The organism is Erysipelothrix sp. P66 (genome assembly GCF_038682365.1).
GTDB lineage: Bacteria > Bacillota_I > Bacilli_A > Erysipelotrichales > Erysipelotrichaceae > Erysipelothrix > Erysipelothrix piscisicarius.
This window is the reverse complement of sequence record NZ_CP152290.1, coordinates 1,211,102-1,441,787: the sequence shown is the minus strand read 5'-3', so window position 1 is coordinate 1,441,787 and position 230,686 is coordinate 1,211,102. Positions and strand designations below refer to the sequence as shown.

The window sequence follows — 230,686 nt, the reverse complement described above, 5'->3', positions numbered from 1 at the left end:
TCACTATCGATATTATAGTTTGAATACATTTTTTAAAACCATTTCAAGTCTAGGCTTTGATGCATGTGAGATATGGACCAGTCCACATCACTTCTTTGTGGATTACCAACAGTATGATGATCCTTTTGCACTTAAAACCCATGCAGAGCATTTTGGGTTAGAGATTATCGCAATCTGTCCAGAACAGACAAATCCAAAGCCCCATAACATGGCGACAGGATCTCTTGAACAACAAAATCGTGTGTATGCTTACTTCCGTAATATGATTGATATTGCGCATACAGTCGGTGCGAAACTGGTGGTAGTAACAAGTGGTTGGGCATTTTATGACGAACCCCTAGAAGCAGCCTATCAGCGCAGTGTCGCAATGATGCGAAGATTGTGTATATATGCGCAAGAGAAAGGAATTCTTCTTGCCATTGAGGCATTACAGCCTTATGAATCACGCTTGGTGAATACCGTTCAAGATTTGAAAGCATATCAAGATGCTGTGGCGTGTGAAAACTTAAAAATTTGTCTGGACCTTGGGGCAATGACCCAGGCTGAAGAAACAATTGATGATTACTTTAATGTTTTTAAAGAAGATATTGTTCATGTGCATTTTGTGGATTCAGGACATTGTGCATGGGGGGATGGACAACGAAACATGCAGGAAGATCTTACAAAATTTAATCAATATAAGTATCAAGGTTATTACTCGCTGGAAACAGCCAAACAATGTTATGAAACAAAACCAGGTGATGCGGATTTACAAAGTTTAACGAAATATAAAGAACAGGGAGGGATCTAAATGAAACACTATATTATCGCAAGTCATAAACACCTGGCCGAAGGATTCTACAGTGCCGTCAAAGCCATTGTCGGAGATGTGGATTCCGTTCATATTATTTCCGCCTACGTTGATCATCATGATCTCACACAAGAAATTATGATGTGCTTCGAGGGAATCCCTCTTGAAGATGATTTGGTGGTCATGACGGATATTTATGGCGGAAGTGTCAATACAGAGTTTATGAAGTTATTGGGCAGCCGTGATTTCCATCTCATTGCCGGCGTTAACCTAGCGCTTATTATTTCAATCATGGTTGAAATTCAAGGCCCCATAACGCGTGAAGAACTTATAGAAAAGATCGAAGCGTGTCGTATGTCATTACGATATTGTAATGACGATCTTGTTGGAATGGATGTCGAAGAAGAATTTTAGGAGGAACTTATGATTGTATTATGTCGTGTTGACCATCGTCTCTTACATGGACAAGTTGCATTCTCTTGGACCAATGCCCTTGGTGCAGACTGTATCTTGATTGCAGATGATGATGTCGTTTCCGATGATATTTGGAAGACCACATTGAAACTGGCAAAACCAGCCAATGTTAAGTTAGTCATAAAGAATGTTGAAGATGCAATAAACGCATTAAACAGTGGCGTTACAGATAAGTATCAGCTGTTAATTGTCGTACGGACCATTGACGTTGCGTATAAGCTGGCGCAAGCATGTCCACAGATTCAATCCATTAACCTTGGTGGAACGAAAAAAGAAGGTGATGATGAACAAATCAGTAAAGCCATCTTTGTTAGTGAAACCGATAAGAAATTGTTGAAGGAATTAATGGATGCTGGAAAAGAAGTAGAAATACGGATGTTATCCAGCGACTCAAAGCAGGTAGTAAAACTATAAAAGGAGGAAGAATTCATGTTACAAGCAATATTGATTGGTTTAGTAGCGGCATTGGGTGTCTTCGGGGATCAACTGGGATCACTGTATATTAATCGCCCAATTATTCTTGGACCCATTGTTGGACTTATCTTAGGAGATGTTCAACAAGGTGTTATTATTGGTGCTACTTTAGAATTATTCTTTATGGGGGCCGTGTCAATTGGTGCCTATATTCCACCGGATGTAATTGTTGGTGGGACATTGGCTACAGCGTTTGCAATCTCGATGGGATCTGGAACCGAAGCAGCGATTGCGCTTGCTATGCCACTTGCATTAATCTCACTTGCAATTGGAAATATCTTTAACGTTGTCAATTCCTTTATCCTACGCATTGCTGATAAATCGGCAGAGGCAGGTAGTGTTGGTGGTATTAAAACAGCACACTGGAGTATTGGGATGATTACAGTGGTCCGTCGTTTCTTGTTAGTATGCCTAGGATTTTACTTCGGTGCTGAAGCAATGTCTAATGTTATTGCAGCAATACCAGAACAAATTATTGCCGGTATGGATGCAGCTGCGGGACTTCTTCCTGCGCTTGGATTTGCGATGTTAATGCGTATGATTTTAAACAAGAAACTTGTACCATTTTATTTCTTAGGATTTGTTTTATCTGCTTATCTCAATGTACCGGTATTAGGGATTGCGATTATCGGTGTCATTATTGTAATTGAAAAATTTGACTTCTTAGGGGGCTTTAGACAAGCACCGGCAGGATTAAATGTGGAGGACGATGATGATGACTTCTAACAACAGTGTAATTACCAAACAAGACATTACCAAGATGGCCTTCAATGCTGGAAGTTTAGGCATGGAGTTTTCTTGGAACTATGAACGTCAGATGCATCTTGCATTTGGCATGATGATGGATCCAACCCTTAAAAAAATTTATAAGGATGATCAAGAAGGGTATGCGGAAGCGTTACAACGTCATATTGAATTCTTTAATATTACACCCCAATTAGCACCATTTGTTGGTGGTATTGTGTGCTCGATGGAAGAGAAACATAAAGATGGAGAGGTCGATGCAACGGCGATTAGTGCGATTAAAACGGCGTTAATGGGACCCTTATCTGGAATTGGAGACTCGATCTTTGTAGGGTGTATTCGAGTTATTGCATTAGGTGTTGGTTTATCACTTGCGATGAGTGGGAATATCCTTGGACCCATCGCTTACTTTTTAATCTATAACATTCCTGCTTTCTTAGCACGTTATTTTGGAGCTCATCTCGGTTACAATATTGGTTTTAATTATCTTGAGAAAATGCAACAAAGTGGTGTGATGGATAAAGTTCTTGCGGCAGCAGGTATCTTAGGGATCATGGTTATTGGTGGTATGTCGAAAGAAATGGTTTATACAGGATTGGCCTTACAAATTGGTACCGGAGAAACGGCACAACCCTTCCAAGAAATATTGGATGGTATTATGCCAGGACTTGTCGGTCTAGGAACAACATGGCTTTATTATTGGTTACTTAAGAAAAAAGTAAATCCCCTTATTCTTATTGTTGGGACGATGGTAGTAGGTATTGCTGGTGTTTATTTAGGAATCTTTGGATAGGAGAAACGTATGTTAAAATTTGATAAAGAAAAGCAATTAGCGAGTTTTAAAGGGGGATTAGCCCTTCGACCTGAAATTGAAAAGGTTGCCGATGCAATTCATGATAAAGGTTATAACGGTATTTATTTTGTAGGGATTGGAGGAACTTATGCTTCTGCACTCCAAGTTGCTCATCACGTAAAAGAGATGAGTACACTGCCAATTTATGTGGAACATGCAGCGGAATACTTAGTAACCGGGAATAAGAACATTACAAAAGATTCAATTATCGTTTATTCTTCTGTAACTGGGACAACACAAGAGGTTGTGGCCGCGGTTAAGGTTTTAAAAGAAGTTGGGTGTACGATTGTCGCATTCGTCGATGAACCCAATTCAATCCTTGCGGAATTGGGTGATTACACCATCTCTTACGGTCTGAATGAACAACTTAAGTTCTTTATGTTTATGGATCGTTTAATGCAACGTAAGGGTGATTTTGATGATTATGAAGAAATGTATCAAGAATTTGATCAATACTTACCTGAAGCACTTGTTGATGTGGAAATCAAAGCCGATGCATTTGGGGAAGCTTATGCGAAACGTCATCACGATGATGCCATGCATTACTTTGTGGGTGCAGGGAATCAATGGGGTGCAACGTATTCCTATGCAATGTGTTATTGGGAAGAACAACATTGGCTTCCTACAAAATCAATTACAGCACCTGAATTCTTCCATGGTATGTTTGAGATTGTAGAACGCGACACCCCTGTAACGATCTTCGTAGGAGAAGATACATCTCGTCCATTATCAACACGTGTTGTCGATTTTATTCCGCGTATATGCGCAAACTATGAAGTCATTGATAGTAAAGATTATGAACTGAAAGGGATCAGTGAAAAATATCGCGGTCACATTTGTCATCTTGTAATGATGGCGGTTAACCGTCGTATTGATGCTCATATTGAGAAAATAAACTGTCATCCTACAGAAATTCGTCGTTATTACCGACAATTGGATTATTAAGCGAAAACCCACTTTAAACAAGTGGGTTTTCTTTCTTAAATTTTCAGTTCAAACGCATTGTTATTCGCTTATACATATGTTAGACTTATCTTCCATGGAGGTTTAGCTCAGTTGGGAGAGCATCTGCCTTACAAGCAGAGGGTCAGCGGTTCGAGCCCGTTAACCTCCACCATTTTTATTCTGGATCACCCACGACGAGGGTGGTTTTTTTATGCATTTACAAACTTAATAATCTATGTTATTCTTTTATTGCTTTGAATATCAAAGTATATGAGGTGACAATGAAACATTTAAAAAAATTAATAATCGTTGCGGGTATATTGGTGGTGCTACTTGGTTTTGCGGGTGGGTACTTCTTTAAACTTGCATTGATTCCGGGGGAGAAAGATTTTATAGACGCGGATGTGAAAGCTATATGGAAGCCCGATCAAGAATGGTTAAAATCGGTGAATAAAACGTCTCAAGAACTTGTCAGTGATTCCGGTTTGAAACTTAAAGCGTGGTATGTTCCTGCGAAAACAGAAACGAAAGATACAATATTAGTTGCACACGGTTATGGCAATAACAAAGACCGTGTGGGTCATTATATCCGACTGTTCCATGAGATGGGATTTAATGTGCTCGCACCGGATGCACGATCACATGGTGAAAGCGAGGGAAACCTTATTGGATTTGGTTGGCCAGAGCGATTTGATATTGAAGCTTGGGTCCAAAAAATCATAAATCAAAATGGTGAAGATTCTCGAATCGCATTATTTGGTCTTAGTATGGGAGCATCCACGGTAATGATGGCAAGTGGTCTTGATCTCCCAGACAATGTCATGGCGGTTATTGAAGATTGCGGTTATACCAGTGTTGCAGATCAACTGTCTTATAAACTCAAAGATATGTATAATCTACCCGCCTTTCCAATGATTCCAATTACAAGTATGATTACGCAAGTCAAAGCAGGCTTTAATTTCTATGAAGCATCTGCAGTCGAGTCTTTAAAACGAAGCACGTTGCCTACGTTATTTATTCATGGGGATGCAGATGACTTTGTACCTTATGAGATGTTGGATACCTTATACCAAGCGCATCCTGGTCCCAAAGAAAAGATCGTAATAAAAGGTGCAAATCATGCAGAGAGTTATGAAAAAGATCCTGTATATTACAAAAAATCCATTGAGTCATTTCTGACTCGTTATTTAACTCAAACACCAAATAATTCTTAACCTTAAAGAATGAAATACGGTCTTTTTAAAATATCAATTCTATGGTATTATATCCATGCATTGATATGCGTCCGTGGCGCAAGGGATAGCGCGTTTGATTCCGGTTCAAAAGGTTGCAGGTTCGATTCCTGTCGGGCGTGCCAATTTATAATTAATTAAGAGTCTCAAGATATTATCCTGAGACTTTTTTCTTTCGTTGAAATCATTAGGTTCTTCAGCTTTAGAGGGATTAATCTACACATAACTATAATATGAATAGGTGTGCGTTTATGGTACATTTAAGGAAAGGGGGGCCTTCTTATCAAAAAAATAAATATGGTTTTTACGATATTGTTAGCAATCTTAATTACTACAAGCAGTTTTCAAGTATTCAATTATGAGTACCAGGTAGAACTTGGGGTTTTAGGTGCGGACCAAATTCATAAAGAGCATTTAAAACCTTACTATATTAATATTACTCCGAGTGAAGTGAATCGTTCGATTGATGATTTGATCGAAGACGTTAGAACTTTTAGTGAAAGATACAAATATAATGTTGCGATTACAACTTCAGAGGATGACTATTCCAATCAAGAAAATGGCTACTTTTATTTTATAAGTGGTAATGAATCGGAACTCTTAAGCCACATTACTGTGAAAGAGGGGAGATTAAAGGAAAGTTTTTTTATTAATGATGATTGGGTTATATCTAATAATCAACTCAAAAAGCCAAGTTATTTAATTGATTATCTTGATCATCGTTTCTATGATTTTGATTCAACTTATAAAGATTCCATTTCAATCTATCCCTTGTCCAAAATAGAAGAATACTATCCATCAAGTGGTATTCAAACTTTAGTTACAATTTTTGTTGACGAATATTCAACACAGATACAAGAGATAATTTTTGATTATTTTCAAGTTTATAATTATATGAATGGACCTTCCGGATTTTTTGTATCTGAGTTAGGACAAATGAATAATGTAAGTGTGGATAGAGAATTACAGCCGGCTACGGTTGTTGCTGTTATCGGTGTTCTTATGTTAATGGTACTTACAGTACTTAAAAATGGTAAGGAAATCGGGATACGTTATTTGCAAGGACAGTCAACAATACAAATTATAAAAAAAATATTTTTAAAAGACATTATAGGTCTATCAATTCTATTCGTTTTTACGATTTTTTGTACAGCTTTTGTCATCTCGGATTCTTATGGAACGTTACTATTTAAGTTTTTAGTAAATCTGATTCCATTTGTTCTTATTTATGTTTTTAGTATCTTAGGGTGTTTGTTCATTACATATTTTTTGGTTGTTAAACGAACGTCTAATGAAATTTTAAAATCGAGTATGTCAATTGTACCGATCTATGTACTAACACTTATTTTGAAAGGTCTCTCCATAGTTATTCTTCTTATTCCTATTTTTACTCGAATTCAAAGCATTGAATACAAACAGGGGCATATAAATTCATTGACAGAAAATCCAATGGTTTTAAATTCTAAGCGCATTGCTTATGCATCAAAATCTCCTGTGGATAAAGATTATAAGGACTATGAGAAAGCTTTGTTTGAGCTTGTAAGTCAAAATGATATTGCATACGCAAACCATGATGCATATGATTTCTACCTCACCGTGCTAAAACATGATCAATACAAGAATATTGAATTATCAATGGATGAATATGTACCACCATCCGTTCACATTAACAATGCGTATTTAGATTATGTCAGTATCACTGACGAAACAAATCGAATGTTAAATCCTAAAATGTTATCAAAAGATAAAAATTACATCTTGGTTTCTAAGGAACGAGTTAATACTTATTATGATTACTTAGAGCCATATATGAGTAACTATGAAATTCTTTATATTCAACCAAATTCAACTTATGTATCCGCCAATAGAACGATATCCATTCCATCAGGGACCATAAATGATCCTATTTACTTTGTAGACAATGTTTACTCAAGAGGGATTGATAACTTTACTGTGAGCTTGTTATACAACGGAGAAACCAATAGCCTTACAAAGATCTTGGAACGTATGGATCAAGAATATGATGCGAGCTATAAAGTTGTGAAATCGCGAGATGTCTATGAATTAAGTATTTTTGAAATAAAAAATGATTATTTAGTTTGTTTACAATCGATTGGATTATATTTTTTAATACTTCTAATAATAAACTATACTTCAATTAAAATCTATGTTGATGGCTATAGCAAAGAAATTGCCGTTAGATATCTCAATGGGACGAATTATTACAATCGCTATGCAGTGCTCATTAATGGATCAGTCTTTTCAACAATTGCTGCTTTTACATATCTTTTCTACCAGGCTTCAGGAGACAAAGCAATTGCTGCGGTGTTATTAGGAATCTTAATCGCGACATTAATGTTGGAATGGATCACCATTAAGGCGAGCATAAGAAAATATGAATCGACGGAAGTGTCTACAATTTTAAAAGGAGATGACTAAATGGAATCAATTATAAAGTTAGAAGGGATTTCTAAACAGTTTAACGATATACCAATCTTAACTGAAATTAATCTAGAAATGCCATCTCATGAAGTTATTGTAATCTCAGGCCCATCAGGAAGTGGTAAAAGTACACTATTAAATATTATTGGACTCCTGGATACGCCAGACGAAGGCACAGTGACCTTGTTTGGAAAAGCAAATCCTAAACCGTTTTCTAAAGAAGCAACGGCATTATTACGCACAAAAATCGGTTATCTTTTTCAAAATTTTGCGCTCGTCGAGAACAAATCCGTCGAGTATAATTTAATGTTAGCTTTAGAGAACGTTAAGCTAAAGAACAAAAAAGAAAAGGTGAGTGAGGTCCTAAAAAAAGTAGGTCTCGATGGATTTAAAGATAAAATTGTTTATCAATGTTCCGGGGGAGAACAACAGCGTATCGCACTTGCACGAATCCTTTTAAAACCTTGTGAACTTGTCTTGTGTGACGAGCCGACAGGGAGTTTAGATGAGCGAAACAGAGATAAAATCATAGAATTATTGATGATGTTGAAGGATGAAGGGAAGACAGTGGTGATTGTTACTCATGATTCCTATCTTATGACACTGGCAGATACACACTTAGTCTTAGAAAGTAATGATGGTGAACCAGGTTTTTCAATCAATAAAAAATCCGGGACGATATCATTTTGAAGTGGCATGGAATCTTATAAGACCTTCAATTTAAAGTGATTAATAATAGTGTTCGTGAAAAAATCTCGAGATTTGAACTTGAGATTTTTTTTGTGGATATAAATCAAGAGTGAATCGGGTGGATGAATACGCTGTTTTTGACTACGTGTTAAAAATATTTAGATAGCGTTTACATTTTATGTGTGAATGCTATTATAGAGTTAGAAAGAACGTACCAAGGGGGGAACTATGTTCAAAATAAAAAAGCTTTTATGCGTGGGATTATTGCTTCCGTTATCTGGTTGTGGGACAACATTAGGTTCAGATTCAATTCAGATTCAGCCATTTGATTTATCAACGCCTTTAATCGAATCATCCATTGCTAAAACGGATCACGATGTGTATTTTGTCGAGAATGCATCGCTTTATTACTATAATATCAACCGACAAAAAGTAGCACGATTAACCGGGATGTCCTTTGCGGATGACCAAGAAGTTGAAAATGATCGGATATCCTATACACGCTACTTTGAGAGTTTTGTGCAAGATAGCGACTTAATTTATTATGGGGATTATCTTTATGGACTTTTCGCGCGAATGAGTGCCGATGGTGGAAGTGCTTATTCGCTTGGACGCTTGAATCGCAAAGGGGAAGCTTATGAAGAAGTTCTCCGCTTTGAAACCTTACCGCTTCGTTTTCGAATTGATTCAGGCTTCATCTATGTTCTTTTTGAAGATGAAGTAACCGGGGAATCCATTATTGAAGTTTATGACCATCATTTTAAACTAATTGAACGTAATCTGTATCCTGAATCCATACAGACATATCAATTCTTCATTGATAAAGGGCAATTGAGAATTCCAGAAGAACCGTTGACCGTTTATGAAGATGAGACCATGCGACTTTATTATGAGATCCATCGGACAACAGATGATTCAAACACTTCTTTAGAAAATGCTCGCGTGACGGCAGTTTTTTCAAAGGGTGATTACGAGATTAGACTTGATAATAAAATTATTATGTATGCAAATAAAGATTATTTCTATACTTCAAGTCTTGATGGCATACAAGCATATGAACAGTATGATCATAATGGAACGTTGATCAGTAGCGTAGTACCCGCTGAGACAATCACATCTCGCGGACCGGAGAGCGCGATGTTTACGCGTAGTGATTTTTCACTGATGTTACGCGTCGTGGATGATCGTTATGTTTTCGGGAAATCACAGGAAGCTCACTTTATATGCGATTTGGCGATGAAGGAGTGTGATTATCTTGTTAAATAGGTTGGAAGTAAGGAATTTAAATAAGGTTTATGGCGCTACGAAAGCTGTGAATAATCTTAGCTTTGATATGGAGAACGGGATTTATGGGCTTGTTGGGCATAATGGTGCAGGGAAGAGTACTTTAATTAAAATACTTGCAACCTTGATGAAAGCAGATTCGGGAACAGTATCTTTTAATGGAGAATTGATAAAAGATTACACCGTATTTCGAAGTCTTTTGGGTTATATGCCTCAAAATCAATCGTTACCTGCACAGATGACTGTCGAGCATTTTCTCTTCTATATCGCATCCCTAAAGGCGATTCCAAATGATTTAGCGAGATTGCGGATTGAAGATCTTTTGACGCGTTTTAATTTGGAAACAAAGAAACATCATAAATTAAGTTCTCTTTCCGGTGGGATGAAACAACGGGTCTTGCTTGCGCAAGCGATGTTGAATGACTCCGCAGTTTTAATCTTGGATGAACCAACCGCAGGTCTTGATCCTGTTGAACGGAGCAATCTAAGAAATGTAATCATGGAACTTTCTGGTGATAAAATTGTTTTGATTGCAACGCATATTATATCCGATATCGAATATATAGCCGATAAAATAATGCTTCTTCAAAAAGGAAATATCATTGAATTTGATACACCGGATAAACTTATTTTAAAGATGCGTGTCTTTGAATCCACGCTATCTTTTGAGGCGTATAAACGTTTCGCTCAAGAACATAAAATTATCAACAGCATTCGCATTGGGGAACAGGTAAGAATTCGCCACTTTAGTGATGACATTGAAGGGGTAAAGGTTAATCCAACAATCGAGGATCTTTACCTGTACGCACTATCATGATCCATCTTGAACTCAAAAATCTAAAAATGCGCATGAATTTTCGAATGCTCGTGGTGATTGTTTTAGCCTTTGTCTCTTTAAATAGGGTTTATTTGAAATCTACAAGTGCGTATGATGCACTTTATAAACATACCGACTTGTTCACAAATGATTCAGTAGATGATGCCACAATGTATTTTGAAGAACAGATTAAATACATATCAGGTTATCATGAAAACATTGATCAAGAGCTTCAAGAAATCAATGACAAACGTGAGACGGGCCTTTTTGAAGATCCCAAAGATGTTCATAAATTGAATAAGGAACATGATTTCTATGAGAAGCTCAAACTTGAACCCGTTGAATTTATAAACATCCAACGCCATGAACTAATTTTACGCAGTCCAACGCCTAAGATTGTGATGCTGCTCTTTGGTTTTTATTTACTCTCCTTACTTTTTGGAGAAGATCTTTTAGAAGGGACACTTGAGATTTATCAGCCAACACAAAGAGGTCTTTCAAAATTATTTCGTTCAAAAATGGTGGTACTAACGGGGTTACTCTTCGTTGTGATGGTCCTTCTAATATTATTTGATGGATTTAGATTGGGGTTTTCAAAGGCATCCATTCACAGCATTCCCTATTTCAAACATGTTTGGCTTATGGGAAGTGTGTTTCACTATTCAATGTTTAGGTATATCTCAATTTTTGTAGTGACCCTAATGCTTTTACTGTTAACTTTAATTTTTATGACCCTTACGCGAAATACACTTCTTACAGTAATCGCAGGATTAAGTGTTTTCTTTGCGCAAGGCATGCAATATGCAATGATTCCGATTCATTCAAAATATGGCTTCCTTAAGTTTTATAATATTTACTATATGGTTGTCCAAGATAAAGGCGATTTCCCTTATAATTTACTTCTTTTTAGTGTAGTTCTGACTGGAATTTTGGGCATTGTTTCATATGGGTGCTACGTAAAGCGTGGACCAATTCGTAAGCATAAGGGGGCGGGGATTCCGATTCGAAGTACACATCGAATTGTACATAGCATGTATCAACTTTGGATAAGTTCTTATGGGTTAATAATTCTTGTTTTTGTACTAATTTTTGGTATCTATAATATTAAAACCTTTTCGATCAGTACGACGTCAAATGAACAGTCTTATCAACTTTATAAACAAAATTATCTTGGCCCCATTGATGATTCAAGTATCATAAGACATAACCAAGCACTTGCGATAATTCAAGAAGCTGTAAGAGAAAAAGAAAAGATTCAAATAATGATTGACCAGGAACCCGAGCGCGCTCATGATCTCTACGTAGAGCATGATGCGGTATTTAAACGTGCCCATGAAATTTCAAATGCACTCCGATTTGATGAAGAACTGAAGCAGGCACAGATGTTGGGTGTTGATACCATGATTGATAATCGTGGTGCCTCACTCATCGTTATGAAGAACCAAGTCTTCTATCGTCTTATCTTTATGGGTGTATTATTGGTCCCAATGTTTTTCTTAGGCTATCAGCAATACCACCTTATCTATGATCGCCGTAATGAAGGGTTTATTCATGTAAGTAAAACGGGAATGAAAAACTATCGAAAGACCCATAGATATTCACTCTTGATTTATTCAATGATGATGAGTTTCACAATGATTGCGATGCATATTCTAAAAATTACCAAGGTCTTAAATGTAGATTTTTCAAATACAATGAAAGACCTCCTCATTACATCGATTCCGGTCACGTTAAAAACAAGCGTTGTTTTAGTGTGGGTTATGTTGACGCTCATGAGTTACGGTATCGGACGCATTGGAAATCTGATGTATTTAATCCAAAGGAATGTATTTAATGATAGCCTTTAAGTGATTTATAATCTTTTTAAAATTCATCCGTAATTCTAGAGAATACGATATAATAGAAGATATTGAAATGAGGATGAGATATGCGATTGGATAAATTTTTAGCTCATAATGGATTTGGAACACGAAAAGATGTAAAGATTCTTGTGAAAAAGGGTATGGTTACGGTAAATCACGATGTGGTACGGGATGCAGGTATGGTTTTAAACCTTGAAAAGGATGAAGTCTTTGTTCAAGGGGAAAGCGTATCGTACCAGAAGGATATTTACTTTATGATGAACAAGCCGGCTGGATATATTTGTGAACATAATCCTGTAATGTATCCCTCTGTTTTAGAACTGATAGAATCGTATCATCGTGATTTGGTTTTTGTCGGTCGATTGGATGCGGATACGGAAGGGTTACTCTTAATTACAAACGACGGCCAGTTTTCACATCGTGTTGCGCACAGTAAAAATAATGTTCATAAACAATATTATGTTGAGTTGAATAAACCGTTTGACCTGCGCTTTTGTGAGGAATTAGAAAAAGGGATGATGTTAGGGGATGAACTCTTGAAACCTGCTCAAGTTGAGGTTGTGGGGGAACGCGCCATCCACTTAACAATCGGTGAAGGGAAATACCATCAAGTGAAACGCATGATGCATGCCTGCGATAATGAAGTTACGTATTTAAAACGCATTAAGATTGGTGCGTTGGAACTGGATTCATCCTTACAACCCGGTGAATATCGAGATTTATCGGAGGAAGAAATCAACTTATTCATCAAATAAGTGGTAATGCGATGAGTCTTTTGTGAGGTCCATATCTTTTTTGGCCGAAAGGTATTATTATGAAGATAGTTAGAGTTGGTTTACGCGAGAGGAGCATGAAGATGGAAACAACAAATCAATCAACCAAAGTTAAAAAGTTTAAATATGTTGGATCGGTTGCGATTATTTTAATTGTGATCATCATTTCCTTTGTTTATCATTTTACAAAAGGATCCAAACCAGTAATTGTATTTAAAGATAATGCGCAATTAGAACAATACACTTACTTAAGTAATGCCGCACTACAAGATGCGATTGATTTGGAGAAGAGTAATTTTGGAACGTATCACGTTGAGTTTTTGAAAGATGGTAAGATTGTGGATCCAGAGACCATCCGACAAGAACAAATCCAGTTGTATACAACGATGCATAACATTCCCTATCCATTTCCAGAAGGGTTTGATGATAAGGGAATTATGGACTTGCTAGATAACGGGGATGAAATTCCTGTTGTCGGTGATTTAGAAATGCGCTTTATCGCATCGTTTTCAAACGGTGAAGAAGCAACCTTTGAGAAAATCCTTAAAGCCGTTGATACAATTCCACCCAAAATAACGTATCGCGTGGATGATAAAGAAGTTGAAAGTGGTGCACGCATTGTGGTCCAAACAGGGGATGATGAAGGGGAATTGAGTGTTACGGATACGCGATTTGATCACGATATTGAGATTCAATTCAATGCTTCAAAATCACCGGTGAAAGAGGCGACACAGCTTAAAATTGAAGCTTCTGATGGAGTCAATGAAACGCAGTATCAAGTCTATCTCTATTATGTAGATCTGGAAAATGTTTCCGAAGAGATGTATCAAATCTTAAAAAATGCCGGAGTTATTAATTTAGATCGTATCCAAGTCAAAGAGTCGTAAGACTCTTTTTTATTGTTCTCATTAATGTCTAACACGATGTTAGATATTTGTTGACTGAAAAGACCGCTTGTGTTAATGTTTATCTAACATAACATTAGATGAAGATATAACTAAGTGTAGGAGGATGGTTTATGATCAAGAAATTAAAACGCGCATGGCGCGAAAGCAATCGTTTCAATCGATATGTGGTACTCCTTTGTAGTTTCGTATTAATTGGTGCCATGGAATTAATGGCATCGCAATATTTTGGAGCACTAACCCAATCGATATTACTGCGTGACTTTACCCAAACTCAAACCAGTTTAATAGGGTTTGGTTGTCTTACCCTCCTTGCGGTATTGATGACCTATCAGACCCAAAAATATCAAACTCAAGTGATTGAAACAATGCGCAGTCAATTTAAAACAAAAACAGTTGATTGCATTTTGGAAAGTGATTATCGTGTCAGTTCACAACTGGAACAAGGTGATCTCATTGGACGGCTTGAAAATGATGTTTCCAGCATTGTTTCCGCAACAAATTTAAGTGTCACCTTATCCAAAGCGGTTGTACTTTTAATAATCTTATCCTTTGGGATTCTTCATATTGATGTGCGTTTATTAATCTTGTATTTTATTCCCCTTCCATTGGCTTTTATCATTCAACGTTATGCTTCACAAAAATCCAGTGATTTCATCCTTCCATGGAAAACGGCTATGGGTAAAACCAATGCCCTCACGCAAGATGTGATGAATAACCGAACGACCATAAGAACCTTTGGTTTGTATGATACGGTTGCTTCATGGGTCGAAAAAGCACTGGTGGATTCACGGGATAAGGGAATCTACGGAATCCGTTCCCTCTACTTACTGCAATTTCCATTTTCAGTCTTTGCCATGCTTCCCAATTTCCTCATTGGTATTGGTGGAACCTATCTTATCGCACACGGTGAGCTAGAATTGGGTCAACTTGTCAGTGTCTTTCTTTTAGTTCAACTGATTTCAAATGAATTTAATGTTATTGCGAATATGGTTCAAAACATTCCGCAATTATTGGTTTCAACCGAACGAATTTATCCAATTTGGGATGCTGCGAAAGAAACATTCGGGAATGCGGTGGGATCAGAGGATAGCGATCCTGTTATTGCTTTTAAAGATGTATTTTTTGGATATCCAAATACGGATACTCTCGTATTAAAGGGCTTCAATCTTGAAATTTATGATAAGGAACACGTAGGTGTTGTGGGAACCAGTGGTTCAGGGAAATCAACGCTGATGAAGCTCCTGTTAGGACTGTATACGCCTCAATCCGGGGCGGTTTATTATAAAGGGATTTCGATCCAAGATTGGGATAAACAAGCCTTACGTAATGACTTGGCGGTTGTATTTCAAAATAGTGAATTGATGAATCAAAGCATTCGTCAAAATCTTCAGTATGGCAATCAGATGGTATCGGATAAGCAACTTCATGAGGTGTTGGATCACGTTCATCTCTCAGACTTTGTGGATCAAAACGGTTTGGACTTTATTGTTGGCGAAAAGGGAAACCGCTTGTCCGGGGGACAACGTCAACGCTTGTCGATTGCACGAGCGCTGCTTAAAGAGAGTGATGTCTTGTTGTTTGATGAAGCAACTTCAGCTTTAGATGTGGAAACAGAACAGCTCATCCAGCATGTTATGGATACGACAGAACGTACGCAACTGATTATTGCGCATCGTCTTGCAACCTTACGCAATTGTGATCGCATTATTGTGATGGATCAAGGGGCGGTTGTTGCGAGTGGAACGCATCAAGAACTAATAGATCAAGATGGGATCTATGCAAGTTTAATCGCAATTCAAAATGGAGGTGATTATCATGACAAACGTATTTAAAACCATGCGACGAATATCCAAAATTGGTTCGTGGGCTTTTGTTGGCGCAATTCTAGGCGGTTGTGTTGCCAGTCTCGCAAATTTTGGTCTTAACTTTACGTTTGGAAAGATGACGCAGATTTCCACCGAACAAGCTACAGCAGGAACTTTTGATTTACAAATCCTCCTCACAATAACCGGTCTATTTCTCCTTATGTTTCCACTTCTTGTAATGGGACAAACGGGAAATCTCATGGGGGGATTAAACGCAGAGAAACGTCTCAAAGAACACATGATTCATCATATCTTACGTCAAAAAGAAGCAACAATTCGTGCTTCACATACCGGAGATATGATGACCTTATTAACCAGTGATGCGGATGTCATTAATAATTATTATTTCCAAGGATTTAATTACATGTTTATTCATCCTACTGTGGGTGGTCTTGCAGCTTTAATCACAACATTCTTTGTGGATGTGCGATTTGGGGTGATTGCGGTTGTGTTGGGAATTGTAAGTGTATGGGTGGCAACACGGTATGCAGACTCAATTCAAACGGATTACGTATCAGCACGAAACTTCCAGAACAAAGCAACCAATCAAGTTTCTGATATTATTGCGAATGAAACAATGGTGCGTTTGTATAATGCACAGAATACGGTGGTGGATGATTATCGTGAATTAAACCAAGCGCATGCAAAGGCCCTCATAAATGCGGAAGTTAAAAAGCATCGAGTAACTATGTGGAATGATGGATTTGGGGCTTTGGGTAAAATATTGTTTGTGGGAATTGGCTTTTACTTAGCACGCACCACTGAATTTGAATTTGCGAAGGTAATGTTGTTGTTACCATTACAGGCATCTATTGGATATATGTTTGGAAACTTTGGTGTTGCTTGGAACTATATTTTGGAAGTTCAAACATCTGCGGATCGCATCTTAACGATGTTGGACATGGAATGTGAAGAGGGTCGTATTGATAGACCAGACCTAAGTCTTGGGAAGGGTCATGATTTAATTACCTTTGATCAGGTTCAATTTGGATATCAACCAGATCATACCATTTTAAAGTCTGTTGATTTTACGATCAGTCCACAATCTAAGGTGGCGTTTGTGGGAGAATCGGGAAGTGGGAAGTCAACCATTTTTCAATTACTTCTTGGCTTTTATAAACCCGATCAGGGGCGGATTTTGTTGGATGGAAAGGATGTGCAAGATTATTCGCTGCAAAGTGTCCGAAATCAAATTTGTTATGTCCAACAAGAATCCCCCTTGTTCAACACCACCATCCGAGAAAACATTCGTCTAGGCAGTAAAGGCATTGTCAGTGATGCGATGATTGAGGCAGCCGCACACAAGGCCGCAATCCATGATTTTATTGTATCGCTTCCCCAAGGGTATGATACACATGTGGGCGAACAAGGTGGAATGCTTTCAGGGGGACAACGTCAACGCATCGCGATTGCACGTGCACTAATAAGTGAAGCACCCATTCTCATTATGGATGAACCAACATCCGCATTGGACAGTGAGTCAGAACAACTGATTCAAAAAGCCATCGCAAACATCCAAAACGAAAAAACAATTCTTATTGCGGCACATCGATTGAGCACCATTCGAGATGCTGATAAAATTATTGTATTAAATCAGGGTGTGATTGTGGAAATGGGAACCCATGATTCGCTGTTAACAGAGCACGGTGTCTATGAACGCTTTGTGCAGTCCCAACATATTTAAAGGAGTTTACGATGGAATTTGAGAAAAAACTAAATTATGAATTTGAAGCTTATGTAATGTTTCGACGTTTTTTGACCCAAGAGGCCCCTTATGCAGAGGATGCTCATGCGATTCATGATCGCATTGATTCAATTTATAAAGGGTGTGAAGCATCGATGATTCAAGTTCAAAAAGATTACCCCCATGCAACTGAAATTCTTGAATTACTTGGCAATGAAAAAGCACAACTGTACTATATTCCCTTTAAATGTTTTCTTGAAATCCAAACACGTAATCAAAACGAGATTAAGGCATTATTGGTTGAAACCATTGAAGATATTTTAAAAGCATTTTTTAGTGAAGGATCCACGCGTCATGAAGGGATTTTCCAGGTAATCAATCATGCATCGTTAAGTTATTCTGAAAAGTGGGCATTAGTAAGTATGGTCGAGTCCGTTGATGTGCTGTATCACGAGTTTAAAGGTATTGTGACAGACCTTTCAAAACCGCTGAAACAAATGTTATCGGTGTTTGATCAAGAAATTGAGGTCTTAAACCAAGAGTGGACCGCGCGTCTTGAGTCAAATACTTATATTGAATATCTTCGTGATACGTTTGGAATTGTTTGGGATGATCATGAGGGGATTATTTATCCAAGTGTGATGGCTAATAATTCATTTGTGGATGTAACGTATTTGGGAATTACGATGACAGAAGCATTTTTAAATCGAAATCAACTCAGCGATAAAAATGCATGTAAGATGATGAAAAGTATGGGAGATTCAAGTAAATTTGCGATTTTAAAAGCCTTGAATCATGGACAAAAATACGGAAAGGAACTCGCGACCCTGCTTGATTTAACACCCGCAACCATTTCCTATCACATCCAAGAATTATTAAATGATGGGCTGATTCAATGTGAACCCAGCAGCAATAAACGGGTTTATTATAATATTGCGAAAGACAGGGTTCGAGAATTGTTGGTGTTTGTGGAACACGAACTGGAACTCTAAACAAAAACACACTTTAAGAGTGTGTTTTTTTACGGAAATAGAGGAATTAATGATTCAACCATGGATATAGTCCGGGTTAACATCTTGGATTTTTCAAAGGAAAGGGTAAGTCTCTGTGTGGAAACATCTAAGTGGAAACCTCTAAGTTTTTCACAACTGGCGTTATTCCACAATTACGATAGACATCGTATAGATACAATATGATTTGAGTTGATAATTCGATGAGAATACTCCAGTAATGTATCAAAAACACACACTAAATACTTACAAAAACATCAAGCAAATAGACAAATAATGCGTTGTACAGCATTGTCTATAATGATAAAGTTTTATTAATACGGGGGAAAAAATGTACAAATCAAGTAAAAAAAATTTACTATCAATTATGTTACCAATAATTGTAGTCCAAGTTATTTTTGTTTTAAAGCAAGAAATATTTAATTTCGATGCTTCTTTCTATTATTATACAATAACAAATCCAGGATTCTTTTTTGTTTATTATTTAATAATAATTAGTTTAGAGAGCATATATGCTCTAAATTTCGAATATCTCATCACACAAAATAAATTTGATGATTTAGTAATATTAAGAACTGGATATTTTAAGTATTATTCGAGCAAGATCAAAAACGTAATAAAGCGAACTCTTTTTATTTCGTTGTTACAACAAATTTCGTTACTATTAATCATTATATTTATCAAATCTCCACTGACCTTTGAAGTCAATGATCCGACATTAACGCAAATGTTACCGTTTAGCACACATAATACGATTAATTTCTTTGTTTATTTTTTACTTTCAATTATCGGAACCACAGTTTATTGTGTCTTTTTAAGCAGTTTAATTTATTATATAAAAAATAAATACTTATATACTGCACTAAGTCCATTAATTTCTATCACAACTATTTTTATAGTTGGAGTTTTTATCATTCCATTTACGAATAAATTAAGTGCATTGAAGAACTTATCAATGTATTTCTATGGCTTGGTTATAGGAAATCTTCCAACAGTTGGCAACTTCTCATCGGGAGCAAACAGACTTAACATATTCCTTGCTTCTATTGTTCTGTACCTTTTAATATCGATTCTTTTTTATGTTATAACTGTTAAAAAGAGAGAAACAGAAGGATGAACCCAAATAGAAAAATACTTTCGTGTGTTTCAAAGAAACAGTATATCTTGTTGTTTATATTTACAATTCTAAATATAATTGAATACGCTCTTATTTATAATTCAGGAGCGCGTGCTATCGCTGTTTTGTTGAATCATAATTTTTATTGGATGAGTTTAAATGTTGTATGTCTAATAATTGGTTTTACTATAGTTTATAAAATCTCAAAAACAAAAATTTTACTGTTGGCTCGTGTAAATGATCGCGAATTATCGATAAGGTTACAGAGGACTATTTTTTTAATTTTTTGCTATGGTACGCTAGCACATATAATACCCGTAATATTTTTTGTTAAATTTGAATTTCTCACAATTTTATTTATCTATATCTTGTCACTACTTTTACTGTACTACAGTATATCTTTACTCTTATCCTTTGTAATTTATTTTAATAACCGATATTTTTTATTTGTTTCGCTCTTAAGTTTTTTGTTAACTTTTGGATTTCACGTTGTGTTTATGTCAGTTTTATAAAAAGGAGTAACCTATGTTAATATTAGAAAATATAAAAAAAAGCTATAAGGATTTAACTGTTTTAGAAAATCTAAATCTAGAACTAAACGATCATTCAATCATTTATATAAAAGGTAAAAACGGATGCGGCAAATCAACTTTATTAAAAATTATGTCTGGAATACTAAAAGCGGATGATGGCAGCATAAAAACCAATTATAAAAATATAGGGGCTCTTATTGAAAATCCCTCTTTTATAGAAGACCAAACATTATTAAAAAACCTCAAATTTTTATTTAATATAAAATCAAATTTTAATTATGAATATGTAAAAGAATTAGCAGACGCTTTTGATTTAGAAATCGATAGTAAAATCAAAATGAAAAATAATAGTGTTGGGATGAGACAGAAAGCGGGTCTAATTCAGGCAATCATGGAAGATCAAGATCTTATTCTTCTTGACGAGCCAACACGTGGTCTCGATGATGAATCTATCTTAAGTTTCACAAATATAATCAGTAATATGAAGGCGAAAACAATCATAATTTGTTCACATGATGAAATAGAAGACATAAATTTTGATAAGAAATTCGAGCTCGTAAATGGTAAATTGGAAAAAATATAGATTTTTCTTACTTAACCTATTATTAATACTGTCTTGTATAACAAAAAATATCGTAGAGAGTAGTCAGATTGAACACCTTATTTTTAAAATCCCTTCGAGTAATTTCACATTAATGAAACTTTGTGCTTCTTTATTAGTTTCTATTTTTAATATTCTATATGTATTTGATTTCTTGACTCCATATTTGGATGTTGAGACAAATATTAAAATCAGAAAAAGAGAGAAGTATTATTATTTTATATTTGAAAAATTAATATTCTCAATCATAACAATTTTTACGACAAATTCGCTTTTTATTTATTTTGTTCAAGCAGATTCTTTAGGTGTTTTCAGACATTTAGAATACTACTTATTACTTTGTCTTTTTGGAATCATGTTTCTTTATAACAAGAAAAATTCACACATTACTTTTTTTGTGTCTTTAGTAGCGATGATTGCCTATAGGCTTATTTAAAGGGAATCAATTCATTTGTAATTACAAAATTAACCAAGGATTTAGTTCAGTGTTCACACATTGTTGTTGTTTGTGAAACATGAATTCTAAGCAAAAAACACACTTCTAGAGTGTGTTTTTTACGGTAATAGAGGTTTTAATGATTCAATCATGGATAAAACTGCGGTTGTTCCCCCTTCGGTTAGGTACCAAACTTCAGGATCCACATAGATGATATGGCCGTTTTGGTAAGCACGCGTTGCTTTCACAAAGGCATTGTCCATCAAGACTTCCGCATTTCCTTCACCACCGGTTACCCGGGAGCGATCCATTACAAGGATAAAGTCAGGGCTAAGGTCTTGGATTTGTTCGAAGGAGAGGGTAGAACCATGGGTTGATACATCAAATTGTTTGGATACGGGCGTAAATCCGAAATCACGGTACACATGATCATAGCGGCTTTCAGGTCCGAAGGCTTTAATCTCATTACCATTGGCCATTAAGAAAAGTAAGGTGCCCGTTTGTTTTTGTGCTTCATTTTTGAATGCATCTACCTGACTTTCTAAATCAGTCATCAAGCCTTTAAGATCACGTCCTGGGTAGAGCTGATGAAGTATCTCAGTATTTGCCTTCATCGATGCGATTAAGCCATCGGGATGGCTGTCTCTTCCCATATAGATGGTAGGGGCAATTTTTGAGAGGGCTTCGTAATGTTTTGCGCTGCGACCGGATATAATAATCAGATCTGGTTGGGCTTCGCTCATGCGTTCATAATTGGGCTCAAAAAGGGTGCCAATATCGGTGAGGTTTGAATCCAACTTCGACTTCAGTGTTGTCGTTAAGGAGGCAGTAGGGACCCCGGAAATTGGTAAATCATAGGATTCCATCATATCAATGATTCCCATATCAAAGACAAATACGTTCTGTGGGTTTTCGTTAACCTCGGTTGTTCCTAATTTATGTGTAATGGAAAGGGTGGTATCTTTTGTTTTTTGAGGTGTACATCCCGTCACGAAGATGAGGGCAAAGCACACGATTAATGTTTTAAAGTTCATAGTTCCTCGTTTCTACACAACATTGTTTGATTGTGTTATGGGTGAAAATTGTAAAGTCTAAATCATAAAGCTGTTTTAGGATGGGTTGTGTTAGCGTTGAATCGACGGCGCCATGCGCAATGCATTCCCCATCTTTTAAACAAACAACCGCATCACAATACCGATATACCATATTTACATCGTGCATAATCATGACGATGGTTTTATTGCGATGGGTTACGAAATGGTTCATGCATTGCATGAATTCATGGGCATGTTTTAAGTCCAAATTATTTAACGGTTCATCCAAAAGAATTACTTCGGTATCTTGAGCTAAGACCATCGCGATATATACACGCTGAAGCTGTCCTCCGGAAAGGGTTTGGATGGATTGGTCTTTAAAATCCCAGCATTCCATGTCTTGAAGGCATGTCCTCACAATTTGATGATCTTCCTCCGTTAGTTGACGTGGATTATGGGGGTAACGACCGTAGGATACAAGATCGTAGACACTTAAATTCAAGTTATGGTGATTGCGTTGTTTTAAAATCGAAACGTGTTTCGCAAAATCAATGGCTTTGAAGGTTTGGATATCGTTGTCGTGAAGATATGTTCTCCCTGATGAGGGATGGGATAAACGTCCAATCAGATTGAGTAAGGTTGATTTGCCCGATCCATTTTCGCCAAGAATGGCGGTCATAGTACCTTTTTGAATTGTGATTGCACAGTTCTCTAAGGCATCAAGGCTCCCATAGGTTTTAGTAAGGCTTTCTGTTTTAATCATGTTTACGCTCCTTAATCATAAAAATAATCAGTGCCAATGAGCCAATCAAATTAATAAAAACGGTGATGGTTCCGGTGAAATTAAAAAGACGTTCAAAGATAAGTTGGGACCCGAGAAGCAGTATAAAGGCTAGAAGCGTTCCGGTGATGATAATCGGTTTTGTTCTAGCATTTGGACACAGTTCTTGGGCTAAATTGCTGGTCAGTAGACCAAGAAACGTTAGTGGTCCGACAAGACTTGTGACAAGGGAACTTGCGAGAATGACAAGAAATAAGACTTCCTTGTGGACCAAAGGGACATCCACACCTAAACTTTGTGCAGTATCATCCCCAAGGACTAAAACATCAAACTGGTGGCGTTTGTGGTTGTAGATGCCGATGATGAGAAGCGTAAGCAACACGGAAATTCTTAAAAATTGTGGTTGGATGGCATTAAAGGATACAAAGTTTTGACTTTGAAGGATACTGAATTCCAGCGGATCCATCATCATTTGTAAGGTTGTGGAGAGTGCACCCATTAAGGTTGAAAAGACTGTCCCAATTAGAAGCATCAAATAGATGTCATTTCCACATCGATTTAAGATTTTTGGGTAGATCATGAGGCCGATGATTGACATGGTGAATAAGGCGATTAGTGGATTGAGCATCGGATTGTTTAGAATCATAAGAGACCCGATTTGAATCAAAAGGTACAGGCGTTCAAAGCCCAATAAAGCCGGAGAGACAATGCGGTTATGGGTTAGCCTTTGAAATAACGTTGTGCTCAGATTAACTAAATACGAAGTGATGCATAGGGTGAAGATTTGAACGCATCGTCGCTGAAAGATATACGCGCTGTTTAAGCCACTCCCCAAATAATAAACAGCACAGATAAAGGCAATCCATCCTAAGATTTTTTTATAATTCATGGCGAATCATTCCTAGAAATCCCAAAGACCCAACAATTCCCAATATAAATCCTACGGGAAGCTCGTAGGGGAAGATTACGATGCGTGCAATAAGATCACATCCTAAGACCAGGCATGACCCATAAAGCCCACACAGTAAAAATGAGTTGGATGATCCATAACGCATGGCAATCATATTGGGGACAATCAAGCCTATAAAAGGCAGTGTTCCCACCGTCACCACGACCGAAGCGGTAAGCAGTGATACGAGCACCAAAGCAAGGTTCATTACGGACTTAGGTTTTAAGCCAAGATTCCGCGCAAAATCATCGCCAAGGGATAGAATATCGAATGTACGGGCGGCAAATAATGCACACAATAACAGCGGAACGGACGTAAAAAGCAACTCATAACGCCCTGCAATCATTTGAGTAAACGATCCCGTCATCATCCCTCCTAAAGCTTGCATTAAATCAAACTTAAGGGCTAAAAAGGTGGTCATCGATTCAATCATGGTTCCGAACATAATCCCGAGAAGTGGAATAAAGACTACATTTTTTAAGGGAATTAGACGTAAGAGCCTCAAAAAAAGGGCGGTACCTAAAATCGCAAAGCCATAGGCAAGCAAAGTCTTATGCAGTAATGATGCCCCTGGAAAGACAATCAACGCGATGAGAATTCCCATCCGGGCTGCATCCATCGTTACAGCGGTTGAGGGAGATACAAATCGGTTACGCGTCACCTTTTGCATAATCATTCCCGAAATGGCTAATGAACTACCGGTAAGAATAATCGCACAAAGACGGGGAAGACGGCTTGTAAGCAGAATCGACCACGCATCACCACTCCCTGTAATCAAGGCGTTAAAAGACAAGGGCAAGACGCCTACAAATAATGATCCAAAACTTAAAACAAACAAGATCATTACAGCCCATGTGGTGTGTCGATCTTTAAGCGTAAAACGAACAAACATATTCTTGATTCCTTTCTGTTACTGCCCTTTTAGTGTATGGAAGTGCTTTACAACACACAAGCAAAACATTAATTAAGTTTGGCTCTTTTTTCACAAATTCTCGATATTTAGCGCTTGTTCTGATTTAAAATGACGTTTTTCAGGTCTAATTGATATTGGTTTTCGTTATCTTGTGAAAAACTACGCTTCATCTACAAAAATCACGGTGATTGGGATTCTAAAATGAACGTTTTGTGAAGTGCGTTCATTTTATGACAGAAATTGAATTTTTAAGAACATGAAAACAGTCTTTACGTGCGGAAGTGATACGATGTGGTTACAAGAGGAGGAATCTTATGAAAAAAATCTATAAAAGTTTACTCGTGTTAATGCTTACATTCACAACACTTGTAATCACAAATAGACCAACAACGATTGATGCCTTAGGGAGTTTCCAAAAGGCCGTGATTTCAGGTGTTGAGTCGCAGTCTGATTACGGTGGGGTATTGATCTATCCCAATGCGGAAAACCGTCGCATGTATCGTGAAAACTACGTTCAACTTCGAAACTTTTTAAGTTCTGATAATCATATGGTGTGGACTACAATTTCACCCGATGATGGCATACAAGACTTTGAAACAGGAAGTTTAGAATTCTATCTCAGTAATAATTATCATGATGACGATCATACCATTCAAGAAATGCATGATAATGGATTCGATTTCAAATTCTACGTTACTACAGACTACGTAAATTTTGTGGAAGCAACAGATGAACTTGATTTTAATACGGAAACCCATGCCTACTCATACGCAAAACCCCTTGTAGGGTATAAACTCAGCGTGGATAAACTAATTCCGGGTGCTGTAACGGATAAAACCGTAGCGATTGCGCTTAATCACAATATCGAACTTAATTATAATAATATGACAAAAGGTCAACTTGAGGGATATGAGCCCTTGGAGAGCTGGAATGACAGCCGAAGTGCAAATCAACCCGCAACACCAAACCATCAAAACATCTATGTAATCCAACCTGAAATCAGTGGTACGATCAAGCATCAAATCATTGATGATGGGGAGACACCAGTATGGAATGATGCAAACTTAAAAGAAGGTGTATCCATTACGCTTGTAGAAAAAACCCCAGCCGGGGATGTGGATGTTGCGACAACCACAACCGATGCGAATGGTAAGTTTATCTTCTCAAATACTAAAGGAACATCTTACTCATTTACGGACAGTCATAATACACTTACAGTTCGCATAAATCATGATGGTTATAAATTGTGGGATGTGAACGGAGCTGCCGTTACCGAAGCATCGTCCAATGAAGTCTTGATAGGACGAATCACAGATATCAGTCGCTACCAACCCGACTTTAATACCGCAATTTCAAAAACAAATTGGAAATCACCTTTTGATACGCAACAAGCCGAAGGCGAAAATGCCTTAGGTCGCGAAGCCATCTTAACGGAAAATCCAGTTATTGAAGGAACGCTTAATGTTTCTTATGTGGATACTGATGGTAATACATTAGAAGCAACGAAAACAACGAAAGAACCCGTTGGGACAGCTTATGATACTGAGAAACTTTCATTCCCAGGTTACACATTTAAGGTGAATCAAGGGGATTCAATTAAAGGAAACTACATTGATGGCGTTCTTAACGTTGTATATGTTTATGAAAAAGATGCGCCCATTGTGATTCCACAAAAGGGTACCGTTAACGTCCATTATGTGGATGAAAACGGTAACGTCATTGCGGATCTCGAAACCACTACGGGTGATGTCGGAACATCATATAAAACAATTCAAAAAATAGTGGATGGCTATACCTTTAAAGAAGTAAAAGGTGATAATGTGGACGGCTTGTATATTAATGGAACTTTAAATGTGACCTACATTTATTCCCCCAAAAATACGCCAACTCCTGAGAAACCAGTGCCAACCCCAACGCCAGAGACGCCAACTCCAGAAAATCCAACACCGGAAACACCGACGTTGCCTCAAACTGGAATCCAAGCGAATGATACAGGTGCAATGATCCTAATTGCAGGAGTACTTGTATGTGTAGGATCTTTATTGAATCAAAAAAATAGAAAAGGTCAGTCCTAGACTGAATAGGGAATCAAATATGAAAAAAATTATTACTGCTGCATTGATCGTTCTTGTTTTGGTATCGGGATGTTCCAAATCAAACAAACCAGATGATGAACAAAAAGCAAAACTCAATGAAGCTTCAGATCGTTTAATGAATGCAAATGCAATTGATATGGACTTAACACTTGAGATGAAACCAGAAAAGCGTGAACAGCTTAACGATGCGGTATCCGCAAATATGGAAATCCAATATGCGAAAGCAAAATTACCGCTTGATTTTGATTTGATTTTTAAAATTAACGTGCCTGATGAAGACGATACATCAATGAATTTCTATAAAAAAGGTACTGATGTTTATATGGACTTTATGGAACAAAAAATGAAGATTGATCTTAAACAAATTCCACAAGTGGGTATGTTCTTAGAATTACCATTTAATGATGTGCAATCCGAACCGGCAGATATTAACTTTGAAAAAGCAACCGTTGTATCGGAAAATAATCAACTTGTTTATACCTTCGACCTAAATGACTTCTTACAGTCTGATACATTTAAAAAAGCATTGGCTGAACAAGGGCAAGATGTGGACTTAGACTTCAAGCAAGGTCAAGCAATTGTGAAGGTAGGGGACGAAATTGAGACCATCGATTTAAGCTTCATGGTAACTGAAAAAAATTCGATGGAATCCTTGGAAATGTTGATTAATATTGAAGTTGTAGGATTAAACGATTCAGTAGAAATGTCGTTCCCAAACTTTGATACATTCATCGACATGACTCAGTTATACCAGTAAACATTAGTAAAATTTACGCAATAAAAAAAGCAAGAAAATAATATTTCTTGTTTTTTTATTACATTGCATTAATCTTGTAAACTGATAAAATAAACATAGAAGAAGCCAAGAATTGGCCTTGGGAGGTAGTATGAAAGTTTTAGTTACAGGTGGTGCTGGTTATATCGGGAGTCATACATGTGTTGAATTATTAAACCAAGGATTTGAAGTTGTTGTGGTTGATAATTTAAGTAACTCAAGTGTCGAAGCACTCAAACGTGTTGAAGCAATTACTGGAAAAACCGTTACGTTTTATGAAACCAATGTTTTGGATAAACCAAGCTTAAATGCAATCTTTGAAAAGGAATCCGTGGATGCCGTCATTCATTTCGCCGCCCTAAAAGCAGTTGGTGAAAGTGTATCCAAACCTTTAGAATATTATCAAAATAATATTACAGGAACACTTACACTTTGTGAGGTAATGCGTGATAATAATGTAAAGAATATTATCTTTAGTTCATCCGCAACGGTTTATGGAGCACCTAAAACGGTTCCAATTAATGAATCATTCCCACTTTCCACGACGAGTCCATATGGAAGTACAAAACTCATGGCAGAAGATATGTTGCGCGATTTAAATATTGCAGATCCTTCATGGAATGTTGTGATTTTACGTTACTTTAATCCAATTGGTGCCCATGAATCGGGAACGATTGGCGAAGATCCAAAAGGTATTCCAAATAACCTTGTACCTTACATTACTCAAGTAGCAGTTGGAAAATTAGATCATCTATCTGTATTTGGTGATGACTATGACACAGTTGATGGTAGTGGTGTTCGCGATTACATTCATGTGGTTGATATTGCTTTAGGCCATGTGGCAGCCCTTAAGAAAATGACCGAAACACCGGAATACCGCGTTTATAATCTTGGTACAGGTCAAGGATATTCGGTTCTTGAGATGGTTAAAGCATTTAGTGATGTTGTGGGACATGAAATTCCTTATGAAATTAAAGAACGTCGTCCGGGTGACATTGCGGAATGTTATGCTGATCCACAAAAGGCTCGTGAAGAGTTAGGTTGGGAAGCAAAACGTGATCTTCATAAAATGTGTGAAGATTCATGGAACTGGCAAAAATCAAATCCAAACGGATACGAACAATAATCTTAAAAAAGAGATCGCATGCGATCTCTTTTTTAACGTGCTGATTCAAGTTGAATGCGGGAGGTAATAATTTGTGGATAAATTTCATTCCCATCAACCATAAACTTAAATTGCTCCACTTGTTCATTCACATTCACAGCCATAAATCCATCAAGCTTTGGCTCATCATAATGATCGACAAGATTTTTGGTTGTGGCAGTAAAGATGACATGAGGTACTCTATCAATCAATTTATTGGAAACACTCATCTGTTCAAAGTTGCGTGCTTTCGAATAAATATAAAAATAAGCATTGTCCTGGGTGTCGCGTATGAAGTAAAACCCTTCGTTGACGGTAGTCAGTTCATTTTGAATGGTGGATAAACAAAGATCCGTATGACTTACCGTTCGGATTCCATCATGCATCGACTCAGCACTGTTTTTCGCATTACATCCAGTAAGTGCAGTAAATAAGATTAGAAAAACCATGAAACGCTTCATAAACACGCCCCCTTTTACAGTCATTGTATCACTAAGATATAACAGTTGCTTTAAGGATATTGCTATCCTTGTGTAATTATGGTGAGATTTATAATTTGTAGGTACTACCTTGTTGGCGTGCACCCAAAAAATAAAACGGACAATGTATAATGAAAAGTGTATAAGGAGGGCTTTTCGATATGCAATATGTTTACATGTTTTCTGAAGGAAGTGCAGCGATGCGTCCAACCCTCGGTGGTAAGGGCGCAAACCTCTGTGAAATGACGAATTTGGGGTTACCGGTACCCCAAGGATTTGTAATCAGTACGGATGCGTGTCTTCATTATTATGAAAAAGACCATGCAATCGCACAAAATATACTGGATGAAATTTTCGCAAACCTCAGTCAATTGGAAGCGTTGACGGGGAAAACGTTTGGGGGAACAGAGAAACCATTGCTTGTTTCCGTTCGAAGTGGTGCCCGTGTTTCCATGCCAGGGATGATGGATACTGTCTTAAACCTTGGATTAAACGATGAAGTGGTCGAAGCATTGGCGAAAGATAATGAAAAGATGGCTTATGACTCGTATCGACGTCTGATTCAGATGTATGCGGACGTGGTTATGGGGATTGAGAAAGTGAAGATGGACCGAGAAGTCGCATTGGTGGTCCATAAATATGGTGTAGACAGTGATCATGATTTAAGTGTTATTGCTTTGAAGGAATTGATTCAGCGTCTTAAAGAAACTTATCGAATTGAAGTGGGTGAACCCTTCCCGGATTCTCCTCAAGTTCAATTGGTTCATGCTGTAGAGGCAGTCTTTAGAAGTTGGAATAATCCAAGAGCGAAGTATTATCGCAGAATGCATGATGTTCCCGATAATTGGGGAACCGCTGTAAACATTCAAGAAATGGTTTTTGGAAATCGTGGTGACGGGTGCGCTACAGGGGTAGCCTTTTCACGAAATCCTGCAACGGGAGAGCATGAGCTTTATGGAGAGTTTTTATACAATGCTCAAGGTGAAGATGTTGTTGCGGGAACGCATACACCCTTACCCATTTCAACTTTAAAAGAAACAATGCCCGAGGCATATCATGAATTTGAACGCCTCGCAGAGAAACTTGAGAAACGTTATCATGATATGCAAGATATGGAGTTTACGATTGAGAAAGGAAAACTCTATATGTTGCAGACACGAAGTGGAAAGCGAACGGCTCAAGCAGCTGTGAAAATTGCTTATGATATGGTTCATGAAGGAACGATTACCAAACAAGAAGCCATCAACAATCTCGATGTATCCATTTTGGATGGATTACTCCATCCTCAATTTGATACCGAAAATCTTAAAACAATTGAACCGATTGCGAAAGGATTACCGGCTTCACCTGGAGCCTCAAGCGGGTTGATTGTCTTTGATACTCTTACGGCAGTCAAATACACTCAAAAAGGAAAACCTGTAATATTAGTTCGTTTAGAGACGTCTCCTGAGGATATTGAAGGGATGCATCTTGCTGAGGGTATCTTAACTAGTCGTGGTGGGATGACTTCACATGCCGCTGTTGTAGCGCGTGGTATGGGGAAATCCTGTATTGTAGGATGCAGTGATGTGATCGTGCATGATGATAATACGTGTGAGATTGATGGGAAGGTTTATAAACTTGGGGATGAAATTTCAATTGATGGAGGAACTGGTTGTGTTTACCATGGCCGACTTAAAACACAAGAAGCAACCATGTCACAGGAATTTGAAACCCTCCTTGAATGGGCTGATGAATTGAGTCCAATTGATGTATACACCAATGCGGATACGCCAAGTGATGCGCAAACCGCAATTGAGTTTGGTGCGAAAGGAATTGGCTTAATTCGTACTGAACATATGTTCTTTGAACGCGATCGTATTCGGGCGATGCGTGAGATGATCTTAAGTCGAACGCCTAAACAACGTGAGGCTGCATTAACGAAAATCTTACCCATTCAACGAAAGAATTTCGAAGCAATCTTTACGGTCATGGAAAATCGAAGTGTTACCGTGCGATACCTTGATCCACCCCTACATGAGTTCATGCCAACCACAACACAAGAAATTGAGGAATTAGCGGCATCGATGAACATGGGTGTTGCAGAGATTAAGACGGTTATGAGATCCTTGCATGAATATAATCCTATGATGGGACATCGTGGCTGCCGTCTTGCAATCACATATCCTGAAATTGCACTCATGCAAACACAAGCATTGATTGAAGCTGCAATCAATGTCAATCAAAAAGGTCACCATGTGAATCCAGAAATCATGATTCCTCTTGTCGGAGACGTTCAGGAATTCAACTATCTTGCAAGTCGTATTCGAAACCTTGCGGACGCCTTAATTGAGAAGGCGGGTGTAGAAGTTCATTATCGGATTGGTACGATGATTGAGCTTCCGCGTGCGTGTTTACTTGCGGATAAGATTGCGGAAGAAGCGGAATTCTTCTCATTTGGAACCAATGACTTAACCCAAATGACCTATGGTTTTTCCCGTGATGATGCAGGATCTTTCTTAAAAGATTATTATGAGCAAGGCATTTATCAACAGGATCCCTTCGCGTCATTAGATCAAGAGGGTGTTGGGCAATTAATTCAACTTGCGATAGCAAAAGCACGTGGCGTAAAGCCAAACTTAAAGATTGGAATCTGTGGCGAGCATGGTGGTGATCCACGTTCAGTTAAATTTTTCCGAGATGCAGGATTTAATTATGTATCCTGTTCACCGTATCGTGTTCCAATTGCACGCATTAGTGCAGCGCAAACTGTCTAATAGAAAACACCTCGTTTACACGAGGTGTTTTTTGTATTGTTTAGGCATCGGGTGTGGCACAAGCTTTGGTACCATCACTGATGTAAATATTAATGTGGTCGGTGGTGGATACAAATTGGTTATTCTTGGAAGCACGTACGACCGTTCCTTTTTCACCACATTCCGAAACGCGTGTCACATCATAGGTGATGTGTGCGCCTTTACCACTGAATTCATAGAAATATGCCGGTAAATCGCCTTCGGTAAGACCGACAAGCCCTTTAATATAAGGCTGACCCATGGAGTAGTAAACAATCACAATCGTGTCCGGATCATCGTTTAGGATGGTTCCGGGTTCTGTGTTTTGTTCAACAAAAGCGCCATACGGGTAATTCATTGTATAAATTTGTTTTTGAATCACTTGGGCTCCCATGGAATTAATCGTGTCGAAAGTATTGAGATCAGAAGAGGAATAATCCGGGACACGTACGGCTTTCCCTTTTGAAATTACGAAGGTAAGTTCGTCATTTTTCGCAACTTTCTCTGCTGCACTCACACTTTGTGAGATCACACCGCCCACTTCGATTTTGTCATCAAATTGTTCTTCATACGTAAAGGTACTTACAAATTCTTTTTCTTTTGCCCAAAGTTCAACATCCATCTTTGTACGATTTTTAAAGTCTGGAACGATGATGTTTTTTTCGTATTGTTCGGGGCCATTTGAAATTTTAATGAGTGCTTTGTTTTTACGTTGGAAATGATCTTTTGTGACGCTTTTATCTTTGATTTCAAACGAAATAAAATTATCCTTTGCGACATCTTTGGAGAATACATTTTCGACTTGGATGTAACGCATTTTTTGTTCTTCAATCCATGCATTGATTTCAGCTCCACTGAGTTTCTCGAAATCAGGGAGTGTCACGACTTCTTCGAGATCGGGTCCCTTGCTTATGACGACACTTACCATGCTGCCTTTTCGGATTTTAGTTTTAGGTTCAAATTCTTGTGAAATGACAACATTTTCATCGTACTCTAAACTGAATTCGTCTTTGAAGTCAACTTCTACTTTATGTTTTTTTGCCCAGATTTCGACCTCTTGACGTTGCTTGTCCGTAAAATCAGGCATGAGTGTATGTGATTGTTTATTCCATATTAAACCAATAAGAAGGAGTGATAGAACGGCAGCGATTCCGATAAGGACCATCCTTTTTTGTTTTTTTGCTTTATAAGAAGGATCAAGCTCCGTTTCTTCTTCACGAACATAGAAACGCTCTTCATCTTGATAGGTAGTTGTGGTTTCAAGGTCATCCATTTCCATTACGTTTTTCTCTGATTTTTCAGTTCCGATATGAACTTTATTACGGTCATAAACACCGGGTTTAAATTGATCAAGAAAATTACTCATGCAAGTCACCTCTACTAATTTCTTCCAACGATCCTTTTTTTAGATATAAAATTTTATCTGCTTGCTTTGCGATTTCTTGGGAGTGCGTCACAACAATAACGCATTTTTGATGATCATGGGCAAGGTGTTGGAAGATATTAATAATTTCGGCTTCCATTTCTTCGTCCAAGTTTCCAGTAGGCTCATCCGCTAGAATTACATCCACATTGGTTGATAAGGCACGCGCGATGGCAACCCGCTGTTGTTCTCCTCCAGAAAGCATGGTGACAAGACGATCGGCCTTACTTCGGGTAATGCCAATAAAATCAAGCAGATTGTATGCAACTTCTTTTGTCTCTTCGGGAATTTGATTGGTGGTGATGTTCATGGCTACAAGTACATTTTCAACAGCCGTTAAATGAGGAATTAGATTATAACTTTGAAAGATAATCCCAATTTGATTGCGCCGATATTCCGCAAGCCCAATCTCAGAGATGTTTTTATCTTTATAATAAACAGCACCTTCACGCGGTGTATCCAGTGCACTCAGTAGGGATAAAAAGGTCGTTTTTCCAGACCCGGATTGGCCTAAAATGGCATAAAAGGTACCGGCTTCAAAACTGGTATTCACATCCCGCAAAATGAAGCGACGTTGATCGCCATCTTGGTAAAAATAATTAATGTTTTTGGTTTCTAATAGTTTCATGATCGCGCTCCTACATTAAGATTTTCTTTGGTTTCATGCGTGTAACATAAAACATTGGAAGGATGCTTGAAGCAACCGCAACACCTGCACCCAAGAGATAGACAGACAAGACATAAGAAGGGGACAGCTCGATGCGATAATCTTCATTTACTTCAATCATATTAATTGAAGGGAGATACGAACTTTCCGTATCAATAAATACGTCATCCATATAAGAATCCGAAATAAGAACATCAGAAACCTTATTCGCAAGCATTAAACCCGTTCCAAACGACAAGGTTAAACCCATAAGTGTAATCATGAGAACTTCCAAGGTTACTTGCCCCAATACGCCCCATTGGCGATCTCCTAACGCAAGATAAATACCCATCTCATGCTTACGATCTCTTAAAAAGAGAATCACCACAAGAGATAGCACGATGGTTGTGGTAATGGCTGCACCCTTTAAGGTATAGTCTGCCATTACATTCAACATTGCCATGGGTGCTGCAATCATTTCAAACGATTGTTGGGAGGTTCGAACCATGAGGCCATCTTCCAAAAGATCTTTTGCTTGTTGTGTAAAAGCGTTTAAATCTGCTTCCGATTCCATTACAAATACGGAATCTCTATAGTTATATTTTTCTTCATTATAGATTGAGTCATTACCGAGGATATCGATCCCTTGTGCTTCCGCAATCTTCGCTTCTTCAGCGCGGAGCGTTCGTAAACGATGATTAGGAATGTAGATTCGGTTATACATCGAGGCTAGACCCCAGTTTTCATTATCAGATTTTTGACTAAACGAGACCGGTTTAAACGATCCAACCACTTTAATTTTAAAGCTTATGTTTTGCGCTGCTTCACTCTCATTAACACCATAATTAGGGAGCATCATTTTAAGTTCGATGACTTCATCAATACGAATGTTGTTTTCAGTCATCACAATATCCGAAAGAATGACTGGATAGACATCAGACTTTAAATCATCATCGTTAAAGGTACGACCTGACGTGAGTTCGATCCGTCCGGTTTTTGTATCAAGAAGGTCAAGATATTCGACACCCTGAAATGAGAAATAGTGAATCGGTTCTTCAGAATCGGCACGATCTCGCGCATGAGGCATTTGGTATGATTTTAGAGAACGCGATTGAATATCATGCTTTAGCGCATAATCAAAAAATGCGACCTCAGGTAGTTTTCCTAATTTTTGAATGGTTGATTCGCTAATCTTCAGCGTTTCGAAATCAATGCGATCAAACGCTTCGTAGTCAAGCGCTACGGTTGCATTATAACCAAGTTTCTCCTTAAGGTTAGTTTCAACACGGGATGTGCCTTGTTTAATGGCAAATGTTCCTGCAATTAAGTTACCGAGAATAAATACAACGGTTAAAAGAATGAAAGACTTCCCTTTGCGTCGTGAGACACTCAACCAGGCTCTTTTAAAATGATTCATGATACCTCCTACTGTACTACTTGCAATAGTACGCCTGAGATTATAATAGCGTTTACATTACCGTAAAGCAAGAAAAATATCATAAGTGGAAAAGATATTTATATTCCATAAGGGTTAATACAGCAATCCGTAAGGTGGTGTATGAAATTTTCAAAAATATGGTGATTTTTAATAAAATTTCATTCCGTAAAATTAAATCTATGATATGATTTATAAGGTTAAAAGGAGAAGGAAATGAAAAAAATAATTGTAGCAGTATTATTTTCACTTGTACTTGTTGGATGTTCCGCAAATAAGAACGTTTGTACAGTAGAAGCTGATGGCATTAAACGTACACTTAAGTTGGATGTGAAAAATTCTGAAGTTGTTGGTTTAGAAGAAGAAACTGTAATCCAAATGGATAAAGCAACTCAAATGAATACCTATGATGACTTGTATAAGCAATTTGCTGAATCAAAAGTAACAGATGGTGTTACCTTTGAATATGAGAAATCCGATACCGCAATCACAGTTAAAACAACTGTTGATCTTGCAGTTGCTAAAGGGACTCAATTAGAGAAATATTTCTCATATCTAAGCAAGTCCGGTCAAAAAATTATTCTTGATCAAGAAGACTTAAGCGTTGATGCTGTTAAAGCAGCTCTTGAATCAGAAGGTTCATTCAGCTGTTCAGGAAAATAATATAAAAAGCACCCGGATTCGGGTGCTTTTTATATCTAAAATAAACAGATTGATACCAAACACTACTTTGATAACCGAAAACCCTTATAATAAAATGTAAGGAGGGTTTAAAGATGCATCATAAAATACGTAATTTTAGAGATTTAGGGGGGATTTCAGTAAAAGAAGGTCACGTAAAACACCATAAACTTTTACGGGGTGGTCCGCTCTATGATTTGGATGATGAGACGGTGTCGAGTCTTCTTAACGAATACCACCTTAAAATGGTTATTGATTTAAGATCTGATCGCGAAATCGAAGAAAAACCAAATAAGGTGATTGAAGGTGTTGAAGCCATTCATCTTGACATTATGACTAAAGCACAACAGAATGCAGATCCAGAAAAAATGGCACTTAAATATCGACGTGAGATTTCTACAGAACACATGAAAGGTTTAAACCGATTGTTTGTGGAAAGTCACGATGCACGGGATGAGTATCGTACATTTTTTAAATATCTTCTTAAAAATAAAGAAGGAGCTCTTTATTTTCACTGTACTGCAGGTAAAGACCGAACGGGTTTTGCGGCTGCTCAAATTCTTAAAATATTGGGAGCGAGTGATGAAGCAATCTTAGCAGATTATCTTGAAACCAATACAATGACTCATGAACTCGTTGAAAAAGAATTGGCGGGATTTAAAGTTAAAGAAAATCTAACGGATGATCAGGTGAATAATATTCGTGGATACATGACGGTGGATACCAGTTACCTTAAAGAAGCGTGGGATGCTATTGAAGAAATTTACGGGGATTTTGAAACTTATGTTTCAGAAGGTTTATTACTATCGGAAGAAGATGTGGAGACACTAAAAAAGATCTATATCGAATACTAACGGTTGCCAATGGCAATCGTTTTATTTTAAATTATGGTATAATGTTCACGAAAGTTTCACAAAGTGATTTGAGGGGTTTAGATTCATGGCATCTCGTTTTAAAAAAGGCATTACTATCATCCTGGTGTTCGCATTGATTGGCATTCAACCCATCAATGCGTTTTCACGCACCGACTATGAACGGGATGAAGGTTATTATCATGAGTTGTGTTCTGGGGCGAGCGCACGTGATCATCAGGATGAGTGTTCTGGATTTACCGAATATATTAATGAAAAACTTGCGGATTCGGAAACATTATTAAGACGGATTCGTGAAGAAAAAGAGACGGTTTTAGAGGAAATTGAAGATAATAATGAATTGTTAGAAGTTTACCAAAAAGAAATTTTGGTTTTAAAAGAACGTGTTATGGAGATTCAAGAGAGTATTCGAATCATTGAAGAAGATGTTTTGGCGACCGAAGCCAAGATTAAAGTGTTTGAAGATAAAATTAAAGTTTTGGAAGAGAAAGTGAAACTCAATATTCGTGCTTCACAATCCTCTCTTTATGTAAATAATTATATAGAGTTTGTATTTGGAGCTGCAGATTTTGTGGATTTAATTCGTCGCATGGAAGGGTTGACACGAATTAAGCAGAGTAATGATGGTGTGGTAAATGAGTTGATTGCTGCACGAAAGGCATTTGATGAAGAAAAAGAGCACTTGTTATCTCAAAAAGAACAATTGGAAGCGAAAGAAGCGTCTGTAAAAAAAGAAGAGCATGATATCAAAGTCTATCAGATGGAAGTCCGAGATTTGATTCAATCGTTGATGGCCAAACATCAAGTGCTTGAGGATCAAAGTAAAGAGGTTCAAGAAAAGATAAGTTTTGAGAACAAACTGTTTTTAGACCTTCGAAATTTACCCAATGAAAATGGATTTGTACGACCGATAAAATCAAATTATTGGGTATCAACAGGCACGTGGCATTATGCAAAAGGCGGTCGTCATATGGGTGTTGATTTAGCGCATGTTGATGCGCGTGTGGGCTTGGAAATTCTTGCTCCGGGCTCGGGTATTATTACTGGGACACAAGGTGGATGTCCAACCTATGGTTCGTATCCTCGCGGGAATTGTAATGGAGGTTGGGGTAATTATCTGACAATGATGTTTAGTGTGAATGGAAAAATTTATGGTGCGTTGTTTGCACACCTTGAAGAAAATTCATTTAAGATGTCACCCGGATCTGTAGTTCGTGCAGGCGATGTGATTGCGAATATGGGCTCTTCAGGTTTATCCTCGGGTCCTCATCTTCATTTAGAAATTTATTATCTTGGTTCTGATAGCATTGAGGCTGCATATGATCGTTGGGATGGAAACATAACCTTTGGGACGGGAGGCGCAAATTGGGGCAACGGTTGGGAGAAACGTTGTGAGATGAACAATCATGATGCTCCATGTCGCGAAAACCCTATGAAAATATTTAATTATACTTATGAAGCAGAATATTAAAAGTCGAGTGAAAATCTCGCCTTTTTTATTTTTTTGAACATATCCATTGACAAAAAAGGAGAACAAAGTTATTCTTTTGTTGCAAACGTTTCGCATTTAAATAAATGGGTGTGAATTTAGGGTAACACTTAAAACATTCATATTTTGGAAATGCAAGGCCACGAAAGTGAGGATTTGAAATGAAAAAATTAGGTTTAGTATTGCTTGTCTTGATGATGCTAGTGGGTTGTCAAGCACAGAATAAAGATGAATCTGGAAAATTAAAAGTAATGACAAGTTTTTATCCACTCTATGATTTCGCGCAAAAAGTCGGAGGCGATAAAGTAGCAGTCGAAAACATTATTGAAGGTGGGGAAGCACATGGATATGAACCAAGTGCAAATGATATCATTCGTATTCAAGAATCCGATGTTTTTATTATGAATGGTGCTGGTTTTGAGGCATGGGCTCCTAAAACATTACAAAGTGTAAAAAATGAAAAATTAAAGATTGTTGATTCGAGCCAAGGGGTGACCCTCCATGAGGGTCATGACCATGACGATCACGATCACGATCACGATCATGATGATCATCATCACGGTGAATATGATCCACATATTTGGATGAATCCCATGAATGCCTATCAACAAATGAAAAACATTAAAGATGCTTTTGTGGAAGTAGATCCAGAAAACAAAGAATATTACGAAGAAAACTTTAAACGTTATGGTGCAGAGTTTGAGTCATTAAGCAATGATTTTGAAAATAAGTTACGCAATGTGAAAAACAAAGAAGTTGTCGTAGATCATACAGCATATGGATATATGCTTGGGCCCTATGGTATCGAACAAGTTGCCATTGCAGGCAGTCTTCTAAGTAGTGAACCAACTGCAAAGCAAGTGGATGAATCCATCCAATACATTAAGAATCAAAACATCAAAGCAATCTATATGGAATCACTCAGTAATGATAAATTACTCCAAACGATATCCAAAGAAACGGGTGTGAGAATTCTTAAATTAAACACGCTTGAGAGTTTATCAAAGCAAGATTTAGAAAAGGGCACCGATTATTTTAAAGTCATGCATGAAAACTTGGAAAGTCTTGTCGAGGGATTGTCACTCTAATGATTGAAAAACGAAAGGGTGTAAGTATACTCACAGTGCTTGCACTCTTTTTTTCCATTTCGCCCATTCACGCCCTATCTGAAAATGACTTTAAAAAAGATGAAGCATATTTCCATGACCTATGCTCTGGTCAAGCATCGCGGGAGCATGAAACCTTATGCAGTCAATTCACAGAGTATATTAATCAAAAAATAAGCGATTCCCAAACACGTCTTAAAGATATTGAAAAGCAAAAAGACGATATCAATACATCGATTGATACCCAACAGGAAACAATTCGAGTTTATCAAGAAGAGATTAATACCCTTTCCGCAACTGCTCGTGAATTAAAAAATTCCATTACCGCAATCAATGAAGACATCAAACAAACACAAATTAATATCGATGTCTATCAAAAAGAAATTGATGTGCTAAATGAAAAAGTAAAGAAAAACATTGCAACCTCTCAATCACAACTTTACGTCGATCCGCTAGTCGAGTTTGTCTTTGCGGCCGTCGATTTTGTCTCCCTCATTCGCCGTGTCGAAGGGATTGCGCGCATTAAGGAAAGCAATGATCTTACCGTAAATAAATTAATTGAAGCAAAGAAGGTTTTTGATTTAGAAAAAGAACATTTAAATCATCAACGCCAAGAATTAGAGAAAAAAAACAAGCTGATTGAAGAACAAGAAACGATTAAGAAAGCATACATGGAAAAAGTCAAAAAGACGATTGCCTCCTTGATGGAGAAAAACAAAGCACTCGAACTCCAATATGACGAACTCCAAGAAAAAATCAATCTTGACAGTCGCTTGTTAAGTCGAATCTCGAGTATTGAAGAAACCAATGGCTTTATTCGCCCCGTTGAAAGTGGATACTGGGTATCCGCAGGAACTTGGACTTATCCATGGGGTGGTCATCACATGGGGGTGGATTTAGCTTCCGTTACAGGATCGATTGGTCTCAATATATTGGCACCGGGGTCGGGACTTATAACGGCAGTTAATGGAGGGTGTCCCACATATGGATCGTATCCAAACGGCTCGTGTAATGGAGGATTTGGTAATTACATCACCATGATCTTTAAGACAAATGGTGTTGTTTATGGAGCGATGTTTGCTCATTTAAAAGAAGGAAGTATGACCGTTTCCCCAGGTGATATCGTTTCGGGCGGAACAGTGTTAGCGCAAATGGGTTCTTCAGGATTATCCATGGGACCCCATCTACATCATGAACTTTATTATCTTGGTGAAGATTCGATTGAAGCAGCATACGAGCGATGGGATCGGTCGGTAACCTTTGGTACAGGTGGTGCTTATTGGGGGAATGGGTGGAATATGCGCTGTGATACCAATGGTCGAAGTGTTCCATGTCGTGAAAACCCTATGACGATATACCAATACACACTTGGAGGTGAATATTGATGCGAAAATACCTACCTCACGGGGTCATCCTTCTAATCATCATTTTATGTTCGTTGTTATCGTATCACTTTCAAAATCATGCGGTTATGGCACAGTCCTTGGAAAGTAAACATGACGCTTTGTATCAAGGAACCGTAACAAAGGTCCGAACCGAAAAAGATGAAACAACGAAAATGACGAAGCTATTTTTAGAAGTATACTCTGAATCTTTTCCATATCTTAATAAAACAATTTCAATCGAACAATCCTTGAGTGAAAATACGGCTCAGGCCCTTCTTCCATTACAAAAAGGGGACTCTGTTCTATTGAATCAAACGACAAATGATGAGGGGGTCCAGTATACGCTCAATGGTCCAACCCGAAGCATGCGTGTATTTGTCGTGATTGGGATCTTTAGTATCCTCTTACTGGTTATTGCAAGAAAACAAGGTTTGAAAACGTTAATGTCGTTTGCGTCAACGGTTTTCGTGGTTGGAACCGTCTTTATACCTGGTATTTTAGCCCAACAAAATATGTATCTTTTGGTATTGGTTGTTGCGCTCTGCATTACCCTTCTATCATTTATCACATTGTCGGGATTCTCCAAGAAAACAATGGCTTCTATTATTGGGACACTGGGGGGTGTTTTGGTCGCAATCGTATCGGCAATGCTGATTGTCTTCTTTTTAAAGATTCGAGGTGCAGCGTCAGAAGAATACTCGTATATTGCGATGATGAATCGCGAACAGCCTTTCAATGTAAATCAAATTCTCTTCGGTGCTGTAATCATTGGGGGACTTGGGGCGATGATGGATATTTCAATGTCTATTGCTTCATCAATGTGCGAGATGATTGAAATCGAAGCGTCCATACCAAGACGCGATCTCGTGAAAGCAGGCATGAATGTGGGCATTGATGCAATCTCAACCATGGTCACAACGCTTGTCTTGGCATATACAGGAGGTGCTTTGCCATCAATCATCCTCTTAAATCTCTATCAGCGAAGTGGTACCTATATTCTCAATAGCTTATGGTTTTCCGTTGAAGTCCTCCAAGCACTTGTTGGTTCCATCGGCATGATGGCAGCCGTTCCATTAACCGTATATTTTATGAGTTGGATTCAAAAGCGTTTACAACGAAAAACGAATACATAAACGTGTAGTTAAATGGTTGTATATCATAGTTTTTCATATCTATGTATGGTAGAATTATCATCAGTACAAATAGATGATAAGGGGTGTTTATATGAAAAAAACTATTGTACCAGAAGGGTATCAGTCCAGACTTGGTGTTTATGACACACAAACTGCGATTGGATTTATTAAGCGTTGCTTCGAAGAGGCGCTCACAGGAAGTTTAAAATTAAAACGGGTTTCTGCGCCTTTGTTCGTGGCACGAAATTCGGGTTTAAATGATGACTTAAATGGTGTGGAGCGTCCGGTTCGTTTTGACGTTCCCTCACTGGATGCAGAGGGTGAAGTAGTACACTCCTTGGCAAAATGGAAACGCATGGCGTTACATCAATATGATTTTAGAGAAGGAAACGGTCTTTATACGGATATGAATGCAATTCGCCGTGATGAAGCGTTGGATAACATTCACTCAATTTATGTGGACCAGTGGGATTGGGAACGTGTGATTTCACGTGAACAACGTACGATAGATTATCTAAAAGAAACGGTTCAAAGCATTGTGAATGCGATCGTGGAAACTTCAAGTCGTTTACATACGAAGTATCAAGATGTGGATGTCATGATTGATTCAAATGTATCATTTATTACAAGTCAAGAATTGGAAGATTTGTATCCAAACTTGAGCTCAAAAGAACGAGAAAACGCATATGTTAAGGAACATCATACAACGTTTATCATTCAAATTGGTGATAAACTCAAGAGTGGAAAACCGCATGATAACCGCGCTCCGGACTATGATGATTGGTCTTTAAACGGAGATTTGTTGTTCTGGCATGAACCGCTTGGGATTGCACTTGAACTATCCAGCATGGGAATTCGTGTCGATCGCGAAGCGATGTTGTATCAACTTAAAGAGGCAAATCAAGAAGATCGCTTAAAATATGATTTCCATAAGATGATCGTAGACGATGAACTTCCACTAACAATTGGTGGTGGGATTGGTCAGAGCCGTATGTGTATGCTGTTATTGGGAAATGCACATATTGGTGAAGTTCAAGTAAGTCTTTGGGATGATGAGACTTTAGACACATGTAAAGGAAAAATAGAACTCTTATAAGTAAATAAAAAAACCTCTCAATGGATATCGAGAGGTTTTTTCGTGTTTAGAAAGCTGGTGAGAGTGTTGCGCTGTGTTCTTCTGTTAAGAATTTACGAACAGCATCACTTGTCATGGCTTTTTTTAGTGCTTGAATTTTCGCATCATCTTTATTATCTTCACGTGCTACTAATGAAATTGCATAATGTCCATCTGATTTTTCTAAAATTAGCGCATCACTTGGTGTGAGTCCAACTTGTTTAATATAAGTAGGATAGTTGAATACGAGATCGACTTCTTCATATGCTTGATTTAAAGTTAAGAGATCAACTTCAATAAACTGATAGTTTTTATGATCTGTTACGTCTTTAATCGTTGCATCATATTTAACACCATCTTTTAATGTGATGAGTCCAGCATCTTGCAAGATTAGAAGGGCACGAGCTTGGTTGACTGCATCATTTGGAATTGCGATTTTTGCGTCATCTTTAAGATCTTTAATGTCCTTAAGATCTTTTGAGTAGAAACCTACAATTGCATCATAGATTGGTTGAATGCCTACAAGGTTACCACTTTGACTCTTGTTGAACATTTCCATAAAGGGAACATGTTGGAAGAAGTTGGCATCGATTTCTTTATTATTAAGAGCAGTATTAGCTTGGGTATTGTCTGAAACGGATACAAGTTCAAGTTCATAACCGTCTTTTTTCAATTCCTCTTTAGCAATTTCGACAACATCGGTCATTGGCATCATATGTGATGCAACCTTTAACTTCATGTCATCTGGATTATTTTTGGCGCCACATGCGGTAAGCATGAGCATTGCTGTGAGTAATACAAGTCCTTTTTTAATCATCTTTTCTCCTTATCGCTTATCAATTCGTTTAGCGATTCTATTTCCTGTGAATTGAATCATCAGTACGAGAACAATCATAATGAGAATGGTTGCATACATGATTTGCCACTCAAATCGTTGATAACCATATCGCATTGCGAAGTCCCCGATTCCGCCGCCACCAACAACTCCCATTACCGTCGAGTAATTTACATAACTAATAATGGAAGATGTAAGTCCGAGGACAAGTCCTGATCGTGCTTCAACAAACAGAAATTTAAAAACAAGTTGAAACGGTGTTGCTCCAAGTGAGAGGGCACTATCAATAATTCCTTGAGGAACCTCGAGGAGTGCTTGTTCAACAAATCGAGCATACAATGCCGCTGCAACAAAACTCATGGGTACTGAGGCTGCATAAGTTCCAAGTGAAGTCCCAATTAAGAATCGAGTCACCGGAATCATAAACACAATAAATAATAAAAACGGAAACGAACGCACCACATCCACATATCCATTTAAGAAAAATGAAACAAATCGATTTTCGTAATACCCGTCTTTTCGGGTAAGGTAGATAAGTGTGCCCAGTGGTAATCCAATTAAAAGTGCAGATAGAATTGAAAATCCTAAAAGAATAAAGGTTTCGCTCAGTGCTTTAAGCAACTCAGCATGAAATTCAGCGTATATCGATATCATTGTAATAAATAGTCCTTTGCATGGATTGCGTAAGAGGGTGTTGGATTGTCTTCATCGTGACGATTTACTGAAATCACTTCATGAAGCGTTCCATTATCCAAAATCGCAACCCGATCACACAACATCTTCGCAACTTCTAATTCATGAGTAACAATCACAATCGTTGTGCCGAATTGTTGATTAATCTGTTTTAAAACCTCAAGAATTTCTTTGGTAGTATGAGGATCTAAAGCAGATGATGGTTCATCACAAATTAAAATCTTCGGTTTGGTAATCAATGCACGTGCAATGGCAACACGTTGACGCTCTCCACCACTAAGTTGTGCAGGATAGTGGTGGATCTTTGATTCGAGGTGTACAAAGCAAAGTGCTTCAGACACCACATTACAATCTTTATTCTTTGCAAGTCTTAGTGGCAAGGCAATGTTATCAAACACAGTACGATTCCCCAATAAATTGAAATTTTGGAAAACGACGCCAATCTCTTTACGAAGTGAACGCATTGCGTTACTTGAGAGTGATTTTAAATCGGTGCCATCAACGTAAACGACACCATCGTCGGGCTGTTCTAATCCATTGATTAAACGCAGCGCAGTTGACTTACCGGCTCCGCTTTCACCAATAATTCCGAAAATTTCAGATTGTTTGATTTCAAATGAAACGTTGTCGAGTGCCTTGAATGTTTTGTTTTTACCTTGATAATGTTTAGAAACATTTTTAAACTCAATAATAATAAAACCTCCCAGCTCATTAACCCACCGTTATTATAGTGGCTTTATACCTGATTTTCACCTGATATACTCATAAAAAAACAATAAAATAACGTGATTTTACTAACAAAATGAGCGTTCTGAAGGTTCATAAATACAGACTCATGTATAATAATAAAAAAAGGAGAATGATAAACATGACATCGATTTATAAAACAACCGCAATCAATGAAACAACTGTGCCAAATCAAACTCGAATTGAAGACGGTCTAGCACTTACAATGACACCGCCTTTAGATCCTCAAGAAGGTTCGAATCCAGAACAACTTCTTGCAATGTCGTGGGCAACATGCCTTAATGCCACAAGTCAAGCACTCTTAAAAGCACGAAAACTCGAACATAATTCAAGAGTGCGTGTTGAGGTAGACCTCCATAAAGAGGCAAATGGAGTAGGATATTACTTCAGTGCCTATGCATATTTGGCCGTAGAGGGAATTTCCTTAGAAGAAAGTGAACGTCTTGTACGTCAAGCCCATGAACGATGCCCTGTATCAAAACTGATTCATGGCAACGAACATGTTGATGTATTTGTGGAAGCATACTAAGCAGTCGAAAGGACTGCTTTTTTGTATTATGTTATTTAATGTAAATTTGGGGAATGAAGCATTGTTTGCATAAAGACATGATATAATCAAAACGTAAAATGAGGTGGCATAAGGATGAAATTAGAAAATGAATCGTTACTTTTAGAATTTGATTGTAAAGGTGCAGAGCTTCGTCGCGCATTAAATAAAGAGACGCAAAAAGAATTAATGTGGAACGGTGATGCTGCATTTTGGGGACGTGTTTCTCCAGTCCTTTTCCCCATTGTAGGAAAAGTATTTAATGGAAAATATACAATCGATGGTCAAGACTATCAATTATCGCAACATGGTTTTTTAAGAGACCAAGAATTTGAAGTTGTACGTCATACTGAAAATGAATTTGTATTTGAGTTTCACAGTAATGATGCACTGTTGGAAGTATATCCATATAAACACAAAGTACAAATTGCATATAAATTAGATGGAAAACGGATCACTGTAACGTGGCATATCTTTAATAAAGATGAGAACGAAATGTTTTATGCCATTGGAGCACATCCTGCTTTTCTACTTGATGATGAAGGTGATTATGAGTTTGTCTTTGAACAAACTGAAAACGTTCATCAATACGGACTCAAAGAAGGCTTTATTGATGGAAAGGCTCCCGTTCAATTAGATCGACTTGAGGTGAATGAAGCAAACTTCAAGGATACAACCTTAATCTATGATCATACTTCAGAAGTGACATTAATAAACAAGAACACCCAAGAATCCGTTACGGTAGCTTACGAAGGCTTTGACTATTTAGCGTTATGGCGTCCTTGTAAGGAGGGTGTGATGGCACCTTTTGTATGTATTGAACCTTGGGTTGGTATTGCGGATGAATACGGTGGATACCCTGATATTCGTGAAAAGCTTGGAATTAAGCGTCTTCAGAAAGGTGATGACATTGTCCATCAATATACGGTGACGTTTCAATGAAGCAAAAATTTATTCAAATGATGCAGGGCCGTTATGGAACGGATAAACTGAATCAACATCTTCTTTATTTAGGTGTGGTTGTGGCGATTGTTGGGATTTTTACCCGACAAGTTTGGTTGCAAGGGGTTTGGTTGTTACTTTTAGTTTATGTCTATTACCGTACCTTCTCGCGTAAGATTCAAAAACGATATCAAGAGAATCAAGCGTATCTTACATTTTTAAGTAAAGGAAACGCGAAATGGAATCGCATTAAGTCATGGCCGAAGTATAAATATTTCACATGCAAGACGTGCGAAACCCGACTTCGTGTTCCGCGACGAAAAGGAAAAATTGAGATTACGTGTCCAAACTGTAAAACAAAATTTGACGCAAAATCATAAAACTTACTAAATTCGTGATAGTTTTCACAATGAAAACGCTTAACTTGTTTCATCATCACGAATTTAGTTTTTATTTGCGCTTTTTTACGTTGATTTGTTTGAGTCAGCCTTTGATCCAACATACAATATGTATGTGAAAGAAATAACAAGGGAGGTCACATACCATGACAACTAAAAAAGTAGAATTGGACAACGAAGTCAACGAACTCGTTGCGAATGCTCAAAAAGCATTAAAAGGTTTTATGGATTTAAATCAAGAACAAGTCGATTATATCGTTGCGAAAGCAAGTGTTGCTGCACTCGATCAACACGGTGTTTTAGCGCAACTTGCTGTTGAAGAAACAGGACGAGGCTGTTTTGAAGACAAAGCAACGAAAAACTTATTTGCATGTGAACATGTTATTAACCATATGCGTCACCTTAAAACAGTTGGTGTTATCAGTGATGATGACATCACAGGGATTACCGAAATTGCTGATCCAGTAGGGGTTATTTGTGGAATTACACCCGTTACAAACCCAACATCAACTGCAATTTTCAAATCATTAATCTCACTTAAAACAAGAAATCCAATTATTTTCTCATTCCACCCATCTGCACAAAAATGTAGTATTGCGGCTGCGAAAGTTGTTTATGAAGCTGCAGTTGCTGCAGGGGCTCCTGAACACTGTGTTCAATGGATTGAACGTGGATCAAAAGAAAAAACAGATGAGCTGATGAACCACGACGGTGTTGCGACAATTCTTGCAACCGGTGGTAATGCAATGGTTCGTGCTGCTTACTCATGCGGTAAACCTGCACTTGGTGTTGGTGCCGGAAACGTTCCTGCATATATTGAAAAATCGGCAGATGTTGCCCAAGCTGTTAACGATATTGCCCTATCAAAATCATTTGATAACGGAATGATCTGTGCTTCAGAGCAAGCTGTGATTATTGACGTAGACGTTTATGATGAAGCCATTGAAAAATTCAAAAAATACGGTATGCACTTCCTCTCAGCTACAGATAAGAAAAAAGTTGAGAAATTTATGTTCGGAGTTTCAAGTGGCGATGCAAATGTTCTTGAAGCAAAATTAAATCCAAATGTTGTAGGGAAAGATGCAACATGGATTGCTGAACAAGCAGGGATTAAAGTGCCTTCAAATACAGTAATCTTAGCCGCAGAATGTAAAGAAGTAGGACCTAACGAAGTTCTAACACGTGAAAAATTATCACCAGTTCTTGCAGTCTTAAAATCAAAAGACAGCGATGAAGGAATCAGCTTAGCACGTCAAATGGTTGAATTTGATGGATTGGGTCACTCAGCAGCAATCCATACAAAATCAAAAGAACTTTCCGAAAAATTTGGAGAAACTGTTCCTGCAATTCGTATTATCTGGAACTCACCATCAACCTTTGGAGGAATTGGTAACATCTATAATGACTTTATTCCTTCATTAACACTTGGTTGTGGTTCATACGGACATAACTCAGTAGGCGATAACGTAAGTGCAGTTCACCTCTTGAATATTAAAAAGATTGGGAGACGTAATAACAATATGCAATGGTTCAAAGTACCATCAAAAATTTATTTCGAAAGAAACTCAATTCAATATTTAAAATCAATGCGTGATGTTGAACGTGTATTCGTTGTAACAGACCGTGCTATGGTTGATTTAGGTTACTACAACTTAATTGTTGAACAACTTAATAAACGTCGTAACAAAGTTCAAATTCAATTATTCTGCGATGTTGAGCCAGATCCATCATTAAACACTGTTAAACGTGGTTATGAAATGATGAAATCATTTCAACCGGATACAATTATTGCTTTAGGTGGTGGTTCACCAATGGATGCCGCTAAAGGTATGTGGATCTTCTATGAACATCCAGATGTAGACTTTAACGATCTTAAACAAAAATTTGTGGATATCCGTAAACGTGCATTCCGTTACCCAGACTTGGGTGAAAAAGCACAACTTGTATGTATCCCAACAACTTCCGGTACCGGTAGTGAAGTTACACCATTTGCAGTTATCACCGATACAGATGCAAATAAGAAATACCCACTTGCGGACTACTCACTTGTTCCAACTGTTGCGATTGTTGACCCAATCTTCACAACAAACCTTCCTGCATCCGTAACTGCAGATACAGGTCTTGATGTATTAACACATGCTACAGAAGCATATGTTTCAAACTTCGCAAATGACTATACAGATGGTCTTGCAATTCAAGCCATTAAAATGGTCTTTGAAAACCTTGAACGTGCAGTTCATAACGGAAAAAACGACTTGGATGCGCGTGAAAAAATGCATAATGCTTCAACCCTTGCAGGGATGGCATTTGCGAATGCATTCTTAGGTATGAGTCACTCATTAGCACATAAAATTGGTGGTAAATTCCACGAAATGCCTCACGGACGAATTAATGCAATTCTCTTACCTTATGTTGTACGTTATAATGGTACACATCCAGAAAAACCTTCATTATGGCCAAAATACAATGTATACCGTGCCCATGAACGTTATGCTGAATTAGCACGTATCCTTGGCTTACCTGCAAGCACAACCGAAGAAGGTGTTGAAAGTTATGCGCAAGCATGTCATGACTTAGCCGTTCGTTGTGGTATTAAGATGAGTTTCCAAGAACAAGGTGTTAATGAAAAAGCATTTATGGCTGAAACAGAAACCATTGCTTATCTTGCATACGAAGACCAATGTTCACCATGTAACCCACGTCTTCCACTTGTTAAGGATATGAAGGAAATTATTGAACATGCTTACTATCCTGCAGGAAAAATTCCTACAAAAACAAAAAAATAATTTAACGATTTAAAAAAGCATCGCTCTACCGGTGCAAAGAAAAAGCCTACATCAGCAGATGTGGGCTTTTCTATAATTATTTAAAATCTTTCTCGAATTCATCAAGGCTTTCTTTAAGGAGTGTTACCGTATAAGCCATGCTTGGACCACCACCAAATGCAACAGAAACAAGTGCAGCTTCTTCAATTTCTGGACGTGTTGCACCATGTTTTAATGCTTCATGTGTATGGTAAACAATGCAGTATTCGCAACGGTTATACACCGCAATCCCAACACTGATTAATTCTTTCGTTTTAGGATCTAATGCTCCAGGAGCATAACTTTTTCCTAAAAGATTCATAAACGCACCAACACCTTCGCGTTGTGTACGTGATAATTCAGTTAAACCACCTGTAAAAGCTTTATACATTTCTCTAACATCATATTGTGCCATGATCGTTCCTCCTGTATGTATATGTCCATGCTAACACAAAAAGAAATATCTTCAATTGTTTTATCCATACTTTTTTTGAATTGCAGATATTTGATATACTTATGAAAAATAAAACAATCTAAGACTGATTGTGTAAAAGGTTCTTCACATGAATAAAATATCAGTTACAATAGTAGTAAGAATGGAGGGGGAGTATGAAAAAAGTTAGACTTAAAGATATTGCGAAGTTAGCGCATGTCTCAGAAGCATCCGTTTCTTTAGTATTAAATGACGCGCCCTCACGAATTTCAGAAGCTAAGAAATCAGAGATTAAACGGATTGCGGAAGAGTTAAATTATCGACCAAATTATGTTGCTCGCAGTCTTTCTACGAATAAAACGCAAACAATCGGCTTAATTATTCCAGATATTGAAAACCCCTATTTTTCATCATTTTCTAAACATGTTGAAGATTTATTACGTAAAGAGGGATATCTCGTTTTTATGGTCAACAGTGATGATCATGTTGAAAATGATCGCACGCTTATTAAAGAACTTAAAGATCGGCAAGTTGATGGGTTAATTCTCTGTCCTGCTTTGGATGCATACCGTGTGAATGCGGATGTACAGCAGGAGTTGGATTCGATTGGGGTTCCTTTTGTGTTGGTAGACCGCATTTTTGAAAACATTCAAACGAATCAAGTTTCTTACGATAATGAATATGGTGGGTATCTGGCGACACAATACCTTATTGAACAGGGTTGTAAACACATTGCATGTTTTACCGGTTCTTTACTTACCTATGGTGGGCGTCAACGTTATGAGGGTCATCTTCGTGCCTTAAAAGAATCCGGATATTCGATTTCAAAGAAAAACCGTTATGAAGGGGATTACCGGTATGAGACAGGGTATGTTTTCGGAAAGGATGTCGTAGCACGTAAAGACATCGATGGGGTCTTTGCATGTAATGATCTCATGGCTTACGGATTGCTTAAGGCGATGGATGAAGCTGGACTGACTCAGAAAACCCTTAAAGTTGTGGGGTATGATAATTTAAAACAATCAGAAATGTTTGGGATTCCGTTAACTTCTGTCTCTCAAGATCTTTCCGTTTTAGCGATGCATGCATGCAAACAGCTGCTTAAACAAATAGAAGATCAAAGCTATCAAGTCGATACTGTGTTAAAACCGGAACTTGTTCAATAAGCATGAATCATCGGATTCATGTTTTTTTTGAGTTTTAGGTTAAACGCTTAATCTAAAACTATTGACAGCGGTTACAAAGCGGTGTAAACTAGAATCACAAGGAGGTTAAGCGCTTAATCATGAAGAAACAAGCATTTGAAATTAAAGAGAACGTGCTTACTCCGGAGCTTTATCAAGCGATGCATTCAGTCTGTAACTTTAAAGCATATGCCTTAGAGGATATTCAGATGGCGCTTGATCATGATTTATACGATGTTGTGGTGTTTGATGGTGACCAAGCGGTTGCCATTGCCCGACTGGTCGGTGATGGAAGGATTGTGTTCTTTCTCAAGGATGTCATCGTACATCCGCAATATCAACATCAAGGCTGTGGCGATTTACTGATGCAATCAATCTTTAAGTATCTTGCACGGGTTGCCTGTCAAGGTGCTTATGTAGGTCTCATGGCGACGCCAGGTGTTGAAGCGTTTTATGCTCAGTATGGTTTTATCACAAGACCGACTGAAGAACTAGGAAGTGGGATGGTGTTATTTTATGAGCAGTAAGATCTATGTACTTGGAAGTATTAATGCGGATTTGATGATTTCCGCGAATCGTGTCCCTCAACAGGGTGAAACGATTGCTGGCTATGATTATTTTGAAGCAATTGGGGGTAAGGGTGGTAATCAAGCAGCGGCATGTGCCAATCTGGGCGCCCCTACATTTCTAATTGGAAGTGTTGGACGGGATTATCATGGTCAACTTGCCTTAAATGCTTTAAATAATTTTGGGGTTAATACAAATCATGTTCTTCTTAGTGATGATGAACATACCGGGGTTGCGATGATTTTAAAAACAGATCACGATAATCGCATAATTATAAACCAAGGTGCGAATGCGAATATTAGTGTTCCACGCATTCATGAAGCCCTACAGGGATCAAACCAGGATTTCTTTTTAACTCAATTTGAAGTTCCACTCTATGCCGTATATGAAGGTCTCAAACAAGCAAAAACCTTGGGAATGACAACGGTGGTGAATCCAGCCCCTGCGGTAGTGATGAACGAAGATTTTTATCCATTAATAGATTACCTTGTGGTAAATCAATCAGAGAGTGAAATTTTGACAGAGATCTTCCCTCATGATCTTGAGGATTGTAAGCGTGCGGCTACAACCTTATGTGAACGAGGTGTTAAGACGGTTGTCTTTACCTTAGGTGGATCGGGAAGTATTTGTATTTCTAAAGATCACGTTGATATCATCCCATCTTATGCAGTAGATGTAGTAGATACAACGGGAGCAGGCGATGCTTATATTGGAACGTTCTTATACGGTCTTAGTAAGCAATGGAATCTTCAAAAAGCATTAACCTATGCAAGTGCTGCAGGTGCCCTTGCATGTACAAAACAAGGTGCTCAAGAAGCACTTCCCACACTTGAAGCATTAACAGATTTTATGAACCAAGGAGGAAATGATGAGTAAACGAAAAATTATCATTGATACAGATCCAGGCATTGATGATGCCGTTGCACTGGCAATCGCTTTATTTTCAGAAGAACTGGATGTTCAGTTGATTACAACGGTTGCAGGAAATGTAAGTATTGAGAAGGTTACGAAAAACACCTTAAAGCTGCTGCCCTTCTACGGTAAAAAAATTCCAGTGGCCATGGGTGCATCCCGTCCCTTACTAAGAGAACCGATTGATGCCAGTGGTGTACACGGTAAAACGGGGATGGATGGTTATGATTTCCCTGAGGAAGATCGAAGTTTGCTTCTCGATAAAAATGCGGTAGAGGCAATGTATGAGGTCATTATGAACAGTACGGAGAAAATTACACTTGTTCCAATTGGTCCACTAACCAATATTGCTTTATTAATTCGAGAATATCCGGAGGTCATTGAACGCATTGATGAAGTGGTATTAATGGGTGGTAGTGTCGGACGTGGTAATGCGGGTGTCTATTCTGAATTTAATATTAAAGTAGACCCAGAAGCTGCGAAGATTGTTTTTGAAAGTGGTCTAAATATTGTGATGGCAGGTCTTGATGTAGGTCTTAAAGCCCTTGTTTATCCGGAAGATTCTGCATTGATTAAGGACATGAATCCTGTTGGAAATATGTTTTATCACTTATTTAAAACCTATCGCGGTGGAAGCTTTAAGGTTGGTTTAAAGATGTATGACAGTTGTGCGATTGCATACTTACTTAAACCAGAAATGTTTGAAGTGGTGGAGACATTTGTAGGTATTGAGACCCAAGGGGAATATACATCAGGGGCTACCGTGGTAGACCTAAAAGGATATTGTGGTCAGCCCGCAAATGCGAAAGTTACGACTGATATCGATGCGGATCTATTTAAAACATGGTTCCTCGAATCAATTCAAAAGTGTCAAACGAAAAACTAATATAAAGGAGAATGAAGGTTATGAGTCCATTTGTTATGTATGGAGCAGGCTTGATTGCAGTCGCAATCGTAGTTGTCATGCTTCTTAAAAAACTCGATATTAAGATTACGTTGTTTGGTGTTGGTATTTTACTCATGATGGTAGCAATTATGATGGGGAATGCGGTTATTGAAGAACCGGTTCATATCTTAGTTGATCCACTTCTTGCGATTATCGATCAATTTAAGAAAACACTCCCAAGTTCTGGGTTTGTGATTCTTGTATTGGGTGGTTATACGGCTTATATGAATGCGATTGGTGCAAATGAGGTAACGGTTAATACCCTTACAAAACCCCTCAAAGGCATAAAATCAGCATACGTTTTGGTTCCAATTGTATTCTTACTCGGGAACTTGTTATCCCTTGTAATTCCAAGTGCATCCAATTTATCCATTATTTTGCTTGCAACCTTGTATCCAGTTTTAAAAGAATCAGGGATGTCAACATTAACTGCAGCCGCAATTATTGCGACAACGGCAACGGTTATGCCTACACCATTAGGTGCAGATAACGTTGCGATTGCTGCGGAACTTGGAATGCCTGTTGCAGACTATGTCTTCCAACATCATGCAATTGTTTCCGTACCAACACTTCTTGTGATGGCACTCGCACATACATTCTGGCAAAAATACTGTGATAAAAAACTTGTAGCAAGTGGTGAAGAGAAGGTTGTTCTGAATGTAGAAGCACCCAAGCAAATTGAAGGCAGTGGGCTTTATAAATTTGTCTACACATTGCTTCCCTTGTTACCAATCTTAATTTTACTTGTTGTCTTTGCAATTAATGCAATCACAGGATCAACCTTGAACTTATCTGTTGAAGTGGTATCGATGATGTCCTTTATCATTGCGATTGCGTGCGAACTGATACGTCATCGTGATGGAAATAAAGTCTTAACAGCTACAGAATCCTTCTTTAAAGGGATGGGAAATGCAATGGGGATTGTTGTCTTACTTGTTGCTGCTTCAACCTTTGTGAATGGTCTTAAAGCGATTGGTCTAATTACCCAACTTCAAACGGTAATGCAAACAACTCAAGCTTCAGGCTTTGTCTTACCACTGATTCTTGTACTCTTTACAGCACTGATTGTCCTCTTGAGTGGTAGTGGAATGGCACTCTTCTATGCAATGGTACCGCTTATGGTTCCTCTTGCTGCAGCAGCGGGCATTAGTCCATTTGCGGTGACTGTGCCAATGGGGCTTGCAGGAAACTTACTACGTGCTGTTTCACCGGTATCTGCCGTGGTAATGATTGTTGCAGGAACTACAAAAGAAGAACCGTTTGATATTGTGAAACGTACATCGGTTCCAATGATTGTTGGTACGGTCTTTATGTTTGTACTTTCAATGATTATATTCTAAAAGCAAAAAACACATCACCGATTAGGGTTGATGTGTTTTTTTATGGATATCAAAGGCTAAGATTTTGGTGACTGTATCAGCTGTTAGACTTTGTGTTTGATCGTACCCTCGAAGAAAGGATATAAAATAATTAAGAAATTCTTCAACATGATCTTTATCGTTTGTATAAGATCCTTTGAGAATACGACGGATAATCCCTTGATGCATAATATAGGCAAAATTCACGATCGTTGAAACATCATCGGCTTTAAAATATCCCGCCTCGACACAAGGGTCTATTGAAAGTTGGTTACGCCGTTTCATTCCTTGCCCTAAAACAAGATCACTGATGTGTTTTGCGGGTTTGGTTTTATGCATTGGAAACGTTGCGTTGTAAGCATCCATATGACTTAAAATTTCATCAGATTTCTCAGAATCAAATACGTAGGTATAGATTTCCGGATCTTTAAAAGACCAATCGGAATAACAACGCCACATTAATAAATACTTATCAAGTGCATTGTGGTCTAAGTTGATAATGGTTTCAAGATCACTGAGGTAATCGGTGATGGTATGGATCATGGCGAAAGCAATAAGTTGATCAAGATTTTCAAAATAATTATAGAGGGTAGCGCTGTTGTAACCGGCAATGTCTGCGACTTTTCGGATGGTGATTGCTTGCATGCCTTCCGTATTCACAATTTCTTTGGCTGCCTGCATAAAATAGAGCATGGTTCGTTGTTTTTTTAGTTTTTTATGGCTCATTGTCATGACAACCTCCTTACTATGTGAATTATATAACATATAGAAATAAATCACAGTGGGTTTACGGTTTTTTTGGTGCTTTTTCATAATGTTTATCGATATTCTAAGGATTTATTGCTAAGTTGGTGAATTATTGGCATTTTCGTTCTTTACACCAAAGGTAATGAATCTCTTGGAAGGCTATGTTATAATTGAATAAATTAATGGGAGGAATTTATATTTATGGCTACACCACATATTAATGCTGAAAAAGGGCAAATCGCTAAGGTTGTATTAATGCCTGGAGATCCACTTCGCGCAAAGTTTATTGCGGAAACATTTTTGAAAGATGTGAAACAATTTAACGATGTTCGTAATATGTTTGGATATACAGGAACCTATGAAGGCGTTGAAGTATCAGTAATGGGTTCAGGAATGGGACAACCAAGTATTGGAATTTATTCTTATGAACTATATTCACAATTTGATGTTGAAGCAATTATTCGTATTGGTTCAGCAGGATCGTATGTTGAAGGACTTGATGTTTATGATGTAATTCTTTCAGATAGTGCATATAGTGAATCTTCATTTGCGAAGGTTGGATTTGGATATGAAGAAGATGTTCTTGAACCAAGTAAGATGTTAAATGATCAATTACGTGCTTCTGCACAAAAATTAGAGATTCCTATGCAAGAGGGACGCATTCATTCAAGTGATGTCTTTTACCGCGACTCCGGTGTTACATGGCAAGAACTTGCGAAGAATCATGGTGTGACATGTGTTGAGATGGAATCATTTGCACTTTTCGCAAATGCTAAGAAATTAAACAAACATGCAGCATGTCTTCTAACAATTTCAGATTCATTTGTAACACAAGAAGTAACTTCAGCTGAGGAACGTCAACTCTCATTCACAAATATGATGAAGATTGCGTTGGATGCAGCAATTTCTTTAAAATTCTAAAAAAATGAAACTCATCGATAATCGGTGAGTTTTTTTATTTCTAATCAAACTACATTTGTAGTCATCCCACTTGATATCGCAGAAGTACCATGATAAACTACAAATGTAAACGATAAAGGAGGACGGAAATCATGAATAAAAAAACCTATAACGTAACAGGGATGATGTGTGCATCCTGTCAAAGCCAAGTTGAAAAAGCATTACAAGGTGTTGAGGGCGTTGAACATGTGGAGGTTAATCTCCTTACCAATCAAGCCGTTATTACGTCACAAAACACAATTCCTGAAGCTGATTTAATCCAAGCGGTTGAAGATCAAGGTTATGGCCTTGAAATCCCCAATCCAGTCCAAGAAAAAACAGTTGATCTCAAACTTACTGATATGACCTGTGCATCTTGTGTTGCGAATGTGGAAGGTGTACTCCAACACTTAGAAGGCGTTATGTCCGCTAGTGTTAATTTAATGACTGAACGTGCACGTGTGACTTATGACCCTCATAAACTAAAACTGGTGGATATGATACAAGCCATTGAAAATCAAGGCTATGGCGCAAGCCGTTTGGATGAAGTTGAAGCGATATCCACGGATTCTCAAAAACACCAAAATCAAAATGAGAATCGTGCGCTTTACTTTAGTTTAATCTTAGCGGCTGCCATGCTCCATATTACGATGGGTCAAATGTTTACCTATAAACTACCCTTACCATCCTTTATCGATCCTAATATTAATCCTTTGAACAATGCGCTCTTCCAAATTGTTATTACCATCCCTATTGTTTGGTTAAATCGTGATTACTTTAGAAGAGGCTTTAAAACATTATTTAAAGGGCATCCTAATATGGATTCTTTAGTAGCGATTGGAACCGGTAGTGCAATGCTTTACAGTTTCTACGGATTCTTCAAAATTTTAAATGGCGAAGCGCATTTCGTACATCATCTCTACTTTGAGTCTGCGGCGGTGATTTTAGCGTTGATTCGTCTTGGAAAAACCATGGAGTCACGCAGTAAAGCGAAAACAACCAGTGCCATTAAGGCTTTATTAAATCTTAAACCAGAAACGGCACTTTTGATTCGTGAGGATGGTGTTGTGGAGATTGATGCGGATGAAATCCGAATTGGGGATCGTCTGCTGGTAAAACCGGGTACATCCATTCCAATGGATGGTCGAATTTTAGAAGGTGAAAGTGCGGTCGATGAGTCGATGTTGACCGGAGAAAGTATTCCGGTTGATAAAACGCGAAATGATGATGTTGTGATGGGGACGATGAATCTTAACGGTCGCCTTGTCATCGAAGTGACCGTTGATGATCAAAATACAAAACTTGCCCAAATTATTCGTTTGGTTGAAGATGCACAAAACGAAAAGGCACCCATCTCTAAAGTAGCGGATAAAGTAGCGGGTGTGTTTGTTCCTGTGGTAATGGTCATTGCGCTTATTTCTGGAATTTTATGGTTTATCGCTACCAAAGATCTAGAACGTGCTCTCACCATTTTCGTAACGGTACTCGTTATTGCTTGTCCGTGTGCACTTGGACTTGCAACGCCAACGGCCATTATGGTCGGAACCGGAGTGGGTGCACAAAATGGAATTTTTATTAAGTCAGCGGAAGCATTAGAGGCTGCGGCTCATATTGATACCGTTGTTTTCGATAAAACAGGAACCTTAACACATGGGAAACCTGTCGTGACGGATATCATCACGAACTTGCCTGAAAATGAATTCTTAAGTATAGTTGGTTCACTTGAAAATGCTTCAGAACATCCCTTAGCACACGCGCTTGTTTCAGAGTTAGAAAAGCAAAATCTAGAATTCTTAGCCATTGATTCATTTAAATCAATCTCAGGAAAAGGTCTTCAAGGAAGTGTTGGTGGAAAATCCATTGCAATTGGAAATGAAGCGTTGATGGCTTCGTTAAATATCTCTACAGATCGTTATGAAGCAGATGTGAAACGTTTATCTCAAGAAGGTAAAACGGCGATGTATGTTTCAGATCAAACAGCATTAATGGGGATTGTTGGAGTTGCGGATACTGTTAAAACTGAATCAATTGAAACCGTAAAAGCATTACAAGATATGAACTATGATGTCATTATGCTTACCGGTGATCATCGTGATACAGCACACGCAATTGCCCATCAAATTGGCATTAACCATGTGTTAGCAGAAGTGATGCCTGAAGAAAAGGCAGCCAAAATAAAAGAACTTCAACGTAACGGTAAAAACGTCTTAATGGTAGGAGATGGGATTAATGATGCGGTCGCTTTGGTTCAAGCCGATGTTGGGATTGCAGTCGGTACTGGAACGGATGTAGCGATTGAATCCGCGAAAATTGTGCTGATGAAAGATAACTTGAAAGATGTTGTGAATGCATTAGCCCTCAGTAAAGCAACCATGCGTAATATAAAACAAAATTTATTCTGGGCATTTGCGTATAATGTCGTGGGGATCCCTTTTGCGGCGGGTGTTTTTAAAGTCTTATTCCAAGGTCCACTTCTTGATCCAATGATCGCCGGTGCCGCAATGGCTCTAAGTTCCGTAAGTGTTGTTTCAAATGCATTGCGTTTACGTCGCTTTAAGATTAAAATATAAGAGAAAGGCGGTAACTATGAAGCATATAATTTTTGTGGATAATATGAAGTGTGAGGGATGCGTTAAACGTATTTCAGAAGAATTGGATAACACACGTGTGGATTATACGATCAGTTTGGTCAATAAATCCGTAACGGTTGAAGGATCAAACGATACCGTCCATGCAGCAAAACAAGCAATTCAATCAGCAGGCTATTCTGTAAAATAGCCTGTTTTTCTTATTTTCACGTGGAAATAGAGCAATTTAGTAGGATTAAATTGGAATAACTATATGAAGCAAAGACAGATTTGCACAAGCAACAAACATATAAGTGTGAAAATATTGGTTCTAAACCGTTTTCATGTGTGAAAGCGTAAACTACTGCGCATGATTTCATTGAGAAACCCATTTGTATTTGTTATAATGGGAAAGGTAAATAAGGAGGCAATTATGACAAAAAGAACTGTCAGTGATTTGGATGTTGCTGGTAAGAAAGTCATTGTACGTGTTGACTTTAACGTTCCATTAAAAGATGGCGTTATTACAGACGATAACCGTATCAATGGTGCACTTCCAACAATCAAATATTTGGTAGAAAACAATGCAAAAGTTATTCTTATGTCACACTTGGGGAAAGTAAATCATAAGGATTCAGAAAAAACTGAAGCAGACAAAGCTAAAAATGATATGGCACCTGTTGCAGTAAGACTACAAGAATTAATGCCTGAAACAAATGTTAAGTTTGTTCCAGTTACACGTGGTAGTGCGTTAGAAGATGCTGTTGCAGCTATGGCTGATGGCGACATCGTGTTAATGCAAAACACACGTTATGAAGTTGGTGAAAGCAAATGCGACGACAACTTATCACAATACTGGGCAAGTTTGGGAGACTTATTCGTAACAGATGCATTTGGATCTGTTCACCGTGCACATGCTTCAACAGTAGGGATTGCACAACATCTTCCTTCAGCACTTGGATTCCTTGTTGAGAAAGAAGTTAAGTTCTTAACAGAAGCAATCTATTCACCAAAAAGACCATTCGTAGCGATTTTAGGTGGTGCTAAGGTAAGTGACAAAATTAATGTTATTGAAAACTTATTAGACGTAGCTGACAAAGTTATTGTTGGTGGTGGAATGGCTTATACATTCTACAAAGCAAAAGGTTACGAAATCGGAACTTCACTTGTTGAAATGGACCGTATTGATGTAGCGAAAGCAATTATGGAAAAAGCAGGCGATAAATTAGTATTGCCAGTTGATACTGTGGTTGCTAAGGAATTTGCACCAGATGCAACACCAGTTGTTGTGCCTTCAAATGAAATTCCTGCAGATATGATGGGACTTGACATTGGTCCTAAGACAATCGAATTATTCGAAAAAGAATTACAGGGTGCGAAAACTGTTGTTTGGAATGGTCCAATGGGTGTGTTTGAATTTGACGCATTTGCTCAAGGAACATTGTCAATCTGTAAAGCAATTACAGAACTTCCTGATGTATTGAGTGTTATCGGTGGTGGAGATTCCGCAGCGGCAGCAATTCAATTAGGATTCAAAGACAAAATTACTCACATCTCAACCGGTGGGGGAGCAAGTTTAGAATTTATGGAAGGAAAAGAATTGCCAGGTATTGCAGCAATTCAGGATAAATAAAACATGAGAAAACCGATTATCTTTGGTAACTGGAAAATGAATAAGACGATTGCAGAAGCAACTGAATTCGTTCAAGGTGTTGATGCATTTGTTACAGATAAAGCAGACTTTGGTGTGGCAGTGCCTTTCACAGCACTCCAAGCATCCATTGCAAATGCTAAAAACTTACATATTGCAGCTGAAAATGTTCACTGGGCAGCAAACGGTGCTTATACAGGTGAAATCTCAGTTGAAATGTTAAAAGAAATTGGCACAAAATGGGTTGTTATCGGACACTCAGAACGTCGTCAATACTTCAACGAAACAGATGAAGACATTAATAAAAAAGCAGCTGTATTAATCGAAAATGGTATGACTCCAATCGTTTGTGTTGGGGAAACATTATTTGAATTTGAAGCAGATAAAACAGAAAAAGTTGTTCGTAAACAAGTTGCGGGTTGCTTAAGTGGTTTAAATGCAGACGATGTTCAAAACATCGTGATCGCATACGAACCTGTTTGGGCAATTGGAACTGGTAAGAGCGCAACAGTTGAGATTGCTCAAAACACATGTGCTTTAGTTCGTGACGAAGTTAAAAACTTATTTGGAGCAGAAGTTGCAGATAAAGTTCGTATTCAATACGGTGGATCCGTTAAACCTGAAAACATTGAGGAATACATGTCACAAGAAGACATTGATGGTGCATTAATTGGTGGAGCTTCACTTCAAGTGGATTCATTCAAAGCAATCATCGATGCAATTAAATAATTTATTAACAAGTTAATAAAAGAATAAATAGAGGCTCAGGAGGATATAACATGCCAAGTATTATTGATATTTATGCACGCGAAGTCATGGACTCACGCGGTAACCCAACAATTGAAGTAGAAGTAACGACAGAATCAGGCGCATTCGGACGCGCAATGGTACCATCAGGTGCTTCAACTGGTGAACGCGAAGCGTTAGAACTTCGTGATGGTGATAAATCACGTTTCGGCGGTAAAGGTGTATTAAAAGCTGTTGCTAACGTTAACGATATTATTGCTGAAGAATTAATTGGCTTTGATGTAACACAACAAAACTTAATTGACCAAGCAATGATCGAATTAGACGGTACATCCGATAAATCAAAATTCGGTGCAAACGCAATCTTAGGTGTTTCAATGGCTTGTGCTATTGCTGCAGCTGATTTCTATGATATGCCACTTTACAAATACTTAGGTGGATTCAACGGAAAAGAATTACCTGTTCCAATGATGAACGTTATCAATGGTGGTTCACACGCTGACTCATCAGTTGATTTCCAAGAATTTATGATTATGCCAATCAGTGCAAAATCAGTTAAAGAAGCAATCCGTATGGGTGCTGAAACATTCCACGCATTGAAATCAGTATTAAAAGAAAAAGGTCATGTTACAGCTGTTGGGGACGAAGGTGGTTTCGCTCCAAACTTAGCATCAAACGAAGAACCTTTAGAAGTTATTGTTGAAGCAATCAAACGCGCTGGTTTCGTACCAGGTGAAGATATCGTTCTTGCAATGGACGTTGCTGCTTCAGAATTCTACGATGTAGAAAAAGGTGTTTATGTATTAAGTAAATCAGGTGGCGAAGAATTAACATCGGATCAAATGATCGATATGTACGAAGGCTTCTTAAACAAATACCCAATCGTATCAATCGAAGACGGTTTAGGAGAACGCGACTGGGATGGATGGAAACGTCTAACAGATCGTATTGGTGACCGTTGCCAAATCGTTGGTGATGACTTATTCGTTACAAACCCTGCAATTCTTGCAGAAGGTATCGAAAAAGGAATCGCAAACTCAATCCTTATTAAAGTTAACCAAATCGGTACTTTAACAGAAACATTTGACGCTATGGAAATGGCAAAACGTGCAGGATATACATCAGTAGTTTCACACCGTTCAGGAGAAACAGAAGATGCAACAATCGCTGACATTGCAGTAGCATTTAACGCAGGTCAAATCAAAACTGGATCAATGTCACGTACAGACCGTTTAGCTAAATATAACCAATTAATCCGTATCGAAGATGAATTAGGTTCAGCAGCTAAATATTCAGGTGCTAACACATTCTTCAACATCAAAAAATAATTAAACGTTGATCAAACTCACTCGAAAGAGTGAGTTTTTTTATGCGACAGAATCATCCCAAACGATAAGATGCTACACAATAATCTCATAATGAATATTTGATATCGTTTTCAATAACTTTTAGACAATCAATAGCAGTTATCAAGGCTTGCATGTTGCACCGGACCATGGTAGTCTTAAGGTATGAAAAAACTCCATATATTTCTGGTAATAGGGTCCGGAAGTTTCTACTTACATCCCGTAAAGATGTAAACTATGGCAAAAGAGCCTTATCTTCATGATAGGATATTTTCACGTCTCTTTCTGCCACATATAATGGCAGTTTTTTTATATATTGAGGAAGAGGAGGACATTACGTGAAAAATATTCTCAATAAGTATTTTGGGATTGAAGAAGCAGGTTCGACAATCAAACGTGAATTTGCGGGAGGGTTAACGGCATTTCTTTCAATGTCATACGTTATTTTCGTTAATCCAATTATTTTAGGGCAAGCAGGAATGCCGAAGGATGCGGTCTTTATTGCAACCATTATTTCCTCGGCAATTGCAATGTTAATTATGGGGCTTTATGCGAAGTTTCCACTAGGCCTTGCACCGTGTATGTCGATGAATGCGTTCTTTGCTTTTAGTGTTGTCATGCAAATGGGGATTTCATGGCAAACAGCTTTGGCTTCGGTGCTTGCATCATCAATTTTATTCATTATTCTTGCTGCTTCAGGCGTTCGATCGAAGATTATTAAATCGATTCCACTAACCATTAAGCAAGCAGGAACGGTGGGCCTCGGTATTTTTATTGCTTTTGTAAGTTTTAAAAACTCAGGGATTATTGTACCCGATCCAGGTATGTTTATTACTTTTGGTGGTTTTGATAATCCAAATGTTATTATTGCATTTGTAGGGATTATTACGGCTGCGTTTTTCTTGGTTCGTGGCAATCAATATGCTGTATTTCTCGGTATGGTTGGTGCAGCGGTTTGTGGCTTGTTGATGCGTTTAGGGGTAAATATGGGCGTATTATCAATGGCACCAGATGTAGTTGCGACGTTACCGCAATTGCCAGCAGGAAGCCCTATAGTGTTCCCTATAGAACCAATTCAAACAATGGTTCATGAAACCATGTTTGTAGCGGTGAAAGAATTACCGAACTTATTGAATCCACAAGCGATTATTGTAGTTTTAACGTTCTTATTCTTAGACTTCTTTGGAACTGCAACAACATTATCCGCTGCGGCATCACAAATTCCACATATTCCACAAGAAGAATTTGAAAACAACAATCGTATTTATATGGCCGATGCCCTTGGAACATTTGTAGGTTCACTTTTTGGAACATCAAATCTTTCAACGTATATTGAATCAGTATCGGGAATTATTAATGGTGGACGAACAGGACTTATGGCAGTTGTTACGGCAGTGCTCTTCTTGTTATCTATGTTCTTCTATCCTTTATTATCGCTTGTAACGCCAGCTGTCACAACACCAGCTATGGTTGTGATTGGGATCTTTATGATGCAAAACATTACAAATATCGAATGGCACTCAGGATTTGAAAACATTATACCTGCCTTCTTAACAATCGTGATGATGCCTCTAACGGGATCAATTGCTTTAGGGTTAACTTTAGGATTTATTTCCTATGAAATGTGTATGATTTTTGCGGGACGTGGTAAAGAGCTTCCTAAGATTATGCACTTTATTACCCTGATTTCAATAGCATATATTTGTACGTTGTAGTATAATACTAAGTAAAATTGAAAGAAGGTTCCCATGAAATTACTCGAAGAAATAATACAAGAAAAAGGTAAAGTTAAATCTGAAGAAATTGTGGATGTGAGCTCATTTTTGAATGCTCAAGTAGATCCTAAAGTTATGGAAGCTTTAGGAAAAGACTTCGCAGATTTCTATGCAGATTATGACTTTGATTTGTTTGTAACAGTTGAGACATCAGGAATTGCTCCCAGTGTTTTCGCAGCGTTGTATGCAAACAAACCGCTAATCATTATCAAAAAAAGTTTAACTGAAAAAGATGACCCTAAGTTTATTCAACAATCATGTTTTTCATTCACAAAGAAAAACGGTTATCACTTAACCGTACCGAAACATCTTATTGAAGGAAAACGTGTTATTCTTCTCGATGATTTCCTTGCGAAAGGAAGTGTTGTTCATAATGTAGATAAACTTCTAAGCCAAGCGGATGCATCGCTTGTCGCAACCGGTATTTGTATTTCAAAGAATTTTCAACCGGGTTATCAAATGCTCGTAGATGAAGGACACGACCTATATTGTCAGGCACAAATCGAATCCATCGATGTGGATTCAGGAAAGATTACCTTTAAATCATAAAAAAACAACGTTAATCAACGTTGTTTTCTTTTTCATCAAGCGGTTCATCCACTGTAATATCATTGAGATGAATGGTGGGATGCTCTTCCGTTTGTGGTTTATTAGCAATTGCTTCGTCTTGTTTTGCCTCAAACTGTTCTTGTTTGAGTGCATCATTTTTAGCTTTTTCTGCGCGTTTTGCTTTTCGTTTTGATTTCCAGACTAAATCTAAGATTAATCCAATAAGATTCGAGCTAAACATCACAATAATCCATATAAACAGACCATTGAATGCAATTGCATTGCCACCAGAACGAGCTACCGAGAACGCAAGGGCCCAAAATGATGCAAGCATTCCAAGGATAAAAAATACAATGCTTACCCAAGATCCAATATTTATAATAAAAAATGCATAGACGGATACGACAAGTGCGAGAACGACTTCATTTAATAAGAGATCCATTTGGAATGGAACTTTAAAAACGAAAAAGGTCATCACAACAAAGGTAATTAGGGTAATCGCAAGCATTACCAGACTCACAATGAGTTTTTGTTTCAGATTAAATTTTTTCATGGTTGACTCCTTTATTAAAATATAGCACATTTTACTTTTATTTCACCTATTATACTGTATCATTAGAGAGAGAGGTGATTGATATGAGTAGTAAATTAACGATTGAAGGATCGGGCAGTATCTATGTAACACCAGATATGATGCGTTTTAGCTATGAATTAGTACAAGATGATTCGTCGTATGCAAGTTCGTTTGATGCATTAAAAAAACAATATGAAAATATTGTGAAAGCCTTTAAGCGCGTAGAGTTTAATACCAGTTTGATTAAAACGTCAGGGATCGAGGTTTCCATCCTCCAACCCACCGAAAATCAACCCAAATTATTCCGATGTGTGCAACGCCTTGTTTTTGAAGATAGTATTAATCTTACGAAGATGTCGGAGTTGTTAGATCATTTAAGAACCAGTGATGACTTTAATTTCAGTCTTTCGTATTTCTTAAAAGATTCAACCAAAGCAGATAATGATGCCTTGATTCTCGCGATTAATCAAGCTACCGATAAAGCGAAATTGATTGCGGATACTTCAGGGATCCGATTGGGTCATATTTGTAATATGGAGTACGTGAATCATGCTACTGCAAGACCAATGCATCGTATGGCCAGTGCGGATATGATGGGTTCCACGATGACTGCAAATGACTTAGCGGTGACACAATCCATTGTCATGAGTTGGGAAATTAAGTAATATTTAACGTACTTAATATCGAAGAACTGGTTTAATGAAACCACAACGTTTCATCACAATCCAAAATTTCCGTTTATCACTTAATAATGAAAACGGAAATTTTTTTTATGAATTTGAAAAAACATAAACCGTTCGAGCGTAACGATAGGGGATCAAAGTACCCATACATTTTTAGATATCAAGTAATATAGGGACTTGAAGTCGAATAAACATATCACGACGACCGGAATTGGTATTGGGCATTTCGTAGAGTACTTCACAAATATAATCTCCATTAATGACAAGGTTTTGCGCATTGATGAGTTGATGAAAGGTATGCATTGCTTCTATTTCATCCTCAAAAGATTGACAGAAAAAGACGGCATAATCCCCCTGTGGGAGGCTGTCGTTAGCTTGAGCTGGATCATCGACAAAGACAAAAAGTTCTTTCGAGTCAAAGTGTTGCCGGATAAAGTTTTCCTTGGACATAATGGAACCGACTCGATTAAAAAGGGTTTTCGATTTTAGGTGATGTTTAAAGTCGCGCAACGCATATTCATAGGCATCAATCGACATTTCGTAAATATTTTGTGTAATGGGATAACGGTAGATATGGCGTGCATGAAACGAGCTGATTTCCATCCAGTGCTTATCCATATTTTGTGTATACAAGTTGGTGGTTTCCATAAAACGATGGATTGACTGAATTTGATGGATAATCGATCGATGTTCATCGAGAAGTTGTTCTTCTTTTAATTTAAGGGAAGCCTTCAAAGACTCAAGGCTGATTTTTTGTTTTAGAATGTCATGAATCTCCATGAGATTAAAGTCTAATCGTTTAAGAAACTGAATCATATCCAACGTTGCAGACTGTTCAATCGTATAGTAGCGATAATGCGTTTCTGGATCAATCGAAGCCGGTTTGAGAAGACCGATTTCATCATAATACCGTAATGTTTGAATGGAAACATCATTCAAACGGGCAATTTCCCCGATTCTTAATTTTTGCATAAACCCTCCTTGACTCTCACCTTACTATAGAGATTATACTATAGTTGTGAAATATATATCAAGAAATAGGAGGCTTGGATATGAAACACGAAAAGGTACGCGTTATACAATATGGCTGTGGTAAAATGGCCGAAGTGATTGTTCGTAATTTAGTTGATCACGGTGCAGAAATCGTGGGAGCGATTGATGCGAATCCGAAATTAGTAGGGGTGGATGTCGGTGACTTTGCGAATTTGGGACGTAAAACCGGTGTACTGATTTCCGATGATGCTGATAAGGTATTATCAGAATGTGATGCAGATGTTGCGATCGTGACAGTATTTAGTTATATGAACGATATGTACTCAATTTTTGAAACATGCGCAATTCATGGTGTAAACGTCATTACGACTTGTGAAGAAGCAATTTATCCATGGACCACCGCACCATCAGAAACTAATCGCCTTGATCGTCTTGCGAAAGATTACAATGTTACCATTACGGGAAGTGGTATGCAAGATATCTATTGGATTAACATGCCGTGTCTTGTTGCAGGCGGTGTGAATCGTATTGAGAAGATGTATGGAACGGCTAGCTATAATGTAGAAGATTATGGACTTGCACTGGCGGAAGCACACGGTGCTGGTTATGATCTTGAGACGTTTGAAAAAGAAATTGCGCAAGCAGAAAGTTTGCCAAGCTATATGTGGAATGCAGGCGAGGGCATCTGCGCAAAAATGGGATGGACCATTAAGGCCATTTCACAAAAAAGTGTTCCGTATGTTTTAGATCATGCAATTTATTCAGAAACATTAGGACGTGAAATTCCAGCGGGGGATGCGATTGGTATGTCTGCGGTCACCACAATCCTTACACATCAAGGCCCAGAACTGGAAGTTCAATGTATTGGGAAGGTTTACGGTGAGAATGATGGGGATCTCTGTGAATGGAAGATTGTCGGAGACCCAGATGTAGTATTCTCAGTCGAAAAACCGGATACGGTAGCACATACGTGTGCAACGGTTGTAAACCGTATACCACAAGTGCTCGATGCACCGGCAGGATTTATCACGGCCGAAAAACTTGAGGAAATTCATTACCTCACGTATCCAATCGATCACTACGATTTCTAAGAACAACAAACAAAGAAACACTTTGGTTTGCCCTTTTGAACTAAAGTGTTTTTCTTATGTTTTAAGATGTTGTGATACGTAGTGAAAATCGTTATAATGTGCGTAAGGAGGGTCCATTATGAGTAGTCAAGATTTTAAGTCTGTTTTTGATATTATTGGACCAGTTATGGCCGGACCCAGCAGTTCTCATACTGCTGGAGCAGCGCGGATTGGAAAGATAGCACGCAGTATTTTTGGAGAATGTCCAGAGCGAGCCAATATTTATTTATATGAATCGTTTGCGAAAACGTATAAGGGACATGGGACCAATGTTGCGTTAGCGGGCGGTCTTTTGGGGATGGATCCCGATGATACGCGCTTGCATGAATCCCTTCTCATTGCACAAGAAGAAGGGATGAAGGTGACCTTTATTCCTTTAGTGGATAAGGTGGATCATCCCAATACTACAAAAATTGTAATGCATAAAGCGGGGCGTAAATGTACAGTCGTAGGAATATCGATTGGTGGCGGAAATGTAAAGATTACCGAGATCAATGGTACGAAAGTGGAAATCGATGGGGGTGTCCCAACAATTCTTATTTTTCATGAGGATTGTCCTGGGATGATTGCGAAGGTCGCAACCATTCTCAGTGAGATGCACATTAATATTGGTTCCATGAAAGTGGATCGTGAGGAAAAAGGAAAAAAAGCGTATATGGTGATTGAACTGGATCAAGATGATTTGGAAACATCACTGGATCGCTTACGATGTGTGGAGAATATTTATGAAGTTCTCTACATTGCGAAATAGGAGATATTATGTTTAAATCTATCCAAGAATTAGTTGATACTGCTACAGAGCGTGGAAGTTTATCTGAAACAATTATTGAATTTGAAATGAAGCGTTCCGAAGAATCCCGCGATGTCATCGTTCAACGTATGGGTTCACAACTGGATGTTATGAAACGAACCATTGAGCAGGGGAAACGCGGTGTAAAATCGACCACGGGTCTAACGGGTGGTGATGCAACCAAGATTTCAAAATATTTAAGTCATGGTGAAACGATTTGTGGACCGACGGTGATGACTGCGGTTCAAAATGCAGTTGGAACGAACGAAGTGAATGCTGCGATGGGTATCATTTGCGCAACGCCAACGGCGGGGAGTGCCGGTGTTGTGCCGGGAGTATTATCGGCAATTTCAGAACGTTATCATCTTACACGCGAACAAGAAATTAATTTCTTGTTTGTAGCGGGAGGTTTTGGTTTGGTGGTCGCGAATAATGCGTCCATTGCAGGTGCTACAGGGGGTTGTCAAGCTGAAATTGGCAGCGCCAGTGCGATGGCAAGTGCTGCGGTTGTGGATGTATTAGGGGGAACACCAAAGATGTGCGCCCATGCTTTTGCGATGACAATCAAAAATATGTTGGGTCTAATTTGTGATCCTGTCGCAGGCCTTGTGGAAGTGCCGTGTGTTAAACGAAATGCTTTGGGTGCGTCACAAGCTTTAGTATCCGCCGACATGGCGCTTGCCGGTGTAGAGAGTGCCTTGACACCGGATACGGTGGTAGAAGCAATGTATAAAGTAGGAAAAGAACTTCCGCGTAAATTCCGAGAAACCGGTGAAGGGGGTCTTGCGGATACAATTGAAGGAAGAGCCCTTGCGGAAGCAATATTTGGAAACGAAAAGACTGAATAATCAGTCTTTTTTTTCATTGAGCACAAAAATTGAGCGGTTTAGGTCGTTTAAACACTTTCTCGCTATAAAATTTGGTAGGATAGCCTTATATTCTAAGGAGAAGATAATGATTCAAATTAAAAATTTACAGGATAACAGTAATATTGTGGAAGTTGCTTCCATGGGTTGTTTTAAAGTATTGGAATACCAAAAGGATTTAAGTGTGAGTGCCGAAAATGCGATTGCTGCATATTATGCATCCGAGATGAATATTCGTAAGCGTCAAGTCTATGTTCAACTGGAAAATCAAGCCGTAACGGTTAGTGCTGGTGCGATGCAATGGTCTGCCGGTGATGTGAAGATGGGTGCAGATGTGAAAGGTGTTGGGGATTTTATTGGAAAAGCAATCAAAGGTTCTGTAACGAAAGAATCTGCTGCGAAACCGCGATACTCCGGAACGGGATATTTGATGTTAGAACCGACATATAAACACATTCTGCTTGAACGTGTTGAAGATTGGGGAAAAATTGTGCTTGAAGATGGTTTATTCCTTGCCTGTGATTCAGATATCAAACAAAAAGTTGTTTCTCGTGGGAATTTATCATCCGCAATGATGGGTGGAGAAGGTCTTTTTAACCTTGCACTCGAAGGTCATGGTGTTGCGGTTTTGGAAAGCCCAGTCCCTCGTGAAGAACTGATTGTAGTGGAACTTCAAGACGATGAAATTCGAATTGATGGAAACTTTGCGATTGCATGGTCTGGATCCTTGGATTTCCGTGTCGAAAAATCTACCAAAAGTTTAATGGGTTCTGCCGTTTCAGGCGAAGGATTTGTGAATGTGTATCGTGGTACAGGTAAAGTATTGCTTGCGCCGATTGCCTAAAAGAGTCACTGACTCTTTTTTTTGTATCCTTTGAGTCCCTTTTAATAACAGATGCTACCTAAAAACCTATCATTATGGTATATTTTCTTTAGAAAAGAGGTGAAGTGATGAATTGGCATAAACAAAGTCTAAATATAGCGATTGAACCTACACAGGAAAAGGATTTAAAGAACCTCCAGCAGTTATGGGCTGACCCTGAAATAATGCATCATGTTGGCTTTGAGTCGGGATTGTTGCTGGATGATGAAGCCATGCAACGATGGTACAAACAGATTCATTTAAATCACAATTCAGTTCATTTTAGTGTATATCAAAACCATGACTATGTCGGGGAACTCTTCTATCGGGTCGTTGATACTTATGCGCAACTTGATATTAAACTGTACAATCGTTTTCATGTGGGTGGTTACGCATTAAGTTGGCTCATTCATGAAGTGTTTAAAAAGACATCATGTACCCATGTATATGTTGATCCAAGTCCACAAAATCATCGTGCCATTCACCTCTATCAGTCTTTGGGGTTTATTGCGGTGGATCCACCCGAAGGGTATCGTCCAAGTCAATGGGTGCTTGCCCTTACTCGAAAACAGTTTAAACCGAAACAAAGTTTTATTGAATCGAAACTTCAGCTAAGACCGTTTCGCCATACAGATTTACCGCGTATTTGGGAGTTGTCAGCGAAAGAGCCGCATTATGCGTGGTGTGATTTGGATGCACCTTATTTTGAGGAATACCAACAAAAGTCTTTACGTGAATTTCTTGAGAACGAAGCACCTTTCTACCTCAACAATCCCCGCACCCGGGTAATCTTATATGATGATGTGATTATAGGTCGGACTTCCTTGTACTGGCAAGATCAACGTACGCGTTGGATGAATAGTGGTTTTGATCTTTTTGATGAATCTTTTTGGTCTAAAGGAATTGGGACCGTAGTAATGAAACTATTAATTCATGAAGCGTTTTTATTTTATGAAATCGAACGCATTGGATTTGTGACATGGTCTGGAAATATCGGGATGCAGCGTATTGGTGACAAATTGGGTATGAACCGCGAAGCAGTGATAAAAAAAGCCCGCTATTATCAAGGTGTTTACTATGATTCGGTATCCTATGGAATAACTCGATCACAATGGAAGTTAAGGCATCATGAACGGTATCAGACATGTGTGTGGCCCGCACATCAAAGCCTTGAATGCATAACAAAAATTCAAGCGTGCTTTCCAACGCATACATTGAGTGAAACACAGCGTTTCATTACAATCGCATCGTCCCAATCAATCCTAGGTTATTTAGCTTACAATTTTGAGTGTGAGACCCAAATGATGATACAGTGCTTCGAAAGCCTTGAAAGTGTGCGTGACGATTTATTGATAGAAATAATGATTGATTGCGCAGAACAGATTGCAATATACCATCAAATTCCTTATATTATTATTGAATCCACGATCGATAGGGCCCTTGATGGGTTTAAAACGATCAACATTAATGATAAACGCTTTCAAATTAAAACGACGCATCACAATGAATCAAGGAGTTAATGAAATGTATACAATCACAATCATAAGTCATCATGATATTCCCAACCTACTCGATTGTTTTGATCCGACATGGTGTGTGAAGACTATCCATACGTTTCCACTTCAATCAGAGGATACGGATTGCTTCCTCGTGGATATAGATTATTGTGATCACGATGGTGCAGCCCTCATCCCATGGCTTAAGGAAAATTATCACAAACCTATTGTCATCGTAACAACACGGTACCGTCCGAAGCGAACGCTCGAACTTTTAGTCCAAGGGGCGCAAGACTATATTGTTGAGCCCTACAATTGTGAGGTGATCCTTGAGCGTATCACCACGTTAATTAATGAGTATAAAAAAAGAAAACACATCTAATGATGTGTTTTCTTTTTTTGGTCGCTTTTGTGTTAACTTACGATTATGGTGTGTATAATTAGGTAAATGAGGGGGAGGATATATATATTAACAAAAAGTAGATTTACTTTTTTTAGTAATGGGTATTATTTTATTTATAATATAATAAGGGGATAGAGATGAAAAAAATTGTGGTTTTATTAACAATGATTTTAGTGTTAACAGGATGTGGATCAAAGGCAATTGATATCACGTTTAAAAGCAACGAACCAAAAATGATTGGAGATTTAACTGGAAAAGTTCTTAACACATCAGAAGAGACTTGGAAAGATGATATTCCAACATTCGACGAAGAATATTTACCATTTTTCTTAGGTTGGATGTACAGTGGTGAAGTTATTAATATTGAAGCGTATAATTTTGATGAGTTAAAGAAAGATGTAGTCTTAGTAGCTAAATGGGATGAAGAAGCACTTCAAAAATATGTAAAAGATAAAGAAGAAAAAGCGAAAATTGAAAAAGAAAAACGTTTAGCTAAAGAACGAGAAGAAGCAGCAATTAAAGCCAAAGAAAAAGAGCAAGAGAATGAGGAAAAGGCTGATGAATTCATTAGTATGGCAAGTGCTATGTTGGAAAAAAACTTCGAAGGAAGAGCAACACATGATGTTTATAAAGAAACTCTTGAAGGGAAAAAAATAATCAAAATTAGAATGAATGTTACAGATTCTGATACAATTGATGCCTTCGCATATAATATTACTAAAGGAATGTTTAAGGATGAGATGAAATATTTCATGAAAAACCTAAAAAGTATGGAACGAGAAATGGTTTCTGCGAATAAATCGGACCGTAAAATCGTTTACATAATTAACAATCCTGCAAATGAAGATAGCATGTTGTATTTTAGTGTAGATGGCATTACAAGCGAGAGTTTATTTCAAGAATAACAAAAGAAAACACATCTAACGATGTGTTTTCTTTACGCCTTCTTTAGCATGAATCATATGTGTAATCGCCAAACATACCGGTGTCGCAATTCCGTGTTTTGCACCTAAACGGGCAATTGCTCCATTCAGATAATCAATCTCTGTTTTACGCCCTGCGGCCATATCTTGGTAGAGGGAAGGATAATGATTGCCGGCTTTTTCTGGATCGTAGACGGCTTCAATTTTAGCGACTAAAGCATCCTTATCCAAAAGAATCCCTTCAGCATTGGCAACCGCAATGACTTCATCCACAACTAAGTCAGTAAGAATACGATTGTTTTCATAATGACCGTATTCCGCTACGTTGCAATCGATTAAGGTACAATATGTATTGAGTACGGAGTTTAATGCAACTTTATTCCAGATTGATTGTTTCACATCATCGCTGTAAACAACATTAAGTCCAGCTTGGTTTAAGGTCTCAAGGAGTGTTTTATTAAAGGGTGATTGGGTTTGATGAACTTGTTGGAGTTCAATAGCACCGGACCCAACTGCATCAACAATTCCAGGGCCACCAAGACCTGAAGTCCATACGGTTACTCCTAAAAAGATATTTTCTTGAGGAACATATCGTTCAATAACCTCAACATTTCCCAATCCATTCAATAAACAGATTACGCGTGTGTTGTCGGTAATAACGTGTTTGATGTCTTGCATCATAGCATCAAGATGCATCGCTTTGGTAAAGACAAAGACAAGATCAAAGGTTCCTTCGACTTGACTTGGTGAAACCGCTGGAATCTGAACAAAGCCTTCATCGACGCCATCAATAATCATCTTGAGTCCGTGTTCATTGATTGCATCACGATGTGCTTGCCATCCATCCGCAAAAACAATTTCATTACCACTACGGTGCAATAGGGCACCAAAGCGCGCACCCATGGCACCCGCACCTGCAAATAATATTTTCATTACAATTTCCTCTTACTTTCACAAGTATTGTAACATCATCTTAGAAAATATGAGAAAGACGTGCACATAAAAAGCAGCCGACGGACTCAACTGCTTTTTAAATAAGGACTAGACGACAGTTTTCTCCACATGTGAAGGAGGATAGCCAAATAAATGCTTAAATATTTTGGTAAAATAAGAAGTTGAATTATAGCCACAGGCTTTAGCAACCTCGCCCACACGTAGGTTTGACTCGCTTAAGAGTTCATAAGCATAATGACACCGTACCTCATTGAGGTAGTTGTTGATTGTCGTATCGGTCTCTTCTTTAAAAAGACGACAGTAATAAAACTTACTGATTCCAATATCACGACAAATTTGATCAAGTGTAAGTTCCTCTTTATAATTTTTATGCATATACTGAATGCCTTGTTTTACGATATCAATTTTTGAATGTTTGCGATCAGTATGAACGGGAACGCGTGGTTGATATTTAACCAGCATGTCAAAGAGGGAATAGGTTAAAGGATTTAGAGATGATGTTGCATCATTAAGACTCGCATCGTACTCAAGCGAAATTACATGTAAAATGGCTACAAGTTCTTGCCTAAGTGAGAGTGTTTCAAACTGTTTATGTTCCAAATCCAGATTAAAATTTTCCGGATAACGATGATCAATGATATAACGATCAAGTGTTATGCCTTCTGTTTTTGGTACAATTCGTCGTGTTTGCCCAGGATTTATAAAGACGACCGTGTCTTTCATTGCGGTAAAGACCTCATCTTCAATATCAATCTCACACAGACCAGTTTTGACTAAAATAATTTCAAAGTCATTATGCCAATAAAAGGCATTGGTTGCAGTTGAAAGATCAAATTCGCAATGTTCCACAATTAATGGCGAATCTGCACGACTAAAACTATAATGTTCGAAATAAAGATTATTCATACCCTAGCACCCCTAAACAATTCTTTATATATCATTATCTTATATTTTCAGTATAGACTTGCTTTTATTAAGTGTCAAGTAAACGCTTACAAATTTCAGAGTGTTCACAATAAATGCGTAGTATATTATCTATATTAGCGGTAAATTGACTTATTTTGTCCTTTATTGGTTTCATTTCACAAATTAAACATCTCTTTAAAAGATAGAAATCTTGCTTAAAAAAAACCAAATCAAAGGATTTGGTTAAAATGTTGAGGTGAGGTAGGCAATTCCAAGGTCGATGGTCGCTTGAATGGCTTCTTCATGTGTCCGTTCAAAGCTGTGTGATGCATCAACGCCGGGACCAATCAGTCCTGCTTTAAAATCATATCCTGCACGTAATGCAGCCGAAGCATCGGAGCCATAGTAAGGATAGATATCAATCTTATAAGGAATTTTGTTTTGTGAAGCAAGGGCAACAAGACGTTTGCGAAGGTCATAATCATAAGGACCACTACTATCTTTCGCACAGATTGTCACTGAAAATTCGTCTGATGTTTGACCTTGTCCAGGTGCAGCCATATCGACTGCGATGAATTCAAATGTTTTTTCGGGAATTGCGGCACTTGATCCATGTCCAACCTCTTCAAATGTAGAGATAAAGAAATTGGTTGTGTAGGTTGGTTTTGTTTTTGTGGATACAAAATGTTCAGCCATACCAAATAAAGCAATGACACACGCCTTATCATCCAGGTGACGGGATTTGATAAAGCCGCTCTCAGTTACTTGACAACGTGGATCTAAATGAACATAGTCTCCAACATTAATGCCTAAAGCAATAACATCATCATATGTTTTAACTTTTTCATCGATACGAACTTCTAAGTTCTTTTGAGTCCGCTCTGTTGTGGATGTCAGTGATCCGTGTACATGAGAGGATGCGACATTTGTAAGAATTGTTCCAGAATAAAAACGGCCCGATAGCGTTTCAATTGCGACATGTTCGCCTTCAATCGTTGCCCATGCATAACCACCTAATTGGGTAAGACGAAGTTTACCATCGGATGTAATCTCTTTAACAAGACATCCCAAGGTATCTACATGTGCGGATAACGTAACTTCTTTATCGGTACAGTCACCCTCTAATGTGGCAATCAGTGCACCTTTAACGGTTCGATAAGTTTTAAGGCCTAATGATTGGAAGCGTTTCTCACAGAATAATACAGCTTCTTCAGTATTTCCAGTAGGACTTTTAATGTTTAAAAGTGTTTCTAAATCTTGGATTAGATGTTTCATAAGTGTCTCCTTTATATTACAAGTATTATGCCATAGATGATGTTTTAAGCATAGGTTATCCATAAAAAAAGAGCATAAACTACGCTCTAAATTACAAATCCAATAATCATGACTGTTGTTTCTTGACTGGGATCAAAATATTCATACCGTTCCAAAACAACTTTAGGTTGACGTTCTGCTTCAATGACATTTGCTTGTTTTAAATGATTCCAAGCGAAATCAACAAGTGGTGTTTCAAAGAGTTCACCATTGCGTGTTGACCCCTCAATAAAGACGTTCACAAGGACGCCATTCGGTAAATCATAACACTCATAAGATTTTGGTACCGGTGCATCACGTTTAAAAATTTGTCCAATCCAATATGCATCATCTTCCGCAATAAGACCAATGGGTGAGGCATAATGTGGTGCACACTCTTTCATAACATCCTCAAATAAATCAGCTTCAAACCATGTCTTCCATTGATTTTGATACATACCATTTTCCTGATCTGCTTCTGTATAGCGTTTGCCAATTAATTTTAAGGAATGATGTACAATTTCATTTTCCAACTCAACAACCTTCAACATACGTTCCATCTCCAATCTCTTGAGATTATCATACGCTACATAAAGCAGACCTTCAATTATTATTTTTGGTTTTGAGATGAGAGTGTTATAATGTATGGAGGAGTGTGATCGCTATGAAAGATTCAAAAAAAATCATGATTTGGTCGGTAGAAATTATCGTATGTGCAATCTTTTTTATGATTTTCGACTTGGAAGTAAAGATTACGGGAATCGTTGTAATTTTATTTGTATTTATAATGTTGAATGAACACTTTCTTTATGGGTTATTGGGTCTAAAAGATAAAGATCACAAATAGCGTTGTGGGTTGAGTGGCATTTTAAATTTCTTGTGTTTTAAGCAATCTTGTGTTAATCTCATATATCAAAGAGGTGATTTTATGGGAACAATCGTAACAATCGGTGGGGGCACCGATGTATTTGGAAGTGCACCCGCGATCGAAAAGGAATTAATCGCAATGACCGGAAAGAAGGAGCCACGCGTGCTTGTGTTACCGACTGCGAGCTCAGATCGTGTTGAATATATCGAGGCGCTCACGAAACGATTTGAAGCGCTTGGGTGTGTTGTAGACGTTTTAAAACTTGTGTCGGAGTCTCCATCTCAAGCTGTCATTCAGTATAAATTATTAAATACCGATTTAATTTATGTTGGTGGTGGGGATACTCGTATGATGATTAAAGTATGGCGTCAACGGGGTGTTGATCATGTGTTAAAAGATGCGTATCACCGTGGAATTATCCTCGCAGGTCTTAGTGCAGGGTCCAATTGCTGGTACCAATACAGTCATAGTGATTCAGAGTCCTTTGATAATAAGGAAGATTGGAAATTCATCATGACATCAGGTCTTGGTTTTATTCAAGCAGTTCATGTACCACACTATAATGAACCAGGTCGTGAGACATTTGATGCATTTTATAAAGCGTATCCATCTGTACCAGGGATTGCGTTGGAGAATGGGGTTGCGATGATTTACGAAGGATCGAAAGCACATATTCTTAAAGAACATAATCACTGTAAAGCGTATGTTTTGACGCATGTTGATGGTACGATTCAAAAGCATGAAATTCATGAAGATGACGTCTTGGAAATTGAATTGAATCTTTAAAAAATAAACAGTTGGTGTTTCGTTTGGAACCGCCAACTGTTTTTGCTTGAACATAAAAAAACCACTCGAAAGTGGTGTAATAAACTCAATGGTGCTCCGTCACGGGCTCGAACCGTGGACCCACTGATTAAGAGTCAGTTGCTCTACCGACTGAGCTAACGGAGCGTTTGCCTTTATATTATAACGCTATGATTTTTAAATTCAATAAAAACTTTAATTTTTTTCAAAAACATCAAACTTGAATGCGAAAATCATATATCATATAATTGAAAGAGTTTGAAGGAGATATCTATGAAAGAAACGGATGCATTAATAATTGGCAAGGGACCTGCGGGGATTCAAGCTGCCGTATATCTTAAACGCGGGAATGTAAACACAACGGTTATTGGTAAAGATTTAGGCGCAAGTGAAACGGCACGGGATGTGGATAATTTCTACGGATTCACCTCAATTGGTGGTGTTGAATTGGTTCAACGTGGGATTGATCAAGCCATTGAGTTGGGCATTGAAGTTGTGACGGATGAAGTGTTGTCCATTGGTTTTGATGGAGCAACTTATGTTGTTGAAACGATTCATGAGACGTATAAAGCCATCAGTGTGTTGTTAGCAACGGGGTCTCATCGAAACATTCCAAGAATTCGTAAGATCCGTAATTATAATGGACGTGGTGTTTCATATTGTGCAGTATGCGATGCATTTTTCTATCGCGGTAAAACGGTTGCCGTGGTTGGAAGTGCTGAGTATGCGGCTCATGAAGCAGCGGAACTTGTAGAGGTAGCATCGAAAGTCTATGTATTGACCAATGGTGAGCCAATCACAGGAACTTTTGATGACCGTTGTATTATCCTCGAAGAAAAAGTAAAGACCGTGGTTGGTGAGGAAAAGGTTTCGGGCGTGGAAATGGAATCAGGTATCTTAGAATTGGATGGTATCTTTGTTGCCATTGGTTCTGCTACCAGCACCGATCTCGCAAATAAATTAGGTCTAGGTGTTGAAAATGGTCGGATTCTTGTTAATGAGAATATGGAAACGAATATGCCAGGGTTGTATGCCGCAGGAGATTGTACGTTTGGGGTCCAACAAATTGCGAAAGCTGTAGGGGATGGTTGTATTGCCGGGATGAACATGATCAGTTATATCCGTGGGATTAAACGGGGTTTGACGGCGTGATTCAGATTTTCGCATCGGATTATGACGGCACCCTCTTTCGAAATTCAACGGTAAGTCACGACGATCTTGAGGCCATTAGGACATTTCGAGCATTGGGAAATAAGTTTGGAATTGTCACAGGCCGTACGATTCATTCCATTCAGACTGAGATTGAAGCCTATAATATTCCGGTTGATTTTATTGTCGGGATTAATGGGGGTGTCGTGTTAACCCATGATCACCAAGAAATTTTTATCAGTGATTTAGATCAATCTGTGGTGGATGCCATGATTGAGGATTTTAAAGCCTTTGAGGTTTCTTTCTATGGTGTCAATGATGGGTACCGGTTAAGTCGCGTTGTGTTGGATGCATCCGCCCATTCTATGGTCCCCAATATCCCGCTTACCGATTTAGATGTTTTAAAACAAGAACGTGGTGTTCAGGCATTGTATGTTGTGACATCATCACCAAGGCAAGCCTTAGCACTTACCAATCATATTAATCAACATTATGGTGCGTTGCATGTTGAGGCGAGTCAGAATGTTTGTGCTGTGGATATTGGAGCTCACGGGATTTCAAAAGCAACCGGACTTCAAAAGATAATCGATTACTATGACTACAAAGGGCCCATCTACACGATGGGGGATAGTTATAATGATGTTCCAATGCTTAAAGCATTTCAGGGGTTTGTAATTTCTACGGGAGAAGCCTTGGTAAAAGAAATGGGTGTAGCACATTATTCTAGCGTTGGTGACGCACTCTCCACACTTTTTAATAAAAAATAGCGAAACAAGCATGATTGCTTGTTTTTTCTATGTTTAAAGCGATAAAAACTGTTATTATAAAGGACGAAGAGGGGAATTCTATGAAGATTTATAAGAGGTTTCAGATGCTTCTTGGCTTTATTGTGTTTTTGGCCGGAGCAATTCTAGCTTTAGGTGCATGTTTTTATTTCCTCGCACCAGGAAAACTTGAAATATCAATTCAAATGCATGGATTGGGACTGATGCTGATGATCTTAGGATTTATGATCAGCGGTGAATTAACCAAACTTGGTCAAAAATATGAAATTTGTATGTGCATTCCAGGACAAATTTTACTTGCGTTAGCGTCTTTATCCGTAATTATGTGGATTTTATCCTATCCTGTTTTGCGTGTTTTTGATCTCTATTACATCTATATGGGACTGCTTATTGTCTGGAGTATTGGACTGGGGATTTTAAGTTGGTGGCGTTGGCCAGGAAAGTGTGTTCGTCCTAAACGACCTGTTAAACAACAAACACATTTTACTGAAGAACAAGCATTTCGTAATGCCCTTGAAACCCAGTCATATCAAACGATGTGTCAGATTTCAAAAATTCTTGATGTGCAACGGGGGGTTGAGGACCAAGCAAAGCTTGTGAAGCCCTTGCGTATGGATACATGCATTCAACATGTTTTTGGTCACAGTTTAAACTTTGATTCGTATGAACATTTTTTAAAAGGGTTGGATGTTCGCTATTTAATTACCTTGACCCAATGGATGTTAGATCCTTCAGATTGGAATCGATTAAACAAGGAAATCGAAAATGATCGTTATAACTTTAACGGTCCAAAGAGTATGTTTGATAACCGTTTCTTAGAAATTCATCGTTTAAGTGATTATTTACTCAATGAAACGATTGAATTGCCAGAAGGAGCACCGAATTTTTTCCGTACAACACGGGTTAATACTGTCTTTGTGACAATTGCAAGTGCCGTTGCGATTTCAAAACTTTTATTCTTTGAGCGCATCGCAGTAAACTTAGACACACGTCATCCATTGTATAAAATGCTTTCAGAAGCATGTTTTAAAACGGATTCCGTTGTCGGGGTGTATCAGGAGACGGTTGAAACGTATGCACTGGATCCCTTGCCTGGGATTCGTGATCGATTTGAATACCGGTATCTCGTGAATGATTTTTACCATAGTAAATATGATCAAGACGGCCGTTCAATTTTTAATGATGTGGTTGTAGATCCAGATAAGAGCCTTCACGACACCATTTGTTATTGGTTGGAACACTATGCAAAACATCCTGAGCAGGCACACCAAAGCATTACGCGTCCGATTATGCATGCATGCATTCGAAGAGGGGTAGGAATCGAAAGCACTAAATCAAGAGATATTATTTGGATTTTAAGACAACTGGGAAACTATGAAGCGTACTTTAACGATTATCAATTAAAATATGCAGATACGTTTCAAGCCTTCGAAGAAGAAAAGGAACGCGATCAATCTTTAAATCTTGCATGTGCTCATATTAAAACGGATTTACAGTTTTATCAGTATACCAAAGATTTGTTAAGTAAGTTTTGTTATACCGTATTGGGACGTGACCAGGAAGTGAATCCATCCGAGATGGTTCTTTACCGAGCGGATGGGTTTACCTACTATGTTCGCATTTTATACATGACCTCTCGAGTGGACCAACAATCCATTATGGATGGCTTGTCATCACCCTACTGGGATCGCGTTGATGCCCGGGTAATTCTTTCCAATGCGGACTATACTCCAGAAGCACGAGATCTTGCGGAAACGCATCACGTTCAATTATTAAATGGGAAAGATTTAGGCGTAATCAAACATTATGCGACACGTAAGAAACGCATTCATGATTTGGATATTATTAAGCGCTTAGGTGACTTAGAAACAGTTTAATCAAAAAGTGGCGATGCAAAAGAATGGCATCGCCACTTTTTGACGTTTTGGGGTTGTGGTTTGATCAATCGTAACGTATAATATGAATACATGAACAACTGCTCATATGAAAGGATAACACTTATGGATCAAAAAGAATTGGAACACCACGAAATTAAAGCACTTCAAGAAACACTCTTAGCGGAAGAAGAATATACAGATTTATCGATGTTGTTTAAAATGTTTGCAGACCCGACACGTTTGCGTATCTTTACCATCTTGTCTCAAGAAACGGTTTGTGTTGATGACTTAGCGGCAATCTTGGGGATGACCCAATCTGCAGTATCACATCAGTTGGCTTCACTTCGAAAGATGAATCTTGTAAGAAGTTCAAAAGTTGGGAAAAATGCATACTATCACTTGGCGGATAGTCACGTAATGCAAATCTTCAGTCAAGCACTGGATCACGTAAAGGAGTAAATCATGAAAACAATTAAAGAAGTTAAATTTGAATTGGAAGGGTTACATTGTGCGGATTGTGCCGGTAAAATTGAACGCGAACTTCAAAAGCAAGACTATATCGAAGATGCTCGTGTTGATGTAGTTTTGGGAAAAGCAAAGCTCAAAATTAAAGAAGGTATTGACGTGGATGATGCGTTTGTAAAGAATGTAACCAATTCCATCCAGAGTATTGAGAACATCGGTGTCACCTTAGAAGGGGGCCTTCAAGAACATCCCCACGATGACCATAAAGGCCATGATCACGATCATGAGGATGCGGGCATGTCACCATTTATTTGGCTGGGAGGACTCATAATTCTTTTACGTCTCTTTATCGATGCAAGTTGGTTAAACGTTTTAACCATTGCGGTGTATTTTGTCGTTGGATGGCCAGTACTCAAAGCATTTGTAAGTGGTTTATCACGAAAACAATTTTTTGATGAAAATGTCTTAATGTCGGTAGCGACACTTGGTGCATTGGCCATTGGGGAATACGGAGAAGCCTTGGGTGTTATGGTTTTCTATAGTGTTGGGGAATATTTCCAACATAAAGCCGTTGATGATTCCCGTGCTTCCATTAAAGCATTATTGAATAAACGTCCTCAGTTTGCACGTAAACTTGTAGATGGTGTTGAGGAAATCGTCGCGTGTGAAACGGTTCAGATTGGGGATCGCATTCGCATTAATCCTTCAGATCAGGTTCCTCTAGACGGTCGTGTCGTTGCAGGAAATACAACATTTGATATGTCATCACTCACGGGTGAATCGATGCCCGAAAATATTTTTGAAGGGGATACGATTCTCTCGGGGTCCATTAACCTTTCATCTCCAATTGAAGTGGAAGTAACGAAAGAATATTCTAATTCCACAATTTCGAAGATGTTGACACTGATTGAAGCATCTTCCGATAATAAAGCGAAAACAGAAATCTTTATGACGAAATTCTCGCGTATTTATACTCCAATTGTATTTGTACTTGCCCTTGTGATTATGCTTTATGTGGGGATTACAACTGGCGTTGCATATGACGGGATTTATCGGGGTCTTGTATTCTTAGTCATCAGTTGTCCTTGTGCCTTAGTCTTGTCGATTCCACTTGGTTATTTTGCGGGTATCGGACGAGCAAGTAAATCAGGTATCTTAATTAAAGGTGGCGAATCGATTGAAGCTCTTGCAGCCGTCGATGGTGTGGTCTTTGATAAGACCGGAACTCTTACAAAAGGGGAACTTGTAGTTACAGACGTTCAAGGTCGTGATGATGTTTTAGAAATTGCAGCACATTTAGAATCGTATTCAAACCACCCGATTGGGAAAGCGATTGTGGGTGCATACGACAAACCGGTGAATTTAGACCGTGTTTCGGATGTTAAGGAAGTTTTTGGTAAGGGGATTCGAGGCCTTTGGGATGGTGATCCGGTCTTTGTAGGATCACTTAAAAATGTCAAAGAAGAAGGGTATGATGTCAGTCTTTATGAAACTGATATGACATCCGTTCTGGTTGTTTTAAATGATGTATTAATTGGTGGCATAGAATTGGATGATACACTTCGTGATGACAGTAAGCAGTTAATTGAAGATTTACACAAACGTCATATTTTCAGCGTCATGTTAAGTGGAGACCGTCAAAGCGTTGTGGATCGCGTTGCGAAAGAGATGGGGATTGATGTTGCATATGGAGAATTACTTCCAGAAGATAAAGTTTCTCAATTTTCAAAAATAAAAGCACAACGCAATGCAACTTTAGCGTATGCAGGTGATGGTATGAATGATGCTGCGGTGTTGGGATTGAGTGATGTCGGATTTTCAATGGGTGCGGTTGGAAATGATCTTGCGATTGAATATTCTGATGTTGTGTTGGTCAATGACAACCCGCATCAAATTCTAGAAACGATTGATATTGCAAAGAAAACGCAACGCATTACGTATATGAATATTATTCTCATTATGGTTATCAAAATATTAGTATTAGTTCTTGGAAGTTTAGGGCTTGCGAAAATGTGGATGGCAGTTATTGCGGATGTGGGTGTAAGCATTCTTGCAGTTCTGAATGCAATGCGCATTATGCACGTTAAACGTTAGTCAAATCCAAAAAACATGAATCAAAGCATTCATGTTTTTTTTACGAAAAATATAAAGATAAAGTTTGGATTTTAAATCACCGTTTGCGTAGCGGTGTGATTAATTGTAAGCATTTTTCATGAAAAATATCATATATTTACATTTTATGAAACAAAGGTTATAATATCACCAGTAGAGAGATAAGGATGATGTACATGCAGGAATTATTAAACAATGGTTATTTTTGGCAGAAAATCGATTCACTCGTTTTATCAACAAATGTAGTAATTTCTCAAGTCAAAGGGTCTCACCATCCTAAGTATATGAATATGGTGTATCCTGTTGATTATGGGTATCTTGAAGACACAGATCAAATCAAGGTATTCAAAGGAAGTTTAAAACGTTCAAGTGCAGACGCTGTGATGATTGTCGCGGATATTTTAAAGAGAGATTTAGAAGTGAAACTTTTATGGGGTTGTACTGAAGCGGAAGAACTTGAAACCATTCGTTTTATTAACCAAACGGATTATCAAAAAGGGATTTTAGTTCGACGTGGCAATGTGTTACCGGAATGGGCAATGACTGACTAAACTACACCCTGTGTAGTTTTTCTTATGTCATCATGAATTGAAATGAAACGATTTAACGTATAATATGTATCGTGTACATCACCAATGCAAACGATGGTGCAGATTATGGAAAATAAGGAGGACTGATCATGGGTCGTAAATCACGTGAGAAGAAAAACCGTGTTCCGGGGGAACATGTGAGTAAGAAACAGTTAAAACAGGCAAGTGTTAAAGAAGCTCAAGCAAATGAAAAGTCAGAAATTGCTTCGCTTACATTAAGCATTGCTTCATTAATTTTTGTGTTTATTGGAGTATTCACGAAGCAACAATGGTATTTATACATTGCGATGGCTTGTGTCTTGGTATCGCTTGTTCTTAAATATCTTGGAAAACGTCGCAAATCATAATTTAGGACGATTGGAAAACTGGGAGACCAGTTTTTTTTGCTTTTTGTGTGAATGGATTATGAAGGTTATTGTTGAACTTTGCTATGATTTTCACAAAGTGAGGTTCTTTTTGGTTGTTTTATGCTTTAATTTGTATTATTCTGCGGTTTTGTACTTTGAAACACTCGTCAAGAAAATAGGATGATGATTATAATAGTACCTGTAAGTAGCTACTACAATAAATGAGGTGATTCAATGGAAAAAGCTGTTTCATTGTTGAAGAGTTTAAACTTTTCAGAATCAGAGTCAAAAGTCTATTTGACGCTTTTACAAAACAATCCAATGACAGGATATGAAGCCAGTAAATTATCAGGGGTAGCCCGTTCTAAGGTGTATAACATACTCGAGAGCCTTAGAGATAAGGGTGCTGTATTGGTTTCTAAACAAACAGATCCGGTGCATTACAGTGCTGTGGATATTCAAGAGGTCATTGATAATTTTAAATATCAAATGAATGATCGTCTTGGTGATGTTTCGGATGAATTACAACGTTTTAGTCATAAAATTGAATCAACGGAGTTATGGAGTTTAAAAGGTTATGAAAATGTCTTTAATCGCTGTCGTCGTTTGATTCATGAAGCAAAATCAACCGTTTTGTTACAAGTTTGGAAAGAGGATTTACCGCTAATCTATGATGAACTTAAACAATTCGAGGCACGATCTGGAAATCTTGTTGTGATTCTTTACAGCAAGGATAAGAACTATGAGGTCGATTTAAAACACGTTTACGCTCATGGTTTTGAGGAAGCGATGTTAGCGGAAAACCGTGGTTGTCGATGGATTAATCTTGTTGTGGATGATGAAGCACTCATCTTTGGTCATATAGAGCCACAAAATGTAGAGGTCTTGTGGACAAAAGCACCTAGCATGGTGTTTTTAGCCAAAGAGAATGTACGTCATGATGCGTATTGCTTAAGATTGATTGATGCGTTAGATGAAGAAGCGAAGAAAGAATTTGGACCCGACTTACTCAAAATAAAAACACTATTCTAAGGGAGAAAACATTATGTTAGGAATAATTTTAGGAGCCATCGTTTTAATTAACGGGACCTTCTTAGTGAAATTTGTTATGGACTTATTAGCACACCGTGAAGAAACAAAAGCAGAACCCGCACCAACTGTTGGTCTCGCTATTTCATCATTTATTATGTTCTTTTTATCAACATTTGGAATTTCAGACTTTGCGATTTCAACGGTCTTGTATCGTAAATTAAAGTGGGTGGATGATAAACGCTTACCTGGTACATTAAATACACAATGTGTGTTACCCGTAGCAGTTATGGCATTATCATACATCTCTGGAATTCAAGTCGATCTTACTACATTACTTGTATGTATTGGAGCACAAATTTTAGGTGCTTATGTCGGACCACGCTTTGTTGTGAAACTACCCGTTGAATTGATTCGTAAATTTATCGGTATTGGTCTTGTGATTGCATCAACATTAATTGTTGCAGGTAAAATGAACATTATTCCATCAGGTGGAACGGCTACGGGACTTTATGGCGTGAAACTTGTTGTGACTGCAATTTTAATCTTTATCTTTGGCGCTTTAAATAATATTGGTATTGGTTCTTATGCACTAACAATGGTTACGGTTTATGGAATGGGTCTGAACCCAGGGGTTGCATTCCCAATTATGATGGGTGCTGCGACATTCTCAGTTCCTGTTGGAAGCATGCAATTTATTAAATTTGGTGAATACAGCCGTAAGATTACATTATTCACGTCAACACTTGGTGTTTTAGGGGTTCTTATTGCAGTTTTCCTTGTGAAGTCGTTAGATGTAAGTATGTTACAATGGCTTGTAGCGGGAATTCTTCTCTATAGTGGAGCAAGCATGATTTATGAAGAGTTCTTTAAATCAAAAAAAATGGTAGAAGCAAACTAGGAGGCTATGATGTTAGTTATTAGTAAGAGTGATATCGAAAATGTATTTTCAATGAAAGAAGCCATTGAAGCGGATAAAGAAGCGTTACGCATGTATACAGAAGGTGGTACCACAGTACCCCTTCGTACAAATATTGATGCGAAAAATGGGCAAAACTTATTTATGCCTGCTTATGTTTCAGAGTTGAATACTACAGGAATTAAAATTGTTTCTGTATTCCCAAATAATCCAAGTCTTGGAAAACCAGCAGTACCTGCACAAATGGTGCTACTTGATGGGGAAACGGGAGAAGTTTGTGCCATGTTGGATGGTACTTATTTAACACAATTAAGAACGGGTGCTGTTCAAGGTGCTGCAACGGATTACCTTGCATGTGCTGATGCGAAAGAAGCGGTTTTAATTGGAGCAGGTGGACAAGCGGAATCTCAACTTGAAGCAATGCTTGTTGTTCGTGATTTAGACCGTGTGGGTGTTGTGGATCTTAACCGTGAATTTGCGGAAAAATTTGTAGCACGCATGAATGAAAAATTTGCGTCATACAATACTGAAATTTATTTAGTTGAAGATGTTGATGCAGCCATTTCAAATGCGGATATTATTACTGCAGTTACAACATCAAAACGTCCTGTATTTGATGGTTCCCTTGTGAAACCAGGCGCTCACGTTAATGGTGTGGGTGCGTATACTTCAGAAATGAAAGAAGTTCCTGTTGAAGCGATTGCGAAAGCAGATGTTGTTGTGGTTGATACCTTTGATGGTGTCTTTGCAGAAGCTGGGGATGTTTTGAGTGCCTTGGAACAAAATCTTAAAACAAAAGAAGATTTTGTGGAGATGGGGACTTTAGCACTTGACGGTTCAAAAGGACGTCAACGTGATGATCAAATTACATTCTTTAAATCTGTAGGGACTGCAGTTCTTGATGTTGTTGTGGCACATAAGATTTATGAAAAAGCACGCGAATTGGGAATTGGTACTGAAATTTAATTACGGTACGTTTCGATGTATACAAATGAAAAACCCTTATCCATGTTTTTTGGATAAGGGTTTTTATTTCTGATAGGCCTCTGATTTATTTCAACTTAAAGTTAAGGTATGATTTAAAAGTATTTTTAGGGTGAATCTTGGTTAGCGTTCATTTATGAATGGACACAGTTGTTTTACCCAAACCATCATTTCACTTTCCTTTTCGTGTCCATAAAGGACTGCCATGCATTCAAAGATACGAAGGCATGTTCGCGCCTTCAATGTTCGTTATCACTTAACAATGAGGCTATTATGCGTCCTCGCGTTGATTTAAAAACAACTGTGTCTTTCAAAATGTATTAATGAGCCCCTTGAGGGATGATTGGTTTTTCAGAATCTTTAAAGATTTGATGCACGTACGCTCTTGACTGTGGTTTTCCCTCCAAAAGATCAGGGGTGATAAAATAACCGGCAACCGATTCCGCAAAGGCTTCGTAAGTATTTGTGGAGCCATAGGTGCCATCTTGCCATTCATTCAAATAAATCTGTTCCCATTCTGTTGTGTCATGCGCCCCGGTGGCAAATCCGTATAAATGAGCCATCTCATGATACATGCTTTCTGTATCCATAATCATCCAATCTTGAAGCAAATATATATAAGGTTCATGTGGCATTACATAAGCATAGGACCCTTCTGGAACTTCATGATAACCACGACGAAACGCATAGAAATATTGGCGTAGTTTGGTTGGCATGCCCGCAATCATAGGATGAGATAAATCGGGCTTGTCGCCATGGTAATTATAATTGATGCCATAGGATGAAATATCTTCGTACTCTAAATTTGGATTGGAATTTGAATCAGAATCTTCGCCCGAATCCGTTTCCTCAAGGACGTCTTCTTCAACAGAGCGAGTGTCAACGACACTGATGTTTTGGTAGCGCCGTAAAAGTTCGGGTACGACCACGTTTTCAAGGTGCTCAACTTCTAAGACATCCGATCCAATCGATGCTTCGGTTTTTGAATACTGTTTTGTTTCTTTGTGGCAACCACTTAATAAAAGGAGTAGGCAAAGTGTAAAAAGTGTTGGTTTCATAGATCCCCCTTGAAAGCAATAAAACGCCTGGTACGGCGTTTTAAAATAATGTATGAATTGCGTTATAGATACCGTTATCCAAAATATCGGTTGTGACATAGTCCGCTGCTTCTTTAACATGTTCAGGGGCATTACCCATGGCAACCCCAATTGCAGCCATTTCAAGCATGGTTAGATCATTGGCGGCATCGCCAAATGCGATCACCTCATCCCATGTTAAACCGAGACGATCTAAAACAATTCCAATTCCCGCGATTTTACCCGCACGGATTGAATAAATATCATAGGCATCAGCATACGCTTTCGCATAATGTCCATCCGGACATAATGCTTTTGAAGCTTCAATAAGGGATTCATCACCCATTAAAAAGAGACCCATAGGGACTTCATCACCTTCTTCAATTGACTGAGCGTGTGTGTAGTCCACAAGAATGTCTTGTTTTTCACTGCCTTGCATATATACCGTTTGAAATATTTCAAGATTACGGTAGACACGCATATCATGTTGCATTTTCATAGCAAGGCCAATATCGTGGTGATTGCAGTAGTCAATGATTGCATTGACTTCACTGCGCACCATTGGCACATTAAAAATTACATCCTTATTATGATCATAAACACATGCACCATTAATGGTGACATAGTAATCCGGATTAATAGTTTCGTGGATATCATCATGAATGAAGTAAAAAGCACGTCCGGTTGCAATCATTACTTCGATTCCTTTCGATTTAAGATCGTTAATTGCTTGAACTGCTGTTGATTCTATTTTGACTTTTCCGCGTTTGATGAGGGTATCATCAATGTCAAAAATCGCGAGTTTTATTTTTTTAGTTTCCATATTCATTATTTTAACACATTTCTCTTTCATATTAGCGTTCTTTTATGTATAATATACCATAAGTTTATGGAGGTAGATGAATATGATGAATGGTAAAGTAATTAAAGAAGCTTACACATTCGATGACTTGCTTTTAGTTCCTGCAAAGTCAGAAGTTGTGCCAGCTCAAGTTAAATTACAAACGCGTCTAACGGATAAAATTACACTGAACATCCCTATTGTTTCAGCTGCAATGGACACTGTTACTGAAGATGCCATGGCAATCATGCTTGCGAAATTGGGCGGTATGGGATTTGTGCATAAAAACATGCCAATTGAAGCGCAAGCGGCAATGATTAAAGCCGTTAAAGAAACTGAAGTTGAATCATCATTCGAGGATGCAAACATCGACCCACAAGGACGCCTACGTGTAGGTGCTGCAGTTGGCGTTGGCGAATCATCATTAGAACGTGTACGTGCACTTGTTGAAGCAGGTGTGGATATCGTTGCGGTTGATAGTGCTCATGGACACTCACAAGGTGTTATTGACACTGTGCGTATGATTCGTGCCGAATTCCCAGAATTAGATATTGTTGGTGGTAATATAGTTACTGCACAGGGAGCAACAGATCTAATCTATGCGGGTGCTAACGTTATTAAAGTTGGTGTTGGTCCTGGATCAATCTGTACAACACGTGTTGTAGCAGGTGTTGGGGTTCCCCAATTAACTGCTGTAAACGATGTTTACTCTGTAGCACGCCAATATGGTGTGGGTGTTATTGCCGACGGTGGTATTAAACTATCCGGAGATATTGCAAAGGCACTTGCAGCCGGTGGAAGTTGTGTTATGCTAGGTGGGTTACTTGCTGGTACTGAAGAAACACCTGGAGAAGTAATGGAAGTATTTGGTAAAAAGGTTAAAGGTTATGTTGGAATGGGATCATTAAGTGCGATGCAACGTGGTTCAAGTGATCGTTATTTCCAAGGTGGCGTTTCTGAATTGAAGAAGCTTGTACCAGAAGGTATTGAAGCGACGGTTCCTTTTAAAGGATCAATTCGTGATGTTATTTATCAAATGCTTGGTGGATTACGTTCTGGAATGGGTTACTGTGGTTGCGGAACGATTGAAGAAATGCACCAAAAAGCGCAGTTTGTGAAAATCACAGGCGCAGGACTTCGTGAAAGTCACCCTCACGATGTTGACAACGTGAAGGAGGCACCAAATTATCATGGCAAATAAGATTATTGTTTTAGACTTTGGGTCACAGTATAATCAGTTAATTGTTCGTCGTATTCGTGATTTAGGCGTATACAGTGAATTATTAGATAATGAGATTACAGCTGAAGAAATCCGCGCAGATAAAGATATCGCAGGTATCGTTTTATCCGGTGGACCCAACTCTGTGTATGCAGATAATGCATATCACATTGATCAAGAAATTTTTGAACTTGGATTACCAATTTTAGGTGTATGCTATGGTATGCAACTTATGGCACATCAAAATGGTGGTAAAGTTGAATCACATTCAAAACGTGAATACGGCTTAGCACCGATTGAAGTAAAACAAGACAACCCAATTACTCAAGGATTACCAGCATCATATAATGTTTGGATGAGCCATGGCGATCAAGTTAAAGCAGTTCCTGCTGGATTTGACGTATATGCTTCATCAGAAAATACAGACATCGTTATGATGGGGAATGATGAAAAGAAACAATATGGAATCCAATTCCATACTGAAGTACGCAATACTGAAAACGGTATTGAAATGTTAGAAAACTTTGTATTCAACGTATGTAAAGCTGAAGCAGGATGGGATATGGAGCATTTTGTTGAAGAACAAACTGCAATCATCCGTGAAAAAGTAGGTAACGAACATGTTATCTGTGCGCTATCAGGTGGTGTTGACTCTGCTGTTGTTGCAGCACTTTTACACCATGCAATCGGCGATCAACTCACATGTATCTTTGTAGACCATGGTCTACTCCGTAAAGGGGAAGCTGACAGTGTAGTTGAAGTATTCCAAGATCACTTTAAGATGAATTTAATCAAAGTTGATGCACAACGTCGTTTCTTAGACAAACTTGCAGGCGTTGATGATCCTGAGAAAAAACGTAAAATTATCGGTAACGAATTTATTTACGTATTCGAAGATGAAACTAAAAAGCTTCGCGATGCGAAATGGTTAGCACAAGGGACTTTATATACTGATGTTATTGAATCAGGAACAAAGACCGCTCAAACAATCAAATCACACCATAACGTTGGTGGATTACCTGAAGATATGGACTTCAAATTGATTGAGCCACTTGATACACTTTTCAAAGATGAAGTGCGTAAATTAGGACTTGTTCTTGGTTTACCAGAACATATCGTTCACCGTCAACCATTCCCAGGACCTGGAATCGCAATCCGTATTCTTGGTGCTGTCGATGAAGAAAAAATTAAAATTGTACAAGAGAGTGATTACATTCTCCGTGAAGAAATTGCGAAAGCCGGTCTTGACCGTGAAATCTGGCAATACTTTACAGTACTAACAAACTTAAGAAGTGTAGGTGTCATGGGTGATCAACGTACTTATGATTACACACTTGCAATCCGTGCCGTAACATCAATTGATGGAATGAGTGCAGACTTTGCACGTATCCCATGGGATATTCTCCAAAAAATCTCAGTTCGTATCGTAAATGAGGTTCAAGGAATTAACCGCATCGTCTATGATTGTACTTCAAAACCACCAGCAACAATTGAGTGGGAGTAGTACTTTAGATATTTGTAAATTAAAAAGTCCACAATTTAGTGGACTTTTTAATTTTTTTAAAAGAATGAAAGCCAACCATTTTGTGGGGCTTTAGTGAACGATTATCAATGAAATATACTTCATAAATTAGCTTGTTTTCTTATTTAATAGGTAAACAATAATTTCAGCAATTATATGTTAACACTTTCGGAATCTTTTACAAACATTTGTAATGCTATAATAATAGAAATAAGTAATAATTATAAAGATATAAAACTTAAGTGAATGTAGTTCGTATTCTGAGTATTAATTGATTTGTAAAAAAGAAAAGAGGGTATAGATGATTGAATATATAGAAGAATCGTCTTTAAAACGAGAAATTACAGAAAAAATGTTGAATGAGTTATCTCTTTGGTTTGGCCTAGAAGATTCAATAAATGAATATGTTGCAAACGTATCTGATTGTACTTTTTTTGTCTATAAAAATAAGAATGGCGAAGTTATTGTTTTTATGCATTAAAACCAACAAGTGATGTAGTACTAGAAATATATGTTTGTGGTGTATTAGAAAGTTATCATAGACATGGTATTGGTAGATTGATGTTTGAAAAGGCGATTGATGTGGCTAAAAAGAATAACTATAAGTATATTCAAGTTAAAACTGTACAAAGTGGATATTATGATTCATATGATAAAACAAATTCATATTATCAATCTTTAGGCTTTGATCAATTTGAGGTTATACCTGATTTATGGGATGAACATAACCCTTGTCAAATTTATGTTTATTCAGTTTAATATGAAGACCACTTATGGAGAGTGTGGTTAATTCTTAAGAATATTTTTAATAGATTTTAGTTTTATTTAAACTTCCATCATGGAAGTTTTTTTGATGTGTGACAAAATTACAAACTCAACTTTCTATTTACTGATGGTGAAGAAATAAAAGCCAATTATCCGTTACAGACAAAAATGATCAAGTCTACGAGTTAGCAAAACTTTATAAATTAGTAGCCATTGAAGTAGTGGTTAAAAATAATGTTGAAAAACATTTTAAATCGAATTACGCTTAAAGAAGAAAGCGTAGGTTATGTCTATGAAAAAAGAAGCGTTGAATACTTTTATAAGCACGAATCATCCTAATATTTGTCAAATTGTTGCATATAAAGATGGCAAAGAGGTCTATTCTAACGAATGGAATGATTATAAAAAGAATGACACCTGCCATATTGCCTCAGCAACAAAAAGCATTGTATCTTTACTCGTTGGAATAGCCGTAGACCAGGGACTCATTAAAAGTATTGACGATAAAGTATTGGATTACTTTACTGAATACACAGTAAAACGAAATGAGAAAACAATATATGATGTAACAATCAAACACCTGCTCACAATGAAAGCTCCATACAAATGTAAAGGCAATCCTTGGACGAAAGTCTGCTCAAGCGAAGACTGGACTAAAGCCTCTTTAGACTTTCTGGGTGGAAGAGAAGGCTTTACAGAGGTGTTTAATTATCAAACAGTTTGTTTACATATATTAACAGGACTGTTATATCAAGTTAGCAAGATTTCTACTGTTGAGTTTGCAAATAAATATTTATTTAATCCTATCGGAATAACAAGTCATAATAATTATTATGTAAAAACAGCAGTGGAACATAAAGAATTTATTATGGGAAAAGAGCCTAAACAAAACATTTGGCTGTGTGATCCCGTCAATGTTGCTACAGCAGGATACGGATTATGCTTATCTGCAAATGACCTAGTAAAAATTGGTAATTTATGCCTAAATAAAGGAATATATCAAGAGAAACAAATTATTTCAACGAAATGGATAGAGGAAATTGTTAAACCTACAAGTTGTCTTTTAGAACGCTTCCAAAATAGCCAATATGGTTATTTATGGTGGATTCTTGATTCTCAAAAAAATATTTATGCAGCCATTGGTGATAGCGGGAATATTCTCTATCTTGATTCAGAAAGCAAGGTTGTGATTGCGATTACGTCTTATTTTAAACCTTCAGTACTTGATAGAGTAAATCTAATCGAGGAATATATTAAACCGTTTATTCTAGAATAATACAAAAAAGAATTAAGTCTGATTGATGAACCCTATACAATCTTGAGAGTCATAAATCACAGCCTAATTCTTTTTTTTACTTAGATAACGAAATGAATCATCTGGATATATAAATAATCATTCTATTAAATATCAAGACTCAATTATTTCTATTGTTCATTATTATGTTTATACATTCGAATCATATTACCATCATTCTCTTCTATCATGTCGTAAAATTCCCAGCCACATCGCTCATAAAAATTAGTATGAGATGTAATCAAATACACGTCATCAATGCTTGATAAGGATAAATTCTTACAGACATTATCAAGAAGCTTTTTTGCAATTCCTTTATTTCTATATTCATCTTCGACATAAAGTGCACAAACATTTGGGGTCAAGTCTACTTGCGTATGGAAATCATTTTCTATAACACCAACTCCGGCGATAATTTTTTCATTCTGATCCGTGACAACAAACCAGCTTGGGACACTATGCTTTGCCTTAAGACCCTCGTTCATACTTTCAAGGTAAGCTTCTTGTGGCACACCCCATTTCAAATGAAACCAAAGTGCTGCATCATCAATAAGATTCGGTTTGATTTTTAAGTCAGTAATTAAATAATCGTTCTTCATATAATATGCTCCTCTATAATGGTAAATGTGCATTCGGTTGTCTGTTATTAAACTTTGTAGGTTATAAATATCATATGTTTTGTAATGTTTACCAGGCTGTACTTAAATTTCCAAAGTTTTCTTCATGTATAATTTAAACTCTTCGTTCTTCCAAAATCCTAAACGAATACCATCGATTCCACGTGTCATTAGGACATAGTAGATATTCAATACAAATAGAGTAAATTCTCTCTCATTTTCTGGGTTAAAATCATTTTTAGAAAATTTACCATTAGCATTATGAAAATTATCGGGATTTCCGAATAGATGTCCATTTGCATCAATTTGAAGATCATTACCAATTAAAACACCACATTTATTCAAGTCAATTCCTTGAACGGCGAAAACCGATCCGATTTGATCCTCTGCATCATCGTCCTTGGAATTGATCCAGTTTTCTTGGGTTGAATTCCACCTTCTGTGAATTTCATTCTCATGCCAGTGTTTGAATGAAGAATCTTTTCCATGAGACTGTTTCCAAGGCTCAACCAAACCGGCTACAATTCTATTAATATGATTACTATTGAAATTTCGGTCCTCTTCAATCCAATTGATTAAGTTTTCTAGGGGGTTATTTTCAAAATAACCAAAATATGAATCGATATCTTTATCCATAAAAACACCCTTATCGAAATGTGGATTGAAATTTGTTTGATTTAATAAACCTGTATCCTTATATAAAAGATATTTAATGCCATTAATATAATCATCAGATGTATATGATTTTCCTTTAGGAGTTTGTATACGAAATTGGGTTTTGAGGTATCTTTTTTCAAAATCAACGGTTGCATCCTCAAATTGATTCCGAGTCATATTAGCGGGACGAATTGCCTGAAGCGCATCATACATTAAGATTAACTGATTTCCTTTTTTTTTGAAGGCACTGCAGATGGTTTTCATCGTTTTGAAATCTTCCTTTATAGACGCTATTAAAAGATGCCATCTGCTTTGAAAATTTTCTCGATAACTTATGGGATTCATCAATTATGATTGTGTCATATGTATCGCTCTTATTAATGAGCTGTGTCGATGTCGCGATTGTCAGATTGCGTTTATTGAAACCATAAACACTAAAGATTTCTCGGGCTGTCTTAATCCAATTTGGTTGAAGTACAACTGCTATTTTTTTATCACTGTTTTCTGTTAATAGTTTTGCAACAAGATGGGTAAGAAGAACTGTTTTACCTGTACCTGCATCACCATTAATTACATAACTTGTGGTTTCATTCAATTCTATTTCATTGATTAAATTCATCTGTTGCTCAGTTAATTCTTTGATGGGGCTATACTTAACTAAAACCTCACTTTTTAAAGTTTCTAGTGTCGGTGTTTTAACCCAGCCTTTTCGGAATAAGTCTTCCCAGAATGGGATAATAACCTCCGATGCAACTTTCTCACGTGTGTTATATTCGTTTATACTATTTCCGCTTGTTTTGTTGATAATCTCATGATCATCAAAGTATATTTTTTGATTCTTAACGTTTTGGGAATCTGCCATGAAGTAGGTAATAAGTTGATTCTCAACATCATCTAAAGCTGAACCATGAAAATAAGAAGAGAACACTACAATTGCTTGATTGAATTTAGCGTTATCAAATTTTTCTTCACTCCCGGAATAATGTTGGTTATTTCGTGTTAAAAAGTGTTTCGTTTGTCCAATATAGATTTGCTTAGTCTGTTTACTTTTATAGATATATACAACGTAACCATTTTCTAAAATATTTTTTTCTGGATTTCTTAGTGACTCAAAATTGAGAATGTCACCATTTTTGAGATCTAATTCTATATAGTTATATTTTGCCATTTTATTTTTCGTTGTCCAATTCATCGTACTTCTTTTTGTTACCAAAACTCTTTGATATTGGATACTTCTTAGCGTTTTTAGTAAGTTTTTCTGAAATAATCTCATCGATATCGAGATTCATATTGTCTACCATCATATATGCATAAATTAACACGTCCGCGAGTTCTTCCTTAATTTCATTGACGAATTCTTTACCTTCGTCTGCTGTTTTCCATTGAAACAGTTCCAAAAGTTCACTTGCCTCTAACGAGATAGAAATAGCCAGGTCTTTTTCATTATGAAACTGTCGCCAATTTCGTTCATCTCTAAATTTATTAATTGCTACCATAGACTTGTTCATAATACCCTCCCATAATTTGTTAAGTATACTAGATAAATTATAACAAATAATTCTGATTTAAACGCATTATTTGTAAATCATAAAGTACATTATTAAATGGGATTCGTGCGGTGCAGCTTTGAAACGAATCAAGACCTTGAATAATAAGTCTATTCACTACGTTGAAACTACCCGATTAAGAACTTCGATTTCTTACTATTTGTTGCGTTGATTAATTAAAGGCCATTAATACGAGCATAAAATAGAGAAATATGATAGTGTAGATTGTAGAAGTTTATAACTATGAGGGGAGAGTACATGACTAAATATTATTATAGACAAACAGTAACGCATGAGGGGCTTAATAAACACAGAATCATTAAGGCACCAAACAGACGTGAGTTAAAAAATAGAGTTGCACTCTTAGAGAACCAATGGGACGAAGAGTGGAGACGAAAACAAGAGGTTGCCTCTCGGAGATTAATGAATGAACAAGTTCGAGAGGAACATGCAGATAATCAAGAAGAAGCCATTGCACTAACGTATGAGGCAGAAGAAAAACAAAAAATGCTGGAATCAATACTGGAAAATGATTTTCTTTTTGGAGGATTTGATTGGGATACATTAAAAAATTTTGAGAATTTTGATGTTCAGAAACCTGTGAAACCACAAAAGCCAGAACCACAACCAAAACCAAAACGAAGTGATTTTAAATATAATAAAAAACTCGGTTTCATAAAATTATTAAGTAAAGATAATCGTGAGCGAAATCAAAACGAAAATTTAGAACTCTTCAATGCTGATGTTGAAAAATGGTCGCAATTCGTAGAAAATGAGGAGCAACGATACCAGTCGAAAGTTGCTTTATATGAGGGCCTTGTTGAAAAATGGAAGCATGATAAGCTCAACTATGATAACGAAAGAGAATTAGAAAACAAAAACATAGACTTATTAAGAGAAAAATTTTCTGAGGGAAACCAGGAAAGTATTGAGGTATACTTCCAATCAATTATTGATGAGCTAATTTTCCCAGTCGAATATTCTCGTGATAGTTTCGTAGAATATAATGTGGGAGGAAATTATTTAATTGTAGATTTAAAACTCCCGACTATCGAAGATCTACCAACCATTAAAGAAGTTAAATATATTAAATCGCGTAAAGAATTTAAAGAAGTAGCTTTTTCAAAGACGTATATTGATAAACTATACGAAAAAGTGATTTATAGTTTAGTTCTTGTTGTTTTAAAAAATATATTTATTTCCGATAACAGATATAATTATGTAGAGAGTGTCATTATTAATGGATTTATAGAGACGGTTGATCTATCAACTGGATTAAATCATTCGCCTTTCATCTTGTCTACAGAGGTAAAAAAATCTGATTTTGAAATCATTAATCTAGCAAACATTGATCCTAAGGAATGGTTCAGAAAAAACAAAGGGATATCTGCTACAAAATTAACTACGTTGACTCCAGTAGCTCCAATAGCGCGAATCAATAGAGAGGACGATCGATTTGTTGATGGCTATGAAATCATTAATACTATGGATGATGATACAAATTTAGCGAGTTTAGACTGGATGGATTTCGAAAATCTAATTCGTGAATTATTTGAGAAAGAGTTTAACAGTAATGGTGGCGAAGTCAAAATTACACAAGCAAGCAGGGATGGTGGCGTTGATGCTGTCGCTTTTGATCCAGATCCTCTAAAAGGTGGAAAAATAATTATTCAAGCGAAGCGATATACTAATGTAGTGGGGGTTTCAGCCGTTCGAGATTTATATGGGACGCTCTTAAATGAGGGGGCCAATAAAGGCATCTTAGTTACGACTTCGAATTATGGTGCAGATTCATATGGATTTGCCAAAGATAAACCGATCACTTTAATTAATGGCTCAGAGTTATTATATATGTTGCAAAAGCACGGTCATAAAGTAAAAATTGATCTAGAAGAAGCAAGAAAACTGATGAAGTAATATAAAAAAGTTGAAATCTTGATGTAGCCGTAAATCTAGCAATCACCTAAAAAATCAAAGTGGATATCTACGGTTAAGATTGAATTATTCGGTGATAGTGTTTATTGAAACTCTCTATATTGATGCTTATAATTAAGATACAAAAGCAGGGGGAAAATTCATGACTGAAAAAAAATCAATTTCATTTCTTTTAATATTTCTAGGTTTTGCTCTTGCTGGTTTCGGAGGAAGTACCTTAGGTAGCTTTATTATTACAGATGTTATTTTTTACAGAGTCTTAAATATACAAGGTAATTTAGAGATGGTAGATCTAATCGCGAGAATTAGTTTGATAGCTGTTGGCTTCTTAATTTCAGGAATTGGCGTTTTATTATTCAGAAAATCAAACAAGCATTAGTGCCAATCTAACACATTTTAACAATTAGAACCTCTTCAGATGTAATTTATAGTAGGTCAATTTAGATTAGACCAAAAAGAACTATCCCAATTTAGGAGATAGTTCTTTTTAGTCGTTAGACCTTCAAATTCTCAATAAAGCAATCAACCGTCTCACTCAGTAAATCATCAAAGATATAATACTTGTATTCAAAGTCCTCATCTAGATCATAAATCAGCAATTCTATTTTACCAATGTAATCAGGATCGACAACTCTCTGTTCATAGTCTGTGAGGAGTATAACTCTATTAACATCGCCAAATTTCATAATTTTGTTCTTTTACCGTTCTCCGTGGAAAGAAGACATTTAAATCTTCGTTAGTTATTTCTTTTTTATTCTCAAACTTCATAGCATTTACCTCTTTTTAAAAACTCTAAAATAAGATATCCTCTAGTACTGACCACTTATGATAGATACTATTTCAAATTATTGATTTTATAGGAAGTCTATAAATGAAGAAAGGAAGCCCTTTATGGGCTTCCATTTTTTATTTGTTAATACATTGGTGGCATTTCAGGAGTGATTTGTTTCTCTTCAACTGACGATGCAACTGCAGCTTCTGTTGTAAGGAATAGGGATGCGATCGATGCAGCGTTGAGCAGTGCATTGCGTGTTACGCGTGTAGGATCAAGAATTCCTGATTCTTGAAGGTTTTCCCATTGTCCTGATTTTGCGTTAAATCCAATATTCAACTCTGATTCAAGTTGTTTTGTAACGATTTCATCTCCATCAAATCCAGCATTTTCAGCTATTTGCCATAATGGTTTTAGGATTGATTCAAAGACGGTTTTAATACCTCTATTTTCGTCTTGATTTTCTGAACTGAGGTTATCTTTTAAATCCATGTAGGCGCGAGTAAGGGCATATCCACCACCAAGCACGACACCTTCTGCAACCGCAGCTTTGGTTGCGTTGAGTGCATCTTCAATGCGTAGCTTTTTCTCTTTCATTTCGGATTCAGTTGCTGCTCCAACTTTTATGACAGCAACACCATTTGTAAGTTTCGCAAGACGTTCCTCAAATTTTTTCTTATCAAAGTCGCTGCTTACATTGTTTATTTGAGAACGAATTTCGCTTGCACGTTCTTCAATGGCCTCTTTGGTTCCTGCTCCACCAATTAAGGTTGTTTCGTCCTTGCGGATGACTACTTTTGAAGCCGTTCCAAGTTGTTCGATTTCAGTTTCTTTGATGTTCATTCCAAGTTCTTTACTGATGAATGTAGCGCCTGTCGCAATCGCAATGTCTTCAAGCATCATTTTTTGATTGTCTCCAAATCCTGGTGCTTTTGTTGCGGCTACATTGAAGGTTCCACGGAGTTTATTGACTACAAGTGTTGAGACAACATCATTGTCAATATCCTCAGCAATAATAAAGAATGGTTTATTTTGTTGAACAATTTGTTCTAAGAGGGGAAGGATTTCTTGGATTGTTGAGATTTTATGATCTGTAACCAAGATATAAGGGTTTTCCATCTCAATTTCCATGGTCTCACGATCTGAAACCATATAAGGTGAAATATAACCTTTGTCATATTGAAGTCCTTCCACAACTTCTAATTCAGTCTCAAATGTATTGGATTCATCTACTGTAATGACACCATCATTTCCAACTTTCTTCATTGCTTCCGCAATGATTGCTCCGATTTCTTCGCTACCAGCACTGATTGAGGCAACGTTTGCGATATCGCTGCTTGTCTCAATTTTACTGCTGTTTTCAAGCAGGTAGTCAGCAATTGCCCGCGATGCTTTTTCAATACCAAGACGCATTAATACGGGATTTGCGCCACGATCAACATGCACTAATCCTTTATGAATCATTTCCTGTGCAAGTAATGTAGCGGTTGTTGTTCCATCTCCAGACACATCATTAGTCTTATTGGACACTTCATAAAGCAACTTTGCTCCCATGTTTTCAAATGGGTTTTTAAGTTCAATTTCTTTAGCGATGGTAACACCGTCATTAGTGATGAGCGGTGAACCAAAACTACGCTCTAAAACAACATTACGTCCCTTAGGACCGAGCGTTACACTTACCGCATTAGCAAGTGTGTCCATTCCTTTTAAGAGTAAATCTCTTGAATTTTGTCCATAACGTACATCTTTAGCCATTATTTATCATCCTCCACAATTGCAAGTACATCTTTCATGTCGATAATTAAATAATCTTTGTTTTGATAAGTTACATCTGTTGTTGCATATTTTTTATAGATGACACAATCCCCAACCTTTACATCCATGGGAAGTGTATTACCTTCTTTATCTTTCGTTCCGTTTCCTACAGCAACAACGCGTGCCATAGAAGGTTTCTCTTTGGATTCCGGCAATAAGATTCCGCTTGCAGTAGCGGACTCTGCAAGAATCTCTTCTAACAAAATGCGGTCATACAATGGTTTAATCATGATGCGTTTCCTCCTTTATTTCGACCTCTGGCACTCTATTGTTGCGAGTGCCAACACCTATATTCTAGGATTGACTTCAAATTTTGTCAATCCCCATTTGTTAAATTATCAGGTCTCTTTACAAAGTAATCGTGAAAGATTGCAATGTAATCATATCGACTTGAAAATTATTAAACAAAGAATAAAATCAAAGTGAAAGGGGGGATATTTTGCGACGAAGTGTTAAGAACACAGTATCGACAATGCTGTTATTTGGACTGATGATTCTCGGCGCACAGGCAACCGCACTCGCCAAAGTAGGTTGGGAAAATGTCGGTTGGTCAGGCGCAAATTTTTTGTCGAAGGCATGTAACTCAAAAACTACCGTTTTTGATAAACCAAAATATTCATATATGTCGGCGACAGCGGAAATAGGATCTAAGCGAAGTAAAAAACAAGCTTACAGTCCAAGTCCATATACATCGGTTCATGCAGTTGCCTTTTCAGGATATAACGAAACGTGCTATACCTGGGGTAACGCATACTAATCGATGGAACTCCCTAATACACTAGGGAGTTATTATAAGGGGTGTTAAATATGAATAAAAAAAAATTATTGACAATTTATCATGTGCTTTTATCACTGTATATGATTGTATGTACTTCGTTCTTTTTCAATCAATATTCTGATATAGCGAAAAATAATGTTTCCAACTTATCGAATCTCATTTATTTCATCAAAGACAATTTGTTCTTATTGGTTTTATTTTCGATTGTACTCATTTCAATTGTTTTGAATCTCTTTTATGTCTCAGAATATTGGATTTTTGTATCTAGAGAAATACTTAAAATTAAGCGTATTGTAGGTTTTACTTATTCAGAAATACTACGCTCTTTCACCTTAGATTATATGGTGCAACTCGTCGCAACGTTTATCTTCTCATCACTTCTGTCAGTCCCTTTTTTGAACTATTTTAAATTGCCGATTGGAATGCCGATTATCATAGCGGGAATAATCATGATTCTTGTGATGGGGTTGATCATCAATATTTTATTTTGGCGATGTTTAAGGGCATATAGGAAAAATAAAAGTGTTGGTCTTAATATCACCAAGAAAGTGGGTTTAGTATTTCAATTCTCGACCTCTTTGATGTTGTTGTTTGTATCGCTCATTCTTTTTGAGGATTTAAACCGGCAAGTATCACCTTATAAAAACTATGCTCAATTAGATTCAGCTTGGTCCGTGTCTGCTAAGTATCCGGAATCGCTTCAAGAGACCATGAAAATTGAAGAAAATCCTGAGCTCTATCGTGGTGATATCCTCAATAAACTCGCTACCACCTACGAAAAATACCACGTTCATCTGATTGTGTTCTATCTTGATTCCCACTCATCAAATACACTTGGAAATCTTATATTCCTAAACGAAACGGCCTTAAAACTTAATAACATAAATACAGAATCCGTGAAACGGTATCAGAATACCGATACGATACCAATCATTACAAGTAACTCCCGATACACTGTAGGGGATCAAATTCAATCAGAAGGGTTAAACTATGTAATTGCGGAAGTTGTTGAAAAGCCATTTACATTCCTTGGTCCCAGCGACTATACTGAACTCTCGTCTAAGGACTACCAAATTGCCTATTTTGATATCACAAACATTAATCAACATCTCCAATTAACCAACAGTAATTTTATCGATGAACTCTTTTTTATGAATCTTTCAGAAGATGAGGTGGAACGCATCAGGAATGATTTAAATGAACCGACATTTAAGTACCAAGTATCATCGATTAAAAGCATTCAAGAAGGATTCTATCATCAGAAAATGTTGATGTTGGCGAGTTATTTCGGCGTGGGAATGATTAATATGATTTTTAGCTTATTTGGCTTGATTTGCGCGGTGTTTGTAGATATTCATTATCGCTCTCTAGATTTTGCTTTATATCAAGTTGTGGGATACTCTAAACAATATCTTATCCGTTCATATCTCAAATCGATATTTTGGCTTATCTTTATATCGACGTTGATTGGAATTGCTACGATGCACATTACCCTCGATTTAACGTGGACTGTGCTTGGCATTGGTATTTCAATCTTAATCGTACTCGTTACGCTATTAAGTCAATTTATCACCAAACGCATTACCGCAATTCAAATTTTAAATATTATTGGAGGAGAAAATGTCTGATACAATTTATACCATTAAATCACTTTCAAAAACGTATGGCGATCATGACGCGAAGGTACATGCTCTAAATAATGTAAATATTGAGATTAAACGCGGTGATTTTGTTGCCGTAACGGGATTATCCGGTTCTGGAAAAACGACATTTCTCAATACCCTTGCTGGTTTAATTGAAGATGCACAGGGAAGTGTCTTGTTTGAAGGGAAAAACATCCTTGATTGGAATGATGCTTTACGTGCTAACTATCGCAATCAATCCATTGGATACATTATGCAAAACTTTGGTTTAATTCCAACGATGACGGTGATTCAAAATGTATTACTGCCCGTAAAACGAATTCGAAAAGAACATCAAGAAAAAGCACGACAATTACTTGAAATGTTAAATATTAAAGATAAAAAGAATGCATATCCACATCAACTATCAGGGGGGCAAAAACAACGCGTCGCTATCGCAAGAGCACTGATTCAAAATCCTACGGTTATCCTTGCAGATGAACCTACAGGGGCATTGGATGTTGAGAATGCGCAGATGATTATGCGTATTCTTAAAGCGATTCATGAACAAGGTGTCACCATCATTCTTGTTACCCATGCACAATCACTAGCAGTTACATGTCCAACCCAACTTATATTTCAAGATGGTTATCTCAAAGAAGTCCTTAAAACGTAAAAAGCCAAGTTTCCTTGGCTTTTTTCATTTAAAACATACTTTTAATGGTTCCTTCGGCTGCCGCTTTCACTGCGACACCTAAGAGTGTTTCAAGGTAACGCAACGGATTCTTGGATGCAATAAAAGCTTCGCTCTCGGGTGTCGCGTAATAGTAAGCAATCTGATCATGATAGACAACCGAAATTAAATTGGCTTTAAGAAGTTGTTGGATGTAAACATCGAACTCTTGTTGACTAAGATGATAAAGCTGAGGTAGGACATGATATCGATCAATACAACCTCTTACAATACTTATGTAAATGGCAGAAGTGTTTTTAGCACGTGCTTTTGTATAGGGTGGTCGAGCTTCATCCGGAAGTACCCATGTTTGTTTCGGCTTATCAAAATAGGCACCTGGAATAAGACCATCGTGAATCCAAGCCAGAATGGTTTCTTCGTGTTTAATCTTAAAATTCTTTTGAAATGTACGGATATTCATAACATCCCCCTTAGTCGCTTTTCTTAAGCATACCATATCGTTAAACAAGACAAATAAAATTTTATTGAAATCGTCCTGGATTGTAGGGTCAAATGTTTACGCGTATAATCAAAGATGAAACGAGGATGCTTATGAAAACATACATTGCATTATTACGAGGTATTAATGTTGGCGGGAAGCATAAAGTTCCGATGGCTGACTTAAAACAGATTTTTGAATCACTGGGTTATACTTCCGTTAAAACGTACATAAACAGTGGAAATGTTATTTTTAAGAGTGAAAACGAAGCATTAAGATCAATGCAAGAAGCATTAGAAGGAACCCTCAAAGATTTTTTTCATTTCGAAATCCCGCTTGTGATTATAACGCTTGACCAGCTAGAACAAGTTTTAAAGGAAGCCCCTGCTTGGTGGGATAAGGCCAACAAAGCCTATTATCACACTGCAATTTTTATAATTCCACCAGCACAACAAGATGATATTATTGAAGTTATGGGTGAAGCCAATGCGGAATTTGAATCGGTTCAATCGGGATCGGATGTTATTTATTGGTCCGCAGACCTTCAATACTATTCGAAATCCCGTTGGTCCAAAACTGCGAGTACATCAATTAATAATTGTGTAACACTCCGAACCGCCAATACCGTCTACAAGCTTTTAGAACTCTCTCAAAAACTGAAGGATTAGAAAGTTGTTGCAAATCATTCGCAATTAGAATAAAATAAGTGCGAAGGGAGTGTGCTATGAATCAATACGAAATCTTAAAAAAACAGCTAGATTTAAATCCTGATTTTAATGACCGGTATCAAGCTCTTTCATTTGAACTGCAGAAAGAATATCAAGCATTTGTGTCGCGACTTTTAGAAGGGGAACTTGATGACGAAGCATGGTTATCATGTTCACCAGCACTTTACCATTGTGACCTAATTAATGCATCTTGTAAGGCATGTTACCCAATATCAGGTCAGAAAACCGCTTTTGAAGTTTCAATCCCCGGTGTTGAGAAAGTCTACGCAATGTGTGCATTTGATGCCATGTGCTTCTTATCACTGAACAATTCGGAAATAATTTGCCTTGATGGCACTAGAATCACACGTGATAACCTCCAAGACATCCCACTGAAGGTATGGGTTCCCAATGCGAAATCAGGTTGTTGTGTTGCCTCTAAATCGTGCAGCTCAATCAAATTCATTGCTAAAGATGAGGTTCCATGTAATGGTGGCGTGAGTTATACATTACCGGAGGCGTTTGCGTTATCTGTGCAACTTTTTGATTATGCACTTGATGTTATTAAAGCGAAGATCTCAGTTTCATGAGATCTTTTTTTTACCACTCGTACAAATAAACTACTCAATTGATTTGTTTCTCCGTATTATTTAAAAAGTAGTGTATAAAATTCTTAAGGGTTTTACTTGTTTATAGCGTATTAAGTAATATTCTAAGGGGGGAAACAGATGTATCATATTGCAATTGTTCATGAGTGTGAAGATGTTAGGCACCAGCTTTTCCAAAGTCTTTTACGGATAAAAAAACGCCATAGCATTAACGAGTGTTTCTTATATAAAAAATTTGTAGATCTTCAAACAGACCCATTATGTTTAAAGATTGATATTCTAATCATCAGTGTAGCCATACCCGATCAATTAGGAATCGAATGTATCCATACGCTTGAACGTTTGAATCCAAATCTTATCGTAATTTTTATATCGTCACTTGATGATGTAATGCATACGGTCTATGGAACTAATATTTATGGATTAATGTTTCAAGAAAATATAGAATCAACTTTTGAGGAAACATTACGGGCTGCGATTTTAAAAATTGAGAACTGTGATCAAAGCATCATCTTTAAAACACGAGAGGGTATGGTAAGATTGGTACAAAATCAAATTAAAGCAATCATCTATGAGAAGCGTCATCCCGTTATTTATACCGAGACAGGAACATTTACGGTCATGAACCAATCTTTAAAATCAATAGAAGAAGTGTTAGATGCCGCACGTTTTGTACGGGCAAATCACGGGACGATTGTAAATGTAAATTATATTTCTCAACTGAATCCGAAAACATTATTTCTAAAGAACGATCCTGAGGCGATTGTTATTTCGCGGGGACGTTATCCAAAGATACTTAAGGTAATGTTGAAGCGATGAAAATAGAAAAGACATGCATGGTGCATGTCTTTTAAACGAATGTGAGGGATAAAATCAGTCCGAAAATAAGTGTAAGTAAAAATGTTGGTAAGACACAAAGTTTAGATGTTTTAAATTATAAAATAATCAGACAACTCGAAACAAACGTGAAGCAAGCCAGGATGATATGAGATCGAGATTCAATAAAGAATTAGAAGTTAAAATTTGTAGATGGGACTTGCTCGATGGGAGCATTCATTGGAGAAAGGATTGTTTGAAAACATGTTGAAGCAGCATCTTAGAAAGTATCATTTTTAAAGCTAAAATAAGGGGTTTTGAAGTAACCTAAGTATTTGATTCCATAAGATTGTGTACTGAAAAAAAGTGACATGTCACCCTAATTAAATCGTTTTGAACACGTAATTTCAACGCTCTTAATATTATTTAAGAAAACAATATTTAAGGCTTCAAAACACAAAAAAAGCACACGCTTTCGCATGTGCTATATGATAATTATTCTTTATCCAATAATGGAATGTAACGAGGTGTATAGCCAAGATGATCAAGGTAACGTTCAAGATCTTTAAAGGCAATGGTATACGTAATCGAATTATCATTTGGGTGAATTCCAATTGTATCATCACGATCAATGGCTTCATCCACGATTACGGTAATTTCATGATTTTTATCCGCAATTACAGAAGCTGCAGTAAGGCTTCCAAATTCAACGCCAATTAATTCGCGCATCTCTTCACTGGTCGGGAAGGTTAAGCGTTTGGTTCCAAGTTGAGCTTGTAAGTCTTTTAGATCGGGATGTTTTTCATCATGCGCAAGAATTAAATAGAACTCATGTTCCGTTTTTTTCGGTTTCACAAGAAGATATTTAATTTGTGGGCCAGGAAGTTCGGGGATTTCAACTTCTACTGAAAATATGGGTTCATGATGATCTTCACGATATTCAATATTCAGTTCGTGCAATAAGTCTGTAATCTGTTGTCCGTATTGATTTTTCATTCTATTGCTCCTTTTTCTATTTGTACTTCAATCGTAACGCAAATATAACGTGATTACAAGGAACATTCTTGCTAAGTGGTGTGTCTTGCGATGTAAATAAAATCTGCTATACTTATCATTATGTTTAGAAAATAATAGAGGTTTATGATATGCGTAAAGATTTTTATCGCAATGTGTTACCCGCGATGTTTGCATTCGCATTTTCGGGTTTATATGCCATTGTCGATGGATGGTTTATTGGTCAAAATGTAGGCGATTTAGGCATCGCTGGAATTAATTTAGCTTATCCGATTACGTCCTTTATACAGGCTTTAGGAACGGGAATTGGCCTTGCGGGTGCGATTCAAATAGGGATTGCTCTTGGCTCTCATGATCGACAAGAACAAGAACGGTTTCTCAAAACAACGGTGACCATGCTTTTGGGTGCTTCGATTGCAGCTTTTGTCTTGCTCTTTAAAACCTATCCTCAAATTTTAACGTTTTTTGGTGCGCAAGGACGTCTTCTTGATTATGCTGCAGACTACATTCGCATTATTATTCTGTTTTCGATATTTCAAATTCTTGCGACCGGTTTGGTTCCCATTATCCGAAATTATGGTGGAACAATGTTTGCGATGGTTGCGATGATTACCGGATTTATCACGAATGTCATCTTGGATGGTTATTTTGTTTCGGTCCTTAAATTAGGAACTGCTGGAGCGGGTTATGCGACGATTATTGGCCAAGCGTTAACGATGCTATTATGTATCGGTTATATGTTTAAACATGTTCCATTTGGTGGTACACAAAAAATAAACATTACACGCGATTCAATCATTCAAGTCCTTAAGGTTTCACTTTCACCTTTTGGGCTCATCTTAGCACCGAATTTAATGATTATAGTATTAAACCAATCCGCTATTCAATATGGAGGGGATGTCGCTGCTGCAAGTTATGGTGTTATTTGTTATGTCGTCTTTAGTGTTCAACTCTTACTTCAAGGCATTGGTGATGGATGCCAACCTTTAATCAGTCGTTATTATGGTAATGACAGTATGGACAAAGTTCATGAGATTGTTTCCATTGCGATTCGATTTGCGTTAGGGGTTGCACTGACCTGTATGGGAATTCTATACAGTTTAAGATTTATGATTCCTGGATTTTTTGGTGCATCAGATGAAGTTGCCTTGATGATTGCGGAAGTCATGCCTTTATTCTTACTTGGATTAATCCCGATTGCATTCTTGCGTGTTTCCACATCCTACGCCTATGCGACGCGGGATAATCATACTGCTTATCGCCTGATATACAGTGAACCGATTCTTACCACAATACTCTTGTTAGGGGTGCTTCCTCATGCCTTAGGTTTACAGGGGGTTTGGCTCTCGGTTCCCCTTGCACAATACTCTGTTTTACTTTACTCCATGGTGGTATATTGGAAACAACTAAATCAATACAAACGAGATTTTCACGCATAGTCCAAATGAACTTGATATGATATTAGTAAGGTGAATGATGAAACTCAAAACACACAAATGTATTATTAGGCCCTTTTGTAGGGAAGATTTTAATTATGCTAAGACATGGCTGAATGATTCCACGGTGATGCAGTTTATTGAACCGGTTATGGATGATGAAACAATAAAAGCGTTTTTAAAGACGTACTGTCTCATTGAAAATCCCCCTTTGTTTGCGATCGAAGATCGGGAAACTCAAGAAGCGATTGGGCATGTTATTTTTCATCAATTGGAGTCTGAGGATGTTGGGGATCATTTAAAGACGTATGAAATGGGCTGTATTTTACGACAGAGTGCTCAAAAGCAAGGGATTGGTCGTGAAGTGAGCGAAGCCCTCATTGAGTATGGTTTTAGAACGTTGGCGTTAAAGCGGATTGTTGCCTATGCCATTCCTCACAATACGGCAGCCATTCATCTTTTAACAGATCTTGGTTTTACCGTAAAGATGCAAGATCAAGATCTCATTGAGTTTGAACTTGTATATCATTAAAAAGACCTCCTAGGAGGTCTTTATTTTTGTTTCAATTCAAGATATCGGGGTGTATACCCAAGATGATTGAGGTATTTTTCCACATCACGAACCTGTAAGGTTAAGGTGATGGTGTTGTTGTTGGCGAGAAGACCAATGGTATCATCGCGGTCAATAGCGGTATCAAAGATTGGGGTGACTTTATGATCGGTGTCTGCAATAAGTGAAAGCAATGTAAGTGAACCGAATTCAATGCCTAATAAATCTTTCATCGCTTCATTCGAAGGAAATGAGAGCCGTTTGGTTCCCAAGTCCTGAGCAAGCTGTTTTAAATCAGGATGTGTTTCATCGTGTGCGACGACTAAGTAATATTCATCCGTCTTCTTAGGTTGTAACAATAAATATTTAACTTGTGGACCTGGAATATCGAGATCATCGGATTCAACGGAAAAGATTGGTTTATGATGGTCTTCGCGATAGGGAATGTCAAGTTCATGGAGTAAATGATAGATTTCTTCCTGATATGGTTGTGGATTCATAGAAAACCCTCCTGTTTCTTTACAATCATCATAAGTGATTTTGAAACAGGTTTCAAGGATAAGTCATGTTCGTATGATAAATACGTGAAGTCATTGCTTTTCATAAGTGCCTAAGCTATTATTTCCATACATATTGGAGGAGCGTTATGAAAAAAATATATGGAATCATCTTGGTGATGTTAAGTCTTGTGCTGGTGGGGTGTGGCACAAAATCACAAGGGACAGGACAAAAAGAAATTGATGCATTTTTTGCGGGTAAAACTTATACAGCTTATATTTCAAGCTTGGATTCAACAAGTGAATTGGATTCTTATTTAAATCCATTGGATTATTCCTATGCGAATATGGATGATCTTAGTGGTCGAGTTTACTATAAAGAAAATACAAAGGGTGATTTGGTAGTTGGTACGGTGACGATTTTAAATGGTCAAAACTTAAGAATTCAAAAGGTTCATATGTTGAATCATCGAAATAATACCGGGGGGCTTTTTGTTACTGAAAACATCAAAAAGTCTAATGACATTGCCTTGAAGAAATTGACAGAGCTGCCACCATTTTCAACAGGTTATGAGTTTCTTGAGTTAAAGAATGGTAAGCGTGTCTTACTTCAATACGATGAAGACACGAATTATGTAGACTCAATCTATATGTTTGACGAACTGATGGATCACCTATTAAACATCTCACTTTCAAAGAGTGATTTCGAAGACATTATTGATTTATCCAAAACACGAGGGGGTAGTATTCGATATTTAGATCGTGACGCCCTTAAGGAACTTCTTCAAGATGAGACCAATCCATTCTGGGATGTTTTAAACAACAATATTAAAGCAAGTCGTGATGCATTTACGAATTCGGACCAAAGTGAAACGAATTCAAATGGTATCCGTCGTTATTTCGTAGCAGATAACGGTAAAACCGCTGAAGGTTGGAAAGAATTTTTAGGTGGTTTTGAAGTTAAAAATATCGACTAGTATTCAAAATAGAAAAGAGGGGTTCTATGGAAAAAAAAGGTGAGATGGTCGATGGCACAATCTATTCACCATCATTAGGATTTGATTGGAATTACAGTGCTTACTGTCCATATTTAGATGGTGAGGAATCAATCAGTACGCTTCCTGTTGTTTATTTATTACACGGGGCAACCGGAAACCATCGTAATATGACGGAGCGGTTTTTGTTGCCGGAATTTCTGGATGAGTGTATGGAACTGGGTGAATGTCGTAAATGTGTTGTGATTTTTATAGATGGCTTTAACTCATTTTATCTAAACAGTCGTTGTTTTCAAATGGAAACGGCCGTGATTGAAGATCTCATTCCGACGCTTGAAGCACGTTTAGAGCTTAAGCCTACCCGAGACAAGCGCTTTATTGGTGGTTTATCTATGGGAGGTTATGGGGCAAGTAATTTAGCTTTACGCTATCCTGAGTATTTTTCAAAGGTAATGGCTTTATCACCGGCAGTTTGGTATACCATGACACCCACTACCGTAACTTATGAGTGGCATGTATTCCGAGATCAAAATGATGTATTTGATCATGAACTTTGGAATCGCCAACATCCAAGTGCAAGTCTAGCGTCATACCAATCAAAAAACCTACCTGTGTCTTTTTTGGTTATGACAGGTGGAATGGATGAAGCCGTTTCGATTTCAGAAGTAAAACGCTTTGTCGCCGATTTAGAGGCCTATACAGAGGTCGATGTTCATTATCTTGATGATGGGGATCATTCCTGGCCTTTTTGGGAGTATGGAACCTATTATGCGTTTAAACATTTTTTCTAAAACAGCCTAGGCTGTTTTTTTATAGTGTTTAAATAGGATTAATGAAACGACTAGGGTAAGCAATTCGTACGTTAGGGGAGCCAACCAAATCGCGCTTGCACCGAATAAGTAAGGAAGACTGATTACACACAGCGCTACAAGAAGATAGCCACGCATCATTGAAATAAGCATTGCCGGACGAATACGTTCCAGTGCAGTAAAATAGCCGGCTAAGACAATATTAATTCCAGATAAAAGGAAACCATAGCTAAAGATGGGTAATGCTTTAACCGCAAGGTTAAAAGGTTCAATGTTTTCCACATTAATAAACCCACTTACAAGAACTTCGGGTAAAGTCTGACAAAGGATAAAGAATCCTAGACCACATAGCACACTGATAAAGAGTGCATCGTTTAAAATCCAATCCATAAGCTTTGTTTGTTTTTGACCGTGATAAAAACTAATTAAGGGTTGAATTCCTTGATTAATCCCAATCATGGTAACCGTAACAAGATTGGTTAGATACATTAAGACGCCAAAGGCAGCAAGACCATTGGAACCAAAATAGAAGGCAATTGCGAGGTTAAAGACAAAGGTAATAAATCCAGAAGAAAGCTCTGTTAAGGCATCTGGAATGCCGATTTGAATCATGGTTTTGATCGTCTTAATATTCCATGTAGGCTTGATGAATTTGAGTGTGGACTTCGAAGATTGGAAATACGATAAGAAGAAGATAAAGCCAAAGACTTGCGCAATACCGGTCGCAATCGCTGCACCTTGAATGCCCCATTGAAATTGAATTACGAAAAGATAATCAAAGATAATGTTCACAAAGGCACTTAAGATGATACCCAGTAAAGATAAACCGGGAGCACCATCGGCTTTAACCAATACTTCAAGATAATAGGTCAACATAAAGAATGGACTAAAGAAAATCATGATCCTAAGATATTGAGAAACATAGTTCAGGGTATCGGGTGTGGCCCCTAGCACACGAATGAATGGATTGTGCATAAACCCCATGAATAGGGCTAAGATCAGTGCGAAAATCCCTAAAAACCAAAAACCAAGGGAAAAGATGACATTACTTTCATGAAAGTTTTTTTGACCGAAGTGGTAGGTGATGCGGGTTGATGCCCCAACCGCAATCATTAATGCAAACGCAAAGATCATATTAATGTAGGGCATTGAGAGGTTTACGGAAGCTAAAGCTTGAGGACCGACCCCTTTACCGACAAACATTCCATCAACCATGGTATATAAAGAAAAAAAGATCATCGCTCCAATTGAAGGAAGGATGTAACGGGATAGATTCTGACGCAATTGCTTGCGTGTGGGTATTGTATTCATAAAAGACCTCCAAAAGAAAATGTACCAAGAATGGCTCAATTTATGGTCATCATATCACGTTTGGTAGTAATTTATGATAGAATAAATAGGATTTGGAGGACATTATGACATATACTACATTACTCTTTGATATTGATAATACCCTGTTAAATTTTAAAGAATCTGAGACTATCGCACTTAAGCAGTTATTTGAAACGCTTAAGGTACCGTATACAGAAGAAGTCTTAGATTACTACTACGACGTGAACCATCAGTTATGGGAAGCCCATGAACGTGGCGAGATTGATCAACAAACCATTCTTGACAAGCGCTTTGGTGTATCCCTTGCATCCTTTGATTTACCGTATACAGGTCGTGAGATGGATCAAATGTTTCGAACATTGATTGAAGAAAATAATATCTTTATGCCGGGTGCAATGGAATTGCTTGCGGCAGTGAAGGATGACTATCGTTTAGGCATTGTGACCAATGGGATTACCGATACACAGTATAAACGATTGGATCACGCAAACATTCGTGATTGGTTTGGTCATATCTTTATTTCTCAAGAACTTGGGTATGCGAAACCGATGATTGAGTTTTTTGAAATCGTCGCCAAAGAAATGCAACCGTTTAATCCTGCCGAAACAATTGTATTGGGTGATAATATTAAAGCAGATGTTTATGGTGCCATGAATGCCGGACTTACAGGATGTTGGTATAACCCTGAAGGGAAAGCAAACCCCACGGATATTAAACCGGATTTTGAAATTAAGAACCTGCTTGATTTCCTCGATATTATTAAATAAGCGGTAACCGATAAAAAATATATTTACGAAAATAATTTTAATGAAAACCGTTTTCGATGGGATTTAAAATTAGAAAAATAAACCGAAGAACCACTTTATAGTGGTTCTTTTTGTATATGGTAATCATTTACAAAGTTAAAGATAGTATACACAAGTATGAAAGGGCTTACTCCATTGGTATTTGTTTTCAATAAATCATCTTGATTAAAACAATTTTCGATGCTATACTCCAAATGTAAGCGATACCAATAAAGTCGCAGAGGTGGAAAATGAAAAAACTATATTCAGCATTACTGGTTGCCTTTGATGAAAACGGAAATCTTTCCGAACAAGGATTACGTGAAATTGTCCGATACAATATTGATCATAATAACGTCGATGGTCTTTATGTCGGAGGAAGTACGGGGGAAAACTTCTTAATCTCTACTGAAGAGAAAAAACGTATCTTTGAGATTGCTTTTGATGAAACACAAGGGGCATGTGATTTGATTGCGCAAGTAGGTTCCACAAACCTTAAAGAAGCCAAAGAACTTGCACGTTTTGTAACGGATCTCGGATATAAAACAATTTCAGCGGTTACGCCTTTCTATTACAAATTTGATTTTGAGGAAGTTAAAAATTACTACAACCGCATCTTAGAAGATATTGATACAGAGATGATTATTTATTCAATTCCTTATCTAACCGGTGTATCCCTTTCATTGGATCAATTTGCAGAGCTCTTTGAAAACGAGAAAATTAAGGGCGTTAAGTTTACGGCTGCGGATTTCTATCTTCTTGAGCGTATGCGATCAACATTCCCTGAGAAATTAATTTATGCAGGCTTTGATGAGATGCTGTTGCCAGCGTGTGCATTGGGTGTTGATGGTGCGATTGGTTCAACCTTTAATGTGAATGCATTAAAAGCACGTCAAACGATGGATGCTGTGGACGCAGGGGATTTAAAAACCGCATTACAACTTCAAAAAGAGACAAATGACTTAATCAGTGCGGTCTTAGATAATGGCCTCTACAACACATTAAAATTAATCTTAGCGGAGGAAGGGGTTCATGCAGGTATTTGTCGCGAACCCATGAAAGCACCTCAAGATGCACAACGTAAACGTGCTATTGAGATTCACCAAATGTATGTAAAAGCATAAAGGAGGTTTGTCATGAAGCGTTACCGTTGCATTGATATCGGAGGCACTTCGATAAAACATGCATGTTATAACGAGTTGGGTGATGCATTAACTGAAACAGAAACCCTTTCTGTAAAGCAAACACCTGGTAATCATGAAATTGTTGATACCTTGCACCAAATTTTAAAACAGGATTTAGATGTCGATGGTGTTGCGATTTCTACGGCTGGTGTTGTGGATTTAGAAACCGGATCGATTCAATATGCGGGGTATACGATTCCCGATTACACGGGAACCCCGCTTAAAGAAATAATCGAATCAACTTATCACATTCCATGTTTTGTAGAGAATGATGTGAATTGTGCCTGTATGGGTGAATATTGGAAGGGTGCTGCACGCGGTGCATCATCTGTGGTATGCCTCACTATCGGTACAGGGGTTGGTGGTGCATTAATGTTTGAAGGAAATCTTTGGCATGGTGCAAGCGGTACGGCTGGGGAAGTTGGTTACATTCCAATAAAGAACGCATATTTTCAAGATTTAGCGTCCACAACTGCATTGGTTGAAGATGTGATGAGACATCATCCCAGTGATCAAGTTTTTGATGGACGATTGGTAATTGCCAATGCAAAAAGAGGGGATCTTATTTGTCAACAAGCACTTACACGATTTGTAGATCATTTAGTTCAAGGTCTTGCTACGATTCAATACTTAATCAACCCTGAGGTGATCGTCCTTGGTGGGGGAATTATGGCGCAGCAGGATTATCTTGAACCAATGATTCAAGCTGCACTTGAAAACGCCATGATCCCATCCTTTAATACCGCAAACATCCAATTTGCGAAACTTAAAAATGATGCCGGAATGGTTGGTGCACTCTATCATTTTTTAAGAAGAAAGGAAGGATAACATGGATATCCTCGATGAAATACAAAAACAATATGTCAATTTCTCTCAGAAAGAGAAACAAATTGCCATGTACATTCTGCAAAAAAATAATGAAATAAGAAATATTAATATTGGCAAATTGGCGGAACAAACGGGAACTTCCAGTGCAACGATTACACGCTTTTGTCGCAAGATTGGGTGTGAGAGTTTTGTTGATATGAAAATTCAAATTTCTGCTGCAGAACAAGATGGGATACCGCTTGAGTCTTCGGATATCTTTGATAGTGTTTATTCCTACTACAATCGCGTGATTGATCGTACCAAGAAAAACATCAACAAAGAAGAGTTGGAACGTGTGATTACAGCTTTAAAAGATGCTCAGAGAATCTTTATCTATGGCGTTGGGAGTTCAGGGCTCACAGCGATGGAAATGACGCAACGATTATTACGTATGGGGTTCAATGTCTCCGGTATTACCGATTCCCATATGATGTTGATTAATTCAACCATTACCAAAGAAAAAGATCTTGTGATTGGTATCTCCACATCGGGGAAAACCATTGAAGTCCTTAATGCTGTGAAAACAGCGAAGAATAATGGATCTAAAATACTGTCCATGACCAGTTTCTCAGAAAGTGAATTGGCCCATATTAGTGACTATCAAATGTTTGTATACAACAGTTTATTTATCGACAACAAACGTTTTGTGAATTCACAGTTTGCGATTATGTATCTTGTTGATATTATCTCCATGAAATTATTGGAAGATGATCAATACAGTTATGTAATGAGCCAGACGGTTGATGCGATTATTAAGAAAGCCAATGAGAAAACGGAAGAATAGGTTTATTTAAAGCCGTATTTTACGAAAATTTTTTTAATAAAAGTAAAATCCAAAGCGTGAATACGAAAATGAATTTCATAAATTATGAAATTGTAAATAATTTTATGAAAACGCTTGCAAAGATATAAATAGATGCTATTATGAAATTACGCACAGCATATCCAAATGCTTGATATGCATGTTAGAGGAGGAAAAGCATGAAACGATTTACGAAAGGTGTTATTACAACAGCAGCGTTAGCGTTATTGTTAACAGGATGTGGTAAAAAGAATGATTCTGAAGAAGTAACCATTAAATATTGGAACTTCCCAAACTTTACCAATGATCAAGAATTTCCAGATTCAGCAGATTACGATGCAGCACTTATTAAAGCATTTGAGGAAAAGAACCCAACAATTAAAGTTGAGTACCAAAAAATTGACTTTACAGATGGTCCAGCTAAAGTTGAAACCGCAATTCAATCCAAAACAAATCCTGATGTAATCTATGATGCTCCAGGACGTGTCATTGACTGGGCTTCAAAGGGTTACCTCAAAGAATTTGCAGATGTGGATACAAAACAACTGGATGCATCTGCAGTAAAAGCAAGTAGTCTTGATAACAAACTCTATCTTTACCCACAAGGGATTGCACCATTCTTAATGGCTGTAAATACCAATGTAACAGATAAGTTAGGGATTACAGATCTTCTTCCATTAGATAAAGAAGACAATCCAGGACGTAATTGGACTGTTGATGAATTTGAGACATTCCTAAAAGCAGTTAAAGAAAAAGATCCAGAAATGATTCCGACATTGCTTTATGCAAAATCAGCAGCAGGGGATCAAGGTCCTCGTGCCTTTGTTTCAAACTTATACGGATCATGGATTACAGATGAAGCAATCTCAGAATATACCATTAATAACGAACAAGGTGTTAAGGGTCTTGAATGGGTAGCTAAAGCTTCAAAAGAGGGATTACTTGGAAGTGGACAAGGTCTTGAATCAAAAGACGGTCAAGAATACTTCAAATCCAATAAAACCGCAATTTCAATTCTTTCATCTCCAGGACTTCGTACACAACACATGCAAGGTTCCGACATGAATGCACGTTTCTTACCTTATCCAAATGATGCGAAAGCACCTAAATATGAATTCTTAGTTGCTGGTCCTGCTGTATTTGACAACGGTGACGATGCAAAAGCAGCAGCAGCTCAAAAATTCGCAGACTTCATGATTAATGATGAAGTCTGGGGTAAACGTACACTTCTTGCAACAGGAAACTTCTCAGCACAACAAGGTCAAACAGGATTATACGATGATGCAGAACTTAAATTCGCAGAATCACTCACACCTCAATTTGGTCCTTACTACAATACCATTGAAGGTTATGCAAAAATGCGTCCTTACTGGTTCCCAATGTTACAATCTGTAATGAGTGGTGAAGCAGAACCGAAAGCCGCAGCGGATGCATTTGTAGAAAAAGCAAATAATACAATTAAAGAAGCACAATAGGTTATCAATCATAGTATGGGAGATGGATGTTTGTTTCATCTCCCATTTTTATTAGAAGGGGATATGTATGAAGGCATTAAAACAGAAAATTAAAAAGAAGCATATTGATACCAGTGGGTATTTATTCTTACTCCCTGCAATGTTATTCTTCGTGACATTCGTTTTATATCCCATGGTCAAAGGGATCTACTTATCATTTTTCAGATTTAGAGGACGTAACCAGGTCTTCTATGGACTCAATCATTACGCAAACTTAATGCATGATGATATATTCTTAAAATCAATGCGAAATACAGCGGTTATCACCTTAGTGGCGGTACCAATTGTGGTAATGTTGGCACTCTTTATCGCAATCCATATCTATAATAAACACGCTGCAGTTCGATCATTCTTTAGGGGTGTATTCTATATTCCTGCAATCTCTTCGGTTGTTTCCATTACAGTCGTATGGCTATGGATTTATAACCCGGATTTTGGAATCTTGAACTATATCCTAAAAAATGTAGGACTTATTAGTGAAAATGTACAATGGCTTGGAAATTCTAAGACCGCAATCTATGCAATTATTGCAGTCCTTATTACCACAAGTCTTGGACAACCCATTATTCTGTATGTTGCAGCTTTGGGAAACGTTCCAGAAGAGTTATTGGAATCTGCACGCATTGATGGTGCTGGAAACTGGGTTATTTTTAGAAAAATAATCTGGCCACTGATCAAACCAACCACACTCTATATTGTGGTAACAACAACCATCAACAGTTTCCAAATCTTCTCTCTGATTCAATTAATGACAGCCGGAGGACCAAACTACTCTACCTCAACCGTAATGTATCTGGTTTATGAAACGGCGATTATTCTACAAGAATATGGAAAGGCGTCAGCGATGGGAGTTATTCTTGCGGTAATTATCGCAATTATCTCGACCTTACAATTTAAATTCTTGTCCGATGACGTTAATTATTAGGGGGGAACATATATGAAGTTTAAAAAATTTGGACTCTTTAATATCATTTCAATGATATTCTTAGTCGCACTCACCATATTCTTTATCTTTCCATTCTATTGGATTGCATCCGGTTCATTTAAATTACAAGATGTTGCGATTGCCTTGCCACCCGAGTGGTTTCCTTTAAATCCAACATTTGATAACTATAAATTATTACTACAACCACTAACCGCTCGCTGGTTCTTTAACTCAGTGTTTGTGTCCTTAACAACGACATTGTTAGTGTGTACAACTGCTTCGCTTGCTGGATATGCCTTAGCGAAGAAAAAATTCCCTGGGGTTAAGCTGATCTTCGCAATCTTTATTGCTGCGATGGCTTTACCAAAACAGGTAATCTTAATACCGCTTCTACGTTTTATTACCGAACTTGGGTTAATGGATACGTATGCAGCGCTCATTCTTCCAGCAGTTGGATGGCCCTTTGGCGTCTTCTTAATGAAACAATTCTCGCATGCTGTTCCAGATTCTTTGTTAGAATCTGCGGACATCGATGGCTGTGGTGAAATTAAGAAATTCTGGCACATTGTACTTCCAATTGTAAAACCAGGGATTGGAGCGCTTGCAATCTTTACCTTTATTTCAAGTTGGAATGATTACTTCTCACAACTTGTCTTTACAAACTCGGAAGTTATGAAGACACTTCCATTAGGCCTTGCTTCCATGGCACAGTCTGCAGAGTTCTCATTAAACTACGGACTTCTAATGGCAGGGGCATTACTTGCATCCTTACCGATGATTGTTGTGTTCCTCTGTTTCCAAAGCTTCTTTACACAAGGTGTTACAGTAGGTGCTGTGAAAGGATAAGCATATGAAAAAGCATAGTATTTTTAAACAACTCGAGAAGGGTCTTGTCGTTTCATGTCAAGCCCTTCCCGATGAGCCTCTTTATCGTGAAGAGGGTGGGATCATGGTGTTAATGGCTCAAGCAGCAGCACGAGCAGGTGCTGTAGGAATACGAGCACAAGGGGTTACGGATATCAAGCAAATAAAAGCTGCAGTGGATCTTCCGGTGATCGGGCTTATTAAAAAACCTTATCCAAACTACCAACAATATATCACAGTAACCATGACTGAAATTGATGCGCTCGTAGCATCCGGTTGTGATATTATTGCCTTGGATGCAACCTTAAGACCGCGTGGCGATGGTAAAACCATCGAAACATTTATTCACGAAATTAAGACGAAATATCCAGACTGTATTTTAATGGGTGATATTTCAACGTTAGAAGAAGGGATGCATTGTGAAGCGATCGGTATGGACTGTGTGGGAACAACACTCAGTGGCTATACCGATTACTCACCCCAACTGGAAGGACCAGACTATCAACTGATGGTAGACTTAGTTCAAAACGTATCCATACCCGTGATTGCGGAAGGACGAATTCATGCTCCTGAAGCAGCGCGAAAAGCGATTGAATGTGGGGTTCACTGTGTTACTGTAGGGGGTGCGATTACACGACCTCAAGAAATCACAAATCGCTTTGTGAAAGCGATGAACGAAAACTAGAAGGAGTTGGTTTGATGACTTTAAGTCAATTAATTATCGGATGGTTCTATTATGGAATCGTGTTTATGGGTTTATCGGTATTAGCGACATTCCTGTTGAATAAAGTGACCTCCAAACGATGGTTACCACCTCTCATTATTAATGCGGTTTCGATTCTCTTGCTTTTAGCTCTTGCAGCGAAGGGTCTTGTACCATCGAACCAGCAAGCTTATGCACTTTATTTTATTTATATGCCCGTTGTTGCCGCAAGTGTCTTGTATAATGGATCCCTTGTCGCAATGGATCGCATTCGTATTTTTATGAAATAATTCTCCTAAAAAGGCAAAGTCACCACTTGCCTTTTTATTTTTGTAAAAAATACTTGATATTATAAAAACATTTCATGTATACTCTAATGAAGTGGGAACGAATGGAGAAGGTTATGATTAATTTGTTTTTATATGTTGCCATTCTACATATTCTTGCAGATTTCCATCTACAATCCAATAAAATGTTTGAGAACAAGAGCTCATCATTTTCTTGGTTGATTGCACATATTGGGGTGCATGCAGTTGTATTTGGCGTGTTTGCGTTTATGTTTGATGGCGAAGCCTTAATGTATATTATGGCAATGGTTTTTATTCACTTTATTTTAGAGTTAATGAAAGCAATACTTGTTCAATGTGAATTGAAAGGGGTATGGGGTCGTACCAGTTTTGTGGAAGGTATCAGTCAATTGATTCATTTTGGAATTCTTTATGCATTTTCGGAATATTTCTTTAGACACCAATTCTTTACAGAGATTACGCAAATTCATACGGTCTTTGGAATGAATGCAACAGTATGTCTAAGTGTTGTTCTTGCAATACTTGTGTTGACAAGACCCATCCAAATTTTAGTTAAATTAAATAAAGGTTCTTTGAATCTTATAAATGTCTAACAGGCCAAGGCCTGTTTTTTAAAAGGAGAAATGTGATGATACGAAAAACACAAATGGATGATTTACCTGCGATTTGGCATTTAATGAATGATTTAGAGGATACAGAGTTTCCCTATGAAGCATTTTGTACTGCTTTTGATGCGGTCTATTCCAATCCCTCCATGCACATGTTTGTGTATGAAGATAAACAGGAGGTTGTGGGGTGTTTGAATATGCGAGTGGATGTGCAACTTCATCACAGTGGTTTGATTGCGGAAATTAATGATTTTGTGATGAATCCATCCTGTCGCGGTCAAGGTTATGGAGCGGCTTTACTGAATCATGCGGAATTATTTGCGATTGAAATGGGAGCACTTCAATTAGAGCTTACGACAAATAAAAAACGAAAACGAGCGCATGCATTTTATACAGCGCATGGCTTTGAATCAACCCATTATAAATTTGTGAAAATGCTTTAATTTTAGACGCATTGGTCTCTTGGAAGAGATGTGATACAATGACAGTTAGCGTAACCCGTAAAGGAGTTTTTGGTGATCATATTAATCAGTGCATGGTTGGATGCTTTTCGCAATGGACCCGTCCAACTGAATACCGGCATTTACTTATACATTGCATTGTTTATCATGTGTTATTTTATGTACTTTCGAAAACAAGAACGTAGTGACTGTATTATAAACAGTCTGTTTTTTATCTATTTTTGTGGTGTTTTTGAAGTCGCACTGCTACCAATTCCGATGAATGATAAACAGATTCTTGCAAATCAAGCACTCAAGTTTGGACTGAATTACAATACCCAGCCATTTTTCGTGGATCTTTTTGTTAGTCAGTATTCCAGTTATATGGATTATTTAATTCCAAATATTGTAATGTTGGTGCCGTTTGGTTTTTTAATGAATTATAAACTTAAAAAACCAAGTTTTATTAAAATTGTGCTATTAAGTATGACCTTCTCACTGTGTATTGAGATGACCCAACTTATGATGCAGTTAACGCTGTATACACGTCGTGTCGCGGATATTAACGATCTCTTATCCAATACCTTTGGTGGCATGATTGGCTGGTCCTTGTACATTCTATGCGCTCCTGCAATTGAAAAAATCTTCGCCCTAATACCCGAACGAAGATCTCATAATATTTAGACGCTTTGCGTCTTTTTTATTGCATGTGATGGAGGTCATTAACAATACCGCGAACACTATGAATTAAACCATCAAGTTTCGAAAGCGCATTGTTTATTTTTGTTTGCACCATATAATCCGCAAAAAAACCATCCATAAAATAATCTGCAAAGGTCCAAAAACCATTCAAATCACCAAGGTCATCAAAGGTACCGTGCACATCCCGTAATTCTTTACTGAATCGTTGTAGGAGAAACTGCGCATCATTCATATGTTGTTTTGCTTCATTAATACGGTTATGTTTGATCATTGTCACAAACATTCCTCCCCCAAACATATCAAACAGGCCCCAATCCGATGCTTTCTTTAATTGAGCACGTGATTGTTCCAATTGATACAAGAGTTGTTCTCCAGCTTGAATTGCTTCTTGAATTTCAACATATTGTTCTGTCATAACGCGACCTCCATCATTTATAGATTGAGTATATCGTAAGGGAAGCCGGAATAACGTAAAAGGTGCTTAACAGTCGTATTTACGTCCTAATTGACCCATTTACGTAAAAAAATGATTTCTGATAAGCGTCCTTCGTGGTTTATAAGCATGGCACCAACGAGTGAAAGCAGCCCTAAATCGAGAAATAAGTCTTTTAAATCAAAAGAGAATTGTGTTAATGATTGCGTGGTATATTGAATCCAATCAAAGGAACCACCCCATAAGGTTTGATCGAGAATGGATGCAATGGTTGCGCTTAAAATAAGGGCAATGCTGATGCGGTAATGACCATCAAGTCGGCGGTTATCGATACCAACATGGTAAATTAAATACATTACAATCATGAGCAATATGAACACGCGCATCATCAGCATAAAATGAGCTGAAATACTAAGGTTAAATGTATCTTTTAAGAAGTGGTTTATCCAGCTTAAATCGGTGTTTATTTGTGGATGGATTTGCAGTGAATCGCCCCAGAGATAAAGCGTTGATTGATTCAAAGTCGAAGCAACATAATACTTGCTTCCTTGATCAACAAGAAGAAAGCCAAATACCCATAAAACAGTTTTCATAAGAATCCCCCCCTATGCATGATAATTATAGGTTGGATGTGTGATATTTAGGTGCAAAAAAAACACTAAAGTGTTGTACTTTAGTGCTTTTAAGCCCCTTTAACTAAATCAAATGCTTTTTGTGTAATGGTATCAACGATCGATCCACGTGTTTCTTCTTTGACGTCTTGTGACGTTAAAGCGTGATTTAAATCGTTAACAACATCAAATGATTTATTACCAATCATGGTTTCCATTAATGATTTTACAACCTTAACACCGGTATCCATACTTAATTGTGATGTAATGGCCTGGATGATTACATCAAAGAATTGATTCCCTTTGTTGCTTTCTGTTTTTGTGAAATGGGAAAGGGCTTGGTTCATAAGATTTTGGACTAAATCTTCTTGACCTGTTTTCTTCAACATTTCAGTAACCATTGCGGAAGGATTGCTTGCAAGACCCATCAATGATTTCACATCGAAGTTATCCATGAGTGCATCGGTTGTTTCATCTTGTGGTAAAAATTGCTTTACCAAATCTTTTAAATTTGCCATATTTTTCTCCTTGTTTTATCTATTATAACGGATAAAAACATGAACAATGAGTGAAACGCTTGAAAAATCATGAAATTATTACCCACCCTTTGTTTACAATCCGAATGTTAAACAAAAAGTTGCTATCATAAAGCTAATAATTGAGGGGATATTTATGAAGAAAATAACAAATGTTTGGTTTTTTCTTGCAGTGCTTTCCGCTATTATTACGTGGATTACAATACCGTAAGGAAGTGTTCTGGGGCTTTATTGTACAATCGTCGTTGTTAACGCTTTTGATGGAAAACAAGAAGTCTTGCGATGGGATTATCAAATGAGTGCAGTTTTAGATTTATTTGCGAATATGAAAAACCAAGTTTTAAAAAATACGTTTGCGAATGTTTACCAAGTGTCCACCATCGCTTTGGAATGGGCAATGATGATCAAACATTCATCCAAACTGTCTTCTGTCTCGCTTCGAGACTTATTACGGTTTTCTACGACACGTACAACGTTTGAAATTATGTATGCGACCACTTGGGATCAAAACCGACGCAATCCATAAAATATGAGATGATTATCAAAGACGGGTGAAATAAAACTTGATATAATGAGAACGATTAAGGAGGGCTTATATGCAAAGATTTAAAATTAAATGGCTGTTGTTTGCAAGTGCAATGGCGTATGCGTATTATTCATTTTTCTATAAGTCACCTACTTCAGGGATTCCCATTGCGGTATTTACAATCTTACTTTCTTGGTTTTTTTTGGAATGCTATTTTGATTTTTTATATCAAAAACGTAAATTAACATTTAAGTTTAATGAACGCATGATTATTGGACTTTCGTCAATTTTAATCTTAGTGGGTATTACGGGAGGGGATTTGATGGGATTATCCCGTTTACACCTCTTAATCTTCTCAAGTCTTTGGCTGGGGTTGCTTTTATTCAGTGCGTTGTATTTATTGCGTCATGCTGCCATTGATCCCCGCACACGGGTTTTAAATCAATTTGTGGAGCAGATGCTTCACATGTCAGAATTTGGACTCCAATGCATGCATACGCTTTATCAGGCCATGGTTTTGACGGATTCCACGTTTCCCATTGACAACCTCATCTTAACAATCTATGCGGATTCCTTAAAATATGATCATCTTGATTTTGAAATTCCATCCCCAAAATTAGAACATTTTATGATTGAAAATGTTGCGCCTAATCACATCGAACAGCTTTTAAACCATCATGTGTTAGAGAATCACTTTGAAGGGATACAAGCTGAGATTCAGCGTACGTTAAAAGATGTTTTAGAAGATGGAACGTTTGAAGTTACAGGAATCTCACCGCTTTATCGCATCGTTGTCTTTGCTTATGCGTTTAATCAAATAATAATACTTGACCGATCCCAGATGGATGTTCATGCTTATCAAATGCGGCGCCTTGATGATGCTCGCAATAAGAAACAGTATCATAGATTAATGCGTCACCGCGATGCCTTTGGTATTTTACAAGCATTCCGCGATACCCACATCTAAACTTACTCACCGCGCGAATCGAAATCAATAAATAAAGCCCTTATTCAAATTCAACTGAATAAGGGCTTTATGTTATGACTTATTTCTGATTATATACGAGAATAATTTCACGGTCATAATGACTTTCCGTCCAACCGATTAAGTGTTGACGGGATGTACGGTTGGCATGGGAGTGACCGAGATACTCAACATCCTCTTGATTAATAAATCGTTCCATTTGTTCTAAAGCATCGAGCGGTGCTTCGTTTTGATGACTATGGTCATGAAAAACTTTCGTCTTAATCATAAAGCCTCCTTAAGATTGAGCATTCACAGTTCTTAAAATATTTTCTGTACAACGAATCATCTCTTTCAGCGCTTCTTTGGCTTCCGTGATGTTGCCTTGAATTAAAAAATCAACGTAAAGATGATCAAAGAAATAATGAGAAATGGTATGAAATGGCGTCGTATCAAGGGTGCGGGGGTTGCTTTGATCAAACGCTTCCAGTTCACATTCAAATTGGCGAGCTAAATCTTTTACATGCGCAAGATTTGCTTCTGCAGATTCGATTTTATGATATTTGGTAAATGTCATATAATAATTCCCGCTCAAAAGATCAAGAAGACCCCAATTTGATGCACCATCCATCGTTGCCAGTGCATTTTCAAGTGCCCGTTTTAATTCATTACCCACACGCATTAATTCATCACAATGACGTTGTTGCATGAAAATCACCCCTTGTATCTGTATTATACCATAAGATTTTTGCTGTTATTCACACAAGATTGTGAAGATATTGTTAAAGTAGAAATTAGGAGGATTGTATGGAAAATTTTAAAACAATACGTAATCGTCGCAATGACCGCTCATATAAGTGGATGGAGATGGAACAGAATGCGCCCAACCATGGTGTTGATGCATTTCCTTTTACAGTCGCGGATGTTGATATGTATCATCCCAAAGCCCTCACCGAAGGGTTAAAGGCTTATCTGGATGATATGGTCTTTGGATACACGGCACCAAGCATTTTGTATTATGAGGCCGTCATCAGTTGGTATCAAAGACGCCATCAATGGGAACTCAAACAAGATTGGATCCTTCAAGCACCCGGAGTTGTCGTGGCGATTAATCATGCCCTCAAAGCGTTTACTAAGGAAGGGGATGGGGTGATGATTATGTCACCTGTTTATTATCCTTTTAAACGGAGCATTGAGAATTTAAAACGTAAGGTGGTTGAAACCACGCTTGTCGAAGTGGATGATGTAATCGTCATTGACTTCCAAGATTTTGAAGCGAAAGCAGCAGATGCAAACACAAAAGTATTGTTATTGTGTAGCCCCCATAATCCAGTTGGTCGCGTATGGAGTGAGCATGAACTCAAACAAATTGAAGCAATCTGTGATAAATACGATGTACTCGTTTTCTCAGATGAAATTCATGGTGATTTAATCATGCCCGGGTACAGATTTATACCTTATGCAACCTTAAGCAAAAAAGCACGTCATCACAGCATCACCTTTGTATCCTCAAGCAAATCGTTTAATCTTGCAGGGCTCCACAATGCACATGTGATCATTCCGTCACAATCACTGCGAAATCAATATCAGGATTCAGTAACGCAAGATGGAGGATCTTTGAATACAAATGTCCTCGGGCTTGCTGCAACTCAAATTGCCTATACACAATGCGAATCATGGTTTGATGAATTTGTTTGTTTGATTGCAGCAAATCATCAACTGGTTAAGTCATTTATCGCGCGTGAAAACATACCAATTCGTGTATGTTCACTTGAAGGAACTTATCTTCAATGGCTCGATTTCCGTGATTCAGGATTGGCGGAAGCGGAGCTTATCGAAAAGCTTCAGGAACACGATGTGTTTTTGAGCCCGGGCTCAAAATTTGGTGAATCGGGTCAAGGGTTTATGCGTATGAATCTAGCCTGTCCCCAATCAATTTTAAAGGCAGGTCTTAAGCGAATCCAATCTGCAATTCAAGAGTGATGAATTCATCACTCTTTTTATGTATAATAAGATAAAGATTGGAGTTTTATATGAAAAATATTGTTGTTGTTGGAGGCGGCCCATCGGGGATGATGGCTGCAATTTCGGCGAAGAAAAATCATCCTCACGCCCATGTTATTTTATTGGAGCGTAATGAACGTTTGGGTAAAAAATTACGTATGACCGGTGGCGGCCGCTGTAATGTTACGGCGAATGTGAGTAATCAAGAAGTAATCAAGCATGTTCCTAAAAATGGTAAATTTCTCTTTTCAAGTTTGACGAATTTTAATCCGCAAGATATTCAGTCTTTTTTTCCTGAAAATGGCTGTCCTTTAAAGATTGAAGATCATCACCGTGTTTTTCCAGAAAGTAACAAATCTCAAGATATTGTGGACGCTTTAAATCGAAAACTTCAAAAATCAGATGTGGAAGTACATCTTCATGCATTTGTAACCGGAATTGATACGAATCGGAATGTTGTTTATACGGAAGCAAAAAAATTCCCTTATGATCATCTGATTCTTGCGACGGGAAGCCGTACTTTACCCGGAACGGGTTCAGATGGTAACGGCTATGCCTTATCAGAATCGATTGGGCACTCAATTACGGACTTAGTGCCTGCTGAGGTTCCTTTAGTTTCCAATGATTTATTTGTTCAAGAGAAGACTTTACAAGGGCTGTCCTTCCATGATGTAACCATTCATGTTTATAAGGGTCAAAAAATTAAGCACAGTATTACGCATGATCTTCTGTTTACGCATTTTGGAATATCAGGACCTGCGGCATTACGGGCAAGTTTTTATGTCATGCGCATTCTCGATAAGGAGAGTCCTGTCAATTTAAGTATCGATTTCTTGCCCAATGTTTCACTTGAACAACTACAGCTTCATGAGGATTGGGAAGCATTTGTACAAGAAAAAGGCATTCCAAAGCGCTTAATCGCGTACTTCAAAACATTCTGTAAGAATGATCATGAGATAATTCAAACACTTAAGAAATTCCCAATGACCGTTTATGCTACACGTGGGTTCGCACATGCATTTGTTACGAATGGTGGCGTCAATCTTAAAGAAATTGATCCAAAGACAATGCGATCAAAAATTAATCCAACCATTTCATTTTGTGGTGAGTTGATGGATTATAATGCATATACTGGAGGATTTAATATTACATCCGCTTTTTCAACAGGCTATACAGCAGGGCTTTTTGCGCTCGAAGATTAGTACACTGCGGTGTGCTTTTTCTTTGTTCAATAAAAGTATCGTAAAGGACAGTATATAGGTACAATAACAATTCATTCCATGCTATTATTATAGAAAAGGAGGTCCTATGTCACATCATCAGCAAAATCAAAATGATCATTCTGAAACTCTGAGTACACATGAAAAGACACAAACCTTTTTGCCCAGCGAATCTAATAAGAATCGGACGCGTTGTGTGATTATCTTGTTGATTCTCGGTTTTATTTCTGTTGGCGGTTATTTTCTTTGGGATCATATCTATCGCATTACGAAAATTGATCCATTTGCCAATGTAAGTGTTCGATTTCAAGGGGATGAAGAAGGGGCAAGCGGCTACATTGATATCAATAAAAAATTAATTGAGTCCGATCCACAGCTCAATCGCGTTCACAAGGCGATTAAGTATTCGCTAGAACCAAATGAAAATTTAAAAATTGGCGATCGTGTTGTTTTAAAAGCGCGTGTTCCCGAGTCTACGCAACGTTTTATGGACTCCAATAAACTTGTATTTACGGCTACTGAAAAAGTATTTACCGTTCAAGAAATTCACAATGAGGTCGTGTTTGATCCTTTTGATGGTTTTAAATTGCGATTTAGTGGAACCAATGGTGAAGGAATTGCGGAATTGGATACATCAGGGGTTACGCTGGCTGATGATACGATGAAGGAATTGTTTTCGATGTTAGAGTATGCCATTGTCAATCCATCTGAATTATCAATTGGAGATTCTGTAACTGTTACGGTAAAACCTTCTACAGCAGGGAAAACGTTTATGTTAGAACATCAAATTATGTTGGCACAAACTAGTATGGCTTTTGATGTAGATGCGTTAGCGGTCGTACCTAAAAACATTGAGCACATTAATAATCTGGATGTGCTTCGAAGTGATGCGAAAAAACGTGTCGAGGAAACGGTTAATGCGGACGCGCAAGAAGTATATGTTTGTTATGGAATTCTCCCTAAGAACATCGCAAATGCACGTGATCGTGACTCGCAACAATCCTATGTAAATGGGACATTGATGTTTGTGTATCAGTATGAACATAAACATAAAGCATATGCGATTGCTTCAGGTTATACAAACTTGATGCTGGAAGGGGACCAAATTGATGAGTCGATGCTGATGCCGATGCAACCTGTCTCAAATCAACAATCCTTGGAAAATGTTTTGCTTGAGCTTCAAGATAACAACCTTACCTGTTCTCCAACGTCTTAATGCCTTCGGGCATTTTTTTTTGCGCAAACGGTTTCGATTTAAGATTGATTAATATATTTCAGTGCTATACTTGCGTCGAAAGGAGTTAGCAATGAAATTTAAAGCAATATTACTTACAATAATTGGTTCGTTTTTAATCATGCCTGTGGCAGCGGATGATGCAATGGATGCAGCCGCACGTCAGCACTTACGTGACAAATATACGATTCATGAAGATAGTTTTAGACCTGTTCTCCAACTGTTTGAAGATGGTTCGCAAGCGTTTGTCTGTGACAAGGTAGAATTGGACTACTATTTCACACTCTTACAAGATGATTTGGATGAAGGGATTGATAATTATCAGAATTATGCCTATCTCATTGATACAGGCCGGGAGGATCCTGTAATTCGTACAAATCGTTATGATATGAGAGGTTTAGTCCGAAAACAAGCAATTTCTATGCCTCAATATGATGCGTCGTTACCGAATCGACTCCCGTTTAAAATTCGAAGTCTTAAAAAAGATGAGGGAACGACACAATGGTATGTGGATGTAAATGATGATTATCGAGGTGTTCAAAAAGATGGTAAAGGGATGGTGGGATATGATTTGTTCCTCAGTCCTTTCCATATTGAAAATGATGATCATAATAATTTGCTGTTTAAGGAACTTGTGGATATCGCGGTGGTGGTTATTCGTCCAAGAGCAGGGCAAGAACCGGATGTAAAACGGTATACACTCTCCAAGTCAAGACCATCGATGAGCTTTGAAGGAGGTCGCATTGAAGTGACTCTCGAGCAAGGAATGAAACACATTCGCCTTGTGGATGATGGCACCTATGGATACGGTCAATTAAAGTTTGAGGTGGAAGGAAGCAGCGCATCCGTTACCAAAGATCCAAGCAAACCTTTGAACGATTTACCCATGGGAATTCGAGCACGTTTTGATTTTTTTGATCAAAAACGTAAAGGGAAAGAATTTGATAAGCTGGATGAAGTTCGAATATTGGAAGAACATCAAACACCGATTGGTCAAATGGTTCATCATGTGTATAGCAATGATCGCACACCGGGATGCAGTTTATCAGACTTAAAGGAAAAACATGATAAACGTGTGGATGCTCTTGTAAACCGAATGGTAAGTCGATTCAATCAACTTGATGAAAGTACCAAGCAAAGTTTGAGTGAGAAATATTCGGTCAAGACGAGTCAAGCGTTAGCTGATTTAATGGAGCACTATGATCTGAATATCTATCCATTTAATCCAAAGCCTAAAGCCCTTATATCAATGACTCCAAAAACAACTGAGGATGTTTTGACTCAACCAACGGATTTAAACGATCCTGTGGGTCAAGCCATCGGGGAACCAGATCAATCGAAAACATTACATGTTGAATCATCTACAAGACTTCAAAATGTAGCGCCTGCTCCTCAAGCGGGGGCTAGTGCAGTGGCTAAGCATACGATTCAAGCGCCACGTTATCCCATTAAGTTAACGGAGTCACTACCACCAGTCAATTCGATCATTGAACATCAGGATCACCTTGAAATAAAACCTGTTGAATTGTCCACAGAACTTCAACATGAAAGATTACGTCATCGAGTAGGGCCAAGACATTCTGTAACAGATACGGTGAAAACGACACGTTCACCCCTTAGTTTAGTAGAGCCAGAAAAAGGACAGTCAAGTAATCTTAAAGCAACCATCGCATCTGCAATGGTTGTATTGAAAGATGGGAAAGCAGGGAAGATTGAGCCTTCATCGCATTCGGATATGCATCACTTGGTAACTGAGATGTTAAAGCAAGAAGAAAATTTCGAAACGACTCAATTGCCATTGGCACAACAAGGCGGTAACGTTGATACACAAACTCAAAATCAATTGGTGTCATTGGAATTTAAGCGTCCACTCGTTCGAAATGCGAATGCGAATCAATCCATTGCATCTCAACCGCATCAAAGCATACCAACAGCCACATTCAACATTTCGGGAGACAAGATGGGTGTTCAAAATCCAATGGAAACCGTTAAATCGGAAACTCATGCGAATCCACAACAGATGTTACCATCGCAATCTAACGCTTCAAAACAACAAGATCCCCTTTACAGTAAACCGAAGCACTTACCTGCTACGGGTGTGACAGAGCAATCTTCTTGGTTTCTAGGCTCCTTACTGTGCGTCCTAGGTATCTTGTTACGATCAAAACGATAAAAAAAAGACCCAGGAAGCAGGGTCTTTTTCATATTATTATATTATTTGTGCTATCGACTAAGACGGGATATAGGCGATAGCATTGCGCTTACTGATAGCAGTGTAATTAAGGAAGAGCGACGTAAACGTCTATCTGCTATCATAACTTAACCTTAACTATATCGGAGAATTAAGATTGAGTTGACCCTCTACGATTGGAAGCCGGTAGAAGGGCACTGAATTGTGATAAAGGAGAAATTACAAGTTGTAAGACACAGATTCAGTGTAATATTTGGAGAAATGTTTATACGAATGATTTGTGGAGCCTTCGTATAAATAATTATTTTACTAAGCAGCTAATACTGATTTAAGGTATTCAGCAATTTCTGCATCTTGACAGCTTTCAAAGAATAATTCTTTGAATTCAGGATAGTCAATTGTTTCTTTTAAGAAGTCTTGATCGATTTCTTTAAGGATTTTAATTAATGGTTGGTGTGTAACTTCTTTAACACCATCTAAGATTTTTTTGTTGCGTTGTTCAGGGATAACGCGATCTTTAGGATATCCACCACCAAATGATTCTGAGAATAATTTTTCGAATGTGTAGTTAAGGTTTAATTCTCCACCCCAACCGAATCCTTGTGCAAATGGCATTGCAATACAGTTACCATCGTTTACTTGACCGAATAGGTAAGCGTCTAATGGGTTTGTAACGTGTCCACAAAGTACATTTGGGAATGAGTTACATGCTAACATAGCACCTTGACCTGTTCCACATCCTGTAACAACAAAGTCAACTGCTTTTGTTGTTAATAAGATTGAAGCAAGAAGACCGTTTTTAACATATGTTAATTGGTGTTCTTGTTCACCGTTGTACATACCGTAGTTTACAACTGTGTGTCCAGCTTTTTCAGCCTCTTGTGTTAATGATGCTAAGATAATTCCGTTTTTAGCAGCTTGTGAGTTTTCGTTAATTAATGCGATTTTCATATTTAATCCTCTTTCTAATAATCCACGTGATGTGTCCACCACGTGGCGTTCGATACATCGTTTTGGTTTTAAACTATGCTGGTTGTTTACCAATGTAAGCTAAGATACCACCATCAACATAAAGGATGTGTCCGTTTACGAAGTCTGATGCTTCTGAAGCTAAGAATACAGCAGGTCCCATTAAATCTTCTGGTTTACCCCAACGTGCAGCTGGTGTTTTTGAAATAATGAAGCTGTTGAATGGATGTCCATCAACGCGTAATGGAGCTGTTTGAGGTGTCTCAATATAACCAGGTCCAATTCCATTACATTGAATATTGTGTTCACCGTATTCTGATGCAATATTCTTAGTAAGCATTTTTAAACCACCTTTAGCAGCAGCATAAGCACTTACTGTTTCACGTCCGAGTTCACTCATCATTGAACAGATGTTAATGATTTTACCGTGTCCTTTTTCAATCATTGAAGGAAGAACAGCTTTTGACATGATGAATGGTCCATTAAGGTCGATGTCAATAACTTGACGCCAATCTTCTACAGACATTTCGATCATTGGTACACGTTTGATGATTCCAGCGTTATTTACAAGAATATCGATTGTTCCAACTTCTGTTTCAATTTGTTTGATCATTGCTGTAACTTGTTCTTCATTTGTTACGTCACATACATAACCATGAGCTTTAATGCCTTCTGCTTCGTATGCTGCAAGTCCTTTGTTTACAAGGTCTTGATTAATATCGTTAAATACGATTGTTGCGCCTGCTTCAGCATATCCTTGAGCTAAAGCAAAACCAATTCCGTATGATGCTCCTGTTACAAGAGCGATTTTTCCGTCTAAACGGAAGTTTTCCATTTTAAAGTTACTCATATTTAATTCCTTTCCTATCGTTGTACACGACCTGAACCGTCACCTTTAGCAAGTGTTTCCACTTCCTGAACAGTAACACGGTTGTAATCACCCTCTACAGAGTGTTTTAGACAGCTCGCTGCTGTAGCAAACTCAATTGCATCTTGAGGTGCATAATCATTGAGCATGGAGTAAATTAATCCAGCACCAAATGAATCGCCACCACCAACGCGGTCTACAATACGAACGTTATATTTCTTTGAGAAATAAGCTTGATCGCCTGTATAAAGCATTGTTGACCAATTGTTATCACTTGCTGAGATGCTTTCACGTAATGTGATTGCAACTGCTTTAAAGTTAAAGCGCTCGTGAAGTTGTTTTGCAACATCAATATAACCATCATGGTTGATTTCACCTGTTGTGATATCTGTGTTTGAAGCTGAAATTCCAAATACATCGTGTGAATCTTCTTCGTTAGCGATGACAACATCAACATACTCCATTAATTCACCCATTGTTTTATTTGCTTGTTCATTACTCCATAACTTCTTACGGAAGTTAAGATCACAACTTACAGTTAAACCGTGTTTTTTAGCTGCTTTTGCAGCTTGTAGTGTAATCTCGGCTACGTTTTCACCTAAAGCAGGTGTGATTCCTGTTGTATGGAACCAGTCGTATCCTTCAAAAATTGCATCCCAATCAAAATCTTCTGGTGTTGCTTCAGCGATTGCGGAATGTGCACGGTCATAAACAACTTGACTTGCACGTTGTGAAGCACCTTTTTCCAAGAAGTAGATACCAACACGATCGCCACCGCGTGTAATCTTGCTTGTATCGACACCGTAACGACGTAAATCGTTAACAGCGTTTTGTCCAATTGCATGGGTTGGTAATTTTGTTACAAATGCTGCGTCCACTCCAAAGTTTGAAAGTGAAACGGCAACGTTTGCTTCGCCACCACCGTAAGTCGCTTGATATCGATCAGCTTGCGAGAAACGGAGGTAACCTTCTGGAGCAAGACGAAGCATAATTTCTCCAAATGTAATTACTTTTTTCATTTAAATACCCTCTCTACATCTTTACGTCAGGATTAATCAAATGAATGGCAAATCCTGCGATTTCTTTATCTAAGTATGCAAAGTTGATTTTGTTTGTTTTCTTATTGCGAGTAATTGTATCTTCTACAACATGGATGCCTTTTTTCTCTAATTGATAAAGAGCACGTTCTGGGTAAGGTGTGTAAATTCCAAAGTGTCCGTGTTCACCACGTCCAACTGAGTTTAGGAATTCAAAACCGCGACCTGCGAAATGACTCTTAGGTTTTCCATAATACTTAAATCCAAACAAATTACATAATACTTCAGCATTTTCTTTGGCTTCTTCACTAGTGTTGTTATTGAAACCAATATGAATTAATTCATATGATAACAATGCATCCACTGCCTCACGGCTTAGGCGTTCAACAGTATCCCAATCTTTAGCTGCAATCGCATCAGCAGGCAACATGAAGCTACCACCAATAGCATTAATGCAAGGTAAAGCTAAGTAATCATGCATGTTCTTAGCATTAATTCCGCCTGTTGGCATAAATGTAATGTCAGCATACGGTGCACTGAGGTCTTTGATCTTCTTAGCACCACCACTTGATTCTGCAGGGAAGAACTTAACGTTTGTCAATCCATAAGAGATTGCTGTTTCAAGTTCTGATGCTGTAGAAATTCCAGGTAATACAAGAACATCATTTTCAACACACCATTTCACAACGTCATGATTAAATCCAGGTGTTACAATGAACTGTGCCCCAGCCTTGATTGCAGTTTCGGCTTGGGAAACTGATGAGACGGTACCCGCTCCAATTAACATATCTGGTAATTCTTTAGCGATGATTTCGATTCCGGGTAACGCAAATTCACTTCGGAATGTGATTTCCATACAATCGATGCCACCGTTATAAAGTGCTTGTGCCATTGGCAACGCATCTTCGATTTCAGTTATTTTAACTACGGGAACGATACCGATTTTTTCAACTCTATTTAAAACTTCACTCATATAGTAGTCTCCCTTTTATTTTGACCAATGTCCAGTCGGTCTCTAGCAAACCAGCTAAGACAATAATAGGTGAGTAAACCGGTTTTGTCAACTGGTTTACCAAAAAAATAATGTTTCGCCTATATATAAGGACTAAATTGTGAAAAAAATGATAATTTCACATGAAAGCGGTTAGATTTATTAAAAAAAACCGTTGACATGACAAAATTCAAGGGCTATAATGCGTATGTCCAGTAAACCAGTTTATAAACGTTTTTCAAGGAGGTACTTACATGGAAAAGCATATTAAGCAAGTGACCATTGAGCCAATCCGCGATATTGATATTTTCAAGAATGCAACACTGCTTACAAAAGAAGAAGTGAAGCAAGCAATTGAAGATACCATTAAAAAGATTGATCTCAATATGGAGCACATTGGTGAGCGCTTCCCATGGTCAGCAACAAAAGATCTGAAATATCCGATCATCGATAATATCGAATGGACAGACGGATTTTGGACCGGTCTATTGTGGTTGGCGTATGAATACACAGGTGATGAGAAGTATCGTGAGCTCGCAGATAAAAATGTTGATTCTTTCCACCATCGTGTTGTAAATGATATTGAAATTGATCACCATGATCTTGGATTCCTATATTCATTATCATGTGTGGCAAGTTACAAACTAACAGGTTCTGAAAAAGCGAAAGAAGCTGCTATTTTAGCGGCTGATAAGCTCCTTACCCGTTGGCAAGAAAAGGGAGAATTTATACAAGCCTGGGGCGAGTATAACAATCCTGAGCATTACCGTTTCATTATTGATTGCTTATTGAACATCCCACTATTATATTGGGCAACAGAAGTTACGGGTGATGACAAATATGCGGATATCGCAGAGCGTCATTTCTACACAAGCTGTCAATACGTAATTCGTGATGATGCAAGTGCATTCCACACATTCTACATGGATCCTGAAACAGGTGGTCCAGTACGTGGAGCAACACGTCAAGGTTATAATGATGAATCATCCTGGGCACGAGGCCAAGCTTGGGGTGTATATGGTATTCCATTAAACTATCGTTATACACATGAAGACGAAGTGTTCCCACTGCATGAAGGAATGACAAATTATTTCTTAAACCGTTTACCAAAAGATTTCGTATGTTATTGGGATCTCATCTTTACAGATGGTGATGACCAATCACGCGATTCAAGTGCTGCAGCGATTGCAGTATGTGGTATGCTAGAAATGATCAAATATATGAAAAATGATGAACTTAAAACTGTGTATGAGGGAGCATCACACACAATCTTAAGATCGTTGATCGACAACTATACAAAAACAACACATGAACCAGGAAATCCAGTGCTTTATCACGGTGTCTATTCATGGCACAGTGGAAAAGGTGTGGATGAAGGAAACATCTGGGGCGACTACTATTATCTAGAAGCTCTAATGCGTCTTTATAAAGACTGGGAATTGTATTGGTAAGAAAGAGGTAAAATTATGAGTACTCCAAATATTGTAATGACACGTATCGATGAACGTCTCGTTCACGGTCAAGGTCAGCTTTGGATTAAATCACTTGGCGTTAACACCGTTATCGTGGCAAATGATGAAGCTGCACAAGATGTCATGGCTCAGACACTCATGAAAACTGTAATTCCAAAATCAGTTGCAATGCGTTTCTTCCCCGTTGACAAAGTTATCGAAGTTATTCATAAAGCGTCTCCACAACAATCCATTTTCTTGATTGTGAAAGATACAAAAGATGCTTTACGTTTAGTTGAAGGTGGTGTTCCAATTTCAGAGATCAATATTGGAAACATTCACAATTGTGAAGGCAAAGAAAAAGTTACACGTTCAATCTTCTTAGGTGAAGATGATAAAGACTGCCTAAGAAAAATGGTAGCAAAAGATATTGCTTTCAACACTCAAACAACACCTAATGGTGGAGACGGTGCAGCACCAGTTGACATCCGTAAATATATTTAAGCATTAAGGCAATAACTATTTATTTCTAAAAGGAAAAGAGAGGAATTTAATAATGAATATTACATTATTTCAAGCGATACTAATCGGTCTATGGACTGCATTCTGTTACGCAGGTATGTTATGGGGTATCTACTCAAACCGTGCTTTATTCTTAGCATTTGGTGTTGGGTTAATCTTAAACGGAAGTCACCCAGGTGCACTTCAAACAGCTTTACAAGTAGGTGCTATTTCTGAATTAGCATTTATGGGATTCGGTGTTGGAGCCGGAGGAACTGTTCCACCTAACCCAATCGGTCCTGGTATCATCGGTACATTGATGGCGATTACAAACCCTTCAATTACACCTGAAAGTGCATTAGCATTGTCAATTCCATTTGCTGTTGCAATTCAATTCTTACAAACATTTGTTTACACAATCCGCGCTGGTGCTCCTGAGAGTGCTGCAAAAGCATTAGAAAACAAAGATTTCAAGAAATTCCGTATGACTACAAACTTTACAGTATTACTATTTGCTATCGTAGGTTTCCTATTAGGATTCTTAGGTGCTTACAGTATGGAACTTCTAACACAACTTGTTGGATTAATTCCAGAATGGTTATTAAAAGGCTTAAACGTTGCTGGTGGTATGTTACCTGCAATTGGATTCGCAATGATCTTATCTGTAATGGTTAAGAAAGAATTAATTCCTTTCGTAATCTTAGGTTACGTATGTGCAGCTTACTTCCAATTACCAGTTATCGGTATTGCTCTAGTAGGTGCTATCTTTGCAGTAAAACAATACAATGATTCACAAAACACAGTAAATGTATCAGGAACAGAAGTGGAGGCAGGTAACGATGACTGGATCTAATAAATTAACAAAAAAAGATTATTTTAAAACAACAGCACGTTCATACTTTTTACAAAACGGATTTAACTACAGTAACTACCAAGGTCTTGGTTATGCTTTAGTTCTTTATCCAGCATTAAGAAAAGTACATACAAACGATGATGATTTCGCAGCAGCACTTGGTGCAAACTGTGAATTCTATAACACAAACCCTCAATTACTTCCTTTCATTACTTCATTACACTTAGTAATGGCTGATGAAGGACGTCCTGAGTCAGAAATTCGTCCAATCAAGATGGCTTTAATGGGTCCTCTTGCTGGTATCGGTGATTCCTTATCACAATTTGCGATTGCACCACTTTTCTCAACAATCTTTGCATCACTTGCAATGGATGGTGTTTCAATTGCTCCGCTTCTATTCTTAATCACTATTAACGCTGTATTATTCGGTATTCGTTACGGAATGGGTGTTTATGGTTATAAAGTTGGTACAAGCATTATTGATAAATTAAGTGAAAAGATGGAACAAATCTCAACAGCAGCAAACATTGTTGGTGTTACAGTTATTTCAGGTCTTGCAGCTACATTTGTTAAGATGAAAGTTGATATTTCATTCGCAGCTGGAGAAATCCAAGAAGGTGTTAAACAATCAACCGTTAACATCCAAGGTCTTTTAGACAAAGTTGCTCCTGCATTGTTACCAATGCTTTATACAGGTTTAATGTACTACCTAATTAAGAAAAAAGGTTGGAATACATACAAACTTGTTATTCTTACAGTAATACTTGGTGTTGCCTTAAGCTTCTTCGGAATCTTAGCTTAGTATTTAACTTTAGAGAGCTACTTCGATAAGTAGTTCTCTTTTTTATTCATAAGGAGAACATAAGATGGTAAAGAATTCTTTATATCAAACAATTGAACACAAATCGAACGTCCTTGATCTCAAACGCTTAAAATCAATGTATAATTTTAAGGAAAAAGAAGTGGTCGCTTATGCAGATCAACTGATGATGAATATCTTTACATTCACTCGTGATTGGGATATGGAACCATGTGATACACCTTACACCTTAAATCCATTTGGATGGACAACCACACCAAATGGCGATGATGAGTGGATATTTATGTTGAATCGAATGGATTATCTTCCGTCATTAGTAATGGCGACCGTTTTAACGGACGATTTAAAGTATATAAACCATGCCAAAGATCGAGTGTTGCATTGGATTGATGCACATACACCACTCACTTCAGGACCCTCTACACGTACTCTGGATACTGCGATGCGGATGAATAATTGGTTGGATTTATGCCCTTATTTAAAGGTGTATCATCTTTTAGATGAGGATGTCTTTGCACGCATTCAAACCAGTCTTGAAACGCAAGCAAACTATCTTAAAGAACACTATCTAACCAAGTACACATTGAGTAATTGGGGTAGTATTCAAACCTGTGTTTTGGCCAAGTATTTGGGGTGGCTTAAACACGATGCCGATACAGACTTTAAAACATGGGTTCATGAAGAAATACAGACCCAATTTGAGATTCAAGTATATCCAGATGGTATGCATTGGGAACAGTCAACGATGTATCACGTCGAAGTTCTAAATTATGGACTCAAGGCGTTACCGTATGTGAAAGACCAAGAAGGATTTAAGCAAACACTTGATCAAATGGCATACGCGCTTTATTATCAAGCAACCCCACAGGGCGATATTGTGGCTTTTGGGGATAGTGATCGAACGGTTTTAGGTGGCATTTTGGGGTATTGCGCTGTAGCGTTACAAAATCCAATGTATAAATCAAAAGCTCATGATGTGCTTGATTTTGAGGTTTGTTATGCGTACGGCGTAATGATGCAGGATGCTTTTGAGGCATTGGAAACGGAAGTTCCAGTTTCCTTAAACTACGATGGCGTGGATAGTGGTATCTTTACCACGCGAAGTGATTGGGGTTCGGATGCGCATTTCACTATGTTTACGAATGGGTCTTTAGGAAGTGGACACGGGCATGCAGATAATCTCCATGTTTCAACATATTTCCAAGGAAAACCTGTATTGGTTGATCCAGGACGTTTAACTTATCGTGAAGATGACCCACGTCGCATGCACCTTAAAGGCATGGAAAGTCATAATACCGTTATTCTCGATGGAAAGCCTTCCGCAATTCCTGATACCTCATGGACGTATGCTTCTTTTTATAAACCACTTAAAAATTATGTGCGTCATGAGGGAAATTGCCATTACTATGAAGGCGTTGTGGTTTCGGATGCTTCCGTGCACCAACGCAAATTGATTGTTATTGATGATGGTATTTGGATGATTGTCGATGAAGTTAAAGCTGAAGGAGACCATGTTGCTACAACGAAGTATCACTTAGATGAATCATTACTGTATCAAAATGGTATAATAAAGTTTGAAGATGAATCGAAATTAAATGTATTGAGTACAAGTCCGATCACCGTGGCTTCAGATGTAATTTCATATACATACAATAAGGCATCAACACATTCTGTTTTAGTCCAAGAACAGGATTTTGTGGATGCATGTGTAAACGTGACACTCTTTGTAGATCCAAAGTGGACGGTGACACGTCTACCCATTCTTCAAAATGGCGAGACGCCCATCGCTGATGAGCGAGGTTGCGCGTATGCTTTTGTAAATGATGATGAAGTGATTGAGGTTTGTGTGCTTCACGAAGAGATTTGGCAAGGGAAAAAAATTATGTACTGTAATGGAAAACCATTCCACGCGAAATGTGTTGTACGCTCAAATCGCTTCGGACAAAAGGTAATGCGCGCTTAAATCAAAGCGCTAACAACTTGTTAATCGGTTTACTTAGTAATATAATAAGTACGTTATGATGTAAAAAAAGAATAAGTTGATGAAAGGAATTAAACATGACTCAGGAAAAGAAGTTAACGATTAAAGAAATCGCTTCGTTGGCGGGTACATCGAAAACCACCATCTCATTTTTCTTGAACGGAAAATTTGATAAAATGAGTGCGGAAACACGCGAACGCATTGAGAAAGTCATTGAGGAAACAAATTACAGTCCCAGTGTGGTCGCGCGCTCATTAAATGCAAAAAGCATGAAACTCATCGGTGTAATTATCGGTGATATCACCAATGCATTTGCAAATCAAATTGTTAAAGGAATTGATGAAGCAGCAAAAGAGGGGAAATATCAACTTATCGTAGGGAATACCAACTACGATATCGAAAACGAAGAGAATTATGTCAATCGAATGCTTGCGATGGGTGTTGATGGGTTTATTGTTCAACCAACAACAAGTTTTCATAAATTGATTAAGAAAATTCGTTCTCAAAATAAGGAGATTGTTTTTATTGATTCACAGACGAATGTTCAAAACAACCCTTGGGTAAAAACGAATAATTATGAAGCTGTTTTAGAAACGACCGAGGAAATGATGAAACTTGGGTATGAAGAGTTTATTCTTCTAACCGCAGATCCAAGTATTCTCTCAACCCGTCAAGAACGTTCACAAGGCTTTATTGATGCACTTGCATTAAATGGCAAACAATGTAATATGCAAATTGTGTCAGACAATGTCACACCCGCAGAAATTACAGAAATTATCAGCAATAATATTATGTTAAACCGTAAAACATTGATCTTTGCAGCCAACTGTTGGCTCTTACCCATTGTTTATATGGGATTGAAAGAATTACGGAATTTGATTCCTACCACAATCGGTTTACTTGGATTTGATAATACAGAGTGGACCAATGTTGCATCACCATCTGTCACGACCATTGTCCAACCTGCATACGATGAGGGCTATCAAGCAGCACGGATTTTGATTGATCGGATCGAAGGTGACTATATGGAAGCACCAAATCAAATTCTTAAATGTAATATTAACTGGCAAGAATCAACATGCCAAGGAGATCTTCTTTAGAGATCTCTTTTTTTTACCTTAATTTATATTAAATGAGTTTAATAGCTAAGATTGAAAAGCGTGAGAATGCTATAATAGGAAATAAAGAGGAGGATGTTATGGAAAAATCAAACACTTTAAAATGGATGGTGCTTACCGCAATGATGACTGCACTGATTACTGTGGTCACGATGATGATAAAAATCCCTTCCGCAACCGGAGGTTATCTCAATCTCGGTGATTTTGTAATTATGATTTCAATGGCTGTAGTGCCGTTTCCCTATGCGCTCTTTGCTGCGGGAGTTGGAAGTGCTTTTGCAGATATTTTCGCAGGTTATGCCCTTTATGCGCCTTTTACCTTGGTCATTAAAGCAGGTGAAGTTGTGATTTTGTATGGCTTGAGACATCACCTAGAATCCTCAAGACGTTGGCTTCCCTTCTGTTTGGCAGGGCTATGGATGATGGTGATGTATGGCTTTGTGGCTGTATGGATTGCGCAAAGTTGGGGTGCGATGCTTATTGCCTTCAAAGGTGATGTGTTCCAAGGACTTCTTGCGGCGGTCTTAGCGACACTTTACTATCCAAGAATGGTTAAGCTTGTTTCAACCTTAAATCCTAAAAAAACACCTTGATCGTAAGGTGTTTTTTTTCTAATCTTTTTTAATTTTATTCCGTTTGGAACGAGCTGCAGCCTTCACATCCTCAAAGAATTCACTGAATTGCTCAGATTTCATGGTTGGAAATGAGCGAATCAGACGACGTTCAGTAAATTTGTATTCAGCTTTAAGTTCAGCAATACGTTCTTTGATTTCCTCGATACGCAGGGTGCTTTTTTCATTTAAACTATGAATAAGTTCTGACATTTCGGTATGCAAGACTTCCAATGATTTAAGACGTTTCTTAAGATTCAATACGGATGCAACCGATACAACGAAATCAATCGCAATTACGATGCCTAAGACCGTTGACGCAACACGAATGGTTGTTGGGTTCAATCGATCAACGATTTGCACGACACCCGGGTGAATCCACTCTACAAGAACGACACAAAGAATACCAAATAACGTGCTGTTTAAAAGACAAACACGTCCCTTAATATTGTATTTATAATGGGAGTAATCCCACCAACGCATCCCAAATGCTTTTTCCATAATATAACTGGTTACATATTCCAAAGCACTGGTTAATAGAAATCCTAAAACAAATACTAAAATTGGGCTCTCTAAAAAAGGTTTAAGGATACTGAGAACAAACAACGCTCCAAATCCGTAAATAGGTACAATCGGACCATTTAAAAATCCACGTTCCACAAATTTACCCTCTGGAATGGAACAATAAAGTGTTTCCATAATCCAACCTATAACACCATAAATTACCCAATATAAAAAAAATATTGGAATCATTTCATTCATACAATTACCTCATATTTCTAAACGATATTGAAAGTATACCATATTTTCAATTGGGGTTCGTTGAATCGCGTCTTTTATCCACAAATATTTCGAAAATCGCATAATTTGTTCTCTTTTTCCTATACTTTTGTCCTAAATTCCAATATGATTAAAGTAAGACGTGGGATTAGAGGTGACCTATGCAATTATTTATTAAAGCCTATGATGACACTGAATTGAATGTTTTAGTCAATGAAATCAGAAATCCAAAAGGGATTGTGATTATCAGTCATGGCTTTTTAGAACAAGTTGTTTATTATAATTCCGTTGCATACGGACTCAATCAACGGGGCTATACAGTAATTCGTTATGATATGCGCAGTCATGGGAGTACAAAGGCTCCTTTAGGAGATTTGAAGGACTATCGTGATTTGCTTTTAGATTTGGATACTCTTGTGTCGTATTCGCAAACAATTGCTTCTGATTGTCCAATCTATACTATGGGATTTAGTTTAGGGGGTCTTGTGACTGCCCTTTATGGCTTGGAATATGGACATCGTATTGATGGACAGATTTTACTGGCTCCAGGTCTTTGTGTCCAAGATCATTGGGAATCACTCAATCAATCTTCTATTTCAGTTTTAGCGTTGTTTACCGCCTTAATTAAAGATGATTTATGGCAGTTAAGCATGATTGAACAAGCATTGTCTAGAGCGCCATTTAAGCGTGTCACACAAGCGTTTGTTTTAGAGACACTTGTTAATGCGCCGATGGTAATTCAGGCCAGGATGAGCATGTATGCGTGCCCCTGTCTTATTTTTCATGGTGATTGTGATTCAATTGTTCCCTTGGAATCGTCGCAAGCTTTTTATGAAACGATAGAAAGCAAAGCAAAAGCATTGAAAGTCCTTAAAGGTGTAGGTCATAATATATTTCAAAGTCAAAAAAAGGAAATGGTGATGGATGCAACGAATGCATGGCTCGAAAATTTGAATAGGGTGGGATAGTCTATGAAAAAAACACTAACAATACTAATCATACTGATCAATTTGTTTGGCTGCCAAATTGTATCATCACCCAGTGATGATGGCACAAACAAAGATTTTGAGAGTGCATTAGATACTGCTTTAGTGTCAATGATCGGTTCAACAGATCCATCAAGCAATTATCTTTTGGAACATCCAGAAGATTATGATGTGGACGTCGAACACTATGCGTTTCGACTTGGAAGTGAAGAAGATTTTGAAATGTCAAAAGACTTAATTAAAGATATTGAAAAGAATATTCGTAAATTTAAAGATCGAACGTTATCGGATCAACAAATCATCGATAAACGCGTGCTGCTCTATGAGCTTGAGCGAATGGCTTCAGGTTATCAACCCTTCCAATTCCAAGTGGATCCAGAATTGGATTCAATTCCTCAATACCTGGAAGGATTTACCTTCAGAACGAAAAGTGATATCGTTGGATATTTTTCTTTGATTGATTCCATTCCGTCGTATTTTGATGAGTCCATCGCTTTTTATAATAAAACAGAAATGATGACCCAGTATGAACATGAAACGTTAACGGAATTTACGACTATTATGAAAGAGCAGTCCTTATCGGATGACTTTTTCCTAATTAAAGGGTTTGATACAAAAGTAGAATCCGCACCATTCCTTAATCAATCAGAAAAAACAGTGTACATCGAGCAAAACCGAGAAATGATTCGCGATGTTTTCTATAATGCTTTTGTTACGTTAGAGAATGAACTTAAAACAATAAAGACGCGTCCCAATCGAGGGCTCGCTCATCTTGAGAATGGAAAAACATACTATGAGACATTAATTCCTTCCTTAAGTGGTCGAAACCAAACCATTCCCGAATTTCAAATGTGGATTAGTAATCGTCGTATTGAAGTTTATCAACGTTTAAAAGATGTGGAAAGCAGCAATAAACTCTTGGAGTACCAAGAATTTGAAGCCAATCAAACGTCACCTAAGTATCAAGATGCATATGCTTTAATTGATGATCTTTATCTTAAAAGTAAAAATGATTTTCCTGAAATACCCGCAATTCCCTATAAAGTACATCAAATCGATCCTTCTTTAGAAGCAATCTCAAATCCCGCGTTCTACTACGTGCCGCCCATTGATAGTGAACTTGAGCATACGCAACGAATCTACATTAATAGCGCGTTTGATCCGGCAAACTTTACAACCTTTGCCCATGAAGCCATTCCAGGCCACATGTATCAAACTCAATATATGCGAAGCATTCAAGGGATGCATCCAATTCGGCTGTACATCCGCAATAATGCAATGACAGAAGGATGGGCTCAGTATGTTGAACAGCTCTCAATCCGTTATCTTGGGGGTCCAGAAGGGTATGAGGATTACATTCGCGACTTATATGAGTCGATGTACTTAATCTTATTGGAAGTTGATATTGGCATCCATTATAATGATTGGAGTCGTGAAGAAATGGGAGCATTCTTTGATTCCGTCTATGTAAATAACAGTGAATCCGAACGTGATGAAATCTATCGTCAAATCATCCTAGAGCCCGGTAATATATGGAGTTATTACTACGGTGCGATGTCAATCCAAAGCATGAAAGAACGTGCGCAAAGAGAATTGGGAGATGCCTTTGATGAGAAAGCATTCCATAAAATTATTTTGGATTTAGGCAGTGCAAGCTTTGATACTATGGACACAATTTTTAATGAGTATCTCCATGCGCAATAGAAAAAACACCAATACTTGGAACGGAACTGACCTAGTTCCAAGTATTGGTGTTTTTATTTGGCTTCATGTCGTAATATTGTGAAGAAATACATAAGTCCGACGGTCAAGATAATATGACTTAACCCTGCTAGACCTGAGATTGCTGCCGACATTCCCGAAGATAAGGAAAGATTTAGAACCTCGGTGGTGCCACGAACGGAAAGCATTAGGGTTGTACTTACAACACCTAAATTATAGGTAATGTAGAAGCGATTCCACTTTGGATTTTTATCAAGATCAAATTTAATAAAGAACAAAGCAACAATGAGCGATAAAATCATACCCAATACCAGTAAATGCGGATGAATGAGACTTAATCGTGTAAATCCCGTAAAACCTTGAAACTTCGTAAATTCACGGTAGAATACTCCACCAACAAGTCCTGCAATTAGATATGCAAAGGACGTATTAATCATCTTTTTCATAGAAACCTCTTTCTACTCATATAAGAGTCGTTTTAAAACTTCCGCAAGAAAGTCAATGTTTGGACTTCCTTTACGTAATGAGATAAAGATATGAAGAAATACAAAATCTAACAAACCATCTTGAGTAAACGAATCTGTAAATGCTGTGGGTTTGATTGTTGGATCTTGTTTCAAAACAACCAAAAGACCCGCACGAATATGATCAACATATTGCATGCCGACATGATGTCCCTTCATTTTTGCTTCTTGATTCATAATCTCCACATGACTCATAAATAAGGAATTGAACTCATCCATATGATGGCGTATCCGCTCATAGATTTGTTCAATAAAATTAACAAAACTGATATTTGTATCAACATTACAAATATCATCATAAAAAACTTGTTTCCAAAAATCTTCGATGACATCTAAAATCAACTTATTTTTTGATGGGAAGTAATTATAAACAGATCCAATGGAGACTTCTGCTTTTTGGGCCAAGTTCCGCATGTTTAATTGATCCAAGCCATCTTTAAAGACAATATCTTTCGCAACTTCAAGGAGCGATTCCTTACTTATTACTGCTTTTTTCATCTAATCACCTCATTACTGAACAGTGTTCATTATACGCCCGTCTTGATAGGGTGTCAACGAAATTGAATTCAGAAAACACCACCCTTTTACACTTACTATCTTATCATAAAGTTCTTAACGATTATCATGTTCGTCAAAAAATATGAGATTTTCACAAAACCGGTTCACCTAAATTTGAAAAAGGTGTTGACACAATGTAACCGTTAACATATAATTCGTTTGTAAACCGGTTTAGGACTAATCTTTAAATTTGAATGGAGACGAAAATGAAGAAACATATGAAAAAAGTGTTCACATTTTTAATGACGCTTGTTGTGTCATTATCGATGGTTGGTGTGCGCAGCGTTACAGCAGATCATAACGATATTGATAAAATTAACCGTAATTATCGTGAATACTTACTTGGGAATGAAACAATTAATAACGATGCAGTCAATGAAAAGAAAATTACATCAATCTACACAAACGGTAAAAAGGCAATGGAATCTATCGTGGGTCATGATGATGAATACATTTCAGGTTTAGTCTTGCGTGGTGGTGGCAAAACCGACCATGACTTGTCCACAAACTTACAAAAATCCTATCAACAACTTAATGCAATTGCCTTGGCTTACTCGATGCCAGGTTCTAAAAACGCTCTTTACCAATCCCCTGAAGCGTTAACGGCTGTTTTAGATGGTATTAAGTGGTTGGGAGATAACTACTTTAATAAAATGGATACGGGTTATTATGGCAACTGGTACAGTTGGGAAATTGGTGTACCACAGAGCCTTTCAAACATCATGTTTTTACTTAGTGATGAAATTGAAGCAGCGCTTCCAGGATTTATTCAAGAATCAGTTATTGCGATGGATTCCTATATCCGTGGTGATGCGAAACCGGGTGACCCTACCATTGGCGATGTAAACCTTGATGCACGTCAACATACGGGTGCAAACCTAACAGACATCACATTCAACCGCATTCTTCAAGGTGCTGTACTTAAGGACGAAGCACGAATTAGTAAAGCCGTTGAAAATTCGATGACCGTATTCAGCACCATTGATCCAAGTAACCTTCAACATGGTGTTACCGATGGTTTCTATGAAGATGGATCATTTGTACAACACTCAACCGTTGCCTATACGGGTTCATATGGAAAAGTATTACTCGGTCGTATTGCACAACTTGTAACAGTACTAGATGGTACAAAATGGCAAAATGATACCTTATTGGATACCGTGCAAGAGTGGATCTATCGTGGATTTGCACCAGTGATGTATGAAGGCTATATGATGGAAATCGTAAAGGGCCGTGCTGTATCACGTACCGGTTCAGGTTATGGTGATGCATCAAGTGTTATTGAAGCATTTGTGCAATTATCCCAAAGCCTCCCTCAAGCGGAACAACTGAAACTTCAAAGCTATATTAAATACTTAATTGAAAACATTCGTGCAACCATCAATCCTGCAACATTTGTATCAATTCAAAATATTGCAGCTTATGAAGCAATTGTTAAGAATCAAGACATTCAAGCGCTGAATCCATTAGAAATAAACGATCACTATGCATTTAACTTAATGGATAAAGCAATTCATACGCGTGAAGGTTTTGCCTTTGCCCTTTCAAGAAGCTCAAATCGTATTTCAAAATATGAATACATGAGTGGTGAAAACCTACGTTCATGGTTCCAAGGAGATGGTGCATACTACCTCTACCAAAGTGGAAACGATCAAACAAGCATGCACGGGATTAATTTCTATGCAACCGTTGATCACCATAAATTACCAGGAATTACCACGGTGAATGAAGTGCGTCAGACCATTCCAGAACTTTACGGAAAAGATTTCTATGACCGTGCTGAAGGGTTTGAAGCAGGATCCATTACGCAAAATAAATATGTCTACTTCCCATTGGGTACAAATGATTACTCAGGTGATGTGAAAATGGGAATCTATGGTGCGTCCGCAATGCAATTGGGTGATGATGAAGCGTATGCTGATGCGCAAGCAGGATTGCTCCCAGAAGACTTTAAAGTCTATAAAAATGCGGAAGCAAATAAATCATGGTTTATGTTTGATGATGAAATTGTCGCTTTAGGTTCAAACATTCATGATGAAAAGCAACGCGACTTAACAACAACCGTTGAAAATCGTATGTTTGGTGCTGACGATGTGATTCGCCTCAAAGGTGAAACAAAGGATGGAATCCAAACGTTAGAAAACGGTGTTCAAAAAGGATTGAAATGGCTTGCAATGGGTACCGAGGGCGTCAATAAAGACACCGGCTATGTATTCTTTGGAAACCAAGATGTAACTGTAAACACATCAACTAATACCCAAAAATATTCTTACGTGCGTAATAAAACTGTGGGTGCTGCGGATAAAGAAGTAACTCAACAATTCGCAACCGTAACGTATGATCATGATGGTAACGAAACAAGTCAATATGCTTATGCGATTTTACCCAATGCAACTGCAGACCAAACGGAAGCGTATGCGAAAGCAAATCCAATTGAAATCCTTGCACAAGAGGATGGCGTTCATGCGGTACGTCAAAAAGATCTTGGTATGACAGGATACGCATTCTTTGATGAAGCAAATCATACGGTGGAAGATCTAAGCACAAGCAGTAAAATGATTGTGATGCGTAAAGGCTTAACCTTTGCAGTTCAAGATCCAACGCATCAACAAACCAACGTTTCATTTACTTTAGATGGAACTTATGATGTGGTATCAGGTAATGGTAATGCCGTAATTGAAAATGGCAAAACATACATTACCGTGAACACTGAAAATAAAAACGGTGTATCGCAAGATCTTCAGCTTGAAGCCGTGACGGTAACAACACCTGAAGAACCTAAACCAGAAGTTAAACCTGAAACACCGAAAACATTAACACTTGTGGATGATGCGTCCAATGTGGTGATTACCTATACGGAAGGTGATCTACCTGAAAACACAACCTTAAGTGTATCGGTCAACAATAACCTCGTCGTTGACGGATTAAAGAATACAGTCGGCTATGACATTACGCTTCGAAGTGATGGCAGTTCTGTACAACCAAAAAATCCAGTTAATGTTTCAATTGAACCGAAAAAATCTCTAGATCGTGCCACCCTACAGGTGTATCATGAAACTAAAGACGGATTTGAATCGCTAGCATGGGTTGCAGATGGAACACGTATTGCCTTTGATACAGCATCCTTCTCGCTCTTTGCCTTAGGTGAAAAAGATGTTAAGGTATTGCCATCAACCGGTGTTACACCTCAAAATGTCCTACCATTTGTCGGGGTTCTCGTTGTGGTTGGGGGATGCTTTATCCTTTACGGAAAACGTAAAAACAAAAAATAATATATCGAAAAAGCACATGTGTGCTTTTTCGTCTTATAGGAGGTAAGCAATGTATCAAAAAACTACAGGACCGCAGTTTTTAAAATACGGTCATGCAACCGATAAACCCAGCACCTATCCGGTCATTTCAAAAATTCTAGCAAATAAAAAACCCAATGCGCTTACAGCTGTCTCAGAGGCAACAAACATTCGTGTTGTGGAAGGCATTGCGGTTATCTTGGTTGAGGATGCGGAAGGAAATCGCGAACGGTTTGTTATTCATCGAACGGCAGTAATTCACCCTCACATTCGTTATGCTTTGATGCCAATTACCCAAAGTGCAATGGTTGAAATATCCTATCAAACTGAAGGTCAACCAACCATGATTGAAACCAGTTTGGAATCGGAAATTGAATATGTTTCCATCAAACCACAATTTAGTGTCAGTGAAATCTATTCCTATTACTACAATGTAAAGGGGAAAAATTATCACTTTGAAGGTGAGGCCCATAAATATTGGGAACTTACGTATGTGGATGCAGGCGTTTTAACAACAGAAATTGAAGGTAAATCCTTTACATTAGAAAACCAAGAAATGATTTTATACTTTCCAGGTCAATTCCATACTCAATCGGTATTGGGAGAAAATGCATGTTCATACCTAACCATCATGTTCGATATGAATATGCTCCCCAAATCCATTGCACACATTCAAAATCGTGTTATGAGTTGTGGTAATGAACTGTATACGTTAATGAATCATTTTATTCGCCAATCCACCATTCTTGAACAAGAACAAAGTCCTTTTGCGAAAGATCTGATGGTTTCATATCTTCAAGAAATTATGATTCTTCTATTTCAATACGATGAACCAACAAGTAGCCACAACACATCCAACCCCATTCAAGTTAATTTTGAAAATGAAATGATGGATGAAATTTATACATATATTCAAGCAAACATTCATCGACCTTTATCCGTTGAAGACATCTGCAATCAATTTGCGATATCCCGTTCTGCTTTACAATTACTTTTTAATAAGTACTTTGATATGCCACCAAAACAGTATATCAATGAACAAAAACTTGAACGTGCGAAACATTTAATCCTTGAAGGCAAGTATCCGATTACGGATGTTGCTTTAAAACTTGGATTCAGTTCGATTCATTATTTCTCGCGGAAGTTTAAACAACACTTTGGCTTTGCCCCAAGTGAATATGCGCAAAAAATCTATACACAAGAAAAAGGTCCTCGCTAATGCGGGGACCTTTTGATGTATATAATTAAATTCCGTCTGAGAAATCGTCAGAAGCGTCATCTGCTTCGGGCATTTCAAAGAGTTCAACTTGGGAAGCACCTGTTTCAGCAAGTGATTTCGCAAAGTCGTAAACAGCAGGCTCACTTAAACGCATTAAACTTGCTTCAAGGAGCATTGGTAGGTTTGTTCCTGCAAGAACATGAACATCAGTTTGGTTCATTGCGATCATTACGGATTCTTTAAAAGGTGTACCACCTTTTAAATCTGTAAAGACAAGAACACCTTCACCTGTATTTACTTCAGCAATCGCTTCTTTAAGATCGCTTGATAATTTTTCAGGACCAGCTTCTTCTAAAAATAAAACACTCTTATATTGAGGTTGTGCACCTGCAATAAGTTCAACGGATGAAGATAAACCTTCTGCAAATCTTCCGTGACCTGTAACGATAATTCCGATCATAGTATGAATCTCCTTTTAAAATATACTATTCTTGAAAAGAATTTTATGTGAGGCCAATCCCATAAAATGGAGCAACTTCTCAAGGTAACAATACAAATAGCATTATAAATTATTAACCGTCTAACTTCAAGTCTAATTTGCAACTCTTAGCGTTCCACGGTATACTCATAAATAGATAAGAAGAAATAAAGGAGCGATACAATGACATTACCAAATTGTCCTCAGTGTACTTCCGAGTACACTTATGAAGATCGAGATTTATTCGTATGTCCAGAATGTGGTCATGAATGGAATGCCTTGAGCACTCAAGAATCAATGCTTGTAGTCAAAGATGCACATGGAACGGTGCTTGCGGACGGAGATGATATCGTCATCACTAAAGACCTCAAAGTTAAAGGGGCATCCAGTGCATTGAAACAAGGTACTAAAGTGAAAAACATTAAACTTGTGGAGGGCGATCACAATATAGATTGTCGCATCGAAGGCTTTGGTGCCATGAGTCTTAAATCAGAATTTGTAAAGAAAGCATAAGCTTTCTTTTTTATTCGAAAAAAAAGACCGTTTCCGGTCTTATTGATGTTTTGAAAGGTCAAGTAAAGCAGCTGCAGCTTTATCAACAATGACAATTACATCATCGTGATTTTGAAGTGCACTTGCAGGACAGTCTTCAGTTGGTGTTCCTTCCATCATATTGTATACAGCATCTTTTTTCGCATCGCCATAAGCAAATAATACGATTTTTTGAGCTGACATAATGGATTTAATTCCCATTGAATATGCATAACGTGGAACGTCTTCTTTCGTTTCGAAGAAACGTGCATTGGCTTCAATGGTAGATTCTGTAAGTGATACTTTTTGTGTTAATCCTTCAAATGATGCCCCTGGCTCATTAAAACCAATATGACCATTGATTCCAAGTCCTAAAATTTGAACATCAATTGGATTTGAAGCAATAATCTCATCATAACGTTTGCATTCTTTTTCCGCATCTTCTTCTAAACCATTTGGTAAGTAGTTAATCTTAAATGGTTTTTTACTGAAGAAATGCTTGTTCATGAAATAATGGTAACTTTGATCATGATCTGCCCCAATACCAATATATTCATCCAAGTTAATTGAGATAACATTTGAGAAATCTAAATCACTTGCGGTAATTTTATCGTAGAATGAAATCGGTGTGCTCCCTGTAGCTAAACCGAATACATTTAATTTTCCTTCATTTAATTCTTTACTAATGAGTTCGAAACCTAACGCTGCTCCTGCATCGCTGTTTTCCACAACATATAATTTCATATTGAATAACCTCTCTTCTTTCTCCCATATATTATAAGGGTTCGAATAAATAAAGCAAACCAAAACAACAACAAAACTAATGTTTATTATAATTGTGTTACGAATTAAGAGTGCTATAATTAGATGGTAAACAAAGGTTACAAGGAGGAATTACGATGTTAATTATAAACGGACGTATATATTTAGAAGACCGCGTAATCGAAAACGGTTATGTGCTTACAGAAAATGAAACCATTAAGGCATTTGGTTTAATGGAAAATGTTCCCGCTTACTCGGGAGAAATTGTGGATGCAAAGGGAATGAATGTTTTACCAGGGTTCATTGATCAACACATTCATGGTGCAAACGGTGCTGATAATATGGATGGAACTGAAGAAGCAGTCGCAACCATTGCACGTTTCTTACCAAAAGAAGGAACAACTTCTTATTGTGCTACAACGATGACGCAATCCGTTGAAGCGGTAGACAAAGCTTTGGGTGAGATTGTAAAGTATGCGAAAAATCATAATAAACCTGGAGAAGCAGAAATTGTAGGGATTCACTTAGAAGGGCCTTTCATTTCCGCAAAACATATTGGAGCTCAAAATCCTAAATATGTTTTAAAACCAACACTTGAAGCATTTGATCATTTCTGGGATGTCTCAGAAGGGATGATTAAAGTGATTACGTATGCACCTGAAGAAGCAGAAATTGGATTTACCGATCACTTACGTTCGTTAAATGTTGTGCCATCTGCAGGTCATACCGATGCAACATGCCAACAAATTGAAGATGAAATTGAAAATGGTCTTTCAAACTTAACACACTTCCATAATGCGATGAAACCACACCATCACCGTGAACCCGGTGCTGTTACAGCGGGTTTTATGAATCCAACACTTAAAGCCGAAATGATCTGTGATGGTATTCATTTAAACCCGGATGTTGTGAAAGCGACATACCAAATTAAGGGTGCCGAAAACTTTATCGCGATTACAGACTCAATGCGTGCGAAAGGACTTCCCGATGGTAATTATGACCTTGGTGGTCAAGAAGTTATTAAAAAAGGGAAAGAATGCCGTATTGCAACAGGATCTCTTGCAGGTTCGGTAGCGGAAATGGACTTTGTAGTACGTAACATCAAACACTTTACGGGTGCACCTATGCATGATCTCGTGAAGATGTCATCAGAAAATGCTGCGAAACACTTAGAAATCTTTGGACGCAAAGGAAGCATTGCGATCAATAAAGACGCAGACCTTGTCATTTGTGATGATGATATTAATGTACAAACAACAATATGCCGTGGGGTTATTGGATACCAAAAATAATCCCATTAAGGATTCTTCGGAATCCTTTTTTTTATGAGTTGAATACGATAGAATAGGGATATGAAGAAAAAATATAAAATTATCGTAGGAATTCTCTTTTTCCTGATTACGGGATGTAATTCAGCCAAACCTGAAATGACCGAACCCATTATTCAAAATGACGTGACGCTGGAAGGCGTTGATTTAATCGATGATTACATGCGTGTCTTGAAGTTTTATGAACAGCGTGATGTGCTTTCAACTCATCGCATTGCATATCTCGAACTTAAAGATCATTTGGGAAGCATTCAAACCATGGAGGAATTGAAACAGTTTGAAGACAAACTAAATGCATTCGCTAAGGAATTGGATGATGTCTATCAAATGGACGAAGGAACCCGTGTTTATCGCAAAGGGCTGTTAATAGTTGATCGTGGTCATTGTTTACCGCCAAGTTATGAACCTGGACCGCGCTATGAAGCTGAAAATCAATTTTTATACATGCAAGCAGCTGCTCTTAAAGAAGGTGTAGTTTTAACAAAAATCAGCAGTTATCACACCCATGAATTCCAAAATCAATTGTATGAAGGGAATAAGGAACGGTATGGCATTGAACGAGCTCATCGTTATGGTGGTCAAGATGGTTGTTCGGAACACCGAAGTGGGTATGGATTTGATATCGGTGGCGATGACATTGAAACGTGGAATGAGATGGCGTTCGTTGAGACCCAAGCGTATCAATGGCTTCAAAACAATGCGTATCAATTTGGCTTTATTCTCCGATATCCAGAAGGAAAAGAAGTGGAAACAGGTTATGCATTTCAACCTTGGCATTATCGTTATGTAGGCGCAATTTCAGAAAAAATCATCAAGGCCAATATGAGTTTGGATGCATACCTCAATCAGTTTCCTTTTTAAAATTGTACCCATGAATTCCTTTGAATCTTTAAAAATGATGTGAATTTAAGGAAACAATCATGGTATATTTTACTAAAGGAGGTTTATTATTTATGGAACCTTGTAATAAAAAATTAGCCAATCTTATACCCGAAGGTGATCATGTGTTTGGTGAAGTTTTAAACCAAATTCAGCGTTTACGTACTGAAGCACAAGTGCATGAGAATAAACATTGGAATGATGATTTTGAAGCGTATTGTGATAACATCACAGAATTTATAAAGAAACAAAAAGCCTTATCCGGCACGACCATTCATGAATGTTTGGATATTATTAAAGCAATTCGAAAAAGTGGTCAAACAGCCCAACGTGTTGAAACGGGTCAAATTGCGGAAAAAGCATTGCTAGCAGATTATGACATGGACCTTGCATATCGAAATGATGAAGGCTACGACAAACTCTGCAATGCTTTACTGGTGATTATTGAAGATTACCAACAAACAACCTAATAAAAAAAGCCGAGACATCGTCGTGATGCTTCGGCTTTTTTTGAATTACTTCATCTGTAAATATTACTAAATTCCTGATATGCAAATTGTAATGAATAGAGAGGTTCTTAATTTAACTTATTGAATTATGATTGTGATCTTAAGAATCCATAAAAAATAACCTATTGTTTCAAACACTAGGTCCTAATATCAAACCTAGAATGTTTTTTAGTATTAGTGTACTATTAATGTAAGTATAAAATAGCAATATATAAGAAAGAAGAGGGAAATTATGAAAATAACGCCAGAATCAAAACCTGTATCTGAAATCTTCTCAATTGAAGGAAGAACACAATATAGGATTCCTATCTATCAAAGAAGTTACTCATGGCATCCGTCTAATATCGAAGATCTTTTTAATGATATTATAAATGAAGGAATGGGATATTATATTGGTAATATCCTGGTCACAGAGAATGAAGATGTTACTTCAGCAAAATCTGGTAGTAAGATATATTACGTTGTTGATGGCCAACAAAGATTAACAACAATTGGATTATTTTTTTTAGCAACATATGAATTTATTGCTAGTCAGTATGATAATTCGACTCCTTATTATGAGGACTGTATTGGTATAAAAAATGATATAAAAAGAAAACTCCTTTTCGAAGATGAATCGACAAAACTAGAGCTTCTAGAAAAAGATCAAGAGGTCTATGAAAATTTTCTAGGGATAATGTGTGATAAAAAAACCGGGAGATATGGAAATAGAGTTTTTGCGAAACGATATAAGTATATTCTAGAATTATATGAAGAGCAGTTTAAGGATTCTAAAGAACTAATCGATTTTTATAGTAAATTAAATCAACTGGAGCTTCTAAGAATTGTAGCTGAAAATATTTCCGATGCATTTACTGTTTTTTCGTCTATTAACGCAAAAGGTTTGCCCTTAACCTTAATTGATTTGATGAAATCGAGTTATCTAGGTGAAGCTACAAAGGCTGGGGTGACACAAAATGAGTCGATGCAAAATTGGGATGATTTAGTGTCTATTTTTTCTGATGAGACTGATAATCCTAATTCATTCGCTATAACGCAATTTTTATTGAATAATTATGACACATTTGAGGGAAAGGCTAGTTCATCAATTACTAAAAATAATGCACTCAAAAAATATCAATCATTATTTAATAAAGATGAGGGTCATAAGTATATTGATACTTTGAAAGAGAATGCGGTTATATTCTCTCATCTCTCTCCTTTAGTAGAACCAAATTCAGGCATTATTTTTGATGCAACGATTAATAAAAACTTAGAAGCACTAAAAAAATTAGATAGCTCTCAATCTTATCCGTTAACTCTATATATTTTGAAAAATAGCAAGCATAAAAATGATAAGTTCTCAAATAAAGTTATTAATGATATTTTAGAAATTCTAATTAAATTTTTTATAAGAAGAAATATTGTTCTCAAGCCTAAAGCATCAAATATTAGATCCAAAATATTAGAAATCATAAGGTTGCTTGAGGGAGAAGAAGGAATAAATCCTATAGAAATTGTGAAAGAAAAGTTAGAATCGATAAGCGTTTCGGATAAAGAATTTGAAGTTGCATTAATGGATGGAGTTTATGATGTATCTTCACAGACTGTCAGATATATTTTTATAGACTTTGAGAGAAAATACGGTAAAAATTATTTTAGTAAACAGAATCCAGATAGTTTAGATGAATACAAAGTTACGACTGGTACAAAAAAAATACCTGTGTGGACCTTGGAACACATACTTCCAACGACTGAAAATCTTAAGTATGGATGGCCAGAAATGATTTCTCCAGATAACATAGATCAAGCCGGTTATCTTCAAGATATTCATAAACATAAGCTTGGAAATCTTACACTCACTGGCTATAATTCTGAAATGAGTGATAAGTCTTTTATGGACAAGCGTGATTACATTACTCCAGGATCAAATAAAAATTATGCGGGGTTAAGAACTCCATTGTTTATTAATGAATCAATCCCTGATAAAGAAAAGAACGAGACGATTGAAACAAAAGATACTTGGACCGTGGCAGATATCGAAAGAAGAACGAAAGTACTTGTTGAGTTAGCGTTAGAGAATTATAAAATTTAGAGAAATATAGATACTTAAAACCCAGTTAAAATATTAACTGGGTTTTTGATTGAAAATTACATATTATTTGAATTACTTCATTTGTTCGGTAAGGTCGATAATTTCATCAATCATCGCACCAATATGCTCTATTGTATGACGGAGCGGTGCATCGGTTGAAAGATCAACATCTACCATTTGTGCCAGTTCCAGCGGCGTTTTGGTTCCACCAGCTTTTAAAACATCTTTCCATCGTTCGATATCTAAAGTACCGTTCAAGACTTTTTGACTGACTTCAGTTGCGATGGTTAATCCAGCACTGTAAGTGTATGGGTATAGTCCCATATAGTAATGTGGTTGACGCATCCATGTGAGTTCCACATTAGGATTAATCGTGACAACATCACCCCAAAACGCTTCAAGTACCGATCGTTTCATCGCATTAAGTCCTGCAGTTGAAAGTGGTTTACCGGCATCAACGGCACGGTATACTTCACGCTGATAGGCAGCTTCAAGGAGGTGGGTAACAAAATTATGATAGTAGGTACGGCTGATCATCGTTGATAATACCCAACGTTTAAAGCGGGGATCATCCGATTGTGTCGTAAGATGATTTGCCATGATGAGTTCATTCATCGTTGAGGGTGCCTCGATAAAGTATAGAGAAGGGCGTGTATCATAAATATTCTGATTTTGTCCGGCAAGGTAGAAATGACCTGCATGTCCTAACTCATGAGCTAAGACAAAGACTTCACGCATACGTTCAGTCCAACTAATGAGAACATAAGGATGTGCACCATATGGACTTGAACAGAATGCCCCGGTTGATTTTCCAATATTTTGTGGGAAATCAATCCAACGTTCATCAAATGCTCGATTTACCATGGCGAGATAATCTTCACCAAGAATGCTTAACCCTTCAAGTAATTTCTCGCGCGATGCTTCAATTGAAATATCGGGTTCAAACCCTGGATCTAATGGCATGAGTAAATCATAAAATGACATCGTATCCAAACCATGAACAGATTGGAGTAATTGCGCGTATTTACGCATATGTGGTGCAAGATGTTCAGTAATCAAATCAATTTGACGATCATACATATCTCGTGATACTTCTTGATCGAAGAGCAGATAATCGATGACTGAATCGAATCCCTTAAGGGTTGCAAGTGCTTTTTCCTTAAGAACTTGGGTTTGATACACTTCTGCGAAGGTATGTTGGTACTCCGCAAGTTTTCCATAGAACTCTTCAAATGCCTTATGACGTACATCGTGGTCAATTTCATATTCCCACTCGCCTTCAAAAAGGACAAAACTGTTTGGGTATGATTTGCCATTGACTTCAAAATCATCAAAACTCATATCTTGAAGTTTACCACGATTATAGATGCTGTAAGGAGCATCCAATGCAGCATTTAATGCGGTAACAGCGGCTTCTACCTCAGGTGAAAGCGCATGTGGTTTTTCACGAAGAATTTGTTTTAAGAACCCTTTACTAAAATCGTTGAGTTGTACTGCATTTTCGAGTGTTTCACTGTCGTTTCCCGAAATTTCAGATGTAAAGAACGCTAACTTATTTGAAATTTCAGTAGTACGAATTGCATAAAGACCATAACGTTGAATTGTCTCTTCATTGGATTGATCCGCAGAAGCACTGAGGCTGTTGTAAGTGCCTAGGTGCACCATTTTCTCATACATTGGTGCATAGACACCCAATGCTTCAACAATATTCTCAGGTGTGTTTAATTGCCCTTTATAAGTTGAGACAAATGTATCCACTTCTTTCTCAAGTGAATCAAATGTTCGATTGTAGTCATCTTCAGTTTTAAAAAGACCCCGTAAATCCCATGTATGTTCAGGATTCACATCACTACGGTGTACTAATTTTTGTGCCATAAAAAACCTCCTAATTTTGACTATTATATCAAAATTCGACGGAAATAAGAAAAAAGATGAGTGAAATCCTCATCCTTTTGGTATATAATTCATCACTTTATGATTTCGGTACAGTTCAAAAATAGACTTACGCGTGTTTGTGGCTTCACGAATGTCAGAACCCTTATCAATGAGTAATCCGAACACACGACGAATATCTTCTTCAAATTCATAATCAACAATTCCCAAATCAATATTAATCACATCCAAAACAGCTCGCATAAGAGGCGTATTTCCAAATGAATCTTGACCATGGATATCCGCGCCTTCATCAAGCAAGAGTTTAAGACAAGCAAGATGCTTGTCGAAAAGAACCCCATCGTTTTTAGGGCCATCTCGTTGAGGTCGGGGATAACGTGAATGATTCAAGGCTTCACTAATGGCAACGTGTAAAATGGGTTGTTGCCAATGTTCGAGTTCACCTTGAACCATAAAGTTAACATTATCCTTTGTTTCAATAATTAACTGAGCAATTTCAAGACGACTGTTTTGAATTGCTTCTTGTAGTGGGGATTGCAAACGATCACCTGAAGGGTGAGATACGACGTGTGGGTCGTTGATAAGGATTGTCTGAACTGAATCAATGTCATTATGATGAATTGCTTCGATCAATTCATTCAAAATATCAATCCTTTCTGACTTAATCATAGCACACTTCTAGGTTTAAACCAAAAAACACCCTCCACGATGGAAGGTGTTGGTTTGTATTTAGTTGTTTTTATTATTGGTGTAATCGATATACATTAGGGCTAGTTTATGAATGATGATTACAATTGGAATGGCAACAATTAGCAAGATTGCTGTAAACTGTGCATGTTCTGGACTGAGTGGTTGTAGTTCCAAGAGTGGCCAGAAGAGTTTGGTTGCAAGCCCAAAACCAATGACATTGATAATAAGAACGATGGTTCGGTATAGGTTGAGTGGCTTATAGATACGGTAGATCATACCGATGGAGACATAACCGTTAATAAAGTACATCATCGTTTGAACAACTTCTGTTGTTAATCCAAAGTGAGTTCCCCAAATATTGAGGAAGAGCCATAAAAGGATAATGGTCATTGCATTTGGGAATGCATGACGTAAGACATGATTGAGGATTCGTTCTTTAGGGCGTTCATAACTTGGCTGAAACAACAACATAAACGAAGGGAATCCATCAATAAACATATTGGTTAAAGTAATTTGGAACGGAATAAACGGAAAGGGAACATTCATAACAACTGCGGTAATCGCAATAAATATGGTTAGAATTGTCCGTAGGTAATACATGGACGCGGAACGGGTGATGTTATTGATCACCATACGTCCTTCCTTCACAACATCTACAAGTGTGGAAAGTTGTCCGTCCATTACAACGATTTGTGAGATATGCAAGGCTGCATCGCTACCTTCTCCCATAGCGATCGAACAATCAGAGTTCTTAAGTGCAAGAACATCGTTAATACCATCACCGGTCATCGCAACTTTCTCCCCATGTTCTTGAAGGATCCGTACAAAATCCAGTTTTTGATTTGGTGTTGCTCGACCAATAACATTGCAATTAAGAATGGCTTCCGTTAAGTCTTCCTCAGTTTTAAGAGATTGTGCGTCCACCACAGTTTGATAGTTTTCGATGCCCGCTTTGCGAGCAATCGCGGCAACGGTTTCTACGTTATCACCTGAGATAACTTTCGCTGTAACATCATTTTCACGGAAGAACTGGATGGCATCGTAAGCGTCATCACGAATTGGATCTTCTAAAGCAATGTAAGCGAGCGGTAAGATTCCCTTAAGCGAACTGTCTTTATGAATGGGTGAAAGCGATTCACAAATCAAGAGAATGCGCGCACCATCTCGTCGCAAGGACTCTACTTTTTCGGGAATCCGTGTTCCTGGTAGTAAAATATCAGGAGCACCAACTAAGACTGCATGATTGTTTGAGAAATTCATCCCTGCCCACTTGCGCGCTGATGAGAACGGGATTTGCTCTACCGCTTGAAGCTGTGTCGGAATGACTTCAAAATAATCCTTAATTGCTGCAGATGTAGCATTGTTATCGTTTGAATTTTCAATATATGAACTCATGTATTCATAAAGGATTTCATCAAGAGTTTCTACATGAATTACTTTCATTACGCCATGAGTTAAAGTTCCTGTTTTATCTAAACATAAGACACTGGATTGCGACAACGTTTCAATTGCGTATAAATCTTGTACAAGAGTTTTCTTAGAACCAAGTTTTAAGACGGCTCCAATAAGGACTAAGGTAGTGAGTAGAACTAAACCTTGTGGTAGCATGCCTAAGAGGGCCGTTGCGGTATTAACGATAACTGAATCAAAAGCTTGTCCTCGAAGTATAAGCCCTTGGTATAGTAAAATGGCACCAATGGGAATGATAAAGAAACTTGTAATTTTTGTAACAGTTTTAAATGTTTTGAGAAGTTCTGACGAAATAACACGATTTGTTTTGACCGCAGAAGTTACTTTAATTGCATAGTTATCTTTTCCAACATGGATAATCTCTGCATAACATGCACCACTAACAATAAAACTTCCCGATAGAATTTCCGCATCAATTGATTTATCTACTGGATCAACCTCGCCAGTAAGAAGGGATTCATTGACTTCCACTGCTCCATCCACAATTCGTGCATCAGCACTAATTTGATTTCCAGCTTCATAATAGACTAAATCACCAAGGACAATTTCTTCGTTATCCAGTTCAAGGCGTTTACCATCACGAATAACTGTTGTTTTTGGAGAGATAATGATATTGAGTTTACTGATTAAATTTCGTGATCGTATTTCCTGAAAAATAAACATAAATGTATTGGAAATAATAACACCCATAAAAAATAAACTCGTCCATGCTTTTACATATACAAGTGCGGATGCGATAATAATGTTATATAAGTTAAAAAGCGTAAATACATTACTTATAATGATTTGCGCATTTGTTTTAATTTCGGGTTTGGGAAGGCGGTTAATCTTACCTTCCAGAGTTAGTTGTTTTACTTGCTGTGTCGTTAGACCTTTTTTATTTTGCATAGCGATACTCCGTAATCTATTTATAACTATAAATTTATTCGAAAGAAAAATCAACACTATACTAGTGTTATAGTACAAAGTATACATCATAATTTTGAACTTATGACGAAAGTTACAATTTTGTTACATAACCGGGATATTTTGATACACTAGTATAAGAGATATGGAGGGGATAAAAGATGAAAAAAATCGCAATTATTGGTGGTGGCATTGTAGGTTCTACAGCTGCCTATTATTTAAGTAAACATGGAAACCACGTTACCCTATATGATGACCCAACGGGCCAAGCAACCAAAGCAGCAGTAGGGATTATTTGTCCTTGGGTTAGCCAACGTCGCAACCAGGAATGGTATCAACTTGCACGTGAAGGGGCAGCATTCTATCAAAGATTAAATAAGGACCTCAATGATACATCCTATTATCGTCAAAGCGGCGCACTTATAACACATGATAAATTATTAGATAAGCTCTATAACATTGCGTTACAACGTCGCATCGACGCACCTGAGATGGGGGAAGTGGAAATTTTAGAAGGCGAAGCACTGCAAGAAAAGTTACCGCCCTTTATTCAATGTGATCGAGCACTTTATGTTTCAGGTGGAGCACAGGTCGATGGCTTAAAACTGATCGAGACATTACAGAAAGAAGCTGAGAGTTTAACGGTAATCAATAAGCGCGTCTATTGGTCACGTCAAGAAGATCGACTTATCGTTGATGGTCAAGCTTATGATGCAGTTATCCTTGCTTGTGGGGCTTGGTTACAAGAACAATTTCCAAATAAGGAACTCAGTGTGAAACCGCAAAAAGGACAACTTATAGAATTCAAGAATATCCTCGAACCCAATCATAACTATCCCGTATTTATGCCACAGGGAGAAATTGACTTTCTTTATGGAAATCAAGGACAATTAGTCATTGGTGCAACCCATGAAAATGAAAAAGGATTTAATCTAGATATTGATCCGAATTCAAGTGAATATCTCAAAAATGAGGCGAAGAAACACTTTCCAGAAATAGATAGACTTGAAATTGATCACGTACGCGTAGGAACACGCGCAGTGAGTTTGGATTTTAGTCCTTTCTACGGGGAAGTAGAGGGTGAACCGGGTGTATATCAAGCAAGTGGATTGGGGTCATCAGGACTGACTACTGGGGTTGCTATAGGTTTTAAAATTGCACAAAGTATTATTAAAAGTGATAAACTATAAATAAATATGGGGGAATAAATATATGGAACTAGCAGTATTACTCAAAGGTAGTTTAGAAACATCATATTTAGATAACACGCTCTTATCAAATGAAAAACTACTAACAAACTTACTAATAAATGATTATAGACGTGGTGAAAAAGTTTTAACGTCAATTCAAAAAGAACTTTTAAGTTGCAATGAATTTAAGATAACCGTTGCATTTGTAACTGAAGGGGGTTTAAGCATCCTTGCTAATCAAATGTTGCATTGCATAGAACATAATATTAAAGGAAAAATAATAACCTCATCCTATCTTTTTTTTAATAGTCCACGTGTTTTTAGAAAACTACTTTCATATCCGAATCTAGAAGTTCGGGTACATGAGCATAAACCCCTCCATTCAAAAGGTTATATTTTCCATCATGAAGGATATTCTAATCTAATTGTAGGGAGTTCAAACCTAACGCAAGGTGCATTAACAACAAATAACGAGTGGAATATCAAGTTGAGTTCACTTGAAGATGGAAAAATATATAGGGATTCTATTGATGAGTTTGATTACTTATGGAATAATTCTACTCATCTATCCAACACATGGATCGACGCATATGAGAAAAAGTACTATGTGCATCAACAGATTAAAGAGAAAATAGAAGATCTAAATCAATTATCTGAGACAATAAAGCCAAATCAGATGCAAAGTGAAGCGTTAGAAAATCTTCGACAGTTAAGAATATCTGGTGCATCTAGAGCACTTGTGATTTCAGCTACTGGTACGGGAAAAACATTTTTGGCGGCTTTTGACGTTAAAGCAATGAAACCTAAGAGAATGTTGTTTATCATTCACAGAGAACAAGTAGCAAGAGATGCTATGGATACATTTAAATCGATCATTGATAATAGAACGATGGGTTTATATACCGGAAATTATAAGGACGATCAGTTTGATTATTTGTTTACGACCATTCAGACGATTTCAAAACCACAAACACTCAAGAATTTTAAGGTAGATGATTTCGACTATATTGTCATTGATGAAGCGCATCGTTCCGCAGCGAATACGTATATCAATGTTATGGAATACTTTAAACCTAAGTTTATTTTAGGAATGACCGCAACGCCTGAGCGAGGTGATTCTTTAAATATTTTTGAGTTGTTTGACTATAATATTGCATATGAAATACGTCTTCAAAAGGCTCTCGAAGAGAATATGTTAGTGCCATTCCATTATTTTGGTATTACAGATTTGAAAATCGATGGAGAAATTATTAATGATCATAGCCAGTTTGGGCAATTGGTTTCAGATGACCGTATCGAGCATATTTTAAAGTATACAAAGTACTATGGACATTGTGGTAATAAGCTTAGAGGACTGATGTTTTGTAGCACAAATGATGAGGCATCTGAATTGTCAAAAAAATTGAATACGCGGGGACTTAGAACTATTTCACTTTCTGGAAAAAATTCCCAACAAGAGCGAGAAAATGCGATCATACGTCTCACTTCTGATGATGGCGATCTAGATTATATTTTAACGGTAGATATATTTAACGAGGGAATTGATATTCCGGAGATCAATCAGATCGTAATGCTTCGTTCGACGGAGTCAGCGATTGTATTTATACAACAACTTGGTCGAGGTCTTCGATTATCAAAAAATAAAGATTATGTTGTTGTAATTGATTTTATCGGTAATTATTCTAATAACTATATGATTCCAATAGCGTTATCAGGAAATCAAAGCTATTCTAAGGATGAAATTAAGAAGTATCTAATTGGTGGAAAGAGCACGATTCCAGGCAGTTCAACAGTCGAATTTGATAAAACTGCATTGACCCAAATCTATAAAACAATTGATAGTACAAACTTTTCGGCGACGAAGCATTTGCGGTTAGAATATAATAACTTAAAGTATAGACTCGGTAGAGTTCCGGCACTACAAGAATTTATTACTGAAAAATCGATAGATCCTCAATTATTTATCAAATCGTCTCTATATGGAAACTATTTCACGTTCCTTAAGAAAATTGATAAGACATACGAAGGAATACTTTCCGATTATGAAATTGGAATCTTAACCATGTTATCAAAGGAAATATCATCTGGAAAAAGAGATACTGAATTAAGAGTTCTCGAGAAAATATTAAATAAGGGAACCATAAATGACAAGATGGTTCGAGATGTTTGCAGGAGTGAACTTGAGTATGATTCTACGATAAATATGTTGCAGTTAGGTTTTGTAAAGTCTGATCTATTTATGAAGTATGGTGCCAAGCCAATCATTATTGAAAAAAACAATAATTGGTCTTTGAATGCTGAATTAAGATCCTCAGAAAATCTGGGTACCCTATTCTTTCACTTAAGAGGGATTATCGATTTGGGTTTAGTTAATTATCGTGAAAAATATATAGAAAGAAATATTGAATCCGGTATGGTTTTATATGAACGATATACACGTAAAGACATGTGTTGGTTATTTAATTGGAAAAAGGATTCATCTGCTGCTGTTTATGGGTATATGGTGAAGAACAATACAATTCCAATTTTTGTTACTTATCATAAAGACAATAAAATTGATGAATCGATTCGTTATGATGACAAATTCATTGATCAAAATACATTTAGTTGGATGAGCAGAAACAATGTCAGAATTACTGGACCGGAAATTGAAGCGATAAAAAATTTCAAAAAAAATAATACACTTATCTCATTATTCGTAAAAAAAGAAGATTCCGAGCAGGGACAATTTTTCTATTTAGGCGAAATGGAACCGATAAAAATTTCAGAAACTACCATAACAGCCAAAAATAAAGTGTTACCGATCGTAAATGTTATTTTTAAGATGAAAAAGAGCGTTAGACAAGATATTTACTCTTATATTACAGATTTTTAAGCGAAAAAAAAACGGAACAATAATTCCGTCTTTTTTTTATCGTTTAAATACCACCTTATTCGCTACTTGCACAAAGATTGTTTCCGCAATCTCAGATTGTCCATCCCACATGACAGTGATGATATTTTCGGTGTTGTCAGGGGCTGTTTGGCTAAAGGTCCACTGTGTGTCGCTGTCCTTGTAGATTTTAATTTGTTCATCTTGATTTACGGAGTATCCATAATCGGAAAATTTACCGGTAACGTAGGTAACGATAAATGGATGGTTAATTGATGATTTGTCCGTGATGAGTGTGGGTGTTTGGTGGGTAGCCTGGCATCCAATTAAAACTGCAAACAATAAGAACAGGAGTGTGATTTGATTGCCTTTCCTCATAGATCTCATCCTTTCTTGAGAAAGAATACCATACCAATATGAAAATTAAATATGGGGGTTATGAAATCTGTGTGTTCAAATTTGGTGGAAATTGTGAGCATAAAACTTTTATGAAAATTAGATAAAATAAAGGTGAATATGGACTATATATTCGGCGATTTGTGTTTCTTTACACGCAACATGATATAATACTATAAATGAATAGGGGGTTCTTGTATGATACGTATTGTCCTATGTGACGATGATAATGCTATTATCGAAAAGTATCGTTACTTAATTAAGCGTTATGCAATGTCACGAGGGGTTGAGGTGGAGTTGAGCTCGTTTTCTCGTGGTGAAGATTTAATTTTTGAATTAACGGATCATTATGAAGAACCAGATATAATCTTTCTGGATGTTTTTATGGATGAACTAAATGGTGTAGAGGTTGCGAAGCAAATCCGTGCGATGGGTTATAATTCGCAAATTATTTTTCTAACCTCGTCATCTGATTTTGTTTTTGATGCCTTTGATGTGGGCTCATTCAATTATCTCATAAAGCAGGATACCGATGATACTCGTTTTCGTACCGTATTAGGACAAGCTTTGACACAGATTGATAAACGGTCGGGAGATTTTTTTGATTGTAATTTTGGGGCGGAGTCTCGTCGCATTCCCTTTAAAGATATTTCTCACTTTGAAATATATCGTCGTGTGATGCGTGTCCATTTCAACAAAGATGAATATTTTGATTTTTATGAAACGATGGATCGACTCACTACACGTTTGGCGAATCGAAATTTTGTTCGGGTTCATCGTTCGTACCTGGTTAATTTAAACCATATCGTGCTCTTTAAAAATCAATCGTTACGTCTTGAAAATGGTGAAGAGTTACCGATTGGAAAAGCTTATCAAAGTGATGTGAAGCAGAGTTTTAATGACTTTGTAGAGAAAAACTGGGATTAGCGCATGATGTATCTGATACTCGCAATTACCTCTACGATTACCTACTATTTCTATACCTATCTGTCTGTATACTTTCTAAAAGATCATGCAGAAATGCGATCTTACGGAAATATCTCACTCGGTATTTGTATGGTAATGAGTTCTATGTTGGTTTTATTTTCACGACAATTTGTTTTTGAAACTTATATTAGCTATCTCTTTATGCTTTTAGTTATGTTTATTAGTTTTAAGATTATATATAAAATATCAAGCACGTTGGCTGCGTATGCGACGGTGCGTCATGTCTTTTACTTCTATACTGTACGTGGTTTTGTATTTGGGATGTATTCACTTCTATCTGGAATCCCAATTCGTCTTATTGCATCGGGATCGATGAGTGATATGATCAGTTTTCAAACCACATGTATTTTTGTCATTATTTTGTTTCTTATGCTCCAACGCTATTCTGTTACGACAGCGCGAATTCAAGCGTTGTTTCGCAATACGGATCAGGTTTTATTTGTGACCGTGACAAAGTTATCTTTGGGATTTTATTTGACCATTGTCGGGTTTGGAAGTCGCTATACTGCCAATGATCAATGGTTTACGTTGATGTATCTTTTTACATGTGTTGTGGTTATGGGGGTTGCGGCAATTGTTGTGGCGAACTCCGTACGATCATGTGAAGCCTTGGAATACGAAAAGCAAACCGTAGCCCTACAAAAACAACTGGATATGCAAGTAAAGCATTATAAGTCGTATCAAGTGTATACGCAGTCTTTTCGAGAGTTTCGTCACGATTATAAAAATACCTTATCCACCATTAATGCGTTGTTGAGGAAAAATGATTATGAGACGGCGATTCATATTTTGGATGAGATGGGTGTACAAATGTCAGATGGCTTAACTACGCATCCAACTTATTCAAACGATAGTTTGTTGGATGCGATTATGCAGGAGTTCGCGAATACGTGTAATAATGAAGGCATAACCTTTGAGTGTATGCTTTATTGGGATCAAACGGTTGCGTTAACAGAACTCGAGGTCGTTCGTATCTTTACAAATCTGCTTAAAAATGCGCATGAGGCGACGCTTATGCTTCCTGAAGAACAACGGTTTATCAAGGTTAAATCGAAGCTTCGGGATCATTGGATCGATGTGATGATTTCAAATCGTTTTGATGGCAATTATCACGAGAATCTGGAGAGCACAAAAACCACGGATAAAGGTTCTCGTGGTCTTGGATTTAAGATTGTTCGTAAAACCATTGAACAACTTGGTGGGGTAGCGAATTGGTCGGTCGATGGCGATGTTTTTAAAGTTGTAATGAATTTTCCTCGCGATCATACAACAGAAGCATAAAAAGAAAACACTTCCTTGGAAGTGGAGTTGTCAAACAAAAGTAGACATTAATAAAAGACTAGAAACCCTTATCCATTTTATATTGGATAGGGGTTTTGTAATTTAAACAGTAAGCAGGTCTTTCAAAATTGAAATAATGTACATATTCTTCGATAAAATTTTCAAAGTTATCTACGGACCAGTATTGATAATCACACGCCATTTCTGCTTTAATCCATCCATTTAATGATTCGATAATTGGATTATCTGTAGGTGTTCCAGCTCGCGACATAGATCTAATTATGTTATAATTTTCATGCGCTTTAGCGAAAGCTTTAGAGTGGTAGACAGCTCCTTGATCTGTGTGAAGAATCGTGGGAGCTGTTTTTTTATTATCCTTAAGTAGCGCAAGGAGATCCTCGAGACACTTGTAGTAAGGCTTAGGATCACCAGTTGTACGCGATAATGCAGAACTTATAATTTCATTGTTGAAAGTATCAACCATTAAAGTCCATTCATAATTAATCCCTTTGTTTCGAATATGTGTCATATCTGAAACAATAATTTCTAAAGGTTTGGTTGCCTTCCATTGATTCTTTATAATATTAGGATAAATTCGACTTTGTGTTCCAGGTTTTTTATAGGAATAGTGTTTAACTTTTGATTTAATATTTAAAAACTTGCAACACTTGTGGATTAAATTATCGGAAAATTCAATCCCTAAATCACTTTGCTTTCTCATGACTGCAGCGATATCATGATAACCATAACTTGGAAAACGGCGATGCCAGTCTTTAATCACAAAGCTAAGAATCGCTCTTTTTTGTTCATAAATATTGAGATCATCCTTATGCTTTAACCACTTGTAATAACCAGATCGGTTCAAATTCATAAATCTAAGAATGAACGTAATCGGATGTTTAAAAGATAAGTCATGTGCTATTTGGAATTCTTGTCTTTTAAAGTAACGAACTCCTTGTTTACACCAACTCCTTTCACCTGGTACCCTTTTTTTAATCGTGCAATCTCAATATCTCGTTTTAGAATTTCGAGTTGAAGTCGTTCGATCTCAGTTAATGATTTACTCGTATGAAGCGCAGAAAAATGATTTCCTGTCTTTTTCTTGTTTTTTAAACCCTCTTTACCATCGCGCATGAATCGATCAATCCAACCATTAATCGTTCCTTTAGGTATTCCTGTTTCTTGTGATAGTTTCGCAGCACTTATATGTTCATCAATATGACGTGTAACGACTTTAATACGATCCTCATAAGTCCATTTATTATTTAATCCACCTTTGGGTCTTCCCATCATTAATACCTCCGTTTTATCTCTGATTTTATTATTACACAAAAAAAGTAGACAAGTCTTTTTTACTTGTCTACTTTTAGTTTACTACTCCACTTGGAAGGAAGTGTTTTTCTTTTATCAAATCTCAACCGCACCACTTTTACTTTTATTAAAGTCTATCTCATAGGCCGTTTTGAAGTCAAATATTTTTCGCGGCATTGAGTTAATTTTGAAGCAAATATCATCAAGATATTGTTGCGCTATATCATACATTGATTTTCCTTTTGGTATAAACCTTCTCACGATTGCATTCGCTCTTTCATTGGTTCCACGTTGAAAAGAACAGTATGGATCACACTTATATAGTTTCACACCCAACCGCTTGGCTGTAATCCCTAATGTTTTAAATTCAAGTCCATTATCTACTGTTATCGATTTCGTTGTTATATTATTCTCTTCAATAAATTTTCGAATTAAGTTTGATGTGTAATAGTCATATCGATATTCTGCTTTAATAAGCCAGGTCATTCTTGAGCAGCGGTCTACAATGGATATAATCGCTGCAGATTCATGTTTCTTACCGATTATAGAATCGATTTCGAGATGGCCAATCTCGTTACGTTTCTCAATGTATTTAGGTCTAAGGCTAATTGGAAGTACTGTTTTCTCTTCCAAGTTCCATCTCAAGTGATTCATCATTCCACTAATTCTCTTTTTACGTTTTCGACGTTTATAGCACATTTTATTTGGTTTTATATCAAGTTTACCTTGATTAATCCAGTTATAGACTTGCTGCGATGAAACACACGGTTTATATGGATGATATCGTTTATAGTTACTCAAGCATACTTCTACCGAATGAACTTTAGGATCATAGTGAGAATGCAGATATTCGATTAGGTGGGAATATTTTTCTCGAATATCAATCGTTCGTTTCTTATAGACATTATTTTTATATCTAGAAATCGTAGAATGAGATATATTGAGTTTACGTGCTGCCTTGCGCATAGAGTAGCCGATGCTTAATAGAATATCAATTTGGTCTTTCATTTTTTTATCTAATTGTTTATACTTCATATGGGAGCTCCTTTTAGTCGGGTGGGCTCCTTTTATTATACAAAAACAACCGCACCTTGGGTGGTGCGGTTGAGATTTGAATTTAGGAAAACACTTCCTTGGAAGGAAGTGTTTTTTTTATTGATTATGGCCAAAGCTGGATGCATTATTTTGGGGATTGCGTTGGTCAAGATCTTTTTGGAGCAGGACGCTGGCACGTTTGATGGAATGGTGGCCAAATCGTTCTCGTATCGTGTCGAGGGTTTCATCAAGCTCGGTTATGGGTTCATCAAAAAGTGAAAGCTGAATGGGTTGGCAGGTAGAGACGAGGTCACTTAATGTGATGGTGATGCTGCGAAGTGGTTTGTTTTGGTCCCAATATTTCTCAACTAAAAAGAGGGATTCATTAACAATTTGTTGTACCGTATTGATGGGTTGATTCAGCTTTTTTTGTCTGGATAGGGTTTCAAGTTTGTGATCACGAATACTGATGCGAAGGACACTGCCTTTCTTTTCAATTTTACGACACCGACTTGAAACCGATTCAGCCAAGACCAACAATACCCGTTTGACCTCGTCAATGGTCACAAGATCTTGAGGTGTGGTCATGCCATTACCGATTGATTTGGCGGGATCACTGTAGGGGTTAACTTCTGATGAATCCTCACCATTCGCAAAGGCTTTGAGTAAGCTTCCCATCTTCCCAAGATGCGTATGCAGAGTGTTCTCATTTGCACAAGCCAGATCACCAATGATTCGAATGCCAATCTGATTAAGACTTTTTTGAGTGCTGGGACCAACATATAGAAGTTCTTGAACAGGGAGTGGCCAAATCATTTGCTTCATATGGGACTCCATGAGGATGGTTAGCCCATTGGGTTTTTGGAAATCTGAACCAAGCTTTGCAAAGATTTTATTAAAACTCATTCCAATTGACACCGTCAAGCCGACTTCTGCTTTGATGCGCTTTTGGATTTCCGTTGCGATATCTCCCGGCTTTCCAAATAATAGAATAGAATCGGAGATATCGACCCATGCCTCATCAATCCCAAAAGATTCCACTTTATCGGTATAGGTTCGATAGATGTCTTTGACCTGATTGCTTATCATAAGATAATCTTCATAGGAAGGTGGAACAATCACGAGACCTGGACATTTGCGTCGCGCATCTATAAGTGTCTCTGCCGTTTTAACGCCCTTAGCTTTCGCCAACGGATTACGTGCTAAGACGATGCCATGTCGTTTGGACTCATCGCCACCAACACACATGGGGACATTCGCCAAGGATGGATTTTTTAGTATTTCAATTTGCGCAAAGCAATAGTCAATATCGCAATGAAGAATGTAACGTTGCTTCATAAAGTCACCTCAATAATCTCAGTATAGGGTATTGTGTTGCGTAATTCAATAGAAATACGCAACATTGGGAGTTTTGTTGTATGGGGGTTGCATAATGGGTATAATAGAAAAAAGAGGTGATTGCATGACACTACAAGAACTGATTACGATATTTAGAGCGCGCCACAATCTCTCATTAGAAGAAGTGGGTGATGCGGTGGGTGTGAGCCGGTCGACGGTTTCACGCTGGGAAACGGGAGTTATTAAAAAGATTTCATTAGAAAAGCAGGAACGGTTGTCGCATTTATTTAAAATAAACGTTCCCGATTATTTAGATTATCATTTTTTTAAGCCGGTTTTAGGTGTAGTTAGGGCAGGGTACGATTTGTTAGCGCACCAAGATATAATCGGGTATGAGGAAGTTTCAAAACGTGAATATGATCAAGGCGATTATTTTTTGAAAGTTGTGGGTGATTCCATGACGGGATCACGCATTTATGACGGGGATCTTATTTACGTTAAAAAAACACGAGAAATTGTATCGGGGGATATCGCCGTTGTGTTAATACAGGGCGATGAAGCGACCGTTAAACGTGTTATTTTAAAAGATAATTTGATGATATTAGAGGCTACAAACCCGGACTATCCAACGCGTTATTATAACCCAGAAGAAGTCATGATGTTGCCGGTTGAAATAATTGGGAAAGTCCTAAATGTGCGTGTTGATTTCTAGAAGTAATCCTTCTTATGTAAATAAACGACAACCCCAAGGGTTAAGAAAAAACTAATCATAAATACAATTAGGAGCGCATGAGGGTGGTCTTGGAAAGGGAGATCGATGTTCATGCCGTAAAAACTGGTAATAAAAGTTGGGACTGACAATACGAGTGTAATCGATGTGAGGGTCTGCATTATTTTATTCAATCGATTTGAAAAAAGCGATTCGGACACATCAACAATCGAATTGATGATTTGTTGATACATTTCGATATTTTGAACTAATTGATTCACCTCGATACGAATGTTTGTATATTCCGAAGATCGTTCAGATTGCCAGAGGGGATGTGGTTTTTCTTTCATAATATAATTCGCGACATCACCAATGGCATTAATAGCTGTTTGATAACGAATTAACTTTCGACTTAAACTGAAGAGGGCTTTAATGTTTGCTTTTGTAACCAAATTTTCCATGGTTTCTTCATACTCCGAAAGCTGTGCGTTGATGATTTGAACCATCATTTCATAGTTTTTAAGCGTATGTAAAAGAAGGTCAGTGAGGGTAGCGTGCTGAATGTCTTCGGTTAAAGAAATCGATTCATGACAATAAAGATTATAAACGGTACCCATTTGTTCGATACAAATGGGTTGAATGTTTTCTGGTGAGCTTGGATAATTAAGAATGATATAGAAATTGCCACTTAGAAGACGGATATGAGCCAGTTCCGCTTTATCGGATAACGATTGACGGATATATTCGGGTAATTGAAGCATGTGAGCATCTTGATAGATTATAAGATTCATCGTGAATCCTCCTTGTATAGGTATTATAACACGTGAGAAGAATACGAAATTAAGAAAACCTTAAACTGCTTTAGTGTATAATAGATTTAATTGGAGGACGCATATGTATAAAATCATGATTATTGAAGATAACGATACAATTCGTAATGAACTCAGTAGTTTCTTAAAAAAGAACGGCTATGAGACCACACTCATTACTGATTTTACGAATGTTTTGGATACGTTTAAGCAGGAAGATGTGGATTGTGTACTTCTGGATTTATCTCTTCCTGAAGTTGAGGGACATTATCTTGCGAAAGAAATTCGCAAAATAAGTGAAGTTCCGCTTATTGTTGTTACCAGTCGAAACAGCACCATGGATGAACTGATGTCCATGAATTTAGGGGCTGATGATTTTATTACCAAACCGTATAATTTACAAATTTTGTTAGCGCGATTGCAATCTGTTTTACGACGTGCTTATGAAAAAAATGATACCCCAGTAACTGTTTTAAGAGGGGTTGAGTTAGACATACCGCGCGGAATGGTGCGTTATCAAAATCAAGAGCAAGAACTTACCAAAAATGAATTACGCATTCTATCATTCCTTATTGCAAATAAAGGCAGTATTGTTTCACGACAAGATTTGATGCAATACTTGTGGAATACGGATTGGTTTGTGGATGATAATACATTGACTGTAAATATTAATCGTTTGCGTAAGAAACTTGAAGAAATTGGAATTGTGGATTTTATAGAGACAAAACGTGGTATGGGATATACAATTCATGAAAACTAGAGATTTTTTGATGGATAAAGCGTATCTTATGATCCTCGTTGGAATTTTAGAAGGTGTTGTTTCATTCTTCCTTTTGGCTGTGGGGATTCAGCATGAAATTGTTTGGATTATCATGTTTCTCTTCGCACTGGTGTTGCTTGTGGTTTTAGGGGTTGAATTTTCCCGTAGAAAGCGATTTTATGATGAACTGCTGATGAATTTAGAAGGGTTGGATCAAAAGTACTTGATTACGGAAATGATCCCTGATGGGGAGTTTTTGGATGCAAGGCTTTGGGTTGAGGTTGTAGAAGATCTAAGCAAATCCATGGCAGACCGAGTGAATGAGTATAAACGGCGTCAAGAAGATTACAAAGAATACATTGAGTTATGGATTCACGAAGTGAAAACACCTTTAGCAGGGGCAAAGCTGATTGCTTCAAATAATTCCAATTCAGAAATGGATCTCATAATTCGTGAAATGAACCATGTTGAAGATTACCTGGAACAAGTTCTTTTTTATGCACGGTCAAGCTCACTTGAAAAAGATTATATGATTCAGCCCCTTAATCTCAATACACACATCCGTAATGTCGTTAAAGAACTTGCACCCATCTTTATTCAGCGTAAAATTCAAATCGAGATCCAGGTGACAGAAGAACATGTATACAGCGATTCGAAATGGGTTGAATTTATGATTAAACAAGTCCTATCCAATGCGTTAAAGTATGTGGATGAAGGGTGCGGTCATATTTTCGTATCGACGACCATTCAAGAACATGCCATTACCCTTCAAATCTGTGATAATGGACCGGGAATCCCAACGCAAGACTTAGAACGGGTGTTTGAACGTGGGTTTACCGGAGCGCGCGGACGCCAAAACAAACAAGCGACAGGAATGGGATTGTATCTTGTGAAAATGCTAAGTAATAAGTTGAACTTAGATGTAACTATTGAGAGTCACGAAGGAACCTGTGTTAATTTCGTCTTTCCAAAATCAAAAATGATGTTTAAGTAACCTCGTGAACGAGGTTTTTTTATTTCAAATACACTATAATAAAAGTAAGTGACAATAATGTCATATAACTGTAATGATAATGAATGGTAGAATCATCAAGAATTCTTTAAACTCAATGTAGGAGGTTGGTTATGACAACAATACTAGATGTAAACAATATTGAAAAATACTATGGTAAAAAAGGAAATATTACCAAGGCACTTGATGGTGTCTCATTCACAATTGAAAAAGGGGAATTTGTAGGAATTATGGGACCATCGGGTTCTGGGAAAACAACCCTTCTTAACTGCATTTCAACCATTGACTCGGTAACCAGTGGAACCATTGGGGTGAACGGTCAAAATATTACAAAACTTAAGAAAGAGCATTTACAACGTTTTCGTCGAGAGCAACTTGGATTTATTTTCCAAGATTTTAACTTACTGGATACCCTCACTGCTTATGAAAACATTGCTTTAGCGCTCACCATTCAAAACATTAATCATAAAGAAATTGATCAACGCATTCAAAGCGTGGCGCGTCTTTTAGATATTGAAGAAGTACTTCAAAAATTTCCGTATCAAATGTCAGGGGGACAGCAACAACGTGTCGCCTCAGCGCGTGCATTAATTACAAATCCAAGTCTTATTTTAGCGGATGAGCCTACGGGTGCTTTAGATTCAAAATCAAGCCGTATGTTGCTAGAGAAACTTCAAGAACTGAATGAACAAGAACAAGCGACCATTATGATGGTAACCCATGATGCATTCAGTGCAAGTTATGCGCAACGCATCCTCTTCATAAAAGATGGGAAAATCTTTAATGAGTTGGTACGTGGTAATGATAGTCGCAAAGAATTCTTTGATAAAATTATTGATGTTGTAACGTTACTTGGAGGCGATTCCGCAAATGTACTCTAAACTCGCACTTCGTAATGTTAAGAAGAGCTATCGAGATTTCTTTATCTACTTTATCACCTTGACGTTCTCGGTCTCTCTATTTTATGTTTTTTCTTCATTTGGTGCACAAGCATCAATTATGGATTTAAGTTCATCACAAGGTTCAATGGTTGAGGCGTTGACACGTATTATGAATGCGATGTCCTATATTGTCGCCGTTGTCTTTGCATTTTTAATTCTTTATGCAAATCATTTTTTAATTAAGCGTCGCCATAAAGAACTGGGCGTTTATACGTTATTGGGGATGCCGAAACGCTACATATCTCGAATTTTAATTTACGAAACACTCTATATTGGGGTCTTTTCATTAGGATCTGGATTGCTTTTAGGTCTTGCTTTATCTCAAGTTATGACACTATTGAGTGCAAAGGTTCTAAGTGTAGCAACACATTATCATTTTGTATTTTCAATGGTTGCGACTGTGAAAACAATTGTGTGCTTTATGATTATTTTTACAGTAGTCATGATTTTTAATGGTGTGATTCTTAATAAATATAAATTAATTGATTTATTGCGTTCAAAACGTCAAAATGAAACACTTAAAGTACGTAAGACATGGATGAGTGTTGTTATTTTTATTCTTGCATGTGTCCTTATTGGGTATGCCTATAAACTGGCATTGAAACCAATGGAACTGATTCGTTTGCTTCCCCTTGTGTTGGTTACAGGGGCATTGGGAACTTTTATGCTCTTCCTATCGTTTTCTGGATTTATGCTTAAATTTATGCAATTAAACCAAAAACGTTATTACAAGGGTTTAAATAGTTTTGTCTTTCGTCAAGTGAGCGCAAAAATCAGTACAACGTATAAAATGATGTCTGTGATTACTTTGATGTTGTTGATTGCGATAGGAGCCCTTGCTACTGCATTTAATTTAAATTATGTACTTGGCAATGAACTGGAAAAAGCAACCGGTTATGATGTTAGTGTTGTGGTTTCCGGTTCAGAAGGGAAGGATTATGCGCGTCTTATTGATGAAGTCAAAGGCTTTGAACATCAAACAACCGCATCCCTGTATGATCTGGGCATTGAAGCGAAGGATATGGGGATGGAACAGAAACTTTATCAAGGTCAACGCATTTTATTTATGTCAGAGACTGATTTCAATGGTTTACGAACGCATGAAGGGTATGAACCCATTCACCTTGATGAAGATGAAGTTTACTTCCAAAAAGCACCAACCGCAGGGTTACAGGGCAGTGATTTGGAGAAACTGGATGCGATTCCAATTTTAGGACAAGCGTTTGTGCTTCAAGCAAATCATGATGTGAAACCGGTAAGGATTGCGAATGGATCCATGATTCACGGATCACTCTTTGTGGTTAATGATGTTCATCTATCAACATTAAAAGCAGAAATGATTTCAAATGACGCATGGAATCAAAATACATTCATATCCAATCTTGATGTTCATGGCTCACAAAAAGAAGTCGTAGAAAAACTTGAAAACAATTTTGAGGGACAGTCTCTTGGCTTGTATCATAATATTCTTAGTTCCGAAGATGTGACAGCGTCAATGAGTGGAACCGAACTCTTATTTACCTATGTGGGTATTTATCTTGGATTGGTGTTCTTGTTAAGCAGCGTGGTTGTATTGGCGCTTCAACAGCTTTCGGAAGCCAGTGATAATCAATCACGTTACCGTGTTCTCACAAAATTGGGTGCCGATGAGCATATGCTTAAACGTTCAATTCTAAAACAGATAACGATTTATTTCTTTTTACCACTTCTCATTGCGTTAATCCATGCTTATGTTGGTATCAAAGCAATGAATGTGAACTTAAATTTAGCGGGTCTTGCACCGGACACCATGGTGCCTGCAATTCTTACAACCAGTGCAATCATTAGTATGTATTTGATCTATTTCATCATTACGTATTTCTCAAGTAAGGCCATTACACTGGAAGCTTAAACACACCTAAGGGTGTGTTTTTTAATATGACATTGTTGTAAGTTAAGTGTAAGGAGATTCGATGGTTTGCTTCTTGCATAAAATCTATACTATAGATAACAAGGAGAAACATTATGAAAACACAAATTAAAAAACTATTTAGAAATGATCAAACACGCAAAAATCTACAAGGACGTAACTCAGAACTAACAAAACCCAAACCTTGCCTTGCGGAAATGAGTGCTGAAGAACAAGCAATCGGGCAAGCGCTATCCAGTTTTGTGATCACGACGATCATTACATTATAAGGGAGGCAATTATGTATTTTAAAATAGCCTATAGAAATGTTAAGAAAAGCTATAAAGATTATTCTGTATATTTTATCACATTGACCTTTTCGGTAGCCCTTTTCTATATCTTCGGATCCTTTGAACAGCAGTCAGCCATTTTAAAAATGACGGCAGGGCAAGGTCAAGCTGTGCAAGCACTTGTAACAACCATGAATGTTATGTCAGCCATTATTTCTGTTGTGTTCGCATTTTTAATTCTCTATGCGAATCAATTCTTAATTCGACGTCGTCAAAAAGAGTTGGGCCTTTACACATTACTGGGGATGCCAAAACGAAACATTGCGCGAATCCTAACATATGAAACCCTCTATATTGGTGTGATGTCCTTAGGGACCGGGTTAGTTCTTGGCTATCTCGGATCTCAGGCAACCGCAATTTTAAGTGCTCAACTCCTTAAAGCGAACATCACATACCATTTTATTTTCTCAATCAAAGCAACACTTAAAACAATCCTAAGCTTTTCCGTTATTTTTATCATTGTCCTAATCTTCAACGGTAATGTCATTCGGAAACATAAGCTTATTGAACTCTTTCATGCACATCGCGTCAATGAAACTGCTGAAAACAAACGTGCTGTTTTACAATTTATGGTAGGTGTCATTTTACTGATTCTTGCTTATAAATGGGCACTTGTACCCTTACATCTTGTGGTCTTTATGCCTTTGATTATTGCCTTGGGATCATTTGCTACGTTTGTTATTTTTAAAGCACTTTCCGGCTTTATGCTTAAGTTTATGAAGATCAATCAACGCCTCTATTATAAAAATCTCAATGTCTTTGTATTTCGCCAAGTTGCCTCAAAGGTCAATACGACTTACAAGATGATGGCGGTTGTAAGTCTTCTACTCTTATTTGGTATCGCAACATTATCAACGGGGTTTAACCTAAATTCAGTTATGGATGAACAAATTAAACGCAATACACCTTTTGATTACACCTTAATGGTGCCGTACTTATCGATCGAACGTGATCTTGAAATTGAAACCTTTATTGCGGACCAGAACATCGAAGGCTTTGCATCAATGAATCTCTACAACACTGATTATGATGCGGATGTACTCGATAGTGTTGTGATGCACGCCAAAAGCCAACAACAACCACGAATCTATCTTGCGGATATTGAGGATTATAATATGATCCGCGTCATACACAATCAGCCAACCATTGATTTAAGTCCGAACAGTGTATACCCTTATGGTCTTAAACATCACAATCAAACCTTAGAAGCGGATGCTAAAGTTATCTTGGGTAAGGGAGATTATAATGTTGTTGATGATCGTGATGATGAGGCGATAAGCATTAGAAATGGTGATTTTAATGATGTCGTCTTACTCATGAATACGGAAACACTTCATGATACACTTGCATCTCAAACGAAACCCGTAACGATGACAACAATCTACAATGTGAATACAGACCAAAGCAGTTCACTCCAAACATCTATTGAACACAAACTTGACGAATTGGGATATGATCACAATGATATTATAAGTGTTAGTTCAGAACAACTGTTTGAAATGCTATTGGGAATTGAGCTGATTTTTACTTTTATGGGACTTTATTTGGGCGTTGTTTTCTTAATCAGTAGTGGTGTCATTCTTGCTCTACAGCAACTTTCTGAAGCAAGTGATAATCAGGTACGCTATCGTGTACTTGAGAAATTGGGAACGGATGAAGGCATGATGCATCACGCCATTTTCAAGCAAGTTGCCTTGTATTTCTTCATACCACTCTTGCTGGCTGGTGTTCATGCATGGGTTGGGATATCTGCGGTTAATATAAACTTAGATCTTGCAGGCCTTAAGGCAACCAGTTTTATGCCAACCCTTTTAACGTGTGTTGGGGTTATCGGTATTTATTTTGTATACTTTATTGCAACCTATTTAGGCAGTAAGTCAATAATTAAAGGAAACTAGAGATTTCATCTAGTTTTTTTTATAGAATGTTGTATTATAGTTGTAGTGTAAAAGGAGCGTTCCATGAATTTATTTATAAGAGAAGATATTCGGACGAATAGTTTTGATGACCCGGAGTTTGAACAAAAGCTTGCTTCAATGTGGGAGCGATTCAATACATCATTGCCACATTATGATGCGGCGAAATATGCAGTCTATACGGACTACAAGACAGACTATAAGGGATTGTATTCTCTGGGCCTTGCAACTGAGTTTGAACAAACAAGCGAATTGTTGGTCGTGGACGAACGCAATGATTATCAAGTGTTTCCTGTTGATGTAACCGATGAATTTGGTGTTTTAAATACATGGAAATTGATCTGGTCGTTGGAGGCATCGGATAAGTTAAAACGTGCGTATACCATTGATTTTGAAAAATACTATGAAGATGGACGTATCGATATCTTTATCGCAGTAGAATAACATTTATGTTATTCTTTTTTATTACGAGAATGTAAGGTGGTCGTTTATCGAAATATGATAAAATACAACTAAGGAGTTCTAACTATGGTCATAAAAATGGCATTTAAAAACGTTCGAAAAAGCTATAAAGACTATACCGTGTATTTTGTGACACTGGCTTTTTCTGTAGCACTTTTCTATATTTTTGGATCCTTTCAAGATCAAGCGGGAATCTTGGAACTTACAAATCAAATGGGACGAACGTTTGAACTGGTATCAGAAGCCCTCAATGTGATATCTTTTATAGTCGTCGTAATCTTTGCTTTCCTTATCGTCTATGCAAATAATTTCATCATTGGTAGACGAAAACAAGAGTTTGGATTGTACATGCTTTTGGGGATGTCACGTTTTAAAATGTCATTGATTTTGATGGCAGAAACATTTTTAATTGGATTGGCTGCACTTGCAGTAGGCCTGTTCTCAGGCTATATCTTAACGCAAATTACGAGTGTGTTGATGGGGACAATCCTAGCGGTTCCGATTCACTATCAATTTATCTTTTCAACACAGGGGGCGCGGCGAACGATTTATTGTTTTAGTGGAATCTTTGTATTGATTATGTTTCTTAATCAACGGAAACTGCGGAAGATTACGTTAAATGAATTGTTTAATGCTCATAGAACACAAGAGGTGTTGCGAAATGTTTCGGTTTGGTGGACGGTATTTCAACTTATTGGGGCGATTGCGATTTTGATTTTTGATTACTTATGGGTTCTTAAAGCAGGGCAACTTATCTTCTTTATGCCGATTATTGTTGGGATTGGAATCTTTGCGACAATCCTTTTATTTAAATCTATGGCAGAATTTGTGGAATATTTTGTACATATAAACCGCTCACGATACTATCGCAACCTTAATTTATTTGTCGTTCGACAAGTTTCAAATAAAATTCGTTCGACATATCGTGTCATGGCCGTGGTATCCATTACCTTATTGTTTGGTATTACTATTTTAGCGACGGGGCTAAACCTTAATAAACGCATTTCTAATTTTGCGGTTGAAACCATTCCTTATGATGCCTCATTTACGTTTATGTATGATGACGTGGGAACTGTGAAAAATTACTATAACGATTTAAATCTTAATGAATATTTTAGTTCGGGTTTTCAAATCAACCTCTATCGATCGGAATCTTTTGATACGGAGGTATTCAATATTTATGATGATATTGGTGAGGAAAAACCTGTTAATGAACCTTTGGCTCTCATGACGCTAAGTGATTACAATAAAGTTCGAACCATCCAAAATAAACCGTTGTTGACGCTTTCGAAGAATCAAATCTATTTTCAACCGGATTACAACAATCTCATTACAATGCGTGCGCGTTTGGTTGATGTCCTTGATTATCGAAAACCCTTAACCTTAGGTTCTGTTGACTATTTCCTACAACCTTATGATGAGGCAAATTTTGTGATTTTTTCGAATCAGTCAAATGGCTATCCAATCCTTGTAGCTCATGAAGATGATGTCAATTCGATAAAGGCCACCTGGCCCGATGTTTTTATAAAAACTGTAGTAAGTGGCAATGCACTACATTCAACTGAAGGAGATATTGAACGTATTCTAGAACATGTTCAAGAAAGACAAACCCAAGATCTCACAAATTATTATGATACCGATGTACTTACAAGATATAACTCGGGGCTTACAGGCATGGGAACTGAAATTATTATTGCTGCAATTGGCCTGTATGTGGGGATGGTGCTTCTTATTGTTAGTCTCGTTATTTTGGCGTTACAACAGTTATCGGAGGCTAGCGATAATCAAGGGCGGTATGAAACCCTGCGTAAGATCGGGGCATCACATGCCATGATTAATCGAGCATTGTTGAAACAGACGGCCTTATACTTTTTCATCCCACTAGGGGTTGCATTGATTCATACGGTAGTCGGTTTGATTGCAGTTGAGCGAAATTTAAACCTTATAAATTTAGGGTACACATCAAATGTTCTCAGTGTGTCAACAGTGGTTATTGTCTTTATGTTCTACTTGATCTATTTTGTGATCACTTATTTCAACAGCAAACGTATTATTAAAGTAAAACGCAAATAAAAAACAAATAAAAAACATACTCATTTGAAGTGAATCCCTAATTCCTAGTACGGAAAAGAGATTTACATCCATGGTGGAGTATGTTTTTTATTTCTATTTCAATGCTTGATGATTTTCGGTGTAGGCATCAAAGTGTTTCAGTTCAAGCATTTCGATAAAGAGGTCAACGCCTGATTCAAAAAAATCTCTAAGAACTGGATTGTCGTTATTATACTTCACCATCATGAGATCTTTTGGATTCAATAATTCATGACTGATGTCATATCGTAGCTGAGCAATTAAGATTGATGTGAGTGCATTCGTTTCATAACGAATCCAATCAATGGTATAGGTTAGGTCGTTTTCAACATATTCGGACAATCTTTGATAGTAGTTACTTAATAAGTTACTCCCAAAAATCGCTTTTTGAAGGTAAATGGTTGTTTGTACAGATTGTTCATTTCCGTAGGCGGTGATAAATGACATAACACGATTAAATACTTCTTGGCCTTCGTTTGTATTAAAGTAAGTGCCAGGAATTGATTGGTCATAGTTTAGCGCATAGTAACCCTCGGTGAGTTCTTGTAAGACAATACGAAGTTTTGTGTCCTTCTCAAGTTTTTTCTCTTGATCAATTTGCTTCTGATGGTTCTCTTTGATTTTTTTGAGTTCGGTATCTGCAGATTGTTTTCTACCGAGATATGAACTAATGTATCCAAAAAGAGAACTCAGTAAAACACCAGACAGACTGATTATTGCGACAACGATTTGATAGCTGTCCATGATATTCATAAAATAGATTGACGTAGGCATACACAAACCTCCTTTAAAAGCATTATAACGTATAATGAACGAAAACCAATCATAGAATTTAAAATCATAAAAAAAACTCTATAAGTAGACTTATAGAGTTGGATTAACTGTTTGGAGCAGGTGAGGGGAATTGAACCCCCGCCTCAACCTTGGCAAGGTCGTGTTCTACCATTGAACTACACCTGCAAATGGCGGTCCAGACGGGAATCGAACCCGCGATCTCCTGCGTGACAGGCAGGCATGTTAACCGCTACACCACTGGACCATTTGCAAACATTAAATTTTTCTTGGAGCAGGTGAGGGGAATTGAACCCCCGCCTCAACCTTGGCAAGGTCGTGTTCTACCATTGAACTACACCTGCAAATGGCGGTCCAGACGGGAATCGAACCCGCGATCTCCTGCGTGACAGGCAGGCATGTTAACCGCTACACCACTGGACCATTTGCAAAACGTTAAACCTTTAACGCTCATATATATTACCATAGATATATTCTTATTCCAAGCCTTTTTTACAACATAAACTAGTTTTTTTTGTCTGATTTCAAAACAACACTGGAATGCAACCTTACAGTCAACAACACGACGGAAAAATACGAAAATTCACTTCTAAAAAGTACCATGAAGTTATCATACGAAAAAAAAAGAACGTTACGTTCTATATTATTTTAATATTTTTGGAGCAGGTGAGGGGAATTGAACCCCCGCCTCAACCTTGGCAAGGTCGTGTTCTACCATTGAACTACACCTGCAAAAAAATGGCGGTCCAGACGGGAATCGAACCCGCGATCTCCTGCGTGACAGGCAGGCATGTTAACCGCTACACCACTGGACCATTTTTTTATTTAAGAAACAAATAATGGCGGAGATGGGGAGATTTGAACTCCCGCGCCAGTTACCCGACCTATACCCTTAGCAGGGGCACCTCTTCAGCCACTTGAGTACATCTCCAAGTTTGTTTCTTGCGCTCTTCTTTGAGTGCTCATTCATATTATCACAACAATAGGTCTTAGGCAATAGCCTTTTATTGTTTTTTTTAATATTTACCGTTGTTTGGGGTATAATGAGTCTATGAACAATAAAAATAAACAAAAGACTGCAAATATGTTACTTAAAATCACGCTATTCGCCGTTTTAGTAATCGTATTTATTCTAACAGAATTTATGAAACCAAATATAAATTCAAACAAGGAACAGGTTACACTAAGTAAGTGTATTGACGGGGATACAGCACAGCTAAACATTGGTGGGAAAAAAGAGAAAGTTCGTTTTATTGCTGTTGATACACCTGAATTACGTCAAAATGATGAGTACAATCCTCAGTTTTATGCTGAAGAGGCAAGTTCGTTCACATGCAATCGTTTAAAAAGTGCAAAAACGATTGAACTTGAATATGATCCCAACGCAGATAAATACGACAAGTATGGACGTGTGATAGCGTGGGTGCGTGTTGATGATGTACTTTTGCAAGAACTCCTGGTTTCGGGCGGCTACGCTAAAGTGAAATACATTTACGGAGACTATCTTTATGTAGATCAACTGAATCGTTTGCAAAATCAAGCGAAAAAGCTAAATATTGGCCTGTGGCGTGATAAAGGTAGACATTAAATCGCTATATCTTTAAAATAAATTATAGATGGAGGAAATTATGATCGAAAAACGTAAAAATTTTATAATTAATATTTTATATTTTGCAATAAGTTTTAGTCTTGCTGCTTTAGTACTTAAGTTTTCAACAAAATACTTGATGCCCTTTATTATTGGTTTTGTGATTGCATTCTTGTTGAAGCCGGTAATATCTAAATTAACGAAAAAAATTGGAAATCAAAAAGGGTCTTCACTTTTAGTTGTTATTCTTTTCTATATATTATTAGCTGCGGCTATTTTTTGGATCTTGGTAGCGGTTATTGCAGGCATCCAAAATTTTGCTAAGGCTGTTCCAAGTTTTTATCAAACGACACTCTCACCAGCAATCGAATCAATTATTGTTTGGGTTGAAGGTGCGGTCGTAAATCTCGACCCTGATGTAATTGATATTATTGAATCAATCGGTCGCTCTGTGGTGCAAAGCATCGATGGGATTTTCAAAGGGATTTCGGGTGGTACAATAAACTTTATAACACGATTAATTTCCTCGATTCCAAGTGTATTAATTTCAATCCTTATCGCGATTATTTCATCGTTCTTCTTTACACTTGACTATCAAGGGATTGTAAATAGTGTGATGGGAATGATTCCACTTAAACAAAGAACGTTAATCTTAGATATTAAAGATGGACTCATTTCAGTTCTAGGAAAATATTTAAGAGCATATGCCAAGTTGATGTCATTAACGTTTGTTGAATTATCAATCGCATTCTTTGTTCTTGGAATTCATAACCCAATAGGATTAGCCTTTATGGTAGCAATCATTGATATTCTTCCAGTTCTTGGTACTGGGACAGTTATGATTCCTTGGTTCATTATTGAACTCATTATGGGAAACACACCACTCGGTGTTGGTTTAATGATTACTTACATCATTATTACCGTCATTCGAAATATCTTGGAACCAAAGATTGTTGGAGATCAAATTGGATTGCATCCCCTTGCAACCCTTATCCTTATATATGTAGGGTTGAAGATGTTTGGTTTCGTAGGTTTATTCGCACTTCCAATCTCGGCAACGATTCTTAAAACGCTTCATGACGAAGGTAAAATAACCATCTTTCGCAGAGATGAAGATTTGAATCAAACGGCCATAGAGGACTAGAAGAAATTAATAATCGGATGCAGTCACATTGACTGCACTCTGATTATTATATTTTTTTTGTTTAATATGTTGACAACAACGATTAGTGTGATAAAATGTAAAGGCTTATGAATTAATACTGGGTTTCTTTCGTGGAAACCTAATTAATATGTGAGTCGTGGCACACATGGTACTGTGTGCACAAAAACTAAGAAGGGAGAAAATTAATGCCTACAATTAACCAATTGATTCAAAAAGGTCGTACAAAACGCGTTTACAAATCGAAATCACCGGCATTAGGTCGTAGTTTAAATACGATTAAACGTCAAACAACTAAAGTAAATAGTCCACAAAAACGTGGAGTATGTACACGTGTTGGTACAATGACACCTAAGAAACCTAACTCAGCATTACGTAAATATGCACGTGTTCGTTTGAGTAATGGTATGGAAGTTACGGCTTATATTCCAGGAATCGGTCACAACTTACAAGAACATAGTGTTGTTCTTATTCGTGGTGGTCGTGTTAAAGACTTACCTGGGGTTCGTTACCACATCGTTCGTGGAACAATGGACTGTGCTGGTGTAACTGACCGTCGTCAAAGCCGTTCACTATACGGTACTAAAAAACCAAGACAAGAAGATTAATTAACATCAAAAATGAGAGGAGTGAATTAAATGCCTAGAAAAGGACATGTTCCAAAGCGCGACGTAGTTGCTGATCCAATTTACAATTCAAAATTAGTAACACGTTTAATCAACAGAATCATGATTGATGGTAAAAAAGGTTTAGCACAATCAATTCTTTATAACGCTTTTGCAATTATTGAAGAAAAAACAGGTCGCCAACCAATGGAAGTATTTGAGGAAGCTTTAGACAACGTATTACCAGTCTTAGAACTTAAAGCTCGCCGAGTTGGTGGATCAAACATCCAAATCCCTATTGAAGTAACTCAAGAACGTCGTTTGACACTTGGACTTCGTTGGATTGTTCAATATTCACGTTCACGTGGAGAAAAAACAATGGAAGAACGCTTAGCTGCTGAAATCATCGATGCATCAAATGGTGTAGGTGCTTCAGTTAAGAAACGTGACGATGTGCATAAAATGGCTGAAGCCAATAAAGCATTCGCACACTACCGTTGGTAAGATTAACGTAGAAAAGGAGACTTACATCTTATGGCAAGAGAATTTTCATTAGATAAAATGCGTAATATCGGTATCATGGCTCACATCGATGCTGGTAAAACAACTACAACAGAACGTATTCTCTATTATACAGGTCGTACACATAAGATCGGGGAAACTCATGATGGTGCTGCAACGATGGACTGGATGGCGCAGGAGCAAGAACGTGGTATTACAATCACTTCAGCTGCTACAACTGCTGCTTGGAAGGGCCACCGCGTAAACATTATTGATACTCCTGGTCACGTTGACTTTACTGTTGAGGTTGAACGTTCATTACGTGTTCTTGATGGTGCGGTTACAGTACTTGATGCTAAATCAGGTGTTGAACCTCAAACAGAAACTGTTTGGCGTCAAGCAACAAAATATAACGTACCTCGTATCGTGTTCATTAATAAGATGGACGCAACCGGTGCAGATTTCTATATGTCAGCAAAAACTATTGTTGATCGTTTAGGAGCTAAATCAGCACCAATCCAAATCCCTATTGGGGTTGAAGACTATTTCGATGGTCTCATTGATATCGTTGAGCAAGAAGCACATATGTTTGCTGACGTATCACAAAAAACAGATGATATTGTTGAAATTCCTGAAGAGTTTAAAGCTCAAGTAGCTGAAGCTCGTGAAGTATTATTTGAACAAATCTCTGATTTCGATGAAGACTTTATGATGCTTATTCTTGAAGGTGTTGAACCAACAGTTGAACAAATCAAGACTGCTATCCGTAAAGCTGTAATCAGTGGTGAATTCTTCCCAGTACTTTGTGGTGCTGCTTATAAGAATAAAGGTGTTATCGCGATGCTTGATGCAGTTATCGATTACTTACCTTCACCAGTTGATATTCCAGCTGTGAATGGTACTTTACCAAGTGGTGAAGAAGCTGTTCGTGAAGCAAGTGATGAAGCACCATTCTCAGCTCTAGCTTTCAAAGTTATGACTGACCCATTTGTTGGACGTCTTACATACTTCCGTGTGTACTCAGGTGTTGCAACATCAGGTGGACCAGTATATAACTCAGTAAAACGCAAACGCGAACGCTTCGGTCGTATCATGCAAATGCATGCTAACCACCGTGAAGAAATCGATAACGTTTATGCTGGTGAAATCGCTGCTGCTGTTGGTCTTAAAGTTACAGGAACAGGGGATACACTTTGTGATGAAAAGAATGAAATCATTCTTGAATCAATGGTCTTCCCAGAACCAGTTATTAACGTTGCCGTTGAACCAAAATCAAAAGGTGACCAAGATAAGATGGGGCTTGCTTTAGCTAAATTAGCTGAAGAAGATCCAACATTTAAAACATATACCGATGATGAAACAGGACAAACAATCATTGCGGGGATGGGTGAGTTACACTTAGACATTCTTGTAGATCGTATGAAACGTGAATTTAAGGTTGAAGCTAACGTAGGTGCTCCACAAGTTGCTTACCGCGAAACAATTCGTAGTGCAGCAGACTGTGAAGGTAAATTCGTTCGCCAATCTGGTGGTCGTGGACAATACGGACACGTTTGGATCAAATTCGAACCAAACCCAGGTAAAGGTTTTGAATGGGTTGATAAAGTTGTTGGTGGTACAGTTCCTCGTGAATTTATCAAACCAGCACAAGAAGGGCTTACAGCTGCACTTCAAAATGGTTTAATTGCTGGATATCCTGCAATTGATATCAAAGCTACTTTATTCGACGGATCATCACATGATGTTGACTCCTCAGAAATGGCTTATAAAATCGCTGCTAGCATGGCTTTCAAGGAAGCTGCTAAAAAATGTAATCCAGTACTATTAGAACCAATCATGAATGTTGAAATCACAGCACCAAGTGAATATTTAGGGGCAGTTATGGGAGATATCTCAGGACGTCGTGGACAAATTCGTGATCAAGAAGAACGCGGTAACGCAGTTATCGTTAAAGCTTGGGTTCCACTATCAAATATGTCTGGATATACAACTGACCTTCGTTCATTTACACAAGGTCGCGGTAACTCATCAATGCAATTCGATCACTACGAAGAAGTGCCTAAGAGCATTGCAGAAACAGTTGCTAAAAAGAAAAAATAACCAGTTGATATTTACGTATTGATTTTATATGAAGATTATCTTAATATATAGTTGATAGGCAATATTTTATACATAGGAGGAAAATTGCACATGTCAAAAGAAAAATTTGATCGTTCCAAACCCCATGTTAACGTTGGTACATTAGGACACGTTGACCATGGTAAAACTACATTAACAGCTGCTATTACAAACGTATTAGCTAAAAAAGGTGGCGGGGCTGCTCAAGCTTACGACCAAATCGATAAAGCGCCTGAAGAAAGAGAACGTGGAATCACAATCTCAACTTCACACGTTGAATACGAAACAGAAGCTCGTCACTACGCACACGTTGACTGTCCAGGTCACGCTGACTACGTTAAAAACATGATCACAGGTGCTGCACAAATGGACGGTGCTATCTTAGTTGTTTCAGCTACAGATGGTCCAATGCCTCAAACTCGTGAGCACATCCTACTTGCAAAACAATTAGGTGTTCCTTACTTCGTAGTATTCTTGAACAAATGCGACATGGTTGATGACGAAGAGTTAATCGACTTAGTTGAAATGGAAGTTCGTGAATTACTATCAGAAAACGATTACGATGGAGATAACTGTCCAGTTATCCGCGGATCAGCTCTTAAAGCATTAGAAGGCGAAGCACAATGGGAAGAAAAAATTATCGAACTCATGGATGCTATCGACGCTAATGTTCCAGAACCAGTTCGTGATACAGACAAACCATTCTTAATGTCAGTAGAAGACGTATTCACAATCTCAGGTCGTGGTACAGTTGCTACAGGACGTGTTGAACGTGGAGAATTAAAACTTAACGAAGAAGTTGAAATCGTTGGTATTCACCCTACATCAAAAACTGTTGTTACAGGTATCGAAATGTTCCACAAAATGTTAGATTCAGCTATGGCTGGTGATAACGTTGGGGCACTTCTACGTGGTGTTAACCGTGAAGAAATCGAACGTGGACAAGTTCTTGCTAAACCAGGTTCAGTTACACCTCACAAAATCTTCAAAGCTCAAGTTTATATCTTAAGCAAAGAAGAAGGTGGACGTCATACTCCATTTGTTAACAACTACCGTCCTCAATTCTACTTCCGTACAACAGACGTAACCGGAACAATTCAATTACCTGAAGGTGTTGATATGGTTATGCCTGGTGATAACGTAGAAATGACTGTAGAACTTATCGCTCCAATCGCTGTAGAGCAAGGTACAACATTCTCAATTCGTGAGGGTGGACGTACAGTTGGTGCTGGTAACGTTACAGAAATCGTTAAATAATTACTTTTTAATAAATGAACCTCTACTAAGTAGAGGTTTTTTTATGCAAACAAGTCAAATTGTGGACTCGTACCTATTGTCGCTATTTATATAAGAAAAAAATGGATTTTTCGAGATCAAACAGAATGTAATTACAATCAATAGAACCGCTTAAAAGGAGGATTTTTATACCAATTTATTTTTTTTGAAATAATAGTCCAAAAGTCCTTGAATTTATAGATAGATAGTGTATAATACTAAAGCGACTGCATAGAAGTGCAAGGTTGCCGGCACACTGAATAGCGTTGTCATGGTCAGTGAGAAGCCGGGGAATTTGTACAGAGCAGGTCTATTGGAAATAGACAGTAGAAGGAGGAATTTCCATGGCAAAGAATTTTATTCGTATTCGTCTAAAAGCTTATGAACACCGTACTATTGATAGTGCAGCACAAAAAATTGTTCAAGCTGCTAACGATCACGGCGCACAAAAGGTAGTAGGACCTGTTCCATTACCAACAGAAAAACAAATCGTAACAATCTTACGATCAGTACACGTTAATAAGGATTCTCGTGAACAATTTGAATCAAGAACTCACAAGAGATTGATTGAAATTGTTGGCCCAACGGCAGAAACTATCGACGCATTAAGTCGTTTAGATCTACCAAGCGGTGTTGATATCGAGATCAAACTTTAGTAGAGAGGAGTTATCATGAAAGGATTACTAGGACGTAAATTAGGAATGACACAAGTCTTCACAACTGACGGTAAATTAATTCCAGTTAGTGTTGTCGAAGTATTACCAAACGTTGTTCTTCAAAAGAAAACAATGGAATCAGACAATTATGAAGCAGTTCAATTAGGTGCCTTCGACGTGAAGGAACAACGTGCAAATAAATCTGAGATTGCTCACGCTGCTAAAGCAAGCACTGCTCCAAAGAAATTTGTTCGTGAAATTGCTGGCTCAGAAATGATGAATTTTGAGGTTGGCGCAGAAATTAAAGCTGATTTATTCAGCGAAGGGGAATATGTTGACGTAACTGGAACATCACGTGGACATGGTTTCCAAGGTTCAATCGTTCGTGCGAACCAAAAAACAGGACCTAAAGCTCACGGTTCAGGATACCACCGTGGAGTTGGTTCACTTGCAACAGGTGGATTAAACCCTGCTGTAATTAAAAAAGGTCGTATTTTACCAGGACAACATGGTGGATACACTACAACAAACCAAAAATTAGAAGTTATCAAAGTTGATACAGAAAGTAACTATCTATTAATTAAAGGAAACATTCCTGGACCTAAGAAAGGTTTCGTAATTGTTAAATCAACAGTTAAACGCGTTAAATCTAAAGATCCAGTTGAATTAGTTGACTTTGCAGTTAAGGAGGATTCCGAAAATGCCTAAGTTAGATATTTTAAACCTTGAAGGCAAGAGTCTTCGTGAACTTGAGTTAAACGAAGCAGTATTTGGAATTGAACCAAATAATCAAACAATCTTTGAAGCCGTTGTTATGCAACAAGCTTCACTTCGTCAAGGTACACACAAAACTAAGAACCGTACAGAGGTTCGCGGTGGTGGACGTAAACCATGGCGTCAAAAAGGAACAGGTCGTGCTCGTCAAGGGTCAATCCGTTCTCCTCAATGGCGTGGTGGTGGAGTTGTTTTCGGACCTACTCCAAGAAGCTACAAATACAGCCTTAACCGTAAGGTTCGTCGTTTAGCTCTACGTTCAGCATTATCACAAAAAGTTATGGATTCAGAAATGTCAGTTGTTGAAAACTTAACAGTTGCAAACGTTAAGACTAAAGAATTCATCACAGTGATGGATGCACTTAAATTAAACAAGAAAACTCTATTTGTTGTTTCAGCTGAAGAAAATGTTGACAATGCTTACTTATCAATGCGTAACCTATCAAACACAATGATGTTAGATGTTCAAGGTTTAAACGTTTATGATATCGTAAATTGCGATCAAATTGTATTCACTGAAAAAGCAGCTATTGAAGCTGGGGAGGTGCTTGCATAATGAAACGTAACCCTAGAGATATTATTGTTCGTCCAATTATTACTGAGAAAACAGTAGCGATGCAACAAAATGATAACAAAGTTACTTTTGAAGTAGCTAAGGGATCAAACAAAATCGAAATTCGTCAAGCTATCGAAGAAATTTTCAATGTTAAAGTTGAAAAAATCAACGTTATCAATGTTTTACCACGTAAAAAACGTGTAGGACGTTACGAAGGACAAACTAAGGCAGTTCGCAAAGCAATCGTGAAACTTGCTGAAGGTTCAAAAATCGAAGTTCTTTAATCAATAAAACTTATCGGAAGAATTACGCTATTTCCGGATAACTTGCGTAGGGAGGAATTATTACATGGCAATTAAACATTATAAGCCAACTACTCCTGGACGTCGCGGAATGACAACTTTAGCTAACGAACAGTTATCTAAAAATGTTAAACCAGAACGTTCATTAGTAGCTCCACTAAGTAAAACTGGTGGACGTGGTAATACAGGTCGTATTACAACTCGTCACATCGGTGGTGGACACAAACGTCAATACCGTATTATTGACTTTAAACGTAACAAAGATGATATTCCAGCAAAAGTTGCTACAATCGAATATGATCCAAACCGTTCAGCAAATATTGCTTTATTAAACTATGCTGATGGTGAAAAACGATACATTTTAGCTCCAAAAGGGTTAAAAGTTGGAGATGTAATCTTTAGTGGCGCATCTGCTGATATTAAAGTTGGTAACGCTAAAGAATTAGGCCAAATGCCTGAAGGTACATTAGTACACAATATCGAATTAAAACCAGGACGTGGAGCACAATTAGTGCGTTCAGCTGGAACATCAGCTCAAGTTCTTGGTATTGAAGAAAAACATGTTACTGTTCAATTAGCATCTGGTGAAGTTCGTAAGATTTTATCAACATGCCGTGCAACAATCGGTGAAGTTGGAAACTCAGAACATTCATTAGTAAACATTGGTAAAGCTGGACGTAAACGTCATATGGGTGTTCGCCCAACTGTACGTGGTTCCGCTATGAACCCTGTTGATCACCCTCATGGTGGTGGGGAAGGACGTACTCCAATCGGACGTAAGTCACCTATGACACCTTGGGGTAAAAAAGCTATGGGTGTTAAAACTCGTAGAGATAAGAAAGCATCGACTAAGTTAATTGTACGTCGACGCAATGATAAGTAGACGAAAGGAAGGAAGAAAGATATGAGTCGTAGTTTAAAAAAAGGACCATTTTGTGATCTTCATTTAATGAATAAAGTTGAAAAACTAAATGCTGAAAGCAAAAAAGAAGTTATCAAGACTTGGTCACGCCGTTCAACTATTTTCCCTCAATTCGTTGAGCATACGTTTGCGGTGCATAATGGTAAGGAACACGTTCCTGTGTTTGTTACTGAAGACATGGTAGGACATAAATTAGGTGAGTTCGTACCAACACGTCGTTATACAGGTCACGCAGCTGACAAGAAGGCGGGTCGTTAATATGGAAGTAAAAGCAATAGTTAAAACAGTTCGTGTTACTCCACGTAAAGCACGTCTTGTTCTAGATGAAATTCGTGGACTTGATGTTGATCATGCAGCAGCTATCTTAAGATATACACCTAATTCTGCTTCAAAAGTAATTGCTAAAGTTTTAGATTCAGCAATTGCAAATGCAACAAACAATCATCAATTAGATGAAGAAAAACTTTACATCTCAGCATGCTATGCTGACGAAGGTGTAACAATGAAGCGTTTCAGACCTCGTGCTAAAGGTTCTGCAGCGCCAATCATGAAGCGTACAAGCCACATTACTGTTGTGGTTTCGGAACGCGCCTAAAGGGAGGACAGACAATGGGACAAAAAGTACATCCGATCGGTATGCGCGTTGGTGTCATTCGTGATTGGGAATCACGTTGGTATGCTGAAAAAGATTTCGCAAATTTATTACACGAAGATAAATTAATTCGTGACTATATTTTCAAAAATCTTAAAGATGCATATGTATCACGCGTAGAAATCGAACGATCAAAGAATCGTGTTGACATCATTATCCGTACAGCTCGCCCAGGAGTTGTTATTGGAGTTAATGGTGCAAATATTGAAAAAGTTAAAAAAGATATTGCAAAAATCTCAGAAGGCAACACAGTTAACATTAAAGTGTTAGAAGTTGCTAACCCAGATTTAGATGCTCATTTAGTTGCTCGTAATATTGCTGAGCAATTAGAACAACGTGCATCATTTAGAACTGCTCAAAAACGTACAATTCAACGTACAATGCGTGCAGGTGCTAAAGGAATCAAAACAGCCGTTTCAGGCCGTTTAGGTGGAGCAGATATGGCTCGTACAGAAGGATATTCAGAGGGAATCGTTCCTCTACATACACTTCGTTCAGACATTGACTACGCACACTATGAAGCTAATACTCAATTTGGTATCTTAGGTGTTAAAGTATGGATCTGCCGCGGAGAAGTATTACCAGGTCAAAAGGTTCAAGAACCTGAAGCACCTAAGGGTGGTAAGTTTGATCGTCCACGTCGTCGTCGTAACGACCGTCGTCCAAACAACAACCCACGTAATGCTAAACCAGCAGCTTCAGCTGCATCAAAAGACGAGCAAGGAGGTAACTAGTTATGTTAATGCCAAAACGTACAAAATATAGAAAACCACATCGTCTTTCATACGAGGGACGTTCAAAAGCTGGACGTACAGTTGCTTTTGGAGAATACGGTTTGGTTGCTGAATCAGGAAACTATGTAAGTAACCGTCAAATCGAATCTGCTCGTATTGCAATGACTCGTTATATGAAACGTGGTGGGAAAGTTTGGATTAAAATCTTCCCTCACTTAGCAATCACTAAAAAACCATTAGAAGTTCGAATGGGTTCTGGTAAAGGTGCACCTGAAGGTTGGGTAGCCGTTGTTAAACCAGGTCGAGTAATGTTTGAAATCGCTGGAGTATCTGAAGAAGTAGCACGCGAAGCGTTCCGCTTAGCTTCACACAAACTAGCAGTTAAAACTCGATTTGTTAAAAAGGGAGAGGAGGAACAAGTATGACAACAGTAAAAGAAATCCGTGAAAAAAATGACGCTGATTTATTAGTTGAAATTGATGCTTTAAAGGAAGAGTTATTTGATTTACGTTTCCAACAAGCAATTGGTCAACTTGAAAATCCTGCTCGATTAAGAGAAATCCGTAAAACGATTGCTCGGATTAAGACAGTGATCACTGAGCGCGAGCTTAGTGACAATAAGTAGGAGGTCACAACGCGATGGAAAGAAACAAGCGCAAAGTTTACCGTGGTACTGTTGTATCTGATGCAATGGATAAAACGGTAGTAGTAGAAGTAAAAACGTCAAAACGTCATCCATTGTATGGAAAACGTGTAAACTATTCAAAAAAATTCAAGGCTCATGATGAAACTAATGAAATCAAAGTTGGAGATATTGTTGAAATTATGGAAACTCGTCCATTATCAGCAACAAAATTCTGCCGCGTAACAAAATTAGTTGAAAAAGCCGAAGTATTGTAGGAGGTTGTCAAGATGATACAAAATGAATCAAGATGTAAAGTCGCTGACAACACTGGTGCTAAGGAAATCTTAGTAATTCGTTGCCTAGGTGGTAGCCGTCGTCGTTCAGCAAGCATTGGAGACATTGTTGTTGGTACGGTTAAACAAGCTATTCCTGGTGGAACAGTTAAAAAAGGTGATGTCGTTAAAGCGGTAGTAGTTCGTACTAAATACGGTGTACGTCGTGAAAATGGATCATACATTAATTTCGATGATAACGCAGTTGTTATCTTAAAGGATGATATGACTCCTCGCGGAACTCGTATTTTTGGACCGGTAGCTCGCGAGCTTCGTGAATATAATTTCATGAAAATCGTATCATTAGCACCGGAAGTGTTATAGGAGGCTTTTATGAGAATCAAACGTGGAGATAATGTTCAAGTAATTACAGGCTCATACAAGGGCACCATTGGTGATGTCATTGAAGTTTCACCTAAACATGACAAAGTAAAGGTTGAAGGTGTTAATTTAATTAAAAAACACATGAAACCAAGCCAAATGAACCCAGAGGGTGGTATTATTGAACAAGAAGCATGGATTCATGTTTCAAACGTAATGTTATACGATGCTAAAGCAAAAGCTCCAAGCCGTGTAGCTTACAAAGAAGAAAAAGGTAAAAAAGTTCGCGTCTATAAAAAATCAGGCGCAGCAGTAAAATAAGGAGGTATAGCTAAATGAACTTAAAAGAACAATACAAAAATGAAGTAGTTGCTAAATTAGTTGAAGAATTTAACTATACTTCAGTAATGCAAACACCTAAACTCGAAAAAATCGTTGTTAACATGGGTGTTGGTGAAGCAATCAACAACGCTAAATTCTTAGATGATGCTGTTGCTGATTTAGAAATTATTACTGGTCAAAAACCAGTTATCACAAGAGCTAAAAAATCAATTGCTAACTTCAAATTACGTGAAGATATGCCTATTGGATGTAAAGTAACACTACGTGGTCAAAAAATGTATGACTTCTTAGAAAAACTTATCAAAGTTGCTCTTCCTCGTGTACGTGACTTCCGTGGTATTAACGGTGGATCATTTGACGGACGTGGTAACTATACTATGGGTGTTAAAGAACAATTAATCTTCCCAGAAATTGATTTTGATAAAGTAAATAAAGTTCGTGGTATGGATATTACTATCGTTACTACAGCTAAAACAGATAAAGAAGGTTATGCTTTACTTTCAATGTTAGGCATGCCATTTAAAAAGGAGGGTAACTAATGGCTAAGAAATCAAAAATCGCTCGTGAAAAACAACGTCAAGAGATCGTAGATCGCTACGCAGAAAAACGTGCTGAGTTAAAAGCCAAAGGTGATTACGAAGGACTTCAAAAACTTCCACGTAATGCATCACCTGTACGTCTTCACAACCGCGACATGGTTGACGGACGCCCTCACGGATACTTACGTAAATACGGTATGTCTCGTATTCGCTTCCGCGAAGCTGCTCATAAAGGGCAAATTCCAGGCGTTAAAAAGGCAAGCTGGTAGTATAAAGGAGGAGCTTTTCAGATGTATGTAACAGATCCAATCGCTGATTTACTTACACGTGTTCGTAATGCTATTCAAGCAAAACACGATGTAGTTGAAATTCCAGCAAGTAAAGAAAAAACAGAAATCGCTAGAATTTTGAAAGAAGAAGGTTTTATCCGCGACTACCTAGTTAGTGGTGAAGGAATCAAAAAGACAATTACAATTGTTCTTAAATATGGTCCTAACAACGAACGAGTAATTAGCGGGTTAAAACGAATTTCAAAACCTGGTAAACGCGTATACGCGAAGACAAATGAAGTTCCACGTGTTCTTAACGGACTTGGAATTGCAATCATTTCAACTTCAGAAGGTATGCTAACAGACAAGCAAGCTCGCGCTAAACATGTTGGTGGCGAAGTCTTAGCTTACGTTTGGTAAGAGAGGAGACACTAAATGTCACGTATCGGAAATAAAACGATTACCATTCCGGCAGGCGTTGAAGTCGAAGTAAAAGCTGGCAATGAGGTGACAGTAAAAGGTCCTAAGGGAACTTTAACACGTCAGTTCAGTGAGCTTTACGAAATCGAAATTAACGAAGGCGAAATCAACGTTAAACGCCCGAATGATTCAAAAAAAGTTAAACAATTACATGGTACTACACGATCACTAATCGCTAACATGATTACTGGAGTAAGTGAAGGATTCACTAAATCTCTAGAATTAGTTGGTATCGGGTATCGTGCATCTAAGTCAGATAACAAGTTAGTCTTGAATGTTGGATACTCACATCCAATCGAGTTTGAACTAGAAGATGGTGTAGATATCGAAGTACCTAGCGCAACAGCTATCAACGTCAGTGGTGTTGATAAGCAACGCGTTGGAGAATGGGCAGCAAATATTCGTGCTACTCGTAAACCTGAACCATATCTCGGTAAAGGTGTTAAATACAAAAATGAAGTTATCCGTCGCAAAGAGGGTAAAACAGCAGCTAAGAAATAGTGGGAAAGGAGAATTTGAACGATGGCAAAAAAATTATCAAGAAATCAAGAACGAGTTCGTCGTCATGCTCGAGTTCGTCGTAAAGTCAGTGGAACGCAAGAACGCCCACGTCTTAGCGTGTATCGATCAAATGGAAACATTTCTGCACAAGTTATTGATGATGTTACAGGTAACACATTAGTATCAGCAGGATCGGTACAAATGAAACTCGCAAATGGCGGTAATATTGAGGCAGCAGCGCAAGTTGGTAACGCTGTAGCTAAATTAGCATTAGAACAAGGAATTAAATCTGTAGTGTTTGACCGTGGTGGTTATATTTATCATGGACGTGTTAAAGCATTAGCAGAGGCAGCTCGTGAAGCTGGACTAGAGTTTTAATAAGGAGGAACATGATGAATCGTAAACCTAGAAGAGAACAACGCGAACAAGAATTCGAAGAACGCGTTGTTGTCATCAATCGTGTAACTAAAGTTGTTAAGGGTGGTCGTCGTTTCCGCTTCGCTGCTCTAGTTGTAGTTGGTGACAAAAAAGGTCGTGTCGGTTTCGGAACAGGTAAAGCCAACGAAGTTCCAGATGCAATCCGCAAGGGTGTAGAAGCCGCAAAGAAAAACTTAATTAACGTTAAGATGATTAACGGAACATTGCCACATGCAAACACAGGTAAATTTGGTGCCGGAGAAGTATTTGTACGTCCTGCAGCAGAAGGTACTGGAGTTATTGCTGGTGGAGCAATTCGTGACGTTATGGAGTTAGCAGGTGTTACTGACGTGCTAACAAAATGTATTGGTTCACGTACACCAATCAACATGGTTCGTGCTACATTTGAAGCACTAGAATCAATGAAAACAGTTGATGAAGTTGCGAATTTAAGAGAAATCAAAGTCGAAGACGTACGATAGTAGGAGGCCTTTATGAAATTACATGAATTAAAATATAATGAAGGTGCACGCCAAGATCGTAAACGTCTTGGTCGTGGACAAGGTTCAGGAACTGGTAAGACATCAGGAAAAGGTCACAAGGGTCAAAATGCTCGTAGTGGCGGTGGTGTTTCACTAGGATTTGAAGGTGGTCAAACACCATTGTTCAAACGTATTCCAAAACGCGGTTTTAAAAATGTTAACCGTGTGGACTACGCAGTTGTAAACTTAAGTTCATTAAACGTATTTGAAGACGGAACTGAAGTTACAATTGAAGCACTTTTAGAAAAAGGAATTATCAAAAAAACACTTGACGGAGTTAAAATCTTAGGTCAAGGTGAATTAGAGAAAAAATTAGTTGTTAAAGCTAACGCATTCTCAAAATCTGCAGTTGAAAGTATTGAAAAATTAGGTGGAAAAGTAGAGGTAATCTAATGAGATTTTTTACTGATTTATTCAAAAATAAAGAAATCAGAATAAGAATCATTTTCACACTTGCAATGTTATTGATTTATCGACTAGGGACAGTTATTCCTGTTCCTAACGTCGATAGCGTTAAAGTCGCAGGATCAATGGCTAGCGAACTAAATTCAAATACATTAGTTGGAATGATGAATATTCTTGGTGGAGGGTTTATCCAATCATTTTCAATTTTCGCTCTAGGTGTAGGACCTTACATTACCGCATCAATTATTATCCAATTGTTATCAATGGATGTTATACCATATTTAACTGAGTTAACGAAGTCTGGTCAAAAGGGTAAATTACAACTTGACCGAATTACACGTTACCTTGGCGTGGTATTAGCATACATTCAAGCGATTGGAATTATTAGCTTACTCAACAATCAACATAAAATTCTGTTGAGTAGTACTGTAGCGGACTACTTCTTTATGGGAACTGTAATGGCTGCGGGAACAATGTTCCTTTTATGGCTTGGTGATCAAATCACTCAAAAGGGTGTAGGTAATGGATTATCAATGATTATTTTCGCAGGTATCGTATCAAATCTACCAAGTCAGTTTAAAGGCGCTTTTGCTGAAATGACTAAAGCTGGTACAACTATGGGCTTTGTATGGTGTGCAGTCTATGTGCTCTTATACTTAGCGATTATTATTCTTGTTATCTACATGAACGGTGCCGTTCGTAAGATTTCAATTCAATATACATCAAACGTAGGTGGAACCACTCGTGGTAAGAGTATGAACCATTTGCCATTAATGATTAACTCTGCATCAGTTATTCCAGTAATTTTTGCTGGAGCAATTATGCAAGCACCTGTTATTGTTATGAGTTGGATTAACCAAAATAGTGGTTTCTACAAGTTTATGACAACAACAATGAGCTTACAACAACCGGTAGGATTAATTGTCTATGCATTATTAATAATTGCATTCACATTCTTCTACACACACTTACAAGTTGACCCTGAAAAGATTTCAGAGGATTTCGGTAAGAATGGATCATATATCCCTGGTGTACGCCCGGGTAAAGATACAAAGAATTACATCAGTACAATTCTAAATAGAATTACGGTATTAGGAGCCTTATTCCTAACATTTGTAGCATTACTCCCTCATGTGCTACCGATGATTACACAGGGAGCAATTCCAGCAAGTACAGCAATTGGTGGTACAGGTATCATCATCGTTGTCGGTGTTGCACTTGAAACAGTTAAAGAACTTGAGGGTCGTATGACACAACGTTCATACAAAGGTTTATTTAACAAATAACAATTAGGAGGACAGTTTATGAATTTATTAATCATGGGTCCTGCTGGTAGTGGTAAAGGTACAATGTCAGCGCATATTGTTGAATTGTTCAATGTTGCTCACATTTCAACTGGAGATATGTTCAGAGAAGCTATCTCAAATGCTACTCCAGTTGGAATTGAAGCAAAATCATATATTGATCAAGGAAAACTTGTGCCTGACGAAGTAACCGACCGCATGGTAAAAGAGCGTATCTCAAAAGATGATTGCTTGAATGGTTACTTATTGGATGGCTATCCACGTAACTTACATCAAGCAGAAGCACTTGAGGTAATGTCAAATGATATTAACCGCCCTATTGATTTAGTAATCAATCTTGAGGTAGAATATGAGGAGCTTGTAAAACGAATTACGGGCCGTCGTCTATGTAAAGATTGTGGTGCGATCTATCATATTGACAACAATCCACCTAAAGTAGAATCTAAATGTGATATTTGCGGTGGAGAACTATACCAACGAAGCGATGACAACGAAGAAAAACTTCAAGTTCGTTTTGAAGAGTATATTAACCAAACAAAACCAGTTATCGATTATTATCGTGAAAAAGGTTTAGTTCGTGACGTTAATGCATCTCAACCTGCAGAAACCGTTATGAATGAGATAAAAAACATCTTGGAGGCGGTTAAATGATATCAACCAAGTCTGAACGTGAATTAGAATTAATGCGCGAAGCAGGAAGAATTGCTTTTGAGTGCCAAGAGGCAGTCAAGGATGCAATCCAACCTGGTGTATCAACCAAACATTTGGATGATATTGCTCGTAATTATATTCTAAGTCAAGGTGCAACACCAGCGTTTCTTGGTTATGATGGATTTCCGGGTTCAATTTGTGCTTCGGTAAATGAAGTTTTAGTTCATGGTATTCCTAGTTCAGAGGTAATCCTCAAGAATGGCGATATTATCACGATTGATGTAGGCGCTATTTATAAAGGTTATTACAGCGATCATGCTTGGACATATCCTGTTGGGGAAATAAGTGATGAAGCAAAAAACTTATTAAAAGTAACTGAAGAGTCGTTATTTGCAGGAATTGAAGCTGCTGTAGCGGGAAATCGTATTGGAGATATTGGTCATGCGGTAATGACAGTAGTTCAACCATTTGGTTATGGACTTCCTGTTGAATACTCAGGACATGGTGTCGGAACTTCGATGCACGAGGCTCCATACGTACCCAATGTTGGTGTTCCTAATAAGGGAGCACTTCTTCGCAAAAATATGGTTATTGCGATTGAACCTATGGTTCAAATTGGAACCAATAAAACATCTGTATTAGATGATGAGTGGACTGTTGTATCAGAAGACAGATCCTTAACAGCTCATTTTGAACATACAGTGGTAATTCTTGAAGATAGTTATGAAATTTTAACTCGAACAAAGGAGGCTTTTAAACACTCATGAGCAAAGAAAATGTTATCGAAGTAGATGGAGTAGTTCTTGATACATTGCCTGGAGCAATGTTTAAGGTGGAACTCAGTAATGGTCATGAAATTTTAGCTCACGTATCTGGTAAAATCCGTATGCACTACATTCGCATTTTACCGGGAGATCGCGTGACTGTTGAGATTTCGCCTTACGATTTATCACGTGGGCGCATTACATTTAGACATAAATAAGATAGTTTTAGGAGGATAATACTATGAAAGTAAGACCATCTGTAAAACCAATGTGTGAAAAATGTAGAGTTATTCGACGCAATGGTAGAGTAATGATTATTTGTGAAAATCCAAAACACAAACAAAGACAAGGATAGGAGGACGTCATATTAATGGCTCGTATAGCAGGAATTGACATTCCACGTAATAAACGTGTAGTAGTCTCATTAACATATATCTACGGTATTGGCTTAACAACATCAAAAGAAATCTTAGAAAAATGCGAAATCAGCGAAGATATCCGCGTTAAAGATTTAACTGAAGAACAAGTTAATGCAATCCGTCGTGAAGTAGAATCAATCAAAGTTGAAGGGGATCTTCGTCGTGAAGTTAACCTTAACATCAAACGCTTAATGGAAATCGGTTCAAACCGAGGAATCCGTCATCGTCGTGGCTTACCAGTTCGTGGACAACGTACAAAAACAAATGCACGTACACGTAAAGGACCTCGTCGTACAGTAGCAAATAAAAAGAAATAATAAGGTTAATTAATTAGGAGGAAAACGTAATGGCAAAAGCAAAAGTAGCTCGTAAACGTCGTGTCCGTAAGAATATAGCACGCGGAGTTGCACACATTCATTCGACATTTAACAATACTATTGTTACAATTTCAGATGAACAAGGAAATGTTATCGCTTGGTCAAGTGCTGGTGCTTTAGGCTTCAAGGGTTCACGTAAGTCAACACCTTATGCAGCTCAAATGGCATCAGAAGCAGCAGCTAAAGCGGCAGTTGATCATGGTATGAAAACAGTTGAAGTTAGTGTTAAAGGACCTGGACCAGGTCGTGAATCGGCAGTTCGTGCACTTCAAGTAGCAGGACTAGAAATTAGTGTAATCAATGATGTTACACCAGTTCCGCACAATGGATGCCGTCCACCAAAACGTCCACGTGGATAATAATATAAACTATAACAAGGAGGTATTCATAGATGAACAAGTTTGAACGTGCGAAATTTGAAGTAAAAGAATTTGATGAAACAGCACATTATGGTAAGTTCGTTATCGAACCACTTGAACGTGGTTTTGGTAATACTATCGGGAATGCGCTAAGACGTGTACTCCTTTCATCTTTACCAGGCGCAGCAGTTTACTCAATTAAAATTGAGGGTGTGTATCATGAATTCACATCAATTGCCGGCGTAGGAGAAGATGTTACAGGTATCGTTCTCAACGTTAAGGATCTTGTTTTAAATGTTCAAGATGAAGAAGTTTATACACTTCGCATCTCACAAAAAGGTCCTAAAGTTGTTACAGCAGCTGACATCGAATGCCCAGCAAATGTGGAGATCTTAAATAAAGATCACATTATTGCAACACTTGCAGAAGGTGCAGTGTTAGAGATGGAGCTTAAAGCTCGTAATGGTCGTGGCTATGTAAGTTCTGATGAAAACAAATTAATCTATCAAAATGCATCACAAGGAATTGGCACGATTTTTACAGATTCTATTTATACTCCAATTGAAAGAGTTAAGTATCATATCGAACCGACACGTGTCGGTCAAGACTCTAAATATGATCGTTTAATTATGGAAGTTTGGACAAATGGTTCAATACAACCTCAAGTAGCGTTATCATTAGGTTCAAAAATTTTAATGGACCATTTAGAGCAAATTGTTGCAATTAAAGATTCAGTTTATGAAACAGAATCTGTAATTAAACCTGATGTTTCAGGCGTTGAAAATCCAATGGCAACAATGATGATCGAAGATTTAGACTTGTCAGTTCGTTCATATAACTGCTTAAAGCGCGCAGGTATTCAAACAGTTGAAGAGTTAACACTTAAAACTGAAGATGAAATGATGCGCATTCGTAATCTAGGTAAGAAGTCACTTAAAGAAGTTAAAGACAAACTCCATGATCTTGGATTAGGCTTTAAATCATTTGAATAGGAGGAAATAGAATGAAAAACCGTAAATTAGGTCGTGATTCAGCTCACCGTAAAGCATTGCTACGCAATCTTTCAACTAGCTTAATTGTTCATGGTCGAATCGAAACAACAGAAAAGAAAGCAATGGAACTTCGTTCAGTTGCAGATAAACTTGTAACTCTTGCAAAACGCGGGGATTTACATGCTCGTCGTGAAGCAGCAAAAATCGTTTTTAACGTTGTTGCTGATGAAAAAACTGGTCAAACAGCTCTTCAAAAACTTTTTGATGAAATTGGACCTAAATATGCAGACCGCAATGGTGGTTACACACGTGTAATCAAAACTGAAATGCGTCGTGGTGATGCAGCTCCAATGGCTATTATTGAATTCGTTTAATATTAGTTAAAAAAAGATAATCGATACAGTATGCACGGGAGTATCCACTCTCGTCTCGAGGTATTGTACTCAAAATATAATCTTTTAAACCGCTTTAATCATTTAAGGCGGTTTTTTTGTGCTCTAGAGCCCGTGTAGGTCCCCTTAACAGTTCAAAATCGTTTTTAAGGTAAAAATACACATAAAGATGATATTGATCCTAGGAGAGGATTTAGGAGAAGCATAAAAATAATCCATCACGCTTCCATAACGAAATATTATTTCAAACTGTGTCCAATATCGGTGAAAATATTATTTGACATATTCGTATAAATAAGGTAATTTATTGATAGAGGTACATCAGTACCGAGGAGGAGAAATATGGACGCATTTGTAAAGTTTTTGGATGAAAAATTGTCCGCGCCAATGGCTAAACTTGCGAACCAACGACATCTGCGAGCAATTCGTGACGGGATCATCGCTACATTGCCGTTAATCGTTGTGGGATCTTTCTTTTTGATTCTTGCAGCACCGCCATTACCACAGAGTTGGAAGCTCTATCAATTTCTAACAGGCCATGCCGCTAAAATTCTACTGCCATTTAGATTATCGATGGCAATCATGACGCTTTATGCTACATTTGGAATTGGATCAAGCTTGGCTAAGTCTTATGATTTGGATGAACTTTCGGGAGGAATTTTAGCGACTGCAGCCTTCCTATTGACTTTTATACCGATAAACATTCCTGCAGATGCAGGGTTGGAAGTATCGGGATGGGTATTACCAATGGCAAACCTTGGTGGAGCAGGGATGTTTGTTGGAATTATCACATCAATCCTTGCAGTCGAAATATTCCGTTGGACTGATAAATCAAACTTCAAGATTTCAATGCCGCCTCAAGTTCCAACATCTGTTGCGCGCTCGTTTGAAGCACTTGTTCCAACCGCAATCATACTTGTACTTATGGCAACCATTACGTATTGGATTGGCTTTAACTGGCATACATTTATCGCTGGACTTGTAAAACCAATTGTCCATGCTGCCGATACACTACCAAGTGTTCTTATCATTGTTTTCCTTGTTACATTCTTCTGGTCATTTGGGATTCATGGTGTCTCCATTATTGGGACATTAGCACGTCCGATTTGGCTACAACTATTGGATAATAATACCGCTGCATCCGTAGCGGGACAGGCACTTCCAGCAATCAGTGCAGAGCCCTTCTATCAATGGTTTATTTGGATTGGTGGTTCAGGGGCAACGATTGGTCTTGCAATTGCCATGGCCTTCTTTTCAAAATCCGCATATGCTAAATCATTAGGTAAAACCGCATTTATTCCTGCATGTTTTAATATCAATGAACCGATTATATTCGGTGCACCCATTGTGATGAACCCAATATTAATCATTCCATTTATCATTACACCACTTGTAGGTACGGTTATCGCGTGGTTGGCAACTTCAGCCGGCTTGGTTAATCGTGTTATTGTTACAGCTCCGTGGACGTTGCCTGGACCTATTGGGGCCTATATCGCAACAGGTGGCGATTATCGAGCAGCGATTTTAAATATTCTACTCATCGTAATTTCAGTTGTGATTTACTATCCATTCTTTAAAATCTATGATAATAAACTATTAGAAGAAGAACGCGTAGGAAGTTAAAAATTTGTGATCTAGACGGGGGTCTTGCAACTGCAAGACCTCTTTCGTTAAAATGAGGTATACTATGTATAAATACGAAAAAAGTAATTCAGCACCCCTAATCAGTTTTAAAAGTGCATTTATTATTGTTGGGAGTATTCTTCTTGGCACAATCATAGTACCGGCAATGTTAAATCAAGTTGGTTTAAACCAAAAATGGATACAAGTAATCGTAGTATCAAGTATTACAGCATTATCTACCAGTTTTTGTTTCTTTTTTATTGAAACAAATAAACGATTATCACGTTCATTTTGGTTGGTATTTTTGATTTTATTTCTTGTCATAGGGCTTATCTCGACATTTTGGATTTATGAAATATTATATATATAAGGAGCAATTATGAGAAAACTTGGAATTTCAATCTATCCTGACAAATCGTCAGTAGAATCAATGAAGCACTATATCGATGACGCAGCAGATGCGGGCTTCTCACGAATCTTTTCGTGTTTGTTATCGGTTGAGAAACCTAAAACAGTTATTAAAGAGGAATTTTTAGAAATAAATCGTTACGCACGATCAAAAGGTTTTGAGATTATTGTTGATGTTAGCCCTAGAGTCTTTAAAGATCTTGACATTAACTACGCAGATTTATCATTTTTCTCAGAAATAGAGGCGGATGGTCTTCGACTTGATGCTGGATTTGGGGGGAGTGAAGAAGCAATGATGACCTTCAATCCTTATGACTTAAAAATTGAGATTAATATGAGTAACGATACACACTATATTGATACAATTATGGACTATCAGCCCAACCATTATAATTTGATTGCATGTCATAATTTTTATCCGCATCCATATTCGGGACTTAATGAAGATTATTTTATGAAGTGTACTCAAAACTTTACCAAATACGGTTTGCGCTCTGCTGCATTTGTGACCAGTCAAGCGGAAGGATCGTATGGCCCATGGCCCGTTTCAGACGGACTTGTAACACTTGAAAAACATCGATACTTACCACTTGATGTTCAAATTAAAGATTATATCGCGATGAACATTGTCGATGATATTATTATTTCTAACTGTTATCCTACTCAAGCAGAAATGGAAGCAATAAAAAAAATCGATTTATATAAACTTAATTTAAAGGTTGAATTGGTTAAAGAAATACCAGAAATTGAGCGTAAAATTGTCTTAGAGGAGCCTCATTTTAATCGAGGTGATCGAAATGATTATATTATCCGTTCAACCATGTCACGCGTGAAATATAAAGGTCATGATTTCAAAGTTTTTAACACTCCAGATATGATTAAGCGTGGCGATATAATTATTGAAAGTAGTTTATTTGGTCATTATGCTGGGGAACTTCAAATTGCAACTCAAGACATGAAAAACACAGGGAAATCGAATGTTGTGGGTCATGTCGTTGAGGAAGAACTTTGCCTGTTGGATCGTATTAAGCCATGGCAAAAATTTAGTTTTACGCTATGAAGTATTACTTAGGCATTGATGCAGGAGGAACTTATACGCGCATGGTGATGTTTAATCAGGCTGGTATAGAAGTAGACTTCGTACGTCTGGAAAGCATCCATTATATGCAGGTTGGTTTTGATGGGATTACAAAAATTCTTCAACACGGTAAGACTGAGTTGGAACAACATGGTTATTGTTTTAAATCGGTAGATGTTGCAATTGGAACAGCAGGTTATGGCAATGATCCTAAAATTAGAGAAAAAATTGAACATGCAATTTGGTCTGTATTTCCCCAGGCACTTATTATGAATGATGCGCAATTCGCGATGGTTTCAGCATTGGATAACCATGACGGTGTTTATCTTATTTCGGGAACAGGGTCCATTGCTATGCGTAAAATAGGATGTTCTACGGACCGGAGAGGTGGTTATGGGTATTTGCTGGGTGATGAAGGAAGTGCTTTTTGGATTGGACGCAATTTATTAAGTGTTTTTACCCAAGAATCGGATGGGCGCTTACCGAAATCTGATTTTTATAATGCGATGATGGAGCATTTCAAATTAAACCAGCCTTATGATCTTGTGGGTGTTGTGAATGAATCCCAAGACCGTTATCGAGGCTTTGCGGCAGAGGTTAGTCTTGTGGGTTCTAAATGTTTGCATGTTGACCATGTTGCCACAATCTATCGAAATGCGGGGATCGAACTTGCGAAACTGGCAAACAGTTTTGAGCTTAATGGAAAAACGAAAATTGCCTTTGGTGGCGGTGTCCTATTAAATAATGAATGTGTTCGAGCTTCAGTTATCGAGCACATTCAGGAAGGTTATGATGTCGTGGTGAACCATCAAGCTGTAGAATATGCCGCCTATCTACTTTTAAATCAAAAAAAACCTTATGAAATTTCATAAGGTTTTTTCTTCGTATTGAAAGAGTTCATCAAGAGTACAATTCAAAATGATTGTACATTTAAATGCGAGTTCTAAAGACGGATTATAAGACCCTTTCTCAAGAGCAATAATGGTCTGCCGTGACACCCCGACTTGATCGGCGAAAATCTGTTGGGTATAGCCACAAGCTTCTCGTTTTTCACGAATATGATTGAGTATCAAAAATAAGCCTCCTATCGGTAATAGAGTTGTTTTAATTTAAAGTAATAGCTTAACTCGTAGACTGTAAAAAGGATTGCGATGGCATAAAGAATCGTGCTACTTTGCACAGAGAGTGGCCCCATCATGAGTGCAAAAAGATAAATGAGCATTGTCATTACAAGAATATTGCCTGCAAAGCGACGTGCAGGCGCATCAATTAAAATACTTCGTTCATCTTCATTCAATTGATCAATCTCTTCAAACAGAAATGTTTTCCAAGAATCTCCACTTTTTTTCTTGTAGATAAAAAGAATCGTTAGGGCAAATGTAATGAAAAGGAAGACCCATATAATAGAAATTTTAGCCTGAATTGTGACGGGTTCCACACCCGCATCAGTTATAATGAGTTGTTTTATCTTATCAAATTGGATCATGGTTCCAAGAAATCCCCAAATTAGAATGATGACATAAATAATTCGATTACGTGTTTGTTTCATAGTATTCCTCCTGTTAAGTTAACTTTACATCAAAGGAACCGGTATGTCAAGTTTGATTTACATGAAAGCAATAAGCACTTTATTTATTTCGTTTTGATAAATGGCTTTAAGTTGCGGAAATGCACCAACGGCATCGAATTCATCAGTTCATGCTTGAACTTACATCTTTAATTTCTTACGATTGATATGGTAGGAGGAAGTTATGATGAAAAAACCGAAAATAGTACTTCTTGTTTTATCGCTTTTGACACTTATTACTCCTGGATCTACAGTCCTCTCTGTGGCTGCAGATACTTCGATACAAGCGCAAAATACTGTTACGATTATGCACACCAATGATATGCACGGTCGTTTTGGTACGAAATCGCTTGGGCTTGCACACATTAAGACACTAAAAGATGAGATAAATCCACTACTATTAGTCGATGGTGGCGATGCCTTTCAAGGTCTACCGATTTCAAATGTAGATAAGGGTGCAAGTATGGCAAAAATCATGAATGCCGTTGGCTATGATGCAATGGTCGTTGGAAACCACGAGTTTGATTTTGGTACGGCGGTTGCATTAGGTGAAGCGGAAGGTTTTGGTTCAAACGTAAAGTTTCCAGTCCTTTCATCAAATACGGTCTATACTGAGTCAAATCAAAAAGTCTTTAAAGAGTCGACGCTTATTTCAAAACCAAATTCAAACGCTGCCCTTATTGAAAAGGATGGTTATAAAATTGCGGTGATTGGGGCAACAACACCTGAAACTCAGACTAAAACGCATCCTAAAAATATTGAAGGCATATCATGGTTGGACCCAATTCCAACCGTTACACATGAAATTCTAAAAGAAGACTATCAGGATGTTGATTTTTATGTTGTCTTAACACATCTCGGTATTGATAATGAAACTAAAAATGCATGGCGCTCAGATACGCTAGCACAATCTTTATCTGAAAACAGTAGTATGAAAGATAAGAAGATTCTCATTGTAGATGGTCATTCTCATACGCCTATTGAAAATGGAATTCATGTCGGGGATAATGTAATCTTAGTTCAAACCGGAGAACATTTAAACAACGTAGGACTTGTAACGCTTAATCTAGATGATTTCGGTTCAAGTGTTGCGAAATTAATTCCCTTAAAGGACATTGCAAATCAACCAGATCCAGAAATAATGAATATTATTCAAACTTCAGATGCGGCATATTCAGATCTCGTCTCGAAAGTCATTAAAGAAAACAATATGATTGAATTCCAAGGTCAACGGGATTGGGTACGTGTTCAAGAAACAAACTTGGGTAATATCATTACCGACTCGATGGTAGCTTATGGAAAAGAAGGATTTAAAAATCCTACAGATTTCGCGGTCATTAATGGTGGTGGTATTCGGGCAAATCTTTCGAAAGGACCGATAACATTAGGTGATGTGATCAGTGTATTGCCCTTTGGGAATGTCATGGCTCAAATTTCGGTAAACGGCCGACAAGTTTGGGATATGTTTGAGTTCTCGCTGCGTACTGATGTGCAAGATGCTCTTGATAATCATGGACTTCCAAAATTAGGTTCAAACGGAGGTTTCTTACATGTATCGGATACGATCCGCATCCATTATGATCCCACAAAAGATGCATCCAGTCGCGTCCTAGGAATTGAAATTTATGATGCTAATCAAGATCAATTCGTTCCAATTGATTTCGAAAAAACTTATTACATGGCGACCAATGATTTTCTTGCTGCTGGTGGCGATGGATACTCGATGTTGGGTGGTGCGCGTGAAGAAGGACCATCCCTTGATGCAGTCTTCGCAGATTTTATAGAACATAACGCATTTATCGATTGGGGACGCTATGATGAAACCCAAATTCCGCAACGAATTATTTCGATTCTTGAAAAAGATTATGCCAGCCCAGGTGTATCTCCTTTAGAATTTGGAGCGCTTGAGCAAATCTTGGATAAAGCAAAGGCAATTAAGGCGAATGATTATACAGAAGAGAGTTTTCAAAACCTTCAAGATGCGATTGCTATCGGAGAATCTTACCTTCAGACGCTAAGCAAGAGAACCGCTTCGCCTGTTTCACAAGCCGATATTAATAAAGCGATTGAGCAGATTGAAGCGGCGATTGCGAATCTCAAACTTAAAGACATGAAGAAGCCAATCGTGGTTCCTAAAAAACCGGAAACACCTGGAATCGGTACAAAAGATCCAATTCTATCAAGTGAACAAGAAAGTTTAAATATTTCGACCTTACCCAAAACAGGAATCAACAATCGTTTTACTTACGGTCTAGGGAGCGGTTTAACAGTTCTTGGCTGGATTTTTGTGAGAGGAATTCACAAAAAGAAATCAATAACTAATAAGAAATAAGAGGCTAAATAAATATCAAGAATGAATATTAGAATTAACACGAAGTTTACACAATCTTCCACGTCTTATAACTTTAATTTCCACTTGAATCTGTGGTAGAATAGTAATAGATAAGAAAGGGAGGATCATGTATGAAAAAAGTATTTCCACTCGCAATTCTTGGCGCCGCAATTGGAGCTGCAGGTTATTATATGAATCAAAATAACAAAAAGCATGTTGAGAAAACGATTGAAACTCTCGATGAAATTAGCCGATCAGCTGAAGATACGGTCTCAGAACTTGCACAAGAAATTGATGAATCGGAAGAAGCTTAGTAAAACTAAGCTTTTTTTAGTTTTACGGTCTCAAATATGATAAAATATCATAAGTAAACACATAAAAAGGTGAGGTAAATAATGAAAAAGACACTAATAGAACGACTTGTTCGTTATACAAAAATTAATACCCGTTCCGATGCGGCGTCCCAAACGATTCCATCATCGAAAAACCAATTTGATTTAGCTGAGGTTCTCTATAATGAGTGTATTCAAATCGGTCTTGAAAAAGTTCATATGGATGAATTTGGAATTGTGACGGCGCTTTGCCCATCAAATGTTGATGAGGAGGTACCGACCATTGGATTTATTGCGCACATGGATACAGCAGATTTTAATTCAGAGAATGTAAATCCTCGTGTTATTGAAAACTACGACGGATCTGATATCGTTTTAAATGAAGAACTTCATATAGTTTCTAAAGTATCGATGTTTCCATCCCTTAAAAATTACGTAGGGAAAACATTAATTGTGACAGATGGTACAACGTTACTTGGCGCCGATAATAAAGCTGGAGTTACGGAAATTATGACTGCCATGGAATATCTTATTGAGCATCCAGAGGTAAAACATGGTGCTATTCGAATTGCGTTTACCATTGATGAAGAGATCGGTACAGGGGCTGAAAGTTTTGATGTTGAAGCATTTGGGGCTGATTTTGCCTATACTGTTGATGGTGGTGCTTTAGGCGAAATGGAATATGAAACATTTAATGCGGCGGAATCCGTTGTTACGGTGAAGGGTGTTTCGGTACATCCCGGTTCTGCAAAAGATACAATGGTAAATGCTTCTGTGGTAGCGCATGAATTCTTTGCGATGTTACCAGTTCACGAGCGACCTGAACACACTGAGGGTTATGAAGGATTTTACTTATTAACCGAAATGAGTTCAACTATTGAAGATGCAACGATGTCATTTATCATTCGTGATCATGATATGGATCGATTTATAAGTCGTAAAGCAATGTTGGACACCATTGCATCAAAACTTAATGAAAAATATGGTTATGACTGTGTTTCTGTAAAAACAACGGATACATACTACAATATGAAAAACATTATTGAAAAAGATATGAGTATTGTTGAACTTGCAAAGAAGGCAATGGTTTCCATTGGTGTTGAACCTATTATTGCGCCAGTACGTGGTGGTACCGATGGATCACGTCTTTCTTACATGGGATTACCAACTCCCAACCTCTTTACAGGTGGTGAAAACTTCCACGGTAAACATGAGTTTGCGGTCGTGGAAACAATGGCAAAAGCTACAGAATTAATTATTGCGATTTCAGAATTAAATACAGAGCGCTAGTTTGGAGTGATTAGAGTTGAAACAATTAACAGTTAATGGATTAACGTTTTCATATGATGGTTCAAGAAATGCTGTTGATAACGTATCATTTGATGTTAAAAAAGGGGATTATGTAACCGTAATTGGTCATAATGGAAGTGGTAAATCTACCCTTGCAAAACTAATAATCGGATTACTTGATTGTAAAGAAGGAACCATTGAAATTGATAATTTACGCTTAAATCCTGACAATGTATATGATATACGCGAGAAAATTGCAATCGTATTTCAAAATCCGGACAACCAGTTTATTGGTTCCACTGTTCGCGATGACATCGCATTTGGATTGGAAAATCGAATGATTGATCCAAGTGAGATGGATGCTTTGATCCACGCGTATTCAAAACGTGTTGGGATGGAAGATTTTCTGAGTCATGAACCTACTAAATTAAGTGGAGGACAAAAACAACGTGTTGCAATTGCAGGTGTTTTAGCCATGCAACCGGAGTTGTTAGTTTTAGATGAGGCAACAAGCATGCTTGATCCCAAGGGTCGAAAAGAAGTGAATGATCTCGTTCATGAATTACATACAGAAAATAAAATGAGCATTTTATCCATTACCCATGATATCGAAGAAGTGACAATGAGTGATTATGTCATCGTTATGAATGACGGAAAAATTGCAATGCAAGGAACTCCAGAAGAAATTTTAGTTCACGCGGAACGTTTGGTTAACCTCTCACTGGATATTCCTTTTAGTCTTAAATTTTACCAAGCAATGAAGGCTTATGGAATTACATTATCAACGCCGTATGATTTAGAAGGGATGGTGGAAGAATTATGTCAATTACATTCGAAAATGTAAGTTATGTTTATGCACCCAATTCGCCATTTTCCCATCATGCGTTGACGGATATTAATACATCCATCCAAACAGGTAAGATTACGGCCATTATTGGAGCAACAGGAAGTGGTAAATCAACTTTGGTCCAACATTTGAATGGACTTATCCAGCCCAGTCATGGCAGGGTAACAATCTTAGATCATAAAATACAAGCAAATGATAAAACACATAATTTGAAGCAATTACGTTCAAAGGTTGGCTTGGTATTTCAATTTCCAGAGATGCAACTCTTTGAAGAAACGATTTACAAAGATGTTGCCTTTGGACCGAAGAATTTTGGTTTTGATGAGAAACAAATTCAAGAGAACGTTGCCCGATCATTAAATCTTGTTGGAATTCAACCGGAAATATGGGAGCGATCGCCTTTAGATCTTTCAGGAGGCCAAAAACGTCGCGTTGCAATTGCAGGGGTTCTTGCAACCAATCCAGATGTAATCGTTCTTGATGAACCGACTGCAGGCTTGGATCCACAAGGAAGCAAGGACATGATGGATTTATTTGTTCGATTGAATCAAGAGATGAACAAAACAGTGATTATGGTTACCCATGATATGGACCATGTCCTAAGATATGCAGATAATGTTTTAGTACTAAATCAAGGCCGCGTCTATTACGATGGACCTGTTAAGGAATTCTTTGACAATCCAAATAAGCTTGAGACCTTGGGCTTTGTAGCGCCGAAAATATTGCAGTTAAAGCAACTACTCAAAAAGCGTGGTTTTGATACAGACTCGTCTTTAGAACTTGATGAGATTGCTGGAATGATCAAGGGGGAATTAAAATGAACGATATTGCACTCGGTCGTTATGTCCCACTCGATTCTAAAATTCATAAAATGGATCCGCGAATTAAAATTATTGCAATGCTTGTCTTAATGGTAGCGATTTTTATGGTTAAAAATGTTTGGGCGAATGGGTTGCTCTTCCTCTTTTTTGTATGTGCAATCCTTGCCTCCAAATTAACATTTAAATTTATTCTAAAATCAATTAAACCGATGATGTTTATGCTTATCTTCTTATTTGTGATGAATATGTTTCTAATACGAGATGGAGAATTGTTGGTACATGTTGGTTTCTTTAAAATATACAGCGGAGCACTATATCAAACGGCATTTATTGTTACGCGATTAGTCTTGATGATTATGGTCACAACACTTCTGACGGCAACAACGGCACCCCTCGATCTAACACTTGGTATTGAAGATTTGTTGAATCCCTTGAAGAAAATTGGCGTGCCTTCTCATGAAATCGCGATGATGATTTCGATTGCGCTTCGCTTTATCCCAACGCTTATTGAAGACACGCAACGAATAATGGATGCTCAAGCGAGTCGTGGGGTTGATCTCAAAGAGGGCACATTTAAAGAGAAAATAAACGGTGCAATTTCTATGTTGATTCCTTTATTTGTTTCAATTTACCATCGTGCGGAAGATCTAGCGGATGCAATGGAAGCACGTGGTTATTATCCTGGTAAAACCCGAACCCGTTATAAGCAACTTAAAATTACTGCTTCGGATTGGATGATGCTGTTTCTCTGTATCATGATCCTCATTGCTGTGATTGGAATGGGGCGCTTCTAATGCGATTTAAAGCGACAGTTCAATACGATGGATCTATGTTTAAAGGCTGGCAAAAACAGCCGTCAGGTCGTTGTATTCAAACTGAAATTGAATCAGTCCTCACAAGAATCAATAAAGTTCCAATTCATATCAGTGGATCAGGACGCACCGATGCAGGCGTTCATGCCTTAGGTCAAGTCTTTCATTTTGATAACATCGTAAATATGGACGAAAAACAATTGTTTCGTGCACTTAATACACTTTTACCCGATGATATCTCAATAACAGATATCCATCCAGTTCATTCTGATTTTCATGCTCGTTTTGATGTTGTGTCGAAAACGTATGAATATCGGTTAAACATGGGGTCTTACAATCTTTTCGAACGAAACTATGTTTATCAATACAATAAGTCTTTAGATCTTCAAGCTGTTCGAGAAGCAATGCAAGTTTTTATTGGAACGCATGATTTTACTTCATTCAATGCGACCGGTCTTGATGAAATTGAAAATCAGGTTCGAACCATTACTGATTTTGATCTCATCGTAGCGGGTGATCAATTAAGTTTTGTAGTTTCTGGAGATGGATTTTTGCGTTATATGGTTCGCATGATCGTTGCGACATGTGTTGCATGTGGGAGTGGTAAATGTACACCTCACGATATCAATTTGATGCTCAAAGCAGCAGATAAAAACAGTGTTTCCTACAATATTGATGCTTGTGGTTTATACTTGAAGGAAGTTAACTATAAATAAAGCTTGTTTTCTTGACATGAGCCTTTAAAAAGCATACAATAGTAATCGGCACTTTATGCCAATAGTAGCCCCGGAAACTACTTTTGGTTTAGGAGGAAATTATTATGCGTCAAACAACTATGACGAAACCAGCAGAGGTTGTACGCCAATGGTACATCGTCGACGGAACAAACATGACATTAGGTCGTCTTGCGAGTGAAGTTGCACATGTATTACGTGGTAAACACAAACCTTCATACACACCTAACGTTGATGGTGGAGATTACGTAATCGTAATCAACGCTGACAAGATTAAAGTCAGTGGAGATCAAGAATATAAGAAAATGTACTACAATCACTCACACTACCCAGGTGGTATGAGAGAGCGTTCAACACGTACAATGCGCGAAACATACACAATCGAATGGGTTGAAAGAGCTATTCATGGTATGTTACCACATACACGTTTAGGCGATAAACAACGTACACACTTATTTGTATACAAGGGCGAAAACCACCCTCACGCAGCACAACAACCTGTGGAAATGGTTATTAAGGGATAGGAGAATATATGACAACAAAAAATAAAAACGCTGTACAATACCTAGGTACAGGACGTCGTAAGACATCTGTTGCTCGTGTTTATTTAACTCCTGGAACAGGTGTGATTACAATTAATCACAAACCAATTGAAGAGCATTTGCCTTCAGAACTATTACGTATGACAGTTCGTTCACCATTTGAAGTTACTTCAACTCAAGATACATTTGACGTAAACGTTAATGTTAAAGGTGGCGGTTTAACAGGTCAAGCCGGAGCAATCCGTCATGGTATTACTCGTGCTTTAATGGAAGCATCAGCAGATTACCGTCCATTGTTAAAAGCAGCTGGATTCGTTACACGTGATCCACGTGCTAAGGAACGTAAAAAACCAGGTCTACGCGGCGCTCGTCGTGCACCTCAATTCTCAAAACGTTAATCTCAAAGATTTTCAATTTTGGAAACTCTCACTTCGGTGGGAGTTTTTTTATCTTATTCACAGGATGGGTGTGTTAAAAATGATGCACTAAAATCACGATTGTGATTGTTCCTAAAGGAATTTTCACAATTTTAGAAATATCAATTGACACCCTTATTTATAGATGATATATTGTTAAGGCAGTTAAGAAATGGGCCTGTAGCTCAGTTGGTTAGAGCGCACCCCTGATAAGGGTGAGGTCGCTGGTTCGAATCCATTCAGGCCCACCATTTCTTTAATAAATTTTTGGGGTTTTAGCTCAGCTGGGAGAGCGCCTGCCTTGCACGCAGGAGGTCAACGGTTCGATCCCGTTAAGCTCCACCAATTTTAAATTAACAGCCATTCAATGAATGGCTTTTTTTATTGATACTTCAAAATTTGGAAGGGTGAAATTATCACTTATCCAGGCGTTTTAGCGATTCTAAGCCCTGTTTGATGCATTTATAACTATAACTGGCATACATACCGTTTAACGCTTAGGAGCGCCCAAATAAAGAGGTGTAAATATATTGGAAATATATACTATATTGCTGAATTTACTATTGTTTTTTTTAGGAACCTGTGATATTATAAATACACGAAATACATGGGGTTTTAGCTCAGCTGGGAGAGCGCCTGCCTTGCACGCAGGAGGTCAACGGTTCGATCCCGTTAAGCTCCACCAAATTTCAAATAACAAACGACATCAGATGTCGTTTTTTTTATTGCGATTCGTAGTTTAATCTTGAATTGTGTGATGATTGGGGACAAGATTATCACAGTCATTTCATTGCAAATATTTAGGTATCGGCGTTATACTATACATATAGGAGGATTTTGAGATGAATAACTTGTATGAAGAAATGAATGTATTTTTGGCTGATCAAATTGTTTTGGGTATGAAAATTCATAATATCCACTGGTTCTTAAAAGGTGAAGGCTTCTTCCCTGTTCACGAACAAATGGACACCTATTATGAAGAAGCAGAAGAACGTATTGATGAAGTTGCTGAACGCCTTCTAACAATCGGATCAAAGCCTGTAGGAAACTTAGCAGAAGTCCTAAAAATGACTTCGATTAAAGAATTGGATCAATCTTGGAAAACAGCAAAAGAAGGTTTTGAGCACCTTATTGTTGATTTTGAACACATGAATCGTTCTGCATTACGATTGGTTGAACTTGCTGAAGCAGCAAACGACCCTGGAACTGCGGACTACTTTACGGCAGTGTCACAAGATCTTGGCAAAAACTTATGGATGTTTAATGCTTACATTCGTGACTAAGTTGTTATTTTAGAGCATCTTTTGATGCTCTTTTTTTTATATTTGAACTTATTTTGTCGCGATTTAATCACGTTTTTTGTTTTATTTTTTTATTTGTTTGATTTGACTCATTTCGTGTTGACATGGGTGTTTGAGAGTGGTATATTATTAAGGCAGTTAAGAAATGGGCCTGTAGCTCAGTTGGTTAGAGCGCACCCCTGATAAGGGTGAGGTCGCTGGTTCGAATCCATTCAGGCCCACCATTTCTTTTGTTTAAATTTGGGGTTTTAGCTCAGCTGGGAGAGCGCCTGCCTTGCACGCAGGAGGTCAACGGTTCGATCCCGTTAAGCTCCACCAATTTATCAATTCGTAAACGTTCTACTGAGATCGATGATCCTTGTATGAACGTTTTTTTTTTTTTTATAGATTTGATGAGTGAATGAGAGAGTCCGTGTTCTCTTATTTAGAGACGATTCGATACGTTTTAGAGTCTTTGGATGTCCTTATCCTTGATGATGTCTTGAGTGTGTTCGGATTGCTGAATTTGGAACATTTACGGCATATTGGGTGATGTAAAAGCACGGTAGCGTAAAAAGTGATAATTGTTTGAAAATCTTATTGACACACTATGTTTTGGGTGGTATATTATTAAGGCAGTCAAGGAAATGGGCCTGTAGCTCAGTTGGTTAGAGCGCACCCCTGATAAGGGTGAGGTCGCTGGTTCGAATCCATTCAGGCCCACCATTTTTACTTGACAATAAGATTTGGGGTTTTAGCTCAGCTGGGAGAGCGCCTGCCTTGCACGCAGGAGGTCAACGGTTCGATCCCGTTAAGCTCCACCATATATAAATTAACGCATGACTACGGTCATGCTTTTTTTGTATGGGGATGTTTATCACAATAATACATAGAACTGTCGACAAAATGTCCCTGTTGTGAACTCATTTCCCGTTATAATAAGGATAAGAGGTGGTAGGATGATTAAAACAATTGATTTACATCATGATGACGTGATGCGACTTGTGGATGTATGGGAGCAGTCTGTGCGTGATACGCATGATTTTATTACTGAAGCAATGATTGATGCGATGCGTCCAGAAGTTCATACCGCATTTGCATCAATGGATGCAGTCGTTGTCTATGAGGATCATCATATGATTTCAGGGTTTATGGGCGTATTAAATCAAAAGGTCGAGATGCTCTTTCTTGATGCATCTGCTCGAGGGCATGGTGTGGGTTCGCGTCTCATCCACTATGCGATTTCAGAATTCTCTGTAAATCGAGTTGATGTGAATGAACAAAATTATCAAGCGCGGGGATTTTATGAACATTTGGGTTTTGAGGTGTATGACCGTTCAGAATGTGATGATGCAGGTCGTCCGTTCCCAATCTTACATATGAAGCGTTCTAGGGTGGTTTGAGTGTGTTTTTTTTTCGATTTACATGCTTTATTTGAGAAATGTTAATTTAATTTCATATTCACCGTTTTTTCACGTGGTATCATGAGAATGGTCGAATTTTATAAATGGAGGCATACTATGCAATTATTGGCTGCACAATCACAGTCTATTATGGATTTGGGAATTCACGTAATTTTAGGTGGGTTCGGTTTATTCATGTTGGGAATTAATTTGTTGGGAGATGGTTTTAAAAAAGTAGCGGGAAACCGCATGCGGGATTATATTGATAAATATACGAGCAATCTTTTTTCTGCAATTTTAGTGGGGGCTTTGATTACAGGAATTATGCAATCGAGTTCTGCGGCTACGGTTATTTCCATTTCGCTTGTTCGCGCGGGCTTAATGCGCTTAGATCAAGCAATCGGAATTTCTTTAGGGGCAAATATTGGTACGACTGTAACGGCGATTATCGTTGGATTAAATATTGATGAAATGGGTTATTTCTTCTTATTTATTGGGGCAATGATGGTGCTCTTTGCGTCACGTCGTGATATTAAAAACTATGGACAAGTTGTTCTTGCATTTGGTTTAACATTCGTTGGGTTACAGATTATGAGTGAAAAGCTCATGCTTATACAACAAATGCCATTTTTTGAAGCGTTAATGGTGCAACTCTCTGATCATCCTTGGTTTGCGATGTTAGGTGGTACGGTGTTAACTGGAATTATTAATTCATCTTCCGCAACAATTGCGGTTGTTCAAAAGATTTATGGTAACGGTGGTATGTCCATGGTTGCTGCGACGGCGTTTGTATTTGGTTCAAATATTGGTACGACGGTGACAGCATTGTTTGCGTCAATGGGTGGTTCCATTGCGACACGTCGTGCTGGTTTGTTCCATACAATGTTTAACGTTATTGGGGCAGTCTTGATGATGTTATTTGTAACACCTTATTCACAATTTATTTTAAAAATTAATGCCTTAATGGGTGGTACGGATGCTATGGCCGTGGGAATTGCGCATTTTGTATTTAACCTGTTCTTTGCAATTCTGGTAATTCCGTTTGTTCCAGCCTTTATACGTCTTCTTAAGATTTTAATTCCTGGTGAAGATAAAATTAGAAGTCGTGAAAAACTGAAACCTCTTGATCGTGATATTATTCATACTTATCCAGAAGGCGCGCTTCAACTGGCAAAAGCACGCACCACCAAAATGGGTGACTTGGTTCTGGAAGCCGTGGATGCATCTCATGGTTACTTACATTCTAAGGATGACGAGGATTATGAGATTGTCATGCAACTTGAAGGTATGGTGAACCAGTTGGATACGGAATTGACGGAGTACCTCCTTGAAATTATGAAACATAGTAATTCTGATTCACATATCGCGGATACGTATACAAAGTATTTAGAAGTAATTAAAAATTATGAACGTATGAGTGATTTATCAACCAATCTCGTTGAGTTTTATCGTATGGTTTTTGAAAATCGTGAGAATTTCTCTGAAGATGCTTTGCATGATTTAGATACAATGTATAAACTTCTTATGGATATGATGCGTCGTTCACTCAAAATCTTTGATACTGAGGATTTAACGCGTTTTGATGCTTTAATCCGCGATGAGGAGTATCTAGACTTGATTGAAGATAAATATCGTGAGAAACACTTCCAACGCATGGCGGAAGGGATTTGTGATGAAAAGGTTGCAAGTTCTATCTTCATTGACGTTCTCGGTATTTTAGAACGTATTGGAGATCACGGCGTTAATGTTTCACGTTATGTGCATTCCGCAGTTGGTGTGCATGCGAATCGTGAAAATGTTATTTTAAAATCAAATAATTAAACCGAAAACTGAAACGCATAAGTTTCAGTTTTTTTCTTTTAACTCTTTTAAAGAAATATATACCATGCTTGATTGATATTGTGATATTATGGTGATGGTCTAAATTTTTTTTATGGAGGAAAGAATGAATAGTTTATTCTTGGCAACTCAAAATCCATCGTTTTCGGATTTGGGTATTAATGTCATTCTAGGTGGATTCGGCCTTTTTATTCTTGGAATTAAATTTCTTGGAGAAGGATTAAAGGAAGCCGCAGGGCCTAAAATACGAGATTATATTGAAAAATACACGAGTAATACCGTGATGGCGATTTTAGTTGGTGTTGCAATTACTGCAATCATGCAATCAAGTACTGCCGCAACGGTTATCTCAATTAGTTTAGTACGCGCAGGGTTAATGCGTTTGGATCAAGCGATTGGTATTTCAATTGGAGCGAACGTAGGAACAACGGTAACCGCGTTAATGATTGGTTTAAATGTTGATGAATTGGGTTTTTATTTTTTATTTGTAGGTGCGATGATTATTGCATTTTCAAAACGCAAAAAATATAAAAATATCGGTCAGATTTTATTTGGCTTTGGAATTACTTTTGTTGGTTTAAAACTGATGAGTGATAAGTTAATCCTCATTCAAGAGTATCCATTCTTTGAAGCATTTATGCTTAAAATGTCACAAAGTCCTTGGCTTGCTCTTTTTGCAGGTACCATAGCGACGGCAATTATTAATTCTTCTATGGCAGTCATCGCACTTGTTCAAAAGATTTATGCGAACGGCGGTATGTCGATGGTTGCGGCTTCTGCCTTTGTATTTGGTTCGAATATTGGAACGACACTTACGGCAGTGCTTGCATCCATTGGTGGGTCCGTGTCAACGCGACGTGCCGGATGGTTTCATGTAATTTTTAACTTTACAGGGGCAATTATTGTTATGATATTCATAGAGCCTTACGCTGCCTTTATTGTAAGTGTTAATGAATTAATTGGTGGCTCACCCGCTTTTGCGGTGGGACTGAACCATTTCTTTTTTAATCTAATTTTCGCGATTGTAATCATACCTTTTGTTCCAGCGTTTATTCGTTTGATGGAATTTTTAATTCCTGGTGAAGATAAAATCAAAGAACGTGAAAAGATTAAACCTCTTGATTACGGTTTGATTGGAACCTTTCCAGAAGGGGCGCTTCAATTAGCACGTAAAACGACGGTGAAAATGGCAGATTTGGTTCTAGAATCAGTCGAAACGTCGAATCAGTTCTTGCATTCGCGAGATATGGAAGATTATGATGTTGTGATGCAACTTGAGGAAATGGTGAATGGTTTAGATACAGATCTTACTAAATATTTACTCGAAATTGCGAAGCAAACGGATGTTTCCGGACATATTACCGAAGAATACACCAAAAACTTAGAAATAATAAAGAATTATGAACGCATGAGTGACCTCTCGACAAATCTAGTGGAATTTTATAAAATGAGTTTTGAGAATCGTGAGTCGTTCTCAG

The 230,686-nt window shown here is 37.7% G+C and carries 238 protein-coding genes, 17 tRNA genes, 2 pseudogenes and 1 riboswitch (2 of these 258 cut by a window edge); of the genes and pseudogenes, 192 read left to right on the top strand and 65 right to left on the bottom strand.

The window, feature by feature from the left end; translation table 11 throughout:
• The 21 genes from AAG186_RS07145 to AAG186_RS07045 all read left to right on the top strand — a co-directional run.
• Positions 1–790 carry the 3' portion of a sugar phosphate isomerase/epimerase family protein gene (locus AAG186_RS07145; RefSeq protein WP_161637444.1) on the top strand. The gene continues 23 nt to the left of window position 1, outside the view, so only the last 790 of its 813 coding nucleotides appear in the window; the start codon falls outside the window, past its left edge; its stop codon occupies positions 788–790.
• The gene (locus AAG186_RS07140; RefSeq protein ID WP_275164036.1) at positions 791–1,204 is read left to right on the top strand and encodes a PTS fructose transporter subunit IIA; all 414 of its coding nucleotides are present in this window, start codon (positions 791–793) and stop codon (positions 1,202–1,204) included.
• A gap of 9 nt (positions 1,205–1,213) precedes the next feature.
• A complete protein-coding gene (locus tag AAG186_RS07135) occupies positions 1,214–1,678 on the top strand; it encodes a PTS sugar transporter subunit IIB (RefSeq protein ID WP_003774783.1) in 465 nt (154 codons plus the stop codon).
• 15 nt (positions 1,679–1,693) lie between these two features.
• Positions 1,694–2,464 carry a PTS sugar transporter subunit IIC gene (locus AAG186_RS07130; protein ID WP_123171105.1) on the top strand — a complete coding sequence of 257 codons (771 nt, stop codon included), beginning with the start codon at positions 1,694–1,696 and terminating at the stop codon, positions 2,462–2,464.
• Entirely contained in the window at positions 2,448–3,275 is an 828-nt protein-coding gene (locus AAG186_RS07125; RefSeq protein WP_003774787.1) for a PTS system mannose/fructose/sorbose family transporter subunit IID, read from the top strand. Before AAG186_RS07130 ends, AAG186_RS07125 begins: the two co-directional genes overlap by 17 nt.
• Positions 3,276–3,284: 9 nt before the next feature.
• Positions 3,285–4,280, top strand: a complete 996-nt coding sequence (locus AAG186_RS07120) for an SIS domain-containing protein (protein WP_342621502.1) — start codon at positions 3,285–3,287, stop codon at positions 4,278–4,280.
• A gap of 96 nt (positions 4,281–4,376) precedes the next feature.
• A tRNA-Val gene (locus tag AAG186_RS07115) sits at positions 4,377–4,452 on the top strand.
• A 109-nt stretch (positions 4,453–4,561) separates the two neighbouring features.
• Positions 4,562–5,494: an alpha/beta hydrolase gene (locus tag AAG186_RS07110; protein WP_342621501.1), complete on the top strand. Its 933-nt coding sequence runs from the start codon at positions 4,562–4,564 to the stop codon at positions 5,492–5,494.
• 67 nt (positions 5,495–5,561) lie between these two features.
• A tRNA-Arg gene (locus tag AAG186_RS07105) sits at positions 5,562–5,637 on the top strand.
• Positions 5,638–5,809: 172 nt separating this feature from the next.
• Positions 5,810–7,951, top strand: coding sequence for a bacteriocin transporter (locus tag AAG186_RS07100; RefSeq protein WP_342621500.1), 2,142 nt, complete (start codon positions 5,810–5,812; stop codon positions 7,949–7,951).
• A complete protein-coding gene (locus AAG186_RS07095; protein ID WP_125164087.1) occupies positions 7,952–8,644 on the top strand; it encodes an ATP-binding cassette domain-containing protein in 693 nt (230 codons plus the stop codon).
• Between the two features lie 228 nt (positions 8,645–8,872).
• A complete protein-coding gene (locus AAG186_RS07090; RefSeq protein ID WP_200542843.1) occupies positions 8,873–9,910 on the top strand; it encodes a hypothetical protein in 1,038 nt (345 codons plus the stop codon).
• The gene (locus tag AAG186_RS07085) at positions 9,891–10,745 is read left to right on the top strand and encodes an ATP-binding cassette domain-containing protein (protein ID WP_342621499.1); all 855 of its coding nucleotides are present in this window, start codon (positions 9,891–9,893) and stop codon (positions 10,743–10,745) included. The genes AAG186_RS07090 and AAG186_RS07085 overlap by 20 nt, the downstream gene beginning before the upstream one ends.
• A 92-nt stretch (positions 10,746–10,837) precedes the next feature.
• Complete coding sequence (locus AAG186_RS07080; protein ID WP_342621498.1) at positions 10,838–12,592, top strand: lantibiotic ABC transporter permease; 1,755 nt, start codon at positions 10,838–10,840, stop codon at positions 12,590–12,592.
• Between the two features lie 80 nt (positions 12,593–12,672).
• Positions 12,673–13,362, top strand: coding sequence for a pseudouridine synthase (locus AAG186_RS07075; RefSeq protein ID WP_342621497.1), 690 nt, complete (start codon positions 12,673–12,675; stop codon positions 13,360–13,362).
• Positions 13,363–13,463: 101 nt separating this feature from the next.
• Positions 13,464–14,267 carry a hypothetical protein gene (locus tag AAG186_RS07070; protein WP_342621495.1) on the top strand — a complete coding sequence of 268 codons (804 nt, stop codon included), beginning with the start codon at positions 13,464–13,466 and terminating at the stop codon, positions 14,265–14,267.
• A 131-nt stretch (positions 14,268–14,398) separates the two neighbouring features.
• Entirely contained in the window at positions 14,399–16,120 is a 1,722-nt protein-coding gene (locus tag AAG186_RS07065) for an ABC transporter ATP-binding protein (RefSeq protein ID WP_342621494.1), read from the top strand.
• Positions 16,104–17,837 carry an ABC transporter ATP-binding protein gene (locus AAG186_RS07060; RefSeq protein WP_342621493.1) on the top strand — a complete coding sequence of 578 codons (1,734 nt, stop codon included), beginning with the start codon at positions 16,104–16,106 and terminating at the stop codon, positions 17,835–17,837. The genes AAG186_RS07065 and AAG186_RS07060 overlap by 17 nt, the downstream gene beginning before the upstream one ends.
• Before the next feature lie 11 nt (positions 17,838–17,848).
• Entirely contained in the window at positions 17,849–18,829 is a 981-nt protein-coding gene (locus AAG186_RS07055) for a winged helix-turn-helix domain-containing protein (RefSeq protein ID WP_342621490.1), read from the top strand.
• 349 nt (positions 18,830–19,178) lie between these two features.
• The gene (locus AAG186_RS07050; protein WP_013853289.1) at positions 19,179–19,964 is read left to right on the top strand and encodes a hypothetical protein; all 786 of its coding nucleotides are present in this window, start codon (positions 19,179–19,181) and stop codon (positions 19,962–19,964) included.
• 525 nt (positions 19,965–20,489) lie between these two features.
• Positions 20,490–21,080, top strand: a complete 591-nt coding sequence (locus AAG186_RS07045; protein ID WP_342621489.1) for an ABC transporter ATP-binding protein — start codon at positions 20,490–20,492, stop codon at positions 21,078–21,080.
• A 573-nt stretch (positions 21,081–21,653) separates the two neighbouring features.
• On the opposite strand, the gene AAG186_RS07040 is transcribed toward AAG186_RS07045, so the two are convergent.
• From AAG186_RS07040 to AAG186_RS07025, 4 genes are read right to left on the bottom strand one after another with little or no spacing between them, the layout of a single operon-like run.
• The gene (locus tag AAG186_RS07040; protein WP_342621488.1) at positions 21,654–22,568 is read right to left on the bottom strand and encodes an ABC transporter substrate-binding protein; all 915 of its coding nucleotides are present in this window, start codon (positions 22,566–22,568) and stop codon (positions 21,654–21,656) included.
• The gene (locus AAG186_RS07035; protein WP_342621487.1) at positions 22,558–23,331 is read right to left on the bottom strand and encodes an ATP-binding cassette domain-containing protein; all 774 of its coding nucleotides are present in this window, start codon (positions 23,329–23,331) and stop codon (positions 22,558–22,560) included. The genes AAG186_RS07040 and AAG186_RS07035 overlap by 11 nt, the downstream gene beginning before the upstream one ends.
• Positions 23,324–24,238: an iron chelate uptake ABC transporter family permease subunit gene (locus AAG186_RS07030; RefSeq protein ID WP_342621486.1), complete on the bottom strand. Its 915-nt coding sequence runs from the start codon at positions 24,236–24,238 to the stop codon at positions 23,324–23,326. Before AAG186_RS07030 ends, AAG186_RS07035 begins: the two co-directional genes overlap by 8 nt.
• Positions 24,228–25,190 (bottom strand): iron chelate uptake ABC transporter family permease subunit, encoded by a 963-nt coding sequence (locus tag AAG186_RS07025; RefSeq protein WP_342621485.1) that lies wholly within the window; start codon positions 25,188–25,190, stop codon positions 24,228–24,230. The genes AAG186_RS07030 and AAG186_RS07025 overlap by 11 nt, the downstream gene beginning before the upstream one ends.
• Positions 25,191–25,525: 335 nt before the next feature.
• Here AAG186_RS07025 and AAG186_RS07020 point away from each other — a divergent pair, with 335 nt between their 5' ends.
• From AAG186_RS07020 to galE, 3 genes are all read left to right on the top strand, one after another.
• Positions 25,526–27,286 (top strand): MucBP domain-containing protein, encoded by a 1,761-nt coding sequence (locus AAG186_RS07020; RefSeq protein ID WP_342621484.1) that lies wholly within the window; start codon positions 25,526–25,528, stop codon positions 27,284–27,286.
• 19 nt (positions 27,287–27,305) lie between these two features.
• Positions 27,306–28,064, top strand: a complete 759-nt coding sequence (locus tag AAG186_RS07015; protein ID WP_342621483.1) for a hypothetical protein — start codon at positions 27,306–27,308, stop codon at positions 28,062–28,064.
• A 130-nt stretch (positions 28,065–28,194) separates the two neighbouring features.
• Entirely contained in the window at positions 28,195–29,208 is a 1,014-nt protein-coding gene (galE, locus tag AAG186_RS07010) for a UDP-glucose 4-epimerase GalE (protein ID WP_161637426.1), read from the top strand.
• A 32-nt stretch (positions 29,209–29,240) separates the two neighbouring features.
• On the opposite strand, the gene AAG186_RS07005 is transcribed toward galE, so the two are convergent.
• Positions 29,241–29,687, bottom strand: a complete 447-nt coding sequence (locus AAG186_RS07005) for a hypothetical protein (RefSeq protein ID WP_331836370.1) — start codon at positions 29,685–29,687, stop codon at positions 29,241–29,243.
• A 179-nt stretch (positions 29,688–29,866) separates the two neighbouring features.
• Here AAG186_RS07005 and ppdK point away from each other — a divergent pair, with 179 nt between their 5' ends.
• Positions 29,867–32,461, top strand: a complete 2,595-nt coding sequence (gene ppdK / locus AAG186_RS07000) for a pyruvate, phosphate dikinase (protein WP_342621482.1) — start codon at positions 29,867–29,869, stop codon at positions 32,459–32,461.
• A gap of 40 nt (positions 32,462–32,501) precedes the next feature.
• Here ppdK and AAG186_RS06995 read toward each other — a convergent pair whose 3' ends face one another.
• From AAG186_RS06995 to AAG186_RS06985, 3 genes are read right to left on the bottom strand one after another with little or no spacing between them, the layout of a single operon-like run.
• On the bottom strand, positions 32,502–33,845 hold the full coding sequence (locus AAG186_RS06995; RefSeq protein WP_342621481.1) for a PASTA domain-containing protein: 1,344 nt from the start codon (positions 33,843–33,845) through the stop codon (positions 32,502–32,504).
• Positions 33,838–34,530 carry an ABC transporter ATP-binding protein gene (locus tag AAG186_RS06990; RefSeq protein ID WP_161637423.1) on the bottom strand — a complete coding sequence of 231 codons (693 nt, stop codon included), beginning with the start codon at positions 34,528–34,530 and terminating at the stop codon, positions 33,838–33,840. The genes AAG186_RS06995 and AAG186_RS06990 overlap by 8 nt, the downstream gene beginning before the upstream one ends.
• A 10-nt stretch (positions 34,531–34,540) precedes the next feature.
• Positions 34,541–35,965, bottom strand: a complete 1,425-nt coding sequence (locus AAG186_RS06985) for an ABC transporter permease (RefSeq protein ID WP_331836372.1) — start codon at positions 35,963–35,965, stop codon at positions 34,541–34,543.
• A gap of 234 nt (positions 35,966–36,199) precedes the next feature.
• Here AAG186_RS06985 and AAG186_RS06980 point away from each other — a divergent pair, with 234 nt between their 5' ends.
• The 7 genes from AAG186_RS06980 (at position 36,200) to asnA (ending at position 43,745) form a co-directional block, all read left to right on the top strand.
• Positions 36,200–36,646, top strand: coding sequence for a hemolytic protein (locus AAG186_RS06980; RefSeq protein WP_125163671.1), 447 nt, complete (start codon positions 36,200–36,202; stop codon positions 36,644–36,646).
• A gap of 113 nt (positions 36,647–36,759) precedes the next feature.
• Entirely contained in the window at positions 36,760–37,518 is a 759-nt protein-coding gene (locus AAG186_RS06975) for a tyrosine-protein phosphatase (protein WP_331836373.1), read from the top strand.
• Between the two features lie 85 nt (positions 37,519–37,603).
• On the top strand, positions 37,604–39,007 hold the full coding sequence (locus AAG186_RS06970) for a peptidoglycan DD-metalloendopeptidase family protein (protein ID WP_200542979.1): 1,404 nt from the start codon (positions 37,604–37,606) through the stop codon (positions 39,005–39,007).
• Positions 39,008–39,186: 179 nt separating this feature from the next.
• Positions 39,187–40,113 carry a zinc ABC transporter substrate-binding protein gene (locus AAG186_RS06965; RefSeq protein WP_331836374.1) on the top strand — a complete coding sequence of 309 codons (927 nt, stop codon included), beginning with the start codon at positions 39,187–39,189 and terminating at the stop codon, positions 40,111–40,113.
• Positions 40,113–41,516, top strand: coding sequence for a peptidoglycan DD-metalloendopeptidase family protein (locus tag AAG186_RS06960; protein ID WP_342621480.1), 1,404 nt, complete (start codon positions 40,113–40,115; stop codon positions 41,514–41,516). Before AAG186_RS06965 ends, AAG186_RS06960 begins: the two co-directional genes overlap by 1 nt.
• Positions 41,516–42,649 carry a YibE/F family protein gene (locus AAG186_RS06955; protein WP_342621479.1) on the top strand — a complete coding sequence of 378 codons (1,134 nt, stop codon included), beginning with the start codon at positions 41,516–41,518 and terminating at the stop codon, positions 42,647–42,649. Before AAG186_RS06960 ends, AAG186_RS06955 begins: the two co-directional genes overlap by 1 nt.
• A gap of 91 nt (positions 42,650–42,740) precedes the next feature.
• Positions 42,741–43,745: an aspartate--ammonia ligase gene (gene asnA / locus AAG186_RS06950; protein ID WP_161637416.1), complete on the top strand. Its 1,005-nt coding sequence runs from the start codon at positions 42,741–42,743 to the stop codon at positions 43,743–43,745.
• A 46-nt stretch (positions 43,746–43,791) separates the two neighbouring features.
• On the opposite strand, the gene AAG186_RS06945 is transcribed toward asnA, so the two are convergent.
• Genes AAG186_RS06945 through AAG186_RS06935 form a run of 3 tightly spaced genes read right to left on the bottom strand, consistent with a single transcriptional unit; the run spans position 43,792 to position 45,980 of the window.
• Positions 43,792–44,580 carry a MetQ/NlpA family ABC transporter substrate-binding protein gene (locus tag AAG186_RS06945; protein ID WP_342621478.1) on the bottom strand — a complete coding sequence of 263 codons (789 nt, stop codon included), beginning with the start codon at positions 44,578–44,580 and terminating at the stop codon, positions 43,792–43,794.
• Between the two features lie 9 nt (positions 44,581–44,589).
• On the bottom strand, positions 44,590–45,252 hold the full coding sequence (locus AAG186_RS06940) for a methionine ABC transporter permease (RefSeq protein WP_161637414.1): 663 nt from the start codon (positions 45,250–45,252) through the stop codon (positions 44,590–44,592).
• On the bottom strand, positions 45,249–45,980 hold the full coding sequence (locus AAG186_RS06935) for a methionine ABC transporter ATP-binding protein (RefSeq protein WP_342622102.1): 732 nt from the start codon (positions 45,978–45,980) through the stop codon (positions 45,249–45,251). Before AAG186_RS06935 ends, AAG186_RS06940 begins: the two co-directional genes overlap by 4 nt.
• A 179-nt stretch (positions 45,981–46,159) precedes the next feature.
• Here AAG186_RS06935 and AAG186_RS06930 point away from each other — a divergent pair, with 179 nt between their 5' ends.
• The 4 genes from AAG186_RS06930 (at position 46,160) to adhE (ending at position 50,711) form a co-directional block, all read left to right on the top strand.
• Positions 46,160–46,567, top strand: coding sequence for an OsmC family protein (locus AAG186_RS06930; protein WP_125163709.1), 408 nt, complete (start codon positions 46,160–46,162; stop codon positions 46,565–46,567).
• A gap of 114 nt (positions 46,568–46,681) precedes the next feature.
• Positions 46,682–47,527: an aldose 1-epimerase family protein gene (locus tag AAG186_RS06925; protein WP_125163708.1), complete on the top strand. Its 846-nt coding sequence runs from the start codon at positions 46,682–46,684 to the stop codon at positions 47,525–47,527.
• Complete coding sequence (locus tag AAG186_RS06920; protein WP_125163707.1) at positions 47,524–47,907, top strand: hypothetical protein; 384 nt, start codon at positions 47,524–47,526, stop codon at positions 47,905–47,907. Before AAG186_RS06925 ends, AAG186_RS06920 begins: the two co-directional genes overlap by 4 nt.
• A gap of 164 nt (positions 47,908–48,071) precedes the next feature.
• Positions 48,072–50,711: a bifunctional acetaldehyde-CoA/alcohol dehydrogenase gene (adhE, locus tag AAG186_RS06915; protein ID WP_161637412.1), complete on the top strand. Its 2,640-nt coding sequence runs from the start codon at positions 48,072–48,074 to the stop codon at positions 50,709–50,711.
• 76 nt (positions 50,712–50,787) lie between these two features.
• On the opposite strand, the gene AAG186_RS06910 is transcribed toward adhE, so the two are convergent.
• A complete protein-coding gene (locus AAG186_RS06910) occupies positions 50,788–51,144 on the bottom strand; it encodes a carboxymuconolactone decarboxylase family protein (RefSeq protein WP_003774883.1) in 357 nt (118 codons plus the stop codon).
• Between the two features lie 194 nt (positions 51,145–51,338).
• Between AAG186_RS06910 and AAG186_RS06905 the strand changes: the two genes are divergently transcribed.
• The 5 genes from AAG186_RS06905 (at position 51,339) to dcuC (ending at position 56,111) form a co-directional block, all read left to right on the top strand.
• Positions 51,339–52,328, top strand: coding sequence for a LacI family DNA-binding transcriptional regulator (locus AAG186_RS06905; protein ID WP_161637411.1), 990 nt, complete (start codon positions 51,339–51,341; stop codon positions 52,326–52,328).
• 119 nt (positions 52,329–52,447) lie between these two features.
• Positions 52,448–52,873, top strand: coding sequence for a GNAT family N-acetyltransferase (locus AAG186_RS06900; protein WP_161637410.1), 426 nt, complete (start codon positions 52,448–52,450; stop codon positions 52,871–52,873).
• Complete coding sequence (locus tag AAG186_RS06895) at positions 52,863–53,789, top strand: ribokinase (protein ID WP_125163704.1); 927 nt, start codon at positions 52,863–52,865, stop codon at positions 53,787–53,789. Before AAG186_RS06900 ends, AAG186_RS06895 begins: the two co-directional genes overlap by 11 nt.
• Positions 53,782–54,711, top strand: coding sequence for a ribonucleoside hydrolase RihC (gene rihC, locus AAG186_RS06890; RefSeq protein WP_342621476.1), 930 nt, complete (start codon positions 53,782–53,784; stop codon positions 54,709–54,711). The genes AAG186_RS06895 and rihC overlap by 8 nt, the downstream gene beginning before the upstream one ends.
• 20 nt (positions 54,712–54,731) lie before the next feature.
• Complete coding sequence (dcuC, locus tag AAG186_RS06885; protein ID WP_161637408.1) at positions 54,732–56,111, top strand: C4-dicarboxylate transporter DcuC; 1,380 nt, start codon at positions 54,732–54,734, stop codon at positions 56,109–56,111.
• 21 nt (positions 56,112–56,132) lie between these two features.
• Here the strand turns inward: dcuC and AAG186_RS06880 are convergent, their stop codons facing one another.
• A complete protein-coding gene (locus tag AAG186_RS06880) occupies positions 56,133–56,855 on the bottom strand; it encodes a TetR/AcrR family transcriptional regulator (protein ID WP_342621475.1) in 723 nt (240 codons plus the stop codon).
• 222 nt (positions 56,856–57,077) lie between these two features.
• Between AAG186_RS06880 and deoD the strand changes: the two genes are divergently transcribed.
• From deoD to AAG186_RS06840, 8 genes are all read left to right on the top strand, one after another.
• Positions 57,078–57,797: a purine-nucleoside phosphorylase gene (gene deoD, locus AAG186_RS06875; RefSeq protein ID WP_013853271.1), complete on the top strand. Its 720-nt coding sequence runs from the start codon at positions 57,078–57,080 to the stop codon at positions 57,795–57,797.
• Between the two features lie 131 nt (positions 57,798–57,928).
• Positions 57,929–60,385: a heavy metal translocating P-type ATPase gene (locus tag AAG186_RS06870; RefSeq protein ID WP_342621474.1), complete on the top strand. Its 2,457-nt coding sequence runs from the start codon at positions 57,929–57,931 to the stop codon at positions 60,383–60,385.
• Between the two features lie 16 nt (positions 60,386–60,401).
• Positions 60,402–60,593 (top strand): heavy-metal-associated domain-containing protein, encoded by a 192-nt coding sequence (locus tag AAG186_RS06865; protein WP_125163700.1) that lies wholly within the window; start codon positions 60,402–60,404, stop codon positions 60,591–60,593.
• Positions 60,594–60,815: 222 nt separating this feature from the next.
• On the top strand, positions 60,816–62,015 hold the full coding sequence (locus AAG186_RS06860) for a phosphoglycerate kinase (RefSeq protein WP_161637562.1): 1,200 nt from the start codon (positions 60,816–60,818) through the stop codon (positions 62,013–62,015).
• A gap of 3 nt (positions 62,016–62,018) precedes the next feature.
• Positions 62,019–62,762: a triose-phosphate isomerase gene (gene tpiA / locus AAG186_RS06855; RefSeq protein WP_125163698.1), complete on the top strand. Its 744-nt coding sequence runs from the start codon at positions 62,019–62,021 to the stop codon at positions 62,760–62,762.
• 50 nt (positions 62,763–62,812) lie between these two features.
• On the top strand, positions 62,813–64,108 hold the full coding sequence (gene eno / locus AAG186_RS06850) for a phosphopyruvate hydratase (RefSeq protein ID WP_161637560.1): 1,296 nt from the start codon (positions 62,813–62,815) through the stop codon (positions 64,106–64,108).
• Positions 64,109–64,282: 174 nt separating this feature from the next.
• A riboswitch (purine riboswitch) is annotated at positions 64,283–64,384 on the top strand.
• An 80-nt stretch (positions 64,385–64,464) separates the two neighbouring features.
• Positions 64,465–65,841, top strand: coding sequence for an NCS2 family permease (locus AAG186_RS06845; RefSeq protein ID WP_161637559.1), 1,377 nt, complete (start codon positions 64,465–64,467; stop codon positions 65,839–65,841).
• A gap of 33 nt (positions 65,842–65,874) precedes the next feature.
• Positions 65,875–66,450, top strand: coding sequence for a phosphoribosyltransferase family protein (locus tag AAG186_RS06840; protein WP_125163696.1), 576 nt, complete (start codon positions 65,875–65,877; stop codon positions 66,448–66,450).
• A 10-nt stretch (positions 66,451–66,460) separates the two neighbouring features.
• Here the strand turns inward: AAG186_RS06840 and AAG186_RS06835 are convergent, their stop codons facing one another.
• Positions 66,461–67,003, bottom strand: a complete 543-nt coding sequence (locus tag AAG186_RS06835) for a hypothetical protein (protein WP_342621473.1) — start codon at positions 67,001–67,003, stop codon at positions 66,461–66,463.
• Between the two features lie 83 nt (positions 67,004–67,086).
• Here AAG186_RS06835 and AAG186_RS06830 point away from each other — a divergent pair, with 83 nt between their 5' ends.
• The gene (locus tag AAG186_RS06830; RefSeq protein ID WP_200549417.1) at positions 67,087–67,689 is read left to right on the top strand and encodes an SIMPL domain-containing protein; all 603 of its coding nucleotides are present in this window, start codon (positions 67,087–67,089) and stop codon (positions 67,687–67,689) included.
• 171 nt (positions 67,690–67,860) lie between these two features.
• Here the strand turns inward: AAG186_RS06830 and AAG186_RS06825 are convergent, their stop codons facing one another.
• Complete coding sequence (locus AAG186_RS06825; RefSeq protein ID WP_342621472.1) at positions 67,861–68,679, bottom strand: helix-turn-helix domain-containing protein; 819 nt, start codon at positions 68,677–68,679, stop codon at positions 67,861–67,863.
• A gap of 80 nt (positions 68,680–68,759) precedes the next feature.
• On the opposite strand from AAG186_RS06825, the gene AAG186_RS06820 reads away from it, so the two are divergent.
• From AAG186_RS06820 to AAG186_RS06790, 7 genes are all read left to right on the top strand, one after another.
• Entirely contained in the window at positions 68,760–69,791 is a 1,032-nt protein-coding gene (locus AAG186_RS06820; protein ID WP_161637554.1) for a dihydrodipicolinate reductase, read from the top strand.
• A gap of 118 nt (positions 69,792–69,909) precedes the next feature.
• Positions 69,910–70,581: an L-serine ammonia-lyase, iron-sulfur-dependent subunit beta gene (gene sdaAB, locus AAG186_RS06815; RefSeq protein ID WP_200542874.1), complete on the top strand. Its 672-nt coding sequence runs from the start codon at positions 69,910–69,912 to the stop codon at positions 70,579–70,581.
• 8 nt (positions 70,582–70,589) lie between these two features.
• Positions 70,590–71,468 (top strand): L-serine ammonia-lyase, iron-sulfur-dependent, subunit alpha, encoded by an 879-nt coding sequence (gene sdaAA, locus AAG186_RS06810; protein ID WP_200542873.1) that lies wholly within the window; start codon positions 70,590–70,592, stop codon positions 71,466–71,468.
• A gap of 106 nt (positions 71,469–71,574) precedes the next feature.
• On the top strand, positions 71,575–72,330 hold the full coding sequence (locus AAG186_RS06805; protein ID WP_161637551.1) for an AIM24 family protein: 756 nt from the start codon (positions 71,575–71,577) through the stop codon (positions 72,328–72,330).
• A 107-nt stretch (positions 72,331–72,437) separates the two neighbouring features.
• The gene (locus tag AAG186_RS06800; protein ID WP_342621471.1) at positions 72,438–73,868 is read left to right on the top strand and encodes a GNAT family N-acetyltransferase; all 1,431 of its coding nucleotides are present in this window, start codon (positions 72,438–72,440) and stop codon (positions 73,866–73,868) included.
• A complete protein-coding gene (locus AAG186_RS06795; protein ID WP_342621470.1) occupies positions 73,852–74,226 on the top strand; it encodes a response regulator in 375 nt (124 codons plus the stop codon). The genes AAG186_RS06800 and AAG186_RS06795 overlap by 17 nt, the downstream gene beginning before the upstream one ends.
• 158 nt (positions 74,227–74,384) lie before the next feature.
• Complete coding sequence (locus tag AAG186_RS06790) at positions 74,385–75,152, top strand: hypothetical protein (protein ID WP_342621469.1); 768 nt, start codon at positions 74,385–74,387, stop codon at positions 75,150–75,152.
• 15 nt (positions 75,153–75,167) lie between these two features.
• On the opposite strand, the gene AAG186_RS06785 is transcribed toward AAG186_RS06790, so the two are convergent.
• The 4 genes from AAG186_RS06785 to AAG186_RS06770 form a co-directional block, all read right to left on the bottom strand.
• Positions 75,168–76,103 (bottom strand): 2-dehydropantoate 2-reductase, encoded by a 936-nt coding sequence (locus tag AAG186_RS06785; protein WP_342621468.1) that lies wholly within the window; start codon positions 76,101–76,103, stop codon positions 75,168–75,170.
• A 108-nt stretch (positions 76,104–76,211) separates the two neighbouring features.
• Positions 76,212–77,030 (bottom strand): AraC family transcriptional regulator, encoded by an 819-nt coding sequence (locus AAG186_RS06780; RefSeq protein ID WP_161637548.1) that lies wholly within the window; start codon positions 77,028–77,030, stop codon positions 76,212–76,214.
• A gap of 243 nt (positions 77,031–77,273) precedes the next feature.
• Positions 77,274–78,305, bottom strand: coding sequence for a M42 family metallopeptidase (locus AAG186_RS06775; protein WP_342621467.1), 1,032 nt, complete (start codon positions 78,303–78,305; stop codon positions 77,274–77,276).
• A gap of 86 nt (positions 78,306–78,391) precedes the next feature.
• Positions 78,392–78,883 carry a hypothetical protein gene (locus AAG186_RS06770; RefSeq protein ID WP_228410401.1) on the bottom strand — a complete coding sequence of 164 codons (492 nt, stop codon included), beginning with the start codon at positions 78,881–78,883 and terminating at the stop codon, positions 78,392–78,394.
• A 104-nt stretch (positions 78,884–78,987) separates the two neighbouring features.
• Between AAG186_RS06770 and AAG186_RS06765 the strand changes: the two genes are divergently transcribed.
• Together AAG186_RS06765 and AAG186_RS06760 are read left to right on the top strand one after the other, a co-directional pair.
• Positions 78,988–79,170 carry a hypothetical protein gene (locus AAG186_RS06765; RefSeq protein WP_125163686.1) on the top strand — a complete coding sequence of 61 codons (183 nt, stop codon included), beginning with the start codon at positions 78,988–78,990 and terminating at the stop codon, positions 79,168–79,170.
• An 81-nt stretch (positions 79,171–79,251) separates the two neighbouring features.
• Positions 79,252–79,977: a Type 1 glutamine amidotransferase-like domain-containing protein gene (locus tag AAG186_RS06760; RefSeq protein WP_342621466.1), complete on the top strand. Its 726-nt coding sequence runs from the start codon at positions 79,252–79,254 to the stop codon at positions 79,975–79,977.
• Positions 79,978–80,066: 89 nt separating this feature from the next.
• Here the strand turns inward: AAG186_RS06760 and AAG186_RS06755 are convergent.
• A tRNA-Lys gene (locus AAG186_RS06755) sits at positions 80,067–80,142 on the bottom strand.
• 126 nt (positions 80,143–80,268) lie between these two features.
• On the opposite strand from AAG186_RS06755, the gene AAG186_RS06750 reads away from it, so the two are divergent.
• The 10 genes from AAG186_RS06750 to AAG186_RS06705 all read left to right on the top strand — a co-directional run bounded on the left by AAG186_RS06750 (position 80,269) and on the right by AAG186_RS06705 (position 90,234).
• Positions 80,269–81,147, top strand: coding sequence for an NAD(P)/FAD-dependent oxidoreductase (locus AAG186_RS06750; protein ID WP_200549427.1), 879 nt, complete (start codon positions 80,269–80,271; stop codon positions 81,145–81,147).
• Positions 81,144–81,911, top strand: a complete 768-nt coding sequence (locus tag AAG186_RS06745; protein WP_331836391.1) for an HAD family hydrolase — start codon at positions 81,144–81,146, stop codon at positions 81,909–81,911. The genes AAG186_RS06750 and AAG186_RS06745 overlap by 4 nt, the downstream gene beginning before the upstream one ends.
• A gap of 80 nt (positions 81,912–81,991) precedes the next feature.
• A complete protein-coding gene (locus AAG186_RS06740) occupies positions 81,992–83,806 on the top strand; it encodes a restriction endonuclease (RefSeq protein ID WP_200549431.1) in 1,815 nt (604 codons plus the stop codon).
• Between the two features lie 123 nt (positions 83,807–83,929).
• Positions 83,930–84,265 carry a metalloregulator ArsR/SmtB family transcription factor gene (locus AAG186_RS06735; RefSeq protein WP_161637541.1) on the top strand — a complete coding sequence of 112 codons (336 nt, stop codon included), beginning with the start codon at positions 83,930–83,932 and terminating at the stop codon, positions 84,263–84,265.
• 3 nt (positions 84,266–84,268) lie between these two features.
• Positions 84,269–86,365, top strand: coding sequence for a heavy metal translocating P-type ATPase (locus AAG186_RS06730; RefSeq protein ID WP_342621464.1), 2,097 nt, complete (start codon positions 84,269–84,271; stop codon positions 86,363–86,365).
• Positions 86,366–86,559: 194 nt separating this feature from the next.
• The gene (locus tag AAG186_RS06725; protein WP_013853249.1) at positions 86,560–86,934 is read left to right on the top strand and encodes a hypothetical protein; all 375 of its coding nucleotides are present in this window, start codon (positions 86,560–86,562) and stop codon (positions 86,932–86,934) included.
• Between the two features lie 128 nt (positions 86,935–87,062).
• Entirely contained in the window at positions 87,063–87,320 is a 258-nt protein-coding gene (locus AAG186_RS06720; RefSeq protein ID WP_342621462.1) for a hypothetical protein, read from the top strand.
• 234 nt (positions 87,321–87,554) lie between these two features.
• On the top strand, positions 87,555–88,352 hold the full coding sequence (locus AAG186_RS06715; protein ID WP_161637539.1) for a TrmB family transcriptional regulator: 798 nt from the start codon (positions 87,555–87,557) through the stop codon (positions 88,350–88,352).
• Between the two features lie 13 nt (positions 88,353–88,365).
• Entirely contained in the window at positions 88,366–89,250 is an 885-nt protein-coding gene (locus AAG186_RS06710; protein ID WP_161637538.1) for a sulfite exporter TauE/SafE family protein, read from the top strand.
• A gap of 9 nt (positions 89,251–89,259) precedes the next feature.
• Positions 89,260–90,234 (top strand): ornithine cyclodeaminase family protein, encoded by a 975-nt coding sequence (locus tag AAG186_RS06705; protein WP_161637537.1) that lies wholly within the window; start codon positions 89,260–89,262, stop codon positions 90,232–90,234.
• A 338-nt stretch (positions 90,235–90,572) separates the two neighbouring features.
• Here the strand turns inward: AAG186_RS06705 and AAG186_RS06700 are convergent, their stop codons facing one another.
• Together AAG186_RS06700 and AAG186_RS06695 are read right to left on the bottom strand one after the other, a co-directional pair.
• Positions 90,573–91,310: a hypothetical protein gene (locus AAG186_RS06700; protein WP_342621461.1), complete on the bottom strand. Its 738-nt coding sequence runs from the start codon at positions 91,308–91,310 to the stop codon at positions 90,573–90,575.
• A 40-nt stretch (positions 91,311–91,350) separates the two neighbouring features.
• Entirely contained in the window at positions 91,351–92,151 is an 801-nt protein-coding gene (locus AAG186_RS06695) for a Cof-type HAD-IIB family hydrolase (RefSeq protein ID WP_342621460.1), read from the bottom strand.
• A 76-nt stretch (positions 92,152–92,227) separates the two neighbouring features.
• Between AAG186_RS06695 and AAG186_RS06690 the strand changes: the two genes are divergently transcribed.
• From AAG186_RS06690 to AAG186_RS06670, 5 genes and pseudogenes are all read left to right on the top strand, one after another.
• Positions 92,228–93,370: an IMP dehydrogenase gene (locus AAG186_RS06690; protein ID WP_125164208.1), complete on the top strand. Its 1,143-nt coding sequence runs from the start codon at positions 92,228–92,230 to the stop codon at positions 93,368–93,370.
• Positions 93,360–94,892: a glutamine-hydrolyzing GMP synthase gene (gene guaA / locus AAG186_RS06685; protein WP_161637534.1), complete on the top strand. Its 1,533-nt coding sequence runs from the start codon at positions 93,360–93,362 to the stop codon at positions 94,890–94,892. Before AAG186_RS06690 ends, guaA begins: the two co-directional genes overlap by 11 nt.
• A gap of 319 nt (positions 94,893–95,211) precedes the next feature.
• On the top strand, positions 95,212–95,391 hold the full coding sequence (locus AAG186_RS06680; RefSeq protein ID WP_342621459.1) for a hypothetical protein: 180 nt from the start codon (positions 95,212–95,214) through the stop codon (positions 95,389–95,391).
• A 23-nt stretch (positions 95,392–95,414) separates the two neighbouring features.
• Positions 95,415–95,669, top strand: a pseudogene (locus tag AAG186_RS06675) (GNAT family N-acetyltransferase); the annotation flags it as partial.
• 298 nt (positions 95,670–95,967) lie between these two features.
• Complete coding sequence (locus AAG186_RS06670) at positions 95,968–96,951, top strand: serine hydrolase (protein WP_342621458.1); 984 nt, start codon at positions 95,968–95,970, stop codon at positions 96,949–96,951.
• Positions 96,952–97,100: 149 nt separating this feature from the next.
• Here the strand turns inward: AAG186_RS06670 and AAG186_RS06665 are convergent, their stop codons facing one another.
• The 3 genes and pseudogenes from AAG186_RS06665 to AAG186_RS06655 all read right to left on the bottom strand — a co-directional run bounded on the left by AAG186_RS06665 (position 97,101) and on the right by AAG186_RS06655 (position 99,751).
• Positions 97,101–97,568, bottom strand: a complete 468-nt coding sequence (locus tag AAG186_RS06665; RefSeq protein ID WP_342621457.1) for a GNAT family N-acetyltransferase — start codon at positions 97,566–97,568, stop codon at positions 97,101–97,103.
• Between the two features lie 102 nt (positions 97,569–97,670).
• Positions 97,671–99,411: pseudogene (locus tag AAG186_RS06660) on the bottom strand (DNA/RNA helicase domain-containing protein).
• 1 nt (position 99,412) lies between these two features.
• The gene (locus AAG186_RS06655) at positions 99,413–99,751 is read right to left on the bottom strand and encodes a nucleotide pyrophosphohydrolase (RefSeq protein ID WP_342621456.1); all 339 of its coding nucleotides are present in this window, start codon (positions 99,749–99,751) and stop codon (positions 99,413–99,415) included.
• A gap of 297 nt (positions 99,752–100,048) precedes the next feature.
• On the opposite strand from AAG186_RS06655, the gene AAG186_RS06650 reads away from it, so the two are divergent.
• Together AAG186_RS06650 and AAG186_RS06645 are read left to right on the top strand one after the other, a co-directional pair.
• On the top strand, positions 100,049–101,707 hold the full coding sequence (locus AAG186_RS06650; RefSeq protein WP_342621455.1) for a restriction endonuclease: 1,659 nt from the start codon (positions 100,049–100,051) through the stop codon (positions 101,705–101,707).
• Positions 101,708–101,867: 160 nt separating this feature from the next.
• Positions 101,868–102,104 carry a hypothetical protein gene (locus AAG186_RS06645; protein WP_275158691.1) on the top strand — a complete coding sequence of 79 codons (237 nt, stop codon included), beginning with the start codon at positions 101,868–101,870 and terminating at the stop codon, positions 102,102–102,104.
• Between the two features lie 115 nt (positions 102,105–102,219).
• On the opposite strand, the gene AAG186_RS06640 is transcribed toward AAG186_RS06645, so the two are convergent.
• The 3 genes from AAG186_RS06640 to AAG186_RS06630 form a co-directional block, all read right to left on the bottom strand.
• Positions 102,220–102,411: a hypothetical protein gene (locus AAG186_RS06640; protein WP_342621454.1), complete on the bottom strand. Its 192-nt coding sequence runs from the start codon at positions 102,409–102,411 to the stop codon at positions 102,220–102,222.
• Positions 102,412–102,638: 227 nt separating this feature from the next.
• Positions 102,639–104,252 (bottom strand): chaperonin GroEL, encoded by a 1,614-nt coding sequence (groL, locus tag AAG186_RS06635; protein WP_342621453.1) that lies wholly within the window; start codon positions 104,250–104,252, stop codon positions 102,639–102,641.
• Positions 104,252–104,542: a co-chaperone GroES gene (locus AAG186_RS06630; RefSeq protein ID WP_123171202.1), complete on the bottom strand. Its 291-nt coding sequence runs from the start codon at positions 104,540–104,542 to the stop codon at positions 104,252–104,254. The genes groL and AAG186_RS06630 overlap by 1 nt, the downstream gene beginning before the upstream one ends.
• A gap of 209 nt (positions 104,543–104,751) precedes the next feature.
• Here AAG186_RS06630 and AAG186_RS06625 point away from each other — a divergent pair, with 209 nt between their 5' ends.
• Genes AAG186_RS06625 through AAG186_RS06615 form a run of 3 tightly spaced genes read left to right on the top strand, consistent with a single transcriptional unit; the run spans position 104,752 to position 107,388 of the window.
• Positions 104,752–105,069: a hypothetical protein gene (locus tag AAG186_RS06625; RefSeq protein WP_331836849.1), complete on the top strand. Its 318-nt coding sequence runs from the start codon at positions 104,752–104,754 to the stop codon at positions 105,067–105,069.
• A gap of 50 nt (positions 105,070–105,119) precedes the next feature.
• Positions 105,120–106,718, top strand: coding sequence for a hypothetical protein (locus AAG186_RS06620; protein WP_342621452.1), 1,599 nt, complete (start codon positions 105,120–105,122; stop codon positions 106,716–106,718).
• Positions 106,711–107,388 carry an ABC transporter ATP-binding protein gene (locus tag AAG186_RS06615; protein ID WP_200549299.1) on the top strand — a complete coding sequence of 226 codons (678 nt, stop codon included), beginning with the start codon at positions 106,711–106,713 and terminating at the stop codon, positions 107,386–107,388. Before AAG186_RS06620 ends, AAG186_RS06615 begins: the two co-directional genes overlap by 8 nt.
• A gap of 28 nt (positions 107,389–107,416) precedes the next feature.
• On the opposite strand, the gene AAG186_RS06610 is transcribed toward AAG186_RS06615, so the two are convergent.
• Entirely contained in the window at positions 107,417–107,866 is a 450-nt protein-coding gene (locus tag AAG186_RS06610) for a hypothetical protein (protein WP_342621451.1), read from the bottom strand.
• 131 nt (positions 107,867–107,997) lie between these two features.
• Here AAG186_RS06610 and AAG186_RS06605 point away from each other — a divergent pair, with 131 nt between their 5' ends.
• From AAG186_RS06605 to AAG186_RS06595, 3 genes are all read left to right on the top strand, one after another.
• Positions 107,998–108,552 carry a DUF1697 domain-containing protein gene (locus tag AAG186_RS06605; RefSeq protein ID WP_161637601.1) on the top strand — a complete coding sequence of 185 codons (555 nt, stop codon included), beginning with the start codon at positions 107,998–108,000 and terminating at the stop codon, positions 108,550–108,552.
• A 56-nt stretch (positions 108,553–108,608) separates the two neighbouring features.
• Positions 108,609–109,181 carry an alkylmercury lyase gene (locus AAG186_RS06600; RefSeq protein WP_342621450.1) on the top strand — a complete coding sequence of 191 codons (573 nt, stop codon included), beginning with the start codon at positions 108,609–108,611 and terminating at the stop codon, positions 109,179–109,181.
• A 138-nt stretch (positions 109,182–109,319) separates the two neighbouring features.
• Positions 109,320–110,018, top strand: coding sequence for a LytTR family transcriptional regulator DNA-binding domain-containing protein (locus AAG186_RS06595; RefSeq protein ID WP_342621449.1), 699 nt, complete (start codon positions 109,320–109,322; stop codon positions 110,016–110,018).
• Between the two features lie 492 nt (positions 110,019–110,510).
• Here the strand turns inward: AAG186_RS06595 and AAG186_RS06590 are convergent, their stop codons facing one another.
• The gene (locus AAG186_RS06590) at positions 110,511–111,011 is read right to left on the bottom strand and encodes a YbaK/EbsC family protein (RefSeq protein WP_161637595.1); all 501 of its coding nucleotides are present in this window, start codon (positions 111,009–111,011) and stop codon (positions 110,511–110,513) included.
• A 149-nt stretch (positions 111,012–111,160) separates the two neighbouring features.
• On the opposite strand from AAG186_RS06590, the gene AAG186_RS06585 reads away from it, so the two are divergent.
• Complete coding sequence (locus AAG186_RS06585; RefSeq protein WP_342621448.1) at positions 111,161–112,468, top strand: MATE family efflux transporter; 1,308 nt, start codon at positions 111,161–111,163, stop codon at positions 112,466–112,468.
• Between the two features lie 34 nt (positions 112,469–112,502).
• The gene (locus tag AAG186_RS06580; protein ID WP_342621447.1) at positions 112,503–112,997 is read left to right on the top strand and encodes a GNAT family N-acetyltransferase; all 495 of its coding nucleotides are present in this window, start codon (positions 112,503–112,505) and stop codon (positions 112,995–112,997) included.
• A 20-nt stretch (positions 112,998–113,017) separates the two neighbouring features.
• Here the strand turns inward: AAG186_RS06580 and AAG186_RS06575 are convergent, their stop codons facing one another.
• A complete protein-coding gene (locus AAG186_RS06575) occupies positions 113,018–113,515 on the bottom strand; it encodes a YbaK/EbsC family protein (RefSeq protein WP_161637256.1) in 498 nt (165 codons plus the stop codon).
• 146 nt (positions 113,516–113,661) lie between these two features.
• On the opposite strand from AAG186_RS06575, the gene AAG186_RS06570 reads away from it, so the two are divergent.
• Together AAG186_RS06570 and AAG186_RS06565 are read left to right on the top strand one after the other, a co-directional pair.
• Complete coding sequence (locus tag AAG186_RS06570; RefSeq protein WP_342621446.1) at positions 113,662–114,489, top strand: hypothetical protein; 828 nt, start codon at positions 113,662–113,664, stop codon at positions 114,487–114,489.
• A gap of 26 nt (positions 114,490–114,515) precedes the next feature.
• Positions 114,516–115,298, top strand: a complete 783-nt coding sequence (locus AAG186_RS06565) for an alpha/beta hydrolase-fold protein (RefSeq protein ID WP_342621445.1) — start codon at positions 114,516–114,518, stop codon at positions 115,296–115,298.
• Between the two features lie 6 nt (positions 115,299–115,304).
• Here the strand turns inward: AAG186_RS06565 and AAG186_RS06560 are convergent, their stop codons facing one another.
• The gene (locus tag AAG186_RS06560; protein ID WP_342621444.1) at positions 115,305–116,627 is read right to left on the bottom strand and encodes an MATE family efflux transporter; all 1,323 of its coding nucleotides are present in this window, start codon (positions 116,625–116,627) and stop codon (positions 115,305–115,307) included.
• A gap of 104 nt (positions 116,628–116,731) precedes the next feature.
• Between AAG186_RS06560 and AAG186_RS06555 the strand changes: the two genes are divergently transcribed.
• From AAG186_RS06555 to AAG186_RS06500, 12 genes are all read left to right on the top strand, one after another.
• Entirely contained in the window at positions 116,732–117,415 is a 684-nt protein-coding gene (locus tag AAG186_RS06555; protein WP_342621443.1) for a YjjG family noncanonical pyrimidine nucleotidase, read from the top strand.
• Positions 117,416–117,684: 269 nt separating this feature from the next.
• A complete protein-coding gene (locus tag AAG186_RS06550) occupies positions 117,685–118,557 on the top strand; it encodes an N-acetylneuraminate lyase (protein ID WP_161637261.1) in 873 nt (290 codons plus the stop codon).
• 12 nt (positions 118,558–118,569) lie between these two features.
• Complete coding sequence (locus tag AAG186_RS06545; protein ID WP_161637262.1) at positions 118,570–119,445, top strand: ROK family protein; 876 nt, start codon at positions 118,570–118,572, stop codon at positions 119,443–119,445.
• Position 119,446: 1 nt separating this feature from the next.
• Positions 119,447–120,268, top strand: coding sequence for a MurR/RpiR family transcriptional regulator (locus AAG186_RS06540; protein WP_161637263.1), 822 nt, complete (start codon positions 119,447–119,449; stop codon positions 120,266–120,268).
• A 197-nt stretch (positions 120,269–120,465) separates the two neighbouring features.
• Entirely contained in the window at positions 120,466–121,761 is a 1,296-nt protein-coding gene (locus tag AAG186_RS06535; protein ID WP_161637264.1) for an ABC transporter substrate-binding protein, read from the top strand.
• Between the two features lie 67 nt (positions 121,762–121,828).
• A complete protein-coding gene (locus AAG186_RS06530; protein ID WP_161637265.1) occupies positions 121,829–122,725 on the top strand; it encodes a sugar ABC transporter permease in 897 nt (298 codons plus the stop codon).
• Between the two features lie 12 nt (positions 122,726–122,737).
• Positions 122,738–123,571, top strand: coding sequence for a carbohydrate ABC transporter permease (locus tag AAG186_RS06525; protein WP_123171223.1), 834 nt, complete (start codon positions 122,738–122,740; stop codon positions 123,569–123,571).
• A gap of 4 nt (positions 123,572–123,575) precedes the next feature.
• Positions 123,576–124,274: an N-acetylmannosamine-6-phosphate 2-epimerase gene (locus AAG186_RS06520; RefSeq protein WP_200542794.1), complete on the top strand. Its 699-nt coding sequence runs from the start codon at positions 123,576–123,578 to the stop codon at positions 124,272–124,274.
• 14 nt (positions 124,275–124,288) lie between these two features.
• A complete protein-coding gene (locus tag AAG186_RS06515; RefSeq protein ID WP_161637267.1) occupies positions 124,289–124,582 on the top strand; it encodes a hypothetical protein in 294 nt (97 codons plus the stop codon).
• 86 nt (positions 124,583–124,668) lie between these two features.
• Positions 124,669–125,193, top strand: a complete 525-nt coding sequence (locus tag AAG186_RS06510) for a DUF3307 domain-containing protein (protein ID WP_342621442.1) — start codon at positions 124,669–124,671, stop codon at positions 125,191–125,193.
• 35 nt (positions 125,194–125,228) lie between these two features.
• Entirely contained in the window at positions 125,229–125,651 is a 423-nt protein-coding gene (locus AAG186_RS06505) for a GNAT family N-acetyltransferase (protein WP_200542792.1), read from the top strand.
• 72 nt (positions 125,652–125,723) lie between these two features.
• On the top strand, positions 125,724–126,332 hold the full coding sequence (locus tag AAG186_RS06500; RefSeq protein WP_342621441.1) for a VanZ family protein: 609 nt from the start codon (positions 125,724–125,726) through the stop codon (positions 126,330–126,332).
• Between the two features lie 16 nt (positions 126,333–126,348).
• Here the strand turns inward: AAG186_RS06500 and AAG186_RS06495 are convergent, their stop codons facing one another.
• The 3 genes from AAG186_RS06495 to AAG186_RS06485 form a co-directional block, all read right to left on the bottom strand.
• Positions 126,349–126,765 (bottom strand): hypothetical protein, encoded by a 417-nt coding sequence (locus AAG186_RS06495; protein ID WP_161637270.1) that lies wholly within the window; start codon positions 126,763–126,765, stop codon positions 126,349–126,351.
• Between the two features lie 86 nt (positions 126,766–126,851).
• Positions 126,852–127,376 carry a signal peptidase II gene (locus tag AAG186_RS06490; RefSeq protein WP_331836870.1) on the bottom strand — a complete coding sequence of 175 codons (525 nt, stop codon included), beginning with the start codon at positions 127,374–127,376 and terminating at the stop codon, positions 126,852–126,854.
• Positions 127,377–127,465: 89 nt separating this feature from the next.
• Positions 127,466–127,912, bottom strand: coding sequence for a hypothetical protein (locus tag AAG186_RS06485; RefSeq protein ID WP_125164232.1), 447 nt, complete (start codon positions 127,910–127,912; stop codon positions 127,466–127,468).
• 313 nt (positions 127,913–128,225) lie between these two features.
• Between AAG186_RS06485 and AAG186_RS06480 the strand changes: the two genes are divergently transcribed.
• Both AAG186_RS06480 and AAG186_RS06475 read left to right on the top strand, forming a co-directional pair.
• Positions 128,226–128,456, top strand: a complete 231-nt coding sequence (locus AAG186_RS06480) for a hypothetical protein (RefSeq protein ID WP_161637272.1) — start codon at positions 128,226–128,228, stop codon at positions 128,454–128,456.
• 70 nt (positions 128,457–128,526) lie between these two features.
• Entirely contained in the window at positions 128,527–129,423 is an 897-nt protein-coding gene (locus AAG186_RS06475) for a hypothetical protein (RefSeq protein ID WP_342621440.1), read from the top strand.
• 79 nt (positions 129,424–129,502) lie between these two features.
• Here AAG186_RS06475 and AAG186_RS06470 read toward each other — a convergent pair whose 3' ends face one another.
• Both AAG186_RS06470 and AAG186_RS06465 read right to left on the bottom strand, forming a co-directional pair.
• Positions 129,503–129,709, bottom strand: a complete 207-nt coding sequence (locus tag AAG186_RS06470) for a hypothetical protein (RefSeq protein WP_125164235.1) — start codon at positions 129,707–129,709, stop codon at positions 129,503–129,505.
• A 9-nt stretch (positions 129,710–129,718) separates the two neighbouring features.
• Complete coding sequence (locus tag AAG186_RS06465; RefSeq protein WP_161637274.1) at positions 129,719–130,129, bottom strand: hypothetical protein; 411 nt, start codon at positions 130,127–130,129, stop codon at positions 129,719–129,721.
• A 98-nt stretch (positions 130,130–130,227) separates the two neighbouring features.
• Here AAG186_RS06465 and AAG186_RS06460 point away from each other — a divergent pair, with 98 nt between their 5' ends.
• From AAG186_RS06460 to AAG186_RS06445, 4 genes are all read left to right on the top strand, one after another.
• A complete protein-coding gene (locus AAG186_RS06460; protein WP_342621439.1) occupies positions 130,228–131,403 on the top strand; it encodes a MalY/PatB family protein in 1,176 nt (391 codons plus the stop codon).
• Positions 131,404–131,453: 50 nt separating this feature from the next.
• A complete protein-coding gene (locus tag AAG186_RS06455; RefSeq protein WP_342621438.1) occupies positions 131,454–132,626 on the top strand; it encodes an NAD(P)/FAD-dependent oxidoreductase in 1,173 nt (390 codons plus the stop codon).
• Between the two features lie 106 nt (positions 132,627–132,732).
• A complete protein-coding gene (locus AAG186_RS06450; protein ID WP_342621437.1) occupies positions 132,733–133,860 on the top strand; it encodes a hypothetical protein in 1,128 nt (375 codons plus the stop codon).
• 91 nt (positions 133,861–133,951) lie between these two features.
• Positions 133,952–136,051 carry a hypothetical protein gene (locus tag AAG186_RS06445; protein WP_342621436.1) on the top strand — a complete coding sequence of 700 codons (2,100 nt, stop codon included), beginning with the start codon at positions 133,952–133,954 and terminating at the stop codon, positions 136,049–136,051.
• Between the two features lie 327 nt (positions 136,052–136,378).
• Here the strand turns inward: AAG186_RS06445 and AAG186_RS06440 are convergent, their stop codons facing one another.
• The 4 genes from AAG186_RS06440 to AAG186_RS06425 all read right to left on the bottom strand — a co-directional run bounded on the left by AAG186_RS06440 (position 136,379) and on the right by AAG186_RS06425 (position 139,916).
• Positions 136,379–137,020, bottom strand: a complete 642-nt coding sequence (locus AAG186_RS06440) for an RpiB/LacA/LacB family sugar-phosphate isomerase (protein ID WP_125164240.1) — start codon at positions 137,018–137,020, stop codon at positions 136,379–136,381.
• A gap of 73 nt (positions 137,021–137,093) precedes the next feature.
• Entirely contained in the window at positions 137,094–137,888 is a 795-nt protein-coding gene (locus tag AAG186_RS06435; protein WP_003775084.1) for a gluconate 5-dehydrogenase, read from the bottom strand.
• Between the two features lie 14 nt (positions 137,889–137,902).
• Positions 137,903–138,925 (bottom strand): sugar kinase, encoded by a 1,023-nt coding sequence (locus AAG186_RS06430; RefSeq protein ID WP_161637279.1) that lies wholly within the window; start codon positions 138,923–138,925, stop codon positions 137,903–137,905.
• 13 nt (positions 138,926–138,938) lie between these two features.
• Positions 138,939–139,916 carry a bifunctional 4-hydroxy-2-oxoglutarate aldolase/2-dehydro-3-deoxy-phosphogluconate aldolase gene (locus AAG186_RS06425; RefSeq protein ID WP_123171239.1) on the bottom strand — a complete coding sequence of 326 codons (978 nt, stop codon included), beginning with the start codon at positions 139,914–139,916 and terminating at the stop codon, positions 138,939–138,941.
• Positions 139,917–140,188: 272 nt separating this feature from the next.
• On the opposite strand from AAG186_RS06425, the gene AAG186_RS06420 reads away from it, so the two are divergent.
• From AAG186_RS06420 to AAG186_RS06390, 7 genes are all read left to right on the top strand, one after another.
• Positions 140,189–141,385, top strand: coding sequence for a glycoside hydrolase family 88 protein (locus AAG186_RS06420; protein WP_161637280.1), 1,197 nt, complete (start codon positions 140,189–140,191; stop codon positions 141,383–141,385).
• Positions 141,386–141,400: 15 nt separating this feature from the next.
• Positions 141,401–141,889: a PTS sugar transporter subunit IIB gene (locus AAG186_RS06415; protein WP_161637281.1), complete on the top strand. Its 489-nt coding sequence runs from the start codon at positions 141,401–141,403 to the stop codon at positions 141,887–141,889.
• Positions 141,890–141,941: 52 nt separating this feature from the next.
• Positions 141,942–142,739 (top strand): PTS mannose/fructose/sorbose/N-acetylgalactosamine transporter subunit IIC, encoded by a 798-nt coding sequence (locus tag AAG186_RS06410; protein ID WP_161637282.1) that lies wholly within the window; start codon positions 141,942–141,944, stop codon positions 142,737–142,739.
• Positions 142,726–143,541: a PTS system mannose/fructose/sorbose family transporter subunit IID gene (locus tag AAG186_RS06405; protein WP_161637283.1), complete on the top strand. Its 816-nt coding sequence runs from the start codon at positions 142,726–142,728 to the stop codon at positions 143,539–143,541. The genes AAG186_RS06410 and AAG186_RS06405 overlap by 14 nt, the downstream gene beginning before the upstream one ends.
• Before the next feature lie 64 nt (positions 143,542–143,605).
• Positions 143,606–145,522 (top strand): heparinase II/III family protein, encoded by a 1,917-nt coding sequence (locus AAG186_RS06400; RefSeq protein WP_342621432.1) that lies wholly within the window; start codon positions 143,606–143,608, stop codon positions 145,520–145,522.
• Between the two features lie 95 nt (positions 145,523–145,617).
• Complete coding sequence (locus AAG186_RS06395) at positions 145,618–146,640, top strand: LacI family DNA-binding transcriptional regulator (protein WP_125164245.1); 1,023 nt, start codon at positions 145,618–145,620, stop codon at positions 146,638–146,640.
• A gap of 98 nt (positions 146,641–146,738) precedes the next feature.
• Positions 146,739–147,251: an ECF transporter S component gene (locus AAG186_RS06390; RefSeq protein ID WP_342621431.1), complete on the top strand. Its 513-nt coding sequence runs from the start codon at positions 146,739–146,741 to the stop codon at positions 147,249–147,251.
• Between the two features lie 18 nt (positions 147,252–147,269).
• On the opposite strand, the gene AAG186_RS06385 is transcribed toward AAG186_RS06390, so the two are convergent.
• The gene (locus AAG186_RS06385; RefSeq protein WP_161637286.1) at positions 147,270–148,031 is read right to left on the bottom strand and encodes a putative ABC transporter permease; all 762 of its coding nucleotides are present in this window, start codon (positions 148,029–148,031) and stop codon (positions 147,270–147,272) included.
• A 179-nt stretch (positions 148,032–148,210) separates the two neighbouring features.
• On the opposite strand from AAG186_RS06385, the gene AAG186_RS06380 reads away from it, so the two are divergent.
• Both AAG186_RS06380 and AAG186_RS06375 read left to right on the top strand, forming a co-directional pair.
• Positions 148,211–149,017 carry an alpha/beta hydrolase gene (locus AAG186_RS06380; protein ID WP_342621430.1) on the top strand — a complete coding sequence of 269 codons (807 nt, stop codon included), beginning with the start codon at positions 148,211–148,213 and terminating at the stop codon, positions 149,015–149,017.
• Positions 149,018–149,020: 3 nt separating this feature from the next.
• Complete coding sequence (locus tag AAG186_RS06375; RefSeq protein WP_342621429.1) at positions 149,021–150,739, top strand: DUF885 domain-containing protein; 1,719 nt, start codon at positions 149,021–149,023, stop codon at positions 150,737–150,739.
• Between the two features lie 53 nt (positions 150,740–150,792).
• On the opposite strand, the gene AAG186_RS06370 is transcribed toward AAG186_RS06375, so the two are convergent.
• Positions 150,793–151,203 carry a DUF2871 domain-containing protein gene (locus AAG186_RS06370; protein ID WP_342621427.1) on the bottom strand — a complete coding sequence of 137 codons (411 nt, stop codon included), beginning with the start codon at positions 151,201–151,203 and terminating at the stop codon, positions 150,793–150,795.
• A gap of 12 nt (positions 151,204–151,215) precedes the next feature.
• The gene (locus tag AAG186_RS06365; protein WP_161637289.1) at positions 151,216–151,779 is read right to left on the bottom strand and encodes a TetR/AcrR family transcriptional regulator; all 564 of its coding nucleotides are present in this window, start codon (positions 151,777–151,779) and stop codon (positions 151,216–151,218) included.
• Positions 151,780–152,045: 266 nt separating this feature from the next.
• Here AAG186_RS06365 and AAG186_RS06360 point away from each other — a divergent pair, with 266 nt between their 5' ends.
• Together AAG186_RS06360 and AAG186_RS06355 are read left to right on the top strand one after the other, a co-directional pair.
• Positions 152,046–155,111 (top strand): polysaccharide lyase 8 family protein, encoded by a 3,066-nt coding sequence (locus AAG186_RS06360; RefSeq protein WP_342621426.1) that lies wholly within the window; start codon positions 152,046–152,048, stop codon positions 155,109–155,111.
• Positions 155,112–155,160: 49 nt separating this feature from the next.
• Complete coding sequence (locus AAG186_RS06355) at positions 155,161–156,348, top strand: AraC family transcriptional regulator (RefSeq protein ID WP_342621425.1); 1,188 nt, start codon at positions 155,161–155,163, stop codon at positions 156,346–156,348.
• 25 nt (positions 156,349–156,373) lie between these two features.
• On the opposite strand, the gene agaF is transcribed toward AAG186_RS06355, so the two are convergent.
• Positions 156,374–156,808, bottom strand: coding sequence for a PTS galactosamine/N-acetylgalactosamine transporter subunit IIA (gene agaF / locus AAG186_RS06350; protein ID WP_161637292.1), 435 nt, complete (start codon positions 156,806–156,808; stop codon positions 156,374–156,376).
• A gap of 201 nt (positions 156,809–157,009) precedes the next feature.
• On the opposite strand from agaF, the gene AAG186_RS06345 reads away from it, so the two are divergent.
• Positions 157,010–157,339 carry a zinc ribbon domain-containing protein YjdM gene (locus AAG186_RS06345; protein WP_200542775.1) on the top strand — a complete coding sequence of 110 codons (330 nt, stop codon included), beginning with the start codon at positions 157,010–157,012 and terminating at the stop codon, positions 157,337–157,339.
• Between the two features lie 39 nt (positions 157,340–157,378).
• On the opposite strand, the gene AAG186_RS06340 is transcribed toward AAG186_RS06345, so the two are convergent.
• Positions 157,379–158,101: a glucosamine-6-phosphate deaminase gene (locus tag AAG186_RS06340; RefSeq protein ID WP_161637294.1), complete on the bottom strand. Its 723-nt coding sequence runs from the start codon at positions 158,099–158,101 to the stop codon at positions 157,379–157,381.
• Between the two features lie 155 nt (positions 158,102–158,256).
• On the opposite strand from AAG186_RS06340, the gene nagA reads away from it, so the two are divergent.
• The 4 genes from nagA to AAG186_RS06320 all read left to right on the top strand — a co-directional run bounded on the left by nagA (position 158,257) and on the right by AAG186_RS06320 (position 162,909).
• Complete coding sequence (nagA, locus tag AAG186_RS06335) at positions 158,257–159,411, top strand: N-acetylglucosamine-6-phosphate deacetylase (protein WP_161637295.1); 1,155 nt, start codon at positions 158,257–158,259, stop codon at positions 159,409–159,411.
• A 60-nt stretch (positions 159,412–159,471) separates the two neighbouring features.
• Entirely contained in the window at positions 159,472–160,308 is an 837-nt protein-coding gene (locus AAG186_RS06330) for a M15 family metallopeptidase (protein WP_342621421.1), read from the top strand.
• Between the two features lie 92 nt (positions 160,309–160,400).
• A complete protein-coding gene (locus AAG186_RS06325) occupies positions 160,401–160,796 on the top strand; it encodes a hypothetical protein (protein WP_161637297.1) in 396 nt (131 codons plus the stop codon).
• A gap of 271 nt (positions 160,797–161,067) precedes the next feature.
• Positions 161,068–162,909 (top strand): DUF262 domain-containing HNH endonuclease family protein, encoded by a 1,842-nt coding sequence (locus AAG186_RS06320; RefSeq protein WP_342621419.1) that lies wholly within the window; start codon positions 161,068–161,070, stop codon positions 162,907–162,909.
• Between the two features lie 72 nt (positions 162,910–162,981).
• Here the strand turns inward: AAG186_RS06320 and pepF are convergent, their stop codons facing one another.
• The 3 genes from pepF to AAG186_RS06305 form a co-directional block, all read right to left on the bottom strand.
• Complete coding sequence (pepF, locus tag AAG186_RS06315; protein WP_161637298.1) at positions 162,982–164,784, bottom strand: oligoendopeptidase F; 1,803 nt, start codon at positions 164,782–164,784, stop codon at positions 162,982–162,984.
• Positions 164,785–164,853: 69 nt separating this feature from the next.
• Positions 164,854–165,471 carry an ankyrin repeat domain-containing protein gene (locus tag AAG186_RS06310; RefSeq protein ID WP_342621418.1) on the bottom strand — a complete coding sequence of 206 codons (618 nt, stop codon included), beginning with the start codon at positions 165,469–165,471 and terminating at the stop codon, positions 164,854–164,856.
• A 60-nt stretch (positions 165,472–165,531) separates the two neighbouring features.
• A complete protein-coding gene (locus AAG186_RS06305; RefSeq protein WP_342621417.1) occupies positions 165,532–167,850 on the bottom strand; it encodes an HAD-IC family P-type ATPase in 2,319 nt (772 codons plus the stop codon).
• Positions 167,851–168,029: 179 nt separating this feature from the next.
• Here AAG186_RS06305 and AAG186_RS06300 point away from each other — a divergent pair, with 179 nt between their 5' ends.
• Both AAG186_RS06300 and AAG186_RS06295 read left to right on the top strand, forming a co-directional pair.
• Positions 168,030–169,058, top strand: coding sequence for an FAD-dependent oxidoreductase (locus AAG186_RS06300; protein ID WP_342621416.1), 1,029 nt, complete (start codon positions 168,030–168,032; stop codon positions 169,056–169,058).
• A 22-nt stretch (positions 169,059–169,080) separates the two neighbouring features.
• On the top strand, positions 169,081–171,933 hold the full coding sequence (locus AAG186_RS06295; protein WP_342621415.1) for a DEAD/DEAH box helicase: 2,853 nt from the start codon (positions 169,081–169,083) through the stop codon (positions 171,931–171,933).
• Between the two features lie 36 nt (positions 171,934–171,969).
• Here AAG186_RS06295 and AAG186_RS06290 read toward each other — a convergent pair whose 3' ends face one another.
• Complete coding sequence (locus AAG186_RS06290) at positions 171,970–172,308, bottom strand: hypothetical protein (protein ID WP_164503766.1); 339 nt, start codon at positions 172,306–172,308, stop codon at positions 171,970–171,972.
• 216 nt (positions 172,309–172,524) lie between these two features.
• On the opposite strand from AAG186_RS06290, the gene AAG186_RS06285 reads away from it, so the two are divergent.
• Together AAG186_RS06285 and AAG186_RS06280 are read left to right on the top strand one after the other, a co-directional pair.
• On the top strand, positions 172,525–173,253 hold the full coding sequence (locus AAG186_RS06285) for a LytTR family DNA-binding domain-containing protein (RefSeq protein WP_161637306.1): 729 nt from the start codon (positions 172,525–172,527) through the stop codon (positions 173,251–173,253).
• 3 nt (positions 173,254–173,256) lie between these two features.
• Positions 173,257–174,594, top strand: a complete 1,338-nt coding sequence (locus AAG186_RS06280) for a GHKL domain-containing protein (RefSeq protein ID WP_161637307.1) — start codon at positions 173,257–173,259, stop codon at positions 174,592–174,594.
• 58 nt (positions 174,595–174,652) lie between these two features.
• Here the strand turns inward: AAG186_RS06280 and AAG186_RS06275 are convergent, their stop codons facing one another.
• The 4 genes from AAG186_RS06275 to dinB form a co-directional block, all read right to left on the bottom strand.
• Positions 174,653–175,516, bottom strand: a complete 864-nt coding sequence (locus tag AAG186_RS06275; protein WP_275143506.1) for an IS3 family transposase — start codon at positions 175,514–175,516, stop codon at positions 174,653–174,655.
• Entirely contained in the window at positions 175,513–175,887 is a 375-nt protein-coding gene (locus tag AAG186_RS06270) for a helix-turn-helix domain-containing protein (RefSeq protein WP_181950053.1), read from the bottom strand. The genes AAG186_RS06275 and AAG186_RS06270 overlap by 4 nt, the downstream gene beginning before the upstream one ends.
• A gap of 114 nt (positions 175,888–176,001) precedes the next feature.
• On the bottom strand, positions 176,002–176,940 hold the full coding sequence (locus AAG186_RS06265) for an IS30 family transposase (protein WP_342621390.1): 939 nt from the start codon (positions 176,938–176,940) through the stop codon (positions 176,002–176,004).
• Positions 176,941–177,057: 117 nt separating this feature from the next.
• Positions 177,058–178,278: a DNA polymerase IV gene (dinB, locus tag AAG186_RS06260; protein ID WP_342621414.1), complete on the bottom strand. Its 1,221-nt coding sequence runs from the start codon at positions 178,276–178,278 to the stop codon at positions 177,058–177,060.
• 94 nt (positions 178,279–178,372) lie between these two features.
• On the opposite strand from dinB, the gene AAG186_RS06255 reads away from it, so the two are divergent.
• The gene (locus tag AAG186_RS06255) at positions 178,373–178,990 is read left to right on the top strand and encodes a S24 family peptidase (protein WP_342621413.1); all 618 of its coding nucleotides are present in this window, start codon (positions 178,373–178,375) and stop codon (positions 178,988–178,990) included.
• On the opposite strand, the gene AAG186_RS06250 is transcribed toward AAG186_RS06255, so the two are convergent.
• The gene (locus AAG186_RS06250; RefSeq protein ID WP_200542724.1) at positions 178,987–179,778 is read right to left on the bottom strand and encodes a CorA family divalent cation transporter; all 792 of its coding nucleotides are present in this window, start codon (positions 179,776–179,778) and stop codon (positions 178,987–178,989) included. The two genes, AAG186_RS06255 and AAG186_RS06250, sit on opposite strands and share 4 nt — an antisense overlap.
• A 103-nt stretch (positions 179,779–179,881) precedes the next feature.
• Between AAG186_RS06250 and AAG186_RS06245 the strand changes: the two genes are divergently transcribed.
• From AAG186_RS06245 to AAG186_RS06210, 8 genes are all read left to right on the top strand, one after another.
• A complete protein-coding gene (locus tag AAG186_RS06245) occupies positions 179,882–180,556 on the top strand; it encodes a response regulator transcription factor (protein WP_125164250.1) in 675 nt (224 codons plus the stop codon).
• Positions 180,546–181,550, top strand: a complete 1,005-nt coding sequence (locus AAG186_RS06240) for a sensor histidine kinase (RefSeq protein ID WP_161637311.1) — start codon at positions 180,546–180,548, stop codon at positions 181,548–181,550. The genes AAG186_RS06245 and AAG186_RS06240 overlap by 11 nt, the downstream gene beginning before the upstream one ends.
• A gap of 131 nt (positions 181,551–181,681) precedes the next feature.
• Complete coding sequence (locus AAG186_RS06235) at positions 181,682–182,449, top strand: ABC transporter ATP-binding protein (RefSeq protein ID WP_200542726.1); 768 nt, start codon at positions 181,682–181,684, stop codon at positions 182,447–182,449.
• Positions 182,439–184,400 (top strand): ABC transporter permease, encoded by a 1,962-nt coding sequence (locus tag AAG186_RS06230; RefSeq protein WP_342621412.1) that lies wholly within the window; start codon positions 182,439–182,441, stop codon positions 184,398–184,400. Before AAG186_RS06235 ends, AAG186_RS06230 begins: the two co-directional genes overlap by 11 nt.
• 113 nt (positions 184,401–184,513) lie before the next feature.
• Positions 184,514–184,687 carry a translation initiation factor IF-2 gene (locus AAG186_RS06225; RefSeq protein ID WP_161637314.1) on the top strand — a complete coding sequence of 58 codons (174 nt, stop codon included), beginning with the start codon at positions 184,514–184,516 and terminating at the stop codon, positions 184,685–184,687.
• A gap of 11 nt (positions 184,688–184,698) precedes the next feature.
• Positions 184,699–186,645 carry an FtsX-like permease family protein gene (locus tag AAG186_RS06220; protein ID WP_342621411.1) on the top strand — a complete coding sequence of 649 codons (1,947 nt, stop codon included), beginning with the start codon at positions 184,699–184,701 and terminating at the stop codon, positions 186,643–186,645.
• 63 nt (positions 186,646–186,708) lie between these two features.
• Positions 186,709–187,107: an effector binding domain-containing protein gene (locus AAG186_RS06215; protein ID WP_125164255.1), complete on the top strand. Its 399-nt coding sequence runs from the start codon at positions 186,709–186,711 to the stop codon at positions 187,105–187,107.
• An 84-nt stretch (positions 187,108–187,191) separates the two neighbouring features.
• Positions 187,192–189,198 carry an ABC transporter permease gene (locus AAG186_RS06210; RefSeq protein WP_342621409.1) on the top strand — a complete coding sequence of 669 codons (2,007 nt, stop codon included), beginning with the start codon at positions 187,192–187,194 and terminating at the stop codon, positions 189,196–189,198.
• Between the two features lie 93 nt (positions 189,199–189,291).
• Here AAG186_RS06210 and AAG186_RS06205 read toward each other — a convergent pair whose 3' ends face one another.
• From AAG186_RS06205 to AAG186_RS06170, 8 genes are all read right to left on the bottom strand, one after another.
• The gene (locus AAG186_RS06205; protein WP_161637317.1) at positions 189,292–189,990 is read right to left on the bottom strand and encodes a hypothetical protein; all 699 of its coding nucleotides are present in this window, start codon (positions 189,988–189,990) and stop codon (positions 189,292–189,294) included.
• Between the two features lie 112 nt (positions 189,991–190,102).
• Positions 190,103–190,176 (bottom strand) — tRNA-Gly (locus tag AAG186_RS06200).
• 3 nt (positions 190,177–190,179) lie between these two features.
• Positions 190,180–190,255 (bottom strand) — tRNA-Asp (locus tag AAG186_RS06195).
• A gap of 23 nt (positions 190,256–190,278) precedes the next feature.
• Positions 190,279–190,352: transfer RNA gene (locus AAG186_RS06190), tRNA-Gly, on the bottom strand.
• 3 nt (positions 190,353–190,355) lie between these two features.
• A tRNA-Asp gene (locus AAG186_RS06185) sits at positions 190,356–190,431 on the bottom strand.
• A gap of 235 nt (positions 190,432–190,666) precedes the next feature.
• Positions 190,667–190,740 (bottom strand) — tRNA-Gly (locus AAG186_RS06180).
• Between the two features lie 7 nt (positions 190,741–190,747).
• Positions 190,748–190,823 (bottom strand) — tRNA-Asp (locus AAG186_RS06175).
• A 25-nt stretch (positions 190,824–190,848) separates the two neighbouring features.
• A tRNA-Ser gene (locus AAG186_RS06170) sits at positions 190,849–190,939 on the bottom strand.
• 120 nt (positions 190,940–191,059) lie between these two features.
• On the opposite strand from AAG186_RS06170, the gene AAG186_RS06165 reads away from it, so the two are divergent.
• The 39 genes from AAG186_RS06165 (at position 191,060) to AAG186_RS05975 (ending at position 215,865) form a co-directional block, all read left to right on the top strand.
• Positions 191,060–191,596: a thermonuclease family protein gene (locus tag AAG186_RS06165; RefSeq protein ID WP_342621408.1), complete on the top strand. Its 537-nt coding sequence runs from the start codon at positions 191,060–191,062 to the stop codon at positions 191,594–191,596.
• 40 nt (positions 191,597–191,636) lie between these two features.
• The gene (ytvI, locus tag AAG186_RS06160) at positions 191,637–192,740 is read left to right on the top strand and encodes a sporulation integral membrane protein YtvI (protein WP_125164259.1); all 1,104 of its coding nucleotides are present in this window, start codon (positions 191,637–191,639) and stop codon (positions 192,738–192,740) included.
• Between the two features lie 206 nt (positions 192,741–192,946).
• Complete coding sequence (gene rpsL, locus AAG186_RS06155; RefSeq protein WP_003775175.1) at positions 192,947–193,366, top strand: 30S ribosomal protein S12; 420 nt, start codon at positions 192,947–192,949, stop codon at positions 193,364–193,366.
• A gap of 30 nt (positions 193,367–193,396) precedes the next feature.
• Positions 193,397–193,867 carry a 30S ribosomal protein S7 gene (rpsG, locus tag AAG186_RS06150; RefSeq protein WP_003775176.1) on the top strand — a complete coding sequence of 157 codons (471 nt, stop codon included), beginning with the start codon at positions 193,397–193,399 and terminating at the stop codon, positions 193,865–193,867.
• Between the two features lie 30 nt (positions 193,868–193,897).
• On the top strand, positions 193,898–195,964 hold the full coding sequence (fusA, locus tag AAG186_RS06145) for an elongation factor G (RefSeq protein ID WP_161637319.1): 2,067 nt from the start codon (positions 193,898–193,900) through the stop codon (positions 195,962–195,964).
• Between the two features lie 90 nt (positions 195,965–196,054).
• Positions 196,055–197,239, top strand: a complete 1,185-nt coding sequence (gene tuf / locus AAG186_RS06140) for an elongation factor Tu (RefSeq protein WP_018579501.1) — start codon at positions 196,055–196,057, stop codon at positions 197,237–197,239.
• A 362-nt stretch (positions 197,240–197,601) separates the two neighbouring features.
• Positions 197,602–197,913 carry a 30S ribosomal protein S10 gene (rpsJ, locus tag AAG186_RS06135; RefSeq protein WP_003775184.1) on the top strand — a complete coding sequence of 104 codons (312 nt, stop codon included), beginning with the start codon at positions 197,602–197,604 and terminating at the stop codon, positions 197,911–197,913.
• Positions 197,914–197,928: 15 nt separating this feature from the next.
• Positions 197,929–198,621 carry a 50S ribosomal protein L3 gene (rplC, locus tag AAG186_RS06130; RefSeq protein WP_125164262.1) on the top strand — a complete coding sequence of 231 codons (693 nt, stop codon included), beginning with the start codon at positions 197,929–197,931 and terminating at the stop codon, positions 198,619–198,621.
• Positions 198,614–199,243 (top strand): 50S ribosomal protein L4, encoded by a 630-nt coding sequence (gene rplD / locus AAG186_RS06125; protein WP_125164263.1) that lies wholly within the window; start codon positions 198,614–198,616, stop codon positions 199,241–199,243. Before rplC ends, rplD begins: the two co-directional genes overlap by 8 nt.
• Positions 199,243–199,527: a 50S ribosomal protein L23 gene (gene rplW / locus AAG186_RS06120; protein ID WP_003775188.1), complete on the top strand. Its 285-nt coding sequence runs from the start codon at positions 199,243–199,245 to the stop codon at positions 199,525–199,527. Before rplD ends, rplW begins: the two co-directional genes overlap by 1 nt.
• A gap of 64 nt (positions 199,528–199,591) precedes the next feature.
• The gene (gene rplB, locus AAG186_RS06115; RefSeq protein ID WP_125164265.1) at positions 199,592–200,428 is read left to right on the top strand and encodes a 50S ribosomal protein L2; all 837 of its coding nucleotides are present in this window, start codon (positions 199,592–199,594) and stop codon (positions 200,426–200,428) included.
• Between the two features lie 21 nt (positions 200,429–200,449).
• On the top strand, positions 200,450–200,725 hold the full coding sequence (gene rpsS / locus AAG186_RS06110; protein ID WP_003775192.1) for a 30S ribosomal protein S19: 276 nt from the start codon (positions 200,450–200,452) through the stop codon (positions 200,723–200,725).
• Position 200,726: 1 nt separating this feature from the next.
• Entirely contained in the window at positions 200,727–201,062 is a 336-nt protein-coding gene (rplV, locus tag AAG186_RS06105; RefSeq protein ID WP_003775195.1) for a 50S ribosomal protein L22, read from the top strand.
• A 14-nt stretch (positions 201,063–201,076) separates the two neighbouring features.
• Positions 201,077–201,853 carry a 30S ribosomal protein S3 gene (gene rpsC, locus AAG186_RS06100; protein WP_161637320.1) on the top strand — a complete coding sequence of 259 codons (777 nt, stop codon included), beginning with the start codon at positions 201,077–201,079 and terminating at the stop codon, positions 201,851–201,853.
• A 2-nt stretch (positions 201,854–201,855) separates the two neighbouring features.
• Positions 201,856–202,278, top strand: a complete 423-nt coding sequence (gene rplP, locus AAG186_RS06095) for a 50S ribosomal protein L16 (protein WP_125164267.1) — start codon at positions 201,856–201,858, stop codon at positions 202,276–202,278.
• Complete coding sequence (rpmC, locus tag AAG186_RS06090) at positions 202,275–202,478, top strand: 50S ribosomal protein L29 (protein WP_003775201.1); 204 nt, start codon at positions 202,275–202,277, stop codon at positions 202,476–202,478. The genes rplP and rpmC overlap by 4 nt, the downstream gene beginning before the upstream one ends.
• A 14-nt stretch (positions 202,479–202,492) precedes the next feature.
• Positions 202,493–202,753, top strand: a complete 261-nt coding sequence (rpsQ, locus tag AAG186_RS06085; RefSeq protein ID WP_003775202.1) for a 30S ribosomal protein S17 — start codon at positions 202,493–202,495, stop codon at positions 202,751–202,753.
• 12 nt (positions 202,754–202,765) lie between these two features.
• Positions 202,766–203,134 carry a 50S ribosomal protein L14 gene (rplN, locus tag AAG186_RS06080; RefSeq protein ID WP_125164268.1) on the top strand — a complete coding sequence of 123 codons (369 nt, stop codon included), beginning with the start codon at positions 202,766–202,768 and terminating at the stop codon, positions 203,132–203,134.
• A 9-nt stretch (positions 203,135–203,143) separates the two neighbouring features.
• A complete protein-coding gene (rplX, locus tag AAG186_RS06075) occupies positions 203,144–203,452 on the top strand; it encodes a 50S ribosomal protein L24 (protein ID WP_125164269.1) in 309 nt (102 codons plus the stop codon).
• 14 nt (positions 203,453–203,466) lie between these two features.
• The gene (gene rplE / locus AAG186_RS06070) at positions 203,467–204,012 is read left to right on the top strand and encodes a 50S ribosomal protein L5 (protein WP_161637321.1); all 546 of its coding nucleotides are present in this window, start codon (positions 203,467–203,469) and stop codon (positions 204,010–204,012) included.
• Complete coding sequence (rpsN, locus tag AAG186_RS06065) at positions 204,012–204,281, top strand: 30S ribosomal protein S14 (RefSeq protein WP_003775210.1); 270 nt, start codon at positions 204,012–204,014, stop codon at positions 204,279–204,281. The genes rplE and rpsN overlap by 1 nt, the downstream gene beginning before the upstream one ends.
• Before the next feature lie 21 nt (positions 204,282–204,302).
• Positions 204,303–204,701: a 30S ribosomal protein S8 gene (gene rpsH, locus AAG186_RS06060; RefSeq protein WP_003775212.1), complete on the top strand. Its 399-nt coding sequence runs from the start codon at positions 204,303–204,305 to the stop codon at positions 204,699–204,701.
• 15 nt (positions 204,702–204,716) lie between these two features.
• Positions 204,717–205,262, top strand: coding sequence for a 50S ribosomal protein L6 (gene rplF, locus AAG186_RS06055; RefSeq protein WP_161637322.1), 546 nt, complete (start codon positions 204,717–204,719; stop codon positions 205,260–205,262).
• Between the two features lie 21 nt (positions 205,263–205,283).
• On the top strand, positions 205,284–205,640 hold the full coding sequence (rplR, locus tag AAG186_RS06050; protein WP_125164273.1) for a 50S ribosomal protein L18: 357 nt from the start codon (positions 205,284–205,286) through the stop codon (positions 205,638–205,640).
• Positions 205,641–205,654: 14 nt separating this feature from the next.
• Positions 205,655–206,161, top strand: coding sequence for a 30S ribosomal protein S5 (rpsE, locus tag AAG186_RS06045; protein ID WP_125164274.1), 507 nt, complete (start codon positions 205,655–205,657; stop codon positions 206,159–206,161).
• 12 nt (positions 206,162–206,173) lie between these two features.
• On the top strand, positions 206,174–206,614 hold the full coding sequence (gene rplO, locus AAG186_RS06040; protein WP_125164275.1) for a 50S ribosomal protein L15: 441 nt from the start codon (positions 206,174–206,176) through the stop codon (positions 206,612–206,614).
• Positions 206,614–207,912, top strand: coding sequence for a preprotein translocase subunit SecY (gene secY / locus AAG186_RS06035; RefSeq protein WP_161637323.1), 1,299 nt, complete (start codon positions 206,614–206,616; stop codon positions 207,910–207,912). Before rplO ends, secY begins: the two co-directional genes overlap by 1 nt.
• An 18-nt stretch (positions 207,913–207,930) precedes the next feature.
• A complete protein-coding gene (locus AAG186_RS06030) occupies positions 207,931–208,581 on the top strand; it encodes an adenylate kinase (RefSeq protein ID WP_125164277.1) in 651 nt (216 codons plus the stop codon).
• Positions 208,578–209,348 carry a type I methionyl aminopeptidase gene (map, locus tag AAG186_RS06025; RefSeq protein ID WP_125164278.1) on the top strand — a complete coding sequence of 257 codons (771 nt, stop codon included), beginning with the start codon at positions 208,578–208,580 and terminating at the stop codon, positions 209,346–209,348. Before AAG186_RS06030 ends, map begins: the two co-directional genes overlap by 4 nt.
• Positions 209,345–209,563, top strand: coding sequence for a translation initiation factor IF-1 (gene infA, locus AAG186_RS06020; protein ID WP_003775226.1), 219 nt, complete (start codon positions 209,345–209,347; stop codon positions 209,561–209,563). The genes map and infA overlap by 4 nt, the downstream gene beginning before the upstream one ends.
• A 23-nt stretch (positions 209,564–209,586) precedes the next feature.
• Positions 209,587–209,700, top strand: coding sequence for a 50S ribosomal protein L36 (gene rpmJ, locus AAG186_RS06015; RefSeq protein ID WP_016357297.1), 114 nt, complete (start codon positions 209,587–209,589; stop codon positions 209,698–209,700).
• A 15-nt stretch (positions 209,701–209,715) separates the two neighbouring features.
• On the top strand, positions 209,716–210,081 hold the full coding sequence (gene rpsM / locus AAG186_RS06010) for a 30S ribosomal protein S13 (protein ID WP_161637325.1): 366 nt from the start codon (positions 209,716–209,718) through the stop codon (positions 210,079–210,081).
• A gap of 29 nt (positions 210,082–210,110) precedes the next feature.
• Positions 210,111–210,500 (top strand): 30S ribosomal protein S11, encoded by a 390-nt coding sequence (gene rpsK / locus AAG186_RS06005; RefSeq protein ID WP_003775229.1) that lies wholly within the window; start codon positions 210,111–210,113, stop codon positions 210,498–210,500.
• A gap of 32 nt (positions 210,501–210,532) precedes the next feature.
• Entirely contained in the window at positions 210,533–211,492 is a 960-nt protein-coding gene (locus AAG186_RS06000) for a DNA-directed RNA polymerase subunit alpha (protein WP_003775232.1), read from the top strand.
• Positions 211,493–211,503: 11 nt separating this feature from the next.
• Positions 211,504–211,866: a 50S ribosomal protein L17 gene (gene rplQ, locus AAG186_RS05995; protein WP_018579484.1), complete on the top strand. Its 363-nt coding sequence runs from the start codon at positions 211,504–211,506 to the stop codon at positions 211,864–211,866.
• A gap of 360 nt (positions 211,867–212,226) precedes the next feature.
• Entirely contained in the window at positions 212,227–213,507 is a 1,281-nt protein-coding gene (locus tag AAG186_RS05990) for a PTS sugar transporter subunit IIC (protein ID WP_125164280.1), read from the top strand.
• 64 nt (positions 213,508–213,571) lie between these two features.
• Complete coding sequence (locus AAG186_RS05985; RefSeq protein ID WP_125164281.1) at positions 213,572–213,877, top strand: hypothetical protein; 306 nt, start codon at positions 213,572–213,574, stop codon at positions 213,875–213,877.
• Positions 213,878–213,886: 9 nt separating this feature from the next.
• A complete protein-coding gene (locus tag AAG186_RS05980) occupies positions 213,887–214,975 on the top strand; it encodes a MupG family TIM beta-alpha barrel fold protein (protein ID WP_342621405.1) in 1,089 nt (362 codons plus the stop codon).
• Positions 214,972–215,865 carry a BadF/BadG/BcrA/BcrD ATPase family protein gene (locus tag AAG186_RS05975; RefSeq protein WP_342621404.1) on the top strand — a complete coding sequence of 298 codons (894 nt, stop codon included), beginning with the start codon at positions 214,972–214,974 and terminating at the stop codon, positions 215,863–215,865. The genes AAG186_RS05980 and AAG186_RS05975 overlap by 4 nt, the downstream gene beginning before the upstream one ends.
• Here the strand turns inward: AAG186_RS05975 and AAG186_RS05970 are convergent.
• Positions 215,860–216,066, bottom strand: coding sequence for a helix-turn-helix transcriptional regulator (locus AAG186_RS05970; RefSeq protein ID WP_342621403.1), 207 nt, complete (start codon positions 216,064–216,066; stop codon positions 215,860–215,862). The two genes, AAG186_RS05975 and AAG186_RS05970, sit on opposite strands and share 6 nt — an antisense overlap.
• An 11-nt stretch (positions 216,067–216,077) precedes the next feature.
• A complete protein-coding gene (locus AAG186_RS05965) occupies positions 216,078–216,542 on the bottom strand; it encodes a hypothetical protein (RefSeq protein WP_125164283.1) in 465 nt (154 codons plus the stop codon).
• A 202-nt stretch (positions 216,543–216,744) separates the two neighbouring features.
• On the opposite strand from AAG186_RS05965, the gene AAG186_RS05960 reads away from it, so the two are divergent.
• The 20 genes from AAG186_RS05960 to AAG186_RS05865 form a co-directional block, all read left to right on the top strand.
• On the top strand, positions 216,745–218,892 hold the full coding sequence (locus AAG186_RS05960) for a 5'-nucleotidase C-terminal domain-containing protein (RefSeq protein ID WP_342621402.1): 2,148 nt from the start codon (positions 216,745–216,747) through the stop codon (positions 218,890–218,892).
• Positions 218,893–219,023: 131 nt separating this feature from the next.
• Positions 219,024–219,206: a hypothetical protein gene (locus AAG186_RS05955; RefSeq protein ID WP_125164284.1), complete on the top strand. Its 183-nt coding sequence runs from the start codon at positions 219,024–219,026 to the stop codon at positions 219,204–219,206.
• 81 nt (positions 219,207–219,287) lie between these two features.
• Positions 219,288–220,514, top strand: a complete 1,227-nt coding sequence (gene pepT, locus AAG186_RS05950; RefSeq protein WP_342621400.1) for a peptidase T — start codon at positions 219,288–219,290, stop codon at positions 220,512–220,514.
• A gap of 16 nt (positions 220,515–220,530) precedes the next feature.
• Positions 220,531–221,358: an energy-coupling factor transporter ATPase gene (locus AAG186_RS05945; protein ID WP_342621399.1), complete on the top strand. Its 828-nt coding sequence runs from the start codon at positions 220,531–220,533 to the stop codon at positions 221,356–221,358.
• Positions 221,334–222,182 carry an energy-coupling factor transporter ATPase gene (locus AAG186_RS05940; RefSeq protein ID WP_342621398.1) on the top strand — a complete coding sequence of 283 codons (849 nt, stop codon included), beginning with the start codon at positions 221,334–221,336 and terminating at the stop codon, positions 222,180–222,182. The genes AAG186_RS05945 and AAG186_RS05940 overlap by 25 nt, the downstream gene beginning before the upstream one ends.
• Positions 222,179–222,976, top strand: a complete 798-nt coding sequence (locus AAG186_RS05935) for an energy-coupling factor transporter transmembrane component T (RefSeq protein ID WP_342621397.1) — start codon at positions 222,179–222,181, stop codon at positions 222,974–222,976. The genes AAG186_RS05940 and AAG186_RS05935 overlap by 4 nt, the downstream gene beginning before the upstream one ends.
• Positions 222,976–223,710: a tRNA pseudouridine(38-40) synthase TruA gene (truA, locus tag AAG186_RS05930; protein WP_161637333.1), complete on the top strand. Its 735-nt coding sequence runs from the start codon at positions 222,976–222,978 to the stop codon at positions 223,708–223,710. Before AAG186_RS05935 ends, truA begins: the two co-directional genes overlap by 1 nt.
• 104 nt (positions 223,711–223,814) lie before the next feature.
• Positions 223,815–224,252 (top strand): 50S ribosomal protein L13, encoded by a 438-nt coding sequence (rplM, locus tag AAG186_RS05925; protein WP_125164289.1) that lies wholly within the window; start codon positions 223,815–223,817, stop codon positions 224,250–224,252.
• Between the two features lie 8 nt (positions 224,253–224,260).
• Positions 224,261–224,668 carry a 30S ribosomal protein S9 gene (gene rpsI, locus AAG186_RS05920; RefSeq protein ID WP_018579469.1) on the top strand — a complete coding sequence of 136 codons (408 nt, stop codon included), beginning with the start codon at positions 224,261–224,263 and terminating at the stop codon, positions 224,666–224,668.
• A 192-nt stretch (positions 224,669–224,860) separates the two neighbouring features.
• Positions 224,861–224,937 (top strand) — tRNA-Ile (locus AAG186_RS05915).
• A gap of 18 nt (positions 224,938–224,955) precedes the next feature.
• A tRNA-Ala gene (locus AAG186_RS05910) sits at positions 224,956–225,031 on the top strand.
• Between the two features lie 264 nt (positions 225,032–225,295).
• A tRNA-Ala gene (locus AAG186_RS05905) sits at positions 225,296–225,371 on the top strand.
• A 157-nt stretch (positions 225,372–225,528) separates the two neighbouring features.
• Complete coding sequence (locus AAG186_RS05900) at positions 225,529–225,969, top strand: DNA starvation/stationary phase protection protein (RefSeq protein ID WP_003775262.1); 441 nt, start codon at positions 225,529–225,531, stop codon at positions 225,967–225,969.
• Positions 225,970–226,134: 165 nt separating this feature from the next.
• Positions 226,135–226,211: transfer RNA gene (locus tag AAG186_RS05895), tRNA-Ile, on the top strand.
• An 18-nt stretch (positions 226,212–226,229) separates the two neighbouring features.
• Positions 226,230–226,305 (top strand) — tRNA-Ala (locus tag AAG186_RS05890).
• Positions 226,306–226,615: 310 nt separating this feature from the next.
• Positions 226,616–226,692: transfer RNA gene (locus AAG186_RS05885), tRNA-Ile, on the top strand.
• A 22-nt stretch (positions 226,693–226,714) separates the two neighbouring features.
• Positions 226,715–226,790: transfer RNA gene (locus tag AAG186_RS05880), tRNA-Ala, on the top strand.
• 135 nt (positions 226,791–226,925) lie between these two features.
• Positions 226,926–227,369 carry a GNAT family N-acetyltransferase gene (locus AAG186_RS05875; protein ID WP_161637334.1) on the top strand — a complete coding sequence of 148 codons (444 nt, stop codon included), beginning with the start codon at positions 226,926–226,928 and terminating at the stop codon, positions 227,367–227,369.
• A gap of 117 nt (positions 227,370–227,486) precedes the next feature.
• On the top strand, positions 227,487–229,190 hold the full coding sequence (locus AAG186_RS05870) for a Na/Pi cotransporter family protein (RefSeq protein ID WP_342621396.1): 1,704 nt from the start codon (positions 227,487–227,489) through the stop codon (positions 229,188–229,190).
• A 124-nt stretch (positions 229,191–229,314) separates the two neighbouring features.
• Positions 229,315–230,686, top strand: the 5' portion of a protein-coding gene (locus AAG186_RS05865; protein WP_161637336.1) for a Na/Pi cotransporter family protein. The gene runs 317 nt beyond the window's last position; 1,372 of the gene's 1,689 nt are visible here — the first part of the coding sequence; its start codon is at positions 229,315–229,317; its stop codon lies beyond the right edge, outside the window.

What these genes read in the sequence shown, in the direction of transcription:
- rpsK (WP_003775229.1), top strand. Translation starts at nt 210,111, where the DNA reads ATGGCAAAAGCAAAAGTAGCTCGTAAACGTCGTGTCCGTAAGAATATA.
- sdaAA (WP_200542873.1), top strand. Translation starts at nt 70,590, where the DNA reads ATGTTTAAATCTATCCAAGAATTAGTTGATACTGCTACAGAGCGTGGA.
- AAG186_RS06700 (WP_342621461.1), bottom strand. Translation starts at nt 91,310, where the DNA reads ATGAAACCAACACTTTTTACACTTTGCCTACTCCTTTTATTAAGTGGT.
- pepF (WP_161637298.1), bottom strand. Translation starts at nt 164,784, where the DNA reads ATGGCACAAAAATTAGTACACCGTAGTGATGTGAATCCTGAACATACA.
- rplO (WP_125164275.1), top strand. Translation starts at nt 206,174, where the DNA reads ATGAAATTACATGAATTAAAATATAATGAAGGTGCACGCCAAGATCGT.
- deoD (WP_013853271.1), top strand. Translation starts at nt 57,078, where the DNA reads ATGGCTACACCACATATTAATGCTGAAAAAGGGCAAATCGCTAAGGTT.
- AAG186_RS06285 (WP_161637306.1), top strand. Translation starts at nt 172,525, where the DNA reads ATGATACGTATTGTCCTATGTGACGATGATAATGCTATTATCGAAAAG.
- rplW (WP_003775188.1), top strand. Translation starts at nt 199,243, where the DNA reads ATGAAACGTAACCCTAGAGATATTATTGTTCGTCCAATTATTACTGAG.
- AAG186_RS06235 (WP_200542726.1), top strand. Translation starts at nt 181,682, where the DNA reads ATGACAACAATACTAGATGTAAACAATATTGAAAAATACTATGGTAAA.
- AAG186_RS07090 (WP_200542843.1), top strand. Translation starts at nt 8,873, where the DNA reads ATGTTCAAAATAAAAAAGCTTTTATGCGTGGGATTATTGCTTCCGTTA.
- AAG186_RS06720 (WP_342621462.1), top strand. Translation starts at nt 87,063, where the DNA reads ATGGGTCGTAAATCACGTGAGAAGAAAAACCGTGTTCCGGGGGAACAT.
- fusA (WP_161637319.1), top strand. Translation starts at nt 193,898, where the DNA reads ATGGCAAGAGAATTTTCATTAGATAAAATGCGTAATATCGGTATCATG.
- AAG186_RS06975 (WP_331836373.1), top strand. Translation starts at nt 36,760, where the DNA reads ATGCATCATAAAATACGTAATTTTAGAGATTTAGGGGGGATTTCAGTA.
- AAG186_RS06790 (WP_342621469.1), top strand. Translation starts at nt 74,385, where the DNA reads ATGAAAAAAATTGTGGTTTTATTAACAATGATTTTAGTGTTAACAGGA.
- AAG186_RS06265 (WP_342621390.1), bottom strand. Translation starts at nt 176,940, where the DNA reads ATGAAGTATAAACAATTAGATAAAAAAATGAAAGACCAAATTGATATT.
- AAG186_RS06605 (WP_161637601.1), top strand. Translation starts at nt 107,998, where the DNA reads ATGAAAACATACATTGCATTATTACGAGGTATTAATGTTGGCGGGAAG.
- AAG186_RS06945 (WP_342621478.1), bottom strand. Translation starts at nt 44,580, where the DNA reads ATGATTAAAAAAGGACTTGTATTACTCACAGCAATGCTCATGCTTACC.
- rpsJ (WP_003775184.1), top strand. Translation starts at nt 197,602, where the DNA reads ATGGCAAAGAATTTTATTCGTATTCGTCTAAAAGCTTATGAACACCGT.
- AAG186_RS06825 (WP_342621472.1), bottom strand. Translation starts at nt 68,679, where the DNA reads ATGCAAAAATTAAGAATCGGGGAAATTGCCCGTTTGAATGATGTTTCC.
- AAG186_RS06835 (WP_342621473.1), bottom strand. Translation starts at nt 67,003, where the DNA reads ATGAAAAAATTTAATCTGAAACAAAAACTCATTGTGAGTCTGGTAATG.
- AAG186_RS06690 (WP_125164208.1), top strand. Translation starts at nt 92,228, where the DNA reads ATGAATATGATGAATGGTAAAGTAATTAAAGAAGCTTACACATTCGAT.
- AAG186_RS06670 (WP_342621458.1), top strand. Translation starts at nt 95,968, where the DNA reads ATGAAAAAAGAAGCGTTGAATACTTTTATAAGCACGAATCATCCTAAT.
- AAG186_RS06960 (WP_342621480.1), top strand. Translation starts at nt 40,113, where the DNA reads ATGATTGAAAAACGAAAGGGTGTAAGTATACTCACAGTGCTTGCACTC.
- AAG186_RS06785 (WP_342621468.1), bottom strand. Translation starts at nt 76,103, where the DNA reads ATGAAAATATTATTTGCAGGTGCGGGTGCCATGGGTGCGCGCTTTGGT.
- AAG186_RS06305 (WP_342621417.1), bottom strand. Translation starts at nt 167,850, where the DNA reads ATGCAAAATAAAAAAGGTCTAACGACACAGCAAGTAAAACAACTAACT.
- AAG186_RS06590 (WP_161637595.1), bottom strand. Translation starts at nt 111,011, where the DNA reads ATGAAAAATCAATACGGACAACAGATTACAGACTTATTGCACGAACTG.
- AAG186_RS06210 (WP_342621409.1), top strand. Translation starts at nt 187,192, where the DNA reads ATGGTCATAAAAATGGCATTTAAAAACGTTCGAAAAAGCTATAAAGAC.
- AAG186_RS07035 (WP_342621487.1), bottom strand. Translation starts at nt 23,331, where the DNA reads ATGATTAAAACAGAAAGCCTTACTAAAACCTATGGGAGCCTTGATGCC.
- AAG186_RS06715 (WP_161637539.1), top strand. Translation starts at nt 87,555, where the DNA reads ATGGAAAAAGCTGTTTCATTGTTGAAGAGTTTAAACTTTTCAGAATCA.
- tpiA (WP_125163698.1), top strand. Translation starts at nt 62,019, where the DNA reads ATGAGAAAACCGATTATCTTTGGTAACTGGAAAATGAATAAGACGATT.
- AAG186_RS07125 (WP_003774787.1), top strand. Translation starts at nt 2,448, where the DNA reads ATGATGATGACTTCTAACAACAGTGTAATTACCAAACAAGACATTACC.
- AAG186_RS06550 (WP_161637261.1), top strand. Translation starts at nt 117,685, where the DNA reads ATGAAAAAACTATATTCAGCATTACTGGTTGCCTTTGATGAAAACGGA.
- AAG186_RS06600 (WP_342621450.1), top strand. Translation starts at nt 108,609, where the DNA reads ATGAATCAATACGAAATCTTAAAAAAACAGCTAGATTTAAATCCTGAT.
- AAG186_RS06640 (WP_342621454.1), bottom strand. Translation starts at nt 102,411, where the DNA reads ATGAAATTTGGCGATGTTAATAGAGTTATACTCCTCACAGACTATGAA.
- AAG186_RS06740 (WP_200549431.1), top strand. Translation starts at nt 81,992, where the DNA reads ATGAAGATTTATAAGAGGTTTCAGATGCTTCTTGGCTTTATTGTGTTT.
- AAG186_RS07025 (WP_342621485.1), bottom strand. Translation starts at nt 25,190, where the DNA reads ATGTTTGTTCGTTTTACGCTTAAAGATCGACACACCACATGGGCTGTA.
- AAG186_RS06830 (WP_200549417.1), top strand. Translation starts at nt 67,087, where the DNA reads ATGAGTAGTAAATTAACGATTGAAGGATCGGGCAGTATCTATGTAACA.
- AAG186_RS07030 (WP_342621486.1), bottom strand. Translation starts at nt 24,238, where the DNA reads ATGAATTATAAAAAAATCTTAGGATGGATTGCCTTTATCTGTGCTGTT.
- AAG186_RS06555 (WP_342621443.1), top strand. Translation starts at nt 116,732, where the DNA reads ATGACATATACTACATTACTCTTTGATATTGATAATACCCTGTTAAAT.
- AAG186_RS06445 (WP_342621436.1), top strand. Translation starts at nt 133,952, where the DNA reads ATGAAATTTAAAGCAATATTACTTACAATAATTGGTTCGTTTTTAATC.
- rpsE (WP_125164274.1), top strand. Translation starts at nt 205,655, where the DNA reads ATGAATCGTAAACCTAGAAGAGAACAACGCGAACAAGAATTCGAAGAA.
- AAG186_RS06965 (WP_331836374.1), top strand. Translation starts at nt 39,187, where the DNA reads ATGAAAAAATTAGGTTTAGTATTGCTTGTCTTGATGATGCTAGTGGGT.
- AAG186_RS07100 (WP_342621500.1), top strand. Translation starts at nt 5,810, where the DNA reads ATGGTTTTTACGATATTGTTAGCAATCTTAATTACTACAAGCAGTTTT.
- pepT (WP_342621400.1), top strand. Translation starts at nt 219,288, where the DNA reads ATGAAAAAGACACTAATAGAACGACTTGTTCGTTATACAAAAATTAAT.
- AAG186_RS06405 (WP_161637283.1), top strand. Translation starts at nt 142,726, where the DNA reads ATGACTGGATCTAATAAATTAACAAAAAAAGATTATTTTAAAACAACA.
- rpsN (WP_003775210.1), top strand. Translation starts at nt 204,012, where the DNA reads ATGGCTAAGAAATCAAAAATCGCTCGTGAAAAACAACGTCAAGAGATC.
- AAG186_RS06360 (WP_342621426.1), top strand. Translation starts at nt 152,046, where the DNA reads ATGAAGAAACATATGAAAAAAGTGTTCACATTTTTAATGACGCTTGTT.
- map (WP_125164278.1), top strand. Translation starts at nt 208,578, where the DNA reads ATGATATCAACCAAGTCTGAACGTGAATTAGAATTAATGCGCGAAGCA.
- AAG186_RS06780 (WP_161637548.1), bottom strand. Translation starts at nt 77,030, where the DNA reads ATGAATAATCTTTATTTCGAACATTATAGTTTTAGTCGTGCAGATTCG.
- AAG186_RS06545 (WP_161637262.1), top strand. Translation starts at nt 118,570, where the DNA reads ATGAAGCGTTACCGTTGCATTGATATCGGAGGCACTTCGATAAAACAT.
- dinB (WP_342621414.1), bottom strand. Translation starts at nt 178,278, where the DNA reads ATGAAGCAACGTTACATTCTTCATTGCGATATTGACTATTGCTTTGCG.
- AAG186_RS06575 (WP_161637256.1), bottom strand. Translation starts at nt 113,515, where the DNA reads ATGAATCCACAACCATATCAGGAAGAAATCTATCATTTACTCCATGAA.
- AAG186_RS06980 (WP_125163671.1), top strand. Translation starts at nt 36,200, where the DNA reads ATGAAAAAAATAATTGTAGCAGTATTATTTTCACTTGTACTTGTTGGA.
- rpsM (WP_161637325.1), top strand. Translation starts at nt 209,716, where the DNA reads ATGGCTCGTATAGCAGGAATTGACATTCCACGTAATAAACGTGTAGTA.
- AAG186_RS06940 (WP_161637414.1), bottom strand. Translation starts at nt 45,252, where the DNA reads ATGATATCGATATACGCTGAATTTCATGCTGAGTTGCTTAAAGCACTG.
- rpsH (WP_003775212.1), top strand. Translation starts at nt 204,303, where the DNA reads ATGTATGTAACAGATCCAATCGCTGATTTACTTACACGTGTTCGTAAT.
- AAG186_RS06905 (WP_161637411.1), top strand. Translation starts at nt 51,339, where the DNA reads ATGAAAAAAGTTAGACTTAAAGATATTGCGAAGTTAGCGCATGTCTCA.
- AAG186_RS05985 (WP_125164281.1), top strand. Translation starts at nt 213,572, where the DNA reads ATGTATAAATACGAAAAAAGTAATTCAGCACCCCTAATCAGTTTTAAA.
- AAG186_RS06490 (WP_331836870.1), bottom strand. Translation starts at nt 127,376, where the DNA reads ATGAAAACTGTTTTATGGGTATTTGGCTTTCTTCTTGTTGATCAAGGA.
- rplR (WP_125164273.1), top strand. Translation starts at nt 205,284, where the DNA reads ATGGCAAAAAAATTATCAAGAAATCAAGAACGAGTTCGTCGTCATGCT.
- AAG186_RS05900 (WP_003775262.1), top strand. Translation starts at nt 225,529, where the DNA reads ATGAATAACTTGTATGAAGAAATGAATGTATTTTTGGCTGATCAAATT.
- AAG186_RS06250 (WP_200542724.1), bottom strand. Translation starts at nt 179,778, where the DNA reads ATGAATCTTATAATCTATCAAGATGCTCACATGCTTCAATTACCCGAA.
- guaA (WP_161637534.1), top strand. Translation starts at nt 93,360, where the DNA reads ATGGCAAATAAGATTATTGTTTTAGACTTTGGGTCACAGTATAATCAG.
- AAG186_RS06215 (WP_125164255.1), top strand. Translation starts at nt 186,709, where the DNA reads ATGAATTTATTTATAAGAGAAGATATTCGGACGAATAGTTTTGATGAC.
- AAG186_RS06910 (WP_003774883.1), bottom strand. Translation starts at nt 51,144, where the DNA reads ATGGCACAATATGATGTTAGAGAAATGTATAAAGCTTTTACAGGTGGT.
- AAG186_RS06970 (WP_200542979.1), top strand. Translation starts at nt 37,604, where the DNA reads ATGGCATCTCGTTTTAAAAAAGGCATTACTATCATCCTGGTGTTCGCA.
- AAG186_RS05875 (WP_161637334.1), top strand. Translation starts at nt 226,926, where the DNA reads ATGATTAAAACAATTGATTTACATCATGATGACGTGATGCGACTTGTG.
- rplX (WP_125164269.1), top strand. Translation starts at nt 203,144, where the DNA reads ATGAGAATCAAACGTGGAGATAATGTTCAAGTAATTACAGGCTCATAC.
- AAG186_RS06495 (WP_161637270.1), bottom strand. Translation starts at nt 126,765, where the DNA reads ATGACAGAACAATATGTTGAAATTCAAGAAGCAATTCAAGCTGGAGAA.
- rpsS (WP_003775192.1), top strand. Translation starts at nt 200,450, where the DNA reads ATGAGTCGTAGTTTAAAAAAAGGACCATTTTGTGATCTTCATTTAATG.
- AAG186_RS06585 (WP_342621448.1), top strand. Translation starts at nt 111,161, where the DNA reads ATGCGTAAAGATTTTTATCGCAATGTGTTACCCGCGATGTTTGCATTC.
- AAG186_RS07015 (WP_342621483.1), top strand. Translation starts at nt 27,306, where the DNA reads ATGAAAAAAATTATTACTGCTGCATTGATCGTTCTTGTTTTGGTATCG.
- AAG186_RS05960 (WP_342621402.1), top strand. Translation starts at nt 216,745, where the DNA reads ATGATGAAAAAACCGAAAATAGTACTTCTTGTTTTATCGCTTTTGACA.
- ytvI (WP_125164259.1), top strand. Translation starts at nt 191,637, where the DNA reads ATGATCGAAAAACGTAAAAATTTTATAATTAATATTTTATATTTTGCA.
- AAG186_RS06370 (WP_342621427.1), bottom strand. Translation starts at nt 151,203, where the DNA reads ATGAAAAAGATGATTAATACGTCCTTTGCATATCTAATTGCAGGACTT.
- AAG186_RS05990 (WP_125164280.1), top strand. Translation starts at nt 212,227, where the DNA reads ATGGACGCATTTGTAAAGTTTTTGGATGAAAAATTGTCCGCGCCAATG.
- sdaAB (WP_200542874.1), top strand. Translation starts at nt 69,910, where the DNA reads ATGAGTAGTCAAGATTTTAAGTCTGTTTTTGATATTATTGGACCAGTT.
- ppdK (WP_342621482.1), top strand. Translation starts at nt 29,867, where the DNA reads ATGCAATATGTTTACATGTTTTCTGAAGGAAGTGCAGCGATGCGTCCA.
- AAG186_RS06865 (WP_125163700.1), top strand. Translation starts at nt 60,402, where the DNA reads ATGAAGCATATAATTTTTGTGGATAATATGAAGTGTGAGGGATGCGTT.
- AAG186_RS06565 (WP_342621445.1), top strand. Translation starts at nt 114,516, where the DNA reads ATGGAAAAAAAAGGTGAGATGGTCGATGGCACAATCTATTCACCATCA.
- AAG186_RS06230 (WP_342621412.1), top strand. Translation starts at nt 182,439, where the DNA reads ATGTACTCTAAACTCGCACTTCGTAATGTTAAGAAGAGCTATCGAGAT.
- AAG186_RS06920 (WP_125163707.1), top strand. Translation starts at nt 47,524, where the DNA reads ATGAAGCAAAAATTTATTCAAATGATGCAGGGCCGTTATGGAACGGAT.
- AAG186_RS06380 (WP_342621430.1), top strand. Translation starts at nt 148,211, where the DNA reads ATGCAATTATTTATTAAAGCCTATGATGACACTGAATTGAATGTTTTA.
- dcuC (WP_161637408.1), top strand. Translation starts at nt 54,732, where the DNA reads ATGAGTCCATTTGTTATGTATGGAGCAGGCTTGATTGCAGTCGCAATC.
- AAG186_RS06030 (WP_125164277.1), top strand. Translation starts at nt 207,931, where the DNA reads ATGAATTTATTAATCATGGGTCCTGCTGGTAGTGGTAAAGGTACAATG.
- AAG186_RS06505 (WP_200542792.1), top strand. Translation starts at nt 125,229, where the DNA reads ATGATACGAAAAACACAAATGGATGATTTACCTGCGATTTGGCATTTA.
- nagA (WP_161637295.1), top strand. Translation starts at nt 158,257, where the DNA reads ATGTTAATTATAAACGGACGTATATATTTAGAAGACCGCGTAATCGAA.
- AAG186_RS06325 (WP_161637297.1), top strand. Translation starts at nt 160,401, where the DNA reads ATGGAACCTTGTAATAAAAAATTAGCCAATCTTATACCCGAAGGTGAT.
- AAG186_RS06290 (WP_164503766.1), bottom strand. Translation starts at nt 172,308, where the DNA reads ATGAGGAAAGGCAATCAAATCACACTCCTGTTCTTATTGTTTGCAGTT.
- AAG186_RS06310 (WP_342621418.1), bottom strand. Translation starts at nt 165,471, where the DNA reads ATGATTAAGTCAGAAAGGATTGATATTTTGAATGAATTGATCGAAGCA.
- AAG186_RS06680 (WP_342621459.1), top strand. Translation starts at nt 95,212, where the DNA reads ATGATTGAATATATAGAAGAATCGTCTTTAAAACGAGAAATTACAGAA.
- agaF (WP_161637292.1), bottom strand. Translation starts at nt 156,808, where the DNA reads ATGATCGGAATTATCGTTACAGGTCACGGAAGATTTGCAGAAGGTTTA.
- AAG186_RS07110 (WP_342621501.1), top strand. Translation starts at nt 4,562, where the DNA reads ATGAAACATTTAAAAAAATTAATAATCGTTGCGGGTATATTGGTGGTG.
- AAG186_RS06300 (WP_342621416.1), top strand. Translation starts at nt 168,030, where the DNA reads ATGAAAAAAATCGCAATTATTGGTGGTGGCATTGTAGGTTCTACAGCT.
- rpsG (WP_003775176.1), top strand. Translation starts at nt 193,397, where the DNA reads ATGCCTAGAAAAGGACATGTTCCAAAGCGCGACGTAGTTGCTGATCCA.
- AAG186_RS06665 (WP_342621457.1), bottom strand. Translation starts at nt 97,568, where the DNA reads ATGAAGAACGATTATTTAATTACTGACTTAAAAATCAAACCGAATCTT.
- AAG186_RS06435 (WP_003775084.1), bottom strand. Translation starts at nt 137,888, where the DNA reads ATGAGTAACTTTAAAATGGAAAACTTCCGTTTAGACGGAAAAATCGCT.
- AAG186_RS06515 (WP_161637267.1), top strand. Translation starts at nt 124,289, where the DNA reads ATGACTTTAAGTCAATTAATTATCGGATGGTTCTATTATGGAATCGTG.
- asnA (WP_161637416.1), top strand. Translation starts at nt 42,741, where the DNA reads ATGAAAAAAACTATTGTACCAGAAGGGTATCAGTCCAGACTTGGTGTT.
- AAG186_RS06455 (WP_342621438.1), top strand. Translation starts at nt 131,454, where the DNA reads ATGAAAAATATTGTTGTTGTTGGAGGCGGCCCATCGGGGATGATGGCT.
- AAG186_RS06535 (WP_161637264.1), top strand. Translation starts at nt 120,466, where the DNA reads ATGAAACGATTTACGAAAGGTGTTATTACAACAGCAGCGTTAGCGTTA.
- secY (WP_161637323.1), top strand. Translation starts at nt 206,614, where the DNA reads ATGAGATTTTTTACTGATTTATTCAAAAATAAAGAAATCAGAATAAGA.
- AAG186_RS06400 (WP_342621432.1), top strand. Translation starts at nt 143,606, where the DNA reads ATGGTAAAGAATTCTTTATATCAAACAATTGAACACAAATCGAACGTC.
- rpmJ (WP_016357297.1), top strand. Translation starts at nt 209,587, where the DNA reads ATGAAAGTAAGACCATCTGTAAAACCAATGTGTGAAAAATGTAGAGTT.
- groL (WP_342621453.1), bottom strand. Translation starts at nt 104,252, where the DNA reads ATGGCTAAAGATGTACGTTATGGACAAAATTCAAGAGATTTACTCTTA.
- AAG186_RS06355 (WP_342621425.1), top strand. Translation starts at nt 155,161, where the DNA reads ATGTATCAAAAAACTACAGGACCGCAGTTTTTAAAATACGGTCATGCA.
- AAG186_RS06295 (WP_342621415.1), top strand. Translation starts at nt 169,081, where the DNA reads ATGGAACTAGCAGTATTACTCAAAGGTAGTTTAGAAACATCATATTTA.
- AAG186_RS06395 (WP_125164245.1), top strand. Translation starts at nt 145,618, where the DNA reads ATGACTCAGGAAAAGAAGTTAACGATTAAAGAAATCGCTTCGTTGGCG.
- AAG186_RS06795 (WP_342621470.1), top strand. Translation starts at nt 73,852, where the DNA reads ATGAATCAAGGAGTTAATGAAATGTATACAATCACAATCATAAGTCAT.
- rpsL (WP_003775175.1), top strand. Translation starts at nt 192,947, where the DNA reads ATGCCTACAATTAACCAATTGATTCAAAAAGGTCGTACAAAACGCGTT.
- AAG186_RS06520 (WP_200542794.1), top strand. Translation starts at nt 123,576, where the DNA reads ATGAAAAAGCATAGTATTTTTAAACAACTCGAGAAGGGTCTTGTCGTT.
- rplB (WP_125164265.1), top strand. Translation starts at nt 199,592, where the DNA reads ATGGCAATTAAACATTATAAGCCAACTACTCCTGGACGTCGCGGAATG.
- AAG186_RS06570 (WP_342621446.1), top strand. Translation starts at nt 113,662, where the DNA reads ATGAAAAAAATATATGGAATCATCTTGGTGATGTTAAGTCTTGTGCTG.
- rpsI (WP_018579469.1), top strand. Translation starts at nt 224,261, where the DNA reads ATGACAACAAAAAATAAAAACGCTGTACAATACCTAGGTACAGGACGT.
- AAG186_RS06430 (WP_161637279.1), bottom strand. Translation starts at nt 138,925, where the DNA reads ATGAAAAAAGTAATTACATTTGGAGAAATTATGCTTCGTCTTGCTCCA.
- AAG186_RS06620 (WP_342621452.1), top strand. Translation starts at nt 105,120, where the DNA reads ATGAATAAAAAAAAATTATTGACAATTTATCATGTGCTTTTATCACTG.
- rplE (WP_161637321.1), top strand. Translation starts at nt 203,467, where the DNA reads ATGAACTTAAAAGAACAATACAAAAATGAAGTAGTTGCTAAATTAGTT.
- rihC (WP_342621476.1), top strand. Translation starts at nt 53,782, where the DNA reads ATGAGTAAACGAAAAATTATCATTGATACAGATCCAGGCATTGATGAT.
- AAG186_RS06955 (WP_342621479.1), top strand. Translation starts at nt 41,516, where the DNA reads ATGCGAAAATACCTACCTCACGGGGTCATCCTTCTAATCATCATTTTA.
- AAG186_RS06470 (WP_125164235.1), bottom strand. Translation starts at nt 129,709, where the DNA reads ATGATTAAGACGAAAGTTTTTCATGACCATAGTCATCAAAACGAAGCA.
- rpsC (WP_161637320.1), top strand. Translation starts at nt 201,077, where the DNA reads ATGGGACAAAAAGTACATCCGATCGGTATGCGCGTTGGTGTCATTCGT.
- AAG186_RS06510 (WP_342621442.1), top strand. Translation starts at nt 124,669, where the DNA reads ATGAAGTGGGAACGAATGGAGAAGGTTATGATTAATTTGTTTTTATAT.
- AAG186_RS06560 (WP_342621444.1), bottom strand. Translation starts at nt 116,627, where the DNA reads ATGAATACAATACCCACACGCAAGCAATTGCGTCAGAATCTATCCCGT.
- AAG186_RS06240 (WP_161637311.1), top strand. Translation starts at nt 180,546, where the DNA reads ATGAAAACTAGAGATTTTTTGATGGATAAAGCGTATCTTATGATCCTC.
- AAG186_RS06730 (WP_342621464.1), top strand. Translation starts at nt 84,269, where the DNA reads ATGAAAACAATTAAAGAAGTTAAATTTGAATTGGAAGGGTTACATTGT.
- rpsQ (WP_003775202.1), top strand. Translation starts at nt 202,493, where the DNA reads ATGGAAAGAAACAAGCGCAAAGTTTACCGTGGTACTGTTGTATCTGAT.
- AAG186_RS06595 (WP_342621449.1), top strand. Translation starts at nt 109,320, where the DNA reads ATGTATCATATTGCAATTGTTCATGAGTGTGAAGATGTTAGGCACCAG.
- rplF (WP_161637322.1), top strand. Translation starts at nt 204,717, where the DNA reads ATGTCACGTATCGGAAATAAAACGATTACCATTCCGGCAGGCGTTGAA.
- AAG186_RS06465 (WP_161637274.1), bottom strand. Translation starts at nt 130,129, where the DNA reads ATGCAACAACGTCATTGTGATGAATTAATGCGTGTGGGTAATGAATTA.
- AAG186_RS05975 (WP_342621404.1), top strand. Translation starts at nt 214,972, where the DNA reads ATGAAGTATTACTTAGGCATTGATGCAGGAGGAACTTATACGCGCATG.
- AAG186_RS06365 (WP_161637289.1), bottom strand. Translation starts at nt 151,779, where the DNA reads ATGAAAAAAGCAGTAATAAGTAAGGAATCGCTCCTTGAAGTTGCGAAA.
- AAG186_RS06245 (WP_125164250.1), top strand. Translation starts at nt 179,882, where the DNA reads ATGTATAAAATCATGATTATTGAAGATAACGATACAATTCGTAATGAA.
- AAG186_RS05870 (WP_342621396.1), top strand. Translation starts at nt 227,487, where the DNA reads ATGCAATTATTGGCTGCACAATCACAGTCTATTATGGATTTGGGAATT.
- AAG186_RS07055 (WP_342621490.1), top strand. Translation starts at nt 17,849, where the DNA reads ATGGAATTTGAGAAAAAACTAAATTATGAATTTGAAGCTTATGTAATG.
- rplV (WP_003775195.1), top strand. Translation starts at nt 200,727, where the DNA reads ATGGAAGTAAAAGCAATAGTTAAAACAGTTCGTGTTACTCCACGTAAA.
- AAG186_RS06695 (WP_342621460.1), bottom strand. Translation starts at nt 92,151, where the DNA reads ATGGAAACTAAAAAAATAAAACTCGCGATTTTTGACATTGATGATACC.
- truA (WP_161637333.1), top strand. Translation starts at nt 222,976, where the DNA reads ATGCGATTTAAAGCGACAGTTCAATACGATGGATCTATGTTTAAAGGC.
- rplN (WP_125164268.1), top strand. Translation starts at nt 202,766, where the DNA reads ATGATACAAAATGAATCAAGATGTAAAGTCGCTGACAACACTGGTGCT.
- AAG186_RS06475 (WP_342621440.1), top strand. Translation starts at nt 128,527, where the DNA reads ATGCAAAGATTTAAAATTAAATGGCTGTTGTTTGCAAGTGCAATGGCG.
- AAG186_RS06420 (WP_161637280.1), top strand. Translation starts at nt 140,189, where the DNA reads ATGGAAAAGCATATTAAGCAAGTGACCATTGAGCCAATCCGCGATATT.
- AAG186_RS07050 (WP_013853289.1), top strand. Translation starts at nt 19,179, where the DNA reads ATGTACAAATCAAGTAAAAAAAATTTACTATCAATTATGTTACCAATA.
- AAG186_RS07060 (WP_342621493.1), top strand. Translation starts at nt 16,104, where the DNA reads ATGACAAACGTATTTAAAACCATGCGACGAATATCCAAAATTGGTTCG.
- infA (WP_003775226.1), top strand. Translation starts at nt 209,345, where the DNA reads ATGAGCAAAGAAAATGTTATCGAAGTAGATGGAGTAGTTCTTGATACA.
- AAG186_RS06345 (WP_200542775.1), top strand. Translation starts at nt 157,010, where the DNA reads ATGACATTACCAAATTGTCCTCAGTGTACTTCCGAGTACACTTATGAA.
- AAG186_RS06725 (WP_013853249.1), top strand. Translation starts at nt 86,560, where the DNA reads ATGCAGGAATTATTAAACAATGGTTATTTTTGGCAGAAAATCGATTCA.
- AAG186_RS07135 (WP_003774783.1), top strand. Translation starts at nt 1,214, where the DNA reads ATGATTGTATTATGTCGTGTTGACCATCGTCTCTTACATGGACAAGTT.
- AAG186_RS05955 (WP_125164284.1), top strand. Translation starts at nt 219,024, where the DNA reads ATGAAAAAAGTATTTCCACTCGCAATTCTTGGCGCCGCAATTGGAGCT.
- AAG186_RS06330 (WP_342621421.1), top strand. Translation starts at nt 159,472, where the DNA reads ATGAAGAAAAAATATAAAATTATCGTAGGAATTCTCTTTTTCCTGATT.
- AAG186_RS06440 (WP_125164240.1), bottom strand. Translation starts at nt 137,020, where the DNA reads ATGAAAATCGCATTAATTAACGAAAACTCACAAGCTGCTAAAAACGGA.
- AAG186_RS06390 (WP_342621431.1), top strand. Translation starts at nt 146,739, where the DNA reads ATGGAAAAATCAAACACTTTAAAATGGATGGTGCTTACCGCAATGATG.
- AAG186_RS06450 (WP_342621437.1), top strand. Translation starts at nt 132,733, where the DNA reads ATGTCACATCATCAGCAAAATCAAAATGATCATTCTGAAACTCTGAGT.
- AAG186_RS06255 (WP_342621413.1), top strand. Translation starts at nt 178,373, where the DNA reads ATGGGTATAATAGAAAAAAGAGGTGATTGCATGACACTACAAGAACTG.
- AAG186_RS06995 (WP_342621481.1), bottom strand. Translation starts at nt 33,845, where the DNA reads ATGAGTAATTTTCTTGATCAATTTAAACCCGGTGTTTATGACCGTAAT.
- AAG186_RS06000 (WP_003775232.1), top strand. Translation starts at nt 210,533, where the DNA reads ATGAACAAGTTTGAACGTGCGAAATTTGAAGTAAAAGAATTTGATGAA.
- rpmC (WP_003775201.1), top strand. Translation starts at nt 202,275, where the DNA reads ATGACAACAGTAAAAGAAATCCGTGAAAAAAATGACGCTGATTTATTA.
- AAG186_RS06735 (WP_161637541.1), top strand. Translation starts at nt 83,930, where the DNA reads ATGGATCAAAAAGAATTGGAACACCACGAAATTAAAGCACTTCAAGAA.
- AAG186_RS06820 (WP_161637554.1), top strand. Translation starts at nt 68,760, where the DNA reads ATGAAACACGAAAAGGTACGCGTTATACAATATGGCTGTGGTAAAATG.
- AAG186_RS07095 (WP_125164087.1), top strand. Translation starts at nt 7,952, where the DNA reads ATGGAATCAATTATAAAGTTAGAAGGGATTTCTAAACAGTTTAACGAT.
- AAG186_RS07140 (WP_275164036.1), top strand. Translation starts at nt 791, where the DNA reads ATGAAACACTATATTATCGCAAGTCATAAACACCTGGCCGAAGGATTC.
- AAG186_RS07020 (WP_342621484.1), top strand. Translation starts at nt 25,526, where the DNA reads ATGAAAAAAATCTATAAAAGTTTACTCGTGTTAATGCTTACATTCACA.
- AAG186_RS06280 (WP_161637307.1), top strand. Translation starts at nt 173,257, where the DNA reads ATGATGTATCTGATACTCGCAATTACCTCTACGATTACCTACTATTTC.
- rplM (WP_125164289.1), top strand. Translation starts at nt 223,815, where the DNA reads ATGCGTCAAACAACTATGACGAAACCAGCAGAGGTTGTACGCCAATGG.
- AAG186_RS05940 (WP_342621398.1), top strand. Translation starts at nt 221,334, where the DNA reads ATGTCAATTACATTCGAAAATGTAAGTTATGTTTATGCACCCAATTCG.
- AAG186_RS06840 (WP_125163696.1), top strand. Translation starts at nt 65,875, where the DNA reads ATGAAATTACTCGAAGAAATAATACAAGAAAAAGGTAAAGTTAAATCT.
- AAG186_RS06610 (WP_342621451.1), bottom strand. Translation starts at nt 107,866, where the DNA reads ATGAATATCCGTACATTTCAAAAGAATTTTAAGATTAAACACGAAGAA.
- AAG186_RS05935 (WP_342621397.1), top strand. Translation starts at nt 222,179, where the DNA reads ATGAACGATATTGCACTCGGTCGTTATGTCCCACTCGATTCTAAAATT.
- AAG186_RS06775 (WP_342621467.1), bottom strand. Translation starts at nt 78,305, where the DNA reads ATGAAACATCTAATCCAAGATTTAGAAACACTTTTAAACATTAAAAGT.
- AAG186_RS06525 (WP_123171223.1), top strand. Translation starts at nt 122,738, where the DNA reads ATGAAGTTTAAAAAATTTGGACTCTTTAATATCATTTCAATGATATTC.
- AAG186_RS06530 (WP_161637265.1), top strand. Translation starts at nt 121,829, where the DNA reads ATGAAGGCATTAAAACAGAAAATTAAAAAGAAGCATATTGATACCAGT.
- AAG186_RS06650 (WP_342621455.1), top strand. Translation starts at nt 100,049, where the DNA reads ATGACTAAATATTATTATAGACAAACAGTAACGCATGAGGGGCTTAAT.
- AAG186_RS06540 (WP_161637263.1), top strand. Translation starts at nt 119,447, where the DNA reads ATGGATATCCTCGATGAAATACAAAAACAATATGTCAATTTCTCTCAG.
- AAG186_RS06425 (WP_123171239.1), bottom strand. Translation starts at nt 139,916, where the DNA reads ATGAGTGAAGTTTTAAATAGAGTTGAAAAAATCGGTATCGTTCCCGTA.
- AAG186_RS06930 (WP_125163709.1), top strand. Translation starts at nt 46,160, where the DNA reads ATGACATCGATTTATAAAACAACCGCAATCAATGAAACAACTGTGCCA.
- AAG186_RS06710 (WP_161637538.1), top strand. Translation starts at nt 88,366, where the DNA reads ATGTTAGGAATAATTTTAGGAGCCATCGTTTTAATTAACGGGACCTTC.
- AAG186_RS06270 (WP_181950053.1), bottom strand. Translation starts at nt 175,887, where the DNA reads ATGATGGGAAGACCCAAAGGTGGATTAAATAATAAATGGACTTATGAG.
- AAG186_RS06615 (WP_200549299.1), top strand. Translation starts at nt 106,711, where the DNA reads ATGTCTGATACAATTTATACCATTAAATCACTTTCAAAAACGTATGGC.
- AAG186_RS06705 (WP_161637537.1), top strand. Translation starts at nt 89,260, where the DNA reads ATGTTAGTTATTAGTAAGAGTGATATCGAAAATGTATTTTCAATGAAA.
- rplP (WP_125164267.1), top strand. Translation starts at nt 201,856, where the DNA reads ATGTTAATGCCAAAACGTACAAAATATAGAAAACCACATCGTCTTTCA.
- eno (WP_161637560.1), top strand. Translation starts at nt 62,813, where the DNA reads ATGCCAAGTATTATTGATATTTATGCACGCGAAGTCATGGACTCACGC.
- AAG186_RS06410 (WP_161637282.1), top strand. Translation starts at nt 141,942, where the DNA reads ATGAATATTACATTATTTCAAGCGATACTAATCGGTCTATGGACTGCA.
- AAG186_RS06320 (WP_342621419.1), top strand. Translation starts at nt 161,068, where the DNA reads ATGAAAATAACGCCAGAATCAAAACCTGTATCTGAAATCTTCTCAATT.
- AAG186_RS06860 (WP_161637562.1), top strand. Translation starts at nt 60,816, where the DNA reads ATGACAAAAAGAACTGTCAGTGATTTGGATGTTGCTGGTAAGAAAGTC.
- AAG186_RS07005 (WP_331836370.1), bottom strand. Translation starts at nt 29,687, where the DNA reads ATGAAGCGTTTCATGGTTTTTCTAATCTTATTTACTGCACTTACTGGA.
- AAG186_RS06415 (WP_161637281.1), top strand. Translation starts at nt 141,401, where the DNA reads ATGAGTACTCCAAATATTGTAATGACACGTATCGATGAACGTCTCGTT.
- AAG186_RS07070 (WP_342621495.1), top strand. Translation starts at nt 13,464, where the DNA reads ATGGAAACAACAAATCAATCAACCAAAGTTAAAAAGTTTAAATATGTT.
- rplQ (WP_018579484.1), top strand. Translation starts at nt 211,504, where the DNA reads ATGAAAAACCGTAAATTAGGTCGTGATTCAGCTCACCGTAAAGCATTG.
- AAG186_RS06580 (WP_342621447.1), top strand. Translation starts at nt 112,503, where the DNA reads ATGATGAAACTCAAAACACACAAATGTATTATTAGGCCCTTTTGTAGG.
- AAG186_RS06925 (WP_125163708.1), top strand. Translation starts at nt 46,682, where the DNA reads ATGAAATTAGAAAATGAATCGTTACTTTTAGAATTTGATTGTAAAGGT.
- AAG186_RS06880 (WP_342621475.1), bottom strand. Translation starts at nt 56,855, where the DNA reads ATGAGCCATAAAAAACTAAAAAAACAACGAACCATGCTCTATTTTATG.
- AAG186_RS06485 (WP_125164232.1), bottom strand. Translation starts at nt 127,912, where the DNA reads ATGGCAAATTTAAAAGATTTGGTAAAGCAATTTTTACCACAAGATGAA.
- AAG186_RS06760 (WP_342621466.1), top strand. Translation starts at nt 79,252, where the DNA reads ATGGGAACAATCGTAACAATCGGTGGGGGCACCGATGTATTTGGAAGT.
- AAG186_RS06340 (WP_161637294.1), bottom strand. Translation starts at nt 158,101, where the DNA reads ATGAAATTATATGTTGTGGAAAACAGCGATGCAGGAGCAGCGTTAGGT.
- AAG186_RS06225 (WP_161637314.1), top strand. Translation starts at nt 184,514, where the DNA reads ATGAAAACACAAATTAAAAAACTATTTAGAAATGATCAAACACGCAAA.
- AAG186_RS05965 (WP_125164283.1), bottom strand. Translation starts at nt 216,542, where the DNA reads ATGAAACAAACACGTAATCGAATTATTTATGTCATCATTCTAATTTGG.
- AAG186_RS06165 (WP_342621408.1), top strand. Translation starts at nt 191,060, where the DNA reads ATGAACAATAAAAATAAACAAAAGACTGCAAATATGTTACTTAAAATC.
- tuf (WP_018579501.1), top strand. Translation starts at nt 196,055, where the DNA reads ATGTCAAAAGAAAAATTTGATCGTTCCAAACCCCATGTTAACGTTGGT.
- AAG186_RS07065 (WP_342621494.1), top strand. Translation starts at nt 14,399, where the DNA reads ATGATCAAGAAATTAAAACGCGCATGGCGCGAAAGCAATCGTTTCAAT.
- AAG186_RS07120 (WP_342621502.1), top strand. Translation starts at nt 3,285, where the DNA reads ATGTTAAAATTTGATAAAGAAAAGCAATTAGCGAGTTTTAAAGGGGGA.
- AAG186_RS07075 (WP_342621497.1), top strand. Translation starts at nt 12,673, where the DNA reads ATGCGATTGGATAAATTTTTAGCTCATAATGGATTTGGAACACGAAAA.
- rplD (WP_125164263.1), top strand. Translation starts at nt 198,614, where the DNA reads ATGCCTAAGTTAGATATTTTAAACCTTGAAGGCAAGAGTCTTCGTGAA.
- AAG186_RS06870 (WP_342621474.1), top strand. Translation starts at nt 57,929, where the DNA reads ATGAATAAAAAAACCTATAACGTAACAGGGATGATGTGTGCATCCTGT.
- AAG186_RS06385 (WP_161637286.1), bottom strand. Translation starts at nt 148,031, where the DNA reads ATGAATGAAATGATTCCAATATTTTTTTTATATTGGGTAATTTATGGT.
- AAG186_RS06805 (WP_161637551.1), top strand. Translation starts at nt 71,575, where the DNA reads ATGATTCAAATTAAAAATTTACAGGATAACAGTAATATTGTGGAAGTT.
- AAG186_RS06985 (WP_331836372.1), bottom strand. Translation starts at nt 35,965, where the DNA reads ATGAATCATTTTAAAAGAGCCTGGTTGAGTGTCTCACGACGCAAAGGG.
- AAG186_RS06750 (WP_200549427.1), top strand. Translation starts at nt 80,269, where the DNA reads ATGAAAGAAACGGATGCATTAATAATTGGCAAGGGACCTGCGGGGATT.
- AAG186_RS06375 (WP_342621429.1), top strand. Translation starts at nt 149,021, where the DNA reads ATGAAAAAAACACTAACAATACTAATCATACTGATCAATTTGTTTGGC.
- adhE (WP_161637412.1), top strand. Translation starts at nt 48,072, where the DNA reads ATGACAACTAAAAAAGTAGAATTGGACAACGAAGTCAACGAACTCGTT.
- AAG186_RS06460 (WP_342621439.1), top strand. Translation starts at nt 130,228, where the DNA reads ATGGAAAATTTTAAAACAATACGTAATCGTCGCAATGACCGCTCATAT.
- AAG186_RS06645 (WP_275158691.1), top strand. Translation starts at nt 101,868, where the DNA reads ATGACTGAAAAAAAATCAATTTCATTTCTTTTAATATTTCTAGGTTTT.
- AAG186_RS06770 (WP_228410401.1), bottom strand. Translation starts at nt 78,883, where the DNA reads ATGGAACGTATGTTGAAGGTTGTTGAGTTGGAAAATGAAATTGTACAT.
- AAG186_RS07045 (WP_342621489.1), top strand. Translation starts at nt 20,490, where the DNA reads ATGTTAATATTAGAAAATATAAAAAAAAGCTATAAGGATTTAACTGTT.
- AAG186_RS06765 (WP_125163686.1), top strand. Translation starts at nt 78,988, where the DNA reads ATGAAAGATTCAAAAAAAATCATGATTTGGTCGGTAGAAATTATCGTA.
- AAG186_RS06800 (WP_342621471.1), top strand. Translation starts at nt 72,438, where the DNA reads ATGAATTGGCATAAACAAAGTCTAAATATAGCGATTGAACCTACACAG.
- AAG186_RS06480 (WP_161637272.1), top strand. Translation starts at nt 128,226, where the DNA reads ATGAGTGCAGTTTTAGATTTATTTGCGAATATGAAAAACCAAGTTTTA.
- AAG186_RS06220 (WP_342621411.1), top strand. Translation starts at nt 184,699, where the DNA reads ATGTATTTTAAAATAGCCTATAGAAATGTTAAGAAAAGCTATAAAGAT.
- AAG186_RS06205 (WP_161637317.1), bottom strand. Translation starts at nt 189,990, where the DNA reads ATGCCTACGTCAATCTATTTTATGAATATCATGGACAGCTATCAAATC.
- AAG186_RS05980 (WP_342621405.1), top strand. Translation starts at nt 213,887, where the DNA reads ATGAGAAAACTTGGAATTTCAATCTATCCTGACAAATCGTCAGTAGAA.
- AAG186_RS06895 (WP_125163704.1), top strand. Translation starts at nt 52,863, where the DNA reads ATGAGCAGTAAGATCTATGTACTTGGAAGTATTAATGCGGATTTGATG.
- AAG186_RS07130 (WP_123171105.1), top strand. Translation starts at nt 1,694, where the DNA reads ATGTTACAAGCAATATTGATTGGTTTAGTAGCGGCATTGGGTGTCTTC.
- galE (WP_161637426.1), top strand. Translation starts at nt 28,195, where the DNA reads ATGAAAGTTTTAGTTACAGGTGGTGCTGGTTATATCGGGAGTCATACA.
- AAG186_RS06990 (WP_161637423.1), bottom strand. Translation starts at nt 34,530, where the DNA reads ATGAAACTATTAGAAACCAAAAACATTAATTATTTTTACCAAGATGGC.
- AAG186_RS06655 (WP_342621456.1), bottom strand. Translation starts at nt 99,751, where the DNA reads ATGAACAAGTCTATGGTAGCAATTAATAAATTTAGAGATGAACGAAAT.
- rplC (WP_125164262.1), top strand. Translation starts at nt 197,929, where the DNA reads ATGAAAGGATTACTAGGACGTAAATTAGGAATGACACAAGTCTTCACA.
- AAG186_RS06900 (WP_161637410.1), top strand. Translation starts at nt 52,448, where the DNA reads ATGAAGAAACAAGCATTTGAAATTAAAGAGAACGTGCTTACTCCGGAG.
- AAG186_RS06630 (WP_123171202.1), bottom strand. Translation starts at nt 104,542, where the DNA reads ATGATTAAACCATTGTATGACCGCATTTTGTTAGAAGAGATTCTTGCA.
- AAG186_RS07040 (WP_342621488.1), bottom strand. Translation starts at nt 22,568, where the DNA reads ATGAACTTTAAAACATTAATCGTGTGCTTTGCCCTCATCTTCGTGACG.